This window comes from Burkholderia sp. Bp8991, from assembly GCF_003853795.1.
Taxonomy (GTDB): Bacteria; Pseudomonadota; Gammaproteobacteria; order Burkholderiales; family Burkholderiaceae; genus Burkholderia.
In genome coordinates, this window is sequence record NZ_QTQJ01000012.1 from 1 (window position 1) to 189813 (window position 189813).

A 189813-nucleotide genomic window follows, 5' to 3' on the forward strand; every position below is an offset into this window, starting at 1 on the left:
GAAACCTGGGCGCTGATCGTGTGGCTCAACTACGCGGCCTGGCTGCACATGCGCCTGATGAAGGGCCTGCGCGGCGCCGTTGCCGCCTGGTGGGCGCTCACCGGCCTGCTCGTGACGACGTTCGCGTTCCTCGGCGTCAACATGTTCCTGTCGGGGCTGCACAGCTACGGCAAGCTGTAAGATTTCCGACGCGGGTCCGACAAAAGACCGCCGGCGCACTGCGTGCCCGGCGGTTTTCTTTTGTAACGGGCGGGCGGTCCGGGCGTCGAACGGCGCAGGATGGGGCGGGTCGAACGCTCATGAAGCGTGCGCGCCGCGCATGCAGGAGGAGCAGCACGATGTGGATCAAACACCCTTTGCGCACCGTACTGACCGGCGGTGACATCGCGCAGAGCCAGATTACGCCGCGCGCGGTGTTCGAGAACCGGCGGCGCGTCTTGCAGGCCGCCGGCCTGGCGGCGGCGGGCGGATTGCTCGGCGGCAGCGGCGCGGCGTTCGCCGCCTATGCGTCGCCCGACGCGCGGGCCGCGAAGCTCGTGGCGAAAACCAACCCGAAGTTCGTTGCGGCCGACCGGGTCACGCCGTTCAAGGACATCACGTCCTACAACAACTTCTACGAATTCGGCACCGACAAGGGCGACCCGGCGCAGAACGCCGGCACGCTGCGGTCGCGCCCGTGGCGCGTGAGCGTCGAAGGCGAGGTGCTGCACCCGAAGGTGTTCGATCTCGACGAACTGCTGAAGCTCGCGCCGCTCGAAGAGCGCGTGTACCGGCTGCGTTGCGTCGAAGGCTGGTCGATGGTGGTCCCGTGGATCGGCGTGCCGCTGTCCGAGCTGATCAAGCGCGTGCAGCCGACCGGCAACGCGAAGTACGTGCAGTTCGTCACGCTGGCCGATTCGTCGCAGATGCCGGGGCTGTCGACGCCGGTGCTCGACTGGCCGTACTCGGAAGGGCTGCGGATGGACGAGGCGATGAATCCGCTGACGCTGCTGACGATGGGCGTGTACGGCCAGGTGTTGCCGAACCAGAACGGCGCGCCGGTGCGGATCGTCGTGCCGTGGAAGTACGGCTTCAAGAGTGCGAAGTCGCTCGTGAAGATCCGCTTCGTCGACAAGCAGCCGAAAACGAGCTGGAACACGTACGCGTCGAACGAATACGGCTTCTATTCGAACGTGAACCCGAACGTCGATCACCCGCGCTGGAGCCAGGCGACCGAGCGCCGGATCGGCGAGGACGGCTTCTTCACGCCGAAGCGCAAGACGCTGATGTTCAACGGCTACGGCGATCTCGTCGCGTCGATGTATCAGGGCATGGACCTGAAGAAGAACTTCTGAGCGCGCCGGTGAGAAACGACATGCCTCCTTCGACGCTGACGCCCGCGCGCGCGTCCGGCACGCGCACGGCTGCCGCCGGCAGTTCCCGGGGCGGCTCAGTGCGTGCTGCCGCGCCGCGCTGGCTTGCCCCCGCCAAGGTACTGGTTTTCGCGGCCGGACTCTATCCGCTCGCCCGTCTCGTGCTGTTCGGGCTGACCGACCGGCTCGGCGCGAACCCGATCGAATTCATCACGCGCTCGACGGGCCTCTGGACGCTGGTGATGCTCTGCCTCACGCTCGGCGTCACACCGCTTCGGCGCGTGACGGGCGTTCCCGCGTTGCTGCGCTTTCGCCGGATGATCGGCCTGTTCGCGTTCTTTTACGCGACGCTGCATTTCACGACGTATCTGTGGTTCGACAAGTGGTTCGACGTGCTCGCGATCCTGAAGGACGTCGGCAAGCGTCCGTTCATCACGGTCGGCTTCGCCGCGTTCGTGCTGCTGATTCCGCTGGCCGCGACCTCGCCGCGCGCGATGGTGCGCCGGCTCGGCCGTCACTGGGCGACGCTGCATCGCGCGATCTATGCGATCGCGCTGTTCGGCGTGCTGCATTTCTGGTGGATGAGGGCCGGCAAGCACAATCTCGCGCAGCCGAAGCTCTACGCGGTGATCGTTGCGGTGCTGCTCGGCTGGCGCCTGCTCGAATGGGGCTGGCGGCGCATCCGCGCGTGACGAGGCGGGCCCGGAAAAACAAAAGGCGATGACGGGCAGTCATCGCCTTGGTCGCGAAGGAGGCCGCGCGAGCGGCGGCGCGCGCTTACTGCGTGGCGGCCGGGCCGGATGCCGGCGTCGCGGCCTTCGATGGATCGCTCGACAGCTCCGGTGACAGCGTGAGCGGCGTGCCGGAAGAATCGGGAATGCTGTCGGACGACGCGTTTTCATCGGTCGGCGTGACGTCGGACGGCGCCGTGTCCTGCTGCTGGATGGGCTTCGCCGGCAACGGGGGCACGGTGGGCAGATAGAGCGGACCGCGTTGACCGCAGCCGGCAAGAATCGCCAAAGCCGCTACAATCGCGCTCATCCGGAAAACGACTCGCATGATCGTCCCTGAACAATTTAACCGATAGAGTTTAGCATGTCCGATACTGAATACCTGGCCCGTGCCGAGGCCGTGCTGGCGGCCGTCGAGCGTACCGTGGATGCCGCGAACGACGGCGATCACGACATCGATCTGGAGCGCAACGGCAGCGTGCTGACGCTGACGTTCGAGAACGGCTCGAAGATCATCGTCAACCTCCAGCCGCCGATGAAGGAGCTGTGGATCGCCGCGAAGGCGGGCGGGTTCCATTACCGTTTCGTGGACGGCGAATGGCGCGATACGCGCACCGGCACCGAGTTCTTCGCGGCGCTCACCGAGTACGCGACGCAGCAGGCCGGCCTGCCGATCACGTTCGGCGCGTAACGCGTCCGGCGCTTGCCTGGCCGGGCGGCCGATACGCCGGATCGAAGCACAACGAAAAAGCGCCCCGCGGGGCGCTTTTTTCATGCTCGGGCCGTTCGTGTCAGTGGCCGCGGAACAGGTTCATGATGTCCTGCTTCTCCTGTTCGTCGACATGCGGCACCGCTTCGTCGGTGCTCTGCACCGCCGGCGCCTGCGGCACGCCGACCGTCGACACGAAGCCGTGCCCCGGCGTGAAGTCGGTGAAGTACAACTCGCTGCCGAGCGCCTGGACGTCGTCCGGCATCGTCGGCTTGAACTCCGGCACGCCCTTCAGCGCCGCGCCCATATAGTCGATCCAGACCGGCAACGACAGGCCGCCGCCGGTTTCGCGATCGCCGAGGCTGCGCGGGTTGTCGTAACCGATCCACGCGATCGCCGCGAGCGTGTGCTGGTAGCCGGCGAACCACGCGTCGTGCGAGTCGTTCGTCGTGCCGGTCTTGCCTGCGAGGTCGGTGCGCTTCAGCACGTTGGTGCGCGCGCCCGTGCCGCGCTGCGCGACGCTCTGCAGCAGGCTGTTCATCACGTATGCGTTGCGCGCGTCGATCGCGCGCGGCGCGTTTTGCTCGGCGATGAGCGGCTGCGCGCGGGCGACGACAGCGCCGTTCGGATCGGTCACTTCGGCGATCAGGTACGGATTCACGCGGAAGCCGCCGTTCGCGAACACCGAGTACGCACCGGCCATCTGCAGCGGCGTGACCTGGCCCGCGCCGAGCGCCATCGGCAGGTAGGCCGGATGACGGTCGGCGTCGAAGCCGAAGCGCGTGATGTACTGCTGCGCGTACTTCGTGCCGATGTGGTTCAGGATCCGGATCGACACGAGGTTGCGCGAGCGCTGCAGCGCGGTGCGCATCGACATCGGGCCTTCGAAGCCGCCGCCGTAGTTCTTCGGTTCCCACGGCTGGCCGCCGGTTTCCGCTGCGCTGAAATACAGCGGGCCGTCGTTGATCACCGTGGCCGGACCGAGGCCCTTGTCGAGCGACGCCGAGTAGATGAACGGCTTGAACGACGAACCCGGTTGCCGCCACGCCTGCGTGACGTGGTTGAACTTGTTCTTGTTGTAGTCGAAGCCGCCGACCAGCGAGCGGATCGCGCCGTCCTGCGGAACGATCGAGATGAACGCGCCTTCGACCTGCGGCAACTGCGTGATCGACCACTTCCCGGCGTCGTTCTTCACGACCCGGACGATCGCGCCCGGGCGGATGCGGCGGTTCGGCTGCGCGCCGGCCGACAGCGCGCCCGACGCGAAGCGCAGGTTGTCGCCTTCGATCGTCGCGCTGCTGCCGTCGATGAAGGCGATGGTGATCTGGCGCGGGGTGGCTGCGGTGACGACCGCCGCGATCAGCTCGCCGTTGTCGGGGTGTTCGAGCAGCGCATCGTCGATCGCCTGCTCGCGATCGTCGGCGCCGGCCGGCAATTCGATGAAGCCTTCCGGCCCGCGATAGCCGTGGCGGCGCTCGTAATCCATGATGCCCTTGCGCAGCGAGGTGTAGGCAACCTGCTGGTCGGCGGAATCGATCGTCGTGACGACGTTGAAGCCGCGCGTGTAGGTTTCCTCGCGGTACTGCGCGTACATCATTTGTCGGACCATTTCCGCGACGTACTCGGCGTGCACGCTGAACTCGCGGCCCGCACCCTTGACGGCGAGCGGCTGCGCGACGGCTTGGTCGTACTGCTCGCGCGTGATGAAGTTCAGCTCGAGCATCCGCTGCAGGATGTATTCCTGGCGCACCTTCGCGCGCTTCGGATTGACGACCGGGTTGTACGCGGATGGCGCTTTCGGCAGCCCCGCGAGCATCGCCGCTTCGGCGAGCGTGATGTCCTTCAGGTCCTTGCCGAAATAGACCCGCGCGGCGCTCGCGAAGCCGTACGCACGCTGGCCGAGATAGATCTGATTCATGTAGACCTCGAGAATCTGATCCTTCGTCAGCGCGCGCTCGATCCGGTAGGCCAGCAGCATCTCGTAGATCTTGCGCGTGTAGGTCTTTTCGCTCGACAGGAAGAAGTTGCGCGCGACCTGCATCGTGATCGTGCTCGCGCCCTGCGACGCATGGCCATTCGTCAGTGCGACGAAGCCGGCGCGGGCGATGCCGGTGAGGTCGACGCCGCCGTGATCGTAGAAGCGTGCGTCCTCGATCGCGAGGATCGCCTTCTTGAGCGAGTCGGGCACGTCCTTGAAATGGACGATGTCGCGGCGTTCCTCGCCGAATTCGCCGATCAGCACGTGATCGGACGTATAGATGCGCAGCGGTACCTTCGGACGATAGTCGGTCAGCGCGTCGAGCGACGGCATGTTCGGCCACGCGACGACGAGCGCGTAGCCGAGCACGAGGCCGCCGGCCACGACGAGGGCCACGCACATCGCGGCGAGGCCGATCAGGACTTTCAGCCACCAGGACCGCTTCTTCGGCTCGGGCGCGGGAGGCGGGGACGTAGGAGACGTGGATTGCATAGGCATACCGGAAAACAGTCCCGCGATTATAGCTGCCCGGTAAGACCGGCCCTGACGCGGGGGGCGGCGGCCGGAAACCGACTGATCGCGGTGCCGCCGGCATAGTGTCCGCGAGGTCGCCCCGTGCCACAACTGGCCGTCCGGCCGACTGTCGGGCACACGCGCCGCTTTGCAGAATCAGGCCTCGGAAACGCGGCGTGGGCCGCAACGATCGCGGGAGGCTGGGATGGCAGGACGATGGGCGGCGCGGTTCGCGCCGGGCAGGCACCGTTCGACGGGCATCGACGTCGGGGCGGACGAGGTGAGGGTGGCCGTGCTGAGCCGGCGCGGACGGGCCGTGGAGGTGCGGGTCGAAGGACTCGAGCGGGAGCCGGTCGGATTGCAGGACGGGCCGGAGGAGGCGCGCTGGGCCGCGGTCGCACGCGCGTTGGCGGCGGCCGTGTCGCGATTGTCGGCGGCGGGCGTGCGCTGCGATACGCGCGGCGTGATGGCGCTGCGCGACGACGAAATGCGGACCGCGACGCTCGACCTGGCCGGGCGCGACGACGTCGCGGACGCCGCCCGGCAGGCCGCTGAACGGATCTCGGGGCTGCCGCCCCACAGCCTCGCGTTCGACTGGCGGCAGGACGACGGCGCGTGCCCGGGCGAGATCGAGGTCGCCGTGGCGCCGCAGGCATTGCTCGAACGGCGGATCGACGTGGCCGCGCAGGCCGGCGTCGACCTGACGGCCGTCGACGGCGAGTCGGCCGCCGCGCTGCGCGCGTTGCGCTATGCCGCGCAGTTCGAAACCGACGCCCACGGCCCGTACGCCGCATTCTGGTTCTGCGACACGGGCGTACGCGGTTGGCGGGTCGACGGTTCGATCGCCGTACCGGTGCTCGCGGTGTCCGGCGACGTGCAGGCGGCGTTCCCCGACGCATTGCGCCAATGCGTGTTCGAGCCGGTGCGCTGCGTGCTCGTGGCCGGCGACGCGCGCAGCATCGCCCGCTGCGGTACGTCGGCCGCCGATATCGGCGATGCGCTCGGCGTGGCCGCGGTGCCGTTCGACTGCACCGGATGGGACGGGCTGCCGGGCGTGCCCGCCGGAACGCAGGGCGGTCCGGCGTTTGCCCTCGCGATCGGGCTGGCGCTGCGCGGGGTGTGGGAATGATGGCCGATGTGGGGTTCGGGCGAACTGCCGCCGGCCACGCCGTGCTCGGCGGCTTCAATCTGCTGCCGTACCGTGAGCGGCTGGCGCAGGCGTTGCGGCGGCGCCGTGCCGCGCAGTGCGGGGCGGCGGTCGTGCTCGGCGTGCTCGGGGCCTGCGTTTGGACGGGTGCGGCGACGGCGTGGCGATGGCGCATGGATGCGGAGCGTACGCGTGTGGAGGCGCGGCTGCGGCAATTGCAGCCACGGATCGATGCCGCACGGCGCGCCGCCGGCGTGGCTGCCGACCTCGCGCGACGCGATGCACGGGCGGTCGTGCTTGCCGCGCCTTACCGGCGTGTCGCCGGGCTGCTCGCGACGCTGGCCCAGGTGCGCGACGACACCGTCCGGCTCGACGCATTGCGCACGACTGCGTCCGGCGCCGTGCTCGACGCGCGCACGACGAGTTACCGGGCGGCCGCGCGGTGGCTCGCACGGATTGCGGTCGAGCAGCGTGACTGGCGATTCGATGTCGGTGCGCTGACACCTGCTTCGGCCACGCCGGTCACGGGTTCGGCCGTGCCGTTCCGGTTTTCCGTGCAGGTGCGTTGGCACGACGCGCCGCCGCGGCAGAACGCAGCGGGAGGCGACGCATGACGGCGATCACGCATCGGTCCATGCCAGCCGGTGCCGGGCGGCGCGGCCGCATGGCGCGGATGTCGCCGGCCGCGGCGCATGCCATCGGCTGCGTGGCGGCGTTCGCGTGCGTGACGATGGGCACCATTCATCTGATGGATGCCGTCGACGCGAGCGGCCTCGCACGCAGTCGCGCGTTGCTGGCAACGGCACAAGTGCGTGCCGCCGACGCACAGCGGCTGCTCGCGACCGCGCCACGGCGCGACCCGGACCCGGCTGCCGGGCACGCCTCCAGCGTGCCGAGTGCGTCGGGGTGGCCCGCACTGATGCTCGAACTGGCGGACCTGGCCGGCGCGAGCGGACTGCGGATCGTGTCGATCGAGCCGCGGCGCACTGACGAAGCGGCGCCGGATGGCCGACGCACGGTGCGGATCGTCGCGGACGGCGGCTTTCCGGCGTTACTGCGGCTGATCGGCGGGCTGGCGAGTTTTCCCGCGCTGGTGGTGCCGTCGAGGCTGCATATTGAGCGCAAACCGCCCGCGTTGCGGGTGGACATGACGATCGACGTGTTTCCGGCGCTGTCGGGGGCTCGTGTTCCCGATGGCACGGTGCGGCTGCTTGCCGGCGCGCCGAGCGACGATCCATTCGGCGGCGATGGCTTGCCCGCGCAGGCCGACGATGCGACGCCGCGCCTGGCCGGCACGATTCGCGACGTACGCGCCGGGCTCGCGCTATTCGACGCGGGCGATGGCGCATTCGCGACCGTTGCGCCGGGCGAAGCGTTCGGGATGTCACGCGTGGTGAGCGTCGATGCCGGTGCGGTGACGCTTGCGACAGCTGATGGCGCGCGCCGGTTCGTCATGGATGACGGAGGTCGCCCATGACGAAGTACGGATGGCGGGCGATCGCATTCTGGGTCGGATCGGGCGTGGCCGCGGCACACGCGGCGCTGCCGCCGTTGCCCCTGTTGCCGCCTTTGCCGCCGGCCGGCTGGCCGATCGCATCGATGCAGGCGCATGCCCAGGACACACCGCTGCCGCAGGGCGCGCCCGACGGTGCGGACGGCGCAGCGCCCGCGCATGACGGCCCGCCGCCGTTCGATCGGGCAGTGCGCGCGGCGCTTCAAGCAGACACAACCGCACCGGTGCTCCGGCTGGAAGGGCCGCCGATTCCATTGCCGCCGCCGACGCGCATGAGCGACGCCGCGGCGCGGCACCCCGGCGATGCGGATGACGCGCGGCGGATCTCGCTGAATCTGCAAGGCGCCGGGCTCGCTGCCGCGTTCGACGCGCTCGCGCGATTCACCGGGCTGAACATCATCGTCGGCGAGCAGGTGCGCGGCACCGTGACGTTACATCTGAACAATGTCCGCTGGCGCGATGCGTTCGACACGTTGCTCGACACGCACGGGCTGGCGATGTCCCGGCGCGGCAACGTGATCTGGGTCACGCCGGCGGCCGAACTCGCCGCGCGCGAGCGCGAGCGCTTCGAAACGCATGCACGCGCGGCCGAGCTGGAGCCGCTCGCGAGCCGGACCTTCGCGCTGCATTACCCGCGCGCGCAGGACGTGCAGCGGCTGCTGGCCGGAGCGACCGGCCAGCGTCTGCTGTCGAAACGCGGCGCCGCGGCGGCCGACCCGCGCACGAACCTGTTGTTCGTCACCGATCTGGCGCCGCGCATCGCGCAGATCGCGGGCTTGATCGACGCGATCGACCGGCCATCGCGGCAGGTCCGGATCGAGGCGCGGATCGTAGAAGGCGAGCAAGGCTTCTCGCGCAACCTCGGCGCACGTGTCGCGCTGCGCGCGCAGGGACGGGCGCCCGCGGCCGACGGCGCGGCATTCGCGACGGACACGCGCAACGCGCTCGACCTGGCCGCACGACCGCTCGGCGGCTTCGAGGCGGCGACGGCCGGCTTCACGTTGTTCGCCGCGCCGCTCAGCCGCGTGCTCGACGTTGAATTGAGCGCGCTCGAGGCGCAGGGGCGGGGCCAGATCGTTTCCAGCCCGCGCGTGGTGACGGCCGACCGCGTGAAAGCGATCGTCGAACAGGGCTCGGAGCTGCCGTACCAGGCGAAGGTCGGCAACGGCGTGAGCGGCGTGCAGTTCCGCCGCGCGACGCTGAAGCTCGAGGTCGAGCCGCAGATCACGCCCGACGGACGCGTCGTGCTGGACCTGGACGTGACAAAGGACAGCATCGGCGAGCCGACGGCGGCCGGCCCGGCGATTCATACGAAGCACGTCCAGACACGCGTCGAGGTCGAGGACGGCGGAACGGTCGCGATCGGCGGGATTTACGAGCAGTTGAACCGGGACGATGTGACGCGGGTGCCGCTCTTGGGCAAAATACCGGTACTGGGCGCGCTTTTCCGGCACCGCGCACGGCGCGACCAGCGCAGCGAACTGGTCGTCTTCATCACGCCGACGGTCGTCGGCCCGCATTGCGAGACGGCCGGCGCGGGCGACGCGGATGCACGTAAAACGGGGCCGGAAGCTGGCGGCGCAGGCTCGACAAGGCAGCCGCTTTGCCAGTAAGCTGCGCCACACACCAGCAAGATTCAAGCAGAGGAAGCCGTTGCAAGCGCGGGACCCACATGCAAACGTATTTTTCGTCGGCCTTATGGGAGCGGGTAAGACCACCGTGGGCCGGGCGGTCGCGCGCCGGCTCGACAGGACGTTCTTCGACTCCGACCACGAAATCGAGGCCCGCACGGGGGCGCGCATTCCGGTGATCTTCGAGATGGAGGGCGAGGCCGGGTTTCGCGACCGCGAATCGCAGGTGATCGCCGATCTCACGCAGCGCGAGAACATCGTGCTCGCGACGGGCGGCGGCGCGGTGCTGCGGCCCGAGAATCGCGACTGCCTGAAAAGCAGCGGCATCGTCATCTATCTGCGCGCCAATCCGCACGATCTGTGGCTGCGCACCCGCAAGGACAAGAACCGCCCGCTGTTGCAGACCGACGATCCGAAGGCGCGTCTCGAAGCGCTCTACGAAGTGCGCGACCCGCTGTACCGCGAGTGCGCGGACTTCATCATCGAGACCGGCCGCCCGTCGGTCAACGGCCTCGTCAACATGGTGCTGATGCAACTCGAACTGGCAGGCGTCATCGCCAAGCCGCTACAAGCATGATTACCGTCAACGTCGATCTGGGCGAGCGCGCCTACCCGATTCATATTGGTGCCGGCCTGATCGGCCGCACCGAGCTGTTCGCCCCTCACATCACCGGTTCGTCGGTCACGATCGTCACGAACACGACGGTCGATCCGCTCTACGGCGACGTGCTGCGCGCGGCGCTCGCGCCGCTCGGCAAGCGCGTGTCGACGGTCGTGCTGCCGGACGGCGAGGCCTACAAGAACTGGGAAACGCTGAACCTGATCTTCGACGGCCTGCTGACCGAGCGCGCCGACCGCAAGACGACGCTCGTCGCACTCGGCGGCGGCGTGATCGGCGACATGACCGGCTTCGCCGCCGCGTGCTACATGCGCGGCGTGCCGTTCATCCAGGTGCCGACGACGCTGCTGTCGCAAGTCGATTCGTCGGTCGGCGGCAAGACGGGCATCAACCACCCGCTCGGCAAGAACATGATCGGTGCGTTCTACCAGCCGCAGGCCGTGATCGCCGATATCGGCGCGCTGACCACGTTGCCCGATCGCGAGCTGGCGGCCGGCGTGGCCGAGGTCATCAAGACGGGCGCGATCGCCGATGCGGCATTCTTCGACTGGATCGAGGCGAACGTCGAGGCGCTGAACCGCCGCGAGCCGGCCGCGCTCGCGCATGCGGTGAAGCGCTCGTGCGAGATCAAGGCGAGCGTGGTCGCAGCCGACGAACGCGAAGGCGGGCTGCGTGCGATCCTGAATTTCGGCCATACGTTCGGCCATGCGATCGAGGCCGGGCTCGGTTATGGCGAGTGGCTGCACGGCGAAGCGGTCGGCTGCGGGATGGTGATGGCGGGCGACCTGTCGGTGCGGCTCGGCCTGCTCGACGAAGCGTCGCGGCAGCGGCTCGACGCGGTGATCGCCGCCGCACATCTGCCGGTGCGCGGGCCGGCACTCGGCGATGCGCGCTACATGGACCTGATGCGCGTCGACAAGAAGGCTGAAGCCGGAGCGATCAAGTTCATCCTGCTGAAGCGATTCGGCGATACGCTGATCACCCAGGCGCCCGACGAAGCCGTGTTCGCTACGCTGGCGCAGACGACCCGGTAACGGCGCCCCGGATGCCCCGGCGCCCCTGACATGGAGGAGACGTGAGCGAGACATCCAGCAGCAAACCGACCCGAGCCGGCCGCGCATCTGCCGCGGCGCTGGCCGAGCCGCCGACGCTGGCGGCGCTGGAAGCCCATCTCGCTCCGTATGCCGCCCACGCGTCGCAGTCGCGCGGCCGCCGCCATCAGGAAACCCCGCCGGCGGCGCGCACCGAATTCCAGCGTGACCGCGACCGCATCGTTCATTCGACCGCGTTCCGCCGGCTCGAATACAAGACGCAGGTCTTCGTCAATCACGAAGGCGACCTGTTTCGCACCCGCCTCACGCACAGCCTCGAAGTCGCGCAGATCGCGCGTTCGGTCGCGCGCAACCTGCGCCTGAACGAGGATCTCGTCGAAGCGATCTCGCTCGCGCACGATCTCGGTCATACGCCGTTCGGCCATGCCGGGCAGGACGCGCTGAATGCGTGCATGCGCGAGCACGGCGGCTTCGAGCACAACCTGCAGAGCCTGGCGGTGGTCGACGAACTCGAGGAGCACTACGGCGCGTTCAATGGCCTGAACCTGTGCTTCGAGACGCGCGAAGGCATCCTCAAGCACTGTTCGCGCGAGAACGCCCGCAAGCTCGGCGCACTCGGCGAGCGTTTCCTGCAAGGCCGCCAGCCGTCGCTGGAAGCGCAGCTCGCGAACATTGCGGACGAAATCGCGTACAACAACCACGACGTCGACGACGGCCTGCGCTCCGGCCTGATCACGATCGAGCAGCTCGCCGAAGTCGAGCTGTGGCAGCGCCACTACGACGCGGCGCTCGCCGAATTCCCGCATCTCGAAGGCCGCCGCCTCGTGCACGAGACGGTGCGCCGCATCATCAACACGCTGATCGTCGACCTGATCGACGAGACCACGCGCAATCTCGCCCGTGTCGCGCCCGCGTCGCTCGACGACGTGCGCGCCGCGCCGCCGCTCGTCGCGCACAGCGAGCCGGTCGCCGCGCAGGCGGCGGCCCTCAAGCGTTTCCTGTTCAAGAACCTGTATCGCCACTACAAGGTGATGCGCATGGCGAACAAGGCGCAGCGCGTCGTCACCGGGTTGTTCGACGCGTTCATCGACGATCCGCGCCTGCTGCCGCCGCCGTACCAGTCGGACGACGAAGCGCAGCAGCCGCGCCTCGTCGCGCACTACATCGCCGGCATGACCGACCGCTTCGCGCTGAAGGAATACCAGCGCCTGTTCGTCATCAACGACAACTGACTGTCACAAACGATCACTAGACTTCGCCGGTTCAATGGCGACGGGAATGTTGCACACGCTGTTGGTAACGTTTTCACAGGAGAGAGATCGATGAAGAAGAAGCCCGCGGGGACAATGGTTCGCTCGATCGCGCTGGGCGGCGCGCTCATGTTCGGTGTGCAGCATGCGGCGTTCGCCGCGACGGAGATCCAGTTCTGGCATGCGATGGAGTCGGCGCTCGGTGAGCGCGTCAACGAGCTCGCCACGCAGTTCAACGCATCGCAGAGCGACTACAAGATCGTGCCGGTCTTCAAGGGCACGTACGACCAGGCACTCGCGGCGGGCATCGCCGCCTATCGCAGCGGCAACGCGCCGGCGATCCTCCAGGTCTATGAAGTCGGCACCGCGACGATGATGCAGGCGAAGAAGGCTGTCGTGCCGGTCTACGACGTGTTCAAGCAGGCCGGCGTGCCGCTCGACGAAAAGGCGTTCGTACCGACCATCGCGAGCTACTACAGCGACGCGAAGACGGGCCATCTCGTGTCGATGCCGTTCAACAGCTCGACGCCGGTGCTGTACTACAACAAGGACGCGTTCAAGAAGGCCGGGCTCGACCCGAACCAGCCGCCGAAGACGTGGGCCGACGTGCAGGCCGCCGCGGAGAAGCTGCGCAAATCCGGGATGACGTGCGGCTTCACGACCGGCTGGCAGGGCTGGATCCAGCTCGAGAACTACAGCGCGTGGCATGCGCTGCCGTTCGCGAGCCGCAATAACGGCTTCGACGGCGCCGACGCGGCGCTCGAATTCAACAAGCCGCAGCAGGTCGCGCACATCGCGTTCCTGCAACAGATGCAGAAGGACGGCACGTTCACGTACGCGGGCCGCAAGGACGAGGCATCGGCGAAGTTCTACAGCGGCGACTGCGGGATCCTGACGACGTCGTCGGGCGCGCTCGCGAACGTGCAGAAGTTCGCGAAGTTCAGCTACGGCACGGGCATGATGCCGTACGACGCGAACGTGAAGGGCGCGCCGCAGAACGCGATCATCGGCGGCGCGAGCCTGTGGGTGCTGGCCGGCAAGGATCCGGCGACCTACAAGGGCGTCGCGAAGTTCCTCGCATTCCTGGCCTCGCCGCCGATCGCCGCGAAGTGGCACCAGGAAACCGGCTACCTGCCGGTCACGACGGCTGCGTACGAACTCACGCGCCAGCAGGGCTTCTATGCGAAGAACCCGAGCGCGGAAACCGCGATCAAGCAGATGATGAACAAGCCGCCGCTGCCGTATACGAAGGGGCTGCGCCTCGGCAACATGCCGCAGATCCGCACGGTCGTCGACGAAGAGCTGGAGCAAGTCTGGGCGGAGAAGAAGTCGCCGAAGGAGGCGCTCGACTCGGCGGCGTCGCGCGGCGACGAGCTGCTGCGCCGCTTCGAGAAGTCGGGCGGCTGAGCCTGCATCGCGTTCGTGCCGCCGGCCGCTGCATCGCGTATGCGCGCGTGCGGGCCGGCGGCACGGTTCCCTTCCCGTTTCGCCTCCGGACACCCGCGATGCAATCCCGTTCCCGTTTCGGCGCGAGCCTGCTGCCGTACCTGCTGATCGCGCCGCAGCTCGCGATCACCGCCGTGTTCTTCCTGTGGCCGGCCGGCGTCGCGCTGTGGCAGTCGACGCAGATGCAGGACGCGTTCGGCACGTCGAGTGAATTCGTCGGCTTCGCGAACTTCACGCACCTGTTCGCCGACCCGCTGTACCTCGACTCGTTCCGCACGACGCTGGTGTTCAGCTCGCTCGTCACGGTCAGCGGGCTCGTCGTGTCGCTGCTGCTCGCCGCCTGCGCCGACCGCGTGATCCGCGGCGCGCGCGTATACCGCACGCTGCTGATCTGGCCGTATGCGGTCGCGCCGACGATCGCGGCCGTGCTGTGGGCGTTCCTGTTCAACCCGAGCATCGGCCTCGTCACCTATGCGCTCGCGAAGGGTGGCATCGTGTGGAATCACGCGCTGAACGGCGGCCAGGCGATGTTCCTCGTCGTGCTCGCGTCGGTATGGAAGCAGGTGAGCTACAACTTCCTGTTCTTCTACGCAGGACTGCAGGCGATTCCGCGCTCGCTGATCGAGGCGGCGGCGATCGACGGTGCCGGGCCGGTGCGGCGCTTCTTCCACATCGTGCTGCCGCTGCTGTCGCCGACGAGCTTCTTCCTGCTGGTCGTGAACCTCGTCTACGCGTTCTTCGACACCTTCCCGGTGATCGACGCGGCCACCGCCGGCGGCCCCGCGCAGAGCACGAAGACGCTGATCTACAAGATCTTCACGGAAGGCTTCCAGGGGCTCGACATCGGCAGCTCGGGTGCGCAGTCGGTCGTGCTGATGATCATCGTCGTCGGCCTGACGGTGATCCAGTTCCGCTTCGTCGAACGCAGGGTGCAATACGCATGATCGAAAATCGCAAGGGCTTCGACCTGTTCTGCCACGCGGTGCTGATCGCGGGCGTCGTGCTGATCGTGTTCCCCGTGTACGTCGCGTTCTGCGCGGCGACCATGAACGCGCAGGAAGTGTTCACGATCCCGCTGTCGCTGGTGCCGAGCACGCACCTGCTGGAGAACGTCGCCTATATCTGGGGGCACGGCAGCGGCGGCACGACGGCGCCGTTCGGCCGGCTGCTCGTCAACAGCTTCGTGATGGCGCTCGCGATCGCGGTCGGCAAGATCGCGGTGTCGATCCTGTCCGCGTACGCGATCGTCTACTTCCGCTTCCCGTTCCGCAACACGGCGTTCTGGCTGATCTTCATCACGCTGATGCTGCCGGTCGAGGTGCGGATCTTCCCGACCGTGCAGGTCGTGTCGACGCTCCACATGACGAACACCTACGCGGGGCTCTCGCTGCCGCTGATCGCATCGGCGACCGCGACGTTCCTGTTCCGCCAGTTCTTCATGACGCTGCCCGACGAGCTGATGGACGCCGCGCGCATCGACGGCGCGGGGCCGCTGCGCTTCTTCCGGGACGTCGTGCTGCCGCTGTCGAAGACGAGCATCGCGGCGCTGTTCGTGATCACGTTCATCTACGGCTGGAACCAGTATCTGTGGCCGATCCTGATCACGACGGAGGCGTCGCTGTCGACGGCGGTGGTGGGCATCAAGACGATGATCGCGAGCGGCGACGCCGCGACCGAATGGCAATACGTAATGGCGGCGACGCTGCTGGCGATGATTCCGCCGCTCGTCGTCGTGCTGGCGATGCAGCGCTGGTTCGTGCGCGGCCTCGTCGATTCCGAGAAATAACCACGGACGGCAACCGGGAGAAGGACCAAGTATGGCTGCGCTGAGCTTGAAGGGCGTCAGGAAATCCTACGACGGCAAGCAGCACGTGCTGCATGGCATCGACGTGGAGATCGCCGACGGGGAATTCATCGTGCTGGTCGGCCCGTCGGGCTGCGGCAAGTCGACGCTGCTGCGGATGATCGCGGGGCTCGAGACGGTGACGGACGGCGAGATCGCGATCGGCGAGCGCGTGGTCAACGCGCTGGAGCCGAAGGATCGCGACATCGCGATGGTGTTCCAGAACTACGCGCTGTATCCGCACATGACGGTCGCGCAGAACATGGGCTACGGGCTGAAGATCCGCGGCATCGAGCGCGCGACGATCGACGCGCGGGTCGCTGCCGCCGCGAAGATCCTCGAGCTCGAGCCGCTGCTCGCGCGGCGGCCGCGCGAACTGTCGGGCGGCCAGCGGCAGCGCGTCGCGATGGGGCGCGCGATCGTGCGCGAGCCGTCGGTATTCCTGTTCGACGAGCCGCTGTCGAACCTCGACGCGAAGTTGCGCGTGCAGATGCGGCTCGAGATCCAGCGGCTGCATGCGCGGCTCGCGACCACGAGCGTGTACGTGACGCACGACCAGATCGAGGCGATGACGCTCGCGCAGCGCGTGATCGTGATGAACCGCGGCTATGCGGAGCAGATCGGCGCGCCGGTCGACGTGTACGAGAAGCCGGCGACGGTGTTCGTCGCGGGCTTCATCGGCTCGCCGGCGATGAACCTGATGCACGGCCGACTGTCGGAGGATGGCGCGACGTTTACGGTCGCGGGCGGCGGCCCGGCGCTGCCGGTCGCCGGCGCGCCCGGCATCGGCACCGCGATCGCCACCGGGCGTGACTGGGTGCTCGGCGTGCGGCCGGAGCACATGACGCCGCAGCCGGGCGTCGCGCAGGCGACGCTGCCGGTCGACTCGTGCGAGCTGCTCGGCGCGGACAACCTCGCGCACGGCCGCTGGGGCAACCACGACGTCGCGGTGCGGCTGCCGCACGCGGATCGTCCCGCGCGCGGCACGGCGCTGGGTGCCGCGCTGCCCGCGCACCGGCTGCATTTCTTCGATCCCGAGACCGGCAAGCGGGCCGGCTGACCCTGACGAACCCGTTGCGAGGCGCATGATGACTTCCCGAACCGACTGGCCCTATCCGCGCGTCGTCGCCCATCGCGGCGGCGGCACGCTCGCACCGGAGAACACGCTCGCCGCGTTCGACGAGGGCGCGCGGCGCGGTCACCGGATGGTCGAGTTCGACGCGAAGCTGTCCGCCGACGACGTGACGTTCCTCCTGCACGACGACACGGTCGACCGCACGTCGAACGGCCGCGGCCCGGCGGCGGGCATGCGTTATGCGGCGCTGGCCGCGCTCGACGCCGGTGCCTGGTTCGACGCGCGTTTCGCGGGCGAGCGGATGCCGACGCTCAAGGCGGCGGCGGCGCGCTGCGTCGCGCACGGGCTGGCGGCGAACGTCGAGATCAAGCCGTGCCCGGGCCGCGAGCACGACACGGGGCAGCGGGTCGCGGCCGATGCGGCCGCGTACTGGCATGGCGCGGCGGTGCCGCCGCTCTTGTCGTCGTTCTCGTTCGAGGCGCTGCAACAGGCGCGCGCGAGTGCACCGGCGCTGCCGCGCGGGATGCTGTACGAGGCGGTACCGGACGACTGGCACGCGCAGGTCGTCGGTGCGCTCGGCTGCGTATCGTTGCACGCAAGCCACAAGGAGCTCGACGAACCGCTCGTGCGCGCGATCAAGGCGGCCGGGCTGCGGATCCTGGTGTACACGGTCAACGACCTCGCCCGGGCGCGCGAACTCGCGCGCTGGGGCGTCGATGCGATCTGCACGGACCGGATCGACCTGATCGCCGCCGATGCGCTGGACGACATCGCGTAGCGACCGGTCCCGCGCGATGCTGGTGGCGGGAAAACCCTGAGGCAAAAAAACGACGCCCCGGCGGGTTTCCGCCGGGGCGTTTTCCATCGTGGAGACGTTACGTCACGAAAAATCGGCTACAAATTGCAGCAGGATTAACCATTCCCCAAATATTCGACTACGCTTAGAAGCGGTAGCCGATGTTCAGGTACGTGACGATCGGATTGAGCGAGATCTTCGCTTTCGACGTTTCGGTCAGGGTGCCGACCGGCGTCCGGCGGGCCGTCGTGAAGGTCGCGGTGACGCTGATCGGGATGTACGAGATCGACAGGCCGCCGAACCAGTGTTTCGTGAAGTTGTACGTGAAGCCGGCGTTGAACACGGGCGCCCACTGGTTGCTGGTCGTCGCGCTGGTCGGGCCGCCGAGCACGCCGTTCTCGAAGCTGCTGTTCGTGATCTTTGCGCCGGTGAACCACGTATATGTCGCGCCGACGCCGACATACGGACGGAACTTCGCGTTGGCGTCGTTGAAGTGGTAGCGCAGCAATACGGCGGGGCTCCACTGGTACGCACGGCCGAGTACGCCGAAGTTTTCGAACCGACCCTTGCCGGTAATGTCGAACTTCGGCGGTATCCCCATCACGAGCTCGGTGGAGATATGGTCGGTGACGAAGTAGCCCGCTGCGAGACCGAGCGTATCGGCGTCGTTGATGCCGGCGCCGGTGTTGGGAATCGATTGGTTGATGGGCGTGCCGCCGACGCCGTAGACGAACAGCGGGTCGCTGCTGTCCTGCGGCGAAAAGTGCAGCCAGCCGGTGCTGACGTAGAAATCACCTGCGGATTGTGCGTGTGCCGTACCGCCCGCGAATGCGAGCGCCACGGCCCCCGTAATGGCCAGTTTTCGTTTCATTGTGTCTCCTCCGATCAAAGGCGTGCTCATTATGACGACTGCGTTTAAAACCAAACAAGCTCGCAAGTTAGAGCTTTCTCCCTAGGATTCGCACGACCGTACGCTTCCGCGCCCCGCCAGGACAGGCATTCTACGCAGGTGCGCATTTTCGGACCTTCGGGTATTTCCTAACGCGTTCAAACGGACATTCAGCATGGCACGGTTAGCACGACTCTACGTTCCCGACCAGCCGCAGCACGTGATACTGCGCGGCCTGGATCAGCAACCCGCGTTTGTCGACGACCAGGACTACGAACTCTTCATCGATTGTCTGAAGGCCGCGGCACGCGATCACCATCTTTCGGTGCATGCCTACGTGCTGCTGCCGCGTCAGGTGCAGCTCCTCGTGACGCCGAGCGACGAGGCGAGCCTGCCGAAGGCGATGCAGGCGGTGGGCCGCCGCTACGTCGCGCATTTCAACCGGCGCTATTCGCGGCGCGGCACCCTGTGGGAAGGCCGCTATCGCGCGACCGTGATCGAAGGCGAGCGCTATTTCCTGCTCGCGAGCCGCGTGGTCGAGATGAGCCCGGTGCGCGCGCAGCTGGTCGCGACGCCCGACGCCTATCGCTGGTCGAGCTACCGGCACCACGTCGGGCTCACCGTCGACAGCCTGATCACCGACCATCCGCTCTACTGGGCGCTCGGCAACACGCCGTTCGACCGTCAGCGCGCGTACAAGGAGCTGTGCGAGCAGCCGCTCGACGAGCGGCAGGCCGATCAGCTCCAGCAGGCGACACTCAAGGGCTGGGTGCTCGGCGGCGAGAACTACCGCGAGTGGGCGGCGCGCACGGCGAACCGCCGCGTGTCGCCGCTGCCGCGCGGACGCCCCAGAAAGGTGCGTGAAAACACGCCGCCGATCCAGCAGTAACGCGGGAAAGGCGGATCACGAGGCGGCACCGCGGGTGCCGCTTCTTTTTGCACCAAAATGATACGGCCCCAATAAAACAGCACCAGATCCGAGCATCTGTTTAAATGGGGTTCGATCAAGCGGTTTTTGTTGCTATTCCTTTGATTCGTCGCGTATATTCCGAATTCCGGTGGCCCGGGTGAAGCTCGCCCAACCACTGTCGGCCGTGCCGTCTCCCGTCGGGAGCGGGATCGACGGCAACAAAAAATGGTTCAACGGCCCTCGAGGCCCCTTTACGACGGTGTCCCCATGAACGACCACCAGCAGCCGCTCGCCGCGGTGCCCGCCGCACAAGGTCTGTACGACCCGCAAAACGAACACGACGCCTGCGGCGTCGGCTTCGTCGCTCACATCAAGGGCAAGAAGAGCCACGAGATCATTCAGCAGGGTCTGAAGATCCTCGAGAACCTCGATCACCGCGGTGCGGTCGGTGCCGATCCGCTGATGGGCGACGGCGCCGGCATCCTGATCCAGATTCCGGACGCGTTCTATCGCGAGGAAATGTCGAAGCAGGGCGTGACGCTGCCGCCGGCCGGCGAATATGGGGTCGGCATGATCTTCCTGCCGAAGGAAAATGCATCGCGTCTCGCGTGCGAGCAGGAGCTCGAGCGGACGGTGCGGGCAGAAGGGCAGGTCGTGCTCGGCTGGCGCGACGTGCCGGTCGACCATACGATGCCGATCTCGCCGACGGTCAAGGCGAGCGAGCCGCTGATCCGCCAGATCTTCATCGGCCGCGGCAAGGACATCATGGTGACGGACGCGCTCGAGCGGAAGCTGTACGTGATCCGCAAGACCGCGAGCCACCGCATCCAGGCGCTGAAGCTCAAGCACGGCAAGGAATACTTCGTGCCGTCGATGTCGGCGCGCACGATCGTCTACAAGGGGCTGCTGCTGGCGGGCCAGGTCGGCGTGTACTACCGCGACCTGCAGGACGCGCGCGTCGTGTCGGCGCTCGCGCTCGTGCACCAGCGCTTCTCGACCAACACGTTCCCGGCCTGGGAGCTGGCGCACCCGTACCGGATGATCGCGCACAACGGCGAGATCAACACCGTGAAGGGCAACGTGAACTGGCTGAACGCGCGTACCGGCGCGATCGCGTCGCACGTGCTCGGCGACGACCTGCCGAAGCTGTGGCCGCTGATCTACCCGGGCCAATCGGACACCGCATCGTTCGACAACTGTCTCGAACTGCTGGTGATGGCCGGCTACCCGCTCGTGCACGCGGTGATGATGATGATCCCGGAAGCCTGGGAACAGCACACGCTGATGGACGAGAACCGCCGCGCGTTCTACGAATACCACGCCGCGATGATGGAGCCGTGGGACGGCCCCGCCGCGATCGCGTTTACCGACGGCCGCCAGATCGGCGCGACGCTCGACCGTAACGGCCTGCGCCCGGCGCGCTACATCGTGACCGACGACGACCTCGTCATCATGGCGTCGGAAGCCGGCACGCTGCAGATCCCCGAATCGAAGATCGTCAAGAAGTGGCGCCTGCAGCCGGGCAAGATGTTCCTGATCGACATGGAACACGGCCGCATCATCGACGACAAGGAGCTCAAGGACAACCTCGCGAACGCGAAGCCGTACAAGAGCTGGATCGACGCCGTGCGCATCAAGCTCGACGAGATCGAGCCGAAGGCCGAGGACGTCGCGGCCGGCCGCACGCAGGGCGCCGCGCTGCTCGACCGCCAGCAGGCGTTCGGCTATACGCAGGAAGACCTGAAGTTCCTGATGGCGCCGATGGCGCAGCAGGGCGAAGAGGCCGTCGGTTCGATGGGCAACGACTCGCCGCTCGCGGTGATGTCGAACAAGAACAAGACGCTCTATCACTACTTCAAGCAGCTGTTCGCGCAGGTCACGAACCCGCCGATCGACCCGATCCGCGAGAACATGGTGATGTCGCTCGTGTCGTTCATCGGCCCGAAGCCGAACCTGCTCGACACGAACAACATCAACCCGCCGATGCGTCTCGAAGTGTCGCAGCCGGTGCTCGACTTCAAGGACATCGCGAAGATCCGCGCGATCGACCAGTACACGGGCGGCAAGTTCAGCGCGTACGAACTGAACATCTGCTACCCGGTCGCGTGGGGCAAGGAAGGCATCGAGGCGCGCCTCGCGTCGCTGTGCGCGGAAGCCGTCGACGCGGTCAAGTCGGGCTACAACATGCTGATCGTGTCGGACCGCAAGACGGACGCCGAGCACGTCGCGATCCCGGCGCTGCTCGCCACGTCGGCGATCCACTCGCATCTCGTCCAGCAAGGGCTGCGCACGAGCACGGGCCTCGTCGTCGAGACGGGCTCCGCACGCGAGACGCACCACTTCGCGCTGCTCGCGGGCTACGGCGCGGAAGCCGTGCACCCGTACCTCGCGATGGAAACGCTCGCGAAGATGGCCGAAGGCCTGTCGGGCGACCTGTCGCCGGAGAAGGCCGTCTACAACTTCACGAAGGCGGTCGGCAAGGGCCTGCAGAAGGTGATGTCGAAGATGGGCATCTCGACGTACATGTCGTACACGGGCGCGCAGATCTTCGAAGCGCTCGGCCTGTCGAGCGACCTCGTCGAGAAGTACTTCAAGGGCACGGCCTCGAAGGTCGGCGGTATCGGCCTGTTCGAAGTCGCGGAAGAAGCGATCCGCCTGCACCGCGATGCGTTCGGCGACAACCCGGTCCTGCGCGACATGCTCGACGCGGGTGGCGAATACGCGTATCGCGTGCGCGGCGAAGACCACATGTGGACGCCGGACTCGATCGCGAAGCTCCAGCACGCGACGCGCAGCAACTCGTACCAGACGTACAAGGAATACGCGCACCTGATCAACGACCAGACCAAGCGTCACATGACGTTCCGCGGCCTGTTCGAGTTCAAGGTCGAGCCGACCAAGGCGATCCCGATCGAAAACGTCGAACCGGCGAAGGACATCGTGAAGCGCTTCGCGACGGGCGCGATGTCGCTCGGTTCGATCAGCACGGAAGCGCACGCGACGCTCGCGATCGCGATGAACCGGATCGGCGGCAAGTCGAACACCGGCGAAGGCGGCGAGGACGAGAAGCGCTACCGCAACGAACTGCGCGGCATTCCGATCAAGTCGGGCGAGACGCTGAAGTCGGTGATCGGCGACGAGATCGTCAGCGACATTCCGCTGAAGGATGGCGATTCGCTCCGCTCGAAGATCAAGCAGGTCGCGTCGGGCCGCTTCGGCGTCACCGCCGAGTACCTGGCATCGGCCGACCAGATCCAGATCAAGATGGCGCAGGGCGCGAAGCCGGGCGAAGGCGGCCAGCTGCCGGGCCACAAGGTGTCCGAATACATCGGCAAGCTGCGTTACTCGGTGCCGGGCGTCGGCCTGATCTCGCCGCCGCCGCACCACGACATCTACTCGATCGAGGATCTGGCGCAGCTGATCCACGACCTGAAGAACGTGAACCCGAGCTCGAGCATCTCGGTGAAGCTGGTGTCGGAAGTCGGCGTCGGCACGGTCGCGGCCGGTGTCGCGAAGGCGAAGGCCGACCACGTCGTGATCGCCGGTCATGACGGCGGCACGGGCGCGTCGCCGCTGTCGTCGGTCAAGCATGCGGGCACGCCGTGGGAACTCGGCCTCGCCGAAACGCAGCAGACGCTGGTGCTGAACCGCCTGCGCGGCCGCATCCGCGTGCAGGCCGACGGCCAGATGAAGACGGGCCGCGACGTCGTGATCGGCGCACTGCTCGGCGCGGACGAATTCGGCTTCGCGACGGCACCGCTCGTCGTCGAAGGCTGCATCATGATGCGCAAGTGCCACCTGAACACGTGCCCGGTCGGCGTCGCGACGCAGGATCCGGTGCTGCGTGCGAAGTTCAAGGGCCAGCCCGAGCACGTCGTGAACTACTTCTTCTTCGTCGCCGAGGAAGTGCGCGAGATCATGGCGCAGCTCGGCGTCGCGAAGTTCGACGACCTGATCGGCCGTGCCGACCTGCTCGATACGCGCAAGGGCATCGAGCACTGGAAGGCGAAGGGCCTCGACTTCTCGCGCGTGTTCTACCAGCCGGAAGAGTGCGAGGACGTCGCGCCGCGTCACGTCGACGTGCAGGATCACGGCCTCGAGCGCGCGCTCGACCACGTGCTGATCGAGAAGGCGAAGGCCGCGATCGAGAACGGCGAGCATGTGTCGTTCATCCAGCCGGTGCGCAACGTGAACCGGACGGTCGGCGCGATGCTGTCGGGCGTGATCGCGAAGAAGCACGGCCACGAAGGCCTGGCCGACGACGCGGTGCACATCCAGCTGAAGGGCACGGCCGGCCAGAGCTTCGGCGCGTTCCTCGCGAAGGGCGTGACGCTCGACCTCGTCGGCGACGGCAACGACTACGTCGGCAAGGGCCTGTCGGGCGGCCGGATCATCATCCGTCCGACCAACGACTTCCGCGGCAAGTCCGAGGAAAACATCATCTGCGGCAACACGGTGATGTACGGCGCGATCGAAGGCGAATCGTTCTTCCGCGGCGTCGCGGGCGAACGCTTCTGCGTGCGTAACTCGGGCGCGACGGCGGTCGTCGAAGGCACGGGCGACCACGGTTGCGAATACATGACGGGCGGCACGGTCGTCGTGCTCGGCGAAACCGGGCGCAACTTCGCGGCCGGCATGTCGGGCGGTCTCGCGTACATCTACGATCCGGAAGGCACGTTCGCGGCGAAGTGCAACAAGTCGATGGTCGCGCTCGAGCCGGTGCTGCAGCAGGCCGAGCAGGAGCGCACGGTCGACCGCGCGCTCTGGCATGCGGGCACGACGGACGAAGCGCTGCTCAAGGGGCTCGTCGAGCGTCATTTCCAGTTCACGGGTTCGCCGCGCGCGAAGTCGCTGCTGGAAAACTGGGACGCGGCGCGCCGCCAGTTCGTGAAGGTGTTCCCGCACGAATACAAGCGCGCGCTGGGCGAGATCGGTGCGAAGAAGGCGGCGAAGGAAGTGCTGGCCGCCTGAGCGACGAACGACATAGCGAATGCCGCGCGCGCCTGACGGCCGCGCGCGGCTCCCCCACCCGATACACCGAACAGAAGAGCACCTTATGGGCAAGGCAACCGGTTTTCTGGAGTTCGAACGCCGCCACGAGGCGTACGAAGCACCGCTCACGCGCGTGAAGCACTACAAGGAATTCGTCGCGGCGCTGACCGACGCGGACGCGAAGGTCCAGGGCGCACGCTGCATGGACTGTGGCATCCCGTTCTGCAACAACGGCTGCCCGGTCAACAACATCATTCCGGACTTCAACGATCTCGTTTACCGCCAGGACTGGCAGCAGGCGATCGAAGTCCTGCATTCGACCAACAACTTCCCCGAGTTCACGGGCCGCATCTGCCCGGCGCCGTGCGAGGCAGCCTGCACGCTCGGGATCAACAACGATCCGGTCGGCATCAAGTCGATCGAGCACGCGATCATCGACAAGGCCTGGGCGGAAGGCTGGGTGAAGCCGCTGCCGGCCGAACACAAGACCGGCAAGAAAGTCGCGGTCGTCGGTTCTGGCCCCGCGGGCCTCGCCGCTGCGCAGCAGCTCGCGCGTGCCGGCCACGACGTGACGGTGTTCGAGAAGAACGATCGCGTCGGCGGCCTGCTGCGTTACGGGATCCCCGACTTCAAGCTCGAGAAGTGGCTGATCGATCGCCGCATGCGCCAGATGGAAGCGGAAGGCGTGACGTTCCGCACCAGCGTGTTCATCGGCAAGGATCCGCTGCCCGAGTCGATCGGCAGCCTCGCGAAGGAAACCATTTCGCCGGACACGCTGAAGGAGGAATTCGACGCGGTCGTGATCGCGGGCGGTTCGGAAACGCCGCGCGACCTGCCGGTGCCGGGCCGCGAACTCGCGGGCGTGCATTTCGCGATGGACTTCCTGCCGCAGCAGAACCGCGTGAACGCGGGCGACAAGCTCGCCGACCAGCTGCTCGCGAAGGGCAAGCACGTGATCGTGATCGGCGGCGGCGATACGGGTTCGGACTGCGTCGGCACGTCGAACCGTCACGGCGCGAAGCAGGTCACGCAGTTCGAGCTGCTGCCGCAGCCGCCGGAAGAGGAAAACAAGCCGCTCGTGTGGCCGTACTGGCCGATCAAGCTGCGCACGTCGTCGTCGCACGAGGAAGGCTGCGAGCGTGACTGGGCGGTCGCGACCAAGCGTCTCGAAGGCAAGAACGGCAAGGTCGAGAAGCTGATCGCGGTGCGCGTCGAGTGGAAGGACGGCAAGATGCAGGAAGTGCCGGGCTCCGAGTTCGAGATGAAGGCCGACCTGGTGCTGCTCGCGATGGGCTTCACGCAGCCGGCAGCCACCGTGCTCGAGGCGTTCGGCGTCGCGAAGGACGCACGCGGCAACGCGCGTGCGGCGACCGAAGGCGATCGTTCGTACTACACGTCGGTCGACAAGGTGTTTGCGGCAGGCGACATGCGTCGCGGCCAGTCGCTCGTCGTGTGGGCGATCCGCGAAGGCCGCCAGTGCGCGCGCTCGGTCGACGCGTACCTGATGGGGCATTCGGAACTGCCGCGCTGAGTATCATCGCGAGCGGGTTTCGATGAAGGCTGGGCGTCCGAGAGGGCGCCCGGTTTTTTTGTTGTGTAGCAGCCGTTGACGATCGTGTGCCCATCATGCTCCATCATCGCGTCGCGACGGGGCCTGCCGCATGGCGACAAACATTGTCAGGACGGTTTGGAGTATGTCAACGAGCGTCGTTCGATGCCCCCATGTCGATTTGTCCGTCCAATCGGTCGCGCGATAGAGCCAAAGCGCCGTTTTTTTCGAACGTGCCGAGTGCTTTATGTTCCGATGTGCGATCAATTGCCAGGAGATGGGGGGGCGTGCGGTGATTCCTTGACCCGCCAATAGCTTGCAAGTTGTTCGTTGCAATCGATCATCGCGATGTACTTTGTTCCGTCGACGAGCAGAGGGAATTCCCAGACCCCGAGTTTCCATGCGTGATATCGCGGGGCACCATCGAATTGGATGCGATTGGACTGCACCCCTTGGTCTTCGATGTATGCGAGGATCTTTCCGCGGAGTACCTCGATGGATGCATCGGGGCAACTGCCTTCCGTCCTCTCGTACCGAGAAAACGCCACGACGACGAACAGCAATACGAACGTGCCAATGGCGGCGGCGATAATCCAGAGGATCCAACGCATCACGAAGCACAAGACTGTCGAAAGCATGATCGGATTCGGCGTGTGTTTGGTTGTCGAGATTGCGCGCGCGACAGGAATTCTCGATCCTAGAAGCGGCCGGGGCGCATCAAGCCGCCAAATGATGGCCTATGAACGGCCTCCGGGGGGCGCATTTCGGCATTTCGCACGGGTCTTTGGCCAGAAAATGAGATATTCTTTTCGCCGGTGAAGATTATCTGATAGTCCGTATGCCCTAGCACCGAACCGAGTTTCGCCAGAAACGTGGTGGCTGCCTCTTGAAGAAATGGTCGATTTGATGGATCGGCATCAAACCTGTCTGGATTGAGTGTGTAATACCCGTTGAATCGATATGTGTTGTCGGCGAGTAGTTCCAATGTTCCGTGAACTCGGCCGGATATTCGTCCCAAGACGGTTGCGCTCCACAGATCCTGAGTTCCATGGTTGAAGATGTTGGTGCTGAATCCGCTGTCGATTGGATAAATGCCAGGGCCATATCCTTGGTTTTCGATGGCTCGCGATATTTCTCCGAAATCGCTAACATTCATTTTTAAGTTTAGAGATTCGATGTTGATGGATCGTTGGACTCCGTTTCCGTGTATCCAGTGATTGACTGCCTCTATGAACATCAGTGGGTTGCCATAAAAATCGAATTTCGATGTGGGCAGGGCTTTGTCCAGTTGGCCGACGTAGATGCCAAATAATGCGGAAATGTTTGCATAATGCCCGGGTGCGAAATTAAACCCATATTGGTTGGCGCCGGGCAAATACTTGTAGCCGCCTATGGCCAGCCATGGCGTGAATCCGCCGACCAGCACAAGCTGATTGCGCCAGAAGTTTGTGTCGTTGCGTCCGATTGCCGGCAAATACCTGAAGAACATTTCGGTCGCGCGAACCATGTTGCCCGTGTTCGCAAAAAAGGAGCATGTAGTTGGACGCGCAATATTGATTGAAGCAGACCGATGGGGGTGGTATTCCTGCCCCGATATTGGCGCCGGGTATTTCGTTCGAGTTGATTTTGAAATCGCCAAAGTTGAAATCAGGCGGTCGTGGTGCGGTAACCGAAATCGGTGGCAGGACATTTGATTGCGCCGCGCTCGTTGTATGTTTCAGCAAGGTTCCGAGCGGTAGCGCGGTCGAAGCAATCAGGAAGCGGCGCCTGTTCTGGTGTTGCCGTTTGTTGTCGCCATTCATGACATTTTCAGATGCCAGCGTGTCGTGCTTGAGCATTTCACACCCCGTTTGGTTGTCTTTCGGTAATTGATTCGTATTGCGAAAGACACAGCGTTTGCCTTTTTGGATTGTTCTGCAAGAATTTTGTATGGTTCTTATCCGCGCGCCAGCCTCGAGCGGAACCCCCTTGTGAGCCGAGCGTGAGGCGCGGCAACGTCCAATCGAAGCAGTTCCGCGAGACATGTCCTCCTCGTTCGGCGGTTCGAACAACGTTTCCAAACGTCAAAGTTCATTGCGCAGAATATGGTTCTGCGTGTGGCGAGTCGCATAATCTTGAAGCGTTGGCAGTCCGGCCAGCGTCGCGCCACAGTCCTTTCGTTTTGTAAGATTTCTTGCGAATTGTCATATCATGTCGTCCTTCCGGCGCGCCACGCGCAGCCGACCATGATCGACCCCATTTGAAAGGACTCTGGATGGAAGCACTCGTGCATGGGCTGATCGACGCCGTCAACGGCGTGCTGTGGAACTACGTGCTGATCGCGCTGCTGCTCGGCGCCGGCGCGTGGTTCACGTTGCGGTTCCGGATGATCCAGCTGAAGGCGCTGTTCCTCAGCATGAAACTGGTCGGCGGCAAGGGCGAGCCGGGCAGCATCTCGTCGTTCCAGGCGTTCGCGACCGGGCTCGCGAGCCGCGTGGGCACCGGCAACATCGCCGGTGTCGCGGTCGCGCTGACGGTCGGCGGGCCGGGCGCGATCTTCTGGATGTGGATGACGGCGCTTGTCGGGATGTCGTCGGCGTTCGTCGAGGCGACGCTCGCACAGATCTTCAAGGTGTCGCATCCGGACGGCAGCTATCGCGGCGGCCCCGCGTACTACATCCAGACGGGCCTGCGCTCGCGCGGCTTCGGCGTGCTGTTCTCGCTGTCGCTGATCCTCGCGTTCGGTTTCGTGTTCAACGCGGTGCAGGCCAATGCGATCGCCGACGCGTTCCATACGTCGTTCGGCTGGAGCCGCGAGACGGTCGGCCTCGGCCTCGTGCTGCTCACCGCGCCGCTCATCTTCGGCGGGATTCGCCGCATCGCGTCGGTCGCGCAGGTGATCGTGCCGGTGATGGCGATCGGCTACCTCGCGCTGGCGGTCTACGCGGTCGCGACCCACATCGCGATGGTGCCGGCCGTGATCGCGCTGATCGTGAAGAGCGCGTTCGGGCTCGAGCAGGCGGCGGGCGGCCTGACCGGCTATGCGGTCAGCCAGGCGGTCGCGATGGGCGTGAAGCGCGGGCTGTTCTCGAACGAGGCCGGCATGGGCAGCGCGCCGAACGCGGCCGCGACCGCGAGCGTGCGGCATCCGATCGTGCAGGGGCTGATCCAGATGCTCGGCGTGTTCGTCGACACGATCGTGATCTGCAGCGCGACCGCGTTCGTGATCCTGCTGTCGGGCCAGTACGAACTCGGCACCGGCATGGAAGGCGCGGCGCTCACGCAGCGCGCGATCGCGAGCCACGTCGGCGGCTGGGGCGGCATCTACATGGCCGTCGCGATCTTCTTCTTCGCGTACTCGTCGGTGATCGGCAATTACGCATACGCGGAAGGCAACGTCGATTTCATCACGAAGCGGCGCGGCGTGCTGCCGCTGTTCCGCATCGCGGTGCTCGGGATGGTGATGTTCGGCAGCGTCGGGCAACTGCCGCTCGTGTGGGCGATGGCCGATACGAGCATGGGGCTGATGGCGATCATCAACCTGGTTGCGATCCTCGCGCTCGGCAAGTATGCGCATGCCGCGTGGCGCGACTATCGCCGCCAGCGCGCGCAGGGCATTGCCGATCCGGTGTTCACGCGCAACACGATTCCCGAGCTCGCGCGCGTGCTGCCGGCCGACGTGTGGGGCGAGCACGGCCCGCTGCCGCAGCGTCCGGTGTCGGCCGATGCGGTGGCCGAAGCGCGCGTGGCGGTGCGCGAGTCGTGAACGGCGACCGGCTTCGTGCGTTCGTCGCGCTGATGCCCGACACGGCATCGCGCGACGCGCTGCATGCGCTGCCGGTCACCCGCGGCGCGCGGCGCACGTTGCCCGCGCAACTGCACGTGACGCTCGCGTTCATCGGCGCGATCGAACGCGCGCGTTGCGACGCGCTGGCCGCGCGCCTGCCGGCGCTCGCGGCCGCGCATGCGCTGCCGTTGCAGCCGGTCGAGCGGATCGCGTGGTGGCCGAGCCTGCCGCGCGCGAGGCTGATCGTCGCGGAACTCGCGCCCGATCCTGCCTGTACGGCGCTGAATGCCGAGTTGTCCTCGCTGCTGCGCGAACTGGGCGTGCCGGCCGACCGCCGGCCGTTCCGGCCGCACGTCACGCTCGCGCGGCTGCCGCGCGACGCGGACGGGCAGCCTGCGCACGGCGGCGCGACCGGGCGGCCGTGCGCGCTGCGTTTCGCCGCGCTGACGCTATTCGAAAGCCGGCTGTCGCACGACGGCGTGTCGCATGTGCCGATCGTGTCGGTGCCGGTCGGGCAGGTGTAGCGGGAAGGCCGGCGGGACGAGGAAGAGAAGAAGGCCGGCGCGGTATGCGCCGGCCTTCTTCCTGTTTCGGTTACGCGGCGACCTTGTCGCTGTCGTTCACGCGTTCGACGTTGATCGTGCCGACGTGGAACGCGGCCAGCGACTCGCGGTGCGCGATGCTGACGATCGCGGCCTTCGGCAGCCGTTCGGCGAACAGGTGATAGAGCCGCGCTTCGTTGTCGGCGTCGAGCGCGCTCGTCGCTTCGTCGAGGAACAGGAAGTCCGGCTTGTGCAGCAGCACGCGCGCGCCGGCGAGACGTTGCTGTTCGCCCGGCGACAGCACGCGCGTCCAGTGGCCGGTCTCGCCGAGGCGCTCGACGTAGTCTTCGAGGCGGCACGCGCGCAGCGCGTCGCGGCACGCGTCGTCGGCGAACGTGTCGGGCGCGGCCGGATACGTGAGCGCTGCTTTCAGCGTGCCGATCGGCAGGTAACTTGTCTGCGGCACGAACATCATCCGCGCGCCGACCGGCGCGTCGATCGCGCCGTCGCCGAACGGCCAGAGGCCCGCGAGCGCGCGCATGAACGTGCTCTTGCCGGAACCCGACTTGCCGATCACGAGCCAGCGCGAGCCGGGTTCGATCGTCACGTTGCCGATGTTCGCGAGCGCGTTGCCGTTCGGCAGCGCGAGCTTCAGCGACGACGTCGACAGCTTCGCGGCATCGACGTAGTGCAGGTTGATGCCGCCGTGCTCGGTCGCGGGCGACAGGCTTTCCTTCAGGTGCGACGTGCCCATCACGCGCTTGAATTCACGCAGACGGTTGACGGTGGCGCGCCATTCGACGAGGGTCGAGTAACTGTTGATGAACCACGAGAACGAATCGCTGACGGTGCCGAACGCGGACGAGATCTGCATCAGCACGCCGAACGAGAACGCGCCGGCGAAATAGCGCGGCGCCGCGACGACGAGCGGGAAGATGATCGCGATCTGCCCGTAGAAGCTCAGCACGAACGTGAGGCGCTTCGTGTACTTCATCACGCGCCACCAGTTGTCGCGAATGCGCGTGAACAGGCTCTGCGCGTTGGCGGTCTCGGTTTTCTCGCCGTCGTAGAACGCGATCTGCTCGGCGTTCTCGCGCACGCGGATCAGCCCGAAGCGGAAGTCGGCCTCGACGCGCTGCTGCTGGTAGTTGATCGACACGAGCGGGTGACCGACCTTCTGGATGATCAGCGAGCCGACCACCGCGTACAGCGCGGCCGCCCACACCATGTAGCCGGGGATCGTGATCGGCGTCGCGCCGAGCGCGAGCGTCAGCGCGCCGGCAAGCGACCACAGGATCGTGATGAACGACACGAGCGTGACGACCGTCGACAGCAGGTCGAGCGACAGCGCGAGCGTCGTCGTCGCGAACGACTGGAGGTCGTCGGTGATCCGCTGGTCGGGGTTGTCGGCGAGGCGGTCGCGTTCGATCCGGTAGAACGCGCGATCGCCGAGCCATTGGCCGAGAAACCGGTCGGTCAGCCACTGGCGCCAGCGGAACCCGAGCATCTGGCGCAGGTAGCGGCCGTACACCGCAAGGATGATGAAGCCGAACGCGAGCGCGGAGAACTGCATCAGCAGGTTCGGGAAATCGTGGACGTCCTTCGACTGCAGCGCGTTGTAGAACTGCGCGTTCCACTTGTTCAGCTTGACGTTGATCCAGACCACGCAGAGGTTGATCGCGATGATCGTGACCAGCAGCCCCCACGCGACTTTCCATTCGGACGACACCCAGTAGGGCTTGATGAGGCTCCATGCGGATACCGGGCGCTCGTCCTGCGGCGCGTCGGAGGCGGAGCGGACGGGATCGATCGATTGGGTCATGTGCTTCCTGATGAGTAGCCGGCGCGCGGGCCGGGCGGGGCCGGACGCGCGCCGCGATACGGCATGCCGGGACGAGGTGCCGACTGACGGCGGGCGTCCGGATGGTGGCCCGCGCGTCTTAAACGGCACTTAAGGCCGGCGGTGACGCGGCAACCGACCGCTCGCGCGGCCGGCCTGCGGGCATTGTGCCAGAGCGGCGCGGCGCGACGGCGAATTTGCCGCAAGGGGACAGTTTGCGGCGCTTTCCGCTTTTATGGTCTAATGGCCGACGACGAAACAGGGGTGCTTCGAGCGCGGCCGACGGACAGTTCCGGGCAACGCGGCGAGGCTGAGAAAGACCCTTCGCACCCGATCCGGGTAATACCGGCGAGGGAAGTTTCTGATCCCGCCGGGCCGCGCTGGCCGCCATCCCACATGGTCAGCGCCCGAGTCCCGCCCGGCCGGCCTTTGCTGCCGGTTTCGTCCTTTTGGGTACGCGCGTCGCGCGTTACGGAAGGAATGATGACCGCTCAATCTTCAGTCTTTTGCGCTGTTCCCGATCCGCTGTCGCGTGCGTCTGCACGGGACCGTGTGCGCGCGTCGACGTCCGTCGCATGCGCCCGCCTGGTTCGCGGGGAGGGGGCGCGATGAACCTCCATGCTTCCCGGCCGGATTTCGCGGTACTCGGCGGCGGCCTCGTCGGCCGCCTGATCGCGTGGCGGCTCGCGGGCGACGGGCATCGCGTCGCACTGTACGAACGCGGCGGCCCGGACGGCGAGCAGTCGGCCGCGTGGGTCGCGGCCGCGATGCTCGCGCCGCTCGCCGAGGCGGCGAGTGCCGAGCTGCTGATCACCGAGCTCGGCGCCGCATCGCTCGCGCGCTGGCCGCAATGGCTCGCGGAACTGCCCGAACCGGTGTTCTTCCAGCAGCACGGCACGCTCGTCGTCTGGCATCACGCGGATCGTGCCGAGGCGCCGTTGTTCGAGCGGCGCGTGCGCGCGAACGCGCCGGCCGAGCTGTTCGACGGCGGCTTCGTCGCGCTGGCCGGTGGCCAGGTCGACGCGGCCGAGCCCGCGCTCGCGGGCCGCTTCGCGCGCGGCCTGATGCTGCCGCGCGAAGGGCAACTCGACAACCGGCAGGCGCTGCGCGCGCTCGCGGCGGGCCTCGCGCAACGCGGCGTCGAGCTGCACTGGCACGCGACGATCGACGACGCGAACCGGCCCGACGCGCATTTCACGATCGATTGCCGCGGGCTCGGCGCGAAATCCGCGCTGCCCGCGCTGCGCGGCATCCGCGGCGAGGTCGCGCGCGTGCATGCGCCCGGCATCGGGCTCACGCGGCCCGTGCGGCTGCTGCATCCGCGCTATCCGCTGTACATCGCGCCGAAACAGGACGACCTGTACGTGATCGGCGCAACCGAGGTGGAGGGCGAGGACATGTCGCCCGTCAGCGTGCGCTCGGCGCTCGAACTGCTGAGCGCGGCGTTCTCCGTGCATCCGGCATTCGGCGAGGCGCGCATCCTCGAACTCAACGCGCAGTGCCGCCCGACGCTGCCCGACCATCGCCCGGCGGTGATCTGGGACGGCGCGACGACGCTCGCCGTCAACGGCCTGTACCGGCACGGCTTCATGATCGCGCCGGAAGTCGCGCATGCGGCGGTCGCGTTCGCGCACGCCGCGCTCGGCGGCACGTTCGCCGATGCCGACGCGTTCGCCGCGTGGCGCGATGCCGCGCGCTGGCCGACGCTCCTTCATCACCGCGACGACGCGCGCCAGCCGGCCTGATGCGCGCCGCCGACCGAATTCGATCAAGCCTCATGGATATCCAGATCAACCAACAGACGCTGACGCTGCCCGACGGCGCGACGGTGGCCGACGCGCTCGCCGCGTACGGCGCGCGTCCGCCGTACGCGGTCGCGCTGAACGGCAATTTCGTCGCGCGCACGCAGCATGCGGCGCGCGCGCTCGCGACGGGCGACAAGCTCGACGTGGTGCACCCCGTCGCGGGCGGCTGAGCGCCGCCGGTTCGCCCCCGCTCTTCCAGGAAAACGACATGACGTCCCTCACTTCCGCCGACGCGCTGACGCTGTACGGCGAAACCTTCGCAAGCCGCGTGCTGCTCGGCACGTCGCGCTATCCGTCGCTGCAGTCGCTGTCCGACTCGATCGCCGCGTCGCGCCCCGGGATGGTGACGGTCGCGCTGCGCCGCCAGATGACCGGCGGCACCGCCGAGGCCGGCTTTTTCGACCTGCTCAAGCGTCACGCGGTGCCGCTGCTGCCGAACACGGCCGGCTGCCAGACCGTCGCCGAGGCGGTGACGACCGCGCACATGGCGCGCGAGGTGTTCGACACCGACTGGATCAAGCTCGAGCTGATCGGCGACGACTACACGCTGCAGCCCGACCCGGTCGGGCTGATCGAGGCGGCCGCGCAACTGGTCAAGGACGGCTTCAAGGTGCTGCCTTACTGCACCGAGGATCTCGTGATCGGCCGGCGCCTGCTCGACGTCGGTTGCGAGGCGCTGATGCCGTGGGGCGCGCCGATCGGCACCGGCAAGGGCGTCGTGAACCCGTACGGGCTGCGCGTGTTGCGCGAGCGGCTGCCGGACGTGCCGCTGATCGTCGACGCGGGGCTCGGGGTGCCGTCGCACGCGTGCCAGGTGATGGAGTGGGGTTTCGACGGCGTGCTGCTGAACACGGCCGTGTCGCAGGCCACGCACCCGGAGATCATGGCGCGCGCGTTCGCGCAGGGCGTCGAGGCCGGCCGTGCGGCCTACCTCGCCGGGCCGATGGATGCGCGCGAGACCGCGCATGCGAGCACGCCGGTCGTCGGGATGCCGTTCTGGCACCAGGACGGGGGCGGCGCATGAGCGCGCGCTTCGCCGATGCCTTCTGGCCGCCGGCCGACGAGCTGGCCGAAGCGGCCGAGCGGATTCGCGCGCGCCTCGGCGACTGGCCGGCCGGCACGACGCCGTGGCGGCTCTGCGTCGTGGCGCCCGACGTGCCGGCCGACGGCGACGTGCTGATCGTGTCGGCCGGCGACCGTGCCGCGCAGGCGCGCGCGTCGGCCGCATCGCGCCCCGCATCGCCGGATGCGGTCGCGATCGAGTTCGACGAGCGCGGCGCCGTGCTGCATGCCGCGGGCGTGCGCCACGCGCTGGAAGCCGCGCGTCCGCTCGCCGACGACTGGATCGCGGCGCTCGCCGCGTTCCTGGACTGCGGTTTCGCGCCGATCGACGCGCTGGTGCTCGCGCTGGCGTGGCGCGACGGCGACGAAACGCGCGATGCCGATGCGTGGCCGGTCGACGCGGCACGGTTTCCGCGTGTCGCCGGCCTGGCCGCCGCACCGGAGCCGGCATTCCCGCCGTGCCCCGCGCAACTGGGCCTGTATCCGGTCGTCCCGGATGCCGAATGGGTCGAGCGCGTGCTGGATTGCGGCGCGCGGACCGTGCAGCTGCGCGTGAAAGGCGCGGAGCCGGACGCATTGCGCCGTGAAATCGCGCGCGCGGTCGCGGCAGGGCGCCGCTATCCCGATGCGCGTGTGTTCATCAACGATCACTGGCAGATCGCAGTAGAAGAGGGTGCGTACGGCGTACATCTGGGCCAGGAGGATCTGGAAACGGCCGATCTGGCCGCGATCGCGCGCGCCGGCCTGCGGCTCGGGCTGTCGAGCCACGGTTATTACGAGATGTTGCGGGCCTTGCACGAGCGCCCGAGCTATCTGGCGCTCGGTCCCGTCTACGCGACCGCGACCAAGGCAGTCGCGGCGCCGCCGCAGGGCCTGGCGAGGATTGCCCGCTATGCGCGCTTCGCGGGGGCGCGGGCGCCGCTCGTCGCGATCGGCGGCGTGGGGATCGACGCGTTGCCGGACGTGCTGGCGACGGGCGTCGGCAGCGTTGCGGTCGTCAGTGCGGTAACGGGCGCGATCGATTACCGGGCGGCGATTGTTGCATTGCAACAATGTTTTGCCCGACAATTTGACAATCATTGACCGCAGGGCCCGGAACGGCGTCACGACATCATTCCAATGCAGGCCCTATAATTCGGCGTTCTGCGTAAAAGGACTGTCAGCTCCGTGAGCCCCACTCCTACCGAGACCCTGCTGGAACTTCGCGACGTCGACTTTGGCTACGGCGACCGCCTCGTCCTGTCGAACCTGAACATGCGCTTCGGGCGCGGCCAGGTCGTCGCCGTCATGGGCGGGTCGGGTTGCGGCAAGACGACCGTGCTGCGCCTGATCGGCGGGCTGGTGCGTGCACGCCGCGGCCAGGTGCTGTTCGACGGCGCCGACGTCGGCGCGCAGACGCGCGACGGCCTGTACGCGCTGCGCCGCAAGATGGGCATGCTGTTCCAGTTCGGCGCGCTGTTTACCGACATGTCCGTGTTCGAGAACGTCGCGTTCGCGCTGCGCGAACACACCGACCTGCCCGACGACCTGATCCGCGATCTGGTGCTGATGAAGCTCAACGCGGTCGGCCTGCGCGGCGCGCGCGACCTGATGCCGTCCGAGGTGTCGGGCGGGATGGCGCGCCGCATCGCGCTCGCGCGCGCGATCGCGCTCGACCCGCAGCTCATCATGTACGACGAACCGTTCGCCGGCCTCGATCCGATCTCGCTCGGCATCACCGCGAACCTGATCCGCACGCTGAACGAGGCGCTCGGCGCGACGTCGATCCTCGTCACGCACGACGTGCCGGAATCGTTCGCGATCGCCGACTACGTGTATTTTCTGGCCAACGGCGGCGTGCTCGCGCAGGGTACGCCCGACGAGCTGCGCGCATCGACCGACCCGAGCGTGCGCCAGTTCATCGACGGCGCGCCGGACGGCCCGTTCAAATTTCATTACACGAGCCCGCCGCTGGCAGCGGATTTCGGGCTCGGCGGAGGGCGCGCATGATCAGCGCGATCGGACGTTACGTCATCGGCGGCCTCGAGCGCGCGGGCTACGGCACGCGGCTGTTCGTGCGCCTCGTGCTGGAATTCTTCCCGCTGTTGCGCCGGCCGCGGCTGGTCACGAAGCAGATCCACTTCCTCGGCAACTATTCGTTCGTGATCATCGCCGTGTCGGGCCTGTTCGTCGGCTTCGTGCTCGGCCTGCAGGGCTACTACACGCTGAATCGCTACGGGTCCGAGCAGGCGCTCGGCCTGCTGGTCGCGCTGTCGCTCGTGCGCGAGCTCGGCCCGGTCGTGACCGCGCTGCTGTTCGCGGGCCGCGCCGGCACGTCGCTGACGGCCGAGATCGGCCTGATGAAGGCCGGCGAGCAGCTCACCGCGCTCGAGATGATGGCCGTCGACCCGGTCAAGACGGTGATCGCGCCGCGCCTGTGGGCCGGGATCATCGCGATGCCGCTGCTCGCCGCGATCTTCAACGCGGTCGGCGTGCTCGGCGGCTATTTCGTCGGGGTCGTGCTGATCGGCGTCGATCCGGGCGCGTTCTGGTCGCAGATGCAGGGCGGGGTCCAGGTATGGGCCGACGTCGGCAACGGCGTGATCAAGAGCATCGTGTTCGGGTTCGCCGTGACCTTCATTGCGCTGTTTCAAGGGTATGAAGCGAAGCCCACGCCCGAGGGCGTGTCGCGCGCGACGACCAAGACGGTCGTGTTCGCGTCGCTCGCCGTACTCGGCCTCGATTTCCTGCTGACCGCGCTGATGTTCAGCTAAGCCTCAGCCAAGCCAAATTTTGGGATGACGATGAAAAAGACTGCTCTCGACTTCTGGGTCGGCCTGTTCGTGGTGGTGGGCTTCCTTGCGGTGCTGTTCCTGGCGCTCAAGGTCGGCAACATGAGCTCGCTTTCGTTTCAGCCGACCTACTCGGTGAGGATGAAATTCGACAACATCGGCGGGCTGAAGGCGCGCGCGGCCGTGAAGAGCGCGGGTGTCGTGGTCGGTCGCGTGAAGGCGATCGGCTTCGATCCCAACACCTACCAGGCGCTGGTGACGATCGATATCGACGGCCAGTATCCGTTCCCGAAGGATTCGTCCGCGAAGATCCTGACGTCGGGCCTGCTCGGCGAGCAGTACATCGGCCTCGATCCGGGCGGCGACACCGAAATGCTGAAGGCGGGCGATACGATCACGATGACGCAGTCGGCGATCGTGCTCGAGAACCTGATCGGCCAGTTCCTGTACAGCAAGGCAGCCGACGCGGGTGGCGCGAAGCCGGCATCCGGCGCCTCGGCTGCACCGGCGGCGCCCGCACCGGTCGCGGTGCCGGCCTCCGCGGTGTCCGGTTCGGCCGCCCAATAACCACACGAGAGAAAGACAAGAGGGTAATGACCATGCAGACGATCCGCATCAGGCACGCCGCGCTCGCGGTGGCGGCAGTCGCCGCGTTGAGCGGTTGCGCGACCGTGCAGACGCCGACCAAGGGCGATCCGCTCGAAGGCTTCAACCGGTCGATGTACAAGTTCAACGACACGGTCGACACGTACGCGCTGAAACCGGTCGCGAAGGGCTACCAGTACGTGGTGCCGCAGCCGGTGCGCGACAGCGTGACGAACTTCTTCTCGAACATCGGCGACGTCTACATCGCGGCGAACAACATCGTGCAGCTGCGGATCGCGGACGGCGTCGGCGACATCATGCGCGTCGTGATCAACACGGTGTTCGGCGTCGGCGGCCTGTTCGACGTCGCGACGATCGCGAAACTGCCGAAGCACACGGCTGACTTCGGGATCACGATGGGCCGCTACGGCATGCCGTCGGGTCCGTATCTCGTGCTGCCGCTGCTGGGCCCGAGCACGCTGCGCGACACGGCCGGCCTCGGCGTCGACTACGTCGGCAACCCGCTCACCTACGTGAAGCCGGACGGCCTGAGCTGGGGCCTGTTCGGCGTGAACCTCGTCAACACGCGTGCGAACCTGCTCGGCGCGGGCGACGTGCTGGATGCTGCGGCGCTCGACAAGTATTCGTTCGTGCGCAACGCGTACCTGCAACGCCGCCAGATGCTGATCGACAACGCGCGCGGCGAGGCCTCGACGACCTCGAGCAACGATGCGCTGCCGAAGTACGACCTGCCGGACGACGGCGCGGCACCGGCGGCAGCCGGTGCGGCCGGGACGGCGGGCGCCGCGGCAGTCGGTGGCGCGACGGCGCCGGCCGGCGCATCGGGCGCGGCCGTTGCCGCACCGGCGTCGGGCGCCGCCCAGGCGCCGAACCCGGCCAGCGCGACGACCGTGCCGCCGATGCAGGTGGCGCCGCCATCGCCGGGCGGATTCCGCTTCCCGAGCATCCGGCTGCACTGACGCGCTTACATTCGTTACAGCCGGAAACGATTCAGTCGGTAGCGCACGCGAACCTTCGCGTAATCTACCGGCTCCAACCTTCGCATCGACTCTTCATGCAGGTCTCCATGATGAAAAAACTGTTCCTGATTCCCGTTTTCGCGGCGCTGTTCTCGTTCGGCAGCGCAGCTCACGCGCAAGTCGACCAGTCGAACCCGCAGGCGCTGATCAAGACGGCGACGCAGCAGGTGCTCGACGAGGTCAAGCAGCAGACGATCAAGCAGGGCGACACCAACCGCATCATTACGATCGTCAACAAGGACATCCTGCCGTACACCGATTTCCGCCGCACCACGCAGCTCGCGATGGGCCGCAACTGGCGCACGGCGTCGGCCGAGCAGCAGCAGCAGGTTCAGGAGCAGTTCAAGCTGCTGCTGATCCGCACGTATTCGGGCGCGCTTGCGCAGCTGAAGCCGGACCAGCAGATCCAGTACCCGCCGTTCCGTGCCGATCCGGCCGACACCGACGTCGTCGTGAAGACGGTCGCGATGAACAACGGCCAGCCGGTCCAGATCGATTACCGCCTGTACAAGACGGCCAACGGCTGGAAGGTGTATGACCTGAACGTGCTGGGCGCATGGCTGATCCAGACGTACCAGCAGCAGTTCAACGAGAAGATCCAGCAAAGCGGCGTGGACGGCCTGATCAAGTTCCTGACGCAGCGCAACCAGGAACTTGCCGCCGGCAAGCAGGCGTCGTGAGCGGCTTCGCGGCCGGCTCCTCGCTGACCGTCGCGAGCGCGAAGTCCGCGCTCGCGGACGGTCTCGCGCGCATCGACGCGGGCGAAACCGCCGTCGACTGCGCGGCGCTGACGCAGTTCGACTCGTCCGCGCTCGCCGTGCTGCTCGCATGGCAACGTGCCGCCAAAGCGCGCGGCGCGACCCTCGACATCCTCAATCTCCCCTCGAAGCTCGCCAGCCTCGCGCGCGCCTACGGCGTCGACGCGCTCATCGACGGCACCGGGCGACATTGACCCTGTCCGACCGAAGCCTGCCGCGCCAGCCGGCGCGCGCACGCTTCAGGCCGCGCGCCTTAGGCGCCGGCTCCACCAGCCGGTTTGCCCTATAATCAAGCGTTTTGCGGGGCAGCCAATCGGCGTCCGGCCCCCATTTTCTTTCGCAGCAAGCACAGAATAGGCGTCGCGGCCCCTGCGCCGCGCACAGTCATGTCAGCCATAGAAATCCGTCACGTCAAGAAGCGCTACAAATCGCTTCAGGCGCTCAAGGGCGTCAGCCTGTCGGTCGAGGAGGGCGAGTTTTTCGGTCTGCTCGGCCCGAACGGCGCAGGCAAGACCACGCTCATCAGTATCCTCGCCGGGCTCGCCCGGGCCGATGAAGGCAGTATCTCGGTGCGTGGCCACGACGTCGTCAAGGACTTCCGCGGTGCGCGCCGCGCGCTCGGCGTCGTGCCGCAGGAACTCGTGTTCGACCCGTTCTTCACCGTCCGCGAGACGCTGCGGATCCAGTCCGGCTATTTCGGGCTGCGCCGCAACGACGACTGGATCGACGAAGTGATGGCCAATCTCGACCTCACCGAGAAGGCCGACGCGAACATGCGCGCGCTGTCGGGCGGCATGAAGCGCCGCGTGCTGGTCGCACAGGCGCTCGTGCACCGGCCGCCCGTGATCGTGCTCGACGAGCCGACGGCCGGCGTCGACGTCGAGCTGCGCCAGACGCTGTGGAAATTCATCTCGCGGCTGAACCGCGAAGGCCACACGATCGTCCTGACCACGCATTACCTCGAGGAAGCCGAGTCGCTGTGCGACCGCATCGCGATGCTGCGCCGCGGGGAGGTCGTCGCGCTCGACCGCACCGACGCGCTGCTGCGGCGCTTCGCGGGGTTGCAGCTGTACCTGCGACTGGCAACTGGCGCGCTGCCCGCCGAGCTGCGCGGGCTGGAGACCGATCCGGCCGCACGCGCGCCGGGCGAGCATCTGCTGCGTCTCGCGAGCTACGACGATGTCGAACGGATTCTCGCGCAGTGTCGCGCGGCGGGCTGCACGTTCGACGAGATCGAGGTCCGCAAGGCCGACCTCGAGGATGTGTTCGTCCAGGTGATGAACGGAGCAGAAGTCGTCGAGGGATTGGCATGAGCGGTTTTCAAACGCTGTTCTACAAGGAACTCCTGCGTTTCTGGAAGGTGTCGTTCCAGACGGTGTGCGCACCGATCGTGACGGCGCTGCTGTACCTGACGATCTTCGGCCACGCGCTGTCGGGCCGCGTCGAGGTGTATCCGGGCGTCGAGTACGTGAGCTTCCTGGTCCCCGGCCTCGTGATGATGAGCGTGCTGCAGAACGCATTCGCGAACAGCTCGTCGTCGCTGATCCAGTCGAAGATCACCGGCAACCTCGTGTTCGTGCTGCTGCCGCCGCTGTCCTACAAGGACATCTTCGGCGCGTACGTGCTCGCGTCCGTCGTGCGCGGGCTCTCGGTCGGCGCGGGCGTGTTCGTCGTGACGATCTGGTTTATCCCGATGCATTTCGCGGCGCCGCTGTTCATCATCGCGTTCGCGCTGCTCGGCTCGGCGATCCTCGGCACGCTCGGGCTGATCGCCGGGATCTGGGCCGAGAAGTTCGACCAGCTCGCCGCGTTCCAGAACTTCCTGATCATGCCGCTGACGTTCCTGTCCGGCGTGTTCTATTCGACGCACTCGCTGCCGCCCGTGTGGCGCGAGATCTCGCGTCTCAACCCGTTTTTCTACATGATCGACGGCTTCCGTTTCGGGTTCTTCGGCGCGTCCGACATCAACCCGCTCGCAAGCCTCGCGATCGTCACCGGTTTCTTCGTGCTGCTCGCGATGTTCGCGATGCGGCTGCTCGCGACCGGCTACAAACTGCGTCATTGATATCGACGGCGGCGGCCGCCACGGGCGGCGCGCACCGACAGGAGCCCCTCATGTTGCCGACTCCCGAACAGGTCAAGCAATACATCGCCGGCGGTCTCGCCTGCACTCATCTGGAAGTCGAAGGCGACGGCCAGCATTTCTTCGCGACGATCGTGTCGGCGGCCTTCGAAGGCAAGCGGCCGATCCAGCGGCACCAGCTCGTCTATGCGGCGCTCGGCGATCGCATGAAGCAGGAAATTCACGCGCTCAGCATGAAGACGCTGACGCCCGCCGAATGGCAGAACGCATAAACCGGAACCACTGAGTGCAAGTCACCGTCAACGAGCGCGACGCCGTCCAGAGCGTCGCCACGGCACACCCGGCCGCCAACGGGGAATCGCAGGGACATGGGATGGACAAGCTGGTGATCGAAGGCGGTCGCCGGTTGTCGGGCGAGATCGTCGTGTCGGGCGCGAAGAACGCCGCACTGCCGATCCTGTGCGCGGGGCTGCTCAGCGCCGAGCCGGTCGAACTCGACAACGTGCCGAACCTGAAGGACGTGCGCACCACGCTGAAGGTGCTGAACCAGATGGGCGTGAAGAGCGAAACGGACGGCTGCCGCGTGCAGCTCGACGCATCGCGCGTCGACAACCTCGTCGCGCCGTATGAGCTCGTCAAGACGATGCGCGCGTCGATCCTCGTGCTCGGGCCGCTGCTCGCGCGCTTCGGCGAGGCCAAGGTGTCGCTGCCGGGCGGCTGCGCGATCGGCGCGCGGCCGGTCGACCAGCACATCAAGGGCCTGCAGGCGATGGGCGCCGAGATCAGCATCGAGCACGGCTTCATCGAGGCACGCGCGAAGCGCCTGAAGGGCGCGCGCATCGTGACCGACATGATCACGGTGACGGGGACGGAAAACCTGCTGATGGCCGCGACGCTGGCCGACGGCGAGACGGTGATCGAGAACGCGGCACGCGAGCCGGAAGTGAGCGATCTCGCACACTTGCTGGTCGCGATGGGCGCGAAAATCGACGGCATCGGCACCGACCGCCTCGTGATCCAGGGCGTCGAGCGGCTGCACGGCGCACGCCATTCGGTGATTCCCGACCGCATCGAGGCCGGCACGTTCCTGTGCGCGGTTGCGGCGGCGGGCGGCGACGTGATGCTGACGGGCGTGCGCCCGCACATCCTCGACGCGGTGATCGACAAGCTGCGCGAGGCCGGCGTGTCGATCGAGGAAGGCGACAGCTGGTTGCGCGTGAAGATGGACCGCCGCCCGCAGGCGGTGACGATCCGCACGTCGGAATACCCGGCGTTCCCGACCGACATGCAGGCTCAGTTCATGGCTCTCAATTCGGTCGCGACGGGCACCGCGCAGGTCGTCGAGACCATCTTCGAGAACCGCTTCATGCACGTGCAGGAGCTGAACCGGCTCGGCGCGAACATCACGATCGACGGCAACACGGCGCTCGTGACGGGCGTCGACAAGCTGTCCGGCGCGAACGTGATGGCGACCGACCTGCGCGCGTCGGCGAGCCTCGTGATCGCCGGGCTGCGCGCCGAAGGCGAAACGCTCGTCGACCGCATCTATCACCTGGACCGCGGCTACGACCGCATGGAAACCAAACTGACCGCCGTCGGCGCGAACGTGCGCCGCCTCTCCGGGAGCCAAGCATGACCGCGCCGCTGACCCTCGCCCTGTCGAAGGGCCGGATTTTCGAGGAAACCCTGCCGCTGCTGGCGGCCGCCGGCGTGCAGGTGGCCGAGGATCCGGAAACGTCGCGCAAGCTGATCCTGCCGACGACCGATCCGAACCTGCGCGTGATCATCGTGCGCGCGAGCGACGTGCCGACCTATGTCGAATACGGCGCGGCCGACTTCGGCGTGGCCGGCAAGGACGTGCTGGTCGAGCACGGCGGCTCGGGCCTCTACCAGCCGATCGATCTGAACATTGCACGCTGCCGGATGTCGGTGGCCGTGCCGGCCGGTTTCGACTACGCGAACGCGGTGCGCCAGGGCGCGCGCCTGCGGGTCGCGACCAAGTACGTCGAAACGGCACGCGAACACTTCGCCGCGAAGGGCGTGCACGTCGACCTGATCAAGCTGTACGGCTCGATGGAGCTGGCGCCGCTCGTCGGGCTGGCCGACGCGATCGTCGACCTCGTCAGCTCGGGCGGCACGCTGAAGGCGAACAATCTGGTCGAGGTCGAGGAGATCATGGCGATCTCGTCGCGCCTCGTCGTGAACCAGGCTGCGCTGAAGTTGAAGCGCGCGGCGCTCAAGCCGATTCTCGACGCGTTCGAACGCGCGTCGCAGAATGGCAATTGAGCGCATCACCGTAACGGAACTTCCATGGCCATCACCATCCGCAAACTCGATTCGACCAGCGACGGCTTCGACGCCGCGCTGCGTGCGGTGCTCGCGTTCGAGGCGAGCGAGGACGAAGCGATCGAGCAGTCGGTCGCGCAGATTCTCGCCGACGTGAAGTCGCGCGGCGACGCCGCGGTGCTCGAGTACACGAACCGCTTCGACCGGCTGGACGCCAGCAGCGTCGCCGCGCTCGAACTGCCGCAGGACGCGCTGCAGACGGCGCTCGACGGCCTCGCGCCGAAGGCGCGCGCGGCGCTGGAAGCCGCCGCCGCACGCGTGCGGGCGTACCACGAGAAACAGAAGATCGAGTGCGGCACCCATAGCTGGCAGTACACGGAAAGCGACGGCACGGTGCTCGGCCAGAAGGTCACGCCGCTCGACCGCGTCGGCCTGTACGTGCCGGGCGGCAAGGCCGCCTATCCGTCGTCGGTGCTGATGAACGCGATTCCCGCGCGGGTCGCGGGCGTCGGCGAGATCGTGATGGTCGTGCCGACCCCGGACGGCGTGAAGAACGACCTCGTGCTCGCCGCGGCGCTGCTCGGCGGCGTCGATCGCGTGTTCACGATCGGTGGCGCGCAGGCGGTCGGCGCGCTCGCGTACGGCACGGCCACGGTGCCGGCGGTCGACAAGATCTGCGGGCCGGGCAATGCGTACGTCGCGTCGGCCAAGCGCCGCGTGTTCGGCACGGTCGGCATCGACATGATCGCCGGACCATCGGAAATCCTCGTGCTGTGCGACGGCACGACCGATCCGAGCTGGGTCGCGATGGACCTGTTCTCGCAGGCCGAACACGACGAACTCGCGCAGTCGATCCTGCTGTGCCCGGACGCCGCGTTCCTCGAGCGCGTCGAGAAGGCGATCGACGAGCTGCTGCCGACGATGCCGCGCCAGGACGTGATCCGCGCGTCGCTCGAAGGCCGCGGCGCGCTGATCAAGGTGCGCGACATGGCCGAAGCGTGCCGGATCGCGAACGACATCGCGCCCGAGCACCTCGAGATTTCCGCGCTGGAGCCGCAGCAATGGGGCCAGCAGATCCGCCACGCCGGCGCGATCTTCCTCGGCCGCTACACGAGCGAAAGCCTCGGCGACTACTGCGCCGGCCCGAACCACGTGCTGCCGACCTCGCGCACCGCGCGCTTCTCGTCGCCGCTCGGCGTGTACGACTTCATCAAGCGCTCGAGCCTGATCGAAGTCAGCGCCGAAGGTGCGCAGACGCTGGGCGAGATTGCTTCCGAACTCGCATACGGCGAAGGGCTGCAGGCGCACGCGCGCAGCGCCGAACTCCGGATGAAGGGGTGACCCGCGCGCCGGAGCCGATGCCGACGCATCGACTCCGGACGACGAGGAGACCAAGCGCAGGGCGGCAGCCGCCGCCCTGCCGACCAATTTGACGCCGGCGCGACGCACGCCGGCTTGAGACCATGACGACGCCACAAGACATCATCCGCCGCGACGTGCTCGCAATGACGAGCTACCCGGTGCCCGACGCGAGCGGGTTCGTGAAGCTGGATGCGATGGAGAACCCGTATTCGCTGCCGGCGCCGCTCGCGGCGGCGCTCGGCGAGCGCCTCGCGCAGGTCGCGCTGAACCGCTACCCGGCGCCGCGCCCGGGCGCGCTGCTCGACAAGCTGCGCCGTGCGATGGGCGTGCCGGCCGCGTGCGACGTGCTGCTCGGCAACGGTTCGGACGAAATCATCAGCATGATGTCGGTGGCCTGCGCGAAGCCGGGCGCGAAGGTGCTCGCGCCGGTGCCGGGCTTCGTGATGTACGAACTGTCCGCGAAGTTCGCGCAGCTCGAATTCGTCGGTGTGCCGCTCAAGGCCGATCTGACGCTCGACGCCGACGCGATGATCACGGCGATCGCCGAGCACCGGCCCGCGATCGTCTATCTCGCGTACCCGAACAACCCGACCGGTACGCTGTACGACGAAGCCGACGTCGAGCGGATCATCGCGGCCGCGCGGCACAGCCTGATCGTGATCGACGAGGCGTACCAGCCGTTCGCGGAGCGCTCGTGGCTGCCGCGTGCCGCCGAGTTCGACAACGTCGTCGTGATGCGCACGGTCTCGAAGCTCGGCCTCGCGGGAATCCGCCTCGGCTATCTCGCCGGGCTGCCGACGTGGCTGACCGAGTTCGACAAGGTGCGCCCGCCGTACAACATCAACGTGCTGACCCAGGCGACCGCCGATTTCCTGCTCGACCACCTCGACGTGCTCGACGCGCAGGCGGCCGAACTGCGTGCGGAACGCACGCGCCTCGCGCAGGCCGTGGCCGCGCTGCCGGGCGCGACGGTGTTCCCGAGCGCCGGCAATTTCCTGCTGGTGCGCGTGCCGGACGCGGCGGCCGTGTTCGATGCGTTGCTCACCGAGCGGGTGCTGGTCAAAAACGTGAGTAAAATGCATCCGTTGCTGGCCGAATGCGTGCGGCTGACCGTCGGTTCTCCCGACGAAAACGCGCGCCTGCTGGCTGCCTTGAAACTCGCGCTGCCCGGTTGACCCCAGGGCGCGGCGGCGCGCGACGATCAATCCCCATTTACATCAGACTCAATCAAGGAATTGCCATGCGTGTGGCGGAAGTCGTTCGCAATACCAGCGAAACGCAGATCCGTGTGAAGCTCGATCTCGACGGTACGGGCCGGCAGAAGCTGGCCACCGGCGTGCCGTTTCTCGACCATATGCTCGATCAGATCGCGCGACATGGTCTGATCGATCTCGAGGTCGAAGCGCATGGCGATACGCATATCGACGACCACCATACGGTCGAGGATGTCGGCATCACGCTCGGTCAGGCCGTCGCGAAGGCGATCGGCGACAAGAAGGGCATCCGCCGCTACGGCCATTCGTACGTGCCGCTCGACGAGGCGCTGTCGCGCGTCGTGATCGACTTCTCGGGCCGGCCGGGTCTCGAATTCCACGTGCCGTTCACGCGCGCGCGGATCGGCACGTTCGACGTCGACCTGTCGATCGAATTCTTCCGCGGGTTCGTGAACCACGCGGGCGTCACGCTGCACATCGACAACCTGCGCGGGATCAACGCGCACCACCAGCTCGAAACGGTGTTCAAGGCCTTCGGCCGGGCGCTGCGTGCGGCGGTGGAGCTCGACGAGCGCGCGGCGGGGCAGATTCCGTCGACGAAGGGCAGCCTCTAACTTTCGAACGGACAGGACGCCACGGACAACCTCACGGCTTCGGCGCGGCGCGCCGGCTTGCGATGGATCTGCTCAAATCGTTCATTTCCCTGCTCGCGCTGATCAATCCGGTCGGCGCGGTGCCGTTCTTCCTGAGCCTGACGGCGCAGCAGACGGACGACGAGCGGCGCCGCACGATCCGGATCGCGTCGGTGTCGGTGTTCTGCGTGATGACGGTGACGACGCTGCTCGGGCAGCAGATCATCGACTTCTTCGGCATATCGGTCGGCTCGCTCGAAGTGGGCGGCGGGATCATCATGCTGCTGATGGCGATCAGCATGCTGAATGCTCAGGCCGGCAACACCCGCTCGACGCCGGAGGAGCGCCATGAAGCCGAGCAGAAGGACAACATCGCGGTCGTGCCGCTGGCGATTCCGCTGCTCACGGGCCCCGGCTCGATCAGCACGGTGATCATCTATGCGGCGAACTCGCATCACTGGTATGAGCGAGCCGGGCTCGTCGCGATCGGCGCGGCGCTGGCTCTGCTGTGTTTCTTCGCGATGCGGCTTGCCGAGCCGATCGCGAACTGGATCGGCCGCACCGGCATCAACATCGCCACGCGGCTGATGGGTTTGATGCTGTCGGCGCTGGCGGTGGAATTCATCGTCAATGGACTGAGGGCGCTACTGCCTGCACTGAGATGAAAACTTCGATTGCGATTGTGGATTATGGGATGGGCAACCTGCGCTCGGTCGCGCAGGCGCTCAAGAAGGCCGAACCGGCCGCCGACGTGGCGATCGTCGACACGCCGGCCGCGATTCGCGCGGCCGACCGCGTCGTGCTGCCCGGCCAGGGCGCGATGCCCGACTGCATGCGCTGCCTCGGCGAATCGGGGCTGCAGGAAGCGGTGATCGAGGCGTCGCGCACGAAGCCGCTGCTCGGCGTGTGCGTCGGCGAGCAGATGCTGTTCGACTGGAGCGCGGAAGGCGACACGAAGGGCCTGGGCCTGCTGCCCGGCAAGGTCGTGCGCTTCGAGCTCGACGGCCGGCTGCAGGACGACGGCTCGCGCTTCAAGGTGCCGCAGATGGGCTGGAACCGCGTGCGCCAGTCGCAGCCGCACCCGCTGTGGGACGGCGTGCCCGACGACGCGTATTTCTACTTCGTTCACAGCTATTACGTGAGCCCGGACAACCCGGCGCACACGGTCGGCGAAACGGCCTACGGCGCGCCGTTTACGTCAGCGGTCGCGCGGGACAATCTCTTCGCGACCCAATTCCACCCCGAGAAAAGCGCGGAAGTCGGGTTGCGTCTGTATCGCAACTTCGTACACTGGAAGCCGTGAACGTGGTGCGCGAGCCACAGTTGACAGGGCGCAAACGCCTGTCGTGCGGGGCTCGCACGCTTAAGCACCGAAAGAGTTGTACTAAACTAGCGAGACGGCGCGGCACCGGTTTGGCCGGTGCGCGCCGGATTCTTTTCATTTTCCACGACGACACCCGATTGCTATGTTGCTGATTCCGGCCATCGATCTCAAAGACGGTCAGTGTGTGCGCCTCAAACAGGGCGATATGGACCAGGCCACGATTTTCTCCGAGGACCCGGCGGCGATGGCCCGCAAGTGGGTCGATCTCGGCGCCCGGCGGCTGCATCTGGTCGACCTGAACGGCGCATTCGCCGGCAAGCCGAAGAATCTCGAGGCGATCGAAGCGATCCTCGACGAAGTCGGCGACGAAATCCCCGTTCAGCTCGGCGGCGGCATCCGCAGCCTCGAGACGATCGAGAAGTATCTCGACGCGGGCCTGTCCTACGTGATCATCGGCACCGCGGCCGTGAAGGATCCGGGCTTCCTGCAGGACGCGTGCACCGCGTTCGCGGGCAACATCATCGTCGGCCTGGACGCGAAGGACGGCAAGGTCGCGACCGACGGCTGGAGCAAGCTGACGGGTCACGAGGTGATCGATCTCGCGCAGAAGTTCGAGGACTACGGCGTCGAGTCGATCGTCTACACGGACATCGGCCGCGACGGGATGCTGCAGGGCATCAACATCGAGGCGACCGTGAAGCTCGCGCAGGCGGTCGGCATTCCGGTGATCGCCAGCGGCGGCCTGTCGAACCTCACGGACATCGAGAACCTGTGCGAAGTTGAAGAGCACGGCGTCGAAGGCGTGATCTGCGGCCGTGCGATCTACTCCGGCGATCTCGATTTCGCGGCCGCGCAAAAGCGCGCGGACGAACTGAACGGCGAACTCGACAACGCGTAACCGCGGTGTCCCGTTCGCCGGGGCTGCCCGCAGGCGGCCCCGACCGGAAGCCTCGCGCGAGGCTTCCGCAACCGGCCGTTCCACCGCGGCCTATGGCGTACATCATGGCTCTAGCTAAACGCATCATCCCCTGCCTGGACGTGACTGCCGGGCGTGTCGTCAAGGGCGTCAACTTCGTCGAGCTGCGCGATGCCGGCGACCCCGTCGAAATCGCCCGCCGCTACGACGACCAGGGCGCCGACGAACTGACGTTCCTCGACATCACCGCGACCTCCGACCAGCGCGACCTGATCCTGCCGATCATCGAAGCCGTTGCGTCGCAGGTGTTCATTCCGCTGACCGTCGGCGGCGGCGTGCGCGCCGTCGAGGACGTGCGGCGCCTGTTGAACGCCGGCGCGGACAAGGTCAGCATGAATTCGTCGGCGGTCGCGAACCCGCAGCTCGTGCGCGACGCGGCCGACAAGTACGGCTCGCAGTGCATCGTCGTCGCGATCGACGCGAAGCGCGTGTCGGCCGACGGCGAGGCGCCGCGCTGGGAAGTCTTCACGCACGGCGGCCGCAAGGGCACTGGCCTGGATACGATCGAATGGGCGCGCAAGATGGCCGAACTCGGCGCGGGCGAGATCCTGCTCACGAGCATGGACCGCGACGGCACGAAGTCGGGCTTCGACCTCGCGCTCACGCGCGGCGTGTCGGACGCGGTGCCGGTGCCGGTGATCGCATCGGGCGGTGTCGGCTGCCTGCAGGATCTCGCGGATGGCATCAAGGACGGCCGCGCGGACGCGGTGCTGGCCGCCAGCATCTTCCACTACGGCGAGCACACGGTCGGCGAGGCGAAGCGTTTCATGGCCGAGCAGGGCATCGCGGTGAGGCTGTGATGAATACGCAAACGAAATCCTTGCCCGCGTGGCTCGACAAGGTCCGCTGGGACGACAACGGCCTCGTGCCGGTGATCGCGCAGGAAGCGTCGACGAACGACGTGCTGATGTTCGCGTGGATGAACCGCGAGGCACTGGCGAAGACGATCGAGACGCAGCGCGCGGTCTACTATTCGCGCTCGCGCAAGCGCCTGTGGTTCAAGGGCGAGGAGTCGGGCCACGTGCAGCACGTGCACGAGGTGCGGCTCGACTGCGACGAGGACGTCGTGCTGCTGAAGGTCGAGCAGGTGTCGGGCATCGCCTGCCACACCGGCCGGCATTCGTGCTTCTTCCAGAAATTCGAAGGTACGGTGGACAGCGGCGACTGGGTCGCGGTCGATCCGGTGCTGAAAGACCCCGAACACATCTACAAATGACGCAATCGACCGAAGACACGCTGCTGCGCCTCGCGGCCGTGATCGATAGCCGCAAGGGCGGCGACCCCGAACAATCGTACGTATCGCGCCTGTTCCACAAGGGCGACGACGCGGTGCTGAAGAAGATCGGCGAAGAGGCGACCGAAGTCGTGCTGGCCGCGAAGGACGTGCGCCAGGGCGGCGCGCCGACGGCGCTGGTCGGCGAGGTGGCCGATTTGTGGTTCCACTGCCTCGTGATGCTGTCGCATTTCGACCTGAGCCCGGCCGACGTGATCGCCGAACTCGAGCGCCGCGAAGGGTTGTCGGGCATCGAGGAAAAGGCGCTGCGCAAGCGCCGCGAGCGCGAGGAAAACGGCGGTTGACGGCTCGCGGCCTGCCGCGCCGGCGACAGTGCGGTAAGCTGTAAGAATTGTCATCCAACGGGGGTAGCATCATGACCGATACGCCGAGCCAGCTTCCGACGCCGTCGGTGCCGGGTGCAGCGGACGCCGAGCGGCTGAACGGTTTGCGCACGTTGACGCACGTGCTGTACGGCCTCTACGCGATTCATTGGCTGACGGGCGGCGTCACCGGCCTGATCGCGATCATCATCAACTACGTGAAGCGCGGCGACGTGGCCGGCACGCCGTACGCCGACCATTTCGAGTGGCAGATCCGCACGTTCTGGCGCGCGCTGATCGCTTACGTGATCGGCTTCGCGCTGATGTTCGTGGGCGTGGGATTCGTCATCATGTTTGTCACGTGGATTTGGACGCTGTACCGTATCATCAAAGGTTGGCTGTACCTGAACGACAACAAGACGCTCGATCCGCAGGCCTGGTTCTGACCGGCGCGCGGGCGTTTCGCAGGAGCAACATGAGTCACGATCCGAATTGCCTGTTCTGCAAGATCGCGGCGGGCGAGATCCCGAGCACGAAGGTGCACGAGGACGACGAATTCGTCGCGTTCCGCGACATCCGCCCCGCGGCCGAGACGCATGTGCTCGTGATTCCGCGCCGGCACGTGCCGACGCTGTCGGCGGCGAGCGAGGCCGACGCGCCGATGCTCGGCCGGCTGATGCTGCTGGTCGCGCGTCTGGCCGACCAGCTCGGCGTCGCGTACACGGGTGGCGAAACCGGTTTTCGCACGGTGATCAACACGGGCCCCGGCGGCGGGCAGGAGGTTTACCACCTGCACGCGCACATTCTGGCCGGCCCGCGCCCGTGGCTGCGGATGGGTTGACGTCGCGGGGCGTTTCCCCGCATCGATAGTCGAAGCCGGCGTGCCGCCGGCGATTTGCGCCGCGACGCGGCGTGGTTGAGGAGAGGTTTCATCATGGGTGGATTGAGCATTTGGCACTGGCTGATCGTGCTGCTGATCGTCGCGCTGGTTTTCGGTACGAAGAAGTTGCGCAACATCGGCAACGACCTCGGCAGCGCCGTGAAGGGTTTCAAGGACGGTATGAAGGACGGCGAGACGCCGGCGGACGCGCAGCAGCTGCCGCGCAACGGCTCGGTCGACGTCAACGCGAAGGAAACGACGCGTTCCGACTCGAACAAGGCGTAACGCCGGCACGCTGACAGGCATTCGCGATGCTGGATCTCGGTCTTTCGAAGATGGCGCTGATCGGCGTCGTCGCGCTCGTGGTGCTCGGCCCCGAGCGCCTGCCGCGCGTCGCGCGTACGGCCGGCGCACTGTTCGGCCGCGCGCAGCGGTACATCAACGACGTGAAGGCCGAGGTCTCGCGCGAAATCGAACTCGACGCGTTGCGGACGATGAAGACCGATTTCGAGACGGCCGCGCGCAATGTCGAGACGACGATTCACGACAACCTGCGCGAGCACGAGAAGGAACTGAACGACACGTGGAACTCCGCGGTCGGCGGCCTTAACGAAGGCTCGGTCGATGCCGGTACGTACGGCTCCGACACGCCCGCGGCGCCGTCGTGGCACGGCAGCACGGCCGCGCTCGCGCCGAAGCGTCGCAACTGGCGTGTGAAACAGGCGGCGACGCCTGTCTGGTACAAGCGCGCGACGACCCGCCGCACCCACGTGCAGTCGGGCGCCGCGCGTGTCGCGCGCCACCAGCCGGCCAGCCTGCGCCGGCCGACGCGCTTCTTCTGAGCCGAGCGCATGCTCGCTCGTCAATCCTACCGAGGGCCGGTGTGAGCGACCCCCAGCAGAACCCGGGCGACGCCCCGGAAGAAACCTTCATTTCCCATCTCGTCGAGCTTCGCGACCGCATCATTCGCGCGGGGCTGGCCGTGATCGTCGTGTTCCTCGGGCTCGTGTACTGGGCGCCCGACATCTTCCGGCTGCTCGCGCGGCCGCTGATGGAAAACCTGCCGAAGGGCGGCAGGATGATCGTGACCGACGTCACCGGCTCGTTCTTCGTGCCGATGAAGGTCACGATGCTCGTCGCGCTCGTGATCGCGCTGCCGATCGTGCTGTACCAGATCTGGGCGTTCGTCGCGCCGGGGCTGTACCAGCACGAGAAGAAGCTCGTCGCGCCGCTCGTCGGCAGCAGCTATGTCCTGTTCCTGTGCGGGATGGCGTTCGCGTACTTCCTCGTGTTCCCGACGATCTTCCGCGTGATGGCGCACTACAACGCGCCGCTCGGCGCGGAGATGTCGACCGATATCGACAACTACCTGAGCTTCGTACTCGGGATGTTCATCGCGTTCGGCGTCACGTTCGAGGTGCCGATCGTCGTCGTGCTGCTCGTCCGAATGGGCGTGCTGACGTTGAAGAAGCTGAAGGAGATGCGGCCGTACGTGATCGTCGGCGCGTTCGTCGTCGCGGCGGTCGTGACGCCGCCGGACGTGTTCTCGCAGCTGATGCTCGCGTTGCCGCTCGTCGTGCTGTTCGAGATCGGGCTGCTGGCCGCGCGATTCTTCGTGCCGAAGCCGACGGAAGAACCCGAGGCGGAGAACGGCGCCGCGAGTTGATGCGGGACCGGTGCGCGGCGGCCGGCATGATCGCGGTCGTCGATACGGCCCCTCGACAGCGTTGAAGCCGCGCGCGCCGACCGGATGGCGCAGATCGCGAGGGTGCCCGCAGCTTCTTCACCGTGAAGAAGGCATGCCGGAGCAACGCCGCCGGACCAAAGCAACAGGGCAGCCGATCAGGCTGCCCTTTTTTGTTTCCGTCCTTGGCCGGCAAGCGGCGCCGGTACGCCGCCCGCCGGAGATCATTCGCTGTCGCTGTCCTGTTCGTCGAGCGCCTGCTTCGGCGGCGGCGGGCGCTTGCCGATCACGACCTTCACGTCGAACTCCTTGCCCTTGCGCACGACATGCACCTTGGTCGGCGTGCCCGGCTTGATCTGCGCGACGGTGTTCAGCAGCTTCGTCGTGTCGGTGATGTCGTCGCCGTTCACGCTCACGAGGATGTCGCCCGGCTTGATGCCGGCCTTGTCGGCCGGCCCGCCCTGCAGCACGCCCGCGACGATCGCGCCCGACTTCTGCTGGAGCCCGAACGATTCGGCGATTTCCGGCGTGACGTCCTGCGGCTCGACGCCGATCCAGCCGCGCGTGACCGAGCCCGTCGTGATGATGCTTTCGAGCACGGTGCGCGCGGTCGACACGGGAATCGCGAAGCCGATGCCGAGCGAGCCGCCCGAGCGCGAGTAGATCGCCGTGTTGATGCCGAGCAGGTTGCCGTTGACGTCGACCAGCGCGCCGCCCGAGTTGCCCGGGTTGATCGGCGCATCGGTCTGGATGAAGTTCTCGAACGTGTTGATGCCGAGGTGATTGCGGCCGAGCGCGCTGATGATCCCCATCGTGACCGTCTGGCCTACGCCGAACGGGTTGCCGATCGCGAGCACGACGTCGCCGACCCGCGACTGGTCGGAACGGCCGAGCGTGATCGTCGGCAGGTTCGTCATGTTGATCTTCAGCACGGCGAGGTCGGTTTCCGGGTCGCTGCCGATCACCTTCGCGGTGCCCGTGCGGCCGTCGGCGAGCGCGACTTCGATCTGGTCGGCGCCGTCCACGACGTGCTGGTTCGTTAGAATGTAACCTTCAGGGCTCACGATAACGCCCGAGCCCAGGTTGGCGGCCGGTTCGTCGTGCTGCTTGCGCGCATTGCGGTCGCCGAAGAAGTAGCGGAACAGCGGATCCTTCGCGCGCGGATCGGGCGGCAGCGAGCCGTCCTTGCTGGAGAAGACGTTGACGACGGCGGGCATCGCCTTTTGCGCGGCCTCGGCGTACGACGTGGTCGCGGGGGCGCCGCCGATGCCCGGTGCGACTTCGCGCAGCGCGACGATCGGCGTGGCGAGCTGCTTGCCGAGCTGTCCTTGCCGTTGCAGCCATTGCGGCTTGAGCGTCACGACGATGAACATCAGCGCGAGCAGTACGGTCACCGCCTGCGCGAAGAACAGCCAGAAGCGTCTAAGCATCTGAAAGGATTAGAGGTTTATATGGATCGGATCGAACTTGAATTGTACTTGAACAATACCCTTGAAATCGCGCGCTTCAAGGACTATTGCCCGAACGGCCTCCAGGTCGAGGGGCGCCGCAAGATCGAGAAGATCGCCACCGGCGTGACGGCGTCGGTCGCGTTCCTCGAAGCCGCGCTCGAATGGGGCGCGGATGCGGTGCTCGTCCATCACGGCTATTTCTGGCGCAACGAGGCGCCGCAGATTACCGGCCGAAAGTACCAGCGGCTGAAGCTGCTGCTCGCGAACGATCTGAACCTGTTCGCATTCCACCTGCCGCTCGACGCGCACCCCGAGTTCGGCAACAACGCGCAGCTCGGCGAGAAGCTCGGGCTGCTCGGCGAGCAGCGTTTCGGCGATGGCGACCTCGGCTGGATGGCCACGCTGCCGATGCCCGTCTCGCTCGAGCACTTCGTCGCGAAGGTCGAGCGCACGCTCGGCCGCACGCCGCTCGTGCTAGGCGATCCGGAGATGCAGTTGCGCCGCATCGCATGGTGTACGGGCGCCGCGCAAAGCTATTTCGACGCGGCGATCGACGCGGGCGCCGACGTGTTCCTGACCGGCGAGGTGTCGGAATCCGTCACGCACGCGTCGGCCGAAAGCGGCGTCGCGTTCGTTGCGGCAGGGCACCACGCGACCGAGCGCTACGGAATCCAGGCGCTCGGCGCCCGCTTGTCCGAAGAATTCGATCTCGAACACCTTTTTATCGATATTCATAATCCGGTCTGAACGCCGGATTTGCGGCGGTGCATCGAAATTTCGCAATGTAGCGCATGCTTAAAAGAGAAATGATTTAATCGCTCCGATAGTGGGGGAAAACCCTTAACTATCAATTACTTCGAAGGGATTTTCGTCTCCGGGCCTTGTAAATGGCGACTCCATTCGCGCAAACTAGCGGCGGAATGAAAAGTCGTGACGGAAAATCCAACTCAGAAGTGGGGCGTGTGATGCGAGACAAGGAAGAGAAACGCGTCGACAGCGGCCGCCGTACCTGGCTGATTGCGACATCCGTAGCAGGTGGCGTGGGAGGCGTAGCCACCGTCATACCTTTCGCGGCGTCGCTTGCGCCGTCCGCGAAAGCGAAAGCGGCCGGAGCCCCGGTCGAGGTCGACATCAGCGGCCTGAAGCCCGGCGAGATGGTCACGGTGCCGTGGCGCGGCAAACCCGTCTGGATCCTGAATCGCACCGATTCGATGCTGGCCGACGTCGTCAAGGCCGACAAGGAAGTGGCCGATCCGACCTCGAAATCCCCGTATTCGATGCCGTTGCCCGCGTATTGCGCGAACGAATATCGCTCGCGGGCCGATCGCAAGAACATTCTCGTCGTGATGGCCGTGTGTACGCACCTCGGCTGCACGCCTAGCCAACGCTTCACGCCGGGTCCGCAGCCGAACCTGCCGGACGACTGGCCGGGCGGCTTCCTGTGCCCGTGCCACGGTTCGACCTACGACCTCGCCGGCCGCGTGTTCAAGAACAAGCCGGCGCCCCAGAATCTCGACATCCCGCCCTACATGTTCACCTCGGCGACGACCCTCGTGATCGGCAAGGACGAGAAAGGAGAAGCGTGATGGCCGACAACAAGGAAGTCTCCACGACAGGTCTCACCGGCTGGGTCGACCAGCGCTTCCCGCTCACGTCCACCTGGAAGAAGCACGTTTCCGAGTACTACGCGCCGAAGAACTTCAACTTCTGGTACTTCTTCGGCTCACTCGCGCTGCTGGTGCTCGTCAACCAGATCGTCACGGGCATCTTCCTGACGATGAACTACAAGCCCGATTCGACGCTCGCGTTCGCATCGGTCGAGTACATCATGCGCGAGGTGCCGTGGGGCTGGCTGATCCGCTACATGCACTCGACCGGTGCGTCGATGTTCTTCGTCGTCGTGTACCTGCACATGTTCCGCGGGCTGATGTACGGGTCGTACCGCAAGCCGCGCGAACTCGTGTGGATCTTCGGCTGCGCGATCTTCCTGTGCCTGATGGCCGAGGCGTTCTTCGGCTACCTGCTGCCGTGGGGCCAGATGTCGTTCTGGGGCGCGCAGGTGATCGTGAACCTGTTCTCGGCGATCCCGTTCGTCGGCCCGGACCTGTCGTTGTGGATCCGCGGCGACTACGTCGTTTCCGACGTCACGCTGAACCGCTTCTTCGCGTTCCACGTGATCGCGATTCCGCTCGTGCTGGTCGGCCTCGTGATCGCGCACCTCGTCGCGCTCCACGAAGTGGGGTCGAACAACCCGGACGGCATCGAGATCAAGGCGAAGAAGGACGCGGACGGCATTCCGCTCGACGGCATCCCGTTCCACCCGTACTACTCGGTGCACGATTTCTTCGGCGTCTGCGTGTTCCTGATGGTGTTCGCGCTGATCGTGTTCTTCTCGCCGGAGATGGGCGGCTACTTCCTCGAGTCGAACAACTTCGTCCCGGCGAATCCGCTGCAGACGCCGCCGGAAATCGCGCCGGTGTGGTACTTCACCGCGTTCTACGCGATGCTGCGCGCGACCACCGACCCGTTCAAGATCGTGCTGATGATCGTGATCGCGCTGCTCGGCGTGCTCGCGCTGATCCGTGCGCGCGGCAAGTGGAAGGTCGGGCTGCCGGTGCTGGCCGCGGCGATCGTCGTATTCATGTTCCTGACGGAATCGAAGTTCTGGGGCGTCGTCGTGATGGGCTCGGCGGTGATCACGCTGTTCTTCCTGCCGTGGCTCGACCGCAGCCCGGTGAAGTCGATCCGCTACCGGCCGCTGTTCCACAAGGTGTTCCTCGGGATCTTCGTCGCGGCGTTCCTGATCCTCGCGTTCCTCGGCACGCGGCCGCCATCGCCGGTCTCGACGCTGATCGCGCAGGGCTGTGCGCTGATCTACTTCGCGTTCTTCCTCGGCATGCCCGTCTGGACGCCGCTTGGCACGTTCAAGCAGCCGCCGGAGCGGGTGCGCTTCAAGCCCCATTAACGAGAGCGAGGAGAGAACGACATGAAGAAACTGCTTTCGACGCTCGCGCTGATCGGGGCGACGGCCGTCGCGCTGCTGGCGGCGCCGGCCGTGCACGCGGAGGGTAATTTTCCGCTCGACCGGGCGCCCGATAACACGGAAAATCTCGTTTCGCTTCAGCACGGCGCGCAATTGTTTGTAAACTATTGCCTGAACTGCCACAGCGCGAACCTGATGCGCTACAACCGTCTGACGGATCTGGGCATATCCCAGAAGGAGATCGAAACGAATCTCCTGTTCACGACCGACAAGGTCGGGAACACGATGTCCGTCGCGATGCGGCCCGAAGACGCGAAGAACTGGCTCGGCACGACGCCGCCCGACCTGTCGGTCGAGGAGCGGGCGCGCGGTCGCGACTGGCTGTACACGTATCTGCGGAGTTTCTACCGCGACGATACGCGGCCGAGCGGCTGGAACAACGCGGTGTTCGAGAACGTCGGCATGCCCCATGTATTGTGGCAACTGCAGGGGCAGCGCACTGCCAAATTCGAAGACAAGACGGACGAGGAGACGGGCGAGAAGGTCCACACGCTCGTCGGCTTCCAGCAGGTCACGCCGGGGACGTTGTCGCCGCCGGACTATGATGCTGCGGTGGCCGACCTGGTGGCCTATATGACATGGATGTCCGAGCCGGCCCAGCAGACCCGCAAACGCCTCGGCGTGTGGGTGCTGGTCTTTCTCGGTGTCCTGACTTTCCTGGCCTGGCGGCTCAATGCCGCGTACTGGAAAGATATCAAGTAAACACGCCTGACCGGCGTGGGGCCGGCGCAAGGCGGAACCCGTGAAAGGGGTTGCGCCGCGTGCCGGCCCTCGGCTTTTTTGAGGAAACGCAAATATGATGGTTCTGTATTCCGGCACAACTTGCCCGTTCTCCCAGCGTTGCCGGCTGGTGCTGTTCGAGAAGGGGATGGATTTCGAGATCCGTGACGTCGACCTGTTCAACAAGCCGGAAGACATCTCGGTGATGAACCCGTACGGTCAGGTGCCGATTCTGGTCGAACGCGACCTGATCCTGTACGAATCGAACATCATCAACGAATACATCGACGAGCGCTTCCCGCACCCGCAACTGATGCCGGCCGACCCGGTGCAGCGCGCCCGTGCACGCCTGTTCCTGCTCAACTTCGAGAAGGAGCTGTTCGTTCACGTCAGCACGCTCGAGAACGAGAAGGGCAAGGCAGCGGAGAAGAACCACGAGAAGGCACGCCTCGCGATCCGCGATCGCCTGACGCAACTCGCGCCGATCTTCGTGAAGAACAAGTACATGCTCGGCGAGGAGTTCTCGATGCTCGACGTCGCGATCGCGCCGCTGCTGTGGCGTCTGGATCACTACGGCATCGAACTGTCGAAGAACGCCGCGCCGCTGATGAAGTATGCCGAGCGGATCTTCAGCCGTCCGGCCTATATCGAAGCACTGACGCCGTCCGAAAAGGTCATGCGTCGTTGATGATGCAATGAGGGCAAGACGGAGCGGGCGGCGCGGCGTGCCGCGTGCCCGCTCCGGGTTCGAGGATTGTGATGCAAGAGATTTCAACGAAGCCTTATCTGCTGCGCGCGCTGTACGAGTGGTGCACCGATAACGGTTACACGCCGCATATCGCGGTGAGGGTCGACAACTCGACGCGCGTGCCGCGTCAGTTCGTGCGTGACGGCGAGATCGTGCTCAACATCAGCTTCGAGGCGACGAGCCAGCTGCAGATGGGTAACGAGTGGATCGAGTTCACCGCCCGGTTCTCCGGGAAGGCGCACAAGATCGAGATTCCGGTGGCCAACGTGCTCGCGATCTACGCGCGCGAGAACGGCCAGGGGATGGCGTTCCAGGTCGATGCGGTGGCGGGCGAGGGCGCGGATTCGGGCGCGTTCGAGGACGATGCCGAGCAGGCCGATGAGGTGCGGCGCGACGAGTCGCCTGTCGTGCTGGCGCCGGTTGCCGATCAAGGTGCGAACGAAGAACCGTCCGAAGGCGCCGACGAACCGCCGAAAACCGACGGGGATGGCTCGAAAGGCGGCAGCAGACCTCGCCTCAAGATCGTGAAATGAGGTAGAATCTCGCGCTTACGCCGGCTTAGCTCATCTGGTAGAGCAGTTGATTTGTAATCATCAGGTGGCGGGTTCGAGTCCTGCAGCCGGCACCATATTGAACGAAGGGCCGGGAGATTGATTCTCCCGGCCCTTTGTTTTTTGGATATCCAAGGCGAAACACGCGACGCCGACCGCATGGCAAACCGGCTTCGGCATACGGCATCCAACTCGGTCACAAGCATCGCCCTCGAGGCTGAAGATGCCTATGCTCCCGCCCCGATCCGCACGACGTGCGCTGCGCTGGCAATCCGAGCGCGCATCGCACATCGTTGCGCCCCCCTTTCCCTGTCACGCCCGCGTCATGCTGCGCCCCTAACGTTGCACGTTCCGCCGCGGCGCCACCGTCGCGATTCGGGCGTGCGTAACCCGCACGCGACGCCGTGCTTGCGTCGCGCAACGGTCAACCGGGATCTCGCTCCCGGCGGCGCATCGACTATGCCTCGCGTCATTCCATTCAAAAACACGATCGACGCCGTTCGAACCGGATCGCGGACGATCAGGAGACAAGGACCATGTTGAGTCCGCATGAATTCTCGATGCTGCTGCGCATAGCCCGCGCACCGGACAGCGTCGACCTGGCGAACCCCGCGTTCGCCGTGCTCGTCGAAAAGCGGCTCGTCGACGATACGCAGGTACGCGTGAATGAGGTGGCTGCGCGCCCGGCGCTGACGCCGATCGGCCAGATGCTGCTCGCGCGCTTCGACGAAGCGGCCTGAGCGAAGAGAGCGGGAGAGAAGAGGCGTCACGCCTTCGCCGCAGCGAGTGACGTGACGCAACGCGAGCGCGGCGAACCGCTTACTGCGCGACCGGCACCGTCACGTCGCTGCCGAACCAGTGCATCGAGATCTTCTTCAACGTGCCTTCCTTGCGCAGTGACTCCAGCGCATCGTTGATCGCCTTCTCGAACTTCGGATTGCCCTTGCGGAACGGGATCGCCATCTCCTGCTTGCCGCCGTTCAGCACCGCGCCCGAGCGCAGCGGCAGGTTCGACGTCTTGATCATGTACGGCAGCATCAGGCGGTCGTCGAGCGTCGCCTCGATCCGGCCTGCCGCGAGATCACGCAGCTTTTCCGGTGCGCCAGGATACGTCTGCACCTCGATGCCCGGCACGCTGCGCGCCATCTGGTCGTAGTTGGTGCCGAGCGTCACGCCGAGTTTCTTGCCCTTGAAGTCCTCGAGCGACTTGAAGTTGCGCGTGTCGTCCTTGCGCTGGATCAGCTGCGCGGCCGAGTACGTGTACGGCTCGCTGAAGTCGAGCGCCTCCTTGCGCTGCGGCGTGATCGTGACCTGGTTGACGATCACGTCGAACTTGCCGGCCTGCAGCCCCGCGATGATCCCGCTCCATTCGGTCGGGACGAACTGCGTCTTCACGCCGAGCTTGCCGGCAACCGCATTCGCGACGTCGACGTCGAAGCCCTCGAGCTGACCCGACGTGCCGCGCGAGTTGAACGGCGGATACGTGCCTTCGAGGCCGACGCGCAGCACACCGGCTTTCTTCACCGAGTCGAGCAGGTCTTCGGCATGCGCGGCGACGGCCGTGAAACCGAGGGCCGACGCGAGCAGCAGGCCAGATAGCAGGAACTTCGAACGTTTCATCGTGGATCTCCAGTGTTCAGTGTGGTGATGGCGCACCGGGCATCGATCGTGCCCGGGCCGGGCCGAATGACGGGCACGTAGACACTACTCGCAACCGGGCGGCGCCGGAAGTCGAATTGGCCCTGATTGCAATCGATTTCAGCGGGCGGCGGGGTGGCGGCGCGGTGTGATGACGTGGCACGTGAGCGCTGGATGAGCGTTAGAAAGGTTTGCCGTGGACGTTCGGACCAACGATTGAAAATGCTCTTTTAAATCAGGTCATTTTCCGAGTCGGCTAGTAATTTGTCTGTAAAATCGCGCGAGCGAAAATCGCATCACGCGCCATCCGAGGGCGCGTCAAAAGAAGAAAAGGCCGTTGCCATGAACATGCAGAACACTGTTGCCGCATTGCGCGGCGGGTTGCTTCAGCAGGACCGGCTGCTGAAGCTCGATACGCCATTGGGCGCCAACGTGCTGACCGTGCAGCGGGCCGTCGGCCGGTCGCGCATCGGGCGCGCGTACGAATTCACGCTCGATGTGCTGTCGACCGACAGCGATCTGGAGCTTAAAAAGCTGATCGCGCAGCCGGTCACGTTGTGGATCCAGCAAGGCGATCGCAGCTACCGGCCGATCAACGGGTACGTGCACACCGCGCGCCGCCTCGGCGCCGACGGCGGGCTCACGACCTATCAGCTCACGTTCGCCGATTTCACCCATTTCCTGAAGTTTCGCCGAGACCAGCGGCTCTGGAACGACACGACCGTCGACCAGATCATCAGCGACGTGCTGAACCAGCATCCGCAGGCGCAGGGGCATTTCCGCTTCGCGCTGTCGAAACCGCTGCCGAGCCGTTCATACACGCGTCAGCACGACACCGACTGGCATTTCGTGCATCGGCTGATGGAGAGCGAAGGCCTCTACAGCACATGGCAGCAGGCCGACGACGGCAAGTCGCATACGCTCGTGATCACCGACAACCTGCAGGCGTTCGCGCCGCTGTCGCCGGAGACCGTGCGCTTCTATCGGGGCGGCGCGGCGAGCGAAGCCGACGCGTTCACGCAATGGTCGGGCTCGCGCACGCTGCAGAGCGTGACCCGGACGACGCGCACGTTCGACTACAAGAATCCGTCGCAACCGTCGAACCCGAAGGGCACGACGCTGCCGACGATGGGCGGCCAGGGCGAATTGCCCGACCAGCTCGAAGTCTACGAGTACACCGGTGCGTACACGTATCTGGACCAGACACGCGGCGACCATCTGACGAAGCTGCGGATGGAGGAATGGGAGTCGCAAGCGAAGCGCTTTCACGGCGCGGGCGGCGTGCGCGCGATCGATGCCGGCCGTCGTTTTACGCTGGCGGATCATCCCGAACACGATCGCGATCCGGCCGACCAGCGCGAGTTCGCGGCGATCGGCGTCGAATGGTGGATCGAGAACAACCTGCCCGTCGCGAGCAGCAGCGCGGACTTTCCGTACAGCCTGCGCGACGCGTTGACGCAAGCGCAGGAGGGCTACGGTGCCGACGCCGCGTTTCGCGTGCCGCATGATGACGGTTCGGTCGGCTTCTATCTCGTCGAGGTCGAAGCGCAGCGCGTGAGCGTGCCGTATCGCAGCCCGTTCGAGCACGAGAAGCCGAAGATGCATCTCGAGACGGCCATCGTCGTCGGGCCGCAGGGCGAGGAAGTCTATACGGATGAGCTGAACCGGATTCGTGTGCAGTTCGTATGGGATCGTTTGAATCCGGGCAACGAGAACGCGTCGTGCTGGGTGCGCGTCGTGCAGTCGGATACCGGCGGCGGTTACGGTGGCGTGCACGTGCCGCGCATCGGCGAGGAAGTGCTGATCGACTACGTGGGTGGCGATTGCGACCGGCCTTTGGCAGTCGGGCGCGTGTACAACGGCGCGAACCAGCCGCAGTGGCATAGCGACGGGATTCTGTCCGGGTATCGATCGAAAGAGTATTCGGGCAGCGGCTACAACCATCTCGTGATGGACGACGCGACCGGGCAGAACCGCGTGCAGCTGATGAGCAGCAGCGCGAACAGCCTGCTGCATCTGGGCTACCTGATCGACCAGAACGGCAATTCGCGCGGGTCGTATCTGGGCAGCGGGTTCGATCTGCGTTCGGATGCGTATGGCGCGGTGCGGGCGAGTCAGGGCCTGTACGTGACCACGCACCCGAAGGCGCCGAACAGCCAGCCGCTCGACGTGAAGGAAGCGCAGCAGCAACTGGTGACGGGCGAAAGCCTGGTCGAGGCGATGTCGGGCGTGAGCGAGCAGCATCAGGCGGAAAGCCTCAAGGAAGCCCACGACACGATGCGCGCGTTCACCGACGCGACGCAGGACAGCGCGTCGGGCAATGCGTCAGGCGGACGCACGGCAGGCGGCGGCACGGGCAGCGCGAATGCGTTCAAGGAGCCGGTGATGCTGTTCGGCAGCCCGTCGGGGATCGGGATGTCGACACAGCAGTCGCTGCACGTGGTCGCGAACGATCACGTGAACGTCGCGAGCGGACAGAGCGTGCACGTCGCCGCGGGCAAGTCGCTGATCGGCAGCATCGGGCAGAAGCTGAGCCTGTTCGTTCAGAACGCGGGGATGAAGCTGTTCGCCGGCAAGGGCAAGGTCGAGATCCAGGCGCAGTCGGACAACGTCGAGGTGACCGCGCAGAAGGCGGTGAAGGTTGTGTCCGCAACTGACCGGATCGAGATCGCGGCCGACCAGGGGATTCTGCTGACGAGTGGCGGCGGGTACATCCGCATCAAGGACGGCAACATCGAGATTCATACGCCGGGTGCGGTCGATGTGAAGGGCGCGTCGCATACGTTCGCGGGGCCGGCGAGCATGGGATATCCGCTGCCGAGCCCGCGGCCGGACCAGCCGGGGCAGTTGGAGCTGTTTCACAAGTACGTGAACGGCGAGGCGGTGAAGGGCGGGCTGTTCACGGTGAGAGACGTGAACGGCGCCGTGCTGAAGAAAGGGGCGCTCGACAATAGCGGCTATACGGCGGTGAGCGGTTTGCCGCCCGGTGCGGTGCGTGTCGAGTTCGGGAAGGATCCGCGCGAGTCGGCTCAACCCGCAAATTACTTCAAGCAGGCGCAGTGGCCGGTCGAGCCCGTCGAGCCGTCGCCGCAGGCGGCGCAAGCCGCGGCGACGGAGCAGCTCGCGAGCCAGTTGAAGGGGATGGCGCCTGCGGCGACGACGGCTGCGATGGGGCTTGCGAGCGGAGGCGGAGCCGGTGCTGCGTTGGGCGGACTGGCGAGTTCCGCATTGCCGGCCGCGGCAAGTGCGCTGGGTGGGGCAGGCGCGGTTTCCGCGCTACAGACGGCATCGAGCCTGGGCAGTGCCGCGAAGCAGGTGGCCGGGATGGTGCAGGCAGCTCGCCAAGGTGGGCTCGCGGCGCTGGCCGCGCCGGCTGCGAATGCGGCATCCGGTGCGCTGCAGGGCGCGCTACCCGGTGTCGCCGGGATCGCCGGAAAGGGCGCTACGACGGTGGCGTCGGCCGCCGGTGCGACCGGCATGAAGCTTCCGACGAGCGGGTTCGGCGGACCGCTGAAATCCTGAGAGGGCGGCTCGTCAGCCGTCTTGAAAAAACGAATTGAACGAACAACGACATGGCACAACAACTTCCACCTGGCGCCGAGAAGGAACAGGCCGTTTCCTGGCTCAGCGATATTTCGCCGAAAGATGTAGCGGCGGGAGGCGACCGTTTCAACAAGTGGCTGCTCAAGATCAGCGGCAATCACATTTCGTTCGAGGATCTCAAGACCTTCGCAAGCGCGGTGCCGATCATCGGCAACCTGATGGCGTTTTACGATGCGGTGTGCGACATCGTGATGATCGTCGAGAAGCGCCACGCCAATCTGCTCGATTACCTTGGGCTTGCGATCAACCTGATCGGCGTCATTCCGGTTCCGCCGCCACTCGCGTCGTTCCGACTGTCGGCACGGCCGCTGCTGGCGCTCGTGCGCAATCAATTGCTGGTGTCTCGCGGCAATCTCGGCGCGGCGCTCATTTCGGTGCTCGTCACGCATGTCAACGCCGCGGCCGCGACCGAAATCGAGAACTTCCTGAAGACCCTGCAGGACGTTCTTGTCGAACTGCTGAACGACTGCGCGCATAAGGCGCAGGAGTTGATGCTCGGTATTGCTACCGGGCTGGAACTCGCCCTCAAAGGGCAAATTTTCGACAGCAGTGCCAACGTGCGGCGTACTGCGCAGATCGCCCGGAAGATGGACAAGCGGTCCTGGTACAACCCGATGCTGGTGGTTGATGCGATCGAGTACGGTTACGAAGGTTCGATCGCGTTGGGGAAGCAAGCCGGGAACGCGACGGTCGGGACTGCGGCGAAGCTTGCTCCGGATTCGTGGCTGCAACCGTTCCGCGATATCGTCGCGTTCCTGAAGGACGAGGCGCCGAAAGTCGCGAAGGCGATCCGCGATCTGAACGGCAGCGAAGAAGGCAAGATGCTGTGGCTGATCGCGCAAGTGATCGAGGCCGTGGCAAGGGTGCGCGCACGCGGGAAGCTTCACGAAAAGGCCGCCGACGTGCCGCCCGGCGGCAAGGGGCGCGCGCAGCACGATCGTCCTCAGGAGCCGGCGGGTGCGATCGGACAGCAGGCGCATGCGGAAGGCGCCGGCCAGAGTCCTTGTAAAAGTTGCGGGATTGGCGCGTCGACCGGGTCGATCGATTTTGCTTTCGGCGATGAGACGTTCACTCACACGGACTTTGAACTGCCCGGCGCACTGCCGCTCGTCTGGGCGCGCACGTACCGGTCGCGCCTCTCTGCATACGACAACGGAGAACTTGGCGCGCGGTGGCTCACGCCATACACGACGCGCATCGATGTCGAAGGCGATACATGGTTCTTTCGCGATGCCAGCGGGCGCAGCATCGAATATCGAGCGCTTGCAGCCGGAGGTGTGCATGACGATCTCGCGGAAAACCTGACGCTGACGCGTCTGGACGAGACGTGGGTCGCGATCGCATACGGCCACGACGAGCTTCACGTGTATGAACGGCGCGGCAATGCGTTCCGGCTTGCGATGCAGAAGGACCGTGCAGGCAATGCGATCACGCTCGATTACGACGCGCTCGACCGCGTGGCACGCCTGATCGATGCGAGCGGCAACGTGCTGTCGTTCGAGCACGACAAGCAAGGCCGGATCGTGCTGATCGAGCAGGTGCTCGACGATGGAAAGCGCCGTACGCTTGCGAGCTACGCCTATGACGAAGCGGGCGATCTCGTGCGCGCAACCGACCGGTATGGCAACGCGTGGAGCTATCAGTACCACCGTCATCTCGTGACGCGCTATACCGATCGCACCGGCCGCGGGATGACGCTCGAATGGGACGGCGCGGACGCTGAAGACAACGCGAACGCGAAATGCGTGCGCGAGTACGCGGACGACGGCAGCCTCGATATCCGCCTTGCATGGCATCCGAACATTCGGCTGACCTACGTGACCGATGCGCTCGGTCAGATGTCACGCTACTACTTCAACATCAAGGGATACGTTTATCGAATCGCCTATCCGGACGGCAGCGAGGAATGGTTCCGGCGCGACGAGCATAACAATCTGACGCTGCACATTCTGCAAGACGGCAGCATCGAGCAGATGCGTTATGACGCACGTGGCAACCGGACCTGGCACGAGCGCGCGGACGGCAGCATCGTCGAGATGGCATACGACGGCAAGGATCGGATGATCCGGCTCGTCGATCCGAACGGCCATGTGTGGCAGCGCAAGTACGACGATGCGGGCAATCTCGTCGAAGAAATCGATCCGCTCGAGCATGCGACGAAGTACGCCTACAACGACAAGGGGTTGCCTACGCAGATCACCGATGCGAAGGGCGGCTCGAAGGCGCTTGGATACAACGACGCCGGGCAATTGACGAGCTACACGGACTGCTCCGGAAAGAAGACGGAGTGGCGGTACGACGATATCGGCCGCGTGATCGAGACAAAGGACGCGTCCGGTGGCGTGGTTGCCTATGGTTATGGCCCGAACGGCCAATTGACGGAGACGCGTTCGCCGGCTGGTGTCGAGCACGTGCAATACGACGCTGAAGGCCGGTTGTTGCGGCATACGGATCAACTCAATCGATCGACCCGATACGGCTACGATGCAGTGGGTCGTATTGCGAGCCGCGCGGACGCGCTCGGGCAGACGATTGCGTATCGCTACGACCGTCTCGGCCGCTTGATCGCGCTGACCGATGCGAACCTTGCGACGTACCAGTTCCACTACGATCCGGCGGGGCGGTTGATCGAGGAAATCGGTTTTGACGGCAAGTCGACGCGTTATCAATACGACCCGGACAGCGGCAGCCTTGTTTCGGTTGATGAAGCGGGTTGCGTGATATCGATCGACGTCGACGCAACCGGTCGCCTGATGAAGCGTGTGGCGGGGGAAAGCGAGGAGCGGTTTGCCTACGACCGGAGCGGCAGGCTGATCGACGCGGTGAACCGGTACAGCCGCGTGCAGTTCTTCTTCGATCCGGTCGGCAATTTGGTGCGCGAACATCACGCGTACGATCTGTTCGGCGAGCGGCGTAGCTGCGTCTGGCACCACGAATACGACGAGCTCGGCAACCGACGACGTACCGTGCGGCCGGATGGGCATGCGGTTGACTGGCTGATGTATGGCTCGGGGCATGTGCACGGGATGCTGCTCGATGGCGAGGAGCGTGTGCAATTCGAGCGCGATGACCTGCATCGCGAGACGGTACGCATGTTGTCGAGCAAGGTCGGACAGCGCACGCATTACGACCCGGCAGGACGCGTACTGCAGCAGACGATCCAGCGGTCGACCTCGCCCGCGCCGCTCGCCGAGCGGCGGTATCGCTATGACGCGGTCGGGCAATTGTCGCGGATCGAGGATAGTCGCAAGGGCGGGACGGATTACCGATACGATCCGGTCGGGCGGCTGATCGAGGCGATCAGTCCGGTCGCGAAGGAGCGGTTTGCGTTCGACCCGGCGAGCAACATCATCGATCCGGTGCGGTCCACCGAAGCGCCGGCCGCCCGTTCGAGCCCGGTGCGGCCGGAAAGCACGTTGCCGGTCGAGGTGCCGAAGGTGCTGGGCAACCTGCTGAAGGCGTATGCGGGGATGCACTTCGAGTACGACGCGCGCGGGAATCTGGTGCGCAAGCGTACGCCTGCGGGGGAGCAGGAATACGAGTGGGACGAGTTCAATCGCTTGCTGTCGGCGCGGGTTGCGGAGGCGTCGCGGCAGAGACAGTCACGGTATTTCTATGATGCGTTCGGTCGACGGATCGCTAAGGAGGTGAACGGCGAGCGGACGGTGTTCGGGTGGGATGGCGACGCGCTGGCGTACGAGAGCGATGGCGAGCGTGGCACGCACTATCTTTACGAGCCGGGAACGTTTGTGCCGCTGGCGCAGTATGTGGCGGAACCGGTTGAGGGAATCTCGACGCCGGAGTGGAAGAGTACCGACCGCTATGTGCCGGAGGAGGATCCGCTGCAGAAGATGCCGGAGCGGCGGGGTGACGCGGCGCTGTTCTATTACCACTGCGATCAGATCGGGGCGCCTCAGTTGCTGACGGATGACGACGGCGATGTCGTGTGGGAAGCGTCGTATAAGGCTTGGGGTGAAGCGCGGGAGGTCGTTGCGCGAGTGTCGAAGGCGGCGGGGATCGTGGCGAGGAATTCACTGCGGTTCCAGGGGCAGCAAGTCGATGAAGAGACGGGGTTGCACTTTAACCGCAACCGCTACTACGATCCCCAATCGGGCCGCTTCGTTAGCAAGGACCCGATCGGGTTACAAGGCGGCATCAACGTCTTCCAGTACGCGCCCAATCCAGTGCAGTGGGTCGATCCGTTAGGTCTTTCGAAGCAATGTCGTAAATGTTTGCCTAGCTGCAATGATTACGCGTCTCAGGGGCCGAAAGATCCAACGGAGATGGCCCAAGAACTTTCCAATCAGATCAACCAAAACTCGGTAACGTTCTCTACGCCCACAACACAGGGCCACATTGACCTGCAAGGGGCATCGCATTTCGATAAGGCCACGGGAACCGATATTCCGACACCTCATGTTCAGACTCGTAAAATTAACATAGGACCAAACGGCCAGGTGACGACATCGAAAAAGACGGAGGTTACAAGGGCTGCGACTAAACAAGATGTTCGCGTTGCAAGGGAGTTGGCGAGACGAAAGGGATTGTGCAAATGAGTGATCTTATTAATGCTTTGCAAAACTGGTATACCTCCCAATGTAACGACATTTGGGAGCACTCTTATGGCGTCGAGATTACCAATATCGACAACCCGGGCTGGAAGGTTAAGGTAAGCGGTGCATCAGGAAGGAAGCCCATCGATATGAACGCAGAGCGCGATGAAGACGATTGGATCACAGTGAAGGCGACCGAAACGGAATTCGTCGGGTACGGCGGTCCTGGTAATCTCAATGAACTGCTGGCACTCGTCGTAGATTGGTTGCCGTAAGTGCAAAGGGCCGCGTGAGCGGCCCTTGTTGTCTGTATGATGAGTTGAAGATCGGCGTTCGGGTAGTATGGGTATATGCTACCAATCCGGTTGACTGGATTGATCCAGTGGGACTCAAATACGTACCCCGTAGTCGTGCTTGTGATTTGCTTGGAAAGGATAAGTCGAATAAGTCGAATAAGTCGATAAAAATATTTCTGAATGGCGGCGTGTTGTTTTTAGAGGTACTCTGAAGGAGGAGCGAACGAAGTTCTTGTGCGACGATTTTGTGAAGATTGGGCCGGGAAAGCGTCAGGTTTGCGTGACGCCATCAGATTATAGTGGCGGTCATGGGGTGGGCGGCGCCACTGTGCCGGATACTCCGTATGTTCGTTTTGAGCTCTTGCGGCGACGGGTAACGGAAATCGTCTTGTTACAAAGAACGTGCAAGTTCCACTTGATGCTGGGAATAATGGATGTCAATGATGTTGGAGGTGTTGTGGGAATGCGGTGGAATTTCATTCATCTTTGATTTGAAAGAGGGGGGTGTTCCTTGGTGCGCTAAATGGCCTCAAGGAAGGTAAAAAATTCGAAAAAATGGTGAATGATAAGTTGACCGGGGGGTGATTCGCTTCGCGTTTTTTGCGGGGAGTGATGACGGCTTTAAAAATACCAAAGATGGTGCGGAAGTTATTTTGTCGATTGAGGTGTGTGAGTATGCAGGTCACAAACTAGAGGGGTTGAAGATAGGTAGAGGATTTTCGACGCCTGAGTTCGTGCAGCTAAGAAATTTGAAATCGAAGGGCAAGGTTTTAGATGCATTTTTTGTTATCGGAAAGTAGCGCTTGCAAGCGCGAGTAATGATGGATCTTGGGTTGAGATATAAATATGTCGACGTATGATTGGGTTGCCACGAATGGTGGCATCACTCTCGCGTGACGGACTCCCGCTTTGCCTTCGCGAAAGTTGAATTTGTGCTTCGGAACAGCAGTCAACCCTTGCAGCATCGTTCGGGACTCGGGTGCACTGTCATACGATAGTTGAGGGGTAAGTATGCAAGGGCTTCGGAAGATTATTTTTTCGGTTGAAGAAGGGTGGAGACGGATATCCTAAAATGGAATATGAATCTCTCCGGGGGATATTTTTCGGATGATTTGTCGTACGTCGTCGACAATGTTCCGTATTACGCCTATCGCGTGAATAAGGGGGTACGGTAGCGCATCCGTTCATTGACCGATAGCTCCCGCCGAGCCAACCCCGCGCATACGAACTTGGCATAATCACGCCTTGCTCGACACGAGCGCCGCTGGGCAGACACGCTTGTGCAACCGCCGCATCTTGGCTCGGGCGTATTGACTCCAGTCCCGTTACCACCGCAATACCCATGTCGACCATCACCGCGACCACCGCGTCGCTGAAACACATTCTCGAACGCCCCGGCGATTTCTCCGGTTGGCTCTGCCTGCCGCCGATGCCCTGGACGCTCGATACAGAGGGCGCATTCACCGAAGCCGCCGACGACCCCGAAGCCGCCGCGCCGCCCGCTACCGCACCGCAACCCGGCTGGCGCGTAACGCTGAATAGCGCGACGATCGAGGACATCGTGATCAATGCGCATGACCAGGTCGACGAGCCGAGCGTCGCGCAATTGTTCGACGCGTTCGTGTTCTACGTCGACAACGAGGAATTCATTCTGCTCTGACGACGCACGACGCACGACGACGCGCCCCACGCACCACAGTAAAGAAGGACCGCCGAGCGGTCCTTTCTTCACGAAGCGTCAACATCCGAACGAAGCCTGCCCCTCAAGGCAACGAAATCGTCAAATTCGCCGACTCCGGCCCGACCTTGATCACCTGCGAATAAGGCGCCAACGCCTGCAGCGTCTTGTCCTTGAGATAGGTATTGAGCCCGAGATACCCGAGCAGGGCCACCAGCGCAAACACCGCCCCGATCGCCCAAACCGGGACCTCCCGCTTCAACCGATGCGCGATCTGATCCGGCAGCGGCCAATGCGGCGCAAACGCCGCCCGCTTGCCCTTCATATGCGCGATCTCATCCCCCAGCCGCGCGGTCAGATACGCGAGCTTCTCCGGCCCCTCGAGCAGATACTTGCCCTGGAACCCGAGCAGCAGGCACATATGAAACACCTCGAGCGACTGCAACCGCGCCGCGCCTTGCGCGCGACATTCCTCGAGATACTGAAAGAACTTCTCCCCCGCGAGTTGCTCGCCGAACAGCACGAGCTGCAGCGGCCGGCGTTCCCAGTCGGTGCGGATCTTGAACTGCGACGACAGCACCATTTCATCGACCGCCGCGCAATACGCGAACTTCGCGCCATACACGTCCTCGGCCGGGATGTTCAGCTTCTTCGCGCCACGCTCGAAATCCGCCAGAAACTCCTGGATCTTCGTGCTGAACTCGCTCGCGCTGTCCGGCTCGCGGCCGTTCTTGAGCAGGAACAGCATGAAGAACCCGTCGTACAGCAGGTCGAGCAGCGAACGGGCCTGGAACGCGGCGTCGGTCGACGCCGGGGTATGCAGCGGGGCCGGCGCGTTGTCGCCGAACAGGGAAGGCGCGTAGCTCATGATGTGACCGCGATCAGTTCGAATTTCAGGTCATTGATGCCAGTCGGCGCGTAGATCATCGCGGACTGGGCCTGCAGCATGCGCTCGTACAACGCGCCGCGCGAGTCGAGCTGGAAATAGCATGCACCGGGCCGCACCGGAATCGCGGGCGGCACCTGCGGCATGTACGACAGCCGCACGCCGGGCATTGCCGACAGCACGAGCTTGTCGACGTCGTCGGGCGCGCCGACCTTGAAGCGCGCCGGCACCGCATCGATGAGCTCGACGTTCGGCATGTCCGCTGACACCGCGAGATAGAACTCGGTCTTGTCGTCGATCTTGCCCGAATCGAGGCGGCCGAGGTGGAACGACGGACGCACCTCGTCGAGCGTGATCGCGAAGTAGCGCGTCGAGATCACGGTGTCGAGCAGCTCGCGCAGCATCAGGTCGAGACGCGCGAAGCTCGGGCCCGGATCGTCATGGCGATACACGGGCAGGTCGGCGAGCGTGTATCCCTTCGAGAACGTCATCAGCTGCCCCGCGAGGCGCAGCAGTTCCTGGAACAGCCGCTCCGGATGCAGCGCCGCGTGCTGGTGCAGGTGCGCGAGCGTCGCGAACGCGGCATTCGCCGTGTGCAGCAGCCAGAACGACGCGATGTCGCCCGAGCGGAATTCGATGATGTTCTTCGACGGTTCGCGGTGAAAACCGTACAGCGCGTTCACCTTCGCCTGCAGCGCGTCGACGAGCTGGCGCAGCCGCTGGTGCAGGATCGGCGACGCGTCGATCGCGAGGCACGGCGGCACGAAGCTGTCGTCCATCTCGAAGCCGGACGTCGCTGTGCGGCGCACGCGCACGAGCGGCACCGACAGAAGCTGGTCGCGCGGCTCGCTGTGCGCGATCAGCTTGACCTGCGTCTTCAGGAACGTGATGTCGGCTTCGGCGGCGTCGGTGAAGTTGTCGGCGACGCTCGTCTGCTCGCTGACGAAGCGCGTCATGAAGCCGGCGGCCGGATCGTCGCTGTAGTTGGTGCCGTTCTCGCGCAGCGGGTGCAGCGCGAGGTAGAACACGAATTCGTTGATGCCGTCGGGCAGCGTGTCGAGCGCGATCGGCGGCGGCAGGTCGTCGGCCTGCGGCGCGGCGTAAAGCGCGCCGTCCGGGAACACGAGCGCGAGCTCGGCCACGCGCAGCACGTTGCTGCCGAGCGCATCGCGGTCGATGCGCACCGAGCGCACGCCCCAGTTGTACGGCTGGATCGCCTGGATGGATTCGAACAGGCGCGCCTCGTGGTACGCGTCCTGCCGCTGAAAGTGTTGAGGCCGGAGGAACAGCCCTTCCCCCCACAGCACCTTGGCCGAATAACTCATGTCAAATCCGGTTAATGTCGCGTTGCGATGTAATCGATTTGTTCGTGCCCGAATTAATCGCCATTTTGTTAACTCTTGTTAAATGACATTCGTGCGTCATGTTTAACCGCAGGTCACCGACGAAAGCAAATTCAGCGGTTGCGAAGGCGCACCCTGTTGCGGTGCGATGACAGAGCCGTCGGTGACCGTCATCGCGCAATTATGCAGGCCGATGATTATGCCGGATTTCTCCGACTTTGCCGGGTCGAACGTCAGTTTCCACCGCTGGATTGCGGGATCGCGGAACAGCGCGACGATGCCGAATGCCTGCGCTTCGCGCGACAGCTTTTCGGTTGCCGTATAGCGCTGGCCCGGAATCAGCGTGATTTCACGCACGTTCAGCAGATCGGCGCCCAGCGCGGCCTTTTCCTTGGTCGGATCGGTGAATGCATCGAACGGCGCTTGCTGGAACGAAGTCGGATCCTTCAGCGCGTAAAGCCTGACCACTAACGCGAGCGGCTTGTGATCGTTCGCGGCATTGAGGTTCGGCGCGGCGGCGAGCGTGAGCCCGATGTTGCGCGGCGGTTTCTGGGCATCCGGCACGTCGGGCTTGCCGACGCCGGCGGCCTGCATGACGGCGCTCGCGGCGGAGCCGAGCAGCGGGGCGGCCGCGCATCCGGCCAGGAGCGCGCAGGCAATCAGCGGCAGCGCATAGCGAATCATGGACGATCTCATCGTGTTTCCGGCGTGCCGCCTTTAACTCCCCTGTCAAAACTGCCGGGTATTTCCGCGTTCGCCGCGAATCCCCGGCGTATCGGCCGTTCAACTATTAAGCACACGCGCCCGGCAGCGTGCCTTCGGAAATTTTTTCCGTCGTTCGCGCAAAGCGTTGCAGGCCAAGTAAAACTTGCGCATTCCGGTCGATGCGAAAGCCGTCGGCGAGCCGCTACCAGAGGCGTTTCGAGGGGGTAGCGCACGATTTTAAAAGGAATTACTCTGCACGCAGCGATTGAATTATGAAAAATTGATCGGTACTATACCCGCGCGCTTCTTGCAAAGCAAAAGAACCAGATTCTCAACGATTTTAATACTCACGCGCCGGTGGATATAACGATGAAAGACCGTCTCTTCGCAAAACTTTCTGGGGTAGTGCTGGCTTGCGGCGTGATCGCCGGTTGTGCGAGCCAGCCGCCGGCGCCGCCGTCTGCCGAGGTGTTCAACAAGTCGCTGGCCGATGCGGACGCCGTCGCGAAATCGGGTGACCAGGACAAGGCGCTCGGCCTGTACCAGCAGCTCGCGAAGTCGGATCCGACGCGCGAGGAGCCGTGGTCGCGCATCGCGCAGATCCAGTTTGCCCAGAACCACTACGGCCAGGCGATCGTCGCCGCGCAGGAAGCACTGCAGCGCGATGCGACCGACCGTCAGGCGAAGAGCGTGCTCGCGGTCGCGGGGCTGCGGATCGCGACGCAGTCGCTCGGCGAACTGCGCCAGGATTCGTCGCTCGCGGGCGATGCGAAGTCGGACGCGCAGGCGCTCGCGAAGCAGCTGCGCGACACGCTCGGCGAATCGGCGCTGTTCCCGCCGGAGCAGAAGACGCAAACGCGCAAGGTCGTGCGTCGCCAGATTCACCGTCCGAAGGCCGGCGCCGGCGCTGCAACCGAGGTCGCCGCCGGTGCTGCCACCACGCCGACGGCGTCGGGCAACACCGCGCCGCAGAAGGGCGGCGCCGATCCGTTCAGCGCACTGCGCAACTGACGCGATAACCACAACTAACCTGGGAGCCGTCGAGATGGCCAAGAAAGAAAGCATTCAGAAAAGCTTGCAGAAAATACGGCCGCCGCGCGTCCAGCTGACCTACGAGGTCGAGAAGGGCGACGCGATCGAGGTAAAGGAACTGCCGTTCGTCGTCGGGGTCGTCGGCGATCTGGCGGGCCAGTCGGAAGTCGAGCAGCCGAAGCTGCGCGACCGCAAGTTCGTCAACATCGACCGTGACAACTTCGACGACGTGATGAAGGCGATCGAGCCGCGTGCCGCGTTCCAGGTGGAAAACCGCCTGAGCCCGGAAGGCGGCAAGTTCGCGGTCGACCTGAAGTTCCGTTCGCTGTCGGATTTCAACCCGGACGAAGTCGTCGAACAGGTCGAGCCGCTGCGCCGCCTGCTCGAGGCGCGCTCGAAGCTCGCCGACCTGCGCAACAAGCTCGCCGGCAACGACAAGCTCGAGGACCTGCTGTCCGAAGTGCTGAAGAACACGCAGCAGCTGCAGGAGCTCGCGAAGGGCACCGGCGGCGACAAAGACGGCGAATGACGACGGAGTGTTGAGATGAACCAGCAAACGGCTGCGGCCCAAGCGAGCGGCGCGGAATACGCCGCCGGGACTTCGCTGCTCGACGACATCGTCGAGAAGAGCAAGGTCGCGAAATCCGATTCCGAGCATGCACGTGCGAAGGACCTGATCGGCGAACTCGTGCACCAGGTGCTCGACGGCACGGTGATCGTGTCGGACAACCTGTCGGCGACGATCGACGCGCGCGTCGCGGAACTCGATCGCCTGATCTCCACGCAGCTGTCCGCGGTGATGCACGCGCCGGAATTCCAGCGCCTCGAAAGCACGTGGCGCGGGATGGATTACCTGGTCAAGGAAAGCAACACCGGCCAGACGATCAAGATCAAGGCGCTGCACGCACCGAAGCGCGACCTCGTGCGCGACTTCAAGGGCGCGAGCGAGTTCGACCAGAGCGCGCTGTTCAAGAAGGTCTACGAAGAAGAGTTCGGCACGTTCGGCGGCTCGCCGTTCGGTGCGCTGATCGGCGATTACGAGATCTCGCGCCAGCCGGAAGACATGTACTTCATCGAGCAGATGTCGCACGTCGCGGCGGCCGCGCACGCGCCGTTCATCGCGTCGGCGTCGCCCGAGCTGCTCGGCCTCGAGTCGTTCTCCGACCTCGGCAAGCCGCGCGATCTCGGCAAGGTGTTCGACACGGTCGAATACGCGAAGTGGAAGTCGTTCCGCGATTCGGAAGACTCGCGCTACGTCGGCCTCACGCTGCCGCGCTTCCTCGGCCGCCTGCCGTTCAATCCGAAGGACGGCCAGACGGCGGAGAACTTCAACTTCGTCGAGGACGTCGACGGCACCGAGCACGACAAGTACCTGTGGTGCAACGCGGCGTGGGCCTTCGCGGCACGCCTGACGGCCGCGTTCGACGACTTCGGCTGGTGCGCGGCGATCCGCGGTGTCGAGGGCGGCGGCCTCGTCGAGGACCTGCCGACCCACACGTTCAAGACCGACGACGGTGAAGTCGCGCTGAAGTGCCCGACCGAAATCGCGATCACCGATCGCCGCGAGAAGGAGCTGAGCGACCTCGGCTTCATCCCGCTCGTGCATTGCAAGAACTCGGATTACGCTGCGTTCTTCGCCGCGCAATCGGTGCAGAAACCGAAAAAATACAGCACCGACAGCGCGAATGCGAACGCCGTCCTGTCCGCCCAGCTTCAGTACATCTTCTCGGTATCGCGCGTCGCGCACTACCTGAAGGCGATGATGCGGGACAAGATCGGCAGCTTCGCATCGGCGCAGAACGTAGAGACTTTCCTCAACCGGTGGATTTCGCAGTACGTCCTGCTCGACGACAACGCGTCTCAGGAACAGAAGGCGCAATTTCCGCTGCGCGAGGCATCCATACAAGTGTCGGAGATTCCGGGCAAGCCGGGCTCGTATCGTTCGGTCGCGTTCCTGCGTCCGCACTTTCAGCTCGACGAACTCTCGATTTCTCTGCGACTTGTCGCTGATCTGCCCAAACCGGCAAATTCATAAGCGAGTAAATCGCCCGGGCGGGCCGCCTGGGTAGGACGTTAAAACCACCTCTTTGGGGAGTCGAAGGGCCATGTTACATATGCACTTGCAGTTTGGTAGTCCGGCGGTGAAGGGTGAATCCGCGGACAAGGACCATCAAGGCTGGATCGAGCTGAAATCGTGGGATCACTCGATCGTTCAGCCGCGTTCGGCAACGGCATCGACCGCAGGCGGTCACACGATGACGCGCTGCGAGCACGGCGACATGATTTTCACGAAGGAAATCGATTCGTCGAGCCCGCTGCTGTATCAGCACGCGTCGGGCGGCACCACGTTCGATGAAGTGACGGTCCATTTCTCGCGCGCGGACGGTGAAGGCAAGCGCGTGCAGTATCTGGAAGTGAAGCTCAAGTACGTGATCATCTCGAGCATCGCACCGAGCGTTCGCGAAGAAGGTCTGCCGCTCGAGACGTTCTCGCTGAAGTACGCGGCCGTGCAGTGGAAGCAGACCCAGCAGAAGATCGGCGGCAACCAGGGCGGCAACACGCAAGGCGCCTGGAGCCTGACGAAGAACGACAAGACCTACGCGGTCTAAGGTCGGTTGCGGCAACGGGGCGCTCGGCGTCCCGTTGCCGTTTTCGCTGTGCACGCCGGCCGATGAAAAGATTCGAACCCAGTTTTCTCGACAAGCTGTTCGACGACGAACCGCATCTGCCGGCCTCGGCCGCGATGCGGCAATTGTCGCTGGACGAGCTCAAGAACACGGTCGCCCGCGACGTCGAGGCGATCCTCAACACCCGTATCGCGCACACCGAAATCGAGCTGGCCGCGCTGCCGGAATGCCAGAAGTCGGTGCTGACCTACGGGCTGAACGATTTCGCGGGGCTGAGCCTCGCGAGTCACTACGACCGCGCGTTCATCTGCAAGTCGATCCAGCAGGCCATCGCGCGCCACGAGCCGCGGCTGCAGCAGGTGCAGGTGACGTTCGAGCTGAACGAGCAGTCGACCAACGCGCTTTACTTCGCGATCCAGGCGCTGCTCGTCGTGCACCCGGCCGAGGAGCCGGTGAGTTTCGATGCGATGCTGCAGCCGTCGACGCTGCAGTATTCGGTCACGCGCGCACGCGCGGCCAGAATGCTGTGAATCGAGCTGCCGAGCGGGCCGGACCGCCCGGTGGTGGATCAGGGTCCGGCAGGAAATATTGAGGTTCGGGGTCGTCGATGGAAGAATTGCTGCCGTATTACGAGCGCGAATTATCGTTTTTGCGGCGCTATTCGCGAGATTTCGCCGAGCGCTATCCGAAGATCGCCGCGCGGCTCGCGCTGTCGGGCGAGCACTGCGAGGATCCGCACGTCGAGCGGATGATCGAGTCGTTCGCGCTGCTCGGCGCGCGCATCAACAAGAAGCTCGACGACGACTACCCGGAATTCACCGAAGCGCTGCTGGAAGTGCTGTATCCGCACTACCTGCGGCCGTTCCCGTCTTGCTCGATCGCGCAGTTCACGCCGGCGTCGCCCGGCCAGCAGACCGAACCGGTCGTGATCGACCGCGGCACCGAGCTGAAGAGCCGCCCGATCCGCGGCGTGCAGTGCCGGTTCCGCACCGCGTACGACGTGACGCTCGCGCCGATCCGCATCTCGGAGGCGCGCTACACGCCGGTCGCGCTCGCGCCGAGCGCGACCGTGCTGCCGTCCAACGCGACGGGCGTGATCTCGATCACGTTCGAATCGCTCGCCGCGCAGCTCGATCTCGGCGCGCTGAAGCTGCCGACGCTGCGCGCGCACCTGCATGGCGAGCAGTCGTTCGTCGCTGCGCTGACCGACTGCCTGTTCGTCAACGTGCTCGGCGCGTACGTCGAGCCCGAGCGCAACGGCCGCTGGACCGCGCTGCGCAAGCTGCCGATCGCGCACGCCGGCTTCGACGAGGACGACGCGCTGATCGACTACCCGGCGAAGTCGCACCCCGCGTATCGCCTGCTCACCGAATACTTCGCGTTCCCCGACAAGTTCGATTTCGTCGATTTCGATCTTGCGGCCATCGCGCGCGCGTCGGGCCGCTGCCAGCGCGCGACGCTGCATCTGGTGCTGCAGGACGTGCGCAGCGATTCGCACGTCGCGCGGCTGCTCGAGCTGCTGACGGCCAGCCATTTCCGGCTGTTCTGCACGCCGATCGTCAACCTGTTCCGCCAGCACGGCGAGCCGATCCGCATCACGCACCGCGCGGTGTCGTATCCGGTGATCGCCGAAGCGCGCCGCGCGTTCGCGTACGAGGTGTACTCGATCGATTCGGTGAAGCTCGTCCGGCAGCAGGCGCATGAAGAATCGGTGATCGAGTTCCGGCCGTTCTATTCGCTGCATCACGGCGAATCGGCACGGATCGGTCACTACTGGTTCGCGCGCCGCAACGACTGGGTCGCGCAGAAAAGCCCCGGCTACGAAACCGAGATCTCGATCGTCGACATCGACTTCGAGCCGACCTCGCCGCAGACCGACACGCTGAGCCTCGATCTCACCTGCACGAACCGCGACCTGCCGGCGATGCTCGCCTTCGGCCTCGAAGGCGGCGACCTGTTCCAGGAAGGCGGCGCGCAGACGAGCGGCATCTCGATGCTGCGCCGCCCGACGCAGAGCGTGCGCTTCGAGCGCGGCCGCGCCGCGCACTGGCGGCTCGTGTCGCATCTCGCGCTGAACCACGTGTCGCTGGTCGCGCACGGGCTCGCGCCGCTCAAGGAAATGCTGACGCTGTACGACCTGCGGCGCACCGCCGTGTCGATGCGCCAGATCGACGGCCTCGCCGGCGTCGAGCAGCGCGGCGCCGTGCAGTGGCTGCCCGGCAAGCCGTTCGCGACCTTCGTGCGCGGCATCGAGATCCGCCTGACGATCGACGAGGAGCACTTCGTCGGCGCGAGCCTCGCGTCGTTCGTACGCGTGCTCGACAGCTTCTTCGGGCTGTACGTCCATCTCAACAGTTTCGTTCAACTAGTCGTGGTGTCGAAGCGCACCGGCGAGGAGATCATTCGATGCAAGCCCCGCACCGGCGAATCGATCCTGGCGTAGTCGACGCGCTGCTCGACGAGCCGCACCGCTTCGAGTTCTTCCAGGCGGTGCGCGTGCTCGAAGGGCTATTCGCGCGGCAGGCGTCCGATGCCCCCGGCGCGTGGCGGCAGGGCGACGTCGTCGCGCAGCGCATCGAATTCCGCAACACGCTGTCGCTCGGCTTTCCGCCGAGCGAGATCGAAGGCGCCCGCTCGTTCGACGACGACGGCACGCTGCTCGACTCGGGCGAGGATCGCGGCGCCGCGCTCGCGGCCGGCGAGCTCGGTCACGTCGAACTGACACCCGCATTCTTCGGGCTGCTCGGCGGGCAGGGCGCGCTGCCGCTGCACTACACCGAGCAGATCGTCGCGCGCGAGCACCTGAAGCGCGACCACGCGGCGCGCGCCTTCTTCGACGTGTTCTCGAACCGCGCGACCGCGCTGTTCTACGCGGCGTGGAAGAAATACCGGCTGCCGTTCCATTACGAACTCGACCGCGACGAGCGCTACCTGCCGCTCCTGCTCGCGATCGCCGGCGTGCCGAGCGACGAGGTGCGCGACAGCCTCGCGGCCGGCGCGGGCGGCGTGCTCGACGAGGCCGTCGCCGGCTACGCGCTCGCCGCGCGGCACCGGCCGATGTCGGCTGCCTACCTGCAGCGCACGCTGTCCGATTACTTCCGCGTGCCGGTGAGGATCGACCAGTTCGTCGGCAAGTGGTACGACGTGCCGCCCGACCAGCTGAGCGTGCTCGGCGAGGTCAACGCGGTGCTCGGCGCGACGGCGCTCGTCGGCGAACGCGTATGGCAGCGCGACATGCGCGCGCGGATCGTCGTCGGCCCGCTGTCCAAGCGCGACTACGAGGCGTTCTTGCCCGGTGGCGCGCAGGCCGTCGCGCTCGAGCGGATGCTGACGCTGCTCGCCGGCGTCACGCTCGAATACGAGGTGAAGCTCGTGCTGAAACGCACCGAGGTCGGCGCGAGCGTGCTCGGCGCAGGCTCGCGGCTCGGCTGGGATGCGTTCCTCTGCACCCGCGACGCAGCCGAAGACCGCTCGGACGCCCGCTATGAACTGCACGTGATTCACTGATTCCGAACGACAACAAACAATCGAACCTGAGATCGACGCCATGAGCACGCCCCTGAAGACCCTGATCACGAAACTGAACCCGCTGTGCCGGCACGCGACCGAGCGCGCGGCGAGCGCGTGCCTGGCGCGCGGCCATTACGAGGTCGATCTGGAGCATCTGTTTCTCGCGCTGCTTGACCAGGCGACGGGCGACCTGCCGCTCGCGTTGCGTGCGAGCCGCGTCGATCCGCATGCGCTGCGCGCCGATCTCGAGCGCGAACTCACGCGCCTGAAGACGGGCAACACGCGCACGCCGGTGTTTTCCGTGCACCTGATCGCGCTGTTCGAACAGGCCTGGTTGATCGCATCGCTCGATTCGCAGCTCGGCCGCATCCGTTCGGGGCATCTGCTGCTCGCGCTGCTGACCGCGCCCGATCTCGCGCAGTTCGCGCAGCGCATGTCGTCGCAGTTCGCGGAAATGAACGTGACGGACCTGAAGCACAAGTTCGACGAGATCATGGCCGGTTCGAGCGAGGCCGAGCCGCGCCAGGCGGATGCGGAAGGCAGCGACGTCGCGCCGGCCGCCGACGGCGCCGCGCCCGCGGCCGGCCCGTCGAAGACGCCCGCGCTCGACACGTACACGACCAACCTCACGCAGCGCGCGCGTGACGGCAAGATCGACCCGGTGATCGGCCGCGAAGCCGAGATTCGCCAGGCGATCGACATCCTCATGCGCCGCCGCCAGAACAACCCGATCATGACCGGCGAGGCCGGCGTCGGCAAAACGGCGGTCGTCGAGGGTCTCGCGCTGCGGATCGCGGCCGACGACGTGCCGCCGCCGCTGCGCGGCGTCGCGCTGCACGTGCTGGACATGGGCCTGCTGCAGGCCGGCGCGAGCGTGAAGGGCGAGTTCGAGAACCGCCTGAAGAGCGTGATCGACGAGGTGAAGAAGAGCGCGCACCCGATCATCCTGTTCATCGACGAGGCACACACGATCATCGGCGCGGGCGGCCAGGCCGGCCAGAACGACGCGGCGAACCTGCTGAAACCGGCGCTCGCGCGCGGCGAACTGCGCACGATCGCCGCGACGACCTGGAGCGAATACAAGAAGTACTTCGAGAAGGATGCGGCGCTCGCGCGGCGCTTCCAGGTCGTGAAGGTCGAGGAGCCGAGCGAGCCGCTCGCGGCCGCGATGCTGCGCGGGATGTCCGGGTTGATGGAGAAGCACTTCAACGTGCGGATCCTCGACGACGCGATCACCGAGGCCGTGCGCCTGTCGCATCGCTACATCAGTGGCCGCCAGCTGCCGGACAAGGCGATCAGCGTGCTCGACACCGCGTGCGCGAAGGTCGCGCTCGCGCACAGCGCGACGCCCGCGGCGATCGACGACACGAAGAAGCGCATCGAGCGCATCGACGCGGAAATCGCGTCGCTGGAGCGCGAGGCGGCGGGCGGCGCCGCGCACGACGAGCGCCTGGGCGAACTGCGCGGCGCGCGCGACACGGCGCTCGCGCAATTGACCGAGGACGAGGCGCGCTATGAAGCCGAGCGCGCGATCGTCGTCGAGATCACCGAGCTGCGCGACACGCTCGACCGGGCGCGCGGTCCGTCGGAAGACGGCGAGCCGGTCGACGTGCCGGCCACGCGAGAGAAGCTGGCCGAACGCGTCGCGGCGCTGCACGCGCTGCAGGGCGGCGAGCCGATGGTGCCGCTGCAGGTCGACGGCCACGTCGTCGCCGAGATCGTCGCCGCGTGGACGGGCATTCCGCTCGGCCGGATGGTGAAGGACGAGATCGACACCGTGCTGAACCTGCAGCCGCTGCTGACCGCGCGCGTGATCGGCCAGGACCATGCGCTCGATGCGATCGCGCAACGCGTGCGCACGGCGACCGCGAACCTCGAGGATCCGAACAAGCCGCGCGGCGTGTTCATGTTCGTCGGGCCGTCGGGCGTCGGCAAGACCGAGACGGCGCTCGCGCTGGCCGACATCCTGTACGGCGGCGAGCGCAAGATGGTCACGATCAACATGAGCGAGTACCAGGAAGCGCACAGCGTGTCGGGCCTGAAGGGCTCGCCGCCGGGCTACGTCGGCTACGGCGAGGGCGGCGTGCTGACCGAGGCCGTGCGCCGCAACCCGTATTCCGTCGTGCTGCTCGACGAGGTCGAGAAGGCGCACCCGGACGTGCTCGAGATGTTCTTCCAGGTGTTCGACAAGGGCACGATGGACGACGCCGAAGGGCGCGAGATCGACTTCCGCAATACGCTGATCATCCTGACGTCGAACGTCGGATCGGCCGCGGTGATGCAGGCGTGCCTGAACAAGCCGGCCGAGGAACTGCCCGATCCGGACGCACTCGCCGAGGCGCTGCGCCCGCAGCTGTACAAGACGTTCAAGCCCGCGTTCCTCGGCCGGATGAAGGTCGTGCCGTACTACCCGATTTCCGACGACGTGCTGGCCGAGATCATCGAGCTGAAGCTCGAACGGATCCGTCGCCGCATCGAAGCGAACCACAAGGCCGCGTTCGAGTGGGACGAATCGCTCGTCGACGCGGTGCTCGCGCGCTGCACCGAGGTCGATTCGGGCGCTCGCAACGTCGACCATATTTTGAACGGCACGCTGCTGCCGGAGATCGCGGGCCACGTGCTCGGCCGGATCGCCGACGGCGCGGCCATCGCGCGCATCGCGGTGCGCGCGGACGAGGCCGGCGAATTCGCCTATACGGTCGAATGAGCCCCCGCACGCGACATCTCATGCATCAACGGATTCACTGAACCATGCCGATCAATCTCCCCGAGCTGCTGACGCCGATCAGCGATGCGTCGCCCAGCGGCGACGACCTGCTGTTCTCGAATGAATTCGACGCGATCCAGGACGCGCGGCGCTACGACGATCCGACGCTCGACCAGGGCGAGTGGGTGACCGAGATCAAGGAGGCCGACTGGGGCTTCGTCGTCGATCACGCGGGCGCGCTGCTGCGCACGCGCACCAAGGACCTGCGGCTCGCCGTGTGGCTGACCGAGGCGCTCGCGCTGGAGGACGGCATCACCGGCCTCACCGAAGGCTATGCGCTGCTGGAAGGCCTGTGCCGCGACTACTGGGACACCGTGCATCCGCTGCCGGAAGGCGACGACGTCGAATACCGGCTCGGCAACGTCGCGTGGCTGTCCGGCCGCACGGCCGAGCTGCTGCGCGGCATTCCGGTGACCGACGGCGCATCGAACGCGTTCACCACGCTCGACTGGGAAGTCGCGCAGCATGTGGCGCAGGCCGTGAAGCGCGATCCGGAACACGCGGACGACATCGCGCGCGGCAAGCCGTCGGTCGAGCAGGTCGATGCGTCGCGGCGCGTGACGTCGATCGCGTTCTACACGACGCTGCTCGCGAACCTGAAGGCGTTCGAAATCTCGCTCGACGCGTTCGAGGAGCGGCTCGTCGAACGCGCCGGCGATTCGGCGCCGAGCTTCCGGCAGACGCGCGACGCGTTCGAGACCGTGTACCGGCTCGTCGAGCGCTTCGCGCGCGAGCAGGGCTATACGGGCAGCGCGCCGCATGCGCCGTCGGCGCCGCAGGCGCAGCCCGAGCGCATCGAGCCGAGCTTCGGCGACGCGTTCCACACCGAGGAGACCCATGTGCAGTCGCAGACCGCTCCGCGTCCGCCGGTGACGCAAATGATCGCCGGCATCCAGAACCGTGCGCAGGCCGTCGACCAGCTTCGTGCGGTCGCGCGCTACTTCCGCCAGACCGAGCCGCACAGCCCGGTCGCGTATCTCGCGGACAAGGCCGCCGAATGGGCCGACATGCCGCTGCACAAGTGGCTCGAGAGCGTCGTGAAGGACGACGGGTCGCTGTCGCACATCCGCGAGCTGCTGGGGGTGAGGCCCGACGAGCAGTCGTGAGCCGCCGCTTGTTGACCTGAGAGCGCGGGCCCGGCGGGCTCGCGATGAACGAGAAGAAGGGTGACGCATGAACGTGACCGAACTGGCACAGGCGATTCGTGGTGGCCTGATCCAGCAGGATCGGCTGCTGAAGACGGACATCCCGTCGCTGCCGAACAATGCGCTCGTGCCGCGCCGCGCGGTGACCCGTTCGGCGCTCGGCCGCGATTTCAGCGTGGCGCTCGATCTGGTGTCCACCGCGAGCGACGTCGAGCTCAAGACGCTGATCGCGCAGCCGATCACGCTGTGGATCCAGCAGCCGGACAAGTCGTATCTGCCGATCAACGGCTATGTCCACACGGCGCGACGGCTCGGCGCCGACGGCAGCCTGTCGAGTTACCAACTGCGCTTCGCGTCGTGGATGCATTTCCTCAAGTTCCGCAGCGACATGCGGTACTGGCAGGACCAGCCGGTCGACGCGATTCTCTCCGACGTGTTCGATACGCATCCGCAGGCCAGGGGCCAATACCAGTTCGCGTTGTCGAAACCGTTGCCGTCCCGGTCGTACTGTCGCCAGAGCGAAACCGACTGGAACTTCGTGCACCGGCTGATGGAGGACGAAGGGCTGTTCGGGTTCTGGCGGCACAGCGAAGACGGGAAGGCGCATACGCTCGTCATCACCGACGACGTGCATGCGGTCGATGCGCTGTCCCCGAATGTCGTTACGTTCGATCGTTCCGGCAGCGGCACCGAAACCGCCGGGTTTACGCAATGGACCGCATCGCGGACGTTGCAAAGCACGCTGCACACGACGCGCACCTTCGACTACAAAGCGCCGTCGTCGGCGGGCAATCCGAACGGCACGTCGCTGCCGACCAAGGCCGGCCAGGGGGACCTGCCGGGCCAGGCGGAAATCTACGAATACACCGGCGCGTACACGTATCCGGGCCAGGACCGCGGCGAACACCTGTCGAAGATTCGTCTCGAGGAATGGGAGTCGCGCGCGAAGCGCTTCTTCGGCGTGGGCGGCGTGCGCGCGATCGATGCCGGCCGGCGCTTCACGCTGACCGGTCATCCCGAGCACGACCGCGATTCGGCGAGCGAGCGCGAGTTCGCGGCCATCGGCGTCACGCGGTACATCGAGAACAATCTGCCGGTTTCGGACCACGAAGCGAGTTTTCCGCATAGCCTGCAGGACCAGCTGGCGCAGGTGAAGGCCGGTCACGGGGAAGCGGCTGCGTGCCAGGTCGCGCATGACGACGGCTCCGCCGGGTTCTATCTCGTCGAGGTCGAAGCGCAGCGCGCGAGCGTGCCGTACCGCAGCCCGTTCGAGCATCGCAAGCCCGCGATGCAGCTCGAGACGGCGATCGTCGTCGGGCCGAAGGGCGAAGAGGTTTATACGGACGAGCTGAACCGGATCAAGGTCATGTTCGTCTGGGACCGCCAGAGCGAAGGCCGCGAGAACGCGTCGTGCTGGATACGTGTCGTGCAGTCCGATACCGGCGGCGGGTACGGCGGCGTGCATATTCCGCGGGTCGGCGAGGAAGTGCTGATCGGCTACATCGGCGGCGACTGCGACCGTCCGATCGTCATGCATCGCGTGTACAACGGTGCGACCAGGCCGCAGTGGCATAGCAACGGGATCCTGTCGGGCTTCCGGTCGAAGGAGTATGCAGGATCGGGGCACAACGAGATGGTGCTCGACGACGCGACCGGGCAGAACCGCGCGCGCCTGTTCAGCAGCAGTGCGAATTCGTTGCTTCATCTCGGCTATCTGATCGAGCAGAACGGGAACACGCGCGGTGCGTATCTCGGCTCAGGCTTTGACCTGCGCACGGATGCGTACGGCGCGATGCGAGCCGGGCAGGGCCTGTACGTGACGACGCATCCGAAGCAGGCGAACAGCCAGCCGCTCGACGTGAGTGAGGCGAAGCAGCAGCTTGGCAATGCGCAGGGGCAGATCGAATCGATGTCGCAGGTCAGCGAGATGCATCAGGCGGAGAGTCTCGGCACCGGTCGCGATGCGCTCAAGCAATTCGCCGAGGCGACGCAGAACAGCGTGGCGGGGGCGGCCTCGGGCGGTGGCAGGACCGCAGGCGGCGGGACGGGGAATGCGAATGCGTTCAAGGAGCCGGTGATGTTGTTCGCGAGCCCGGCGGGGATTGGGGTGGCGTCGCAGCAGTCGGTGCACCTGGCGAGCGACCGGCAGACCAATATCGTCAGTGGTCAAAGTACGTTCATTACCAGCGGGAAGTCGCTGATCGCCGGCATCCGGGATCGCATCAGCCTGTTCGCGCAGAACGCCGGGATGAAGCTGTTCGCCGCGAAGGGCAAGGTCGAGGTTCAGGCGCATGCGGACAGCATCGAACTCACAGCGCAGAAGACCGTGAAGATGATGGCGGCGACCGAGGCCGTCGACGTGGCCGCGAAGCAGGAGATCCTGCTCACGTCGGGTGGCGCCTATATCCGGATCAAGGGCGGCAACATCGAGATTCACGCGCCGGGGAAGGTAGATTTCAAGGGCGCTCAGCACCAGTTCAGCGGACCGACGAGCATGCAGTATCCGCTGCCCGCGATGCCGGGCGGCACGTGCAAGCAATGCGTGCTGAATGCGCATAGCGGTCGTGAATCGATGGTCGAGGCGGATTGATGGACGAAGTCAACGATACGGGTGACACCATCGAGATGGCGGCGGATGGGCCCAATCCGCGCGAGCGTGAATGGCCGGCGTTCGTGGAGACGCTGAAGGCATCGCTGGAGCACGAGGCCGGCGACGGCAGACCGATGCGTCTGTACGTGCTCGTCGACACGCGCGGTTATCAGGAGCTGGACACGCAGCTGGCAGCCGTGCGCGGCCTGCGTTACGCGTCCCTTTGGACCGATACCGGGCTGGATGCCTATACGGATATCGCACCGTACCTGATTGCGTTCGACGGTCGCGCACTCGACGGCGGGGATGCGGAGCAGCATCGCGTGCTGCGTCAGCTGTGGCTGGATGCCGTCGATCTGCATGCGGTGACGTGGTTGTGCTCGGCGTGGTCGTTCGACGCGCTGGATGCACATCTGCGCCAGTACGTGAAGTACGCGCTGCCGAACGGTCGCGCGTACTACCTGTTCTTCTTCGACAATCTTGTATTCGGGCGGCTCCGACAGGTGTGGAGCGACACGCAGGCGCAGCAGTTCGTCGCGCCGTTTAGCGAGATCCGATATCGCGGTCGTCGGCTCGACGAAGTCGTGTGGCGCAACGACACGCCGGCGGTTGAAGGTGTGATGTCGGCAAGCGACGCACCGGACCTCAGCGAGCGGCAGCACGCGCTACTGATCGAGCTCGGGTACCCGGACAAGCTCGTGCTGAAGTTTCGCGAGACGATGGCGGCGGTGGTCGATCACCTGTCCGATGCGGAACTCCATGATCAGGTTGTCGAGCAACTCGAACGCGCAGCAGCGCACGGGATTGCCGAAGAAGCGGAATTGCAGTGCTACGTAATGACGGGCGTGCTGGTTGCGCCCCGGTTCGACGAGCATCCGGCGGTGCGGGTGTGCCTTGGAGCCGTGGCGCATGGAGAGACGACGCTCAATGACGCGTTGGCGACGATCGACGACGCGACATGGAATGCGATTCGCGATGCGCACGAGCGGGAATCGATGGAGGCGCTTCGTGGCGTGGCGTAGGTCCGCGCCGGCGATGTGCCTGGTTGCGGCGGCTTTGAGCGCGTGTGGCAAGTCGGAGCCGGTGTATAGCGGAGTTTCGGTAATGGGTCGGAATTATCTGCCGTACAACATGAGCGGCTTCACCGTGATGGACGCGTTTGGAAACAAGGCAAGCGGCGGCGGGGACGACCCGCCGGGTGCAGGTGGGGGGAGCGTGACGTGTTGCTACCAACTCAAGGGCGCCGAGTTCACGGTCGAATGGAAGTATTACGATGCAGACCGATGGACGATGGACGACTCGCACATGCAGGAGGTCGAGACAAAGGTCGTGATGCCACCGTCGGTCGTTCCTGAGCAGCTCGGCGCCCGCATTCTCGAAGTTCATTTCTATCCGGATCGTCACGTCGAGCTTCAATTTCCGGGCGAACTTCTCGACAAGTCGCGTATTCCGATCGTCGAGGTTTCCCGATGGATGGCGACTCGTTATCAGGCGCAACTGGATAGGAAATTTGCAGATACGGACGGGCAATCGCATCGTCGCATCGCGCGTGCAGTGGCTGCTGCGTGGCTGAAATATCGGCTGACCGACTGGCGTGATCTCGCGCAATACGTGTACTTCGACCTGCTGGTGAACAGTCGATTCGATTCGCACCCGACGGTCCAGCGCATCTTGCAGACTGATGCCAGTCAACCCGGTACGTTCGCGAAGTCGATGCAGACCTTGTCGAAGAACGTGCTGTCGGCTTTGGCGAGCGGCCGCTTCGAACCCGTGGCTGTCCCGGCGGTTCCTGACGGCTTGCTGCCGTCACCGCGTATGGACGAGGCGCGACATGGTTGATTTCGTGGGGAGAGGTTCTGGCTATGAGTGGAAGGGCCGCTTACGTGACGGGCGGAACGATACCGATGCGTGGGATATGCCTGCAACGCATGCTCGACAATATTCGGAAGGAAAACATCAGTGAATAGCACGACGGGATTTTCGGGGCTGGCGAGCCGTGTTCTGGCTGGGTGTCTGCTCGTGACGGCCATGGCGGCGTGCGGCAAGTCGGAGCCGACATATAGCGGCGTTTCGGTCATCGCTCACAACTATCTGCCGTACAACCTGGACGGGTTCACGATCACCGATGCCCACGGAAACAAGGCGGGTGGGGGGAACAGCTTGCCGGGTGGTGGGGGCGGGGTGACGTGTTGCTACAAGCTCCAGGGAACCGAGTTCACGGTCAAGTGGAATTACGTCGACGTCGACCAGTGGCATAAAGGCAATGAGGAAACGCTTCACGCCGAGGCAAAGGCGACGTTGCCCCCATCGCAGGTTCCGGAGAAGGTAGGCGATCGAATCCTCGAGGTTCACTTCTATCCGGATCGTCACGTCGAGCTTCAGTTTCCTGGCGCGTTGATGGACGAATCGCGTATTCCGATGATCGATGTGTCGCGCTGGATGGCGAGCAGGTATCAGGCGCAATTGAGCAAGCGGTACGACGAGCGTGAAGACCAGCAGTTTCGTCGTGTCGCTCGAGTTGTTGCGTTGGCATGGTTGAAGTACCGCCTCGTCGATCTCGACGATTTGAAGCAGTACGCTTACTACAACCTGCTCGTGAACAGTCGCTTCGACTCGCATCCGGAGATCCAGCGCATGTTGCAAGCGGATGCCGGCAAGCCAGGCGCTTTTGCGAAGTCCATGCAATCGTTGCCGAAGAATGTTCTGTCTGAATTGACGAGCGACAAGTTCGAACCGGTCGCAGTGCCACCCATATCCGACGGGCTGGTTCCGCCGCCGCGTGTCGAGGAGAAAAAGCATGGCTGAAAGAGTCAAACTCGATCCGGATGACGCGACGCCAACATCCGTATACGCCCAAATCGCAAACCAGAATGCGACGATGTACCCGAAGGGCGATTGCATGCCGTGCGGCGCGACGATTCGGATGGGCTTTTTCTTCGATGCATTCGGACGCCATCGCGATATCGACGATCCATCGAGTTCGCAATACTCCAATATCGCCCGGCTCTGGGAAGCGCATCGCGATATGGAGGATCCGAGACGGCCCGCGAATCAGTTCTGGTTTCGCTTCTATTATTCGGGATTGGGCACGCCCCTCAACGAGTCAGCCAAGGCCGAGGAATGGATCAATGCTGCCGTAGCCGCGAGCAAGATGGGGGGCAAGAAGGCGTTGAGCGGAGCGCAATCGGTCGCCAAGTCGTTCACGCGCGTCAATACGCCGCTCAAGCAGGCCAGCGTAAAAAAACGTGTCGACGACGTAAAGAAGCAGCTCATCGATGGGTTCCTCGAGGGGGACTTCTCGCTTCGACCAATCGACAAGGCATTCCAGGATCTTCGGAAGGATATCGAACGCATTCCCGCTCAGGCGCGGCGTGTCATGAACGTCTTGAATGCATCGCCGGAGCGATACTGGGAACGAACCAAGGCGACCGGAACGCTGCTGTGGCGCAACGCGAAGAACGACTTCAAGAACAACGTCAAAGGCACTCCGATGAAGGCGGGCTGGGCGGTCGCTCGCAGCCTCTTTGTCGGTATAGCGATGGAGAACGTGCCGATCGTGCGTGACAATTCCGTCATGGCCAAAGCTTTCGGCACAGGTGTCGATACGCGGTTGATCGCCGCCAAGGACCAGTTCAAGACTGCGTACGAGGCCGTCAAGAGCCAGATGCCGAAAGTCCGGGCGATCGAGGTTTCGGTGTTCGGCGCGGATCGAGGGTGCGTGCTCGCACGTGCGTTCATCAACGATCTGGCGGAGAAATACAAGCGCAGGGACGACACGGATCTCGCTATTGACGGTGTGTCGATTCAGATCAAATTCGTCGGATTGCTCGATGCAGTTTCGTCCATCATGTCGGAGGAGGCCGGCGAGCTGATCGGAATGGTGCCTTATCTGGGTATGCTCAAAACCAGCTTCAAGGATCGTCCTCTCGCCATCCCGGCCAGTGTGCAGCGCTGCGTTCATTTTGCCGCTGCGCATGAGATGCGCTTCTATCAGCGACTCGACAGTCTCGAGAAAACCCGTGGCGAACAGTTTCTCTATCCGGGCACGAGCTGTGATGTCGTCGGCGGCGCGCCGAGCGGGGCCATGGGGCTCAATGCCGAATTGATGAGAGTCCCGCTGCAAGACATGTTGCTGGAAGCGATCAAGGCGGGCGCGGTCATGGACACCATGGAGGATCTGTACCTGTACAACGCGCCGGTGTTCAAGCGTTTCAAGCTCTCGGATCCGATCAAGTACGGTGGTAAGGAGTATCGAATCAAGGCGCTGGTCAACGCCTACCGCACCCTCGTCCCGCGCAAGCCCGGCGCCGACTTCATGGAGCATTCGAAAGTCTTCATGCGCTGGATTGCAGCCCGCTACATGGATCCCGACTTCCGCCGCACGATTGCCGACCCGGTTGCCGACTGGAAACGCAACGTGAGCGACGCTGACCTGCAGCGCAAGACGGCGAAGTCGCAACTCGACTGGGAACTGCAGCGACAAGGCATCAACATGAGCATGCTAGCCAGCCGCAGCCAGGAGGACCAGGCGAAGCTGCGGGGCATGAAGGCAGCGAGCGACGCGGCACAAAAGCGCTATGAGAAGCTGATCGCGGAAGCGCCGAAGGACTATTCGACGGTCTGGGAGCGTCTCGAGAAGGAAGCGGCAAAGAAGCTGCGCCGCGCGTCGTATCAGGACGGCCTGAAGCAATCCGCCGAGCGTATCCGTAACATGCCGGATTCGTGGGACTCCAATAACAAGGCGAGCGCGGACGCGATCGAGGCGGCTATGCTGCCGGAAGCCGAGATGGAGCTGGTGTCGGCCTGGAAGGAAGGGGTCGAAGGCAAGCACCCGCTTCCGCAGGAGGTCATGGCGCTGTTCGACATGCTTGTCCACGATACGTTGTTGACGAGCTGGCAAGACCACGTGCTGGCGCCGTCACTGTACTTCCGCACTCGCGACAAGGATACGTTCGGGTCGAGCGATCTCGCAAAGGAAGCGAAGCAGCGCAAGAAAGACGATCTTGCCGCGGCACGTATCGACCAGGCGGCCAAGCAGAGCCAGGAATGGGCGCGGGGCTACAAGGGCGGCACAACTCCCCCCATTCATTGAGCGGCGTTGCCGGATGACGGAGCGCCTGCCTCGCTGTCTGTCGGGGAAGAGCGCTCCGGGAGATGACCGCCATATTCGAATGCTGAACCGCCGAACATCGACTCACGGCAGATTCAGCATGGCGCCTGGCCTACAAGCAACTCCGCGAAACCGGCCTGCACGTCCGCATCACGCACCGCTGGCGCGATTCCGCGCGCGCCGTGCTTTGCGCCGCACCGCATGCTTTTTGCGATCCTCGATCCACGGAAGCAGCGCAATGCTCACCGCACACAGCATCAAGCCGCCGACCAAGGCGAACAGACCGAATCCGATTTCTCGTACCCATTCCCCGCCCACAACCGCTTCGTTGCGCCGCGCAATACCCGGAAACATCGGCGAAACGCGCAGACCATCGTTCCCGGCCTCGCCGCAATACGTCTTCGTGAACGCGGCGAACTGTTCGCGACCGATGTTCGACGCGGCCGAACGCGAATAAACAGGCGACCCGGCAGGCCGCCACGTCGTGTCGTAGTGCTGCGTCTGCCCTGCACCATAGCGGAAGACGGCGCGCGCTTCCCATGTCACGTCGGACTTGCCATATCGCAGAGACAACTCGCATCGCTCGACGAAGGCGGGGACATGAGGCCATGCACCAGCGCGAACGAGGATGGCCGAATTGATGACGCCCGATGCGCCCACCAGCACGAAGACCGCACCGAAAACCAGAAGAATGGCCGATCGCAAGCAGCGCAGAGCGAATTTCATCGGAATTGCTGGATTCTCGCCATACCCCCGAATGCTCCGCCTACTGCCCCACCCGGAACTCGATCCGCCGATTCCTCGCCCGCCCTTCGGCCGTATCATTCGGCGCAATAGGCTGATCCGGCCCGACCCCTGTCGTCGTCATCTGCTGCGGCGGGATGCTCTTCGTGATCAGATACCCCTTCACCGCGTCCGCACGCGCCTGGCTCAGCGCGATGTTCGACGTCCGGTTCCCGGAGTTGTCGGTATGCCCGATGATGTCGACCGTGCGGTTCTGCATCTTCGCGAGCGCGGCCGCCATCTGATCGAGAATCTGCCTGCCTTGCGGCGTGAGCGTCGCACTGCCCGTTTCGAACTCGATCGTGCGATTCGCGAGCGTCTGGTCGAGCAGCCCCTGCTCGGACGCCGACACGCGCAGCCCGTTCTTGATCGTATAAGTCGGATTCAGCGTATTCGCCATGTCGCTCGCGAGCTGCTGGCGCTGCGCCTCGTTGTGCACCTCGCCCTTCATCTCGATCTGCGTGCCGTTGATCTTCAGCTGGCCTTTGCTGATCTGCTTCAACTGCGCACCGAGCAGCTTCTGCACGTTCGCGCTCCAGTTCGGCGGCGTCGCGACGTCGCCGACCTCGATCTGGTCGACCACGTTCGCCGCGCCGTAGGTGTCGCGCAGCTTCTGCAGCACGGCGGCCTTGGTCGCCTCGTCGGGCACCTTGCCGCCGACCACCACCTGGCCGGGCGACGCGTTCGCGGGCGGCGGTGCGATCGTGCCGGCCGTGCCGCGCACCACCGTGCCGGACGCCGTGGCCGACGCGGCGCCAGGGTTGGCGTTCCCGGGCAGGGCAGTGGCCGCGACCGTGCCGTTGCCGACCGGCGTGACGGTCGCGCCGCCCGTGTTCTGCGCATGGGCCGCGCCGCAGGCGACGAGGCCCGCGGCGGCGAGAGCGGATACGAAGGGCGACAAGCGCGTGCGCCGGACCTGAATCGTGCGTTGCATCCCGTCAGCCTCCGATGAACGCTTCGCGGAAGGCGTCGATGGCGACGCGCAGCGAGAGTTGCGGTTGGTCGAGGTAGCTGACGAGCTTGCTGATCTGGTGATCGTTTTGCGCATGGGCGTCGATCCACTCGGGATCGTCGATGTCGATGTTGTGGGCGGCGTAGGTCTGCGGATCGACGACGCTCAGCAGCGTCTTCGACGACGCGCCGTTGAAGCCGATGATCAGCCGTTCGCGTTCGGCGATCGTGCCGATGAAGATCGCGAGCTCGAAGTCGGCCTGCGCGACGAACGGTGCGATCAGTTCGAGCCAGAACGCGGCGACGAGGCTGCGATAGAACGGGTCGACCGGCAGCGGCAGCGTGAGGCCGCGCTCGATGTGCGACGAGCCACTCTGCATCACGGGCCGCAACAGCGAACCGAGCGCGAGCATCGCGCCGCGCAGCCGCACCGGATGACCGCTTTCGAGCAGCATCTGCTGCAGGCCGTACAGCGACTGGTGTTCGATGAAGTCGTTGAAGGTGCCGTCATGCGACGTGCCGGGGCCGCCGACGTCGATCGGCACCTGCGTATCGCCGAGCGCCTGCAGCGCGCCGGGCGGCTCCTCCTTCGCGAGCAGCGCCGGCATCTGCGCGGCGACGCGCGACCACAGCCGCGCGAACGCGAGCGGGCTGCGCGCGAGGAACGCGAGCGGCCGGTCGACCTCGAGCGCGGTCGCGCCGAGGAACGGGAAACGGCGCATCGACACGTCGTGGCTCGCGACCATGTGGCCCGCGATGGCGAGCTTGCTGCGCGAGCCGAGGAACGCGAAATGCATCGGCTTCGCATCCTCGTAGACGATCTTCCAGCGCGGATCCTCCGCGAGCAGTTCGAGTGCTTGCGCGATCCAGCGATCGAGCGTCTGCAGCAACTGCGGATTGTGCTGGCTCTTCACGAAGTCGCCGCGCGACGGAATCTTGCCGAAGTAGGCGATCTGCGCCTGAACGGTTTGCGTCATTGCGCCCCCTGTGCGTTCGTTGCGGTGGCGGCCGCCGGCGCGCCCGAGCCGGCCTGCGTCGCGTTCTGCGCGGCACCCGCGCTCGCGTCGGCGACCGACGACGGCAGCTGCAGGCCGCGCAGGCTCTGCTGCTGCGGCTGGTCGCCGCCGCTGCTGGTCGGCTGCGACGTGCTGATGATGCGCATCGTCACCGACACGTTCACGCTGCCCTGGACCCACGTGAGGTCGAAGGTGCCGTCCGGACGGCGCTTGCGCTGCGCCGAGTTGATCAGCTTCTCGAGACCGTAGCGGCCCGGTTCGTTGACGAGCTGCACCGTGCGGCCGTCGAAGGTCGTCGCGGACAGCGTCGCGCCCGGCGAGCCCTGCGGGTTCGGCCACACGAAGTTGGTCCACTGCGGCGGCGTGTTGCGGTAGCGCAGCTGCTGGCCGTCGATCGCGATCGTGTATTCCGTCGTGCCCGTGCTCGGCTGCGGCAGGATCTGGAACACGGTCTGCGGTTCGGCCGCCGCGGCCGCGCCGCCCGCGGCGCCGCCGGCGAGCGGGGCGACCCAGCGCGCGAAGCCGTTCGTGAAGTCGGGCGTGAGGCCGATGCCCATGTCGCCCCACGTGCGGGCGGCGAGCGTGTCGCCGCGGCGCACCGCGAGCGGGCCCAGCGTCGTGCCGACGAACTTCGCGATCGCACCGTCCGGACCGAACACCTGCGCGATTTCACCGGCGCCGGCCTCGACCTTCGCGTTCGCCGCGAACGGGTACTTGGTCGCGAGCGAGCTCTGGAACGGCTGGTAGACCTGCGCGTTCCATACCTTGTTGACTTCCGCGCTGGCAGGCTGGATCACCACCGAGAACGCCTGCATCAGCGGCCGCACCAGCAGCGGACGCAGCGACTTGCGTTGCGAATCGGTGAGGCCTGTCAGCATCTGCTCGTCGACGAACTTCAGCGAATCGGCGAGTTCCGAGCCGTTGCCGTCGAGCGTCTGCTGCATCAGCTGGCGCGCGCCGGGGCCGGGGTCGCCCTGGTTCTTGATCACGTTGAAGCGCGTACGGACCTTCGACAGCGAATCCATGTAGCCCTTGAGCATCGACGTGCCGTCGTGCGTCGCGACGATCCGCGCGAGCCCGATGAACTCCTGGCCGATCGGACCCATCGGCACCTCGGCCGGATTGCCGTTGATGTCGATGTTCGCGGCCGCCACCTGGCCGGCCTGCGAGCGCGTGAACAGCTGCTTGACCCAGTTCACGACGCCGGTCTGCGCCTTCTTGATCGCGACGTTCGCCAGCGACGGGTTGTCCCACGACGTCTGGTCGTACGCGGTCTCGAGGATCTTGCGGATCGGCGAATCCTGCGGGTCGCCGAGGCGGTTCATCCCGTCGACGGCCTGGCCGAAGCTGCTGAAGCCCTGCACCGCGATGCCCTGCATGAACTTCTGCCAGTGCTGCGCGTACTCGGTCTTGTACATCCCGACGAGCGTCTTCTGGATCTGCTCGGGGCTGCCTTCCAGCGTCAGGTCGTCCTGCGTCGACGTGTTCAGGACCCAGTCCTTCGCCTGCAGTTCCTTGGTCGCCGCGTCGCGGATCGCCGGCTGCACGTAGTCGAACCACGCTTCGCGCGTGAACGTGCCCGGAATCGCATAGCTGCCGGCGACCAGCCCCTGGTTGCCGTCGCCGACGATGCGCGCGATGGTCATCGGCGCGAAGCGGGTCGACGCGCGCGCCTTGATTTCCTCGTAGACGCGCTGGCGGGCCGGCATGCCGCGCACGACGCGGCGCAGGTTCTCGCGGGTCTGGTCGACGAGCGCGAGGTTCGCGTCGATCATCGGCCAGTCGTTGTCGTTCACGCGGGCGAGATAGAACGAGATCATGCGCTCGGCGCTCTTGATCATCTCGTCGCGCGGCATGTTGCCGCGATTCGTCTCGAGCCAGCCGCGCCAGAAGCGGGCGAGCTGGTCGGTCAGGTGCGCCTGTTCGACGTGACGCTTGTCGGACAGCATCAGGTAGGTCTTCAGCGCGTTGTACGCGTCCTGCACGTTGGTCGGCGACGCGTCGCTGTAGAGGCCGCCTTGCGGCGCGGCCGGCTGTTGCGGCGCGGCGGCGGCGGCCGCCGCCGCGGATGCGCCTTGCGCGGCGCCGGCGAGCGGCGTGGCGCCCGGCGGGTTCGTCGACACGGGAATCGCGCCGCCCTGCACGGCCCCCGATTCCGGCGGGCGCGTCATCGGCACGAGCTGTTCGGGATGCGCGTTCACGTCCTTCATGAACGACGCGAGGTTCTGCGAGACCGGCGCGAGCAGGATCTGGCGCACGCCGTTGTAGTACTCGGTCAGCAGGTGCTGCTCGAGACGGTCGCCCTGGTACAGGCCGAGCGACACCGACACCGGCTTGTCGCGGCGGAACTGTTCGAGCTGTTCGATGCGGTCTTCCAGGATGTCCATTGCCTGCAGGCGCGACTGCAGGTCGTTGCGGCCCTGCTGCAGGCGCGTGACGTTGTCGAGGTCGGCCTGCACGTTCGCGACGAGCTGCTGGTTGCCGATCGTCGACCAGGTCCAGCCGCCGAGCGCGAGTGCGAGCGCCGCGACGAAGCCGAAGAAGGTCGCGTAGCGCAGCCGGGTCTTGGTCGGGCTCGCGAACTGGCGCACGGTCTGGCGGTCCGCGAAGATCACCTTCGAGAACAGGTCGCGCAGGAAGAAGCCGTTCTTCGAGAACGCGCTGTGCGGCTTGGGCAGCGCGCTCGCGTCGAGGCCGAAGCGGTGCGCGATGCGCTGCGCGGCGGCGCTGTTGGTTTCGCCTTCCTGCAGCGCGCTGGTGAAGTAGAAGCCGCGGAAAATAGGCTTGTACTGGAACGGGTTGTTCTCGAACAGCGTCGCGAGGAACGCGCGCAGCGACGGCTTGATCGTCGAGAATTCGAGCGGGAAGCTCAGCTGGCCCGGCGACAGCTGGTTGCCGCGCGACAGCGACAGCTGCGCGACGCTGATTTCCTTCAGCCCTTCGTAGAGTTCCTCGAAGTGCGTGTCGAACTGCGCGACCACGTCGCGCTTGTCATCGGGCTCGTAGGGCAGGGTGGCGCCCCACACGCGGTCGTATTCGTGCTTGTCGCTGCTGCTGAAGAATTCGGTGAAGCCGGTGATCAGGTCGGCCTTGGTGAACATCACGTAGACCGGCGCGAACACCTCGAGCTTCTCCGTCAGCTCCTGAACGCGCTGACGGAGATTCTTCGCGAGGTTGATCGCGAACTCGGGGCGGTTGCCGGTGAGTTCGGCGATGCTCGCGGTGACGATGATGCCGTTGATCGGCGCCTTCGGACGATAGCGCTTCAGCAGGCCGAGAAAGCCGAGCCATTCGCTGCGGTCTTCCTCGTGCACCGAGTAGCGGCCGGCCGTGTCGAGCAGGATTCCTTCGGTCGTGAAGAACCAGTCGCAGTTACGCGTGCCGCCGATGCCGTGGATCACCGCGCTGTTCTTGTCCGCGAACGGAAACTGCAGGCCGGAGTTCAGCACGGCGCTGCTCTTGCCGGCGGCCGGGTTGCCGATCACGATGTACCACGGCAGTTCGTACAGCGCGGAGCCGCCCGACACCTGGCCGATCTTCGACGTCTTGATCGTCTTCACGGCGTCGGACAGGCGCGTGCGCAGCACGTCGAGGTCGGCGGTCTTCGTGTCGGGTGCGAGCGCGGCCGCGGCCGGCGCGGCGATCTTGCCGGTTTCCGCCTGCTCTTCCAGCACCTGGCCGAGCTGCCGGTTCGCGCGCTTCACGCGCCAGCGGCGCACCAGTGCGACGCCGAGCCACAGCACGAGGATCGCCGCGAAGGCGACCGCCGCCCACAGGAGCGGCAGCTGCAGCATGTCGGCAGCGATGAAGAGAATCGCCGCTAGCGCGACGATCCCGACAATCGAGAGCGTACGCGGATGAGTCAGCACGTTGAGGATGCGTTGCATAGGACGTTCAGGTTCCGGTGCGATTCGGTGAGGCGACGCAGGCGCGCCGAGCGGCAAGCGTGGCGCCGCGATGTGTCGCCATGCTGTCAAACGGGATGAAGGGGGCTGGCATCAATGCGCCCGCGGCATCGGAGAAGGCGCGCGCAATAATGAAAGGACGCTGTGAGAATTAAAACGGAAGCGGCGGCCTGAAAAAATCGCGCAACGGAATGCCCGATCGTTTGCGCCGCCCAAATCGTTTCCTGCCGGGTGATTAAAAAGCCCCATGCCGCCCTCATTATTTCTTGTCCGGCAGCCCTGACTAGCTGCCGCGTCCCAGTTTAAAACCGGGTTTATGGTATTCCACGTGCCCGAGATCCATCATTTTCCAACGGCCTCCCCAGGTCAGGCCGACTTGCTCGGCGACCTGTCCGTACAACTGGTAGCCGCGCATCGCCCAGGGATCTTTCTCGGAAATGACCAGCTTGCCGTCGCGCAGAAACGCGTTGTCGGCCGCGAGCCCGAACTGGTGATAACTCTGGAAGGCCGCCGCATTGGTCACGTTGGTGCCCATCTGCGCGAGCCGGTTCTGTCGTTCCGGACTCCGATAACCTTCCAGCAGCGCCATCTCGTAACCATATTGTTCGTGCATGATCTTGTAGACCAGCAGCAAACGCGTACGGAAATCGGGATCCAGCAGGTTCCAGTCGCGGCTTGCATCTCTCAGCGCAGGCCGTACCTGTTCGACTTCCTTCGTGGCAAAGACTTCCGGCGGCAACGGCGGCGGCGGCACGAGCTGTTCGCCCTGCAGCAGCGCGGCGATCTTCTCGTCAGGCACGCGCGCCGTGTCGTCGTACTGAAATAATTGCCGACCGCGTAACGCAATGGCCACCAATGGCGGCGTCGCAAGAATACCTGCCGACACCATAATCATCAAGCGCCGCCGGATCAGTAAATTTTGCACATCACTTAATGCGCCGCGCGTAACGGTTGCCGATTTAACAATTTGACTTCGCGTACGTGCGGCGTGATCGTTCGCGCGGCGCGTCAGGCGGCCGCGAAACTGGGCGACGGATTCGAAAACGGTCGCGCGGATACCCGGTAAAAGCAACAGTGCCGCAACCGCGACGGCAAGGGCGAAATAGGCGACGAGTGCGACGGCAATCAACGAAATCCCCGGAAATTGGAATTGATTGTGTTTTGCAATGCTTGCTCTTAGAATCAGGCTGCTTTGAGAGGCCGGGCTATATTATCGCGGTGAATTAAACCAGGATTCAATGAGACGCTGAATGAGTGCGCCGGAAAATTCAAATTCGAAAACCCCGCCCAGCCTGCTATCCGATACCAAACCGGCAGGCGGGGGCGAACCGCAGCAGTCGCGCATTCTCGCGAATCTGGAAGGACGTGTCACGCCGCCGGTCGAACCTCCGCGCCGTTCGCTGAAGGGGCCGATCGCGGCCGTCGTCGCGCTCGTGGTCGCCGTCGGCGGCTGGGGCGCATGGCGCTGGCAGCAGCAATCCGGCGAGGCGGCCGTCGTGGCCGCCGCGCCCGTGCAGGCACCGGCAAAGGCCGAGCCGGCCAGCGCCGCCGCCGTGCAGGTCGCGCAGAATGCCGCGTCGGCTGCGCCCGTCGTGCAAACGGCGACGATCGTCAACGACGATGCCGCGTCCCAGGTCGTTGCGTCCGCATCGGGCGCGTCGGGCGCGGACAACAGCCGCTTGTCGCGCGCGCTCGCGAACGGTGCCGACGATGCATCGGGCGCGGCCACGGCGGGCGCCGTCGCCGCGACGGCTGCCGCAGCAGCGGCGACGACGAAATCCGCGAAGGCCGACGCCGCGAAGAGCGACAAGGTCGCCGCCCGCAGCAAGGCCGACGCGAAGGTCGATACGAAGGCGGAGGCTCGCAAGCATCACAAGGAACAGCAGGCGGAGCTCGCGCAGGCGAAGAAGCGTCGCGAAGCGACGACCCGTACCGCGAGCGCGAAGGCGTCCGGGAAGGACGACCCGGATGCGGACCTGCTCGCCGCGCTGGTCGCCCGCACGAAGCCGGCCGACAAGAAGGCCGCCGCGCAGAAGGGGCAGGTCGTGCCGACCAAGACGGCCGCCGCGACGGGCGGTTCGCTCGCATCGCGCGTGAAGGATTGCGCGGAGCGCGGCTTCTTCGAGGATCAGCTGTGCCGCTGGCGCGTCTGCGACGGCCACTGGGGCAAGGATCCGGCCTGCCCGACCGCCGCGCAGTCGGAGACGCGGCAGTAACCGGCATCACACCAGCCTGCACATCGCACCTGCGCCGCCCACCGGGCGGCGCGTTGTTTTTGGGGACGTCTTACGCCGGACGGCAGGATGTGACAATGTCACGAAAATGCCGCATGCATCGGGCATACGTTTCCTTCCATTTCCCGGCGTGGCGCCGCAATGCGCGATGCGCGGCGCGGCGAGCGCCGCACGACCTTCGACACGATGGACCTGATCGTACAGACTTACGGCGCCGATACGTCCGGCATGGTGTGCGGATTCCGCTTCGTCCCGGGCGGATCGGGCGCGATGCTCGATGCCGATGCCGCCGCCGCATGGCTGCGCGCGTGCCGCGAGCGCGATGCGGCCGCATCGGACGATTTCGTCTGGCTGCACTTCAATCTCGCGCACGGCGCGAGCGAGCGCTGGATGCGCACGCACCTCGGATTGCCCGACAGCTTCTTCGAATTCCTCCACGAAGGATCGCGCTCGACGCGCATCGAGCAGGAGGACGGCGCGCTACGCGCGATCGTCAACGACGTGATGTTCAACCTCGAGCTGACGCCGTCGGAAATCGCGACGCTGTTCGTCCACGTCGAGCGGCGCATCATGGTCACCGCGCGGCTCAAGCCGCTGCGTTCGGTCGATACGCTGCGCGCCTGCGTGCGCGACGGCGAGCGGTTCCGGTCGCCGGCCGAACTTCTCGTGCACCTGCTGCGCGACCAGGCCGACCTGCTGATCCAGATCATGCGGCGCACGAGCATCGACGTCGATCGCATCGAGGATCGCTTCCTGTCGCAACGGCTCACGTCGAACCGCATCGAGCTCGGCGCGATGCGCCGCACGCTGACGCGGCTGCAGCGCATGCTGGCGCCCGAGCCCGGCTCGATTTTCCGGCTGCTCGCGAAACCGCCCGCGTGGCTGCACGCCGAAGACGTGCAGGAGCTGCGCGAATCGACCGAAGAGTTCTCGCTGGTGCTCGCGGATCTGTCTGGGCTCAACGAGCGGATCAAGCTGTTGCAGGAAGAGATCGGTTCGCGGCTCGACGAGCAGAACAACCGGACGCTGTTCACGCTGACGCTCGTGACCGTGATCGCGCTGCCGATCAACATCGTCGCGGGCTTCTTCGGGATGAACGTCGGCGGCGTGCCGTTCTCGGAGAACAAGCACGGGTTCTGGCTGATGGTGCTGCTGGTCGCGGGCTTTACCGCACTCGCCGCGTGGTGGGCGTTTCGCCGGCGCGACGATCGCTAGGGCCCGTTATTGGCGTGAACAGGCGCCAGGTCGGCATTGGCGCGGCGCCGCACGCGGCGGCAACAAAAAACAGGCCCCGCATCCGGGGCCTGCGTTAGGAGGTGAAGGGACGTGAAGGGACATGAAGCGTCGAACGCCGGCCGGCGCCGCGTATCGCGCGGCACCGGCCGGCCGGATCACGTTACTGAACCAGCGTCTTGCGCGGCTTGAACATGCCCTGGTAGCGCAGCGACGGACGTTCCTTCACCGTCGGCGCGATGCCGCCGAAGCTCGGCGTCTGGCGCAGCTTCATCGCGGCCGGCGAAGCGACCGAGCCGATCGACGTCGAACGCGAAGCCGGCGCGAGGTTGTTCGCGACGAGCAGCGCGGCCTCGCTCTTCAGGTTCGCGAGCAGCACCGGATCGACCGAGCTGTTGACCTGCGTGAGCAGGCCGCTCCACGCGGCGTCGCTGTAGTTCACGACGTAGTAGTCGAGACCGCTCGGATCCGCGACCACGCCCGTGCAGCCGTCGATCCGCGTCTGCGTCTGCGTATCCTTCAGCGCGAGCGTCGTGCGTTTCGCGAGACCCTGGCCGTACGCGAGCGTGATCGGTACCGTCCACTGCAGGCCCGGATACGCGTTCTTGTTCGGGAACGGCTGCTGTTTCAGCGTGACGACCGTCTGGTTCTTCGTCATGTCGCACTGCGTGTCGAGCGAGATCAGCGGCACGCCCGTCTGGCGCACGTAGCTGTCGCCGATCGGGCCGACCGCCTGGCCGCTTTCCTTCGACAGCGCATCCCACAGGCGCTTCGGCGTGCCGTTGCCGAACGAGTAGTCGACCAGGTATTGTTGCAGGCCCTTTCGCAGCGTCTGCTCGCCGAGATAGTTCTCGAGCGTCTTCAGCACATGGCCGCCCTTGTCGTACGTGAACGCGCTCGCGCTCAGCACGAAGTCGTTCGACGCCCAGTCGTTGAAGTTCGGCGCGACCGGGAACGCGTTCGGGCCGATGTCGCGATTGATCACGCGATACTTGTTCTTCACCTGGTCGAGCCAGCTGAACTCGTCGGGGAAGAACTGGATCGTCGTCTTCGTCTCGAAGAACGTCGCGAACGACTCGTTGAGCCAGACGTTGTCCCACCAGTCGGCCGTGACGAGATCGCCGAACCACTGGTGCGCGACTTCGTGCGTCAGCACCTCGTTACCGTAGCGCGACATCGGCTGGCCCGGTTGCGGCAGGATGTCGTCGGCGAACTCGAGGATCGACCCCCAGTTCTCCATCCCGCCGAAGTTCAGGTCCTTCTGCTCCTTGAACGCGTCGTTCGCGGCGACCGTATCGAACTTCGTCAGCGGCAGCGGGATACCCGTGTAGCGGTAATAGAAATCGAGCGCCTGCTTGGTGCGGTCCATCGCCGGCTTGGCCCAGTCGCTCATGCCCGGCGGCGTGAACACGCGCAGGTGCAGGCCGCCCTTGCCGCCCGGCAGCGGGCTCGAGAAGTCGTCCTCGTAGGTGTCGAACATGCCGCCGCCGAAGAACAGCAGGTACGACGGCATCGGCGGCGTCTTCTCGAACTGCACGAGCTTGTAGCCGCCGCCGACGTTGGTCGACGGCTTCTCGGCCGCGTTCGACACGACGCGCCAGTTCTGCGGCACTTCGGCCGTCACTTCATAGGTCGGCCGGAAGGCCGGCTCGTCCCAACCCGGGAACCACTGGCGCGACAGGTTGGTTTCGCCCTGCGTGAGGATCGCGCCGCTCGTCTTGCCGTCGGTGCCCTTCAGGTCGACGCGGAACACGCCTTCGGCGGCCGAGCAGCCCGGATACGGGTCGTCGCCGCAGCTGCCGCCCGTCTGCGTGGCCGGATCGTCGTACGACTTGAAGTTGATGATGCCGGACCATTCCATGTGCAGCGAATAGTTGCCCGGCGCGATCGTGCCGGCGACGGGGCGCAGCTGGTAGAAGTCGCCCTTGTCCTGCGGCGTCGCGATCAGCTGGATGTTGCCCGGCTGCAGCGTGATGCGGCCGTTCGTGAACTTGATCCGGTGGCCGGCGATCACGATGTTGTTGACCGGCTTCAGCACCTTGATCTCGACGTCGGCGCGCCCGTCGAACGCGTTCAGCGCATCGTTCGGGCGGAACCACAGCCGGTAGTTGACCGGTACCACGGTGTCCGGCAGCTCGACGGGCGACACGCTCTTGTCGACGTTGGAGGCTGACGGCGGCGTGTTGGCGGCGGGCGACGAGCTCGAGTGCGGCGCGCCGGCGGAGCTGAGTGCGGAAGCCGAGCCGACGCCGCTGTCGTCGCCGCCGCACCCGGCGAGCGCGAGTGCGGCAACCAGCGGCAGGTAACGCATCTTGTGAATGTTGATCGACATGACTGAAACCTCGATTGTTGAAAGAATCGTTCAGTGCTGTGAAAACGCCGGCAAAAGAAATCCCTCGCCGTTAATCAACAGCGACGAGAAATGCCAATGACGGATTATTCGAAAAGACGGCCGGCCGACTACGTGAAGGTAATCATGGTTTACTGCCCCCTCTGTGTTTCCGGATGTCGGTTAACTGGCCGGTTCAAAATGGCCGGGCGCGGGTTGTACTGAATTGATTTCGCGCGCACGACACGGGGCCGCCCGCCCTGTGCTGGCGTGCATTCCCTTTGAACCGACGACCCACGGGGCTGGCCGTACCAGGCCGCAGGACGGAAGGACGGCGTGTCGCCGTTCCGTAAAATCGCCGTCATACGGCTTGAAGGTTTGTCGGCCTGCTCGAAGGATGCGTAAATATACTTGATGGTTTTGGGTAAAGGAAACGAAAAAATTAGAAAGTGCTTCCCTTGAATTTTTCGCGCGCCATTGAATGCTGGGAGGCATTAATTCGCTTTCTGTTTAGCCGTTCGTTTCCGTAGTTTTAATCTATTAACGATCTCGCTGATGCGCGAAAACTACGAATCAGGGTGCGGCGCGGCGCGCTCGGTACAATGCGGCGACGACCCGCCGATCGATTGCCGCAAGGAGGCCAGCCCATGCCACGAGCCCTGTTCCGTATCGCGCCGCTGCGCGCCATGCTGCTGCTGTTCGCCGCCGTCTTCGCGCTCGGCGGGTGCGCGGGCCTGACGCGCGAGCCCGTGAGCGTGACCGTCGCCGGGCTCGACCCGCTGGCCGGACAGGGCCTCGAGATGCGCTTCAGCCTGAAGCTGCGCGTACAGAACCCGAATGACACGCCGATCGAATTCGACGGCATTTCGGTCGCGCTCGACCTGAACGGCACGCCGTTCGCGAGCGGGGTCAGCGATCGCTCGGGCGTCGTGCCGCGCTTCGGCGAGGCCGTGATCGACGTGCCCGTTTCGGTGTCGGCGTTCGCCGCCGCGCGGCAGGCGTGGAACCTGCCCGGCGCGGCGGCCAGCGGCGAGTTGCCGTACGCGCTGCGCGGCCGGCTCGCCGGCGGCGTGCTCGGCACCGTGCGTTTCAGCGATGCGGGCACGTTGCGCATGCCGGCGACGCCGGGGTGGGGCGGCTAGACGATGCCTGCGCGACGCCCCGGATGCCGGACCGGACGAAGCGGCGTGATTGCAGCGCCGTCTGACGATTTCTGACGATCGTGTTTCGTGCGCCTTACGTTTTGCGCTGCAATCGCGTTTAGACTGCCTCGGTCCGGAGGGCCGGACGACTTTGTGGAGAGGGCACCATGGCAGCGAAATTCGTCATCAAGAAAGCGAACGACGGGCAGTTCCTGTTCCACCTGAAGGCCGCCAACGGCGAGATCATTCTGCGCAGCGAGCTGTACAAGACCAAGGCGTCGGCGGAAAACGGCGTCGCGTCGGTGCGCAAGAACGCACCGGACGACGCACGCTACGAGCGCAAGACCGCGAGCAACGGCCAGTTCATGTTCAACCTGAAGGCCGGCAATCACGAGATCATCGGCACGAGCGAGCTGTACAAGGCTGAAGCCGGCCGCGAGAACGGCATCGCGTCGGTGAAGCAGAACGCGCCGGGCGCGGCGCTCGACGACCAGAGCTGACACGCCGCGAGCATCGCGCGGGTGGCGGCCAGGGCGGTCGCCCGCGCTTTGCCGCGCGGGCAAAGCGCGGTATGGTGTGGTCCGCGCGGCGCACTCCGGTAGTCCGGTAGCGCCGCCTGTCTGAAGCCAACCGTAGCCGAGCTCGCGTGACCGATTTCCCCGTTTTCCACTGGACCGACGCCGACGGCGCCGAACATGCCGTGCGCTGGCGCTCCGAAGCCGGCGTGCAGCCGCCGAAGCGCGCCGTGCCCGCCGACGACCGCCTCACCGCCGACGCGGCGTACCGCCTCGCGTGCGAGGGCACCGCACTCGTCTGGCAGGGCGATTTCCAGAATGCACGCCAGCTCGTGCAGGCGATGGCGCGCCGCGTCGAACGCAAGCCGAAGAAGGCGAAGGCCGCGGTCGGCGTCGACGCGTTCAACCTGCACCGGCTCGCGCAATCGCAGCGCGCCCGCACGCTCGGGATGCTGCTGATCCCGCTCGACGCCGACTACACGATCCCGCTGCGCCGCGCGCCCGACGTGCGCGCCGCATGCGAGGAAGCATACGGCCCGGGCGGCGCGCCGTCGGTCGTGTCGCTGCGCGAACTGCTCGGCCTCGTCGGCGCGCACGAATGGCGCAAGAAGGGCGTGCCGATCCCGGCGCTCGGCGGCGCGCCGATCCATCCGCATTACGGCGTGTTCTCGCCGGTGCGCGGCGAATACGTCGAACTCGTCGCGCGCACGCCGCTGCCCGCGACCTCGCTCGCGTTCGATATCGGCACGGGCACCGGCGTGCTCGCGGCCGTGCTCGCGTCGCGCGGCGTCGAGCGCATCGTCGCGACCGACCAGGATCCGCGCGCGCTCGCATGCGCCCGCGAGAACGTCGCGCGGCTCGGTCATGCCGGGCGCGTCGACGTCGTCGAAGCCGACCTGTTTCCGGCCGGCCGCGCGCCGCTCGTCGTCTGCAACCCGCCGTGGGTGCCGGCCCGTCCGAGCGCGCCGATCGAATACGCGGTCTACGATCCCGACAGCCGCATGCTGCGCGGTTTCCTCGCGGGGCTTGCCGACCATCTCGAACCGGGCGGCGAGGGCTGGCTGATCCTGTCCGATTTTGCCGAGCATCTCGGCCTGCGCCCGCGCGACACGCTGCTGCAATGGATCGACGAAGCCGGCCTCGTCGTGCGCGGCCGCGAAGACATCCGCCCCGCACACCCGAAGTCGGCCGACGCGGACGATCCCCTGCACGCCGCGCGCCGCGCCGAGGTCACGTCGCTCTGGCGGCTCGGCGCGCGAGCCTGATCGCGTATTTTCGGTAAACTGTCGCCATTCCTCACGAATTCCCGCCGCCGGGCCGTGGTCGACCGACCGTGGCCCGGCGCCGTTTCACGATGTCGAACAAGACCTACGAAATCCGTCCGGAGCAGTCCGTCGAGCTGCTGAAGGAACTGCACATCCTGACCCGCGACGGCAAGCTGAACCAGGACAGCCGCCGCAAGCTGAAGCAGGTCTATCACCTGTTCCAGTTCATCGAGCCGCTGCTCGCGAGCGTGCAGGCCGACAAGGGCGGCGTGACGCTCGTCGATCACGGCGCCGGCAAGTCGTATCTCGGCTTCATCCTGTACGACCTGTTCTTCAAGCAGCAGCCGGGGCACGGCACGCCGGCGTCCGCGTCGCACGTGTACGGGATCGAGACGCGCGAGGAACTCGTCACGCGCTCCACCGAACTCGCCGCGCGGCTCGGATTCGGCGGGATGTCGTTCCTGAACCTGTCGGTCGCCGATTCGATCACGTCGCCGAAGCTGCCCGAAACGGTCGACGTCGTCACCGCGCTGCATGCATGCGACACGGCGACCGACGACGCGATCCGGTTCGCGCTCGCGAAGCGCGCGCAGCACATCGTGCTGGTGCCGTGCTGCCAGGCGGAGGTCGCGGGCGTGCTGCGCAAGAACAAGGGCAAGTCGCTCGCGAACGCGCTGACGGAAGTGTGGCGGCATCCGCTGCATACGCGCGAATTCGGCAGCCAGATCACCAACGTGCTGCGCTGCCTGCAGCTCGAGGCGCACGGCTACCAGGTGAGCGTGACCGAGCTGGTCGGCTGGGAGCATTCGATGAAGAACGAGCTGATCATCGCGCAGTACAAGAACTTGCCGCGCCGCAAGCCCGGCGAGCGGCTGAACGAGATCCTCGGCATGTTCGGGCTCGCCGAACTGAACGAGCGCTTCTTCGCGCCGGCACCCGCGGCGGCGGCCGGCGAGGCCGTCGAGCAGTCCGCGGACTGAGGCGGATCGAGGCGACCGAGGCGGACCAAGGCGGACCAAGGCGGACCAAGGCGGACCAAGGCGGACCAAGGCGGACCAAGGCGGACCAAGGCGGACCGACGCCCGGCCCCCGTCCGCCGCGCGCCAGCCACCCGCCGCGCGACGCGTCAGACGTCGTCGCCCGGCCGGCGCATCCATTCACGCCAGCCGTCGTGGCCGAGGCGGCGCAGCGTTTCCTGGTTTTTCTCGTAGATCGCGGATGCGTCCGGGAACGCATCGACCGCGCGCGCGATGCTGTCCTCGCGCAGCAGGTGCAGGATCGGATACGGCGCGCGGTTCGTGTAGTTCTCGATGTCGTCGGCTTCGCTGCCTTCGAACCGGTACTCGGGATGGAAGCTCGCGATCTGCAGCACGCCGTCGAGTCGCAGTTGCCGCACGAGCCGCTCGGCGAAGAACAGCGCATCGTTGTAGTCGACGAAATCCGCGAACGCGCGCGGATAGATCACGAGCGTCGTGTCGACCTGCTGCGGATCCGCCGCTTCGAGCGCGCGCAGCTCGGTTTCGAGATCGGCGAGCGCATCCTCGAGCGTCGTCGCTTCGCTGATCGCATAGCGTACCTGTTCCTTCACATAGACACTCTTCGCGAACGGGCACAGATTGAGCCCGATCACCGCGCGCGCGAGCCAGTGCCGCGTGGCGGCGAGAATGTCGTCGTGGGAGTCGGGGCGGGTATCGGTCATGGCGGAGGCGGTCGGGCGAAGCGGCAGCGAGGGCCGCATTGTAGCCGGAGCGGGCACGCCGGGTCGGCGCGTGCGCCGCCCGTCACGCGCAGGCGGCGTCGATCAGCTGCGTGGCCAGCGCGGGCGCGGTGCCGATCGGCGTTTCGCCGTGCCGGTAGGTCTGGCTGGCCGCGTAGATGCCTTCGACGATGAGCGCGAGCGCGTCGGCGAGCGCTTTCGGCTGCCGGGCGCCCGCGCCTTCGCACAACTCGAGGAGCCGCTTCATCAGCTGTTCCTTGTTCTGCGCGACGCGCTCGCGCGCCGGATGCGACGTATCCGGGAATTCGGCCGCGACGTTGACGAACGGACAGCCGCGATAGTCCTTCTGCGTCGCGCGTTCGGCCAGATCGACGAAATACTGGATCAATTGCGCCTTCGGCTGGCCCGGATGCTTCGCGACGCTCGAATCGAGACGCTCGAAGAAGCACGCATCCATCCGTTCCAGATACGCGAGGATCAGCTCGTCCTTCGACGAGAACTGGCGGTACAGGCTCATCTTGTTGACGCCCGCGCGCTCCACGACCGCCTCGACGCCGACCGCGCGCACCCCTTCCTTGTAAAACAGCTCCTCCGCGGCGCGCAGCAGGTGTTCCTGCGCGGCGGCCGCGGCGATCGGCCGGCGCGTGCGGCGTGCCGGCGGCTTGTTGGCGGCCTCGATGCCCGACATGATGACCCTCGACTGCGTGGTGAATTGCTTGACATGTTACCGACTGGTAACTACGATCGCAACACACTTGTGACCGATCGGTAACAATGCCGACCGGATCGACAGACAAATGCCACGTATCGGCCCGGGTCAGCCGATGCAGCGTGCGGCGGAGGTGGCCCGGAGGTGAGGCGGGGCTGGCGCGCGAGCGCGGGCCAGCCAACTGGAGAGCGACAACATGAACTGGGCAGTGACACGAATCGGCGGGCGCTTCCACTACGGATGGCTCGCGGCGGCGGTGGTTTTCCTGATCCTGCTGGCGGCGGCCGGCACGCGCGCGACGCCGAGCGTGCTGATGGTGCCGCTCGAACGCGAACTCGGCTGGAGCCGCGCGGCGATTTCGCTGGCGATTTCGGTGAACATCGCGCTGTACGGCCTGACGGGCCCGTTCGCGGCCGCGGCGATGCAGCGTTTCGGGCTGCGGCCGACGATCCTGACCGCGCTGGTGACGATGGGCGCGGGCGTCGCGCTGTCGTCGATGATGACGCAGAGCTGGCAGATGGTCGTGATCTGGGGGCTGATGGTCGGCTGCTCGACCGGCGTCGTCGCGCTGACGCTGTCCGCGACTTTCGTCACACGCTGGTTCCATGCGCGGCGCGGGCTCGTGATGGGGATCCTGACCGCGAGCACGGCCACCGGCCAGCTCGTGTTCCTGCCGATGCTCGCGGCGATCGCGCAGCGCCACGGCTGGCGGCCGGTCGTGCTGGTCGTCGCGGTGGCGGCCGCGATCGTGATTCCGCTGGTCGCGTTCCTGCTGCCCGAGCGACCGGCCGACGTGCAGCTGCGCCCGTACGGCGAGCCGGCCGACGCGCCGGCGGCGCCCGACGCGACGAAGGAGAACCCGCTCGCGGTCGCGTTCCGCACGCTGCTGACCGCGAGCCGCTCGCGCGACTTCTGGCTGCTGTTCTTCAGCTTCTTCATCTGCGGCGCGAGCACCAACGGCTACGTCGGCACGCACCTGATCGCGATGTGCAGCGACTACGGGATGTCCGAAGTGCAGGGCGCCTCGCTGCTCGCCGCGATGGGCGTGTTCGACCTGTTCGGCACGACGCTGTCGGGCTGGCTGTCCGACCGCTACGACAACCGCGTGCTGCTGTTCTGGTACTACGGGCTGCGCGGGCTGTCGTTGATCTACCTGCCGCATGCGTTCGGCATCGACTTCTTCGGTCTGCCGCTGTTCGCGATGTTCTACGGGCTCGACTGGATCGCGACCGTGCCGCCGACCGTGCGGCTGGCCACCGACGTGTTCGGCAAGGCCGCGGCGCCGGTCGTGTTCGGCTGGATCGTCGCCGGCCACCAACTGGGCGCGGCGTTCGCGGCGCTCGGCGCGGGGCTGCTGCGCGCGAGCCTCGGCACCTATACGATCGCGTCGATGATCTCGGGCGCGCTCTGCATCGTCGGTGCGCTGATCGTGCTGCGGATCAATCGCGGCCCGTCCCGCGCGGCCGCGCAGGCCGCCTGAGCGCGGTGCGCCGGCCGGCCCGTGCGCGGGTGCGGCCGGTCAATGCAGGATCGGTGATTTGCATTGCGCGGGATGACCGGGCGCGCGACGGCTCAAGCGGTTATGCTTGCGGTTCGCCGGGCGTTCGCGCCCTTCATCGATGTCAGCGAGGAACCGCATGTCCGTCAAACCTGCTCCCACCACTGTTTCGATTCACGACCTGATCGCCGGCCGCTGGAGCCCGCGCGCGTATTCGGACGAGCCGATCAGCGCCGCCGATCTGCACGCGGTGCTCGAAGCGGCGCGCTGGGCGCCGTCCGCCTACAACGCGCAACCGTGGCGCTTCATCGTGTTCGATCGCACGCAGGACGAAGCGGCGTTCAAGCACGCATTCGCGACGCTGGTGCCGTTCAACCAGGGCTGGAACGCGCCGGCGCCGGTGCTGATCGCCGTGACCGCGCATACGCTCACGCCGAAGGGCGAGCCGGCGCCGACCGCGCTGTACGATGCGGGCGCGGCCGCGATGTCGCTGGTGCTGCAGGCGCACGCGCTGGGTCTCGCCGCGCACCAGATGAGCGGCTTCGATGCGAAGGCGTTCCGCGATGCGTTCGAGATTCCGGCCGACGTCGCGATTCCGGCGATCATCTCGCTCGGCCACTACGGCAACGTCGACAAGCTCGACCCGGTATTGCGCGAACGCGAAAAGGCGCCGCGCACGCGCCATGCGATCGGCGAGGTCGTGTATGCGGGCGCATGGAAGAAGGGTTTCGACGCCGCGGCCTGATGGTGCAAGCGGGCAGGCGTGCGTCGAGCACCTTGTCCGCACCGGTTGCCGGTGCGCTGCAGGCGGGCAGCGGCGCGCGTCGGGCACCCCGTCTGCACCTGTCGCCGGTGTGCCGCAAGCGGGTGCCGGGGCGCGTCGAGCACTCTGTCCGAACCTGTCGCCGGTGCGCTGCAAGCGGGCGGCGGGGCGCCTCGGGCACCCCGTCCGCCCCTGTCGCCGGCATGCCGCGGGCGCGCCTGATCTCCGCCCCGGGCCGGTTGCACCGCGCCGGCGGCCGCCCCCGGTTGTGATCCGGCGGGCTTCATGTTAAAAAGCCCGTCCTTTCCGTTTTCGCGCCGGCCATGCTGCGGCACCTTCCCATGACTTACTGCGCGATCGATTTCGGCACGTCCAATTCCGCCGTGGCCCTGCCCGACGGCGATGCCATGCGCCTCGCGCCCGTCGAGGGCGACCACCTGACGCTGCCCACCGCGATCTTCTTCAACAACGACGAGCAGACGGTCGAATACGGCCGGGCGGCGCTCGCGTCCTATATCGACGGTTTCAACGGCCGCCTGATGCGCTCGATGAAGAGCATCCTCGGCTCGCCGCTCGCGGAAACCACGACCGATCTCGGCGACGGCAGCGCGATGGCGTACACGGAGATCATCGCGCGCTTCCTGACGCACCTGAAACGCAAGGCCGAAGCGCGCGCCGGCGCGCCGATCGGCCGCGCGGTGCTCGGCCGGCCGGTGTTCTTCGTCGACGACGATCCGCGCGCCGACCGTCTCGCGCAGGACCAGCTCGAAGCGGCCGCGCAGTCGGTCGGGTTCGCGGACGTGCATTTCCAGTACGAACCGATCGCGGCCGCGTTCGACTACGAGTCGCGCCAGCAGGCCGAGCGGCTCGTGCTGGTCGCCGACATCGGCGGCGGTACGTCGGACTTCTCGCTGGTGCGCGTCGGGCCGGAGCGGATGGCGCGCCTCGAGCGCAAGGACGACGTGCTCGCGCACCACGGCGTGCACGTCGCGGGCACCGATTACGACCGGCGCGTCGAGCTGGCGGCGATCCTGCCGGCGTTCGGCTACCGCGCGCTCGATCCCGAGGGACGCGAGCTGCCGAACCGGATCTACTTCGACCTCGCGACCTGGCACCTCATCAACACGGTCTACACGCCGAAGCGGCTGGGCGAGCTGAAGCTGATGAAGCACCTGTACCAGGACGTGCGGCAGTACGACCGGCTCACGCGCGTGGTCGAGCAGCGGCTCGGGCATGCACTGATGGCGCGCGCGGAAGAAGCGAAGATCGGTGTGGCGGCGGGCGGGGAGACGATGATCGACCTGAACGACGTGGAAGAGGATCTGCAGATCGCGTTCGACGCCGAACGCCTGGTCGACGCGAGCGTCGACGACACGGCGCGCATCGTCGATGCCGCGCGCGAAACGGTGCGGCTGGCGGGCGTCGCGCCGCGCGACGTCGGCGCGCTGTATTTCACCGGCGGCTCGACCGGGCTCGCGTTCCTGTCGGGTGCGCTCGCCGGCGCATTCCCGGACGCGCAGCCGGTGTTCGGCGATCGCCTCGCGAGCGTCGCGACCGGGCTCGGCATTCACGCGCAGCGGCTGTTCGGCTGACCGGAGGCCATTCTCGATCGTGGCGGCCGCATGGCCGCCCGCGCCGGAAAACAAAAAGCCCCGCCGAAGCGGGGCTTTTTTACACGAATTATCGCGCCGAACTTAGACCGGACGGATGTTCGCAGCTTGCAGACCCTTCGGGCCCGTCTTCACTTCGAATTCAACCTTCTGGTTTTCTTGCAGCGTCTTGAAGCCTTCGACGCGGATTTCCGAGAAGTGCGCGAACAGATCGTCGCCGCCGCCTTCCGGGGTGATGAAGCCGAAGCCCTTTGCGTCATTGAACCACTTGACGGTACCGGTTGCCATGTTACTTGTTCCTAAAAAGATAAAACGGGGCCGAGGCCCATGGGGTGCGGAAAATCAAGGAAGGGGTAATGGGACCAACCGGAGTACCGTTGATGGGCGAACTACGAAAGAACCAATTCACTCGCCGCTTGAAATCCTGCAACGTTGTTTATACGGGTAATCGGTCGCGCGGTCAACCGGATTTCCATGCACTCAGGGTTATTGCGGAGTTAAGGTTTACAAACCTTGCAAACGATGCGACTTTTTTGTAGGGGCCGAACGATTTTGGCGCCAACTTGGAGGTGCAACCGTTAAACTACGCGCCGCGTGGACGGGTTGCCCCGATCGGGTGATCCTTCCCCCCAAAATTGCATGCGCGCTGCTGTCCGAGCCGATCCCGGACCGCGGGCCGACCATGCTTTTTGAGACATAGGAGAGGATGTGAAGAGTTCTATTCAACGGAACATCGGCCCGTTTGCACTGATGCTGACGGGGCTGGGTTCGATTATCGGTTCGGGCTGGCTGTTCGGCGCCTGGAAGGCTGCGAAGATTGCCGGTCCGGCGGCGATTTGCGCATGGATCATCGGCGCGGTCGTAATTCTCGCGATTGCGCTGACGTACGCTGAACTCGGTGCGATGTTCCCCGAGTCGGGCGGCATGGTGCGCTACGCGCGCTACTCGCACGGTTCGCTGGTGGGCTTCATCAGCGCGTGGGCGAACTGGATCGCGATCGTATCGGTGATCCCGATCGAGGCGGAAGCGTCGATCCAGTACATGAGCACGTGGCAGTATCCGTGGGCGCATGCGCTGTTCGTGAACGGCGAGCTGACGACACCCGGCCTGCTGCTGTCGGCCGTGCTGGTCGTCATCTACTTCATGCTGAACTACTGGGGCGTCAAGGCCTTCGCACGTGCGAACACCGCGATCACGATCTTCAAGTTCCTGATCCCCGGCCTCACGATCCTCGGCCTGATGCTGTCGAGCTTTCACTCGGAAAACCTCGGCACCGCATCGAATGCAAGGTTCGCGCCGTACGGCTGGTCGGCCGTGCTGACCGCGGTCGCGACGAGCGGTATCGTGTTCGCGTTCAACGGCTTCCAGAGCCCGGTGAACCTGGCCGGCGAAGCGCGCAATCCGTCGCGCAGCGTGCCGTTCGCGGTGATCACGTCGATCCTGATCGCACTCGTGATCTACGTGCTGCTGCAGATGGCGTACATCGGTTCGGTGAATCCGGCCGACGTCGCGAAGGGCTGGTCGCAGTTCAACTTCTCGTCGCCGTTCGCCGAACTCGCGATCGCGCTGAACCTGAACTGGCTCGCGATCCTGCTGTACGTCGACGCGTTCATCAGCCCGAGCGGCACCGGTACGACCTACATGGCGACGACCACCCGCATGATCTACGCGATGGAGCGCAACAACACGATGCCGAAGATGTTCGGCAACGTGCACCCGATCTACGGTGTGCCGCGCCAGGCGATGTGGTTCAACCTGCTCGTGTCGTTCATCTTCCTGTTCTTCTTCCGCGGCTGGAGCTCGCTCGCGGCAGTGATCTCGGTCGCAACGGTGATCTCGTACCTGACCGGCCCGATCAGCCTGATGGCGCTGCGCCGCGCGGCGACCGACATCGAGCGTCCGCTGTCGATCCCGCTGATGAAGCTGATCGCACCGTTCGCGTTCGTCTGCGCGTCGCTGATCCTGTACTGGGCGAAGTGGCCGCTGACGGGCGAAATCATCCTGCTGATGATCGTCGCGCTGCCGGTGTATTTCTACTTCCAGGCGAAGTCGGGCTGGACCGGCTGGGGCGCCGACCTGAAGGCCGCATGGTGGCTGGTCGCGTACCTGCCGACGATGGCCGTGCTGTCGCTAGTCGGCAGCAAGGAGTTCGGCGGTTGCGGCGTGCTGCCGTACGGCTGGGACATGCTGATCGTCGCGGCAATCTCGCTGGTGTTCTACTTCTGGGGCGTGAACACCGGTTACCGGACCCAGTATCTCGACGAGCGCGAGTCGCACGACGAGATCCTTGAAGGGGTCGGTGCCTGACGCCTGACCTGCCACCGGAATCGGCGGTGGCGGAAAGCGCAAAAAAGCCCGTCCGAGCGATGCTCGGGCGGGCTTTTTATTTGTGCTCGGCGCTTGTGTCGCCGTGTCGCGCGATTCAGGCGGCCGCGCTTGCGAACACGTAGTTCGTCATCGCGAGCACGCGTTGATACGTGCCGAGCGACTGGATGCCGAGCTGGTAGTCGTCGTCGGCTGCGCCGAGCGCGGTGAACACCGGCAGCAGGTGCTCGTCGGTCGGATGCATCAGCGCTGCGTGCGGCGCCTGCCGGCGATAGTCGAGCAGCGCGTCGACGTCGCGCGCGGCCAGCTTCGCCTCGAACCAGTCGGTGAATTCCGCGACGCGCGGGTCCGCATCCTCGGGCGCCGCGCTGAAATCGGCCGCGCGCAGGTTGTGCGTGATCTGGCCCGAGCCGATCACCATCACGCCTTCGTCGCGCAGCGGCCGCAGCGCGCGGCCGAGCGCGAAGTGATGGGCCGCGTCCGCACGCGGCTGGATCGACAGCTGCGCGACGGGTACGTCGGCCTCCGGGAACATCAGCAGCATCGGCACCCACGCGCCGTGGTCGAGACCGTGCTCGGTCGTCGCTGTCGCGATGCCGGCCGCGTTCAGCAGCGCGGCCGCCCGCTCGGCGACCTCGGGCGCGCCCGGTGCCGGGTAGCGGATCTCGTACAGTGCGCGCGGGAAGCCGTAGAAGTCATGGATCGTTTCCGGGTGCGCGGCCACGCTCGCGACCGGCTGCTGCGTGCCCCAGTGCGCGGACAGCATCAGCACCGCGCGGGGGCGCGGCAATTCGGCGCCGAGGTGCGTGAATGCGCCGGACGGCAGCGTCGGGTCGATCGGCAGCGTCGGGGCGCCGTGTGACAGGTAAAGCGAAGGCAAGCGGTTCATGGTGGGGAGCCTGCAATAGTGGGTTGCCTGTGACTATAGGCGCGCACCGGACATTGATAAATCGGCTTGCCGGAATTTGATTGAATCGCAATGGTTGATAATTCGGCCGATTCAGGTGCGCGGGAGCCGGCGCGGGGAGGCTGGGCGTGGCTGGATCGAACCGGAAGGCGGCCGAATCGACGAAGATGCGTGGAGAACGGCGCCGAAGCGCCGCGTCGAGCGGCTTACCGTGCGGGCCGGATGCCGGCCCACGGCGTCGTCATCGGTGCGCTGAGCGCGAACAGGTCGAGCACGCGCGTGACGGTCTGGTCGACGAGTTCCTCGATCGTCTTCGGCATCGCGTAGAACGCGGGCAGCGGCGGAAACACGATGCCGCCCATTTCGGTCACGGCGGTCATGTTGCGCAGATGCGCGAGGTTGAACGGCGTTTCGCGCACCATCAGCACGAGACGGCGGCGTTCCTTCAGCATGACGTCGGCCGCGCGCGTGATCAGGTTGTCCGACAGGCCGTGCGCGACGCTCGCGAGCGTCTTCATCGAGCACGGGGCGATCACCATCCCGTCGGTTGCGAACGAACCGGACGCGATCGTCGCGCCGACATCGCGTACCGAATGCACGACATCCGCCCGGCCTTCGACTTCGGCCTTCGACAGCTGCAATTCATGCTGGATATTGAGCCAGCCGGCGTTCGAAACCAGCAGATGCGTTTCGACGCCGCCGGCGGCGCGCAGCAATTCGAGCAGCCGCACGCCGTAGACCGCGCCGGTGGCGCCGGTGATCGCGACGATCAGCCGGCGTGGCGGCGCGCTGGGAGATGCCATCGGGAACGGGGCGTTACGCGGCGGCGAACAGTTGCTGCAGTTCGCCCGACTGGTACATCTCCATCATGATGTCCGAGCCGCCGATGAATTCGCCCTTCACGTACAGCTGCGGGATGGTCGGCCAGTTCGAGAATTCCTTGATGCCCTGGCGGATCTCGTCGTCCTCGAGCACGTTGACCGTCTTGAACTGGTCGACGCCGCAGGCTTTCAGCACCTGCACGGCGCGGCCCGAAAAGCCGCACATCGGGAATTGCGCGTTGCCCTTCATGAAGAGCACGACCTGGTTTTCGTCGACGATTTGCTTGATACGTTGTTGGGTGTCCATGACTGACCTTGCGTTGGCGGGGCGTTAGAACGAAATGATAGCGGATTTCAACCGGGCGGGCCGGCCGTCAGACGGGCCGGCGGCCGCCCGTGGTGCGTTCGATCGCGGCGAGATCGGCGAGCGATTCGACCGCGACGAAGCCGCGTGACACGAGCAAGGCACGCACGGCTTCGGCCTGGTCGTAGCCGTGCTCGATCCAGAGCGTGCCGCCCGGTTTCAGGTACGCGCCGGCGCCTGCGACGATCGTGCGGATCGCGCTGAGGCCGTCGGCATCGTCGGTGAGCGCGCCGCGCGGCTCGAACCGCAGGTCGCCCTGCGCGAGGTGCGGATCGTGCTGCGCGATGTACGGCGGATTGCTGACGATCGTGTCGAACGCGAGCGTCGGCTCGAGCGCGGCGTACCAGTCGCTCTGCAGCCAGTGCAGCGGGCCGCCGGGGCGGCGCGCGTCGAGCAGCTTGTGCGCGTTGCGCCGGGCGACGTCGAGCGCGGCCGATGAGCGGTCGAGCGCCCACACGCGTGCGTCGGGCCGTTCGGCGGCGATCGACACGGCGATCGCGCCGCTGCCGGTGCCGAGATCGAGCACGGCCGGATGCGGGCGACCGTCGATCGCGTCGAGCGCGGCTTCGACGAGGAGTTCGGTTTCGGGGCGCGGGATCAGCACGTCGGGCGTCACATCGAACGGCCGGCCGAAGAATTCGCGCATCCCGACGAGCTGCGCGACCGGCTCGCCCGCGACGCGGCGCACTTCGAGCGCCCGGTAGCGCGCGATCGCGGCGGGCTCGAGCGGGGCGTCGCCGCGCGTGATCAGCTGCGTGCGGGTCCAGCCGAGCGCGTACGCGAGGAGCACGCGCGCATCGACCGGGTCGAGCAGCGACGCGCGCAGCAGATCGTCGGCGGTGGTGTCGGGCATCGCGACCTCAGTCGGTGTCGCCGAGCGACGCGAGCAGTTCGGCCTGGTGTTCGGTGACGAGCGCGCCGATCAGTTCGTCGAGATCGCCGTCCATCAGCGCCTCGAGCCGGTACAGCGTGAGGTTGATCCGGTGATCGGTCATCCGGCCCTGCGGGAAGTTGTACGTGCGGATCCGCTCCGAGCGGTCGCCCGAGCCGATCAGGCTTTTGCGCGTCGCCGCTTCCTTCGCGTGCTGCTCGTGATACTGCTTGTCCTTGATGCGCGCGGCGAGCACCTTCAGCGCACGATCCTTGTTCTTGTGCTGCGAGCGGTCGTCCTGGCACTCGACGACGATCCCGGTCGGGATGTGCGTGACGCGCACCGCCGAATCGGTCTTGTTGATGTGCTGGCCGCCCGCACCCGACGCGCGGAACGTGTCGATCCGCAGGTCGGCCGGATTGATCTCGACCTCGCCGATTTCGTCGGCTTCCGGCATCACCGCGACCGTGCAGGCGGACGTGTGGATGCGCCCCTGCGTCTCGGTCGCCGGCACGCGCTGCACGCGATGGCCGCCCGATTCGAACTTCAGCCGCGAGTAGGCACCCTGGCCGGCGATCCGCACGATCACTTCCTTGTAGCCGCCGAGATCCGACGGGCTCTCCGACATCATCTCGACCTGCCAGCGCTGGCGTTCCGCGAAGCGCAGGTACATGCGCAGCAGGTCGCCCGCGAACAGCGCCGACTCGTCGCCGCCGGTGCCCGCGCGGATTTCGAGGAAGATGTTGCGGTCGTCGTTGGGGTCCTTCGGCAGCAGCATCTTCTGCAACTCGCCTTCGAGGCGAACCATGCGTTCCCGCGCGCTGCGAATCTCGTCTTCGGCGAAATCGCGCATCGATGCATCGGCGACCAGCTCCTGCGCGGCCGTCTCGTCGCTGCGCGACTGGCGCCACAGCGCGTACTGCTCGACGACCGGGCCGAGTTCCGCGTGTTCGCGCGTCAGCTTGCGGTACTGGTCGAGGTCGGCCGTGACGTTTTCGCGGCTCAGCAGGTCGTTCAGTTCGGCCAGCCGGATAGACAGCTGGTCGAGCTTGCGTTGCATGCTCGTCTTCATGGTGTGGAGCGACGCTCCCGGACAAAAGGGGTATTCGAAAAGGATAGGCCGGCGCGCGGCCGGCGGCAGGGGCAACCGGCCGGCGCTAGTGGCCGGACTGGTCGTTCGAGCGCGGCGCGTGCTGGTAGAAGCCGCGCATCAGGTCGATCAGCGAATCGCGGTCGGTGCCGTTCACGCGGTTGAGCGCGCTCGTCGGGCCGTGGATCAGCTTGTTGGTGAGCGCCTGCGACAGCGCTTCGAGGACGGCGGCCGGATCGTCGCCGCGCGCGAGCAGCTTCTGCGCTTTCTCGACTTCCGCGCGGCGCAGCGCGTCGGCCTGCGTATGCATGTGACGGATCACCGGCACGACGCTGCGCGTGTCGAGCCACTGCATGAAGTTCTGCACGCGGGTTTCGATGATCGTCTCGGCTTGTGCAACCGCGGCCTGGCGTGATGCGTTGCCTTCGCGCACGATCGCACCGAGATCGTCGACGGTGTAGAGGAACACATCCTTCAGCTTGCCGACTTCCGGCTCGATGTCGCGCGGCACCGCGAGGTCGACCATGAAGATCGGCCGGTGGCGGCGCGCCTTCACCGCACGTTCGACCGCGCCGAGGCCGATGATCGGCAGCGTCGACGCGGTGCACGACACGATGATGTCGAATTCGTGCATGCGGGCCGGCAGGTCCGACAACGGCATCGCGCGGCCGTTGAAACGTTCGGCGAGCCGCTGGCCGCGTTCGGCCGTGCGGTTCGCGACGACGAGCTCGCGCGGGCTCTGCGCGGCGAAGTGCGTCGCGCACAGCTCGATCATCTCGCCGGCGCCGATGAACAGCACGCGCTGATCCGACACTTTTTCGAAGATGCGCTGCGCGAGGCGGACCGCGGCGGCGGCCATCGACACCGACTGCGCGCCGATCTCGGTCGTGCCGCGCACTTCCTTCGCGACGGCGAACGTGCGCTGGAACAGCTGGTTCAGATAGGTGCCGAGCGCGCCGGCTTCCGTCGCGGTGCGCACCGCATCCTTCATCTGGCCCAGGATCTGCGTTTCGCCGAGCACCATCGAATCGAGACCCGACGCGACGCGGAATGCGTGCCGGACCGCTTCCGATTGCGGCAGCGCGTAGACGTGCGGGGCGAGTTCGTCGACCGGAATCTGGTGGTACTCCGACAGCCAGCGAATCGCACCCTCGCGGGCGGCCCGATCGTCGGTCGCGCAATAGAGTTCGGTGCGGTTGCAGGTGGAGAGGATTGCCGCTTCGGGCGCATTCGGCGCCTGGGGGCCGAGGAACACGTTCTTGAACGTGACGAGAGCCGGCTTGATTTGCTCGAGCGGAAACGCCACGCGTTCGCGCAGGGCGACAGGCGCAGTGTGGTGGTTGATTCCGATCGTGAGGAGTTGCATATCGAGGGCTATCGTTTAGCCCCATATTATAGCGTTTCAGCGATTTCCTCACTTGCGGCATACCGGGCATCGGCGTGGCGCGGCCTCGAATTTGGGGGCTCGATCGGCACGCGGTCGAGCTGGTAGCCGTAGCCGTAGAGCGGCAGAAGCCGGTAGCCGTGCTCCGGAAGCAGCCGCAGCTTGCTGCGCAGCCGGGACGCATGGGTGTCGAGCGTGCGCGACTTCATGTCGCGGCGGCGGCCCCACACCGTTTCGAGGATATGGGCGCGCGACACGGGCCGCGACAGGTTCGCGAACAGCAGCTGTGCGAAGCGGAACTCCTTCGGCGTGAGCGCGACGATCGCATCGCCGAAGCGCACGAGGCTGTGGGTCGCATCGAACGCGTATTCTCCATACATTTCGCGCGAGCGATTCGGCGGCCGCCGGACACCTGCGCGCCGGCTCAGCGCGTTGACGCGTGCGAGCAGCTCGGGGCCGCTCACCGGGCGCACGAGGCAGTCGTCGGCCCCAGCGTGCAGGCACGACACGACTTCGCTTTCGCGCGGCAGCTGCATCACGGCGATGGCCGGCAGCCCGGGCAGGATCGCCTGCGCCCGCGGAATGACTTCCTCGGCCGGCTGGTCGCCGGCCCAGTTGCCGATGATCAGCATGTCGCAGGTATCGGTGGCGAGCCACTCGAAGAATGCCGCGCTGGACGGAAACGCGTGGCACACATGGCCGCCGGCGAACAGCAGGCGGTTCAGGAGCGCAGCATGATGCGCCTCCGGATCGATGAGAGCGATTCGCATGAGGATTTCTTCAATACGCCTGCGGGCGCGCGCTTGCCATAACGTCGGGTCGGCCCCTACACTCGAATGTTCGCGGCGCCCGGCTGGTCTCGGGTTCGATGGATGAATCGATGCTAGCCGCTGGCAACGTTCACGCCTATGGGACGAATCTGAATTTATAGAAGGCGTCGAATGAACTGGTTTGGAATCCTTGTCCTGGGAGCGGCCGTCGGGCTGTTCGGCCGGTGGCTGCATCCGATGCGGCGCACGGGCCGGCCGGCATGGTGGATCGTGGTGCTGGTCGGCATCGCAAGCGCCGCCGCCGCGCGCATGGCCGGCAATCTCTCTGGACTGTTTTACGACGGCGAAACGCTCGAATGGCCGGTCTGCACCGGTGTCGCGTTCCTCGCCGTAGCCGTGACGGTCGCCGTGTCGGCCCGTCGCTGAACGCTCTCAGGTGAAATCATGAATGCCCGTCTCCCCGAAGTCTCGTCGGTGCCGGCCCGCCTCGCGCTGCTGCGCGGCGCGATGGTCCGCGAGGATCTGGCCGCCTATCTCGTGCCGTCCGCCGATCCTCACCTGTCCGAGTACCTGCCCGAGCGCTGGCAGGCGCGACGCTGGCTGTCCGGCTTCACGGGCTCGGTCGGCACGCTGGTCGTGACCGCGGATTTCGCGGGCTTGTGGGTCGACAGCCGCTACTGGGTGCAGGCCGAGGCCGAACTCGCCGGCACGGGCGTCCAGCTGATGAAGATGACGGGCGGGCAGCAGAGTGCGCCGCACGTCGACTGGCTCGCGCAGAACGTGCCGGCCGGGGCGACGGTCGGCGTCGACGGCGCCGTGCTCGGCGTCGCGGCGGCACGCGCGCTGACGGCCGCGCTGAGCGCGCGCGGCATCGCGCTGCGCACCGATCTCGACCTGCTCGACGCGATTTGGCCGGAGCGCCCGGGGCTGCCGGGCGACGCGGTGTTCGAGCACGTGGCGCCGCAGGCCGACACGACGCGCGCGAGCAAGCTCGCCGAAGTGCGCCGCGCGATGCACGCGCAGGGCGCGCAATGGCATTTCGTGTCGACGCTCGACGATCTCGCGTGGCTGTTCAACCTGCGCGGCGCCGACGTCAACTTCAACCCCGTGTTCGTCGCGCACGCGATGATCGGGGCCGATCGCGCGACGCTGTTCGTCGCCGACGGCAAGGTGTCGCCGGCGCTGGCCGCGTCGCTCGCGCAGGACGGCGTCGAGGTCCGCGCGTACGACGCCGCGCGCGCGTCGCTCGCGGCGCTGCCCGACGGCGCGACGCTGCTGATCGATCCGCGCCGCGTGACGTTCGGCACGCTCGAGGCCGTGCCGGCCGGCGTGAAACTGATCGAGGCCGTGAACCCGTCGACGTTCGCGAAGTCGCGCAAGACGTCCGCCGAGATCGAGCACGTGCGCGTGACGATGGAGCACGACGGCGCCGCGCTCGCAGAATTCTTTGCGTGGTTCGAGCAGGCGGTGAACCGCGAGACGATCACCGAGCTGACGATCGACGAGCAACTCACGGCCGCGCGCGCACGGCGCCCCGGCTACGTGTCGCCGAGCTTCGCGACGATCGCCGGCTTCAACGCGAACGGTGCGATGCCGCACTATCGCGCGACGCCCGAGTCGCACGCGACGATCGCCGGCGACGGCCTGCTGCTCGTCGATTCGGGCGGCCAGTACACGACCGGCACCACCGACATCACGCGCGTCGTGCCGGTCGGCACGGTCAGCGACCTGCAGCGCCGCGATTTCACGATCGTGCTGAAGTCGATGATGGCGCTGTCGCGCGCACGCTTCCCGCGCGGCATCCGCTCGCCGATGCTCGACGCGATCGCGCGCGCGCCGATGTGGGCGGCCGGGCTCGACTACGGCCACGGCACCGGTCACGGCGTCGGCTACTTCCTGAACGTGCACGAGGGCCCGCAGGTCATCTCGCACTACGCGCCGGCCGAGCCGTACACGGCGATGGAAGAGGGGATGATCACGTCGATCGAGCCGGGCGTGTACCGGCCCGGCAAATGGGGCATCCGGATCGAAAACCTGGTCGTGAATCGCGCGGGCGGGCAGACCGAATTCGGCGATTTCCTCGCGTTCGAGACGCTGACGCTGTGCCCGATCGACACGCGCTGCGTGCTGATCGAGATGCTGCATGAGGAAGAACGCGCGTGGCTGAACGCGTATCACGCGACCGTGCGCGAGCGCGTTGGCCGGCACGTGAGCGGCGACGCGAAGGCGTGGCTCGACGCGCGCACGCAGCCGATCTGACGCGACGCGCAATACACGACAGATACCGGCCGCGCGACGGCCGGACCACGACGGAGAGGGCAATCGATGGCAGACACCGCAGTGATCGTGATCGACATGCAGCGGGGGCTGGTGCAGCGGGCGCGGCCCGCGTACCGGCTCGACGACGTCGTGTCGGGCATCAACCGGCTGACGGCGGCGGCTCGTGCGGCAAACGCGCCCGTGTGCTTCGTGCAGCACGACGGCGATGCGGACGACGACATCGTGCCCGGCACGCCCGGCTGGGAACTGCATGAGGAACTGATCGTCGGTCGCGCCGACTGGCGCATCCGCAAGCAGGTGAGCGATTCGTTCCATGACACGCCGCTCGCCGCGCAGCTCGACGGCCATGGCATCCGTTCGGTGCTGATCTGCGGTTATGCGACCGAGTTCTGCGTCGATTCGGCCGCGCGCCGCGCGGCACTGCTCGGCTATCGGACGACCGTCGTGTCCGACCTGCACACGACGAACGAGCGCACCCACCTGTCGGCCGCGCAGATCGTCGCGCATCATCACTTCGTGTGGGAAAACAATACGCTGTCGGGCAATGCGGTGACGCCGCGTCCGCTCGCCGACGTGCTCGCCACGGAGTTCGCATGACGATCAAGGCGGTGGTGTTCGATTTCGGCGGCGTGCTGATCGACTGGAGCCCCGACTACCTGTACCGGCAACTGATTCCGGACGAAGCCGAGCGCCGCTGGTTCCTCTCGCACGTGTGCGCGATGGACTGGGTGATCCGGCAGGACGGCGGGCAGACGATCGACGACGGCACGAGCGAGCTGGTCGCGAAGTTTCCGGCGCACGAGACGCTGATCCGCGCGTTCTACGCGCGCTGGCACGAGATGATCGGCGGCGTGCTCGACGAAGGCGTCGCGCTCGTCGACCGGCTCGATGCGCAGGGGATGCCGCTCTTCGGGCTGACCAACTGGTCCGCGCAGACCTTTCCGTATGCGTGGGACAACTTCCCGGTGCTGCGGCGTTTCAAGGACATCGTCGTGTCGGGCCGCGTGAAGCTCGTGAAACCCGATCCGGCGATCTACCGCGAGATGCATGCGCGGATCGATCCGCACCTGCCGGGCATTGCGCCGCATGAGCTCGTGTTCATCGACGACAACGCGAAGAATGCCGCGGCCGCGACGGCACTCGGCTGGCATGGCATTCATCACACGAGCGCGGCCGCGACCGAGGCGCGTTTGCGCGAGCTGGGCGCGCTCGCGTAGGCGTCGCGCCGGACCGCCGGATGAAAAAAGCGGGCCATGAGCCCGCTTTTTCGTTCTGCCGATCTGGAAGCGGCCGCGTTCGGCACCCGGCGTCGTGTCGCCGGATGCACGGGCCGCGCCACTTAGCGGCTGATCGGCTTGTAGCGCAGGCGCTTCGGCTTCGCGGCTTCCTCGCCGAGGCGCGCACGCTTGTCGGCTTCGTATTCCTGGTAGTTGCCGTCGAAGAACGTGACCTGCGAATCGCCTTCGAACGCGAGGATGTGCGTCGCGATCCGGTCGAGGAACCAGCGATCGTGCGAGATCACCATCACCGAGCCCGCGAATTCGAGCAACGCGTCTTCCAGCGCGCGCAGCGTTTCGACGTCGAGGTCGTTCGACGGTTCGTCGAGCAGCAGCACGTTGCCGCCGGAGATCAGCGTCTTCGCGAGGTGCAGGCGGCCGCGTTCGCCGCCCGACAGGTTGCCGACGATCTTCTGCTGGTCGCCGCCCTTGAAGTTGAAGCGGCCGATGTACGCACGCGACGGCGTTTCGTACTTGCCGACCGTCAGCACGTCGGCGCCGCCCGAGATTTCCTCGAACACCGTCTTCGAGCCGTCGAGCGCATCGCGGCTCTGGTCGACGTACGCGAGCTTCACGGTCGGGCCCATCACGACTTCGCCCGAATCCGGCTGTTCCTTGCCGGTCAGCATCTTGAACAGCGTCGACTTGCCGGCGCCGTTCGGGCCGATGATGCCGACGATCGCGCCGGCCGGAATCTTGAAGTTCAGGTTGTCGATCAGCAGGCGGTCGCCGAACGACTTGCTGACGTTCTTGAACTCGATCACTTCATTGCCGAGGCGGTCGCCGACCGGAATGAAGATTTCCTGCGTTTCGTTGCGCTTCTGGTATTCCTGGCTGTTCAGCTCCTCGAAGCGCGCGATACGCGCCTTCGACTTCGCCTGGCGGCCCTTCGGGTTCTGGCGCACCCACTCCAGTTCCTTCTTGATCGCCTTCTGGCGCGCCGATTCCGACGCTTCTTCCTGCTTCAGGCGCTCTTCCTTCTGGTCGAGCCAGCTGCTGTAGTTGCCCTTCCACGGAATGCCGTGGCCGCGGTCGAGTTCGAGAATCCACTCGGCCGCGTTGTCGAGGAAATAGCGATCGTGCGTGACGGCGACGACGGTGCCCGGGAAGCGCACCAGGAACTGCTCGAGCCAGTCGACCGATTCCGCGTCGAGGTGGTTGGTCGGTTCGTCGAGCAGCAGCATGTCCGGCTTCTCGAGCAGCAGCTTGCACAGCGCGACGCGGCGTTTTTCACCGCCCGACAGATGCTCGATTTTCGCGTCCCACGCCGGCAGGCGCAGCGCGTCGGCGGCCACTTCGAGCTGCTGCTCGGGGCTGCCGCCGTCGCTCGACGCGAGGATCGCTTCGTATTTCGCCTGCTCGGCCGCGAGCGCGTCGAAGTCGGCGTCCGGTTCCGCATAGGCCGCGTAGATTTCCTCGAGCTTCTTGTTCGCCTGGAACAGGTCGCCGAGGCCTTCCTCGACGGCTTCGCGCACCGTCTTCGTCGGATCGAGCTGCGGTTCCTGCGGCAGGTAGCCGATGTTCAGGTTCGGCATCGGCGTCGCTTCGCCTTCGATGTCCTTGTCGACGCCCGCCATGATGCGGATCAGCGTCGACTTGCCCGAGCCGTTCAGGCCGAGCACGCCGATCTTCGCGCCGGGAAAGAACGACAGCGAGATGTCCTTCAGGATCTGGCGCTTGGGCGGCACGATCTTGCCGACCCGGTTCATCGTGAAAACGTATTGGGCCATTTGGGTGTGAAACTCAGAAAGGGTTGAGACTGCCGCGCAGCGCATCGGCGTGCGTGGCGTCGGGTGATTCGGTACGGAGCGTGCCGCGCGGGGCGCGGCGGTGTCGCCGCGGGTTGGCGGCGCGAGCGCGTATTGTACTTCGGCGCCGGCTGCCGCTGGCACCGCGCTGGCCATTCGGCCGACCCGCGTTCACAGCCATCCGGCGACGCCGCCGTGCCCGGAGCAGGTGCCGCGCCGATGGCGGCTGAAGCTGTACGTGCCGTCGCGGCAGCGCGCGCTCGCGCCCTCGGGCACGCGGCCCGATTTCGAATGCGCCGGTGCATGGACGGTGTCGCCGTCGCGATTGCGGTACGTGTCGTGCCGGTCGAGGTCGGCTTCGCTGCCGTAGCCGGGCGACGCGCGATAGGCGTGCGCCGCGGGCGGCAGGGCGGCGCACGCGACGAACAGCGCGGCCGACAGGGTTGCGATGCGTGTCGCGCGGCGGAGCAGGGCTGGCATGGTCTCTCTGCGGATGTCGTTGTCCGTTGCCGGTGGCTGGCGGGCCGACGGCCCGGGCCGCATGTTAGCCGATCGGCTCGAGATCGTTGCCGCCGCCCCGCGCTGCAGCGACGCTACGCCGTGCCCGTCATCGATGCCGCGCCGTCGGCCTGGGCGGCCTCGAGAATCCACCGGCGGAACGCGGCGACTTTCGCGCGCTCCGCATGATGCGGCGGATAGACGAGGTAGTACGCGAAGTCGTCGAGCCACGCGACGTCGGCAAGCTGCACGAGCCGGCCGCTCGCGAGCTCGCCGCGCACCATCGCCGCCGGAAGCAGGCCGGCACCCTGGCCGGCGAGGATCGCCTGCAGCAACAGACTGGAATCGTCGAACGCGGGGCCGCGCGGCGGGCCGAAATCGGCGATTCGCTGCGCGTCGAACCAGATGTGCCAGCCCTTGCGTTCGGCGTCGTGCAGATGCGGCCATCCGGCCAGGTCGGCGGGCGTGGCCGGCATGCCCAGCCGCGCGACGAGTTCCGGCGCCGCAAGCGCGACGATCTCCACGGTCAGCAGCCGTTCGCTGCACAGCCCGATGTAGCGGCCGAGACCGTGGCGGATCGCGACGTCGACGCCGTCGCGCGAGAAATCGGCGAGCGCATGGCTCGCGACGATCTGCAGGTCGACGTCCGGGCATGCGTCGCGGAACTGCGCGAGGCGCGGCACGAGCCATGCGGATGCGAAAAACGGCGTGACGCTCACCGTCAGCGCGCCGCTGTCGGCGGCGCCCGACACGCGCTGCGACGCGTCGGCGATTTGCCGGAACGCGTTGCGCACGGGCGGCAGATAGTCGCGGCCCGCGGCGGTCAGCAGGATGCCGCGGTTCACGCGCTCGAACAGTTGCACGCCGAGATGGGTCTCGAGCGTGCGGATCAGCTGGCTCACCGCGCCGGGCGTGACCGACAGCTCTTCCGCTGCCGATTTCACCGACAGGTGGCGGGCCGCCGCCTCGAACGCGCGCAACGCGTTGAGCGGTGGCAGACGGGAACGGTTCATTGAGTTTTTCTAAAGCGAAAGGCCGACGAAATATCGTTTGAGGCAATGCATGCGCGCGAGTACCGTTGTCGCATCGGATCGGATTCGTCACGGCTGACTTGCGGCGGTCGATGCGATCAACATAGTTCAACTATATCCATGAGGCAATCCGGACGCCGCGCGGCGTCCGGCGGAACCTGAGAGGAGCATCGTCATGAGCGGCCCGCGCGCGTCGCGCGTCTTCTACGGCTGGTATGTGGTGGCGGCCGCGTTCGCCGTCACGTTCGTCGGCTTCGGCAGTGCGTACACGTTCAGCGCGTTCGTCGAAGCGCTGCAGCGGGATTTCGCCGCATCGCGCGGGCAGATCTCGCTCGTGTTCTCGCTGGCCGGCTTCCTGTATTTCGGCTTCGGCATCGTCAGCGGCCCGCTTGCCGATCGTTTCGGCTCACGGCGGCTCGCCGTCACCGGCATGTTGCTGACGGCGGCGGGTCTCGCGGCGGCCGGCGCCGCGCATACGCTGCTGCAGGTCTATGTCGCGTACGGGCTCGGTGTCGGCCTCGGCGTCGGCTGCGCGTATGTGCCGGCCGTCGGCGCCGTGCAGCGCTGGTTCGTGCGGCGGCGCGGCTTCGCGTCGGGGCTCGCGGTCGCGGGAATCGGCGTCGGCACGCTCGTGATGCCGCCGCTCGCCTCCGCGCTGATCGCGCACGTCGGCTGGCGCGGCGCCTATTTCACGCTTGCGGCGCTCGCCGTCGCGATCGGCGCCGGGATGTCGCTGCTGATCGAGAACGACCCGCGCGGGCGCGGGCTGTTGCCGGACGGGGAGGCCGTGCATCCCGCCGCCGGCGGAGGCTTGCCGGAAGCGGGCGGGCACACGGCAGGGGCCGCGGGCGCCGTGAACGCTGCTGATCGCGCGCGGGCTGCCGCATCGGCGCCCACCGGTGCGACGCTGCGCGAGGCCGTCACGTCGCGACCGTTCGCGAGCCTCTACGCGGCGTGCCTCGTGTGCTCGTTCGGCGTCTTCGTGCCGTTCGTGCACCTCGTGCCGTATGCGCTCGATCATGGCGTCGCACCGTCGACGGCCGTGCTGCTGCTCGGCGCGATCGGCGTCGGCAGCACGGCTGGGCGCTTCTTTCTCGGTGGCCTCGCCGACCGCTTCGGCCGCCGCGCATCGCTGCTCGCGATGTTCGCGGGCATGGCCGTCGCGCTCGTCGCGTGGGCCGGCGCGGGCAGCGTCGCGACGCTGGCCGCGTTCGCACTCGTGTTCGGCGTGTTCTACGGCGGCTGGGTCGCCGTGCTGCCCGCCGTCGTGATGGACTACTTCGGCGGCCGCAACGTGAGCGCGATCATCGGCGTGCTGTACACGAGCATCGCGTTCGGCACGCTGATCGGGCCGGCTGCGGCCGGTTTCATCTACGACGCAGGTGGCGGTTATCTCGTGCCGATCCTGGCCAGCGCGGCCGCCAATGCGATCGCGTTCGCGATCGTCGCCACCACCGGACGCGCGCAGATGGCCGTGCGCGCGGCCGGCCGCTAGACGCGCGTCGCCCGCTGCCGGCGCGGCACGCGATCCGCTTCGACGGAACGTGTTCGCCATGATGCCGAGCGGGCACGCGCCGTCATCACTTGCCCGATCCGGTTGCCCGCAGGCGGACGCCGAACCGGATCATGCGTTGCATCGGTTCGCATCGATGCAACAAGTGGATCCATCGAAATTCTTCAATTGGTTCTTAGTGAAGAACCGTTTGATGCTTACACTCCTTCGCTTCGAAGGCGGCTGACCGACAGCCGACGGAAAGGGCGCACGCGATGTGCCGGCACCTCGTGCGCCGCATCGCACCCGCGGCTTCGCAGACTGCGTCGCGCACCGACCGGAACAGGCTCGACCCGGCTTCCTGCTCGTGTGCGCGCATGCGCGGCGGGCTGCCGGGTTCAACAACGACAACTCCCCGCCGCCTTCACGCGACACCCGGTCATACCGGAACCGTTTTTTGGAGAGAGACACATGAGTGGAAGCAAGACAGGCCTCGGCACGGGTCTGAAGCAGCGGCACGTGACGATGATGTCGATTGCCGGCGTCATCGGCGCGGGCTTGTTCGTCGGCTCCGGCCACGCAATCGCGGAAGCCGGCCCGGCTTCGATCCTCGCGTATGCGATCGCGGGCGTCCTGGTCGTGCTGGTGATGCGCATGCTCGGCGAGATGGCCGTCGCGCATCCGGACAGCGGTTCGTTCTCGACCTATGCCGATCGCGCGATCGGTCACTGGGCGGGCTTCTCCATCGGCTGGCTGTACTGGTGGTTCTGGGTGCTCGTGATCCCGATCGAGGCAACCGCTGCGGCTACCATCCTCAATGCGTGGTTCCCCGGCGTCGCGACCTGGATCTTCGCGCTCGGCATCACGCTGCTGCTGACGATCACCAACCTCTTCTCGGTCAAGAACTACGGCGAATTCGAATTCTGGTTCGCGCTGATCAAGGTTGTCGCGATCGTCGTGTTCCTGTGCATCGGCGGTGCGGCAATCGTCGGCATCGTGCCCGCGCCGGCCGTATCGGGCGTGTCGAACCTCTTCGCGCACCAGGGCTTCATGCCGAACGGCGCCGGCGCGGTGCTCGCGGCGATGCTGACGACGATGTTCTCGTTCCTCGGTACCGAGATCGTGACGATCGCGGCCGCCGAGTCGGACAACCCGCAACGCCAGATCGTGCGTGCGACCAATTCCGTCATCTGGCGTATCACGCTGTTCTATCTCGGCTCGATCCTCGTCGTCGCGGCGATCGTGCCGTGGAACGATCCGCTGCTGCCGAAGCACGGCTCGTATCAGCGTGCGATGGAGCTGATCGGCATTCCGAACGCGAAGGCGATCATCGACGTGATCGTGCTCGTGTCGGTCGCGAGCTGCCTGAATTCCGCGCTGTACACAGCATCGCGGATGCTGTTCTCGCTGTCCAAGCGCAAGGACGCACCTGCGTTCCTGCACAGCACCGATTCGACCGGTACGCCGCGTGCGGCCGTGCTGGCATCGACCGCATTCGGTTTCCTGACCGTGATCGCGAACTACCTGATGCCGGAGCAGGTGTTCGGCTTCCTGCTGGCGACGTCGGGTGCGATCGCGCTGCTCGTGTATCTCGTGATCGCGATCTCGCAGCTGCGGATGCGCAAGACGCTCGAATCGGGCGGCGCCGACCTGACGCTGCGGATGTGGCTGTTCCCGTGGCTCACGTGGGCGGTGATCCTGTTCATCTGCGGCACGCTGACCGTGATGTTCGTCAGCGAGGAACACCGGATGGAGGTCGGTGCGACGGCCGTGCTCGCGCTGCTCGTGCTGTTTGCGTCTTGGCTGAACAAGCGCGGTCGCGATGCGCGAGCGGGGGCGGGGCGGCGGGTGTCGGCGATGTGATGAAGTGACGATGCGGCAGCGGGCCTGAGCGTTCGCTGTCGGTTGGCGGAGAGGTTCCCGTCGTAACAAATGGCCTGATCGGCAAAAGCCGGTCCGGCCATTTGTCTTTCAGAACAAGCGGATGCCGTTTCCCGTGTCGACATGGATTTTTCGGCGACAGCGGCGGCATCGACATTTGTGGTCAAAAATCGAACTTGTCTGATTTCATTGGCGGCGGTGACTTAATACATTGATCACTTCGATAACCGGGGTGAATCGATGGGCGAATCGATTTGGAATCCTTTGTTATACGGCTGGATTCAGAAACCAGGCCGTAGGTTCGTTACCGAATACGGGGCGCATCTTCGCGTGTTCACCCTATCGAGCCCAGAGCGATGAGCGGGCGGCCGATACCCCGTGTACGCGCTGCATTTCATGCACGCGACGGTTTTCCCTTGGGGGGCACGTATTTTCCTGCGGCCGGTGCCACTTGTTTACCGGTACTCATTTGCCCTGCAACGGGCCTTCGCCAGTCCTTTTATTATCCATTCGCGGATTGGCTGCGCGCAACGGGATATTCGGTATTCGTATTCGATTATCGGGGGATGGGGGCGTCGCTCGACGTGCGTCACGTTCGCCAGTCGCGTGCCCGCAAACAAGACTGGGGGCAGCTTGACATGCCCGCAGCGCTTGACTGGCTTCTTCGAGAAACCGGCGCGAGCGAAGCGCATCTGATCGGTCATAGTGCCGGCGCACAACTGGTCGGACTGATGCCGAATCACGCGTCGGTACGCTCGCTGTGTGCGATATCCGCTTCATCCGGATACGTCGGCAACATCCGGTGGCCGAATCGAATTGCCGCATTGTCGCTGGCAAATGTCTACGTCCCGGTTACCGCACGTCTGCTCGGCTATGTGCCTGCCCGGGTGCTCGGCTGGGGCGACGATCTGCCTGCACGCGTCGGGCTTCAGTGGGCCCGATGGTGTCGCCGCCCCGGATACGTAGCGAACGAGTTCGGGGTCGGCATTGCGCGTCATTACTACAACGAATTCTCCGCTCCCGTCACCGTAGTCGCAGCGACTGACGATCCGCTCGCGACGCCGGCCAATATCGAAGACTGGCTGCGATGGTTGCCGCGAGCCAGATGTCACGTCCATTTCATCAGCCCGGAAAAATGCGATGGCCGAGCAATCGGTCACGTCGGCATGTTCCGCCGCCAGCATGCGTCGCTGTGGCCGGAACTCACCAGAGGATTGCTGAGTTGACGCTCAGGCCCGCTTGCGTCCTCAAATCAGGAGACCACGATGGACGATTCAATCGACATGAAGATGCGCTTCAAAGCAGTCAGAAACGAAGCGAGGGAGACGCGCGCGTCGCTTTACCATCTCACCAATCGATGCAATTTGCGCTGCAAGGGGTGCTGGTTCTTCGAAAACGAATTCGACGTCGCGTCGGATGAGTTGAACGATACGTTGCATCTCGAGGCACGCGTGAAGGATGAGGCGGCGCGCGGGATCAACGCGCCATTGCTGATAGGCGGCGAGCCCGCGCTTTATCTGGACCGGATAAGCGTGTTCAGGAAATACATGCCGAAGGTGTCCGTTTCGACAAACGGGCTTCGACGAATTCCTTACGAGGGTTTCGAAGATGTCACCATTGCGGTCTCGGTGTTCGGTGGCGGCCCGCTCGATGACGAACTACGCGCGATCGGCCCGAACGGAAAGCGTTTCACTGGCTTGTTCGACAAGGCGTTGGCTAATTATCGCGACGACGAACGGGCAGGTTTCGTCTTTGCCGTGTCGATCGATGGAATGGCTTATATCGAAGAAACGGTGCGCAGGATCCGGGATAACGGAAATCGACTGCTGTTCAATTACTACAGTCCATACGATGTTGCCGGGCCGCTTCGGCGACGTGGTGAGGAGCAACTCCTGAACGTATTGCTCGAATTGAAGGCCAAATACCCTGAAACCGTGGCGAGCCATCCGTACTACCTGGCAGCACTCATGCGTGGGGAAACCGCCTGGGGAACATTCGGCTATGCCAGTTGCCCGAGTGTCAGCGAAGGTCATCCGCAGAATGCGGAACGGTTTGCCTCGGGGTGGCCCGCGTTGCCGAAATTCAACGCGTATCGCGCAGACCTGCATACGCTGGCGCGCTGCTGTACTTCAGGAGAATGCGCGAAGTGTCGCGACAGCCAGGCCGTGATGTCGTGGTTGCTGGTTAACGCCAGGCATGTGCTGCAGGAAGCCGATGGACTCAGGACATGGACGGAGGTCGCGGAGAGCTATTTCAGTCAGTTCGTCTGGTCAAGTTACCATCCGCGCAACCGCGTTGGGCGCACGCCGGATTGCGCGATGCAGTAATGCGATGCAGTTGCCGGAATCGAAAATCAAAAAGCCCGCAAAATGCGGGCTTTGTGCATGGGTATCGGAGCGAGGTTCAGACGTTGAGCAGCCACCCCGGAGTACACGATGGATGGACAACGCCGTAAGTGCTTGTTCTACCTAGGAAAATGTGCGGTCGACCGCGTGTCCATGCCTTCATGTGCTTTTGCACGGGTTTTACGCCTCGGATGTCCATAGTCGATAGTTACTTCCGCCACGGCGCTGGAGGGGGAATTAAATCATCAAGCCGGGACCGAAGTCGAGCATTTTCCTGCCGAAGTTCCAGCACCATGCGCCCTGCACTATTGAGCTGCGACTGTGCTTTGTCGCGCTGATTCTCGAGCTCCTTAACCCTTGTTGACAGGTCGCTTTTGGCACTTTTTCGCTGTTCCTGGCGCTGCCTCTTTATCGCCCTCTCTCGGCCATTGATTTCCACCCACGCCTGTATCTCACGAATCAACGCCGGGTATCGCGTCCTTCGTAGCGCGGTGGGGTCGGTACCAGCCTCTCTGGCGACGTTGTTCTGACTCACTGGAGTCCCGCGTGGCAAAACCTGCGGGTTGCCGGCCTTCAGACGTTCGAAGGCCAATCGGAATCGTTGTTCAGCCGACTCAGTTACGGATGACATTAAGGTAGCTCCTCAGACCGTTCGCCTCGGCTTGCAGCGCCTGCTCGCGGGGGCTGCCTCGCTGAGTTTTCGGAATTCGTTGTTCAACGCTTGCAAGCTGCCGCTCGACGGAGAGCTGTTTTGTTCTGTCATATATCGCGTCACGGCATGGTTTGTCGCCGTCACCTCCTGTACACCTCACTACTGACTCGATGCCGCCATAATCGCAGTGGCCGTCCTTAGTGCAGCCGCCCAGCCGTGTCTCCCGAAACGAGACTTCGCCATTTCGACCAGCTTTGACAAGCGCCTTGAAATCCCTGTTTCCAATCAAACGAACTACAATTTCGTGCTTTCGTTCTTCGCCCAACGGGGAGAGATAGCGCTCACTCACAAGGGTTTCAATCTGTCTGGCCATTACTTCGTATCGGGCCGCTACAACTTGACTTTCGAAGTCTTCACTAAAGCGCACCCGGCTGTAGTTCTGACCGTAATATCGGGTTTGGAGAATCGTAAGGTGCTTCATGATGACTTGGATAGAGCTGTCGCTCAGAACGCCGCTGGCGAACATATTGATTCCGCCCGTCCGCCGAAGCTGGTGATAAGCCAACGGCCAAATCTCGCCAACCTTGAATTTTCCACCCTTGTCTAAGTTCGGAGTGAACATACGAGCAGTTACCAGGTCATCCTGGGTAATCTTCATCTGTTCGGGGTCAAAGAGACGCGGGTACCTCTGCATCACAAACTGATAGTTATAGGCCCTTGGACGTGTTGAGTAAGGTCGCCATCCGTTCGGGATGGAAGACCATGGTTCGAACGCCGTGTGGAAAAGGTAGGGGTTCATGAGGTCGTCGTCACTGCAATTGACCTCTGGGTTAGAGGCTGCGCACCGGACCCGGAGCTTGGCTACCACTGTCATCGCGTCTACTGCTACCTCGACGCTGGGACTCGTCGGCCATCGTGCGTCACTGTCCGGGTCAGTTTTGGTGGTTTCACCACAAATGACAAGAATGCGACCCAGGACTGGGTCCTCGTCCCACATAAGACAATCCGCCCTCAGCGCACCGACTTCTTCTTTTCGCTGGAGCGTAAAATTGGCGATGTACGAGAGTCCAACCGACTGAACCAATGTCAAGTATGCCGAGAAGGACTTGATGTTGATGCTCTTCCTATTCGGCGGCTGAACCCATCTTTCAAGAAGCGCGTCGATTCCAAAACGCTGCGCAGTGAGTTCGAAGCGGCCATGGAATATTTGCCCGTTTCGCGCTCCGGCCTCGTTCTTCTGCACCGTAAATGGGCGGTGGCTATCGCGTCTCCCCTCATGGCCAAGTGCGCACAATATTGACCCAAAGTTGTGGGCATAGGCATCCACACAGAAATTGAAACAGTCCTCGACCCGCTGTTTATGTTGGAGGAAGTCATCGAGACACTCTCTAAGTCGCCGAACTTGGTAGGCCCAGATACGCGGCGGAATGTAGGCCGTTTGCTCCACGTCTTCCTTGCCGCCTTGAAAGTGCTCGGACAAGCGGCTAATGCCTGTCTCGTCCAGCAGAGTGAATCCAATCTTCTCTCTTACACGGAGTAGACGGTCCAAAGTAATCACTAGGCGTTGACCGTCGAATACGCAAGGGTACAGCCCAGGCACCTTTTCGAGGAGCTTTGGAAATCGGGCGAAGTTGCTCGCTAGAATACCTTCGCGGTCACAAAGGACCACTATTCGACGTAAGAGGTCGAATAGTTTTTTGACCGAAGACCAGCTTCTAGCACCTTTCGGCCCCCATACTATCCAAGTTGCTAAGAGTCTCATTATGTACTGGTTATCTGGGCTGAGCGGGGGAGCGCTACGATTGTGCTGTCCTCCGGCGAAGTTAAGTCTGAGAGTTTTACCGGCCCACGCAGAGAATTCCCAAGAGCTGTCGCCCCATCGCGAAACGGGATATCCGTGAGCATCTTCTGCCACAACCCAGTCCGCTGGGGGCGGCCAACTTGGAGGCCGATAGCACTCGCTATTACGTGTAATCGGGGCGATAGTTAACTTGAACTCGAATTCGCAAGCTAAGAAGCTCACCGCGTACCCTCCAGTTCTGCAATTTCGTCTCGAAATGTCGGGTGGAAGTCACCTTCGGTGATACGCATCTGCACTTCAGTCACCCACTCGCGCCGGACCTCGCTGGACTGCTCAAACCACCTCAGTTTTTCATGGATTCGGGTAATGACAAGCTGCGCCGGTGGCACGTTTTCGTTGCCCTTCGGTTGATGCACCTTGCTCATTTCATTCGTTTTGAGGTAACCGAAGCTCGCCAGTGCCCACACATAATCGAGCGAATCCACGTCGCGGTGGTTCTCACACCACAAGCATCCAGACGCTCGCACGCAATTGGGCTTCGGGGCCTCCTTGGGAACCTTCACAACCTGTTGAGGGGTGCCTGTGCACACCCCTGGCCCTACAGCTTGCATTTTTGCCGAATGTGGGTCGAACTTTGACCAGAATCGGGTAGCCTCGACCATGGCACGTTGAAGGCTTGGTCGGGCGTACACCCGGAGCAATGTCTGCTTCGTGTGCTGTGCCATTTCAGCGGTCAGGTCAGGGTCGGCTGTTTTGCGCAACAGCCAGTTCACCCTTGTGCTCCGCAGTGAGCGTGGCGAGACAAAGGGAACACCTAGTTCGTGGCATGTCGCTCGAATTCGGGAGCCTGTGAATCTCCGCTCAGGCCTACTTCCGTGGATTCCAATGAATGGAAAGAGTCGATTTGAAGATGGAAATAGCGTTCTGCGCCATTCAAGATAGCGTTCAAAGTGGCATTTGTAGTCCTTGAATATCTCAAATAGCACGGTGCCACCGCGACGGTCTTTGTGGTCTTTTACTTGATAACCATCGATGTGGCTTACATAAAAGAAGTGCCGAAACTCGAGGTGAGCTGCTTGGGCAGGGTTCATTCCGGTTTGAGCGATGAACATGAGCAGCTCAGCCTCTATTCTCAGATTGGCGAGCGGGTGCCGTTTTCCGAGGCTCTCGACCTTCTCGGTGGTCGATTGCAAATTTTTATGACACTTGCGGGTTATCGTTTTTCCGCCCCTGAGCTTGATATGAAGGGGCAGGGGGGCATCAAGAACCGTCCCGATGGTTAATCCATCACAGATGTCCTGCAGTAAGTGACCGAACACAAATGTATCGCTCAAGTTCTGCTTCTCTGCGCGAACGCCGACGGCAGTTTTCCGCTGTTCTCTGTGTTCGAGGCGGGTCATCTCAATAATACGGGTGTGTCGCTCGAGGGCGCGGTCCAAGAGCGTCCCTACCGTCGCAGCATAGCTATAGGCTGAACGCGAGGAGAGATGCCGATGTTCGGAATGGCAAGGATTTGCTCCCTTTCCATTATTCATACGCGTACGTTGGAACAACCAATCGGCCCAGGCGCAGTAAGTCTCCGCGACAGCTTCAACGTTCAACGGATGACCAGCGCTGTCCGCAAATCCGAAGAAGTGCCTCAAGAAGCATAACTGTACAGATGCGGTTTCTCTTGACCCTCCGGTGGCTAGCCCCGTCTTCAGTTCCGCATGAAGTTTCACTACCAGTTCCATGCGGTCGACCTGCGGGTCACCTAGTGCTCCACCACCTATCAGCTGCTGAACGCGGTGTGATTTGGCTGCAGCGCCGCCCTTATAGAGCAGGATAGTGAGGTCCCATGGCGTTTCTTTTGCCCCGAAATGGACATCTGGAAAGGTCAGGTCAGGTAGCCGAAGTCCGTCACGCATCCGCGTCGTTCCAGTTTCTGTTTCGGAGCCCGGTGAAGGCTTCATTGAAATCCGCTGCGGCTTGCTTCTTGGCGCGGGTGTTCTCGAGGAATCTGATATACCCGAAGGTTGTTCTCTCGTCCTTGTGAAGCATGGCGTCTCTGACGATTCGAATTGCCTCGGTGGTATCGGTGCAGCTCTCGAGCAAGAGTTGGGTCAGCCAGGTACCGAATGTCGCGCGAGACTGATGGAACTTAAAGCGCTCCATGAACTGCATTCCAGCGTTGACCGCACGCTTTCTCATTTCATTGACTAGCCGGTCAACCGTTCCGACGGTGTATGGCTGAGCGCGCCTAGACAGGAAAAGCAGATTTTTATGTTCCGCTTTTGCCTTGGCTTCTCTCAGCAGGCGAGTTGTCGACGACGCGTAAGCTTTCAGGTCGACCAGGAGGGCTTCGGGCACAACGAGGTCGCCGGCGACTGAGAATTTGGTAGCTACGCCGGTTCCGGGGCCGACAGGAAGTCGGAACACGCCAGGCGTATGTGGGTCTTCCCGTGCCGTGTGAACGCTGGTCACGGTCAAGGTGGTGACGGTGCCTAATCGTGCTCCAGTGAAGAAGCCAGCGCTAAGCATCAGATGTAGCTCGTTTGTTTCGTGCTTTGCGGTGTATGCCAACAGTTTGCTCATGTGCTCGGAGCGAAGCGGTAGAAGACCGTCTTCGAGCAAATTGCCCACACGCTTGCGGTTTGGGATTGAAAGGTCACAACTCAGGCGTACCATCGTCCGCTTAAAGCCAGTAGCATCGTGAAAGGGAATGACGGCTAGTTGGTTAATCCACATTGGAGCGTCGGCCTCGACGAGATTGTGCGCGTCGGCGAATCGGTAAAACTGGATAACCGTGCTCATGCAGTTTGAAGCCGTAGTGCTGGCCAGTATGCCGTCGTCGCGCTCCTCAATTAAACGCTTTCTGTACATCCTCAGCACCTGCGTATCCTTGCGGACGGGAAAGTGTCGCCAGTCGATTTCACGAGACTCAAGAAAATTTGCATAATGATGAAGATGCTTCATCATACGTTTGCTCGTCTCTACGTCAATCTGATTGGAGGCTGCTCTGTCTAAGGCCCACAAATTTGCTTCGTGCCAACTACTGCCGTCATTCCAGAAAATTTGCGGCAGACGGTCGATAGGTTTTTTAGACTGCTTTATCCAGTCCAGTTCATCGTTGTCGGACAACGACGCATCGAAGAACTCGTAACGAATGTATTCAAGCCGTGCCATCGCCGGCTCCACCGGAGCTGTTTTCCGTAGTAAGGCGTGAGTCGCGGCCTGCCCGAGCAAACCGAGCGAGACAGGGTGTGCCTAATGCCGCTCGGAAGGATGGGGTGGTATGGTCGGAAAGCGGATGTGGTTGAAAAACTGAGATTCGAGCAGCCCATCTAGCGCTCGCGGAACGGAGCTCATGATGTTCCGCAGTCAGTTCGCGACGCATGCTATTGCAGAGAACAACATGTGGCGGACGAAGGTATCGCTCGCCTGGAAGCTCTTCTAGACTTCGACCACGGGGACCGGAGGTGCTTGTGACGATGGTGGTCGGCCGCGGAAAAGTTCGACTGCGGCCATTCCGGCTCCGAAGAGTCCTGTCCTGATGCTCGATTGTGTGCCACATCGCATCCTCCTCAATGTACCCTCTCATATATAGGCATAGATGCCTCCATGCGGACGGGGTCTGCGATGAATTTAAGTGCGATGTGGATGAATCGGGCGTTACGCCCATTTCTCAATCTAGCAAATGCATCGTCCCCGTTCAAGTATTTCGATTGCTGTTTGCGAACGAATCCGCTATTGCGGTCGCATCGAGTCACTTCAAGGGGATAAAGTTAACCTTTCGCATTTCTCAATATAAGTTATACGTATCCCATGATTAACTGGCTATTTTTGTATTTTTAATTATATTGTTTTTTTGTTGGCCGTAATCCTTGATGGAGTGCGGACTCCTCGATTTGCCGTGCACTTGGAAACGGTGAAGCACTAGAACGGAGCGGCGCAGAATGGGAGTGCGCATCGATGACACTATTCAACTCCAATGGCATGCCGGATGGGGGAATGACCTCGATTCGTGCCGCTCTCGCTCGCTGAAGAATTCCTCGGCGCAGCCGTTATTTCTGACAGGCGGAACTTGGCCGATGAAACACGGGAAAGGCCTTGTTCAGTGCAATACCGTTCGCGATTTCAACTTTAGGAAATACGGTGATGAGCAGCAACATTTTTTCACGAGGATTCGAGACGCTTGGCTTCAATGTCGGCCGTCTGATGTCCGGTGTCCTTTCGCGCGGACACAAAGTGGTGGGGTCAGTGCTGGACCGGTGGATTTCCACCCCGATGCAGCGTCTGGCATTCATGGGTTTTGCGCGCATGAATGCCCTTTACGTCACGCTTGGCTGTATGGTAACCGCTAGCGTCTTTGCGTGGCTGAATCCCAGAAGCGACCTTGCAACAGCCATGCTGCTGGTAACCTTCTTGCCGCTGCAGAGCATGTATTTTCGGCTCAGCCCTCGTAAGGTCTCGATGATTGTGACCTCTTGCTATGGTCGCGAGTTGCGCGTGCATCTGCCGGATACGAGCCTGTTACCTCGCGACGTCGCAGCACTTCGAGCTCAGGTCGAGGAACTGATGCATATCGCCTCTGTTTGCCATGCTCGTACTTTGACATTCAATTCACCGCTTCTGACAGCGAAGTCCACGAGCACCCTCCTGGCACGCACCTTGGCACGAGCAGCGGCGAGCGCGAATGCGGATGTGCGCGTCGAGGTCGAGCAGCCAAAGGAAGTCGATGTCGTCTCACATGGCAATCTTTCCATCTACGCGAGCCGGTACGAGGCGCTGCGTGATGGACGCCTTGCGGTGGGCGCGCATGGTCGGCTGATGAGCCGCAAGGTGCAGGTGACATTCGAGTAACTTTCAAAACGGTCTCTCAACCGGCCTCAGTTTTGAGGTCTGGGCTCGTTCGTTTCCACTGGCCGCAAGCATACCGGCCGATAGCTCAAGATTTCAGAGAATCAGCCGTTATCGCAGGGGAATGGATGCCGACACCGGTAACGGCATCCGTGAGATGCTGCGCTGAAACATCGCCGAATTTCCAGTGTCAGAAGAGCATTTCAGCGCTAGCCCAAGCAGGCGAGAAGAGCTTGGTGAGAGTAAGCTCGTACGCCGTAGACGAGTGAAGTCCGACACCTGAATCAATTTGCGTCTTAGTCGACTTCCCGAAGTCTTCGCTGGTCAACCAGACAGTTTCGGGTGCGACAAGAACAACCTTGGCGTTGTTATCCGGATGAAGCTTGAACTCTACATTAGGGAAGCGTTGCTTCAGCACATGCGCCTCTGTGCGCGCGCTGGTGTGAGCAAGAATGAAAATGTTCTCTGCCCGCTTTCCCAGAATGAGGCCGATGTAATCGAGGTCGACAAGCTGACGTGTCATGATGTGTACCGGGCCTCGCACACGCGCAAGTTGCGACAAGCGCGTATTCCATGTGCTCGTTCCGAGTGAGAGTTTTGCATCGCCGCATTCGAACGGAAAGCCGCCATTATCGAGGCCAAATTTCATAAGTATTCTCCGGTGTGAGGCATGTGTATTACCGATGGCAATCGGCTCCAGAGCGATGGTGCCCCTGGACTCAGCTTCATCGAGAATGGGGCGTGGGCCTCAACGCAACTTGGTGGTGCGGTGCTCATTTCTGTCACTTGCACCAATGAACCACACCGTGCTTCAGCCAGAAATGGGAGCGACAGCCTATCGTGCGGTCTACCGAGGGCGAAAGACTCGGACGGCGAGCCCCTTTCAGTGTCATGGTCCACCTCGGTCGTTGCCCCTCAATCATCGGGAGCTGGATGGTGTCGCTACATCCGCAGGGGCATCGAAGGGCTGCAAGCCAGTATTGCCCACTTTCGCCGACGGCGTACAGCTTATGTGCTTGAAGGGAGTCGGGCAGGTCGTCAACGACGACGACCGTGTATCGACCGAGCAGGCGGTCAAAGCAGGCAAGGGCGCGGTTCCACAACCGTACGAGTATCCGGGGCATTATTTACAGGTCCATGATTCCGAGGAGTGGCTCTTTTGTGCCGAAGCCTATGCGTTTAGCGAACGCAGCACACGCCTCGCCATCGCCTCGATAGTTGGTCGCGAGCGGGTCGGACAGGCTGATGCGCCACTGCGCGAATTCCGCGTTAGGTTCTACACGGAAAGGCCTTAACCTGGCCAGCAGTTCGTTGACAGCGTACGCCGCGACTAACATGTTGAGCGAGATGACCGCTGGGCGGTCGACATCCATGCCTTTTACGTAACCCGCCTTCCGCATTTCTTTATATCGCTCGGGCTCGTGCTTTTTCATGAAGGCCGCGTCCAGGTCTGCCTGAGAATAAACACCCCGGCTCATGAGACTTGAGCCGCCTGGCTGCACCGTGTGAACAGCACCGGTCACGTGGTCGACGTTACCCTTACCATCCGCATCAATCCGGACTCCGATATCGATAAGCGGAATCAGGAAATGTGACGCGATTTTGTTGAGGATATGTCGACCATCCACGGAATCCAGGCACCCAAACAAAACGTCGCATTCGCCGAGTGCAAGAATTGTTTCGCGGTCGATGATGTCGTTGGGCAGCGGACATACCTTGGTGCCGAGGTCCATCTCCAGGATTGCTTCCTGAGCCCGCTCGACTTTCAGGCGCTTTTTATCTGCATCTGCGCCACGCGCGTTCAGGACGCGATTGAGATTCTTTCGCTCGAGATGGTCCGGGTCGACCGGCACCAGCTCACCCACGCAGTTGCGCGCGAGTTGCTCAAGGATGATGCTGCCCGTGCCGGACGCACCAGCCACACCGATGCGCAGCTGCCGCAATGTGCGATACGTTCCCTCGCCGAATGTCTGGATAAGGCGCAGCGCGTGCTCGGGCGGCTCCGGCTCCAGGCAGCGTTGTTCGTCGAGGTGGTAGAACTCGAAATCGTCCCCGGCAATACGAAACAGGTCGATGGGCTCGCCGAGAATGCCGTTCTGGACATGGCGACCGAATAGTCGCCCATCAGGAAGCATCACGACGCTCGCACGCGTGTCGACGTTGTCGAGGATATTGTCGACCGCTGAGAAAAACGCCCGGTCGGACTTGTCGTCGTACCGTGAGAACTGCGGATAGCCGCTCGGGTGGCTGTGGAACTTGACCACCGTCAGGTTCTTCTTCATCGCTTGATTCAACGCAGGAAGCACCGTTTCGACGGACCAGGCTACAGCGTCCGGTTCGCGTATGCGGCAAGCCTCGTACGGGACCTCTACAACGTCATGTACAAGTAGCTGGCTGCGTCGCACGCCCAACGCCTGGCCGCACAGTGCGATGGCGACGGCCTCCTTCCCGTCGCCGGGAAAGAGGTGTCGGCGCAGCTGCGTGCGGTGCTTGCCAGACATGGCCAGCACCGAGAGCCGGTTATTTGTCGTCATTTCGACAACTCCGCACGCAGGAAATCGTCGACCAGCATCAGGTGCGTACCAACATTATCGATGCCCTGGCGCCACGGACTGTTTGCCGTGCGGTGCCGTGACCAACCCTGCCACGTTTTTCCCTCAAATTCGTTCGTCACCAGGGAGCGGATTGGCTTGTCATCATTCCGCGTGAGCGGCGGGTAGAAGTACACCATGTCAATCTGCGTATCCGGATAGCCTTGGAGCAAAATGACGAACATATCGACTTTCGTCGGCGTGAAGCCCTGCGGCGGTTCGAAACCGCGTACCACGATGCGCTTGACGTCCGACGCAACGGCTTCCCACGTGTAGCCCTTACCGTTCAGGAACTCGGAGTCTTCCTCCATCACCGTGAAGTCCGCGCGGACCGGGCCTTCTCCCTCTTGTACCTCTTTCGGGATGGTCGCGAAGCGCTCCACGCCGTGGGCGGTGAAATCGACCGTTTGCCCCGGTGCAACCGGACGCATCTGCCCGTGAACCTTTTCCGACAGAAGGTAGCCGGCGCTCGACTTGCCGGCGAGTCCCAGAATCTGCTCGCCGGTCATGTGCGGGACGTCGACGACGTAGTAACTCTTGTCGATTCGAATCTTGTACTTGTGCCCGTGGGGAATCGGCTTCTTCTCCCGGACGAAAATTTCAACGTCGATGATTCCGATAATTTCTTCGCCATCGTGGCCAACCGCTCCGACGATGATGGTTTCTTCAATGCGTTGCTCGTTTGCAGACATTTCAAACTCCGTTGCGTCGGATTGACGGGCGCCGAAGGGCGATGTTGACGTTCGGCCGGCCCGGTGCCAGACTCCGTCTTACATGTGAGACAGTCTGGCATGATGCGTCTCTTGAGTCAAACGATTTTTGTTGCACATATAAGACAGGAGAGAAATGGAACACGTGAAGATGGAAGTGCTAGCCCAGCACATCCTGCGGCGCAGAGATGGTCGTGGTATCCGAGAGGCGGCCAAGGAAGTCGGCATCAGCCCAGCCACCCTTTCCAGGGTTGAGAATAAGAAGGTCCCCGACTTGGAAACCTTCGGGAAGATTTGTGCGTGGCTTGGCGAGGACCCTGCAACCTTCCTTGGCTTGGTGCAGGCATCCTCATCGGCGCCGCGAGCTCAGGTTCATTTCAAAAAAGAAGTGGCGGTACGCCCGGAAAGTGCCAAGGCGTTGAGTGAGATGATTGTTCTCGCTCAGGAGGCACTTCTGAAGGAAGAGGTCTGAGCATACTGTGCAGCGTGGATACAAAGCCTGGTGCGAGCGATTTTCGGCCGACACTCGCCGCGAGCTTGACTTGCCTTCGACCGCGCCCTTGAGCGCTCGGCAATTGGCGGCTCATCTTGGAATACGCGTTTGGACGCCCGATGACGTACCCGGGTTGCAGCCGGAGGCTCGGGCGGTGCTGCTGCGCAATGACGGCACGCCGAGTTGCTGGTCGGCAGTGACGCTTATCGTCGGTGAAAAAACGCTGGTCATTTTGAATTCATCACACTCGCCGGCACGGCAAGCGAGCGACCTGATGCACGAGCTTGCTCATCGCATTCGTAACCATGAACCGGAAGAGATGAGCATCTCCACCGAAGGACTGATGCTGCTGAGAGCTTACGACAAGGAGCAGGAGGAGGAGGCGGACTGGCTGGCAGGCGTGCTTCTCCTTCCCCGCGACGCTCTCGTTCATATCAGGCGCCAAGGGTTGTCCGACGAAGAGGTCGCCGCAGATTACGGTGTGAGCAAGCGCATGTATACCTATCGCGTCTCGATGACCGGCGTGAACCGGCAGTTTCGGTAACGAGGTTGGCAACAGCGAAAGCAGCGTCACGTATCTACGGCCGCACTGGTTGCTACTGAAGAACTTGCAGTCTAAGGGGCAGGGTGGTGCGTGATACTATTGCCGCCGCCGAAGCCATCACGGTGGAGTGCTTTTTTCGGGCTAGCGATTGTGGAATGAGCACATTAGTCGACATTGCAAACATTGCCGGTCGTGGGTTTACGGCGACGCTGACACGTGAAGAACAGCGGGCGATGGGCCAGTTCATGACGCCCCCCGCTGTCGCCAGATTTATGGCGCAACGCCTAGTCGCTACAGCGACGCAGAAGACAGCGAGAGTGCTCGAGCCAGCAGCAGGTGGCGGCATCCTCGCGGCAGCGGTGGTCGAAGCATTGCTGGCAAAACCGGAGGCCGAGCGGCCGCGCCGCATCGAGCTTCTTATGTATGAACTTGAGCCGCGGCTGCTTGCTGGTCTCGAGTCGCTTTGCCAGCAGGTGCGGTTGACGTGCGAGCAGAGCGGAGTGGAGTTCGATTATCTGATTCGCAACGAGGATTTCCTGCTGTCGGAACTGGCATTGCGAGCGGAGCCGTTGCCTGGACTGGTGACGATTGCCAACCCCCCGTTCCTGAAGTTGAACAAAGGCACTGACCCGCGAGCAGCGCTGCACGCGTACGCCGTGCATGGACAGCCGAACATCTACGCGCTATTCATGGCGGCCACCGCCCGGCTCACCCCTCCCGACGGCAGTTGGTGTTTCATCACGCCGCGCAGTTGGATGGCTGGAGAGTATTTCAAGGCGGCACGCCGCGCGTTGCTTCAGCATCTCACCATTGACCGTTTGCATGCGTTCGAGAGCCGAACCGAAGGCTTCGAGGAAGACGCCGTGCTCCAGGAGACAGTCATTGCGTGGGGCCACGGTCGGGCACTGGTCGATGCAGGCGCCAACATCGTGGTCACGCGTAGTCAGGGGGCGGGCGACCTTGCGACAGCTGGCGTCCAGGCGCTACCTGTAGCGCGAGTGGTCAGCGATGACGAGCATGCAATGTTTTCGCTGCCTGCCCACGATGTAGACCCATTCGAAGGTTGGCGCGCGACTTTGAAGACCTATGGGTTCGAAGTATCGACAGGTCCTGTTGTGGCCTTCCGCGCAACTGAACATATCCGCGAGGGCGGTGAGACGAATACCGTCCCCTTACTTTGGCTCCAGCATGTTCGGCAGCAGCAAATCGCTTGGCCGGTGCGGAAGAAGCGGGAGCACATCGTCGCCTCTGCGGAAAGTGCATGGATGCTGGTTCCCAATGCACCGATGGTCGTCATGCGCAGGTTCTCGCCCAAGGAGGATGAGCGTCGTGTGACGTGCGCCGCCTATCTGGGGCAGTTTCCCGGTCCAGTTATCGGTCTGGAAAATCACCTGAACTACATTTACCGCAGAGATGGCGCGATGACGATGAACGAAGCTCGCGGCATCTCGGCGTTCCTGGCCAGCCATACTGTCGACGCGCACTTTCGGGCATTGGCTGGCAGCACGCAAATTAATGCGACGGAACTTCGCAAACTGCCATTGCCACCGCTCGACGTACTCATCGAAATTGGCGAGCGCGTCGGGGACAATCCTACGCTTGCCACGATTGACCGGGTGGTCACCGAGGTGCTAGAGGTACGCATCGAACCGCAGCCGGCCGTGGCGGGTGGTGAATGAGTCTACCTGCACTGTTATCCATTCCCAATATCCTGGAGCGCCTGCGGTCGATTTTTCCTGAGGGTGTCGAGACGCGAGGCCCTCTGGTTGGCGACATGGCGGCGAAGGTGGTTTGGGTATTCCTCTATGGTGGCATGGTCGATGGCGAAGGCCGCTTTCTGCGGCCTAGTCATGTGTATTTCTACACCGAAGAGCAGGCTGCGCTAACTGGCGACGAAGACAGGTTGGCCTGGGTTGCAGACTCCAAGAAACAAGGATTTCGGCCAACAGGAAAGCGGTGGTATGCGGATACCACCAAGGAGCCGATACGTGACGAGACCATTGGAGGCCTGCTCAAAATCGGTGCGGTCAGCAAGCTGCCAGGCTATGCGACGACGTCAAGCACGCCCACCTATTCTCTGAGGCCAGACTTCGCGGCCCTCTTCGCCCCCGGTCTGACGGCAGACGCACTGTCTGCCGCCGTTGAGGTTTGGCAGGATAGGCATCTGTCACCCGCCGCGCGAGCGCGCATGGCGCTGCTCGCCGCTGGCAAGGTAAAGCGCACCGATGACGTATCCGTACTTTGCCCCGACGACACTATCGCGAAGCTCGCGCCCGGGCCGTCATCACTTATCGCGAAAGGCGTCGTGGAAGAGTTCGCGCAGCGCTTCTTGAAGCAACCTGCATTGCTATGGCTCTCCGAGAGCGGAGAAAAGGTACGCTATCACGATGATGCAGCCGCAAAATCTATCGGGTTACGCATCGACGCTTCAAAGACGTTGCCAGACATCATACTGGCGAACGTTGGCGAAACCGGTGAAGATACAGCGCTAATCTTTATAGAAGTCGTGGCGTCCGACGGGCCAATGACGTTGGCGCGCAAGGATGCGTTACTATCATACGTTCGGAAATCCAATTTCCCCGAAAGCCAGTGCATTTTCGGAACAGCGTTCGAGGACAGAGCACATCGTGCTTTTAAGAAAGCTCTGCCGACACTAGCTTGGGGTTCATTCACTTGGTTCCGGTCGGAGCCAGAGCGGCTGATGTGGCTGTCGGAAAAACCTTTTGATGTTGTGCAGTTACCGCGGTCCGGGCAGTAGCTCTGCCGGCTTGAAAGGCAAGTTCCGCACCGCGCGCTCGCATTTTGGCTGAACGCAAGATGCTCGCGCGCGGCGAGGAGTTAGTCATGCTATCGATGGATGATTTCAGCAAGGGACGATAGCAACGACTGCGGCCGACGTGGACAGCTTAGGGTTGCGCTTCAGGTATCTGGGACCTCAGAAAGGAGCGGATGATTTCAGCCCCCTCCAGTGCAGAAATTACCGACGTGTCCACCCGCATCGAGTATGGTCTTGAGTACGCTGGATGCCCGAATTGAGACCTTGCCATTCCTTCAACTCTGTCAGACCGCAAACGCTCTCGTTCCTCAAGGACTTTCAGTGGCGCGAACACGCCGATAACGAACGTCGGCCGTGACGCGAGCGCTGCAAGGCACGCCTCGAACTCGCTGTCATTCCGAAGCACGAGGTCTAGAATGATATCGAAGTGGCTTTCGGATGCACGGCGAAGCGTCGACTGCAAATTCAAGTAGTGAATTTGCAAAGCTTGATTTAACTCCTCGTCAGACCGCATGTCGCGTCTTCTCGACATTTCGACGAATGCGTCCAGCGTAATGTGGAACGATGGCACCCCCGAACTGTCCTGCAAGGCTTTCGCCAAACTGCTCTTTCCTGCGCTTGTGGGACCATGTAGAACGATGGCAGTCGGAATCATAGGCACTCACTGGCAAGCCAATTGGTATTTCATCAAAAGGGACCGCGGTCATTTTTCCATGTATGGCTATCGATGCTCGATTATTTCATTTTCGTAGTCAATTAATGGATTGCGTCGCCATTACGTTACTTTTTTCGAACCGGAGCGCATAAGCGTGCGCCGGTCACGTCGATTGCAAATCCAGGCCCCATATTGTCTACGTAGGGTTTCCCCCGTATTATTTTGTTCGGCTTTGACGGAAGCCGGAACAAGGAAAAAATCAAATGGGAGCGCAGGACCTTATCGCATTAATGAAATCGGGGCTGTTCCAGTCTGACCGCGTTGTGAAACTGGATACTCCGGCTGGGTCAGACGTGCTGCTGCCGCATATCGTGGTCGGTGTTGCACGGCTGGGGGGCAATTACGAGTATGCCGTCGACGTGGTTTCGCTGCGCGACTCGCTCGAACTGAAATCGCTCATTGCGCAGCCGGTCACGCTCTGGATACAGCAGGCCGACAAGACCTACCGGCCGCGGCACGGCTACGTGCATACTGCCCGGCGCCTCGGCGCGGACGGACAGTTGACGAGCATGCAGCTGATTTTCTCGTCATGGTTCCATTTTCTGAAGTTCCGCAAGGACGCTCGGATATTCCAGGAGCAGCCGGTCGAAGCCATTCTCGAAACGGTATTCCAAGGGCACCCCCAGGCGGTCGGGGCATACCGAATCGAGGTTAGCAAACCCTCGCCGGCACGCTCGTTCTGTGTCCAGTATGAGGATGACTGGAACTTCGTTCATCGGTTGATGGAGTCGGAAGGCTGGTTCTACTACTTCGAGCACGCCGACGACGGCAAGTCGCACACGCTTGTCATCACCGATGACCTGTATTCGCTCAAACCCCTCGAGCCGGAGCACGTCCGGTTCTACCGTGCCGGTGTCACGCGCCAACCTGACGCGCTCGTGCAGTGGGCAGGCACGCGGACCTTGCAGAGCACGTCGTATTCGACGAGTACGTTCGACTACAAGAATCCCGACGCACGCAAAGAAAAGTCGTACCCGACTGTCGGGAATCAGGGCGACCTGCCGCAGCAGGCCGAAGTCTACGAGTACACCGGCCCGTACACGTACCTGGAGGATGACCGCGGCGACCAACTCACGAAGCTAAAGCTTGAGGAATGGGAGTCGCGCGCGAAGCGATTTTACGGTGTGGGTAGCCTGACCGGCATCGACGTTGGGCGCTGGTTCACTCTGTTGGACCATCCTGAGCACGACCGGGATGGTGCCGAGGACCGCAAGTTTGCGGTCGTCGAGGCGACTTGGTACATCCGCAACAATCTGCCGGTGGGCGAAGGGCGTGCCTATCCGCATAGTTTAGACGCGCGTCTTGCCGAGGTTCGCGATGCGCACGAGGCGTCAGCATCGGCATTCACGGTCAAGGACGCTTTGGGCAGCGAGGGCTTCTTTCTTGTCGAGGTCGAGGCCCAGCGCCAAAAAGTGCCGTTCCGCAGTCCGTTCGAGCATCGGAAGCCGGTCATGTACTTGCAGACGGCCACGGTCGTTGGCCCGGGCAATGAAGAGGTCCATACCGATGCGCTGAACCGCATCCTGGTGCGCATGCACTGGGACCGGCGTGACGGCGTCGGAGCGACATGCTGGGTGCGCGTTTCCTATTCCGATACTGGCGGCGGCTACGGTAGCGTGCACGTGCCGCGCGTTGGCGAAGAAGTGACCATCGAATGGCTTGGTGGTGATTGCGACCGTCCCATCGCAACTGGCCGCGTCTACAACGGAGCAACGCAGCCGCGCTGGCATTCGAACGGCATCCTGTCGGGCTTCAGCTCGAAGGAATACGGCGGCAACGGTTACAACCAACTCGTGATGGACGATGCGACCGGGCAGAGCCGCCTGCAGCTTTTCTCGTCGCAAGCCAGCTCGATGCTCCACCTGGGATACCTGATTGCGCAGGACGGAAACGTTCGCGGCAGCTATCTCGGCAGCGGCTTCGACCTGCGCACCGATGCGTACGGCGCGATTCGCGCCAATCGGGGGCTTTTCCTCACAACCCATCCAGGCTCGGGGACGGCACCCCAGCAGCTCGAGGTCCAGCAGGCACAGCAGCAGCTCGCTGGCGCACACAACCTGGTCGAGTCACTTTCTGACGCCAGCGCCCAGCACCAGGCCGACAGCCTGAAAGCAGGCCACGACGCACTCAAGGCCCTCACGGACGCCGCGACCGACGCCGTCCAGGGGCAAGGCCAAGGGAACGGCGGCCGCACGGCGGGAGGCGGCACGGGCTCGGCCAACGCGTTCAAAAAACCTATTCTTCTGGCCGCGAGCCCGGCGGGCATCGCACTATCGACCCAGCAGTCGGTGCACTTGGGCGCGGACGACCACGTGAACGTAGTCAGCGGTCAGAGCACCCACATCGCGGCTGGAAAATCGCTGCTTGCGAGTGTGGCCGAGCGCATCAGCCTGTTCGTCCAGAACGCCGGGATGAAGCTCTTTGCTGCGAAGGGCAAAGTGGAAATCCAGGCGCAGTCGGACAACATCGAAGTGACTGCGCAGAAAACGGTCAAGGTGCTGTCGGCAACCGAGAAGGTCGAAGTTGCCGCGAGCCAGGGCGTCCTGTTGACGTCAGGTGGCGCGTATATCCGCATTCAGGGCGGCAATATTGAGATTCATGCTCCGGGCAAAATTGACATCAAGGGCGCGCAGCATACGTTCAACGGCCCCACGAGCGTGCCCTACGACTTACCGGCCCTGCCCAAGGGCGACCTGCACAACAAGCTCGAGCTGAACCTCACGGACGACAACCTGAAGGCCGTACCCCAGGCTCCCTACAAGGTCGTGTTTGAAAATGGAACGACGTTGGCAGGCAAGCTTGACGGTAACGGTCATGCAGTCCTGCGTGACGTGCCCGACGGCGCAGCAAAGGTCTTCTTTGGCGAGGACGCGCGCCCATTCACGCCACAGCCGGTTCCAGCGCCCAAGGACCTCACGCAGCCCGATGTGCTCAAAGAATTGCACGCAGCTGGGCACGAGGGCATCACGGACGAGAATCTCTATAGCCTGTTCAACAAATTTTCTGGCCGGCCGGACGTGAAATGAACGAAAGCGACCAACAAGCAATCGAAGAGGCCGTCAAAGAGATTGGCTGGTCGATGGCGACTAACGCCGTGCCGTTGTTCTATGTCGCGCAGAACGTCTACGACACAACCGAAAGCGTCTGGACGGTGTGGAACGCACGCGAAAGTGCGGACGAGATGACGAAAATCGAGGCCGGTATCGACCTGGTGTTCGCCGTCGTGGGCTGGGTCCCTGTCGTCGGCGCTGGCGTCAAGCGTACGTTCCGGCTCGTCAATCACAAGTCTGAAATCTACGGCCCGCTGCTGTTCGACATTCTGCGTCTGGTGCTCCAGCAAGCCCACATTCAGACCAGTCCGGATGCGCTGATTGACAAGCTGTTCGATGCCTCCGGCGTGAAGAAGTACCTGACCGAGGCGCGCGAGCACATCCAGAAATCCTGGCTGTACCGCGAGATGCCGTCCGCGATGCAGGTTACGTTCATGCAGGCGCTGACTTTCGTCGAAACGAACCTGCCTTACTGGCTCGCGCAGTTCGTCCAGCGCAAGCTGCTCCACTGGCGCAAGAAGCAGCCGAATTCATCCGCGGTCAGCACTTTGGATGAGCATCGGACCACCGAGAAGCCTGGCGCGAAGGGCGAAGAAGCGAAGGCTGGTCATGACCGACCGGTCCCGACGCCGTCCAGGGGCGTAGTGAACGCCAAGCTCGCGGTGACCGATATCACAACGGGCATCACCGGGATTCTAGGCGAGCACATTGGCGACTACTACTGCTATGAAAAGCTCAATTGGGGCAATGGCTGGAAGGGGCATGACAAGGGTTTAAGTGGCAAATGGAGCGAGCAGCCGGGCCTGCGGGTCATGGGCAAGCTCAACGACAAAGGCAAGCTGAACAAGCTGTTCGACTTCAAAGCCCGTGGCCACGGTATCGACGGCGTCTGGCGTGCTGCACCGTTCAGCAACCAGATGAAGGACTTCGCTATCGTCGAAATCAAGGCATCGGCAACGACACGAAAGCTGAAAGACCCAAACGCCAAGCCCAGCATTGCGAGCAAGCTCGGAACGCTTAAGGAGAAAGTACGCCCCCCTGCTCAGGACCTTCTCGAGCCGCCCGAGGACACCGGACCGGCGTTACCGTCCAAAGGAAGCGGGAAGCCAGGAGGTGGAGGTAAGCCTGCGACGGGCGGAGGTAAGCCCTCGCCGGGTGGCGGAAAACCAACGCTAGGTGGCTCGTCGAATGAGAGTAGCCCTCCGAGAAAGCAGCAATCCGATTCTGCCACGCCAACAACGGAGGCAACTCCGACGGGCAAGAATGCTCCAGCCGGACCTAGCAGCGCAAAAATCGCCAGGGTTCAAATGAGTCACGAATGGATTGAATCAAGGCTTCCGGGGGCAGTTTCGGACCAGAGTCTGGTTGACACCATACTGAGGTCAGGATACTCGCGACACCTGTTGTATGTTCCATTTTATCTTCCGTCCGCTGAGCAACACGTCGAAGCGCTCACCACGGGCGCCGAACACGAACATGCGGACCACGACCTTCCCTTCACCCATCACTACAAGGATGGGGAAGTCGAGGAAGCGGTCAAGCTCAAAGCGAGCAGGATAAAATAGCGTAGGGCTACGAGATTATTGATATGAGCGAAGACTTCGATTCGAAGCGACGACAGCGCTTTCTTGGCGAGGACTACTTCAAGTGGCGCTTGGGCCTCTTGGATGAGGGCATCACGTACTGGTCGGAAAATACTGCTCCAACCGGCAGCACCGAAAACGAGCGGAAGGCGCTGACGCAACGCTACCTCGTTTCCGATATCTATCGACGCTTTCTGCTCATGTACACGGGCGGCGCAGACATCGAGCCAATGCGTGACGAACTCGAGTCCGTTATCAAAGCCTATGAACGGTACACGAAAGCTCAGCGCTTGAACCGGCACGACGCCAGCGAGCCGCCATTGGTTTTCGAGGAAATTGGTGAGTATGAGACAGTAATGCAGCTAATTGGCTTTTGCTATCTGCTGCATCGACGTGACTTGCTTCCGCGGATTGTCGAGATGTTCGACCCCTCCTATCGGGGGAAGGACACTTTGTATGAGGACCTGCTGGCGTACGAACTCGAAGGTCGAATCAACGTAGATAGCTGGTATCACGACGTGCCGTATCGGCCTCTCGTTTTCAGCCTTTATCGGGAGACGAAGAAGGAGTCCGTCGACGACATATCGGAATACCTCGATGCTTGGTATCGCGGCATGGCCGCAGCTCCGGGGCACGATGGTCACCTGGAAGCGAAGAAGAACGGCAAGGGTACTTACGTCGGTTACTGGGCCGTCGAAGCAGCGGCCGTCGCATATCTTCTACAGCTAGACGACAGCTCCTTCCGTGAACATCTGTTGTATCCGAAAGACCTCGCTGACTTCGCCCGCAGCTTCGACGCATCACAGGTAAGCGCGCCGGCGTTTCAAGGTGGCGCCGCAACGACTGTGCGCACAGGCCAGATTTGCCCAGAAACTGGCATCTGGAAAGCTCAAGGGCATCACGTTCCAGGCGTTATGGTGCAACAAGGCGAGCGCATGCCGGAAGTGTTCGCTCCGGACCGGTCAGGCGCATATCGTTCCCAACCCGCGCTCTGGGAGTTCGAACGCAAGGCCTGATGCCTGGGCGAGTTCACCAAGCCGCACGCAAAATCTTGCTGCGTGCGGACTTGTTCAACCTGTCACCTTACTTCTCAATAAGAAAGCGGTCGCGATTCTTTGCGTCACGAATCCAGAGCGGAGCACGACCGCGGCCTGACCACGTCTCACCAGTCTTCGGATTCTGGTACTTCGGCTCAGCAGCCGTTGCCGAACTCGCAGTCTTCTTGGCACGCTTGCGACCAAAAATCTGGTCTTCGGTGATGCCGTACTCGGCGACGAGTTCGCGAACTTGCGCAACAACTGCTTCAAGCTCGGCGACGCGTGCTGCTTCAGTGCGCTCCTGGAGTGCGTCGAGTTGTGCCTTCAGTGTCTTATAGTTATCTGCCATTTATTTAAATATCCTATTATTTAGAGATGGTTTGTATATCTTGGCAATCAACAAATTGCTTGAAGGAAGTATACCTCTTGTTCGGTACAGCATTCGTGTACGCCAAGATTCGTGGCGCGCGAAGGTCTGTGTGCCCCCTCAGCGAGAGTGGGGGAAAATGTAGGCATCAATGAAGCCAATCGGTAAAATGTGCGTTCGAACGCGACAAGTTCCCGCCATGCCCAACTACAACGGACAGTGAGTGGAGCAGGCATTGCTCAATGCTAATGCCGGTGTCGAGGACGTTCAGGATACCTGCGCGATTCGGCGACCAGAGCGTCGCGGGACAATCCCGGATTGAACTCCCGGACACCCCTCGTGCGACTTGCGATGGGTGACGCCAAAGAGGTAAGAAGTCGGCTGCGGAAATCGGCAACTAAGCTGATGCCGCCAGGACGGAACGCGGCGCACTACGCGAACTTGAACGGCAATGGCGGGCACTATCTCAAATAGGACAATGGGCTCTCCGACGTGGCGGTCGCTACGCTGTCCACTGCCAATTCTTATAGCGCATGAAGCAGTCTTGAATTTCGGTGGGTGCCTCGGGCGCGACTATATGTCCTTCGTAGCTATATTCCTGTCGTGCAGGTTCAGCCGCGAAGGTATTCGGTTTGAACGGGGACAATTGCAGCGGCTCGTTGATGCGACAGTATGGTGCGCTAATGGTCTTCAACCAAGAGAATAGACGCGCCGTGCCTCCCGCAGCTTCAATCAAAACTCTGGCAGCCTCACTGCTCCGGCCGGATGTGCAAAAGTCGTCGACGACAAGTACACGCTTGTCCGTCAGGCTAATCGCTGTTTTGCGAGGAGCCGCACTGAGGTTCAGATGCGGTTTTTTTGAAAGATGGGTCGTGTTCAATTGGTTCAAAAATTTGCGGTCGGCAGCGCGAATTGGCTGGCTTTTCAGCGCCGCCTCATGGCGTACGATGAGGTCGTGGTAGTAGGACCTGCGGAAGCATTTGCCAAGCCGCGACAGAACTTCCGCCATGCCAAATTTGTTCGCGTCGGACTCCGGGCTATGCCCCGGGAAACTGCAAATGTAGTCGACGTCTTCGAGCATGCCGGAAAAGTAGAGTGACGAAACCGCGAAATTGAACCAGAAATCGGGGTTGCCGTACCCCCCTTTGGCAAATGCTCGAGCATCCGCCCCAAACATCTGATACGCAGCTCTCATTGTCGAGAATGGGCCTGCCGCTGAAACGTCGAGACTTCCGTCCTGTACGCGCCAAAAAATAGGGTGTTTGCGCAACGCGAAAACAAAGCAAAAACGCGCGAGGTCGCTGATTGTGGGGACAGAGAATCCATATTCCGTATGCTGCCCATACCAATCGGGGCGTAGCATGAGCAGACCATTCTGGACGCCAGCGCGCATGTCTTCATCCACCCCGCCGACCAGTGCGGTCTCGTATCGTTGCGCGCCGTACCGCTGCATGATGGGCAGCGCTGAGTCCTTAAGCTGACGCGCGGGCGAACCATCGGTATTGAAGCCGTGGAGTGCGACGGGGGTTTGGGCTATCTCAGAAAACCAGTCGGACATGGTCCGTTGCTGATTGACCGTCCAATTTCGATTGGACCAGAGCGCAGTCGTAACTCCATGAGGGGCAAGTTCGCGGGCCAAGCGGCCAAGGTCGCGAGCGATGTCGTGGTTTATTTTGTTGTCGTGTGCGATGGTCTCATCGACACTGAGCAAGAGCAGCTTTAGTGGCATATTCGGTTAGAACAGCGATTGTTGCAGGCTCGGTACTCTCGTCCCGGTTTGGGGGGCGACCTTGCGTAGTGTCTCTATGAATGCTGCATGGGCGCGTGGCACTTCAAATGTCTGGTCAGCCTCCCCGTGGTCGCGAGGTGGCTCCATACCATTTATAGTCAGATTGATGGTAAGGCGCGCGAATCTCTTTGCAAAGCGAATGGTATGTGCCGTGCCTGACGAGCGCTTCCACTCGGGGGCAACGACACACTTGGCTAGTGCTGCCTGAAGGCGATTTCGCCAAACGAAATTTTCAGCTGATGGTTGAGCGTCTGGCATGTACTCAGAAATCAGCAATCCACCCGCGTTTACGATGCGGCCAGCCAGTTCTGCATTCTTCGCTGGGTAGGACTTCAGAAGTCCCGTACCAAGCACCGATATGTTTGGCAGGCCGCAAGTCAAAGCCCAATCATGCGCAATCTCATCGACGCCTTTGGCCAGTCCGCTTACGATAGTTGTTCCTACCTCCTGAAGGGCGGAGACTGCATAGCGGGTGAGAAATTCACCTTGCACAGAGGGCGAACGTGTACCGACAACCGCGACCGCCTCGGATGCGAGCAGGTCTAGGTTCCCTCGGTAGAAGAACCAGAGTGGCCGAACTGATTTATCGAGTTCTGCAAACTGCGTTGGGAACCGTGGTTCACCGAAACGGACGAGCCGAATGTCCGCGCGAGCGAGGGTTTCCGCCGCAGACTCGCCAAGTTGGTAGAGCGAGTCGACGCTGATGTCCCGGCTTGCACCCTTGGAAGCCGTTTCGACGAAATCGGAGCCGTAGTGGTGGATGTGCTTCGCAATTTCGCGTATTTCACCTAGGTCACGCAGCGTTTTGAAGCCAACACCTTTGAGCCGCGCCAGACCTAAGAAAAGTATCGCCGCTTCGTCAAAATCAGACATCAAGATTCCGTTCGGCAGATGGTTGTTGTTCCCCGATTATATCCGCGTAAGACGTGCGTTCGGCTCTCCGGAGTTCCTGCTCCTGGCGCCCGGACGGCGCCATTTTTTACGAGATACTGGTTAAATATACAGCATATCTTGGGACTCCGGCAGTCGCCCACGGTGTAGTTGGATTGGCGGGGGGATAGACGTAAAAGCTACATAGTGACGTGCTGCGACTGGAGCGTCAGCATTCCGCGTCGAAGAACAACACCGGGTGTGAATCGTTGTTGAAACGTTTCAGAAACGTTGCTATGCTTCCGTCACTACATCTTGGGGGCATCTGATGGCACGTCCGACTACGAATGAGATTGGTCCGAACTTGGCGCGACTGCGGGAAGCCGCAGGACTCAAGCAGGCTGAACTAGCAAGCCGCCTGACTATGAGCGCGCCTTCGCTGTCCAGGGTGGAGAGCGGTGAGCGTCCGCTCGCGCCGGATGAGCTCCAATCTTTGCTAGCTGCAATTGGAACGGAGGAGGCGCTGCGGTTTTCCGAGTATCTTGGTCGGAACTGGTCCGAACTGCCCGTCCCCCCTCTGAACCATCCGAAGCAAGACCTGCTCTGGGAGGCCGACCAAGTTAGTGGCACTCTGCGCCGGCTTCTTGACGGGGATATCAAAGCTTCTTTTCAGAAACGCATTGAGGAATACCTAGAGCAGATTCGAGCGACCGCCGGTCTCCTGTTGAAGCGCGACCATACTGTGGCGCTCATCGGCAGCATCGGCGTCGGCAAAAGCACGGCGATTTGTCGGGCGCTTGGTTTGGAGGTGAGTTCTGAGGATGGGCTGTCTCAAACCGTACTCGAAGTTGGTGCTGGGGGTATCACTGTCTGTGAAGTGCACATCTACTCCGGCCCAGGATACGGACTTATTGTCGAGCCGTGTTCCGAAGACGAGGTCCGAGCTCATGTGATGGATTTCGCGGAATACATCTGGCGTTCCGCGAAGGGTACTCCTGCCAATGCGGCCGACGAAGGGGATTCGCAAGGCGTCTCCAAAGAGATTGAGCGTGCCGTTCGCAACCTGTCAGGATTGAGAGTGCGAAAGTCCAAGGGCTCCGATGGTAAAACCCAGCGGTTCGACGATGCGAAAGCTCTCGCCGCAACCTACGAGGCTCCGCGTGATTTTGCGGTTGAGGTCCTAACGCGTATGTCACTTCACAAGCGTGACGCCCGGAATGTTTGGCATGACAGCCTGAGTGGTAAGGCCCCTCTGGTGTGGCTACGCGAGACCTTCCTTGAAATTAACAACGGGCGCCATCCAGACTTCAGTTTGCCACGCCGCATCGAACTTGTGGTCGCAATGCCACTTGTACCGGATACGGACCTCAACATTCGGTTCGTCGATACGAAAGGTATCGACCGGGCAGCGGGACGTGCTGACCTCGAAGTGCATCTTCAGGACCCTCACGCGTTGGCATTGCTTTGTTCGAAGTTTAATAACGCACCAGGAACAGAGGCGCGTATGCTACTAACGCGCGCGAAAGAGGCTGGGAATCGAGATTTGGATAGGAATGCTGCGCTTTTGGTCCTTCCGCATCCTGGCGAAGCTCTGAAAATGAAAGATGACGCAACGTCGGAGCACGTGGAATCTGCGGAAGAGGGTTGTGAGCTGAAAGGAGAGCAGGTCGAAACGGCACTGGAGTCGACTGGTATTCGGAACATTCCGATTTGCTTTTTCAACGCCCTGGAGGATTCAAGGGATACCTTGGTGCAGTTCGTCATGGACCGCATCGCGAGCGCGCGCGAAGGATTCAGCACGGACCTCAAACGTTTGGTGACAAACGTCCGGGAGGTGATTGAAAACCAGGCGAAGGAGCAGGCTCAAGCAATCCTGCGGGATGCGGCTTCTCAACTCAAACACTGGGTGAGCCAGAACAAGGGGGCGCCGAAAGCGACACGCCAGATTCAACGAAGTCTCATCAAGGAGTTGGAGGACGCGCATCCAAGTACCGTTCACGCCGCAGTTCGTCGGGAAGGAGATTGGCTGCACCTGAACTACGGCTATCAGCTCGGCCATGGAGCGAGGACGCTCGCAACGGCAGCCCTTGGCAAGAAGGTCGCTGACTTCACTGCCATTGCAGACAATCTCCGGACGAATCCCGAATTTTCGGACGCAGAGACGCTCATTTCTCAGTGCGAGCAGGTATTGCAAGCGGCCTTTGACCAGCTGCTGCGGAAAATGCAGGTTTCTGGTGAATCGCTCTTCGCAGAAGAAATGAAGCGAGACAAGAACTTCTGGCAGCAATGCGAACGCGAATGGGGCCAAGGGGCAGGATACCGGGACCGAGTGACGACGAAGAGCACCGCCTGGTTTGATGATGATTCGCACCAGAATATCAGTGAAGAAATTCGCGACCTCTTGGAGCAGGAATGGAAAGAGGCGCTGGAGCGGGTCGAGGCGATGCTGCAGGACGTTTGAGTAGAATGGCCATGCGGTGGGGATATCCACCGTGTACGTTGGATTGATACCTCTAGCGTTCTCACGGGCTGGTTGATACAGGTTCGGCAGCTACGTCTGCCGAACCGTGTTGCCGATACCGCTCGCGGGCATATCGGCCTGGGGGACAAAACGACCAGCAAACCGTTACCAACTGCCGTATCGCGGTGGAACATCGTCGACGGCATCCCAGCGGGAATCGACGGTCGGGTCTAACCAGTCGGCCGCCCGCAGTATCCACGCTGCATCTACGACATCGTCCGACGCGGTCAGTTTTTTTGATTCGAACTCGGACGCCAGTGCTCGCAGCCGGTTGGCTCGCTCGAGCTTCAATGCCCATTCCTCGACCTGCTTCAAACGGTCCAGCTCTATCCGGCGAATTTCTTCAAGTCGTGCACGTTCCGCCTCCTTGGCCTCCGCAATGACTCGTTGTTCGGCAGCTATCTCTGCATTGACGGAATCTCGAATGACCAGACGACGCAGCTTGCCAACGAATGCCTGAATCTTTGTCTCTATTGGAGCGCTTCGTGTATCAGCAGTGCTTGCTTCGGCGTAGCTGTGCCCGGGACGGAATACTGATATTTCAAGTTCGTTCGTGGGGTGATAGATGGAGCGCTGGCTGTGCCAGTTGTATCCGAGCCGTTTATTCTCAGCCGCTTGCTCTCGTGTGAGGGGAACCTTCTCCTGCCGACTCCGCTCCTTTACGCGGAACGTTAGCTTGGCATCCAAGACAGAAACATAAGCGGAGTCCTCCTCGTTGCCCGCTGTAGAAAGTCGATAGCCTGCCGCCGACAATGTCTCCAGTAGCTGGTTTAGCACGAGGAGCGCGCGCAATGAGTTTTGCTCCGAAACGGAGATACGCATGAGCCCGGCGCCGTCGCAATAGGGCCAGTCTCGAGAATCTCGCTGTTTGCCCCCAAGCTTTTTCGCCATACGTTTGATGAGCGGCAGGCAATCATCGATGGAGGTTCGAGGGGCGACAACCGGTACTTCGGGGGCGTGAACGGCATCCTCATCAATCCTTGCCTGAATGCGCGCCGAACGTTCATCGTCGAGCGTGTCTTTATATATGGTGCGCTGGTACGTTGTCGGCCCTTTCGTCGGCGCCAAGGATGGCTTCTTAACAGTCTGACCGGCCGCGATTTTTGCCCAGTAACCCACGGGTGGAACGGGTATGTTGAGGTTGACGCATATCTTTCGAAGACCGACGTCGGAGATTTGATACCTCTTCGCCACCCTGCTGACAGGTTCGGACCAAATTTCCTCGTAGAGCTTTTCACGTTCGAAGTTTTGCGTTTCAGATGGCATGCCAGTCCCTCAATGTCATTCGGAAAACCGGGCGTCAAGGCCTCTTGCGGAGTGCGTCCCCGGACAGTACAAGGAGGCTAGGTAATTGAGCGTTTGCCATCTCCCTGCATCGTGCGAACGATTGATGGGTTGGCTTGCGAAAGATGCTCGATTTCCACTTGGTAGCCGTATAGTCGGTGGAGCGCCAGGGCGATGGCGCATGAACGTGAATAACCGCCCTCGCAGTGTACGACTACTGATACCACCTCCGTCGGCAGGGCCTCGATGAATGAGTGAATCGCCTGAGCCTGCTCCGCGGTAAACGCGTGGACGAGCTTGCCTCGCGACTTCTTCGAGAGATTCGGGCTCAGGAAGTCGACGTCTGCGAAGCTCAGGCGCAGCAGATGGGCGAAGCCATCGAGGCTGGCAGGCAGGCGTTCCGGTGCTGTGACAGAGATGATGGCAATTGACGGTAGCCGCGGCAGTTTCTCGGCATCACGTCGCGACAGCGTGAATACTTGGCGCGTGCCACTTGCCGGCCGCTTGTATAACTTGCCCAAAACATCCCCAAGTCGCTGCGTCATCTCGCCTTGCTCGAACTCTACTGGCGCTGTTTAACGGCTCTGCTAGCTTTGGCGCGCGTGGCGCGACATCGTTCCAACTCTTTGCACAGCAAATCTATTTCTGCTTGCATGTTAGCGGCTCGTTGTAGAAGCCGTCCGACTTCGTACCAATACGCGTAGCCCAAATCACCTTCGGCCATCGCCAACTCGTGAATCTTGCGAAGGGCAATCCCCAGGTCGATGTGATTTTCTGAGTGCATCATGTACTCCTCCGTAGACCTAGCATTCCGCGACTGAAAGGATAAGTCCGCGAGGGCGAAGCCGATACGATTTTGTCCTGTACAGCTTGCCGAAGCTGCCTGATACCGCAGCGTCATCTCGCCGCACACTGCGGCATCACCAGGTCAGCGAGCCGCCACAATTTTCTTTGAGAGTCCTGCCGCGCCGGTGCATTAGCGCTGGGGAGCAGTCCAGATTCCCGGCAATGCCGAGGCTGAAATTTCGAGGTCGACGTCCAACGGATAGTGCCGGAGGAGTAGCAGAGCGGTGTCCCGCATCGCGTCGCGCGTGGCGGTGTTGGTGGGCGAGGCAAGCAGTTGCAAAAGCTTACGCGTTTCGGTGACTGCCCTCGTACGCTCATATGCAGTAGTCATGGGATACCGCTCAATATACGTTGCTATTGCCGGTGCAATCGCAGGCGCAGGCCCGCAACTTTCACTGGCTTATGCGTGTGAGTCTGGGGCGACCAGCTCGACGACTGGGGCAATGCATTCGTCGCAATAGACGCGGTGCCAATAGCCTTTCCGAAGTTCGCCTGGCTTACCGCAGCTCTCGCATATGTACCGGGCGCCTGTAACTGCGATTTGCACGTGCGCTTGGATGCGCGATTCCACATCCGGGGGACACAGCTGTCCACTGAGGAGACCTACCGTAAGCTCGCCGCCAACCTGTGTGATGTCGGTGCAAAGGGGAAGCGCGGGATAGGTAGCCCGACCGCGCAGGAGCGCTCTATCCATCTGGGCGATTTGCTCCGGAAACTGGAGTTGCTCCCGCCACAAGGCGCGAAGCTCCGCCTCAATGTCGCGCGCCAGCGCTTCAATAATTGGATACCAGCCAACGCCGCATTGAATACCAAAGTGCGAGATGTTCGCCAGGTACGACTCAGGATGATGTACCGCGCGAAAGAACAGCGGGAAGTAAGAAAACAGCTCGCGCTGCCTAGTGTTCGCCATCCACATGCGGGGCTTAGGGTGCAGTTCTGTGTTCACGGGTTCAACCGTCTTCACCAGCCGGCGCACCGCCGGCGAGTTATCACACGACAGCGTGCGACGCAGTGCTCGAGGAGCAGTCACCAATAATTCTCCGTCATCGACCTGCGGCAAGACGAGCATGTCCTTCGCGAGGAGCGATTGTGAAAGTGAAGTTTGCTACCGGTGCGTGCATCGCGTGATGTTGACATTCGACGGTAGCGCGGCATCGCGAATCCGTGCGGCGGCAGGACGAGGTTCGCTTTGCGAATAGTCTATTTTGGACTATTCCAAAATCGCTTGCAACCTTGCGGCTCTTCGCGTCGAGCCGCCAATGGAAAAATCTATCTACTCTCGTCGATACGCTATGTTCGCTAAGCTGCTGCGAGCAGCTAGAGAAGAGGCGGGTTTTACACAAGAAGACGTTGCAGCTCGTCTTGAGACCACTCAGACCTTCATTAGCAAGTGCGAGCGCGGCGAGCGCCGACTGGATGTTATTGAACTATGTAGTTGGTGTGAGGCTCTGGGCATTCCAGCCAGCCAGTTCGTCGCAGAACTTGAGCAGAAGCTTTGACCCGGCTGAGTGCCGTCGTCGAGAACGGGCAGCATCATCTGAAAAAAGATGCCGATGTCAGGTGACAGTGCAAGTTCCCCGTGTGCACAACTCTGCTGCCCACACCACGAGGGTGTGGACAGCCGCCCTGCGGGCGGTTCCAGAGTTGTACACACTCGAACGTCTGACGCGCCGGCTTTGCCGGCTTGCCCTATTTGTAAAGAAGGGGATGGAAAACCCGAGAGGGCGGCTATCGACCGAATTCGATGGACTACATAACGCTCGGAGGCCGGTCTGGGCAGACCTCCGTTAAGGCACGCTGACAACCCCGCGTCCATAGGCTTTGGATTCTGGGGTGAATGTCCATACCCGCTTATGTGCGGGTGAACAGGAAGTTCATCACATCCCCGTCGTGCACGACGTATTCCTTCCCTTCCGCACGCATCTTCCCGGCTTCCTTCGCACCTTGTTCGCCCTTGTACGCGACGAAGTCGTCGAATGCGATCGTCTGCGCGCGAATGAAGCCGCGCTCGAAGTCCGTATGAATCACGCCGGCCGCTTGCGGCGCCGTGTCGCCGATGTGGATCGTCCACGCGCGCACTTCCTTCACGCCCGCGGTGAAGTAGGTCTGCAGGCCGAGCAGCTTGAAGCCCGCGCGGATCACGCGGTCGAGGCCCGGCTCTTCCATGCCCATGTCGGCGAGGAACGCTTCCTTGTCCGCATCGTCGAGATCGGCGATTTCCGCCTCGATCGCCGCGCACACCGCGACCACCGGCGAGTTCTCGCTTTCCGCGTACTTGCGCACCGCTTCGAGGTGCGGGTTGTTCTCGAAGCCGTCGTCCTTCACGTTCGCGACGTACATCGCCGGCTTCGCGGTGATCAGGCAGAACGGCTTGAGCAGCGCCTGCTCGTCGTCCGACAGATCGAGGCCGCGCACGGCCTTGCCCTGGTCGAGGTGCGCGCGCACCTTCTCGAGCACCGCGGCGAGCTTCACCGCTTCCTTGTCGTTGCCCGACTTCGCGGCCTTCGAGTAGCGCGTGAGCGCCTTCTCGACGGTGCCGAGGTCGGCGAGCGCGAGTTCGGTGTTGATCACTTCGATGTCGTCGATCGGGCTGACCTTGCCGGCGACGTGGATGACGTTGTCGTCCTCGAAGCAGCGCACGACGTGCGTGATCGCATCGGTTTCGCGGATGTTCGCGAGGAACTGGTTGCCGAGGCCTTCACCCTTGCTCGCGCCCGCGACGAGGCCCGCGATGTCGACGAATTCGACGACGGCCGGCACGATGCGCTCGGGGTTGATGATCTCGGCGAGCGCCTTCAGGCGCGTGTCAGGCACTTCGACGATGCCGACGTTCGGCTCGATCGTGCAGAACGGGTAGTTCTCGGCGGCGATGCCGGCCTTGGTCAGCGCATTGAACAGGGTGGACTTGCCGACGTTGGGCAAGCCGACGATGCCGCATTTGAGACTCATGGAATCCTTCGGACGGGTGGAGCGGCGCGGCCGGACAAGGCACGGCGGCGCGGGAAAATAGGGACGGCCGGCGCGCGGGGCGCGGCGGGCCGACGTTCAAAGGCGCTATTGTACCGTGCCGACGCCCCGGTTTCCGGCCTTCACCTGAACGCCCGATGCGACGGGCCGCCGCGCTGCAGGACCCGCCTGCGATTCTGCTGATTTCCCGCAAAGTCCGGCCGCGTAAGGGATTGGCCCCACGGCTATAATGCCCGCCATGACTGCCCACCACACCTTCGACGTCGCCGTGGTCGGCGGCGGGCTCGTCGGCAAGACGGCCGCGCTCGCACTGACCCAGTCCGGCTACAAGACCGCCTTGCTCGCCCAGCCGGCCACGCCGCGCCCCGCCGATCTCGCGTTCGACACCCGCATCTACGCGCTGTCGTCCAGCTCGCAGGCATTGCTGGAGCGGCTGCGGGTCTGGCAGGCGCTCGACCATGGCCGGCTCGCGCCGGTGTACGACATGCGCGTGTACGGCGACGCGCACGCGGAGCTGCATTTCTCCGCGTACCAGGCATCCGTGCCGCAACTGGCCTGGATCGCCGAATCGTCGCTGATCGAGACGTCGCTGGACGCGGCGCTGCGGTTCCAGCCGAACCTCACGTGGTTCGACGCGCGTGCACAGGGCTTCGACGTGCGCGACGACGCGGCCGTGCTGACGCTGTCGTCGGGCAAGGTGCTCGAAGCGGACCTCGTGGTCGGCGCGGACGGCGCGCATTCGTGGGTGCGTTCTCAAATGGGGGCCAGGGTCGAGCGGCGCGATTACCGGCAGACGGGCGTCGTCGCGAACTTCAAGGCGTCGCTGCCGCACCGCGAGACGGCCTGTCAGTGGTTTCACGAAGGCGAGATCATTGCGTTGCTGCCGCTGCCGGACGGTCACGTGTCGCTCGTATGGTCCGCGCACACCGCGCATGCGGACGAACTGCTCGCACTCGATCCCGCGCAGCTCGCGGCGGAAGTCGAGCGCGTGTCGCACGGCCAGGTCGGCACGCTGGAATGCGTGACGCCGGCGGCCGGCTTCCCGCTCGCGCTGCAGACCGTCGACAAGCTGATCGCCCCGCGCGTCGCGCTCGTCGGCGATGCCGCGCACCTGATCCATCCGCTCGCGGGGCAGGGGATGAACCTCGGGCTGCGCGACGTCGCGGCACTCGCCGATGCGATCGCGAACAAGGAGAGCTTCCGCAACCTCGGCGATACGGTGCTGCTGCGCCGCTACGAGCGCTCGCGCCGCGAGGACATCCGCGCACTGATGGTCGCGACCGACGGGCTGCAGCGGCTGTTCGCGGTTCCGGGCTCGTTCGCGAAGGCGGTCCGCAACGCGGGCATGGCGTTCGTCGGCGCGCAACCGCTCGTGAAGCGCTGGCTCGTGTCGGCCGCGCTCGGCTGAGCGAACCTTCGCGCCCTCGGCCTGTCGGACTGGGCTCCGTTACGGCGTACACTGTGACGTGCACTCCGATTGAGCTGAAGGAACGACAGGATGAAAAAAACGATCCGCATCGCATCGCTGGCGCTGGCCGTCACGATGGCGACGCTCGGCTGTACCGCGCAGGCCGACCAGACCACCGACAAGCTGAAAGCCACGCTGCAAGCGCGTCTCGGCAACGACGCGCCGATCAAGAGCGTGTCGAAGTCGCCCGTCGCGGGCCTGTACGAAGTGAACCTCGGCACGCAGATCATCTATAGCGATGCAGCCGGCGACTACGTGCTGCTCGGCGATCTCGTCGACACCAAGACGCACAAGAACCTGACCGACGCGCGCCTGTCCGACCTCAACAAGATCGACTTCGCGAGCCTGCCGCTCGCGAACGCGATCAAGGTCGTCAAGGGCAACGGCGCCCGCAAGATCGCGGTGTTCTCCGATCCGAACTGCCCGTACTGCAAGCGCCTCGAGACGACGCTGCAGTCGGTCGACAACGTGACCGTCTATACGTTCCTGTATCCGGTGCTGTCGCCCGATTCGACCACGAAGTCGAAGGCGATCTGGTGCGCGACCGACCGCGCGAAATCCTGGGAGGGCTGGATGCTCGACCATCGCGTGCCGACCGGCGCCGGCGCCTGCGATACGACCGCGCTCGACAAGAACCTCGCGCTCGGCCGCGGGATGAACGTCACCGGCACGCCGACGATCTTCCTGCCCGACGGCCGCCGCCTGCCGGGCGCGGTGTCGGCCGACCAGCTGAACCAGGCGCTCGCGTCGAGCAAGTAACCGGCGACACGCCGGACCGCATGGCCCGGCCAGCGAGGGGCGCCCGCGATCTCTGCCGGCGCCTCTCTTCGTTTTCGCCGCCGTATTCCGTCTGATTTCCCGTCCGATTTTCGACCGATTGCCACGATGACCCAGCCGATCCGCTATTCGATTGCCCCGAAAGATCTTGCCGCGCACCTGTTCGAAGTGACGGTGACGGTCACCGATCCCGATCCCGAAGGCCAGCGCTTCTCGCTGCCGGTATGGATTCCGGGCAGCTACCTCGTGCGCGAGTTCGCGCGCAACATCGTGACGCTCGCCGCGTTCAACGACGCGGGCCGCAAGGTGCGGATCGCGAAAACCGACAAGAACACGTGGCAGGCCGCGCCGGTGAACGGCGCGCTGACGTTGCGCTATGACGTGTACGCATGGGACCTGTCGGTCCGCTCCGCGTATCTCGACGACTCGGGCGGCTTCTTCAACGCCACGGCCGTGTTCCTGAGCGCCGCCGGCCGCGAGGATGCGCCATGCGAGGTCGACATCGCGAAACCGGCGGGCCCGGCGTTTCGCACGTGGCGCGTCGGCACGTCGCTGCCCGAGGCACGCGGGACCAGGCGCTACGGGTTCGGCGCGTATCGCGCAGCGAACTACGACGAGCTCGCCGACCATCCGGTGACGATCGGCGAATTCGCGCTGGCGACGTTCGACGCGCACGGTGTGCCGCACGACATCGTGATCGCCGGGCGCGTGACGCAGCTCGACATGGAGCGGCTGCGCACCGACCTGAAGCGCGTGTGCGAAGCGCAGATCGCGCTGTTCGAACCGAAATCGAAACAGGCGCCGATGGACCGCTACGTGTTCATGACGCTCGCGGTCAGCGACGGCTACGGCGGCCTCGAGCACCGTGCGTCGACCGCGCTGATCTGCAACCGCACCGACCTGCCGGTGAAGGGCCGGCCGGAAACGACGGAAGGCTATCGCACGTACCTCGGCCTTTGCAGCCACGAGTATTTCCATACGTGGAACGTGAAGCGCATCAAGCCGGCCGCGTTCGTGCCGTACGACCTCGCGCGCGAAAACTACACGTCGCTGCTGTGGCTGTTCGAAGGCTTCACGTCGTATTACGACGACCTGATGCTGGTGCGCAGCGGGCTGATGTCGCAGGACGAATATTTCGCGGCGCTCGGCCGTACAGTCGGCGGCGTGCTGCGCGGTACGGGGCGCCTGAAGCAGAGCGTCGCGGACAGCTCGTTCGACGCGTGGATCAAGTACTACCGTCAGGACGAGAACGCGACCAACGCGATCGTCAGCTATTACACGAAGGGTTCGCTCGTCGCGCTTGCGTTCGATCTCGCGATCCGCGCGCAGACGCGCAACCGCAAGTCGCTCGACGACGTGATGCGTCTGCTGTGGCAACGCTACGGCCGCGAGTTCTATCGCGGCAAGCAGGCGGGTGTCGAGGAAAACGAGGTCGAGACGCTGATCGAGGAAGCGACGGGCGTCGCGCTCGGCCGGCTGTTCGCGGACGCCGTGCACGGCACGCGCGACCTGCCGCTCGCCGACCTGCTCGCGCCGTTCGGCGTGACGCTCACGCCGGAGGTTGCAGCGGGTGCGACCGCGAAGCCGACCATCGGCGCGCGGCTGCGCGGCGGCGCGGACTGCACGCTGGCGGCGGTCTACGAAGGCGGCGGCGCGCATCGCGCGGGGCTGTCGGCGGGCGACACGCTGATCGCGCTCGACGGGCTGCGCGTCACCGGCACGAACCTCGACATGCTGCTCGCGCGTTACCGGCCGGGCGACAAGGTCGAGGTGCACGTATTCCGCCGAGACGAGCTGCGGACCGCGAAACTGAAACTGGACGGGCCGGAAATCGCGCGCTACCGGCTCGCGGCCGCCGCGAAACCGGCTGCCGCGCAGAAGGCCCGCGAAGCCTGGCTGAAGGGCTGAGCATGCACGGGCGGGTTTCGGGGCGCGATCATGGATTGTTCTGTTGCTGCAACAATCCGTCGCCCTGAACCCGCTTTTTCGCGGCCATGCGGCCACGCACAATGGCGTCACTCGCGCTACCGAAGCGCAACCAAACCGGAGCCTGACATGACGACCATTCTGCAAATCAATTCCGCGGCGCGCTCGCAAGGTGCGCAATCCACGCTGCTGGCCAACGAACTGACGGCAAAGCTGCAACAATCGAACCCCGGTTCGAAGGTCGTGGTTCGCGACCTGCTGGCCGACGCGCTGCCGCACCTCGACGAATCGGTGCTCGGCGCATTCTTCACGCCGGCCGACCAGCGCAGCGCGGAACAGAATGCGATCGTCGCGAAGAGCGATGCGCTGATCGCCGAACTGCAGGCGGCCGACATCGTCGTGATCGGCGCACCGATGTACAACTTCGGCGTGTCGTCGCAACTGAAGACGTATTTCGACTGGATCGCCCGCGCAGGCGTCACGTTCCGCTACACCGAGAACGGTCCGGAAGGCCTGATCAAGGGCAAGAAGGTTCACGTGGTGACGGCGCGCGGCGGCAAGTACCTGGGTACGCCGAACGACAGCCAGACGCCGTACCTGCGCTCGTTCCTCGGCTTCATCGGCCTGACCGACGTGAACTTCATCCACGCTGAAGGCCTGAACCTCGGGCCGGATGCGCAGAGCGCCGCGCTCGCCAGCGCACGCGAAGCGATCGCTGCCGTCTGAGGCCGACGCGGGTGCGCCGCACCCGCTGCGTCCGACGGATGAAAAAAACGCCGCGTCCCGAAAGGGACGCGGCGTTTTTGCTTGATGCGGACGAAAGCGAAACGTGAAGCGCTAAATGCGCAACGCGGTTACGCAAGCGTTTCGGCCACCTCCGGCAGGCGCCAGTCGATCGGCTCGCGCCCAGCGTCGACCAGATAGTCGTTCGCGAGCGCGAAGTGGCGGCAACCGAGGAAACCGCGGTGAGCGGACAGCGGCGACGGATGCGGCGCCTCGAGCACGCAGTGCGCGCTCGCATCGAACAGCGCGCGCTTGGCCTGCGCATGCGCGCCCCACAGCATGAACACGAGGCCGCGATGGCGGTTGGCGAGTTCGCGGATCAGCGTGTCCGTGCATTGCTCCCAGCCGCGCTTCGCGTGGCTCGCGGCCGCACCGCGCTCGACCGTCAGCACGGTGTTGAGCAGCAGCACGCCCTGGCGCGCCCAGGTATCGAGGCAGCCGTGACGCGGCGTGTCGTGGCCGAAATTCGCGGCGATCTCCTTGAAGATGTTGCGCAGCGACGGCGGCGTGCGCACGGCCGGCGGCACCGAGAACGCGAGGCCGTGCGCCTGCGGCGTGCCGCGGTCGTCGCCGTGGTACGGGTCCTGGCCGAGGATCACGATCTTCACGTCGTCCGGGCTCGTCAGGCGCAGCGCGCGGAACACGTCGGTCGGGTAGACCGTCTTGCCGGCCGCGCGTTCGTCGTCGACGAAGCGGCACAGCGGCGCATACGCGTCGCTGTCGGTGAAGGGTTTCAGCACGTCGCGCCAGACGGCCGGCAGCGCGTCGAATTGCGCGGCGAGGTGCGGGACATCCGCGACAACAGGGGCGGCGGGAGTGCCGGGAGCGTCGGCGGCAGCGGGCTGCGGCGCGGCGGAAACCGGCGCGGCGGCCGCGGCCTTCTTTGCGGGCTTGCGCCCGGCTGCGGCCGGCGCAGGCGCCGGGGCGGGAACATCGTCCTGCGCCGTTTCCGGCACGGGATCATCGAACAGCGACGCCTGCTGCGGCGTGCGGAAAGTCTTGCGGGTTGCCATGCGTGATGCGGGTTTATTGCGCGCGCAGCCGGTAGCCGCGTTGCGCCTTGCTGATGTTTTCGGGGGCGAGGCCCGGCAGCGCCTGCTGCAGTTCGGCGGCGAGTGTCGCGAGCGCCGCTTCCGGGCCGTCGATCAGTTCGAGTTCGATTTCGCTGATCGGTTCGCGGCGCGTATCGTGTTCCGCCTGGACGACGATCTCGCCGACGTCCACCGCGGCCTCGACGGTTGCGCCGCCGATTGCGATGCGCCACAGCGTACGCGAAAAATCCGTCCGGAACAGCGCGTGCAGCGCGGGCGCCGCATCGCGCAGCGCGCCGGCAGCCTCCGGCACGTCGCACGCGGTGACCAGCGCGTCGATTTCGAGCGCATCGCCGGCGACCGGCAATTCCCATTCATGGCGGCGATGCAGGCCGGCTTCGGCGCTGCCGACGGTCTTGAAGGTCTGCAGCCAGCCGTGCGGCGTGCGGCGCACGCGCACCGCGCTCTTCGAACGAGCCAGCGCGAGGTCGGGCGTGTCGTAGTAGACGTTCGCCAGCGCGATCACGTTACCGGTTTCGCCGGTCAGCGTCTCGAAAAAGCGCCGCGCCGCATCGGCCTGGCCGGCCGGCAGTGCGAGCTTGATTTCCTTTTCGATCGCCATCAGAAGAACATCCGCGCCAGTTCCTCGCCCGGCTGGTCGGCGCGCATGAACGCTTCGCCGACGAGGAACGCGTTCACGTTCGCCGCGCGCATCGTGTCGACGTCGGTGCGCGACAGGATGCCCGACTCGGTCACGACCATGCGATCCGGCGGAATCATGTCGAGCATGTCGAGCGTGGTCTGGATCGTCGTCTCGAACGTGCGCAGGTTGCGGTTGTTGATGCCGAGCAGCGGCGTCTTCAGCGTCAGCGCCTGTTCCATCTCGTCGCGGTCGTGAACTTCGACCAGCACCGCGAGGCCGAGCGAGTGCGCGTATGCCTCGAGGTCCTGCATCAGCGGCGTGTCGAGCGCGGCCGCGATCAGCAGGATCGCGTCGGCGCCCATCGCGCGCGCCTCGAGGATCTGGTACGCGTCGACGATGAAGTCCTTGCGCAGCACCGGCAGCGTGCACGCCGCACGCGCTTCCTCGAGATAGCGGACGCTGCCCTGGAAGAATTGCTCGTCGGTCAGCACCGACAGGCACGCCGCGCCGTGGGCCGCATACGAGCGCGCGATGTCGGCCGGCACGAAATGCTCGCGCAGCACGCCCTTCGACGGGCTCGCCTTCTTCACTTCGGCGATTACCGCCGCCTGGCCCACTGCCTGCTTCGCGCGCAGTGCGCCGACGAAGTCGCGCAGGTCGCGCGCCGATGCGTCCAGTTTCAGTGCCTCGAGCGGCGTGCTGCGCATGGCCGCCGCGACTTCTTCGCGCTTGACGGCGATGATTCGGTCGAGAATGTCGCTCATGTGGGTTCCTGCTTGATTCGTAAAGGGAGTCAGCGCTTGAACTGCTGCGTGAAGCGCACGAGTTCGTCGACCTTCGCGCGTGCCTTGCCGCTCGCGATCGCTTCGCGGGCGAGCTGGATGCCGTCGGCGATCGATTCGGCGATATTGGCTGCATAGAGCGCGGTGCCCGCGTTCAGCGTGACGATCTCGCGTGCGACACCCGGCTGGTTGTCCAGCGCGCCGAGCAGCATCGTGCGCGATTCCTCGGCATTTTCCACCTTCAGCGTGCGGTTCGATACCATCTGCAGGCCGAAGTCCTCCGGATGGATCTCGTATTCGTGCACTTTGCCGTCGCGCAATTCGCCGACGAGCGTCGCGGCGCCCAGCGATACTTCATCCATCCCGTCCTTGCCGTACACGACCAGCACGTGCTGCGCGCCGAGGCGCTGCATCACGCGCACCTGGATGCCGACGAGGTCGGGGTGGAACACGCCCATCAGCTGGTTCGGCGCGCCGGCCGGATTGGTCAGCGGGCCGAGAATGTTGAAGATCGTCCGCACGCCGAGCTCGCGGCGCACGGCTGCGATGTTCTTCATCGCCGGATGATGGTTCGGCGCGAACATGAAGCCCATGCCGGTTTCGGCGATCGATGCGGCAACCTGGTCGGGCTGCAGGTCGATGTTCACGCCGAGCGCCTCGAGCACGTCGGCGCTGCCGGACTTGCTCGACACGCCGCGGTTGCCGTGCTTCGCGACCTTTGCGCCGGCCGCCGCCGTGATGAACATCGACGCGGTCGAGATGTTGAACGTGTGCGCGCCGTCGCCGCCCGTGCCGACGATGTCGACGAAGTTCGAGTTGTCCTGCACTTCGACGTGGTTCGCGAATTCGCGCATCACGGTCGCGGCGGCGGCGATCTCGCCGATCGTCTCCTTCTTCACGCGCAGCCCGGTGATGATCGCGGCCGCCATCACGGGCGACATGTCGCCGCGCATGATGAGCCGCATCAGGTGCAGCATTTCGTCGTGGAAGATCTCGCGGTGCTCGATCGTGCGTTGCAGCGCTTCCTGCGGGGTAATCGTCATCGTGCGTCTCCCGTCAGACTGCCGGCGCGGCCGCGCGGGCCGCTGCGCGATTCTGCTTCAGGAAATTCTCGAGCAGCGCATGGCCGTGCTCGGAGAGGATCGATTCCGGGTGGAACTGCACGCCTTCGACCGGCAGCGTCTTGTGGCGCACGCCCATGATCTCGCCGTCGTCGGTCCACGCGGACACCTCGAGGCAGTCGGGCAGCGATTCGCGTTCGATCGCGAGCGAGTGGTAGCGCGTGACGTCGAAATGCTTCGGCAGGTCGGCGAACACGCCGCGGCAGTCGGTTTCGATCCGGCTCACCTTGCCGTGCATGATGGTCTTCGCGCGCACGACGCGGCCGCCGAATGCTTCGCCGATCGCCTGATGGCCGAGGCAGACGCCGAGGATCGGCTTCTTGCCCGCGAATTCGCGCAGCACGTCGAGCGTGATGCCCGCGTGCTGCGGATTGCTCGGGCCGGGCGACAGGCAGATGGCGTCGGGGTTCAGGCGCGCGATGTCGTCGAGCGTGATTTCGTCGTTGCGGTACGTGTGCACGTCCTCGCCCAGTTCGCCGAAGTACTGGACCAGGTTGTAGGTGAACGAGTCGTAGTTGTCGATCATGAGCAGCATGGTCAGTCTCCGGTCAGAAGTCGCTATCGAGGCCGTCCTGGACCTGTTCGGCCGCACGCAGCACCGCGCGCGCCTTGTTCTCGGTCTCTTGCCATTCGGATTCGGGCACCGAGTCCGCGACGACGCCGGCTGCCGCTTGCACATACAGGTTGCCGTTGTGGATCAGGCCCGTGCGGATCGCGATCGCGAGATCCATCTCGCCCGAGAACGACAGGTAGCCGACGGCGCCGCCGTACAGCCCGCGCTTGATCGGCTCGAGCTCGTCGATCAGTTCCATCGCGCGCACCTTCGGCGCGCCGGACAGCGTGCCGGCCGGGAACGTCGCGCGCAGCACGTCGTAGTTCGTCATGCCGGGCTTCAGCTTGCCTTCGACCGAGCTGACGATGTGCTGCACGTGCGAGTACTTCTCGATCACCATCTTGTCGGTCACCTGCACCGAGCCGATTTCCGCGATGCGGCCGACGTCGTTGCGCGCGAGGTCGATCAGCATCACGTGCTCGGCGATTTCCTTCGGATCGTTCAGCAGTTCGGTCGCGAGTTCCGCATCGCGCTCGGGCGTGTTGCCGCGCGGACGCGTGCCGGCGAGCGGACGGATCGTGACGATCTGGTCTTCGCCGCGCTTTTCCTGGCGCACCAGGATTTCCGGCGACGCGCCGACCACGTGGAAATCGCCGAAGTTGTAGTAGTACATGTACGGCGACGGATTCAGCGAACGCAGCGCGCGATACAGCGACAACGGATTGTCGCGATACGGCTTCGTCAGACGCTGGCCGACCTGGATCTGCATCAGTTCGCCGGCCGCGATGTATTCCTTCGCCTGGCGCACGGCGGCCAGATAGTCTTCCTTCTTGAACTCGCGGAACGTCTCGGTGCGCACACTCGCCGACGTGACGGGCGGCTGCACGGTCGTGCGCAGGCGCTGCTTCAGCTCGCGCAGGCGCTGCTTGGCCTTCGTATAGGCTTCCGGCTGGGCCGGGTCCGCATAGATGATCAGATAGAGCTTGCCGGCGAGGTTGTCGATCACCGCGACTTCTTCGGTGAGCAGCAGCTGGATGTCGGGCAGGCCGAGATCGTCGCGCGGCGCGGTGTTCGCGAGCTTCTTCTCGATGTAGCGCACCGCGTCGTAACCGAAATAGCCGGCGAGGCCGCCGCAGAAGCGCGGCAGGCCCGGGCGCTGCGCCACCTTGAAGCGCGCCTGGAACGACTCGATGAATTCGAACGGGTCGCCGTCGTGCGTCTCGACGACCTGGCCGTCGCGCACCACTTCGGACACGCCGTTGCGGGTGCGCACCAGCGTGCGGGCGGGCAGGCCGATGAACGAATAGCGGCCGAAGCGTTCGCCGCCGACCACCGACTCGAGCAGGAACGAGTTGGCGCCCGCGCGTTCAGGCTGGGCCAGCTTCAGGTAGAGGGACAGCGGCGTTTCGAGGTCGGCGAGCGCCTCCGCGATCAGCGGGATGCGGTTGTAGCCTTCGTTCGCAAGCGATTGGAATTCGAGTTCGGTCATGTTCCGGTCCTGTTCGGGACGAGCGGCGGAGTGCGCCAGGGATCACTTGACGCTACGCGGGCTGCCGTCGGCGAAAGGGCGGTCGATCGAGAAGTGCCTGTTGCCGGCCGGCACGCCGGGCGTGAACGTCGCGAGCCTGCGGCCGGTCCTGAACGCAAGCGTTCGGACGCGGTAGAACTCGAGGTGGTGCGACGATCGGCGCGCGGCTGCGCAGCGAGATAAAAAACGGCGCTGAAGACGTGCCTCAGCGTACCTCATCGAAGAGGTTAGCGCGACCAGCGACGCCAGGGCCAGGCTCCCCGGTCGATGCTGCTCAGACTCCGTTTTTTATTCAGAAACATGCGGATGGAAGAAATAATCAGAGGGTTGGCCGGCCGGCGTTGTGCGCGGTGATCGCGCGGGCCGCGACCAGCAACGAATCGACTATACCATCCGAATTTATCGTTTGTATAGCTTTGCCGTGGTTGTAGCCGTATGGCACCGTCAGCGTCGCCATCCCGGCCGCGCGGCCCGCCAGCGCGTCGTTTTCCGAGTCGCCGATCGCGACCGCCGCGTCCGGCGCGACGCCGAGCGCTTCGCACGCCGTCAGCATCGGCAGCGGATCGGGCTTCTTGCGCGCGACGCTGTCGCCGCCGAGCACGATGCCGAAGCGATCGATCAGCCCGTATTGCTCGAGCAGCTCGACCGCGAAGCGGTGCGGCTTGTTCGTCACGCATGCGAGCCGGATGCCGGCCGTGCGCAACGCATCGAGGCCGGTTGCGACGTCCGGATAGAGACGCGTGTGGCGGCCGTTGATCTTCGCGTACTCGGTCTGGTAGATCGCGAGCGCGTCGTCGAAGCGCGCGTGCGCTTCGTCGCGCGTGAAGCGCGGCTTCAGCACGCTCTGGATCAGATGCTCGGAGCCCTTGCCGACGTAGCCGATCACCTCGTCGCGCGACGTGGCCGGCGCGCCGAGCTGCGCGAGCATTCCGTTCAGCCCGGCCGTGAAATCGTCGGCCGTGTCGACCATCGTGCCGTCGAGGTCGATCAGCGCCGCGTCGATGCGCGGCGTCGCGAAACGGACCGTGCCGTCGGCTGCGGCCCCGGCCAGCGAGGAATCGGCCACGGCGTCAGCTCCGCGCGACGGTGGCGAGCGCGGCACGCATCTCGTCGATCACCGTGCGGTAGTCGGGCTTGCCGAAGATCGCCGAACCCGCGACGAAGGTGTCCGCGCCGGCCGCCGCGATTTCCGCGATGTTGTCGGCCTTCACGCCGCCGTCGACCTCGAGCAGGATCTCGCGGCCGGTGCGCTCGGTGTACGCGTCGATGCGGGCGCGCGCTTCGCGCAGCTTGTTCAGCGTTTCCGGAATGAACGACTGGCCGCCGAAGCCCGGGTTCACCGACATCAGCAGCACGAAGTCGAGGCGATCCATCACGTGATCGAGATAGTTCAGCGGCGTCGCCGGGTTGAACACGAGGCCGGCCTTGCAGCCGTGATCGCGGATCAGCGACAGCGTACGGTCGATGTGGTCCGAGCCTTCCGGGTGGAAGCTGATCAGGTTCGCGCCGGCTTTCGCGAAATCGGGCACGATCCGATCGACCGGGCGCACCATCAGGTGCACGTCGATCGGCACCTGCACGTGCGGGCGGATCGCCTCGCAGACGAGGGGGCCGATCGTGAGGTTCGGCACATAATGGTTGTCCATCACGTCGAAATGAATCCAGTCGGCGCCGGCGGCGACCACGTTGCGGACTTCTTCGCCGAGCCGTGCAAAGTCGGCCGACAGGATGCTGGGAGCGATGCGGAATTGAGTCATGACAGGGGAGCGGGGACGCTGCGGCGCAAAATCGCCATTCTACCGTCCGGCGACCCGGTGCGCGGCGACGGGCCGTGCGGTTGCGGCCCGATTCCGCATAGAATGCCGAACCAGTGCGGCGCGCCCGCGGCCCTGCCGCTCGAGTGGGCGCGGGCGGTTACCTACAGCGGAAACATCATGAGTCAGTATCAGTTCACCGTTTCGGTGAAAACCAGCTACTTGCCGGAACAATCCGACCCCGATCGGCGTCAATACGCATTCGCGTACACGCTGACCATCCGCAATACCGGGCAGGTCGCGGCCCAGCTGATCGCGCGTCACTGGATCATCACGGACAGCGAAAACCACGTGCAGGAAGTGAAGGGGCTCGGCGTCGTCGGGCACCAGCCGCTGCTGCAGCCGGGCGAACAGTTCGAATACACGAGCTGGGCCGTGATCGCGACGCCGGTCGGCACGATGCGCGGCGCGTACTTTTGCGTGGCGGAGGACGGCGAGCGGTTCGACGCGCCGGTCGACGAGTTTGCGCTGCACATGCCGCGCACGCTGCATTGAGCGTGCGGGCGCTGGTCAGCGCGGCTGGCGGTCGTTGCCGCGGGCGTGCTTCTTCCTGCCCGACGACGTCCACACGACGATGAAGATCAGCAGGGCAAGCGCTACGAAGGCTTCGAGCGCGAAGATGAGCATCGGATATTGGTCGAGAAAATCTGACATGGCGGTTTCCATCAAGAACGGACATTGTATGTGGTTTGGGCCGCGGGCGGCCGGCTGGGTTGCGGCGGTCGCGACGGCGGCGCTGCTTGCCGCGTGCGGCGGCGCGCCGACGCGCACGTCGACGCTCAAGCCGCCGACCGGTGCGGCGATCGTGCCGGGGCAGGTCGCCGCGAAGCGGCTGACGCCGGTCGCATGGCAACAGGTGCCGGGGTGGCAGGACGATTCGCTGATCGGCGCGACGGCCGCGCTGCGGCAGAACTGCGCGCGGCTTGCGCGGCAGCCGGCGTGGCAGCGCGCCTGCGCGGCCGCCGATCGCCTCGACGAACTCGACGTCAGCAGCGCGCGTACCTTCTTCGAAACGTATTTCACGCCGTTTCAGCTGGCGAACACCGACGGCACGCTCGACGGGCTCGTGACCGGCTATTACGAGCCGCTGCTGCATGGCTCCCGCGTGCGTCGCGGTCCTTACCAGTACGCGCTGTACCGCTGGCCGGCCGGCTATCGCGCCGGTGCCGCGCTGCCCGCTCGCGCGCAGCTCGAGCGCGCCGGCATCCTGAACGGCAACGAACTCGTGTGGGTCGACGATCCGATCGAGGCGTTCTTCCTGCAGGTGCAGGGCTCGGGACGCGTGCTGCTCGACGACGGTTCGGTGATGCGGGTGGGTTTCGGCGGCACCAACAACCAGCCGTATCGCTCGATCGGCAAGTGGCTGCTCGATCGCGGCGAGCTGACGCCCGCCCAGGCGACGATGCAGGGCATCAAGGCGTGGGCGAAGGCGAACCCGACGCGCGTGGATGCGTTGCTCGACACGAATCCGCGATTCGTGTTCTTCCGCGACATGCCGACGAAGGAAGATGCACCGCACGGCGGCGCGGACGGCCCGATCGGTGCGCTCGGCGTGCCGCTCACGGCGGAGCGTTCGATCGCGGTCGATCCGTCGTCGATCCCGCTCGGCACGCCGGTGTTCCTGCAGACCACGCGTCCGCTGACGAATACGCCGATGAACCGGCTCGTGTTCGCGCAGGACACGGGTTCCGCGATCAAGGGCGGCGTGCGGGCCGACTATTTCTGGGGGCTCGGCGACGACGCCGGCGACCAGGCCGGACGGATGAAGCAGATCGGCCGGATGTGGCTGCTGTTCCCGAATTCGTGATCCGCGGTGACGCCGGCACGCACGTGTAGCCGGCGCATCGAGACGAGGCAGCCCGACCGGTTTTGGCCGGTCGGGCTGTTTTTTCGAGGGCCGCGCATGATCGCTGTTCCGGAGCGCCCTCGTGCCGTAGCCGGTATCAGCCCTTGCGCTTGTCGATGACGCGTCGCGCCTTGCCGACCGAGCGCTCGATTCCGTTCACGGGCAATACGTTGATGACAGCCGTCACGCCGATCAGCGACTTGATGTCGTGTGCGAGCGCCTGCCTGGCCGCTTGGATCGCCGCCGTGTCGGGGGCGGTTTCGGGACACGGCTCGACGTTGAGCGTCAGCACGTCGAGCGGACCTTCCTTCGTCAGCACGATCTGATAGTGCGGTGCCAGCGCGCGCTGCTTCAGCAGCTGTTCCTCGATCTGCGTCGGGAAGACGTTGACGCCCCGCACGATCATCATGTCGTCCGAGCGCCCGGTGATCTTTTCCATCCGGCGCATCGTGCGCGCGGTGCCTGGCAGCAGGCGCGTGAGGTCGCGGGTGCGATAGCGGATGATCGGCAGCGCTTCCTTGGTCAGCGACGTGAAGACCAGCTCGCCGAGTTCGCCGTCCGGCAGCACTTCGCCGGTTTCGGGGTCGATGATTTCCGGGTAGAAGTAGTCTTCCCAGATGGTCGGGCCGTCCTTGGTCTCGACGCATTCCGACGCGACGCCCGGGCCCATCACTTCGGACAGCCCATAGATGTCGACCGCGTCGATGCCCATCCGCTGCTCGATGGCCACGCGCATGTCGTTCGTCCACGGTTCCGCGCCGAAGATGCCGATGCGCAGCGAACTCTGCGCGGGATCGAGACCCTGGCGCTCGATCTCGTCGGCGATCGACAGCATGTAGCTTGGCGTCACCATGATGATGTCGGGCCGGAAATCCTGGATCAGCTGCACCTGCTTCTCGGTCTGGCCGCCGCCGAACGGGATTACGGTGAGCCCTGCGCGTTCGGCGCCGTAGTGTGCGCCGAGCCCGCCGGTGAACAAACCGTAGCCGTAGCTGACGTGAACCTTGTCGCCGCGCCGCGCGCCGGCTGCGCGGATCGAGCGCGCGACGAGATTCGCCCACGTATCGATGTCGCGCGCCGTATAGCCGACGACGGTCGGCTTGCCGGTCGTGCCCGACGACGCGTGAATGCGCGAGATCTGGTCCTGCGGCACCGCGAACATGCCGAACGGGTAGCTGTCGCGCAGGTCGCTCTTGGTCGTGAACGGGAAGCGCGACAGATCCGTGAGTGTCTTCAGGTCGTCGGGATGCACGCCCGCTTCGTCGAATTTGCGGCGATAGACGGGGGAGTGCTCATACGCATGCCGGAGCGACCATTTCAGGCGTTCGAGCTGTAACGCGGTCAGCTCGTCGCGTGAAGCGGTCTCGATCGGCTCGAGCGGTAGCGGGGTAGTCATGCCTGTCTCCAGTGATTGTTATGAGCGAGCCGTGGACGTCAGCGGTCTTCCGGGAGGACCGTGCCCTTGATCTGGGCCGATTTGCCGCGAAACATCGCGACCGTTTCGCCTGTCTGGTTCGTGACGCGGATGTCGTAGACGCCATGCCGGCCGCTGCGTGTCTGCTCGATCGCCTCGGCCGTCAGCAGGTCGTTGCCGTAGACGGGGCGCAGGTATTCGATCGAGCAGCCCGCGGCAACGGTATTCAGGTTGTACGAGTTGCACGCGAACGCGAACGTCGAATCGGCGAGCGTGAAGATGATGCCGCCGTGGCAGGTCTGGTGCCCGTTCAGGAATTCCGGCCGTACGCGCATCTGCAGGCGTGCGTAGCCGGCGCGCACTTCGGCGATTTCCATGCCGAACGCGCGGCTGCAGGCGTCCGCGTCGTACATGGCCCGTGCCGCCGCACGGGCGAGCGCATCGGGGTCGAGCGTGTCGGTGGAGGTGGTCATGTCAACGTCCCTCGAACCGCGGCGCGCGCTTCTCGATGAACGCCTTCACGCCTTCCGCGTAGTCGTACGACTGGCCGAGCTTGCGCTGCAGGTCACGCTCGAGGTCGAGCTGCTGGTCGAGAGTATTCGTGACGCTGTCGCGCATCGACTGCTTGATCGACGCGATCGCGAGCGTCGGTTGCTGCGCGAGCTGGTTGGCAACTTGACGGGCCGACGCGGCGAGCGCATCGTCGTCGACCGCGCGCCAGATCAAGCCCCATTGTTCGGCCTGTTCGGCGCCGAGCTTGTCGCCGGTCAGGGCGAGCCCCAGCGCGCGTGCCATGCCGACGCGTTGCGGCAGGAACCATGTGCCGCCCGAATCGGGCACGAGCCCGATCTTGACGAAGGCCTGGATGAAACTGCTCGAGCGCGCGGCGAACACGATGTCGCAGGCGAGCGCGAGATTCGCGCCGGCGCCGGCCGCCGTGCCGTTGACGGCGGCGATCACCGGAATCGGCATGCGTTGCAGGCGGCGGATCAGTGGATTGAAATGCTCGTCGATCAGCGTGCCGAGGTCGGTGGACGCGCCCGGCGTGAAGTCGAGGTCGGCCAGGTCCTGGCCTGCGCAGAAGCCGCGCCCCGCACCCGTCAGGATCAGCGCACGCGCGCCGGCCGTCTCGACTTCATCGAGTGCCGACTGCAGTTCGCGGTGCATTGCCCGCGTGAAGCTGTTCAGCTTGTCCGGACGGTTGAGGGTGATCGTGGCCACGTGGGCAGCCTGATCGATATCCAGCTGGATCGCCTGATATGACATGCAGTGTCTCCTTCATGACTTCGTTATAGGCGCGCGGTGCGTCGGTTACACGCGTTCGATGGCGATCGCGATGCCCTGGCCGACGCCGATGCACATCGTACAGAGCGCAAAGCGGCCGGCCGTACGCTCGAGTTGATGAAGTGCCGTGGTCACGAGCCGGGCGCCCGATGCGCCGAGCGGGTGGCCGAGCGCGATCGCGCCGCCGTTCGGGTTCACGCGCGGATCGTCGTCGGCGACGCCGAGCATGCGCAGCACCGCGAGACCCTGCGACGCGAACGCCTCGTTCAGCTCGATCACGTCGAACTGGTCGATCGTCATCCCGAGCTGGCGCAACAGTTTCTGCGCGGCCGGCGCCGGGCCGATGCCCATCACGCGCGGCTCGACGCCGGCGGTCGCCATGCCGACGACGCGCGCACGGCGGCGCAGCCCGTATTGATCGGCGGCTTCCGCGTTGGCGAGCAGCACTGCGCATGCGCCGTCGTTGACGCCCGACGCGTTGCCGGCCGTCACCGAGCCGTCCGGGCGCACGACGCCCTTCAACTTCGCGAGCGCTTCGAGCGACGTTTCGCGCGGATGCTCGTCGACGGATACGACGAGCGCGTCGCCTTTCTTCTGCGGAATCGTCACCGGGACGATTTCCTCGGCGAGCGTGCCGTCCCGCTGCGCGCGCGCGGCTTTCTGCTGGCTGCGCAGCGCGAACAGGTCCTGGTCGGCGCGGCTGATGTCGTAGTCGACCGCGACGTTTTCGGCCGTCTCCGGCATCGAATCGACGCCGTATTGCTGTTTCATCAGCGGATTGACGAAACGCCAGCCGATCGTCGTGTCGAAAATGGCGGCCTGGCGCGCAAACGCGCTGGCGGCCTTGCCCATCACGAACGGCGCGCGCGTCATGCTTTCGACGCCGCCCGCGATCATCAAGCGTGCCTCGCCCGCCTTGATCGCGCGCGCGGCGGTGCCGACGGCGTCCATGCCCGAGCCGCACAGCCGGTTCAGCGTCGTGCCCGGCACGGCGGTCGGCAGGCCCGCAAGCAGCGCGGACATGCGCGCGACGTTGCGGTTGTCCTCGCCGGCCTGGTTCGCGCAGCCGTAGATCACGTCGTCGATGGCCGACCAGTCGACGTTGCGGTTGCGTTCGATCAGCGCCTTGAGCGGCACCGCGCCGAGATCGTCGGCACGAACGTCTTTCAGGGCGCCGCCGTAGCGGCCGATGGGGGTGCGAATCGCGTCGCAGATGTAGGCGTCGGTCATGGGTGTGTCGATGTGCAACGAACCCGCCGGTTGACGGATTCGTTCATGGTAGAGAACGTGGCGGCGTTTGCACGTCGGCCATTCGGGTTATGCCGTCTGGCCGGCTTCCGCAGGCACTGCCTTCGGCGCAACATGGACGCGGCTTTGCACCACGCGGAACCGATTGGCGACGAACGCCGGGTCGGCCAGCGCCGCGTTGGCGGCCGGGTTCGCGCCGGTGCCGTGGAAGTCGGAGAAGGCGGCCGACTGGTTGACGAACACGCCGCCCGTCAGGTTGATCGACAGCGCGACGCCGCCACGCACCGCCGCATCGTGCGCAGCGTCGAGGACCTTGTCGTCGGTGCTGTAGACGGACAGCGTCAATGCGCCATGTTCCGCGGCGATTTCGCCGGCGAGATCGAGCGACTGCGCGGTCGAGTCGGTCGCGATCACGAACGAGATCGGGCCGAACCATTCCTGCGTGAACTTCGCGCGGTCGGCCACGTCGAGTTGCAGCACGAGCGGCGTGCGCACGCGAGCGTCGGCGAACGCCGGGTGCTGGAGCGTCTGGCTGTCGGCGAGCACGCGGCCGAGCTTGCGCGCGTCGTCGATGCGCGCGGTCACGCCGTCGTTCTGGATCGCGCCGATCAGTTCGACCGAGCGCGCCGGGTCGCCGGTCAGCTTCTGCACGGAGACGGCGATGGCCTGTGCGACTTCGTCGAAGCTCGCATGACCGTCTGCCGTCCGGATGCCGTCGCGCGGCACATAGATGTTCTGCGGTGCCGTGCACATCTGGCCGGAGTACAGCGCCAGCGAGAACGCGATGTTCTTGGCTGCAGCCTTCAGGTCGTCGGTCGAGTCGATCACGATCTGGTTGACGCCTGCCTTCTCGGTATACACCTGTGCTTGGTGGGCATTGCGTTCGAGCCACGTGCCGTTTTGCGTGCTGCCCGTGAAGTCGATCAGCTTGATTTCAGGACGCAGCGCGAGGTCCTGCACGAGGGCGCCGTCGTTCGGCTCGGTCGCGAGGAGCGTGACGACGTTCGGATCGAAGCCGGCTTCGCGCAGCACGTCGCGGGCGATGCGGACCGTGATCGCGAGCGGCAGGATCGCGCCCGGATGGGGTTTGACGATCACCGTGTTGCCGGTCGCCAGGTCGGCGAACAGGCCCGGGTAGCCGTTCCAGGTCGGGAACGTGCAGCAGCCGAGCACGAGGCCGGTGCCGCGCGGGACGATCGTATAGCGCTTGTGCATCGCGAGCGGCGGGTTCTTGCCTTGCGGCTTCTCCCAGTGCGCATCGGCGGGGATGCGACGCAATTCGTCCCATGCGTAGGCGACCGCTTCGAGTGCGCGATCCTGCGCGTGCGGGCCGCCGGCCTGGAAGGCCATCATGAACGCCTGGCCCGTCGTGTGCATCACGCTGTAGGCAATCTCGAAGCTCGCACGATTCAGTCGCGCGAGAATTTCCAGGCTGATGCCGATCCAGGCGCTCGGGCCGGCTTCGCGCCATGCACGCTGGGCCGCGGCGGCGGCGGCAATCAGTTCGTCGGGCGTCGATTTCGGGTAGCGGATGTCCAGCGCGACCCCGTACGGCGACTGCTCCGCGCCGACGGTTCCGTCGGACGCCGGCTGGTCGAGCACGAACGTGTTGCCGAGGTGTGCTTTGAACGCCGCTTCGCCATCGGCGTTCGCGCTTTCCCCGTACACTTTGGGACTCGGCATTTCCGCGAACGGGCTCCAGTACCCGCGGCTCTCGATGGCGGCGAGGGCGTGTTTCAGCGTGTCTTCGTGCTTCGTGAACAGTGCATGGGTCATGACGGCGGCCTGATGGACGTTGAGAAGGGTTGGATCGATTAATTAACCGACCGGTTGGTCGGAGAATGGTAGCATCAAACTATTCGCATGTGCGAGGCGTTTCTCATTTCATTGATCGAGGAGAAATAGATGTCTTACGAGAACATCCTGGTGGAGACCCGGGGGCGAGTCGGGCTGGTCACGCTCAACCGTCCGAAGGCGCTGAATGCGCTGAACGATGCATTGATGGATGAATTGGGCGCTGCGCTGAAGGCGTTCGACGCGGACGACGAGATCGGCGCAATCGTCGTGACGGGGAGCGAGAAGGCGTTCGCGGCCGGGGCCGACATCGGCATGATGGCGACCTATTCCTATATGGATGTTTACCGCGGCGACTACATCACCCGTAACTGGGAGACCGTCCGCGAGATCCGCAAGCCGATCATCGCTGCCGTGGCGGGCTTCGCGCTCGGCGGTGGCTGCGAACTCGCGATGATGTGCGACATCATCTTCGCGGCGGAAACGGCCAAGTTCGGTCAACCCGAGATCAAGCTGGGCGTGATGCCTGGCGCAGGCGGTACGCAGCGCCTGCCGCGCGCGGTCTCGAAGGCGAAGGCCATGGACATGTGCCTGACCGCACGTTTCATGGATGCAGCCGAGGCGGAGCGGGCCGGGCTGGTGTCGCGTGTGCTGCCTGCCGACAAGCTGCTCGACGAGGCGATTGCCGCTGCGACGACGATCGCCGAGTTTTCGCTGCCGGCGGTCATGATGGTCAAGGAGTCGGTGAACCGCGCATACGAGACGACGCTGGCCGAGGGTGTCCATTTCGAGCGTCGACTGTTCCATTCGTTGTTCGCGACCGAAGATCAGAAGGAAGGGATGGCGGCATTCGTCGAGAAGCGGAAACCGGTATTCAAGAACCGTTGATTCGCCGGCGGCCGGGTGGAGCTTGGCGAGCGACGGGTGTCGGTCGCCGCCATGATCGCCTGGTGCAATGAACCCAAAGCCCCCGTGCGCGGCAGCGCACGGGGGCTTTTCAAAATATTTTCACAAAGGGGTTGCGCAGACGAGGGCAGGTGCTTAGAATCACGCCTCTTTCGCGCTAACGGAAACGCAGCGCGGGAGAAGAAGGGAAGCGGTGCTGTCGGGCTGGTCGTAGCGGCCTCGGCGGTGCAGGAAGTTGAACCCCAGCCGTCGCAACGAAGTAGTTAAAAAGTTGTTGACGAACTGAAAAAAGCGGTTCATAATCTCGCTTCTCTGCTGCTGAAAACGCAGCGCTGCTGAGAAAAACGAAGTTTCTCGCAAAAATGCTCTTTAAAAATTAACAGCCGATAAGTGTGGGCGCTTGATGGAAGCGAGCTGATCCTCGGATCAGATAGCGAAAGTATCAAGAGTCTCACACTAAAGTAAGTCAGGTTTATGAAGTGATTCATATTCCTGTCAGCTTTGAGTGA

Annotated in this window: 172 protein-coding genes, 1 tRNA gene and 1 riboswitch; of the genes, 113 read left to right on the forward strand and 60 right to left on the reverse strand. The window is 64.4% G+C overall.

Annotation, left to right across the window (positions count from 1 at the left end):
* From ccsA to msrQ, 3 genes are all read left to right on the forward strand, one after another.
* Positions 1-180: cytochrome c biogenesis protein CcsA (ccsA, locus tag DIE02_RS15645; protein ID WP_171928181.1), on the forward strand; the 180-nt coding region annotated here is incomplete at its 5' end.
* Between the two features lie 158 nt (positions 181-338).
* The gene (msrP, locus tag DIE02_RS15650) at positions 339-1334 is read left to right on the forward strand and encodes a protein-methionine-sulfoxide reductase catalytic subunit MsrP (protein ID WP_124487837.1); all 996 of its coding nucleotides are present in this window, start codon (positions 339-341) and stop codon (positions 1332-1334) included.
* A 20-nt stretch (positions 1335-1354) separates the two neighbouring features.
* Positions 1355-2044: a protein-methionine-sulfoxide reductase heme-binding subunit MsrQ gene (gene msrQ / locus DIE02_RS15655; protein ID WP_124487838.1), complete on the forward strand. Its 690-nt coding sequence runs from the start codon at positions 1355-1357 to the stop codon at positions 2042-2044.
* 85 nt (positions 2045-2129) lie between these two features.
* Here msrQ and lptM read toward each other — a convergent pair whose 3' ends face one another.
* Positions 2130-2411 carry an LPS translocon maturation chaperone LptM gene (gene lptM, locus DIE02_RS15660; protein ID WP_124487839.1) on the reverse strand — a complete coding sequence of 94 codons (282 nt, stop codon included), beginning with the start codon at positions 2409-2411 and terminating at the stop codon, positions 2130-2132.
* A 36-nt stretch (positions 2412-2447) separates the two neighbouring features.
* Here lptM and cyaY point away from each other — a divergent pair, with 36 nt between their 5' ends.
* The gene (gene cyaY, locus DIE02_RS15665; protein WP_124487840.1) at positions 2448-2774 is read left to right on the forward strand and encodes an iron donor protein CyaY; all 327 of its coding nucleotides are present in this window, start codon (positions 2448-2450) and stop codon (positions 2772-2774) included.
* A gap of 100 nt (positions 2775-2874) precedes the next feature.
* Here the strand turns inward: cyaY and DIE02_RS15670 are convergent, their stop codons facing one another.
* Positions 2875-5262 carry a penicillin-binding protein 1A gene (locus tag DIE02_RS15670; RefSeq protein WP_082088581.1) on the reverse strand — a complete coding sequence of 796 codons (2388 nt, stop codon included), beginning with the start codon at positions 5260-5262 and terminating at the stop codon, positions 2875-2877.
* 226 nt (positions 5263-5488) lie between these two features.
* On the opposite strand from DIE02_RS15670, the gene DIE02_RS15675 reads away from it, so the two are divergent.
* The 12 genes from DIE02_RS15675 to ugpQ all read left to right on the forward strand — a co-directional run bounded on the left by DIE02_RS15675 (position 5489) and on the right by ugpQ (position 17637).
* On the forward strand, positions 5489-6412 hold the full coding sequence (locus DIE02_RS15675) for a competence protein ComA (protein WP_124487841.1): 924 nt from the start codon (positions 5489-5491) through the stop codon (positions 6410-6412).
* Positions 6409-7044, forward strand: coding sequence for a fimbrial protein (locus tag DIE02_RS15680; RefSeq protein ID WP_124487842.1), 636 nt, complete (start codon positions 6409-6411; stop codon positions 7042-7044). Before DIE02_RS15675 ends, DIE02_RS15680 begins: the two co-directional genes overlap by 4 nt.
* A complete protein-coding gene (locus tag DIE02_RS15685; RefSeq protein WP_124487843.1) occupies positions 7041-7907 on the forward strand; it encodes a pilus assembly protein in 867 nt (288 codons plus the stop codon). Before DIE02_RS15680 ends, DIE02_RS15685 begins: the two co-directional genes overlap by 4 nt.
* Complete coding sequence (locus DIE02_RS15690; protein WP_124487844.1) at positions 7904-9556, forward strand: type IV pilus secretin PilQ; 1653 nt, start codon at positions 7904-7906, stop codon at positions 9554-9556. The genes DIE02_RS15685 and DIE02_RS15690 overlap by 4 nt, the downstream gene beginning before the upstream one ends.
* Before the next feature lie 40 nt (positions 9557-9596).
* A complete protein-coding gene (locus DIE02_RS15695; RefSeq protein ID WP_082088580.1) occupies positions 9597-10151 on the forward strand; it encodes a shikimate kinase in 555 nt (184 codons plus the stop codon).
* Positions 10148-11227 (forward strand): 3-dehydroquinate synthase, encoded by a 1080-nt coding sequence (aroB, locus tag DIE02_RS15700; RefSeq protein WP_044845981.1) that lies wholly within the window; start codon positions 10148-10150, stop codon positions 11225-11227. The genes DIE02_RS15695 and aroB overlap by 4 nt, the downstream gene beginning before the upstream one ends.
* 41 nt (positions 11228-11268) lie before the next feature.
* Entirely contained in the window at positions 11269-12477 is a 1209-nt protein-coding gene (locus DIE02_RS15705; protein WP_124487846.1) for a deoxyguanosinetriphosphate triphosphohydrolase, read from the forward strand.
* A gap of 90 nt (positions 12478-12567) precedes the next feature.
* Entirely contained in the window at positions 12568-13902 is a 1335-nt protein-coding gene (ugpB, locus tag DIE02_RS15710) for a sn-glycerol-3-phosphate ABC transporter substrate-binding protein UgpB (protein WP_044845979.1), read from the forward strand.
* Between the two features lie 98 nt (positions 13903-14000).
* Positions 14001-14885: a sn-glycerol-3-phosphate ABC transporter permease UgpA gene (gene ugpA, locus DIE02_RS15715; RefSeq protein WP_044845978.1), complete on the forward strand. Its 885-nt coding sequence runs from the start codon at positions 14001-14003 to the stop codon at positions 14883-14885.
* On the forward strand, positions 14882-15727 hold the full coding sequence (gene ugpE / locus DIE02_RS15720) for a sn-glycerol-3-phosphate ABC transporter permease UgpE (RefSeq protein ID WP_044845977.1): 846 nt from the start codon (positions 14882-14884) through the stop codon (positions 15725-15727). The genes ugpA and ugpE overlap by 4 nt, the downstream gene beginning before the upstream one ends.
* A gap of 31 nt (positions 15728-15758) precedes the next feature.
* A complete protein-coding gene (locus tag DIE02_RS15725) occupies positions 15759-16844 on the forward strand; it encodes a sn-glycerol-3-phosphate import ATP-binding protein UgpC (protein ID WP_124487847.1) in 1086 nt (361 codons plus the stop codon).
* A 28-nt stretch (positions 16845-16872) separates the two neighbouring features.
* Positions 16873-17637, forward strand: a complete 765-nt coding sequence (gene ugpQ, locus DIE02_RS15730; protein WP_124487916.1) for a glycerophosphodiester phosphodiesterase — start codon at positions 16873-16875, stop codon at positions 17635-17637.
* A gap of 163 nt (positions 17638-17800) precedes the next feature.
* Here ugpQ and DIE02_RS15735 read toward each other — a convergent pair whose 3' ends face one another.
* The gene (locus DIE02_RS15735) at positions 17801-18526 is read right to left on the reverse strand and encodes an OmpW family protein (protein ID WP_044845975.1); all 726 of its coding nucleotides are present in this window, start codon (positions 18524-18526) and stop codon (positions 17801-17803) included.
* A 193-nt stretch (positions 18527-18719) separates the two neighbouring features.
* Between DIE02_RS15735 and DIE02_RS15740 the strand changes: the two genes are divergently transcribed.
* The 3 genes from DIE02_RS15740 (at position 18720) to DIE02_RS15755 (ending at position 25977) form a co-directional block, all read left to right on the forward strand.
* Positions 18720-19433 carry a transposase gene (locus tag DIE02_RS15740; protein WP_006752972.1) on the forward strand — a complete coding sequence of 238 codons (714 nt, stop codon included), beginning with the start codon at positions 18720-18722 and terminating at the stop codon, positions 19431-19433.
* 288 nt (positions 19434-19721) lie between these two features.
* On the forward strand, positions 19722-24425 hold the full coding sequence (locus DIE02_RS15750) for a glutamate synthase-related protein (protein ID WP_044845974.1): 4704 nt from the start codon (positions 19722-19724) through the stop codon (positions 24423-24425).
* An 85-nt stretch (positions 24426-24510) separates the two neighbouring features.
* Complete coding sequence (locus DIE02_RS15755) at positions 24511-25977, forward strand: glutamate synthase subunit beta (RefSeq protein WP_044845973.1); 1467 nt, start codon at positions 24511-24513, stop codon at positions 25975-25977.
* Between the two features lie 281 nt (positions 25978-26258).
* Here the strand turns inward: DIE02_RS15755 and DIE02_RS15760 are convergent, their stop codons facing one another.
* Both DIE02_RS15760 and DIE02_RS15765 read right to left on the reverse strand, forming a co-directional pair.
* On the reverse strand, positions 26259-26633 hold the full coding sequence (locus DIE02_RS15760) for a hypothetical protein (RefSeq protein WP_124487848.1): 375 nt from the start codon (positions 26631-26633) through the stop codon (positions 26259-26261).
* 59 nt (positions 26634-26692) lie between these two features.
* On the reverse strand, positions 26693-27502 hold the full coding sequence (locus tag DIE02_RS15765; RefSeq protein WP_260427307.1) for a lipid II-degrading bacteriocin: 810 nt from the start codon (positions 27500-27502) through the stop codon (positions 26693-26695).
* 50 nt (positions 27503-27552) lie between these two features.
* Here DIE02_RS15765 and DIE02_RS36015 point away from each other — a divergent pair, with 50 nt between their 5' ends.
* The 3 genes from DIE02_RS36015 to thpR all read left to right on the forward strand — a co-directional run bounded on the left by DIE02_RS36015 (position 27553) and on the right by thpR (position 30285).
* Entirely contained in the window at positions 27553-27867 is a 315-nt protein-coding gene (locus DIE02_RS36015) for a hypothetical protein (RefSeq protein ID WP_260427308.1), read from the forward strand.
* Positions 27868-28249: 382 nt separating this feature from the next.
* Entirely contained in the window at positions 28250-29740 is a 1491-nt protein-coding gene (locus DIE02_RS15770) for a sodium:alanine symporter family protein (RefSeq protein WP_124487849.1), read from the forward strand.
* The gene (gene thpR, locus DIE02_RS15775) at positions 29737-30285 is read left to right on the forward strand and encodes an RNA 2',3'-cyclic phosphodiesterase (protein ID WP_124487850.1); all 549 of its coding nucleotides are present in this window, start codon (positions 29737-29739) and stop codon (positions 30283-30285) included. The genes DIE02_RS15770 and thpR overlap by 4 nt, the downstream gene beginning before the upstream one ends.
* A 70-nt stretch (positions 30286-30355) precedes the next feature.
* Here the strand turns inward: thpR and DIE02_RS15780 are convergent, their stop codons facing one another.
* On the reverse strand, positions 30356-32125 hold the full coding sequence (locus tag DIE02_RS15780) for an ABC transporter ATP-binding protein/permease (RefSeq protein ID WP_124487851.1): 1770 nt from the start codon (positions 32123-32125) through the stop codon (positions 30356-30358).
* Positions 32126-32393: 268 nt separating this feature from the next.
* Positions 32394-32517: riboswitch (TPP riboswitch) on the forward strand.
* Between the two features lie 234 nt (positions 32518-32751).
* Here DIE02_RS15780 and DIE02_RS15785 point away from each other — a divergent pair.
* The 29 genes from DIE02_RS15785 (at position 32752) to tatC (ending at position 54183) form a co-directional block, all read left to right on the forward strand.
* On the forward strand, positions 32752-33888 hold the full coding sequence (locus DIE02_RS15785) for an FAD-dependent oxidoreductase (RefSeq protein WP_124487852.1): 1137 nt from the start codon (positions 32752-32754) through the stop codon (positions 33886-33888).
* Between the two features lie 32 nt (positions 33889-33920).
* Complete coding sequence (gene thiS, locus DIE02_RS15790) at positions 33921-34118, forward strand: sulfur carrier protein ThiS (RefSeq protein WP_014898319.1); 198 nt, start codon at positions 33921-33923, stop codon at positions 34116-34118.
* 38 nt (positions 34119-34156) lie between these two features.
* Complete coding sequence (locus DIE02_RS15795; RefSeq protein WP_039322226.1) at positions 34157-34972, forward strand: thiazole synthase; 816 nt, start codon at positions 34157-34159, stop codon at positions 34970-34972.
* Entirely contained in the window at positions 34969-36093 is a 1125-nt protein-coding gene (gene thiE / locus DIE02_RS15800; protein WP_124487853.1) for a thiamine phosphate synthase, read from the forward strand. The genes DIE02_RS15795 and thiE overlap by 4 nt, the downstream gene beginning before the upstream one ends.
* Before the next feature lie 84 nt (positions 36094-36177).
* Entirely contained in the window at positions 36178-36999 is an 822-nt protein-coding gene (locus DIE02_RS15805; protein ID WP_044845966.1) for an ABC transporter ATP-binding protein, read from the forward strand.
* Positions 36996-37763, forward strand: coding sequence for a lipid asymmetry maintenance ABC transporter permease subunit MlaE (gene mlaE / locus DIE02_RS15810; protein WP_006762098.1), 768 nt, complete (start codon positions 36996-36998; stop codon positions 37761-37763). The genes DIE02_RS15805 and mlaE overlap by 4 nt, the downstream gene beginning before the upstream one ends.
* 24 nt (positions 37764-37787) lie before the next feature.
* Complete coding sequence (gene mlaD, locus DIE02_RS15815; protein WP_124487854.1) at positions 37788-38348, forward strand: outer membrane lipid asymmetry maintenance protein MlaD; 561 nt, start codon at positions 37788-37790, stop codon at positions 38346-38348.
* A gap of 32 nt (positions 38349-38380) precedes the next feature.
* Positions 38381-39346 (forward strand): VacJ family lipoprotein, encoded by a 966-nt coding sequence (locus tag DIE02_RS15820; protein ID WP_044845963.1) that lies wholly within the window; start codon positions 38381-38383, stop codon positions 39344-39346.
* A gap of 110 nt (positions 39347-39456) precedes the next feature.
* Positions 39457-40086: a phospholipid-binding protein MlaC gene (locus DIE02_RS15825; RefSeq protein WP_044846000.1), complete on the forward strand. Its 630-nt coding sequence runs from the start codon at positions 39457-39459 to the stop codon at positions 40084-40086.
* Positions 40083-40358: a lipid asymmetry maintenance protein MlaB gene (locus tag DIE02_RS15830; RefSeq protein ID WP_044845962.1), complete on the forward strand. Its 276-nt coding sequence runs from the start codon at positions 40083-40085 to the stop codon at positions 40356-40358. The genes DIE02_RS15825 and DIE02_RS15830 overlap by 4 nt, the downstream gene beginning before the upstream one ends.
* 192 nt (positions 40359-40550) lie before the next feature.
* On the forward strand, positions 40551-41477 hold the full coding sequence (locus tag DIE02_RS15835) for an ABC transporter ATP-binding protein (RefSeq protein ID WP_044845961.1): 927 nt from the start codon (positions 40551-40553) through the stop codon (positions 41475-41477).
* Complete coding sequence (locus DIE02_RS15840) at positions 41474-42229, forward strand: ABC transporter permease (protein WP_044845960.1); 756 nt, start codon at positions 41474-41476, stop codon at positions 42227-42229. The genes DIE02_RS15835 and DIE02_RS15840 overlap by 4 nt, the downstream gene beginning before the upstream one ends.
* A gap of 50 nt (positions 42230-42279) precedes the next feature.
* Entirely contained in the window at positions 42280-42519 is a 240-nt protein-coding gene (locus DIE02_RS15845; RefSeq protein WP_006477131.1) for a BolA family protein, read from the forward strand.
* A 14-nt stretch (positions 42520-42533) separates the two neighbouring features.
* On the forward strand, positions 42534-43883 hold the full coding sequence (gene murA, locus DIE02_RS15850) for a UDP-N-acetylglucosamine 1-carboxyvinyltransferase (protein ID WP_124487855.1): 1350 nt from the start codon (positions 42534-42536) through the stop codon (positions 43881-43883).
* Positions 43880-44533 (forward strand): ATP phosphoribosyltransferase, encoded by a 654-nt coding sequence (gene hisG, locus DIE02_RS15855; RefSeq protein ID WP_006751807.1) that lies wholly within the window; start codon positions 43880-43882, stop codon positions 44531-44533. Before murA ends, hisG begins: the two co-directional genes overlap by 4 nt.
* 24 nt (positions 44534-44557) lie before the next feature.
* Entirely contained in the window at positions 44558-45874 is a 1317-nt protein-coding gene (gene hisD, locus DIE02_RS15860) for a histidinol dehydrogenase (protein WP_044845958.1), read from the forward strand.
* A 122-nt stretch (positions 45875-45996) separates the two neighbouring features.
* Positions 45997-47070, forward strand: a complete 1074-nt coding sequence (gene hisC, locus DIE02_RS15865) for a histidinol-phosphate transaminase (RefSeq protein ID WP_124487856.1) — start codon at positions 45997-45999, stop codon at positions 47068-47070.
* A 65-nt stretch (positions 47071-47135) separates the two neighbouring features.
* Positions 47136-47723, forward strand: coding sequence for an imidazoleglycerol-phosphate dehydratase HisB (hisB, locus tag DIE02_RS15870; RefSeq protein WP_006751804.1), 588 nt, complete (start codon positions 47136-47138; stop codon positions 47721-47723).
* 62 nt (positions 47724-47785) lie between these two features.
* On the forward strand, positions 47786-48406 hold the full coding sequence (locus DIE02_RS15875) for a YchE family NAAT transporter (RefSeq protein ID WP_044845956.1): 621 nt from the start codon (positions 47786-47788) through the stop codon (positions 48404-48406).
* A complete protein-coding gene (gene hisH, locus DIE02_RS15880) occupies positions 48403-49044 on the forward strand; it encodes an imidazole glycerol phosphate synthase subunit HisH (RefSeq protein WP_044845955.1) in 642 nt (213 codons plus the stop codon). The genes DIE02_RS15875 and hisH overlap by 4 nt, the downstream gene beginning before the upstream one ends.
* Positions 49045-49207: 163 nt before the next feature.
* Positions 49208-49963, forward strand: coding sequence for a 1-(5-phosphoribosyl)-5-[(5-phosphoribosylamino)methylideneamino]imidazole-4-carboxamide isomerase (hisA, locus tag DIE02_RS15885; protein ID WP_034183653.1), 756 nt, complete (start codon positions 49208-49210; stop codon positions 49961-49963).
* Positions 49964-50067: 104 nt separating this feature from the next.
* Positions 50068-50841: an imidazole glycerol phosphate synthase subunit HisF gene (hisF, locus tag DIE02_RS15890; protein WP_124487857.1), complete on the forward strand. Its 774-nt coding sequence runs from the start codon at positions 50068-50070 to the stop codon at positions 50839-50841.
* Complete coding sequence (hisI, locus tag DIE02_RS15895; protein WP_124487858.1) at positions 50841-51257, forward strand: phosphoribosyl-AMP cyclohydrolase; 417 nt, start codon at positions 50841-50843, stop codon at positions 51255-51257. Before hisF ends, hisI begins: the two co-directional genes overlap by 1 nt.
* Positions 51254-51619, forward strand: coding sequence for a phosphoribosyl-ATP diphosphatase (locus DIE02_RS15900; RefSeq protein WP_044845953.1), 366 nt, complete (start codon positions 51254-51256; stop codon positions 51617-51619). Before hisI ends, DIE02_RS15900 begins: the two co-directional genes overlap by 4 nt.
* Positions 51620-51690: 71 nt before the next feature.
* Positions 51691-52083 (forward strand): hypothetical protein, encoded by a 393-nt coding sequence (locus tag DIE02_RS15905; RefSeq protein WP_124487859.1) that lies wholly within the window; start codon positions 51691-51693, stop codon positions 52081-52083.
* 29 nt (positions 52084-52112) lie between these two features.
* Positions 52113-52478 carry a histidine triad nucleotide-binding protein gene (locus DIE02_RS15910; protein ID WP_044845951.1) on the forward strand — a complete coding sequence of 122 codons (366 nt, stop codon included), beginning with the start codon at positions 52113-52115 and terminating at the stop codon, positions 52476-52478.
* A 93-nt stretch (positions 52479-52571) separates the two neighbouring features.
* Positions 52572-52802 (forward strand): Sec-independent protein translocase subunit TatA, encoded by a 231-nt coding sequence (tatA, locus tag DIE02_RS15915; protein WP_044845950.1) that lies wholly within the window; start codon positions 52572-52574, stop codon positions 52800-52802.
* A 26-nt stretch (positions 52803-52828) separates the two neighbouring features.
* The gene (gene tatB, locus DIE02_RS15920; protein WP_124487860.1) at positions 52829-53359 is read left to right on the forward strand and encodes a Sec-independent protein translocase protein TatB; all 531 of its coding nucleotides are present in this window, start codon (positions 52829-52831) and stop codon (positions 53357-53359) included.
* 41 nt (positions 53360-53400) lie between these two features.
* Positions 53401-54183 (forward strand): twin-arginine translocase subunit TatC, encoded by a 783-nt coding sequence (gene tatC, locus DIE02_RS15925; RefSeq protein ID WP_044845948.1) that lies wholly within the window; start codon positions 53401-53403, stop codon positions 54181-54183.
* A 242-nt stretch (positions 54184-54425) separates the two neighbouring features.
* On the opposite strand, the gene DIE02_RS15930 is transcribed toward tatC, so the two are convergent.
* Positions 54426-55631 (reverse strand): Do family serine endopeptidase, encoded by a 1206-nt coding sequence (locus DIE02_RS15930; RefSeq protein WP_044845947.1) that lies wholly within the window; start codon positions 55629-55631, stop codon positions 54426-54428.
* Between the two features lie 21 nt (positions 55632-55652).
* Between DIE02_RS15930 and DIE02_RS15935 the strand changes: the two genes are divergently transcribed.
* The 8 genes from DIE02_RS15935 to DIE02_RS15970 all read left to right on the forward strand — a co-directional run bounded on the left by DIE02_RS15935 (position 55653) and on the right by DIE02_RS15970 (position 61454).
* Positions 55653-56399 (forward strand): Nif3-like dinuclear metal center hexameric protein, encoded by a 747-nt coding sequence (locus DIE02_RS15935; protein WP_124487861.1) that lies wholly within the window; start codon positions 55653-55655, stop codon positions 56397-56399.
* Positions 56400-56617: 218 nt separating this feature from the next.
* Complete coding sequence (petA, locus tag DIE02_RS15940) at positions 56618-57238, forward strand: ubiquinol-cytochrome c reductase iron-sulfur subunit (RefSeq protein WP_124487917.1); 621 nt, start codon at positions 56618-56620, stop codon at positions 57236-57238.
* Positions 57235-58617 (forward strand): cytochrome bc complex cytochrome b subunit, encoded by a 1383-nt coding sequence (locus DIE02_RS15945; protein WP_124487862.1) that lies wholly within the window; start codon positions 57235-57237, stop codon positions 58615-58617. Before petA ends, DIE02_RS15945 begins: the two co-directional genes overlap by 4 nt.
* 21 nt (positions 58618-58638) lie before the next feature.
* Positions 58639-59397, forward strand: a complete 759-nt coding sequence (locus DIE02_RS15950; RefSeq protein WP_124487863.1) for a cytochrome c1 — start codon at positions 58639-58641, stop codon at positions 59395-59397.
* Positions 59398-59491: 94 nt separating this feature from the next.
* Entirely contained in the window at positions 59492-60103 is a 612-nt protein-coding gene (locus DIE02_RS15955) for a glutathione S-transferase N-terminal domain-containing protein (protein ID WP_006400565.1), read from the forward strand.
* Positions 60104-60174: 71 nt separating this feature from the next.
* Positions 60175-60696 (forward strand): ClpXP protease specificity-enhancing factor, encoded by a 522-nt coding sequence (locus DIE02_RS15960; protein WP_044845942.1) that lies wholly within the window; start codon positions 60175-60177, stop codon positions 60694-60696.
* Positions 60697-60715: 19 nt separating this feature from the next.
* Positions 60716-60791: transfer RNA gene (locus tag DIE02_RS15965), tRNA-Thr, on the forward strand.
* A 459-nt stretch (positions 60792-61250) separates the two neighbouring features.
* Positions 61251-61454 (forward strand): hypothetical protein, encoded by a 204-nt coding sequence (locus DIE02_RS15970; protein ID WP_044845939.1) that lies wholly within the window; start codon positions 61251-61253, stop codon positions 61452-61454.
* A gap of 79 nt (positions 61455-61533) precedes the next feature.
* Here DIE02_RS15970 and DIE02_RS15975 read toward each other — a convergent pair whose 3' ends face one another.
* The gene (locus DIE02_RS15975; RefSeq protein ID WP_044845938.1) at positions 61534-62334 is read right to left on the reverse strand and encodes a cystine ABC transporter substrate-binding protein; all 801 of its coding nucleotides are present in this window, start codon (positions 62332-62334) and stop codon (positions 61534-61536) included.
* A 360-nt stretch (positions 62335-62694) separates the two neighbouring features.
* Here DIE02_RS15975 and DIE02_RS15980 point away from each other — a divergent pair, with 360 nt between their 5' ends.
* The 4 genes from DIE02_RS15980 (at position 62695) to DIE02_RS15995 (ending at position 72464) form a co-directional block, all read left to right on the forward strand.
* On the forward strand, positions 62695-65874 hold the full coding sequence (locus DIE02_RS15980) for a type VI secretion system Vgr family protein (protein WP_124487864.1): 3180 nt from the start codon (positions 62695-62697) through the stop codon (positions 65872-65874).
* A 50-nt stretch (positions 65875-65924) separates the two neighbouring features.
* On the forward strand, positions 65925-70511 hold the full coding sequence (locus DIE02_RS15985) for an RHS repeat-associated core domain-containing protein (RefSeq protein WP_260427309.1): 4587 nt from the start codon (positions 65925-65927) through the stop codon (positions 70509-70511).
* A complete protein-coding gene (locus DIE02_RS15990) occupies positions 70508-70783 on the forward strand; it encodes an immunity 53 family protein (RefSeq protein ID WP_124487865.1) in 276 nt (91 codons plus the stop codon). The genes DIE02_RS15985 and DIE02_RS15990 overlap by 4 nt, the downstream gene beginning before the upstream one ends.
* A 1363-nt stretch (positions 70784-72146) precedes the next feature.
* Entirely contained in the window at positions 72147-72464 is a 318-nt protein-coding gene (locus DIE02_RS15995) for a hypothetical protein (protein ID WP_124487866.1), read from the forward strand.
* 103 nt (positions 72465-72567) lie between these two features.
* Here DIE02_RS15995 and icmH read toward each other — a convergent pair whose 3' ends face one another.
* From icmH to tssJ, 3 genes are all read right to left on the reverse strand, one after another.
* Positions 72568-73350: a type IVB secretion system protein IcmH/DotU gene (gene icmH / locus DIE02_RS16000; RefSeq protein ID WP_044845934.1), complete on the reverse strand. Its 783-nt coding sequence runs from the start codon at positions 73348-73350 to the stop codon at positions 72568-72570.
* Positions 73347-74693, reverse strand: coding sequence for a type VI secretion system baseplate subunit TssK (gene tssK, locus DIE02_RS16005; RefSeq protein WP_124487867.1), 1347 nt, complete (start codon positions 74691-74693; stop codon positions 73347-73349). The genes icmH and tssK overlap by 4 nt, the downstream gene beginning before the upstream one ends.
* Positions 74694-74795: 102 nt before the next feature.
* Complete coding sequence (gene tssJ / locus DIE02_RS16010; RefSeq protein WP_044845932.1) at positions 74796-75407, reverse strand: type VI secretion system lipoprotein TssJ; 612 nt, start codon at positions 75405-75407, stop codon at positions 74796-74798.
* Between the two features lie 378 nt (positions 75408-75785).
* Here tssJ and DIE02_RS16015 point away from each other — a divergent pair, with 378 nt between their 5' ends.
* The 14 genes from DIE02_RS16015 to DIE02_RS16080 all read left to right on the forward strand — a co-directional run bounded on the left by DIE02_RS16015 (position 75786) and on the right by DIE02_RS16080 (position 94179).
* Positions 75786-76427: a M48 family metallopeptidase gene (locus DIE02_RS16015; protein WP_044845931.1), complete on the forward strand. Its 642-nt coding sequence runs from the start codon at positions 75786-75788 to the stop codon at positions 76425-76427.
* A 34-nt stretch (positions 76428-76461) separates the two neighbouring features.
* On the forward strand, positions 76462-76977 hold the full coding sequence (gene tssB / locus DIE02_RS16020; protein ID WP_059465242.1) for a type VI secretion system contractile sheath small subunit: 516 nt from the start codon (positions 76462-76464) through the stop codon (positions 76975-76977).
* Between the two features lie 15 nt (positions 76978-76992).
* The gene (gene tssC / locus DIE02_RS16025) at positions 76993-78483 is read left to right on the forward strand and encodes a type VI secretion system contractile sheath large subunit (protein ID WP_006751237.1); all 1491 of its coding nucleotides are present in this window, start codon (positions 76993-76995) and stop codon (positions 78481-78483) included.
* Positions 78484-78553: 70 nt separating this feature from the next.
* Positions 78554-79057, forward strand: coding sequence for a type VI secretion system tube protein Hcp (locus DIE02_RS16030; RefSeq protein ID WP_006477093.1), 504 nt, complete (start codon positions 78554-78556; stop codon positions 79055-79057).
* A 62-nt stretch (positions 79058-79119) separates the two neighbouring features.
* A complete protein-coding gene (gene tssE, locus DIE02_RS16035; RefSeq protein ID WP_044845929.1) occupies positions 79120-79605 on the forward strand; it encodes a type VI secretion system baseplate subunit TssE in 486 nt (161 codons plus the stop codon).
* Positions 79606-79682: 77 nt separating this feature from the next.
* Positions 79683-81518, forward strand: a complete 1836-nt coding sequence (tssF, locus tag DIE02_RS16040) for a type VI secretion system baseplate subunit TssF (protein ID WP_124487868.1) — start codon at positions 79683-79685, stop codon at positions 81516-81518.
* The gene (gene tssG, locus DIE02_RS16045) at positions 81482-82582 is read left to right on the forward strand and encodes a type VI secretion system baseplate subunit TssG (RefSeq protein WP_124487869.1); all 1101 of its coding nucleotides are present in this window, start codon (positions 81482-81484) and stop codon (positions 82580-82582) included. The genes tssF and tssG overlap by 37 nt, the downstream gene beginning before the upstream one ends.
* A gap of 40 nt (positions 82583-82622) precedes the next feature.
* A complete protein-coding gene (gene tssH, locus DIE02_RS16050) occupies positions 82623-85292 on the forward strand; it encodes a type VI secretion system ATPase TssH (RefSeq protein ID WP_124522216.1) in 2670 nt (889 codons plus the stop codon).
* A 44-nt stretch (positions 85293-85336) separates the two neighbouring features.
* Complete coding sequence (gene tssA, locus DIE02_RS16055; RefSeq protein WP_124487871.1) at positions 85337-86458, forward strand: type VI secretion system protein TssA; 1122 nt, start codon at positions 85337-85339, stop codon at positions 86456-86458.
* 67 nt (positions 86459-86525) lie between these two features.
* Positions 86526-89087 carry a type VI secretion system Vgr family protein gene (locus DIE02_RS16060; RefSeq protein WP_124487872.1) on the forward strand — a complete coding sequence of 854 codons (2562 nt, stop codon included), beginning with the start codon at positions 86526-86528 and terminating at the stop codon, positions 89085-89087.
* Positions 89087-90109: a DUF4123 domain-containing protein gene (locus tag DIE02_RS16065; RefSeq protein WP_124529417.1), complete on the forward strand. Its 1023-nt coding sequence runs from the start codon at positions 89087-89089 to the stop codon at positions 90107-90109. Before DIE02_RS16060 ends, DIE02_RS16065 begins: the two co-directional genes overlap by 1 nt.
* 13 nt (positions 90110-90122) lie before the next feature.
* A complete protein-coding gene (locus DIE02_RS16070; RefSeq protein WP_124487918.1) occupies positions 90123-90926 on the forward strand; it encodes a DUF3304 domain-containing protein in 804 nt (267 codons plus the stop codon).
* Between the two features lie 189 nt (positions 90927-91115).
* The gene (locus DIE02_RS16075) at positions 91116-91892 is read left to right on the forward strand and encodes a DUF3304 domain-containing protein (protein ID WP_124487919.1); all 777 of its coding nucleotides are present in this window, start codon (positions 91116-91118) and stop codon (positions 91890-91892) included.
* On the forward strand, positions 91885-94179 hold the full coding sequence (locus DIE02_RS16080) for a DUF2235 domain-containing protein (RefSeq protein WP_124487874.1): 2295 nt from the start codon (positions 91885-91887) through the stop codon (positions 94177-94179). Before DIE02_RS16075 ends, DIE02_RS16080 begins: the two co-directional genes overlap by 8 nt.
* A gap of 168 nt (positions 94180-94347) precedes the next feature.
* Here the strand turns inward: DIE02_RS16080 and DIE02_RS16085 are convergent, their stop codons facing one another.
* The 5 genes from DIE02_RS16085 to DIE02_RS16105 all read right to left on the reverse strand — a co-directional run bounded on the left by DIE02_RS16085 (position 94348) and on the right by DIE02_RS16105 (position 101981).
* Positions 94348-94923, reverse strand: coding sequence for a DUF3592 domain-containing protein (locus DIE02_RS16085; RefSeq protein WP_124487875.1), 576 nt, complete (start codon positions 94921-94923; stop codon positions 94348-94350).
* A 40-nt stretch (positions 94924-94963) separates the two neighbouring features.
* Positions 94964-95914 carry an OmpA family protein gene (locus DIE02_RS16090; protein ID WP_124487876.1) on the reverse strand — a complete coding sequence of 317 codons (951 nt, stop codon included), beginning with the start codon at positions 95912-95914 and terminating at the stop codon, positions 94964-94966.
* A gap of 4 nt (positions 95915-95918) precedes the next feature.
* Positions 95919-96908 carry a type VI secretion system-associated protein TagF gene (gene tagF, locus DIE02_RS16095; RefSeq protein WP_124487877.1) on the reverse strand — a complete coding sequence of 330 codons (990 nt, stop codon included), beginning with the start codon at positions 96906-96908 and terminating at the stop codon, positions 95919-95921.
* Complete coding sequence (gene tssM, locus DIE02_RS16100; RefSeq protein ID WP_124487878.1) at positions 96905-100834, reverse strand: type VI secretion system membrane subunit TssM; 3930 nt, start codon at positions 100832-100834, stop codon at positions 96905-96907. The genes tagF and tssM overlap by 4 nt, the downstream gene beginning before the upstream one ends.
* 301 nt (positions 100835-101135) lie before the next feature.
* A complete protein-coding gene (locus tag DIE02_RS16105; protein WP_044845915.1) occupies positions 101136-101981 on the reverse strand; it encodes a M15 family metallopeptidase in 846 nt (281 codons plus the stop codon).
* Positions 101982-102102: 121 nt separating this feature from the next.
* Here DIE02_RS16105 and DIE02_RS16110 point away from each other — a divergent pair, with 121 nt between their 5' ends.
* The gene (locus DIE02_RS16110; protein ID WP_124487879.1) at positions 102103-103068 is read left to right on the forward strand and encodes a phage tail protein; all 966 of its coding nucleotides are present in this window, start codon (positions 102103-102105) and stop codon (positions 103066-103068) included.
* A gap of 204 nt (positions 103069-103272) precedes the next feature.
* Entirely contained in the window at positions 103273-104301 is a 1029-nt protein-coding gene (locus tag DIE02_RS16115) for a transporter (protein ID WP_044845996.1), read from the forward strand.
* 181 nt (positions 104302-104482) lie between these two features.
* Here the strand turns inward: DIE02_RS16115 and DIE02_RS16120 are convergent, their stop codons facing one another.
* The gene (locus tag DIE02_RS16120; RefSeq protein WP_124487880.1) at positions 104483-106651 is read right to left on the reverse strand and encodes a M1 family metallopeptidase; all 2169 of its coding nucleotides are present in this window, start codon (positions 106649-106651) and stop codon (positions 104483-104485) included.
* Positions 106652-107295: 644 nt separating this feature from the next.
* Between DIE02_RS16120 and DIE02_RS16130 the strand changes: the two genes are divergently transcribed.
* From DIE02_RS16130 to DIE02_RS16145, 4 genes are all read left to right on the forward strand, one after another.
* The gene (locus DIE02_RS16130) at positions 107296-107790 is read left to right on the forward strand and encodes an LEA type 2 family protein (RefSeq protein ID WP_124487882.1); all 495 of its coding nucleotides are present in this window, start codon (positions 107296-107298) and stop codon (positions 107788-107790) included.
* 167 nt (positions 107791-107957) lie between these two features.
* Positions 107958-108290 carry a YegP family protein gene (locus DIE02_RS16135; protein WP_124487883.1) on the forward strand — a complete coding sequence of 111 codons (333 nt, stop codon included), beginning with the start codon at positions 107958-107960 and terminating at the stop codon, positions 108288-108290.
* Between the two features lie 146 nt (positions 108291-108436).
* Positions 108437-109570, forward strand: a complete 1134-nt coding sequence (locus tag DIE02_RS16140; protein WP_124487884.1) for a class I SAM-dependent methyltransferase — start codon at positions 108437-108439, stop codon at positions 109568-109570.
* 89 nt (positions 109571-109659) lie between these two features.
* Positions 109660-110550: an SAM-dependent methyltransferase gene (locus DIE02_RS16145; RefSeq protein WP_124487885.1), complete on the forward strand. Its 891-nt coding sequence runs from the start codon at positions 109660-109662 to the stop codon at positions 110548-110550.
* 146 nt (positions 110551-110696) lie between these two features.
* On the opposite strand, the gene DIE02_RS16150 is transcribed toward DIE02_RS16145, so the two are convergent.
* Together DIE02_RS16150 and DIE02_RS16155 are read right to left on the reverse strand one after the other, a co-directional pair.
* Entirely contained in the window at positions 110697-111269 is a 573-nt protein-coding gene (locus DIE02_RS16150; RefSeq protein ID WP_124487886.1) for a DUF1415 domain-containing protein, read from the reverse strand.
* A gap of 82 nt (positions 111270-111351) precedes the next feature.
* Positions 111352-111975, reverse strand: a complete 624-nt coding sequence (locus tag DIE02_RS16155) for a TetR/AcrR family transcriptional regulator (protein WP_124487887.1) — start codon at positions 111973-111975, stop codon at positions 111352-111354.
* A 217-nt stretch (positions 111976-112192) separates the two neighbouring features.
* Between DIE02_RS16155 and DIE02_RS16160 the strand changes: the two genes are divergently transcribed.
* The 3 genes from DIE02_RS16160 (at position 112193) to DIE02_RS16170 (ending at position 115849) form a co-directional block, all read left to right on the forward strand.
* Positions 112193-113476: an MFS transporter gene (locus DIE02_RS16160; protein ID WP_124487888.1), complete on the forward strand. Its 1284-nt coding sequence runs from the start codon at positions 112193-112195 to the stop codon at positions 113474-113476.
* A gap of 157 nt (positions 113477-113633) precedes the next feature.
* Complete coding sequence (locus DIE02_RS16165) at positions 113634-114239, forward strand: nitroreductase family protein (protein WP_044845905.1); 606 nt, start codon at positions 113634-113636, stop codon at positions 114237-114239.
* Positions 114240-114598: 359 nt separating this feature from the next.
* Entirely contained in the window at positions 114599-115849 is a 1251-nt protein-coding gene (locus DIE02_RS16170) for an Hsp70 family protein (RefSeq protein WP_124487889.1), read from the forward strand.
* Between the two features lie 102 nt (positions 115850-115951).
* Here DIE02_RS16170 and DIE02_RS16175 read toward each other — a convergent pair whose 3' ends face one another.
* Positions 115952-116155, reverse strand: a complete 204-nt coding sequence (locus DIE02_RS16175; protein WP_006477070.1) for a cold-shock protein — start codon at positions 116153-116155, stop codon at positions 115952-115954.
* Between the two features lie 420 nt (positions 116156-116575).
* Here DIE02_RS16175 and DIE02_RS16185 point away from each other — a divergent pair, with 420 nt between their 5' ends.
* Positions 116576-118174 (forward strand): APC family permease, encoded by a 1599-nt coding sequence (locus tag DIE02_RS16185; RefSeq protein WP_124487890.1) that lies wholly within the window; start codon positions 116576-116578, stop codon positions 118172-118174.
* A gap of 115 nt (positions 118175-118289) precedes the next feature.
* Here DIE02_RS16185 and DIE02_RS16190 read toward each other — a convergent pair whose 3' ends face one another.
* The 7 genes from DIE02_RS16190 to DIE02_RS16220 all read right to left on the reverse strand — a co-directional run bounded on the left by DIE02_RS16190 (position 118290) and on the right by DIE02_RS16220 (position 124399).
* Entirely contained in the window at positions 118290-119081 is a 792-nt protein-coding gene (locus DIE02_RS16190) for a class III extradiol ring-cleavage dioxygenase (protein WP_059607887.1), read from the reverse strand.
* 224 nt (positions 119082-119305) lie between these two features.
* Positions 119306-119902 carry a UbiX family flavin prenyltransferase gene (locus DIE02_RS16195; protein WP_124487891.1) on the reverse strand — a complete coding sequence of 199 codons (597 nt, stop codon included), beginning with the start codon at positions 119900-119902 and terminating at the stop codon, positions 119306-119308.
* 13 nt (positions 119903-119915) lie between these two features.
* Positions 119916-120227 carry a Grx4 family monothiol glutaredoxin gene (grxD, locus tag DIE02_RS16200; protein WP_011883132.1) on the reverse strand — a complete coding sequence of 104 codons (312 nt, stop codon included), beginning with the start codon at positions 120225-120227 and terminating at the stop codon, positions 119916-119918.
* A 67-nt stretch (positions 120228-120294) separates the two neighbouring features.
* A complete protein-coding gene (gene prmC / locus DIE02_RS16205) occupies positions 120295-121137 on the reverse strand; it encodes a peptide chain release factor N(5)-glutamine methyltransferase (protein ID WP_124487892.1) in 843 nt (280 codons plus the stop codon).
* 7 nt (positions 121138-121144) lie between these two features.
* Positions 121145-122227, reverse strand: coding sequence for a peptide chain release factor 1 (gene prfA / locus DIE02_RS16210; protein WP_044845899.1), 1083 nt, complete (start codon positions 122225-122227; stop codon positions 121145-121147).
* 85 nt (positions 122228-122312) lie between these two features.
* On the reverse strand, positions 122313-123611 hold the full coding sequence (hemA, locus tag DIE02_RS16215) for a glutamyl-tRNA reductase (RefSeq protein WP_044845898.1): 1299 nt from the start codon (positions 123609-123611) through the stop codon (positions 122313-122315).
* 26 nt (positions 123612-123637) lie between these two features.
* On the reverse strand, positions 123638-124399 hold the full coding sequence (locus DIE02_RS16220; RefSeq protein ID WP_124487893.1) for a response regulator transcription factor: 762 nt from the start codon (positions 124397-124399) through the stop codon (positions 123638-123640).
* 171 nt (positions 124400-124570) lie between these two features.
* Here DIE02_RS16220 and DIE02_RS16225 point away from each other — a divergent pair, with 171 nt between their 5' ends.
* The 4 genes from DIE02_RS16225 (at position 124571) to DIE02_RS16240 (ending at position 127896) form a co-directional block, all read left to right on the forward strand.
* Positions 124571-124825: a hypothetical protein gene (locus tag DIE02_RS16225; protein WP_124487894.1), complete on the forward strand. Its 255-nt coding sequence runs from the start codon at positions 124571-124573 to the stop codon at positions 124823-124825.
* Positions 124826-124843: 18 nt separating this feature from the next.
* A complete protein-coding gene (locus tag DIE02_RS16230; RefSeq protein ID WP_124487895.1) occupies positions 124844-126658 on the forward strand; it encodes an aminopeptidase P family protein in 1815 nt (604 codons plus the stop codon).
* Positions 126659-126724: 66 nt separating this feature from the next.
* Entirely contained in the window at positions 126725-127276 is a 552-nt protein-coding gene (locus DIE02_RS16235; protein WP_124487896.1) for a cysteine hydrolase family protein, read from the forward strand.
* The gene (locus DIE02_RS16240; protein WP_124487897.1) at positions 127273-127896 is read left to right on the forward strand and encodes an HAD family hydrolase; all 624 of its coding nucleotides are present in this window, start codon (positions 127273-127275) and stop codon (positions 127894-127896) included. The genes DIE02_RS16235 and DIE02_RS16240 overlap by 4 nt, the downstream gene beginning before the upstream one ends.
* A gap of 122 nt (positions 127897-128018) precedes the next feature.
* Here the strand turns inward: DIE02_RS16240 and ettA are convergent, their stop codons facing one another.
* The 3 genes from ettA to gcvA form a co-directional block, all read right to left on the reverse strand.
* Positions 128019-129686, reverse strand: a complete 1668-nt coding sequence (gene ettA / locus DIE02_RS16245) for an energy-dependent translational throttle protein EttA (protein WP_044845892.1) — start codon at positions 129684-129686, stop codon at positions 128019-128021.
* Positions 129687-129875: 189 nt separating this feature from the next.
* Positions 129876-130184 carry a DUF3761 domain-containing protein gene (locus tag DIE02_RS16250; RefSeq protein ID WP_124487898.1) on the reverse strand — a complete coding sequence of 103 codons (309 nt, stop codon included), beginning with the start codon at positions 130182-130184 and terminating at the stop codon, positions 129876-129878.
* 113 nt (positions 130185-130297) lie between these two features.
* On the reverse strand, positions 130298-131215 hold the full coding sequence (gene gcvA / locus DIE02_RS16255) for a transcriptional regulator GcvA (protein ID WP_124487899.1): 918 nt from the start codon (positions 131213-131215) through the stop codon (positions 130298-130300).
* A gap of 193 nt (positions 131216-131408) precedes the next feature.
* On the opposite strand from gcvA, the gene DIE02_RS16260 reads away from it, so the two are divergent.
* The 4 genes from DIE02_RS16260 (at position 131409) to DIE02_RS16280 (ending at position 136933) form a co-directional block, all read left to right on the forward strand.
* A complete protein-coding gene (locus DIE02_RS16260; protein ID WP_124487900.1) occupies positions 131409-132728 on the forward strand; it encodes an MFS transporter in 1320 nt (439 codons plus the stop codon).
* 468 nt (positions 132729-133196) lie between these two features.
* On the forward strand, positions 133197-134588 hold the full coding sequence (gabP, locus tag DIE02_RS16270) for a GABA permease (protein ID WP_124487902.1): 1392 nt from the start codon (positions 133197-133199) through the stop codon (positions 134586-134588).
* Positions 134589-134962: 374 nt separating this feature from the next.
* A complete protein-coding gene (locus DIE02_RS16275; RefSeq protein ID WP_124487903.1) occupies positions 134963-135832 on the forward strand; it encodes an alpha/beta fold hydrolase in 870 nt (289 codons plus the stop codon).
* Between the two features lie 39 nt (positions 135833-135871).
* Positions 135872-136933, forward strand: coding sequence for a radical SAM protein (locus DIE02_RS16280; RefSeq protein ID WP_124487904.1), 1062 nt, complete (start codon positions 135872-135874; stop codon positions 136931-136933).
* 632 nt (positions 136934-137565) lie between these two features.
* On the opposite strand, the gene DIE02_RS16290 is transcribed toward DIE02_RS16280, so the two are convergent.
* Positions 137566-138261: a hypothetical protein gene (locus tag DIE02_RS16290; protein ID WP_124529422.1), complete on the reverse strand. Its 696-nt coding sequence runs from the start codon at positions 138259-138261 to the stop codon at positions 137566-137568.
* A gap of 120 nt (positions 138262-138381) precedes the next feature.
* On the opposite strand from DIE02_RS16290, the gene DIE02_RS16295 reads away from it, so the two are divergent.
* The gene (locus DIE02_RS16295; protein WP_124529424.1) at positions 138382-138903 is read left to right on the forward strand and encodes a hypothetical protein; all 522 of its coding nucleotides are present in this window, start codon (positions 138382-138384) and stop codon (positions 138901-138903) included.
* A 719-nt stretch (positions 138904-139622) separates the two neighbouring features.
* Here DIE02_RS16295 and DIE02_RS16300 read toward each other — a convergent pair.
* Both DIE02_RS16300 and DIE02_RS16305 read right to left on the reverse strand, forming a co-directional pair.
* A complete protein-coding gene (locus DIE02_RS16300) occupies positions 139623-141356 on the reverse strand; it encodes a site-specific integrase (protein WP_260441507.1) in 1734 nt (577 codons plus the stop codon).
* Entirely contained in the window at positions 141304-142569 is a 1266-nt protein-coding gene (locus DIE02_RS16305) for a tyrosine-type recombinase/integrase (protein WP_124529426.1), read from the reverse strand. The genes DIE02_RS16300 and DIE02_RS16305 overlap by 53 nt, the downstream gene beginning before the upstream one ends.
* A 972-nt stretch (positions 142570-143541) precedes the next feature.
* Here DIE02_RS16305 and DIE02_RS16310 point away from each other — a divergent pair.
* A complete protein-coding gene (locus DIE02_RS16310) occupies positions 143542-144246 on the forward strand; it encodes a hypothetical protein (RefSeq protein WP_124529428.1) in 705 nt (234 codons plus the stop codon).
* 187 nt (positions 144247-144433) lie between these two features.
* Here the strand turns inward: DIE02_RS16310 and DIE02_RS16315 are convergent, their stop codons facing one another.
* From DIE02_RS16315 to DIE02_RS16325, 4 genes are all read right to left on the reverse strand, one after another.
* Entirely contained in the window at positions 144434-144892 is a 459-nt protein-coding gene (locus DIE02_RS16315) for a hypothetical protein (protein ID WP_124529430.1), read from the reverse strand.
* Between the two features lie 133 nt (positions 144893-145025).
* Complete coding sequence (locus DIE02_RS36455; RefSeq protein WP_409364367.1) at positions 145026-145367, reverse strand: DUF6527 family protein; 342 nt, start codon at positions 145365-145367, stop codon at positions 145026-145028.
* A gap of 3 nt (positions 145368-145370) precedes the next feature.
* Positions 145371-146777, reverse strand: a complete 1407-nt coding sequence (locus DIE02_RS16320) for a ThiF family adenylyltransferase (RefSeq protein WP_124529432.1) — start codon at positions 146775-146777, stop codon at positions 145371-145373.
* Positions 146774-147526, reverse strand: coding sequence for a multiubiquitin domain-containing protein (locus tag DIE02_RS16325; RefSeq protein WP_124529434.1), 753 nt, complete (start codon positions 147524-147526; stop codon positions 146774-146776). The genes DIE02_RS16320 and DIE02_RS16325 overlap by 4 nt, the downstream gene beginning before the upstream one ends.
* Before the next feature lie 154 nt (positions 147527-147680).
* Between DIE02_RS16325 and DIE02_RS16330 the strand changes: the two genes are divergently transcribed.
* The 4 genes from DIE02_RS16330 (at position 147681) to DIE02_RS16345 (ending at position 151339) form a co-directional block, all read left to right on the forward strand.
* Positions 147681-148016, forward strand: a complete 336-nt coding sequence (locus DIE02_RS16330; RefSeq protein WP_124529436.1) for a helix-turn-helix domain-containing protein — start codon at positions 147681-147683, stop codon at positions 148014-148016.
* Positions 148017-148191: 175 nt separating this feature from the next.
* On the forward strand, positions 148192-148581 hold the full coding sequence (locus tag DIE02_RS16335; protein WP_260441508.1) for an ImmA/IrrE family metallo-endopeptidase: 390 nt from the start codon (positions 148192-148194) through the stop codon (positions 148579-148581).
* A gap of 155 nt (positions 148582-148736) precedes the next feature.
* The gene (locus tag DIE02_RS16340; RefSeq protein WP_124529438.1) at positions 148737-150260 is read left to right on the forward strand and encodes an Eco57I restriction-modification methylase domain-containing protein; all 1524 of its coding nucleotides are present in this window, start codon (positions 148737-148739) and stop codon (positions 150258-150260) included.
* Positions 150257-151339: a BsuBI/PstI family type II restriction endonuclease gene (locus DIE02_RS16345; RefSeq protein WP_124529440.1), complete on the forward strand. Its 1083-nt coding sequence runs from the start codon at positions 150257-150259 to the stop codon at positions 151337-151339. The genes DIE02_RS16340 and DIE02_RS16345 overlap by 4 nt, the downstream gene beginning before the upstream one ends.
* Positions 151340-151487: 148 nt before the next feature.
* Here the strand turns inward: DIE02_RS16345 and DIE02_RS36460 are convergent, their stop codons facing one another.
* Positions 151488-152012, reverse strand: a complete 525-nt coding sequence (locus tag DIE02_RS36460) for a chloramphenicol phosphotransferase CPT family protein (RefSeq protein WP_124529442.1) — start codon at positions 152010-152012, stop codon at positions 151488-151490.
* Positions 152013-152275: 263 nt separating this feature from the next.
* Between DIE02_RS36460 and DIE02_RS16355 the strand changes: the two genes are divergently transcribed.
* Genes DIE02_RS16355 through DIE02_RS16365 form a run of 3 tightly spaced genes read left to right on the forward strand, consistent with a single transcriptional unit; the run spans position 152276 to position 157721 of the window.
* Positions 152276-155098: a type VI secretion system Vgr family protein gene (locus tag DIE02_RS16355; RefSeq protein WP_124529445.1), complete on the forward strand. Its 2823-nt coding sequence runs from the start codon at positions 152276-152278 to the stop codon at positions 155096-155098.
* The gene (locus tag DIE02_RS16360) at positions 155095-156687 is read left to right on the forward strand and encodes a hypothetical protein (RefSeq protein ID WP_124529447.1); all 1593 of its coding nucleotides are present in this window, start codon (positions 155095-155097) and stop codon (positions 156685-156687) included. Before DIE02_RS16355 ends, DIE02_RS16360 begins: the two co-directional genes overlap by 4 nt.
* A gap of 23 nt (positions 156688-156710) precedes the next feature.
* Positions 156711-157721, forward strand: a complete 1011-nt coding sequence (locus DIE02_RS16365) for a PoNe immunity protein domain-containing protein (RefSeq protein ID WP_124529449.1) — start codon at positions 156711-156713, stop codon at positions 157719-157721.
* Between the two features lie 67 nt (positions 157722-157788).
* Here DIE02_RS16365 and DIE02_RS16370 read toward each other — a convergent pair whose 3' ends face one another.
* The 3 genes from DIE02_RS16370 to DIE02_RS16380 all read right to left on the reverse strand — a co-directional run bounded on the left by DIE02_RS16370 (position 157789) and on the right by DIE02_RS16380 (position 160771).
* Positions 157789-158091 (reverse strand): H-NS family nucleoid-associated regulatory protein, encoded by a 303-nt coding sequence (locus DIE02_RS16370; protein ID WP_124529451.1) that lies wholly within the window; start codon positions 158089-158091, stop codon positions 157789-157791.
* Between the two features lie 520 nt (positions 158092-158611).
* Positions 158612-159667, reverse strand: coding sequence for a phosphoribosyltransferase (locus tag DIE02_RS16375; RefSeq protein ID WP_124529453.1), 1056 nt, complete (start codon positions 159665-159667; stop codon positions 158612-158614).
* A 177-nt stretch (positions 159668-159844) separates the two neighbouring features.
* On the reverse strand, positions 159845-160771 hold the full coding sequence (locus tag DIE02_RS16380; protein WP_124529455.1) for a DNA-processing protein DprA: 927 nt from the start codon (positions 160769-160771) through the stop codon (positions 159845-159847).
* 325 nt (positions 160772-161096) lie between these two features.
* On the opposite strand from DIE02_RS16380, the gene DIE02_RS16385 reads away from it, so the two are divergent.
* Positions 161097-163229, forward strand: coding sequence for a helix-turn-helix domain-containing protein (locus DIE02_RS16385; protein WP_124529457.1), 2133 nt, complete (start codon positions 161097-161099; stop codon positions 163227-163229).
* Between the two features lie 165 nt (positions 163230-163394).
* On the opposite strand, the gene DIE02_RS16390 is transcribed toward DIE02_RS16385, so the two are convergent.
* From DIE02_RS16390 to DIE02_RS16410, 5 genes are all read right to left on the reverse strand, one after another.
* Entirely contained in the window at positions 163395-164555 is a 1161-nt protein-coding gene (locus tag DIE02_RS16390; protein ID WP_124529459.1) for a hypothetical protein, read from the reverse strand.
* A gap of 77 nt (positions 164556-164632) precedes the next feature.
* A complete protein-coding gene (locus DIE02_RS16395; RefSeq protein WP_124529461.1) occupies positions 164633-165118 on the reverse strand; it encodes a hypothetical protein in 486 nt (161 codons plus the stop codon).
* A 17-nt stretch (positions 165119-165135) separates the two neighbouring features.
* Entirely contained in the window at positions 165136-165360 is a 225-nt protein-coding gene (locus DIE02_RS16400) for a hypothetical protein (RefSeq protein ID WP_260441509.1), read from the reverse strand.
* Positions 165361-165549: 189 nt separating this feature from the next.
* Positions 165550-165750, reverse strand: coding sequence for a BPSL0761 family protein (locus DIE02_RS36335; RefSeq protein ID WP_124529463.1), 201 nt, complete (start codon positions 165748-165750; stop codon positions 165550-165552).
* A gap of 69 nt (positions 165751-165819) precedes the next feature.
* Complete coding sequence (locus DIE02_RS16410; RefSeq protein ID WP_124529465.1) at positions 165820-166488, reverse strand: hypothetical protein; 669 nt, start codon at positions 166486-166488, stop codon at positions 165820-165822.
* Between the two features lie 190 nt (positions 166489-166678).
* Here DIE02_RS16410 and DIE02_RS16415 point away from each other — a divergent pair, with 190 nt between their 5' ends.
* Positions 166679-166918 carry a helix-turn-helix domain-containing protein gene (locus DIE02_RS16415; protein ID WP_124529468.1) on the forward strand — a complete coding sequence of 80 codons (240 nt, stop codon included), beginning with the start codon at positions 166679-166681 and terminating at the stop codon, positions 166916-166918.
* 352 nt (positions 166919-167270) lie between these two features.
* On the opposite strand, the gene ychF is transcribed toward DIE02_RS16415, so the two are convergent.
* The gene (gene ychF, locus DIE02_RS16420) at positions 167271-168368 is read right to left on the reverse strand and encodes a redox-regulated ATPase YchF (RefSeq protein ID WP_124529470.1); all 1098 of its coding nucleotides are present in this window, start codon (positions 168366-168368) and stop codon (positions 167271-167273) included.
* Between the two features lie 247 nt (positions 168369-168615).
* On the opposite strand from ychF, the gene DIE02_RS16425 reads away from it, so the two are divergent.
* The 4 genes from DIE02_RS16425 (at position 168616) to DIE02_RS16440 (ending at position 173283) form a co-directional block, all read left to right on the forward strand.
* The gene (locus DIE02_RS16425) at positions 168616-169794 is read left to right on the forward strand and encodes a UbiH/UbiF family hydroxylase (RefSeq protein ID WP_124487905.1); all 1179 of its coding nucleotides are present in this window, start codon (positions 168616-168618) and stop codon (positions 169792-169794) included.
* Positions 169795-169884: 90 nt separating this feature from the next.
* A complete protein-coding gene (locus DIE02_RS16430) occupies positions 169885-170613 on the forward strand; it encodes a DsbC family protein (RefSeq protein ID WP_044845883.1) in 729 nt (242 codons plus the stop codon).
* 126 nt (positions 170614-170739) lie between these two features.
* On the forward strand, positions 170740-172539 hold the full coding sequence (locus DIE02_RS16435) for a M61 family metallopeptidase (RefSeq protein ID WP_124487906.1): 1800 nt from the start codon (positions 170740-170742) through the stop codon (positions 172537-172539).
* Between the two features lie 147 nt (positions 172540-172686).
* Positions 172687-173283 (forward strand): FMN-dependent NADH-azoreductase, encoded by a 597-nt coding sequence (locus tag DIE02_RS16440; RefSeq protein ID WP_124487907.1) that lies wholly within the window; start codon positions 172687-172689, stop codon positions 173281-173283.
* 128 nt (positions 173284-173411) lie between these two features.
* Here the strand turns inward: DIE02_RS16440 and DIE02_RS16445 are convergent, their stop codons facing one another.
* The 8 genes from DIE02_RS16445 to rpe all read right to left on the reverse strand — a co-directional run bounded on the left by DIE02_RS16445 (position 173412) and on the right by rpe (position 180755).
* Positions 173412-174353 (reverse strand): uracil-DNA glycosylase, encoded by a 942-nt coding sequence (locus tag DIE02_RS16445; protein ID WP_124487908.1) that lies wholly within the window; start codon positions 174351-174353, stop codon positions 173412-173414.
* Positions 174354-174366: 13 nt separating this feature from the next.
* Positions 174367-174993 carry a CYTH domain-containing protein gene (locus DIE02_RS16450; protein ID WP_044845879.1) on the reverse strand — a complete coding sequence of 209 codons (627 nt, stop codon included), beginning with the start codon at positions 174991-174993 and terminating at the stop codon, positions 174367-174369.
* Positions 174993-175778, reverse strand: coding sequence for an indole-3-glycerol phosphate synthase TrpC (trpC, locus tag DIE02_RS16455; protein WP_124487909.1), 786 nt, complete (start codon positions 175776-175778; stop codon positions 174993-174995). Before trpC ends, DIE02_RS16450 begins: the two co-directional genes overlap by 1 nt.
* A 29-nt stretch (positions 175779-175807) precedes the next feature.
* Positions 175808-176839, reverse strand: a complete 1032-nt coding sequence (gene trpD / locus DIE02_RS16460; protein ID WP_039318793.1) for an anthranilate phosphoribosyltransferase — start codon at positions 176837-176839, stop codon at positions 175808-175810.
* 13 nt (positions 176840-176852) lie between these two features.
* Positions 176853-177452 carry an aminodeoxychorismate/anthranilate synthase component II gene (locus tag DIE02_RS16465; protein ID WP_124487910.1) on the reverse strand — a complete coding sequence of 200 codons (600 nt, stop codon included), beginning with the start codon at positions 177450-177452 and terminating at the stop codon, positions 176853-176855.
* Between the two features lie 13 nt (positions 177453-177465).
* Positions 177466-178959 carry an anthranilate synthase component I gene (gene trpE, locus DIE02_RS16470; RefSeq protein ID WP_059449739.1) on the reverse strand — a complete coding sequence of 498 codons (1494 nt, stop codon included), beginning with the start codon at positions 178957-178959 and terminating at the stop codon, positions 177466-177468.
* A 358-nt stretch (positions 178960-179317) separates the two neighbouring features.
* Positions 179318-180064 (reverse strand): phosphoglycolate phosphatase, encoded by a 747-nt coding sequence (locus DIE02_RS16475; protein WP_124487911.1) that lies wholly within the window; start codon positions 180062-180064, stop codon positions 179318-179320.
* Positions 180065-180068: 4 nt separating this feature from the next.
* The gene (rpe, locus tag DIE02_RS16480) at positions 180069-180755 is read right to left on the reverse strand and encodes a ribulose-phosphate 3-epimerase (RefSeq protein ID WP_044845875.1); all 687 of its coding nucleotides are present in this window, start codon (positions 180753-180755) and stop codon (positions 180069-180071) included.
* 177 nt (positions 180756-180932) lie between these two features.
* Between rpe and apaG the strand changes: the two genes are divergently transcribed.
* A complete protein-coding gene (apaG, locus tag DIE02_RS16485; protein WP_057924835.1) occupies positions 180933-181307 on the forward strand; it encodes a Co2+/Mg2+ efflux protein ApaG in 375 nt (124 codons plus the stop codon).
* 79 nt (positions 181308-181386) lie between these two features.
* Complete coding sequence (locus DIE02_RS16490) at positions 181387-182619, forward strand: murein transglycosylase A (protein ID WP_044845993.1); 1233 nt, start codon at positions 181387-181389, stop codon at positions 182617-182619.
* Between the two features lie 136 nt (positions 182620-182755).
* Here DIE02_RS16490 and paaK read toward each other — a convergent pair whose 3' ends face one another.
* The 5 genes from paaK to paaN form a co-directional block, all read right to left on the reverse strand.
* Positions 182756-184054, reverse strand: coding sequence for a phenylacetate--CoA ligase PaaK (paaK, locus tag DIE02_RS16495; RefSeq protein WP_124487912.1), 1299 nt, complete (start codon positions 184052-184054; stop codon positions 182756-182758).
* Between the two features lie 38 nt (positions 184055-184092).
* Positions 184093-184545, reverse strand: coding sequence for a hydroxyphenylacetyl-CoA thioesterase PaaI (paaI, locus tag DIE02_RS16500; RefSeq protein WP_044845873.1), 453 nt, complete (start codon positions 184543-184545; stop codon positions 184093-184095).
* A 1-nt stretch (position 184546) separates the two neighbouring features.
* Entirely contained in the window at positions 184547-185338 is a 792-nt protein-coding gene (paaG, locus tag DIE02_RS16505; protein WP_124487913.1) for a 2-(1,2-epoxy-1,2-dihydrophenyl)acetyl-CoA isomerase PaaG, read from the reverse strand.
* Between the two features lie 45 nt (positions 185339-185383).
* Positions 185384-186586, reverse strand: a complete 1203-nt coding sequence (gene pcaF, locus DIE02_RS16510) for a 3-oxoadipyl-CoA thiolase (protein WP_124487914.1) — start codon at positions 186584-186586, stop codon at positions 185384-185386.
* An 87-nt stretch (positions 186587-186673) separates the two neighbouring features.
* Positions 186674-188380, reverse strand: a complete 1707-nt coding sequence (gene paaN / locus DIE02_RS16515; RefSeq protein WP_124487915.1) for a phenylacetic acid degradation protein PaaN — start codon at positions 188378-188380, stop codon at positions 186674-186676.
* Between the two features lie 129 nt (positions 188381-188509).
* Between paaN and DIE02_RS16520 the strand changes: the two genes are divergently transcribed.
* Complete coding sequence (locus DIE02_RS16520; protein WP_044845869.1) at positions 188510-189286, forward strand: enoyl-CoA hydratase; 777 nt, start codon at positions 188510-188512, stop codon at positions 189284-189286.
* Positions 189287-189813: the final 527 nt, after the last annotated feature.

Excerpts from the sequence above, each read along its gene's own strand:
- msrP (WP_124487837.1), top strand. The coding sequence starts at position 339 with ATGTGGATCAAACACCCTTTGCGCACCGTACTGACCGGCGGTGACATC.
- msrQ (WP_124487838.1), top strand. The coding sequence starts at position 1,355 with ATGCCTCCTTCGACGCTGACGCCCGCGCGCGCGTCCGGCACGCGCACG.
- lptM (WP_124487839.1), bottom strand. The coding sequence starts at position 2,411 with ATGCGAGTCGTTTTCCGGATGAGCGCGATTGTAGCGGCTTTGGCGATT.
- cyaY (WP_124487840.1), top strand. The coding sequence starts at position 2,448 with ATGTCCGATACTGAATACCTGGCCCGTGCCGAGGCCGTGCTGGCGGCC.
- DIE02_RS15670 (WP_082088581.1), bottom strand. The coding sequence starts at position 5,262 with ATGCAATCCACGTCTCCTACGTCCCCGCCTCCCGCGCCCGAGCCGAAG.
- DIE02_RS15675 (WP_124487841.1), top strand. The coding sequence starts at position 5,489 with ATGGCAGGACGATGGGCGGCGCGGTTCGCGCCGGGCAGGCACCGTTCG.
- DIE02_RS15680 (WP_124487842.1), top strand. The coding sequence starts at position 6,409 with ATGATGGCCGATGTGGGGTTCGGGCGAACTGCCGCCGGCCACGCCGTG.
- DIE02_RS15685 (WP_124487843.1), top strand. The coding sequence starts at position 7,041 with ATGACGGCGATCACGCATCGGTCCATGCCAGCCGGTGCCGGGCGGCGC.
- DIE02_RS15690 (WP_124487844.1), top strand. The coding sequence starts at position 7,904 with ATGACGAAGTACGGATGGCGGGCGATCGCATTCTGGGTCGGATCGGGC.
- aroB (WP_044845981.1), top strand. The coding sequence starts at position 10,148 with ATGATTACCGTCAACGTCGATCTGGGCGAGCGCGCCTACCCGATTCAT.
- ugpB (WP_044845979.1), top strand. The coding sequence starts at position 12,568 with ATGAAGAAGAAGCCCGCGGGGACAATGGTTCGCTCGATCGCGCTGGGC.
- ugpA (WP_044845978.1), top strand. The coding sequence starts at position 14,001 with ATGCAATCCCGTTCCCGTTTCGGCGCGAGCCTGCTGCCGTACCTGCTG.
- ugpE (WP_044845977.1), top strand. The coding sequence starts at position 14,882 with ATGATCGAAAATCGCAAGGGCTTCGACCTGTTCTGCCACGCGGTGCTG.
- DIE02_RS15725 (WP_124487847.1), top strand. The coding sequence starts at position 15,759 with ATGGCTGCGCTGAGCTTGAAGGGCGTCAGGAAATCCTACGACGGCAAG.
- ugpQ (WP_124487916.1), top strand. The coding sequence starts at position 16,873 with ATGACTTCCCGAACCGACTGGCCCTATCCGCGCGTCGTCGCCCATCGC.
- DIE02_RS15735 (WP_044845975.1), bottom strand. The coding sequence starts at position 18,526 with ATGAAACGAAAACTGGCCATTACGGGGGCCGTGGCGCTCGCATTCGCG.
- DIE02_RS15740 (WP_006752972.1), top strand. The coding sequence starts at position 18,720 with ATGGCACGGTTAGCACGACTCTACGTTCCCGACCAGCCGCAGCACGTG.
- DIE02_RS15750 (WP_044845974.1), top strand. The coding sequence starts at position 19,722 with ATGAACGACCACCAGCAGCCGCTCGCCGCGGTGCCCGCCGCACAAGGT.
- DIE02_RS15755 (WP_044845973.1), top strand. The coding sequence starts at position 24,511 with ATGGGCAAGGCAACCGGTTTTCTGGAGTTCGAACGCCGCCACGAGGCG.
- DIE02_RS15760 (WP_124487848.1), bottom strand. The coding sequence starts at position 26,633 with ATGCTTTCGACAGTCTTGTGCTTCGTGATGCGTTGGATCCTCTGGATT.
- DIE02_RS15765 (WP_260427307.1), bottom strand. The coding sequence starts at position 27,502 with ATGGTTCGCGCGACCGAAATGTTCTTCAGGTATTTGCCGGCAATCGGA.
- DIE02_RS15770 (WP_124487849.1), top strand. The coding sequence starts at position 28,250 with ATGGAAGCACTCGTGCATGGGCTGATCGACGCCGTCAACGGCGTGCTG.
- DIE02_RS15780 (WP_124487851.1), bottom strand. The coding sequence starts at position 32,125 with ATGACCCAATCGATCGATCCCGTCCGCTCCGCCTCCGACGCGCCGCAG.
- DIE02_RS15785 (WP_124487852.1), top strand. The coding sequence starts at position 32,752 with ATGAACCTCCATGCTTCCCGGCCGGATTTCGCGGTACTCGGCGGCGGC.
- thiS (WP_014898319.1), top strand. The coding sequence starts at position 33,921 with ATGGATATCCAGATCAACCAACAGACGCTGACGCTGCCCGACGGCGCG.
- DIE02_RS15795 (WP_039322226.1), top strand. The coding sequence starts at position 34,157 with ATGACGTCCCTCACTTCCGCCGACGCGCTGACGCTGTACGGCGAAACC.
- thiE (WP_124487853.1), top strand. The coding sequence starts at position 34,969 with ATGAGCGCGCGCTTCGCCGATGCCTTCTGGCCGCCGGCCGACGAGCTG.
- mlaE (WP_006762098.1), top strand. The coding sequence starts at position 36,996 with ATGATCAGCGCGATCGGACGTTACGTCATCGGCGGCCTCGAGCGCGCG.
- mlaD (WP_124487854.1), top strand. The coding sequence starts at position 37,788 with ATGACGATGAAAAAGACTGCTCTCGACTTCTGGGTCGGCCTGTTCGTG.
- DIE02_RS15820 (WP_044845963.1), top strand. The coding sequence starts at position 38,381 with ATGCAGACGATCCGCATCAGGCACGCCGCGCTCGCGGTGGCGGCAGTC.
- DIE02_RS15825 (WP_044846000.1), top strand. The coding sequence starts at position 39,457 with ATGAAAAAACTGTTCCTGATTCCCGTTTTCGCGGCGCTGTTCTCGTTC.
- DIE02_RS15835 (WP_044845961.1), top strand. The coding sequence starts at position 40,551 with ATGTCAGCCATAGAAATCCGTCACGTCAAGAAGCGCTACAAATCGCTT.
- DIE02_RS15840 (WP_044845960.1), top strand. The coding sequence starts at position 41,474 with ATGAGCGGTTTTCAAACGCTGTTCTACAAGGAACTCCTGCGTTTCTGG.
- DIE02_RS15845 (WP_006477131.1), top strand. The coding sequence starts at position 42,280 with ATGTTGCCGACTCCCGAACAGGTCAAGCAATACATCGCCGGCGGTCTC.
- hisG (WP_006751807.1), top strand. The coding sequence starts at position 43,880 with ATGACCGCGCCGCTGACCCTCGCCCTGTCGAAGGGCCGGATTTTCGAG.
- hisD (WP_044845958.1), top strand. The coding sequence starts at position 44,558 with ATGGCCATCACCATCCGCAAACTCGATTCGACCAGCGACGGCTTCGAC.
- hisC (WP_124487856.1), top strand. The coding sequence starts at position 45,997 with ATGACGACGCCACAAGACATCATCCGCCGCGACGTGCTCGCAATGACG.
- hisB (WP_006751804.1), top strand. The coding sequence starts at position 47,136 with ATGCGTGTGGCGGAAGTCGTTCGCAATACCAGCGAAACGCAGATCCGT.
- DIE02_RS15875 (WP_044845956.1), top strand. The coding sequence starts at position 47,786 with ATGGATCTGCTCAAATCGTTCATTTCCCTGCTCGCGCTGATCAATCCG.
- hisH (WP_044845955.1), top strand. The coding sequence starts at position 48,403 with ATGAAAACTTCGATTGCGATTGTGGATTATGGGATGGGCAACCTGCGC.
- hisA (WP_034183653.1), top strand. The coding sequence starts at position 49,208 with ATGTTGCTGATTCCGGCCATCGATCTCAAAGACGGTCAGTGTGTGCGC.
- hisF (WP_124487857.1), top strand. The coding sequence starts at position 50,068 with ATGGCTCTAGCTAAACGCATCATCCCCTGCCTGGACGTGACTGCCGGG.
- hisI (WP_124487858.1), top strand. The coding sequence starts at position 50,841 with ATGAATACGCAAACGAAATCCTTGCCCGCGTGGCTCGACAAGGTCCGC.
- DIE02_RS15900 (WP_044845953.1), top strand. The coding sequence starts at position 51,254 with ATGACGCAATCGACCGAAGACACGCTGCTGCGCCTCGCGGCCGTGATC.
- DIE02_RS15905 (WP_124487859.1), top strand. The coding sequence starts at position 51,691 with ATGACCGATACGCCGAGCCAGCTTCCGACGCCGTCGGTGCCGGGTGCA.
- DIE02_RS15910 (WP_044845951.1), top strand. The coding sequence starts at position 52,113 with ATGAGTCACGATCCGAATTGCCTGTTCTGCAAGATCGCGGCGGGCGAG.
- tatA (WP_044845950.1), top strand. The coding sequence starts at position 52,572 with ATGGGTGGATTGAGCATTTGGCACTGGCTGATCGTGCTGCTGATCGTC.
- tatB (WP_124487860.1), top strand. The coding sequence starts at position 52,829 with ATGCTGGATCTCGGTCTTTCGAAGATGGCGCTGATCGGCGTCGTCGCG.
- DIE02_RS15930 (WP_044845947.1), bottom strand. The coding sequence starts at position 55,631 with ATGCTTAGACGCTTCTGGCTGTTCTTCGCGCAGGCGGTGACCGTACTG.
- DIE02_RS15935 (WP_124487861.1), top strand. The coding sequence starts at position 55,653 with ATGGATCGGATCGAACTTGAATTGTACTTGAACAATACCCTTGAAATC.
- petA (WP_124487917.1), top strand. The coding sequence starts at position 56,618 with ATGCGAGACAAGGAAGAGAAACGCGTCGACAGCGGCCGCCGTACCTGG.
- DIE02_RS15950 (WP_124487863.1), top strand. The coding sequence starts at position 58,639 with ATGAAGAAACTGCTTTCGACGCTCGCGCTGATCGGGGCGACGGCCGTC.
- DIE02_RS15955 (WP_006400565.1), top strand. The coding sequence starts at position 59,492 with ATGATGGTTCTGTATTCCGGCACAACTTGCCCGTTCTCCCAGCGTTGC.
- DIE02_RS15960 (WP_044845942.1), top strand. The coding sequence starts at position 60,175 with ATGCAAGAGATTTCAACGAAGCCTTATCTGCTGCGCGCGCTGTACGAG.
- DIE02_RS15970 (WP_044845939.1), top strand. The coding sequence starts at position 61,251 with ATGTTGAGTCCGCATGAATTCTCGATGCTGCTGCGCATAGCCCGCGCA.
- DIE02_RS15975 (WP_044845938.1), bottom strand. The coding sequence starts at position 62,334 with ATGAAACGTTCGAAGTTCCTGCTATCTGGCCTGCTGCTCGCGTCGGCC.
- DIE02_RS15980 (WP_124487864.1), top strand. The coding sequence starts at position 62,695 with ATGAACATGCAGAACACTGTTGCCGCATTGCGCGGCGGGTTGCTTCAG.
- DIE02_RS15985 (WP_260427309.1), top strand. The coding sequence starts at position 65,925 with ATGGCACAACAACTTCCACCTGGCGCCGAGAAGGAACAGGCCGTTTCC.
- DIE02_RS15990 (WP_124487865.1), top strand. The coding sequence starts at position 70,508 with ATGAGTGATCTTATTAATGCTTTGCAAAACTGGTATACCTCCCAATGT.
- DIE02_RS15995 (WP_124487866.1), top strand. The coding sequence starts at position 72,147 with ATGTCGACCATCACCGCGACCACCGCGTCGCTGAAACACATTCTCGAA.
- icmH (WP_044845934.1), bottom strand. The coding sequence starts at position 73,350 with ATGAGCTACGCGCCTTCCCTGTTCGGCGACAACGCGCCGGCCCCGCTG.
- tssK (WP_124487867.1), bottom strand. The coding sequence starts at position 74,693 with ATGAGTTATTCGGCCAAGGTGCTGTGGGGGGAAGGGCTGTTCCTCCGG.
- tssJ (WP_044845932.1), bottom strand. The coding sequence starts at position 75,407 with ATGAGATCGTCCATGATTCGCTATGCGCTGCCGCTGATTGCCTGCGCG.
- DIE02_RS16015 (WP_044845931.1), top strand. The coding sequence starts at position 75,786 with ATGAAAGACCGTCTCTTCGCAAAACTTTCTGGGGTAGTGCTGGCTTGC.
- tssB (WP_059465242.1), top strand. The coding sequence starts at position 76,462 with ATGGCCAAGAAAGAAAGCATTCAGAAAAGCTTGCAGAAAATACGGCCG.
- tssC (WP_006751237.1), top strand. The coding sequence starts at position 76,993 with ATGAACCAGCAAACGGCTGCGGCCCAAGCGAGCGGCGCGGAATACGCC.
- DIE02_RS16030 (WP_006477093.1), top strand. The coding sequence starts at position 78,554 with ATGTTACATATGCACTTGCAGTTTGGTAGTCCGGCGGTGAAGGGTGAA.
- tssE (WP_044845929.1), top strand. The coding sequence starts at position 79,120 with ATGAAAAGATTCGAACCCAGTTTTCTCGACAAGCTGTTCGACGACGAA.
- tssF (WP_124487868.1), top strand. The coding sequence starts at position 79,683 with ATGGAAGAATTGCTGCCGTATTACGAGCGCGAATTATCGTTTTTGCGG.
- tssG (WP_124487869.1), top strand. The coding sequence starts at position 81,482 with ATGCAAGCCCCGCACCGGCGAATCGATCCTGGCGTAGTCGACGCGCTG.
- tssH (WP_124522216.1), top strand. The coding sequence starts at position 82,623 with ATGAGCACGCCCCTGAAGACCCTGATCACGAAACTGAACCCGCTGTGC.
- tssA (WP_124487871.1), top strand. The coding sequence starts at position 85,337 with ATGCCGATCAATCTCCCCGAGCTGCTGACGCCGATCAGCGATGCGTCG.
- DIE02_RS16060 (WP_124487872.1), top strand. The coding sequence starts at position 86,526 with ATGAACGTGACCGAACTGGCACAGGCGATTCGTGGTGGCCTGATCCAG.
- DIE02_RS16065 (WP_124529417.1), top strand. The coding sequence starts at position 89,087 with ATGGACGAAGTCAACGATACGGGTGACACCATCGAGATGGCGGCGGAT.
- DIE02_RS16070 (WP_124487918.1), top strand. The coding sequence starts at position 90,123 with ATGTGCCTGGTTGCGGCGGCTTTGAGCGCGTGTGGCAAGTCGGAGCCG.
- DIE02_RS16075 (WP_124487919.1), top strand. The coding sequence starts at position 91,116 with ATGGCGGCGTGCGGCAAGTCGGAGCCGACATATAGCGGCGTTTCGGTC.
- DIE02_RS16080 (WP_124487874.1), top strand. The coding sequence starts at position 91,885 with ATGGCTGAAAGAGTCAAACTCGATCCGGATGACGCGACGCCAACATCC.
- DIE02_RS16085 (WP_124487875.1), bottom strand. The coding sequence starts at position 94,923 with ATGAAATTCGCTCTGCGCTGCTTGCGATCGGCCATTCTTCTGGTTTTC.
- DIE02_RS16090 (WP_124487876.1), bottom strand. The coding sequence starts at position 95,914 with ATGCAACGCACGATTCAGGTCCGGCGCACGCGCTTGTCGCCCTTCGTA.
- tagF (WP_124487877.1), bottom strand. The coding sequence starts at position 96,908 with ATGACGCAAACCGTTCAGGCGCAGATCGCCTACTTCGGCAAGATTCCG.
- tssM (WP_124487878.1), bottom strand. The coding sequence starts at position 100,834 with ATGCAACGCATCCTCAACGTGCTGACTCATCCGCGTACGCTCTCGATT.
- DIE02_RS16110 (WP_124487879.1), top strand. The coding sequence starts at position 102,103 with ATGAGTGCGCCGGAAAATTCAAATTCGAAAACCCCGCCCAGCCTGCTA.
- DIE02_RS16115 (WP_044845996.1), top strand. The coding sequence starts at position 103,273 with ATGGACCTGATCGTACAGACTTACGGCGCCGATACGTCCGGCATGGTG.
- DIE02_RS16120 (WP_124487880.1), bottom strand. The coding sequence starts at position 106,651 with ATGTCGATCAACATTCACAAGATGCGTTACCTGCCGCTGGTTGCCGCA.
- DIE02_RS16130 (WP_124487882.1), top strand. The coding sequence starts at position 107,296 with ATGCCACGAGCCCTGTTCCGTATCGCGCCGCTGCGCGCCATGCTGCTG.
- DIE02_RS16135 (WP_124487883.1), top strand. The coding sequence starts at position 107,958 with ATGGCAGCGAAATTCGTCATCAAGAAAGCGAACGACGGGCAGTTCCTG.
- DIE02_RS16145 (WP_124487885.1), top strand. The coding sequence starts at position 109,660 with ATGTCGAACAAGACCTACGAAATCCGTCCGGAGCAGTCCGTCGAGCTG.
- DIE02_RS16150 (WP_124487886.1), bottom strand. The coding sequence starts at position 111,269 with ATGACCGATACCCGCCCCGACTCCCACGACGACATTCTCGCCGCCACG.
- DIE02_RS16155 (WP_124487887.1), bottom strand. The coding sequence starts at position 111,975 with ATGTCGGGCATCGAGGCCGCCAACAAGCCGCCGGCACGCCGCACGCGC.
- DIE02_RS16160 (WP_124487888.1), top strand. The coding sequence starts at position 112,193 with ATGAACTGGGCAGTGACACGAATCGGCGGGCGCTTCCACTACGGATGG.
- DIE02_RS16165 (WP_044845905.1), top strand. The coding sequence starts at position 113,634 with ATGTCCGTCAAACCTGCTCCCACCACTGTTTCGATTCACGACCTGATC.
- DIE02_RS16170 (WP_124487889.1), top strand. The coding sequence starts at position 114,599 with ATGACTTACTGCGCGATCGATTTCGGCACGTCCAATTCCGCCGTGGCC.
- DIE02_RS16175 (WP_006477070.1), bottom strand. The coding sequence starts at position 116,155 with ATGGCAACCGGTACCGTCAAGTGGTTCAATGACGCAAAGGGCTTCGGC.
- DIE02_RS16190 (WP_059607887.1), bottom strand. The coding sequence starts at position 119,081 with ATGAACCGCTTGCCTTCGCTTTACCTGTCACACGGCGCCCCGACGCTG.
- DIE02_RS16195 (WP_124487891.1), bottom strand. The coding sequence starts at position 119,902 with ATGGCATCTCCCAGCGCGCCGCCACGCCGGCTGATCGTCGCGATCACC.
- grxD (WP_011883132.1), bottom strand. The coding sequence starts at position 120,227 with ATGGACACCCAACAACGTATCAAGCAAATCGTCGACGAAAACCAGGTC.
- prmC (WP_124487892.1), bottom strand. The coding sequence starts at position 121,137 with ATGCCCGACACCACCGCCGACGATCTGCTGCGCGCGTCGCTGCTCGAC.
- prfA (WP_044845899.1), bottom strand. The coding sequence starts at position 122,227 with ATGAAGACGAGCATGCAACGCAAGCTCGACCAGCTGTCTATCCGGCTG.
- hemA (WP_044845898.1), bottom strand. The coding sequence starts at position 123,611 with ATGCAACTCCTCACGATCGGAATCAACCACCACACTGCGCCTGTCGCC.
- DIE02_RS16220 (WP_124487893.1), bottom strand. The coding sequence starts at position 124,399 with ATGCGAATCGCTCTCATCGATCCGGAGGCGCATCATGCTGCGCTCCTG.
- DIE02_RS16225 (WP_124487894.1), top strand. The coding sequence starts at position 124,571 with ATGAACTGGTTTGGAATCCTTGTCCTGGGAGCGGCCGTCGGGCTGTTC.
- DIE02_RS16230 (WP_124487895.1), top strand. The coding sequence starts at position 124,844 with ATGAATGCCCGTCTCCCCGAAGTCTCGTCGGTGCCGGCCCGCCTCGCG.
- DIE02_RS16235 (WP_124487896.1), top strand. The coding sequence starts at position 126,725 with ATGGCAGACACCGCAGTGATCGTGATCGACATGCAGCGGGGGCTGGTG.
- DIE02_RS16240 (WP_124487897.1), top strand. The coding sequence starts at position 127,273 with ATGACGATCAAGGCGGTGGTGTTCGATTTCGGCGGCGTGCTGATCGAC.
- ettA (WP_044845892.1), bottom strand. The coding sequence starts at position 129,686 with ATGGCCCAATACGTTTTCACGATGAACCGGGTCGGCAAGATCGTGCCG.
- DIE02_RS16250 (WP_124487898.1), bottom strand. The coding sequence starts at position 130,184 with ATGCCAGCCCTGCTCCGCCGCGCGACACGCATCGCAACCCTGTCGGCC.
- gcvA (WP_124487899.1), bottom strand. The coding sequence starts at position 131,215 with ATGAACCGTTCCCGTCTGCCACCGCTCAACGCGTTGCGCGCGTTCGAG.
- DIE02_RS16260 (WP_124487900.1), top strand. The coding sequence starts at position 131,409 with ATGAGCGGCCCGCGCGCGTCGCGCGTCTTCTACGGCTGGTATGTGGTG.
- gabP (WP_124487902.1), top strand. The coding sequence starts at position 133,197 with ATGAGTGGAAGCAAGACAGGCCTCGGCACGGGTCTGAAGCAGCGGCAC.
- DIE02_RS16275 (WP_124487903.1), top strand. The coding sequence starts at position 134,963 with ATGAGCGGGCGGCCGATACCCCGTGTACGCGCTGCATTTCATGCACGC.
- DIE02_RS16280 (WP_124487904.1), top strand. The coding sequence starts at position 135,872 with ATGGACGATTCAATCGACATGAAGATGCGCTTCAAAGCAGTCAGAAAC.
- DIE02_RS16290 (WP_124529422.1), bottom strand. The coding sequence starts at position 138,261 with ATGAAGATTACCCAGGATGACCTGGTAACTGCTCGTATGTTCACTCCG.
- DIE02_RS16300 (WP_260441507.1), bottom strand. The coding sequence starts at position 141,356 with ATGAAGCCTTCACCGGGCTCCGAAACAGAAACTGGAACGACGCGGATG.
- DIE02_RS16305 (WP_124529426.1), bottom strand. The coding sequence starts at position 142,569 with ATGGCACGGCTTGAATACATTCGTTACGAGTTCTTCGATGCGTCGTTG.
- DIE02_RS16310 (WP_124529428.1), top strand. The coding sequence starts at position 143,542 with ATGAGCAGCAACATTTTTTCACGAGGATTCGAGACGCTTGGCTTCAAT.
- DIE02_RS16315 (WP_124529430.1), bottom strand. The coding sequence starts at position 144,892 with ATGAAATTTGGCCTCGATAATGGCGGCTTTCCGTTCGAATGCGGCGAT.
- DIE02_RS36455 (WP_409364367.1), bottom strand. The coding sequence starts at position 145,367 with ATGCCCCGGATACTCGTACGGTTGTGGAACCGCGCCCTTGCCTGCTTT.
- DIE02_RS16320 (WP_124529432.1), bottom strand. The coding sequence starts at position 146,777 with ATGACGACAAATAACCGGCTCTCGGTGCTGGCCATGTCTGGCAAGCAC.
- DIE02_RS16325 (WP_124529434.1), bottom strand. The coding sequence starts at position 147,526 with ATGTCTGCAAACGAGCAACGCATTGAAGAAACCATCATCGTCGGAGCG.
- DIE02_RS16330 (WP_124529436.1), top strand. The coding sequence starts at position 147,681 with ATGGAACACGTGAAGATGGAAGTGCTAGCCCAGCACATCCTGCGGCGC.
- DIE02_RS16340 (WP_124529438.1), top strand. The coding sequence starts at position 148,737 with ATGAGCACATTAGTCGACATTGCAAACATTGCCGGTCGTGGGTTTACG.
- DIE02_RS16345 (WP_124529440.1), top strand. The coding sequence starts at position 150,257 with ATGAGTCTACCTGCACTGTTATCCATTCCCAATATCCTGGAGCGCCTG.
- DIE02_RS36460 (WP_124529442.1), bottom strand. The coding sequence starts at position 152,012 with ATGATTCCGACTGCCATCGTTCTACATGGTCCCACAAGCGCAGGAAAG.
- DIE02_RS16355 (WP_124529445.1), top strand. The coding sequence starts at position 152,276 with ATGGGAGCGCAGGACCTTATCGCATTAATGAAATCGGGGCTGTTCCAG.
- DIE02_RS16360 (WP_124529447.1), top strand. The coding sequence starts at position 155,095 with ATGAACGAAAGCGACCAACAAGCAATCGAAGAGGCCGTCAAAGAGATT.
- DIE02_RS16365 (WP_124529449.1), top strand. The coding sequence starts at position 156,711 with ATGAGCGAAGACTTCGATTCGAAGCGACGACAGCGCTTTCTTGGCGAG.
- DIE02_RS16370 (WP_124529451.1), bottom strand. The coding sequence starts at position 158,091 with ATGGCAGATAACTATAAGACACTGAAGGCACAACTCGACGCACTCCAG.
- DIE02_RS16375 (WP_124529453.1), bottom strand. The coding sequence starts at position 159,667 with ATGTCCGACTGGTTTTCTGAGATAGCCCAAACCCCCGTCGCACTCCAC.
- DIE02_RS16380 (WP_124529455.1), bottom strand. The coding sequence starts at position 160,771 with ATGTCTGATTTTGACGAAGCGGCGATACTTTTCTTAGGTCTGGCGCGG.
- DIE02_RS16385 (WP_124529457.1), top strand. The coding sequence starts at position 161,097 with ATGGCACGTCCGACTACGAATGAGATTGGTCCGAACTTGGCGCGACTG.
- DIE02_RS16390 (WP_124529459.1), bottom strand. The coding sequence starts at position 164,555 with ATGCCATCTGAAACGCAAAACTTCGAACGTGAAAAGCTCTACGAGGAA.
- DIE02_RS16395 (WP_124529461.1), bottom strand. The coding sequence starts at position 165,118 with ATGACGCAGCGACTTGGGGATGTTTTGGGCAAGTTATACAAGCGGCCG.
- DIE02_RS16400 (WP_260441509.1), bottom strand. The coding sequence starts at position 165,360 with ATGATGCACTCAGAAAATCACATCGACCTGGGGATTGCCCTTCGCAAG.
- DIE02_RS36335 (WP_124529463.1), bottom strand. The coding sequence starts at position 165,750 with ATGACTACTGCATATGAGCGTACGAGGGCAGTCACCGAAACGCGTAAG.
- DIE02_RS16410 (WP_124529465.1), bottom strand. The coding sequence starts at position 166,488 with ATGCTCGTCTTGCCGCAGGTCGATGACGGAGAATTATTGGTGACTGCT.
- DIE02_RS16415 (WP_124529468.1), top strand. The coding sequence starts at position 166,679 with ATGGAAAAATCTATCTACTCTCGTCGATACGCTATGTTCGCTAAGCTG.
- ychF (WP_124529470.1), bottom strand. The coding sequence starts at position 168,368 with ATGAGTCTCAAATGCGGCATCGTCGGCTTGCCCAACGTCGGCAAGTCC.
- DIE02_RS16425 (WP_124487905.1), top strand. The coding sequence starts at position 168,616 with ATGCCCGCCATGACTGCCCACCACACCTTCGACGTCGCCGTGGTCGGC.
- DIE02_RS16430 (WP_044845883.1), top strand. The coding sequence starts at position 169,885 with ATGAAAAAAACGATCCGCATCGCATCGCTGGCGCTGGCCGTCACGATG.
- DIE02_RS16435 (WP_124487906.1), top strand. The coding sequence starts at position 170,740 with ATGACCCAGCCGATCCGCTATTCGATTGCCCCGAAAGATCTTGCCGCG.
- DIE02_RS16440 (WP_124487907.1), top strand. The coding sequence starts at position 172,687 with ATGACGACCATTCTGCAAATCAATTCCGCGGCGCGCTCGCAAGGTGCG.
- DIE02_RS16445 (WP_124487908.1), bottom strand. The coding sequence starts at position 174,353 with ATGGCAACCCGCAAGACTTTCCGCACGCCGCAGCAGGCGTCGCTGTTC.
- DIE02_RS16450 (WP_044845879.1), bottom strand. The coding sequence starts at position 174,993 with ATGGCGATCGAAAAGGAAATCAAGCTCGCACTGCCGGCCGGCCAGGCC.
- trpC (WP_124487909.1), bottom strand. The coding sequence starts at position 175,778 with ATGAGCGACATTCTCGACCGAATCATCGCCGTCAAGCGCGAAGAAGTC.
- trpD (WP_039318793.1), bottom strand. The coding sequence starts at position 176,839 with ATGACGATTACCCCGCAGGAAGCGCTGCAACGCACGATCGAGCACCGC.
- DIE02_RS16465 (WP_124487910.1), bottom strand. The coding sequence starts at position 177,452 with ATGCTGCTCATGATCGACAACTACGACTCGTTCACCTACAACCTGGTC.
- trpE (WP_059449739.1), bottom strand. The coding sequence starts at position 178,959 with ATGACCGAACTCGAATTCCAATCGCTTGCGAACGAAGGCTACAACCGC.
- rpe (WP_044845875.1), bottom strand. The coding sequence starts at position 180,755 with ATGACTCAATTCCGCATCGCTCCCAGCATCCTGTCGGCCGACTTTGCA.
- apaG (WP_057924835.1), top strand. The coding sequence starts at position 180,933 with ATGAGTCAGTATCAGTTCACCGTTTCGGTGAAAACCAGCTACTTGCCG.
- DIE02_RS16490 (WP_044845993.1), top strand. The coding sequence starts at position 181,387 with ATGAAGATCAGCAGGGCAAGCGCTACGAAGGCTTCGAGCGCGAAGATG.
- paaK (WP_124487912.1), bottom strand. The coding sequence starts at position 184,054 with ATGACTACCCCGCTACCGCTCGAGCCGATCGAGACCGCTTCACGCGAC.
- paaI (WP_044845873.1), bottom strand. The coding sequence starts at position 184,545 with ATGACCACCTCCACCGACACGCTCGACCCCGATGCGCTCGCCCGTGCG.
- paaG (WP_124487913.1), bottom strand. The coding sequence starts at position 185,338 with ATGTCATATCAGGCGATCCAGCTGGATATCGATCAGGCTGCCCACGTG.
- pcaF (WP_124487914.1), bottom strand. The coding sequence starts at position 186,586 with ATGACCGACGCCTACATCTGCGACGCGATTCGCACCCCCATCGGCCGC.
- paaN (WP_124487915.1), bottom strand. The coding sequence starts at position 188,380 with ATGACCCATGCACTGTTCACGAAGCACGAAGACACGCTGAAACACGCC.
- DIE02_RS16520 (WP_044845869.1), top strand. The coding sequence starts at position 188,510 with ATGTCTTACGAGAACATCCTGGTGGAGACCCGGGGGCGAGTCGGGCTG.